This is a genomic window from Streptomyces sp. NBC_01689 (assembly GCF_036250675.1).
In the GTDB taxonomy this organism is placed as follows: Bacteria; Actinomycetota; Actinomycetes; order Streptomycetales; family Streptomycetaceae; genus Streptomyces.
This window is the reverse complement of the sequence record NZ_CP109592.1, coordinates 8,150,248-8,379,588: the sequence shown is the minus strand read 5'-3', so window position 1 is coordinate 8,379,588 and position 229,341 is coordinate 8,150,248. Positions and strand designations below refer to the sequence as shown.

Annotated in this window: 187 protein-coding genes, 9 pseudogenes and 1 riboswitch (1 of these 197 only partly in view); of the genes and pseudogenes, 88 read left to right on the top strand and 108 right to left on the bottom strand. The window is 72.3% G+C overall.

The genetic code is table 11. The annotated features are described in order from the left end of the window. On the bottom strand, nt 1-2,381 hold the 5' portion of the coding sequence (locus tag OG776_RS35970; RefSeq protein WP_148012810.1) for an ATP-binding protein. The gene continues 340 nt to the left of window position 1, outside the view; 2,381 of the gene's 2,721 nt are visible here — the first part of the coding sequence; the start codon lies at nt 2,379-2,381; its stop codon lies beyond the left edge, outside the window. A gap of 463 nt (nt 2,382-2,844) precedes the next feature. Between OG776_RS35970 and OG776_RS35965 the strand changes: the two genes are divergently transcribed. The 3 genes from OG776_RS35965 to OG776_RS35955 all read left to right on the top strand — a co-directional run bounded on the left by OG776_RS35965 (nt 2,845) and on the right by OG776_RS35955 (nt 6,265). After that, nucleotides 2,845-3,807 carry an ABC transporter substrate-binding protein gene (locus tag OG776_RS35965; protein WP_148012811.1) on the top strand — a complete coding sequence of 321 codons (963 nt, stop codon included), beginning with the start codon at nt 2,845-2,847 and terminating at the stop codon, nt 3,805-3,807. Between the two features lie 99 nt (nt 3,808-3,906). After that, the gene (locus tag OG776_RS35960) at nt 3,907-5,499 is read left to right on the top strand and encodes an aromatic amino acid ammonia-lyase (RefSeq protein ID WP_148012812.1); all 1,593 of its coding nucleotides are present in this window, start codon (nt 3,907-3,909) and stop codon (nt 5,497-5,499) included. A 280-nt stretch (nt 5,500-5,779) separates the two neighbouring features. Next, nucleotides 5,780-6,265, top strand: a complete 486-nt coding sequence (locus OG776_RS35955) for a DUF6924 domain-containing protein (protein WP_148012813.1) — start codon at nt 5,780-5,782, stop codon at nt 6,263-6,265. 40 nt (nt 6,266-6,305) lie between these two features. Here the strand turns inward: OG776_RS35955 and OG776_RS35950 are convergent, their stop codons facing one another. The 6 genes from OG776_RS35950 to OG776_RS35925 form a co-directional block, all read right to left on the bottom strand. Further along, nucleotides 6,306-7,097, bottom strand: coding sequence for an alpha/beta fold hydrolase (locus OG776_RS35950; protein ID WP_148012814.1), 792 nt, complete (start codon nt 7,095-7,097; stop codon nt 6,306-6,308). A gap of 61 nt (nt 7,098-7,158) precedes the next feature. Then, nucleotides 7,159-8,295 carry an alpha/beta hydrolase gene (locus OG776_RS35945; protein ID WP_148012815.1) on the bottom strand — a complete coding sequence of 379 codons (1,137 nt, stop codon included), beginning with the start codon at nt 8,293-8,295 and terminating at the stop codon, nt 7,159-7,161. After that, entirely contained in the window at nt 8,292-10,718 is a 2,427-nt protein-coding gene (locus tag OG776_RS35940) for a thioester reductase domain-containing protein (RefSeq protein ID WP_329323175.1), read from the bottom strand. The genes OG776_RS35945 and OG776_RS35940 overlap by 4 nt, the downstream gene beginning before the upstream one ends. A 372-nt stretch (nt 10,719-11,090) precedes the next feature. Then, nucleotides 11,091-25,811 carry an SDR family NAD(P)-dependent oxidoreductase gene (locus OG776_RS35935; protein ID WP_329323174.1) on the bottom strand — a complete coding sequence of 4,907 codons (14,721 nt, stop codon included), beginning with the start codon at nt 25,809-25,811 and terminating at the stop codon, nt 11,091-11,093. A 361-nt stretch (nt 25,812-26,172) separates the two neighbouring features. After that, on the bottom strand, nt 26,173-27,897 hold the full coding sequence (locus OG776_RS35930; RefSeq protein WP_329323173.1) for a fatty acyl-AMP ligase: 1,725 nt from the start codon (nt 27,895-27,897) through the stop codon (nt 26,173-26,175). Nucleotides 27,898-28,450: 553 nt separating this feature from the next. After that, nucleotides 28,451-28,666: a hypothetical protein gene (locus OG776_RS35925; protein WP_187285652.1), complete on the bottom strand. Its 216-nt coding sequence runs from the start codon at nt 28,664-28,666 to the stop codon at nt 28,451-28,453. Between the two features lie 337 nt (nt 28,667-29,003). Here OG776_RS35925 and OG776_RS35920 point away from each other — a divergent pair, with 337 nt between their 5' ends. After that, entirely contained in the window at nt 29,004-30,461 is a 1,458-nt protein-coding gene (locus OG776_RS35920; protein ID WP_410093238.1) for an MFS transporter, read from the top strand. A gap of 280 nt (nt 30,462-30,741) precedes the next feature. Further along, nucleotides 30,742-31,509 carry a maleylpyruvate isomerase family mycothiol-dependent enzyme gene (locus tag OG776_RS35915; RefSeq protein WP_329323172.1) on the top strand — a complete coding sequence of 256 codons (768 nt, stop codon included), beginning with the start codon at nt 30,742-30,744 and terminating at the stop codon, nt 31,507-31,509. On the opposite strand, the gene OG776_RS35910 is transcribed toward OG776_RS35915, so the two are convergent. After that, nucleotides 31,496-31,930: a MarR family winged helix-turn-helix transcriptional regulator gene (locus tag OG776_RS35910; RefSeq protein WP_148011233.1), complete on the bottom strand. Its 435-nt coding sequence runs from the start codon at nt 31,928-31,930 to the stop codon at nt 31,496-31,498. The genes OG776_RS35915 and OG776_RS35910 overlap by 14 nt on opposite strands. 85 nt (nt 31,931-32,015) lie before the next feature. Here OG776_RS35910 and OG776_RS35905 point away from each other — a divergent pair, with 85 nt between their 5' ends. Together OG776_RS35905 and OG776_RS35900 are read left to right on the top strand one after the other, a co-directional pair. Further along, nucleotides 32,016-33,530 carry an MFS transporter gene (locus OG776_RS35905; RefSeq protein ID WP_329323171.1) on the top strand — a complete coding sequence of 505 codons (1,515 nt, stop codon included), beginning with the start codon at nt 32,016-32,018 and terminating at the stop codon, nt 33,528-33,530. 163 nt (nt 33,531-33,693) lie between these two features. Further along, on the top strand, nt 33,694-33,975 hold the full coding sequence (locus OG776_RS35900) for a DUF6332 family protein (protein WP_148011231.1): 282 nt from the start codon (nt 33,694-33,696) through the stop codon (nt 33,973-33,975). Here OG776_RS35900 and OG776_RS35895 read toward each other — a convergent pair. From OG776_RS35895 to OG776_RS35885, 3 genes are all read right to left on the bottom strand, one after another. Beyond that, on the bottom strand, nt 33,936-34,601 hold the full coding sequence (locus tag OG776_RS35895; protein WP_148011230.1) for a response regulator transcription factor: 666 nt from the start codon (nt 34,599-34,601) through the stop codon (nt 33,936-33,938). The genes OG776_RS35900 and OG776_RS35895 overlap by 40 nt on opposite strands. Next, the gene (locus OG776_RS35890) at nt 34,598-35,860 is read right to left on the bottom strand and encodes a sensor histidine kinase (protein ID WP_329323170.1); all 1,263 of its coding nucleotides are present in this window, start codon (nt 35,858-35,860) and stop codon (nt 34,598-34,600) included. Before OG776_RS35890 ends, OG776_RS35895 begins: the two co-directional genes overlap by 4 nt. A 382-nt stretch (nt 35,861-36,242) precedes the next feature. Next, nucleotides 36,243-36,998 carry a TetR/AcrR family transcriptional regulator gene (locus tag OG776_RS35885; RefSeq protein WP_148011228.1) on the bottom strand — a complete coding sequence of 252 codons (756 nt, stop codon included), beginning with the start codon at nt 36,996-36,998 and terminating at the stop codon, nt 36,243-36,245. A 165-nt stretch (nt 36,999-37,163) separates the two neighbouring features. On the opposite strand from OG776_RS35885, the gene OG776_RS35880 reads away from it, so the two are divergent. After that, complete coding sequence (locus OG776_RS35880) at nt 37,164-37,613, top strand: nitroreductase family deazaflavin-dependent oxidoreductase (RefSeq protein WP_148011227.1); 450 nt, start codon at nt 37,164-37,166, stop codon at nt 37,611-37,613. A gap of 264 nt (nt 37,614-37,877) precedes the next feature. Here OG776_RS35880 and OG776_RS35875 read toward each other — a convergent pair whose 3' ends face one another. Next, the gene (locus OG776_RS35875; protein WP_148012816.1) at nt 37,878-39,083 is read right to left on the bottom strand and encodes a geranylgeranyl reductase family protein; all 1,206 of its coding nucleotides are present in this window, start codon (nt 39,081-39,083) and stop codon (nt 37,878-37,880) included. A 185-nt stretch (nt 39,084-39,268) separates the two neighbouring features. Here OG776_RS35875 and OG776_RS35870 point away from each other — a divergent pair, with 185 nt between their 5' ends. Further along, nucleotides 39,269-40,624 (top strand): dipeptidase, encoded by a 1,356-nt coding sequence (locus OG776_RS35870; RefSeq protein ID WP_148012817.1) that lies wholly within the window; start codon nt 39,269-39,271, stop codon nt 40,622-40,624. Between the two features lie 184 nt (nt 40,625-40,808). On the opposite strand, the gene OG776_RS35865 is transcribed toward OG776_RS35870, so the two are convergent. Together OG776_RS35865 and OG776_RS35860 are read right to left on the bottom strand one after the other, a co-directional pair. After that, complete coding sequence (locus OG776_RS35865) at nt 40,809-41,849, bottom strand: NUDIX hydrolase (protein WP_148012818.1); 1,041 nt, start codon at nt 41,847-41,849, stop codon at nt 40,809-40,811. Between the two features lie 140 nt (nt 41,850-41,989). Further along, nucleotides 41,990-42,184 carry a hypothetical protein gene (locus OG776_RS35860; RefSeq protein WP_148012819.1) on the bottom strand — a complete coding sequence of 65 codons (195 nt, stop codon included), beginning with the start codon at nt 42,182-42,184 and terminating at the stop codon, nt 41,990-41,992. Between the two features lie 233 nt (nt 42,185-42,417). Between OG776_RS35860 and OG776_RS35855 the strand changes: the two genes are divergently transcribed. Beyond that, nucleotides 42,418-43,047: a PASTA domain-containing protein gene (locus OG776_RS35855; RefSeq protein ID WP_187285926.1), complete on the top strand. Its 630-nt coding sequence runs from the start codon at nt 42,418-42,420 to the stop codon at nt 43,045-43,047. A 43-nt stretch (nt 43,048-43,090) separates the two neighbouring features. Here OG776_RS35855 and OG776_RS35850 read toward each other — a convergent pair whose 3' ends face one another. Next, the gene (locus OG776_RS35850; RefSeq protein WP_410093276.1) at nt 43,091-43,909 is read right to left on the bottom strand and encodes an inositol monophosphatase family protein; all 819 of its coding nucleotides are present in this window, start codon (nt 43,907-43,909) and stop codon (nt 43,091-43,093) included. A 406-nt stretch (nt 43,910-44,315) separates the two neighbouring features. Here OG776_RS35850 and OG776_RS35845 point away from each other — a divergent pair, with 406 nt between their 5' ends. Next, nucleotides 44,316-46,358 carry an NPCBM/NEW2 domain-containing protein gene (locus OG776_RS35845; protein ID WP_187285927.1) on the top strand — a complete coding sequence of 681 codons (2,043 nt, stop codon included), beginning with the start codon at nt 44,316-44,318 and terminating at the stop codon, nt 46,356-46,358. A 516-nt stretch (nt 46,359-46,874) separates the two neighbouring features. Here the strand turns inward: OG776_RS35845 and OG776_RS35840 are convergent. After that, nucleotides 46,875-47,834: an ROK family protein gene (locus OG776_RS35840; protein WP_329323169.1), complete on the bottom strand. Its 960-nt coding sequence runs from the start codon at nt 47,832-47,834 to the stop codon at nt 46,875-46,877. A gap of 196 nt (nt 47,835-48,030) precedes the next feature. On the opposite strand from OG776_RS35840, the gene OG776_RS35835 reads away from it, so the two are divergent. Beyond that, on the top strand, nt 48,031-49,095 hold the full coding sequence (locus OG776_RS35835; protein WP_148012823.1) for a LacI family DNA-binding transcriptional regulator: 1,065 nt from the start codon (nt 48,031-48,033) through the stop codon (nt 49,093-49,095). A 339-nt stretch (nt 49,096-49,434) separates the two neighbouring features. On the opposite strand, the gene OG776_RS35830 is transcribed toward OG776_RS35835, so the two are convergent. Further along, a complete protein-coding gene (locus OG776_RS35830; protein ID WP_148012824.1) occupies nt 49,435-50,739 on the bottom strand; it encodes a DUF6986 family protein in 1,305 nt (434 codons plus the stop codon). 190 nt (nt 50,740-50,929) lie between these two features. Between OG776_RS35830 and OG776_RS35825 the strand changes: the two are divergent. Further along, nucleotides 50,930-51,828 (top strand): annotated as a pseudogene (locus tag OG776_RS35825) (endonuclease/exonuclease/phosphatase family protein). A gap of 56 nt (nt 51,829-51,884) precedes the next feature. Here OG776_RS35825 and OG776_RS35820 read toward each other — a convergent pair. The 5 genes from OG776_RS35820 to OG776_RS35805 all read right to left on the bottom strand — a co-directional run bounded on the left by OG776_RS35820 (nt 51,885) and on the right by OG776_RS35805 (nt 55,125). After that, nucleotides 51,885-52,847: an electron transfer flavoprotein subunit alpha/FixB family protein gene (locus OG776_RS35820; protein WP_148012825.1), complete on the bottom strand. Its 963-nt coding sequence runs from the start codon at nt 52,845-52,847 to the stop codon at nt 51,885-51,887. A gap of 75 nt (nt 52,848-52,922) precedes the next feature. Further along, nucleotides 52,923-53,708 (bottom strand): electron transfer flavoprotein subunit beta/FixA family protein, encoded by a 786-nt coding sequence (locus tag OG776_RS35815; protein WP_148012826.1) that lies wholly within the window; start codon nt 53,706-53,708, stop codon nt 52,923-52,925. A gap of 206 nt (nt 53,709-53,914) precedes the next feature. Then, nucleotides 53,915-54,424 carry a flavin reductase family protein gene (locus tag OG776_RS35810; protein WP_148012827.1) on the bottom strand — a complete coding sequence of 170 codons (510 nt, stop codon included), beginning with the start codon at nt 54,422-54,424 and terminating at the stop codon, nt 53,915-53,917. 80 nt (nt 54,425-54,504) lie between these two features. Continuing rightward, entirely contained in the window at nt 54,505-54,585 is an 81-nt protein-coding gene (locus OG776_RS42530) for a putative leader peptide (protein WP_351629460.1), read from the bottom strand. 126 nt (nt 54,586-54,711) lie between these two features. After that, the gene (locus OG776_RS35805) at nt 54,712-55,125 is read right to left on the bottom strand and encodes a TlpA family protein disulfide reductase (RefSeq protein WP_148012876.1); all 414 of its coding nucleotides are present in this window, start codon (nt 55,123-55,125) and stop codon (nt 54,712-54,714) included. Nucleotides 55,126-55,200: 75 nt separating this feature from the next. Between OG776_RS35805 and OG776_RS35800 the strand changes: the two genes are divergently transcribed. Both OG776_RS35800 and OG776_RS35795 read left to right on the top strand, forming a co-directional pair. Continuing rightward, complete coding sequence (locus OG776_RS35800; protein ID WP_148012828.1) at nt 55,201-55,617, top strand: DUF4395 domain-containing protein; 417 nt, start codon at nt 55,201-55,203, stop codon at nt 55,615-55,617. A gap of 185 nt (nt 55,618-55,802) precedes the next feature. Then, entirely contained in the window at nt 55,803-56,531 is a 729-nt protein-coding gene (locus OG776_RS35795; protein WP_148012829.1) for a lysophospholipid acyltransferase family protein, read from the top strand. A gap of 91 nt (nt 56,532-56,622) precedes the next feature. Here OG776_RS35795 and OG776_RS35790 read toward each other — a convergent pair whose 3' ends face one another. From OG776_RS35790 to OG776_RS35770, 5 genes are all read right to left on the bottom strand, one after another. After that, on the bottom strand, nt 56,623-57,099 hold the full coding sequence (locus tag OG776_RS35790; RefSeq protein WP_329323167.1) for a phenylalanine--tRNA ligase beta subunit-related protein: 477 nt from the start codon (nt 57,097-57,099) through the stop codon (nt 56,623-56,625). Nucleotides 57,100-57,122: 23 nt separating this feature from the next. Then, nucleotides 57,123-57,695, bottom strand: a complete 573-nt coding sequence (locus OG776_RS35785) for a transglutaminase domain-containing protein (protein ID WP_329323166.1) — start codon at nt 57,693-57,695, stop codon at nt 57,123-57,125. A gap of 89 nt (nt 57,696-57,784) precedes the next feature. Next, nucleotides 57,785-58,864 (bottom strand): threonine aldolase family protein, encoded by a 1,080-nt coding sequence (locus OG776_RS35780; RefSeq protein WP_148012832.1) that lies wholly within the window; start codon nt 58,862-58,864, stop codon nt 57,785-57,787. Then, nucleotides 58,861-59,607, bottom strand: coding sequence for an SDR family NAD(P)-dependent oxidoreductase (locus tag OG776_RS35775; protein ID WP_148012833.1), 747 nt, complete (start codon nt 59,605-59,607; stop codon nt 58,861-58,863). The genes OG776_RS35780 and OG776_RS35775 overlap by 4 nt, the downstream gene beginning before the upstream one ends. A 35-nt stretch (nt 59,608-59,642) precedes the next feature. Beyond that, nucleotides 59,643-61,040: a DUF6421 family protein gene (locus OG776_RS35770; protein WP_148012834.1), complete on the bottom strand. Its 1,398-nt coding sequence runs from the start codon at nt 61,038-61,040 to the stop codon at nt 59,643-59,645. A 452-nt stretch (nt 61,041-61,492) separates the two neighbouring features. Here OG776_RS35770 and OG776_RS35765 point away from each other — a divergent pair, with 452 nt between their 5' ends. Beyond that, nucleotides 61,493-62,176: a glycerophosphodiester phosphodiesterase gene (locus OG776_RS35765; protein WP_148012835.1), complete on the top strand. Its 684-nt coding sequence runs from the start codon at nt 61,493-61,495 to the stop codon at nt 62,174-62,176. Nucleotides 62,177-62,269: 93 nt separating this feature from the next. Here OG776_RS35765 and OG776_RS35760 read toward each other — a convergent pair whose 3' ends face one another. Next, nucleotides 62,270-62,812 (bottom strand): GNAT family N-acetyltransferase, encoded by a 543-nt coding sequence (locus OG776_RS35760; RefSeq protein ID WP_148012836.1) that lies wholly within the window; start codon nt 62,810-62,812, stop codon nt 62,270-62,272. A gap of 284 nt (nt 62,813-63,096) precedes the next feature. Here OG776_RS35760 and OG776_RS35755 point away from each other — a divergent pair, with 284 nt between their 5' ends. Further along, nucleotides 63,097-63,489, top strand: a complete 393-nt coding sequence (locus tag OG776_RS35755) for a VOC family protein (RefSeq protein ID WP_148012837.1) — start codon at nt 63,097-63,099, stop codon at nt 63,487-63,489. A gap of 27 nt (nt 63,490-63,516) precedes the next feature. On the opposite strand, the gene OG776_RS35750 is transcribed toward OG776_RS35755, so the two are convergent. Both OG776_RS35750 and OG776_RS35745 read right to left on the bottom strand, forming a co-directional pair. Further along, the gene (locus OG776_RS35750; RefSeq protein ID WP_187285932.1) at nt 63,517-64,050 is read right to left on the bottom strand and encodes a MarR family winged helix-turn-helix transcriptional regulator; all 534 of its coding nucleotides are present in this window, start codon (nt 64,048-64,050) and stop codon (nt 63,517-63,519) included. Beyond that, nucleotides 64,047-65,726, bottom strand: coding sequence for an FUSC family protein (locus OG776_RS35745; RefSeq protein ID WP_329323165.1), 1,680 nt, complete (start codon nt 65,724-65,726; stop codon nt 64,047-64,049). Before OG776_RS35745 ends, OG776_RS35750 begins: the two co-directional genes overlap by 4 nt. Before the next feature lie 239 nt (nt 65,727-65,965). Between OG776_RS35745 and OG776_RS35740 the strand changes: the two genes are divergently transcribed. The 3 genes from OG776_RS35740 (at nt 65,966) to OG776_RS35730 (ending at nt 68,518) form a co-directional block, all read left to right on the top strand. Beyond that, nucleotides 65,966-66,559 (top strand): DUF5134 domain-containing protein, encoded by a 594-nt coding sequence (locus tag OG776_RS35740; RefSeq protein ID WP_148014998.1) that lies wholly within the window; start codon nt 65,966-65,968, stop codon nt 66,557-66,559. 117 nt (nt 66,560-66,676) lie between these two features. Then, the gene (locus OG776_RS35735; protein WP_148014997.1) at nt 66,677-67,612 is read left to right on the top strand and encodes a M56 family metallopeptidase; all 936 of its coding nucleotides are present in this window, start codon (nt 66,677-66,679) and stop codon (nt 67,610-67,612) included. Nucleotides 67,613-67,801: 189 nt separating this feature from the next. After that, the gene (locus OG776_RS35730) at nt 67,802-68,518 is read left to right on the top strand and encodes an HAD family hydrolase (protein WP_148014996.1); all 717 of its coding nucleotides are present in this window, start codon (nt 67,802-67,804) and stop codon (nt 68,516-68,518) included. Nucleotides 68,519-68,524: 6 nt separating this feature from the next. On the opposite strand, the gene OG776_RS35725 is transcribed toward OG776_RS35730, so the two are convergent. Then, nucleotides 68,525-68,770 carry a DUF2630 family protein gene (locus OG776_RS35725; protein ID WP_148014995.1) on the bottom strand — a complete coding sequence of 82 codons (246 nt, stop codon included), beginning with the start codon at nt 68,768-68,770 and terminating at the stop codon, nt 68,525-68,527. 580 nt (nt 68,771-69,350) lie between these two features. On the opposite strand from OG776_RS35725, the gene OG776_RS35720 reads away from it, so the two are divergent. Both OG776_RS35720 and OG776_RS35715 read left to right on the top strand, forming a co-directional pair. Beyond that, the gene (locus OG776_RS35720) at nt 69,351-70,715 is read left to right on the top strand and encodes an MFS transporter (protein ID WP_410093279.1); all 1,365 of its coding nucleotides are present in this window, start codon (nt 69,351-69,353) and stop codon (nt 70,713-70,715) included. Nucleotides 70,716-70,958: 243 nt separating this feature from the next. Further along, complete coding sequence (locus tag OG776_RS35715) at nt 70,959-71,633, top strand: TetR/AcrR family transcriptional regulator (protein ID WP_329323164.1); 675 nt, start codon at nt 70,959-70,961, stop codon at nt 71,631-71,633. Here OG776_RS35715 and OG776_RS35710 read toward each other — a convergent pair. Further along, the gene (locus OG776_RS35710) at nt 71,621-73,123 is read right to left on the bottom strand and encodes an LVIVD repeat-containing protein (protein ID WP_148012841.1); all 1,503 of its coding nucleotides are present in this window, start codon (nt 73,121-73,123) and stop codon (nt 71,621-71,623) included. The two genes, OG776_RS35715 and OG776_RS35710, sit on opposite strands and share 13 nt — an antisense overlap. A gap of 193 nt (nt 73,124-73,316) precedes the next feature. Here OG776_RS35710 and OG776_RS35705 point away from each other — a divergent pair, with 193 nt between their 5' ends. The 3 genes from OG776_RS35705 (at nt 73,317) to OG776_RS35695 (ending at nt 77,474) form a co-directional block, all read left to right on the top strand. Beyond that, on the top strand, nt 73,317-73,970 hold the full coding sequence (locus OG776_RS35705; protein WP_148012842.1) for a DUF305 domain-containing protein: 654 nt from the start codon (nt 73,317-73,319) through the stop codon (nt 73,968-73,970). A 541-nt stretch (nt 73,971-74,511) separates the two neighbouring features. After that, nucleotides 74,512-75,888, top strand: a complete 1,377-nt coding sequence (locus OG776_RS35700) for an FAD-dependent oxidoreductase (RefSeq protein WP_329326588.1) — start codon at nt 74,512-74,514, stop codon at nt 75,886-75,888. Between the two features lie 227 nt (nt 75,889-76,115). Then, nucleotides 76,116-77,474, top strand: a complete 1,359-nt coding sequence (locus tag OG776_RS35695; RefSeq protein ID WP_148012844.1) for a nucleobase:cation symporter-2 family protein — start codon at nt 76,116-76,118, stop codon at nt 77,472-77,474. Here OG776_RS35695 and OG776_RS35690 read toward each other — a convergent pair. Beyond that, a complete protein-coding gene (locus OG776_RS35690; protein WP_329318516.1) occupies nt 77,471-78,163 on the bottom strand; it encodes a TetR/AcrR family transcriptional regulator in 693 nt (230 codons plus the stop codon). The two genes, OG776_RS35695 and OG776_RS35690, sit on opposite strands and share 4 nt — an antisense overlap. Nucleotides 78,164-78,425: 262 nt before the next feature. Between OG776_RS35690 and OG776_RS35685 the strand changes: the two genes are divergently transcribed. Further along, nucleotides 78,426-78,836 carry a hypothetical protein gene (locus OG776_RS35685; RefSeq protein ID WP_329318514.1) on the top strand — a complete coding sequence of 137 codons (411 nt, stop codon included), beginning with the start codon at nt 78,426-78,428 and terminating at the stop codon, nt 78,834-78,836. A 460-nt stretch (nt 78,837-79,296) separates the two neighbouring features. On the opposite strand, the gene OG776_RS35680 is transcribed toward OG776_RS35685, so the two are convergent. Beyond that, nucleotides 79,297-79,656: an ArsR/SmtB family transcription factor gene (locus OG776_RS35680; RefSeq protein WP_148012845.1), complete on the bottom strand. Its 360-nt coding sequence runs from the start codon at nt 79,654-79,656 to the stop codon at nt 79,297-79,299. Between the two features lie 170 nt (nt 79,657-79,826). Here OG776_RS35680 and OG776_RS35675 point away from each other — a divergent pair, with 170 nt between their 5' ends. Next, nucleotides 79,827-80,906, top strand: a complete 1,080-nt coding sequence (locus tag OG776_RS35675; RefSeq protein ID WP_148012846.1) for an NADH:flavin oxidoreductase/NADH oxidase — start codon at nt 79,827-79,829, stop codon at nt 80,904-80,906. Nucleotides 80,907-80,925: 19 nt separating this feature from the next. On the opposite strand, the gene OG776_RS35670 is transcribed toward OG776_RS35675, so the two are convergent. After that, nucleotides 80,926-82,041, bottom strand: a complete 1,116-nt coding sequence (locus tag OG776_RS35670; RefSeq protein WP_329326586.1) for a helix-turn-helix domain-containing protein — start codon at nt 82,039-82,041, stop codon at nt 80,926-80,928. Between the two features lie 125 nt (nt 82,042-82,166). Then, nucleotides 82,167-83,180 (bottom strand): alpha/beta hydrolase, encoded by a 1,014-nt coding sequence (locus OG776_RS35665; protein ID WP_148012848.1) that lies wholly within the window; start codon nt 83,178-83,180, stop codon nt 82,167-82,169. Nucleotides 83,181-83,501: 321 nt separating this feature from the next. Here OG776_RS35665 and OG776_RS35660 point away from each other — a divergent pair, with 321 nt between their 5' ends. Both OG776_RS35660 and OG776_RS35655 read left to right on the top strand, forming a co-directional pair. Then, nucleotides 83,502-83,975, top strand: coding sequence for a carboxymuconolactone decarboxylase family protein (locus OG776_RS35660; protein WP_148012849.1), 474 nt, complete (start codon nt 83,502-83,504; stop codon nt 83,973-83,975). A 330-nt stretch (nt 83,976-84,305) separates the two neighbouring features. Then, nucleotides 84,306-85,070 carry an SDR family NAD(P)-dependent oxidoreductase gene (locus OG776_RS35655; RefSeq protein WP_329323162.1) on the top strand — a complete coding sequence of 255 codons (765 nt, stop codon included), beginning with the start codon at nt 84,306-84,308 and terminating at the stop codon, nt 85,068-85,070. Nucleotides 85,071-85,192: 122 nt separating this feature from the next. Here OG776_RS35655 and OG776_RS35650 read toward each other — a convergent pair whose 3' ends face one another. After that, nucleotides 85,193-85,930: an SDR family NAD(P)-dependent oxidoreductase gene (locus OG776_RS35650; protein ID WP_329323161.1), complete on the bottom strand. Its 738-nt coding sequence runs from the start codon at nt 85,928-85,930 to the stop codon at nt 85,193-85,195. 167 nt (nt 85,931-86,097) lie between these two features. Here OG776_RS35650 and OG776_RS35645 point away from each other — a divergent pair, with 167 nt between their 5' ends. Together OG776_RS35645 and OG776_RS35640 are read left to right on the top strand one after the other, a co-directional pair. Beyond that, nucleotides 86,098-86,724: a TetR/AcrR family transcriptional regulator gene (locus OG776_RS35645; RefSeq protein ID WP_148012852.1), complete on the top strand. Its 627-nt coding sequence runs from the start codon at nt 86,098-86,100 to the stop codon at nt 86,722-86,724. 123 nt (nt 86,725-86,847) lie between these two features. Continuing rightward, nucleotides 86,848-87,330 (top strand): cupin domain-containing protein, encoded by a 483-nt coding sequence (locus OG776_RS35640; RefSeq protein WP_187285929.1) that lies wholly within the window; start codon nt 86,848-86,850, stop codon nt 87,328-87,330. 99 nt (nt 87,331-87,429) lie between these two features. On the opposite strand, the gene OG776_RS35635 is transcribed toward OG776_RS35640, so the two are convergent. Next, the gene (locus OG776_RS35635) at nt 87,430-87,873 is read right to left on the bottom strand and encodes a cupin domain-containing protein (protein WP_148012853.1); all 444 of its coding nucleotides are present in this window, start codon (nt 87,871-87,873) and stop codon (nt 87,430-87,432) included. A gap of 174 nt (nt 87,874-88,047) precedes the next feature. Here OG776_RS35635 and OG776_RS35630 point away from each other — a divergent pair, with 174 nt between their 5' ends. The 3 genes from OG776_RS35630 to OG776_RS35620 all read left to right on the top strand — a co-directional run bounded on the left by OG776_RS35630 (nt 88,048) and on the right by OG776_RS35620 (nt 92,055). Further along, nucleotides 88,048-88,944, top strand: a complete 897-nt coding sequence (locus OG776_RS35630; RefSeq protein ID WP_329323160.1) for an RNA polymerase sigma-70 factor — start codon at nt 88,048-88,050, stop codon at nt 88,942-88,944. Between the two features lie 358 nt (nt 88,945-89,302). Continuing rightward, nucleotides 89,303-91,033: an L-aspartate oxidase gene (locus OG776_RS35625; protein WP_329323159.1), complete on the top strand. Its 1,731-nt coding sequence runs from the start codon at nt 89,303-89,305 to the stop codon at nt 91,031-91,033. Nucleotides 91,034-91,338: 305 nt separating this feature from the next. After that, nucleotides 91,339-92,055 (top strand): YceI family protein, encoded by a 717-nt coding sequence (locus tag OG776_RS35620; RefSeq protein WP_148012856.1) that lies wholly within the window; start codon nt 91,339-91,341, stop codon nt 92,053-92,055. Here OG776_RS35620 and qcrB read toward each other — a convergent pair. Continuing rightward, nucleotides 92,043-93,677 (bottom strand): cytochrome bc1 complex cytochrome b subunit, encoded by a 1,635-nt coding sequence (gene qcrB, locus OG776_RS35615; protein WP_329323158.1) that lies wholly within the window; start codon nt 93,675-93,677, stop codon nt 92,043-92,045. The two genes, OG776_RS35620 and qcrB, sit on opposite strands and share 13 nt — an antisense overlap. Before the next feature lie 344 nt (nt 93,678-94,021). Here qcrB and OG776_RS35610 point away from each other — a divergent pair, with 344 nt between their 5' ends. Further along, nucleotides 94,022-94,804 carry an RNA polymerase subunit sigma gene (locus OG776_RS35610; RefSeq protein WP_148012858.1) on the top strand — a complete coding sequence of 261 codons (783 nt, stop codon included), beginning with the start codon at nt 94,022-94,024 and terminating at the stop codon, nt 94,802-94,804. A gap of 22 nt (nt 94,805-94,826) precedes the next feature. Here the strand turns inward: OG776_RS35610 and OG776_RS35605 are convergent, their stop codons facing one another. Next, nucleotides 94,827-95,171 carry a hypothetical protein gene (locus tag OG776_RS35605; protein ID WP_329323157.1) on the bottom strand — a complete coding sequence of 115 codons (345 nt, stop codon included), beginning with the start codon at nt 95,169-95,171 and terminating at the stop codon, nt 94,827-94,829. Between the two features lie 63 nt (nt 95,172-95,234). Continuing rightward, complete coding sequence (locus OG776_RS35600) at nt 95,235-96,596, bottom strand: NAD(P)/FAD-dependent oxidoreductase (protein WP_148012860.1); 1,362 nt, start codon at nt 96,594-96,596, stop codon at nt 95,235-95,237. 202 nt (nt 96,597-96,798) lie between these two features. Here OG776_RS35600 and OG776_RS35595 point away from each other — a divergent pair, with 202 nt between their 5' ends. From OG776_RS35595 to OG776_RS35585, 3 genes are all read left to right on the top strand, one after another. Next, nucleotides 96,799-97,488 (top strand): hypothetical protein, encoded by a 690-nt coding sequence (locus OG776_RS35595; RefSeq protein WP_329323155.1) that lies wholly within the window; start codon nt 96,799-96,801, stop codon nt 97,486-97,488. A 280-nt stretch (nt 97,489-97,768) separates the two neighbouring features. Next, nucleotides 97,769-99,697 (top strand): phosphatidylglycerol lysyltransferase domain-containing protein, encoded by a 1,929-nt coding sequence (locus OG776_RS35590; RefSeq protein WP_148012862.1) that lies wholly within the window; start codon nt 97,769-97,771, stop codon nt 99,695-99,697. A gap of 144 nt (nt 99,698-99,841) precedes the next feature. Further along, complete coding sequence (locus OG776_RS35585) at nt 99,842-100,882, top strand: sporulation protein (RefSeq protein ID WP_148012863.1); 1,041 nt, start codon at nt 99,842-99,844, stop codon at nt 100,880-100,882. A gap of 61 nt (nt 100,883-100,943) precedes the next feature. On the opposite strand, the gene tatA is transcribed toward OG776_RS35585, so the two are convergent. From tatA to OG776_RS35565, 4 genes are all read right to left on the bottom strand, one after another. Next, nucleotides 100,944-101,216, bottom strand: coding sequence for a Sec-independent protein translocase subunit TatA (gene tatA / locus OG776_RS35580; protein ID WP_148012864.1), 273 nt, complete (start codon nt 101,214-101,216; stop codon nt 100,944-100,946). A gap of 161 nt (nt 101,217-101,377) precedes the next feature. Continuing rightward, nucleotides 101,378-104,383 (bottom strand): cation-translocating P-type ATPase, encoded by a 3,006-nt coding sequence (locus OG776_RS35575; RefSeq protein ID WP_148012865.1) that lies wholly within the window; start codon nt 104,381-104,383, stop codon nt 101,378-101,380. A 65-nt stretch (nt 104,384-104,448) separates the two neighbouring features. Then, on the bottom strand, nt 104,449-104,841 hold the full coding sequence (locus OG776_RS35570) for an ArsR/SmtB family transcription factor (RefSeq protein WP_261994905.1): 393 nt from the start codon (nt 104,839-104,841) through the stop codon (nt 104,449-104,451). Between the two features lie 456 nt (nt 104,842-105,297). Beyond that, on the bottom strand, nt 105,298-105,885 hold the full coding sequence (locus OG776_RS35565) for an Rv1733c family protein (RefSeq protein WP_148012866.1): 588 nt from the start codon (nt 105,883-105,885) through the stop codon (nt 105,298-105,300). Between the two features lie 531 nt (nt 105,886-106,416). Between OG776_RS35565 and OG776_RS35560 the strand changes: the two genes are divergently transcribed. Together OG776_RS35560 and OG776_RS35555 are read left to right on the top strand one after the other, a co-directional pair. Further along, entirely contained in the window at nt 106,417-107,094 is a 678-nt protein-coding gene (locus tag OG776_RS35560) for a uracil-DNA glycosylase (RefSeq protein ID WP_148012867.1), read from the top strand. 351 nt (nt 107,095-107,445) lie between these two features. Next, nucleotides 107,446-108,369 (top strand): sirohydrochlorin chelatase, encoded by a 924-nt coding sequence (locus OG776_RS35555; protein ID WP_148012868.1) that lies wholly within the window; start codon nt 107,446-107,448, stop codon nt 108,367-108,369. A gap of 294 nt (nt 108,370-108,663) precedes the next feature. Here the strand turns inward: OG776_RS35555 and OG776_RS35550 are convergent, their stop codons facing one another. The 6 genes from OG776_RS35550 to OG776_RS35525 form a co-directional block, all read right to left on the bottom strand. Beyond that, nucleotides 108,664-109,710: a lactonase family protein gene (locus tag OG776_RS35550; protein ID WP_148012869.1), complete on the bottom strand. Its 1,047-nt coding sequence runs from the start codon at nt 109,708-109,710 to the stop codon at nt 108,664-108,666. Nucleotides 109,711-109,846: 136 nt separating this feature from the next. Then, complete coding sequence (locus OG776_RS35545; protein ID WP_222723861.1) at nt 109,847-110,962, bottom strand: nitric oxide synthase oxygenase; 1,116 nt, start codon at nt 110,960-110,962, stop codon at nt 109,847-109,849. Between the two features lie 1,075 nt (nt 110,963-112,037). After that, nucleotides 112,038-113,537: an FUSC family protein gene (locus OG776_RS35540; RefSeq protein ID WP_148012870.1), complete on the bottom strand. Its 1,500-nt coding sequence runs from the start codon at nt 113,535-113,537 to the stop codon at nt 112,038-112,040. Between the two features lie 285 nt (nt 113,538-113,822). Further along, nucleotides 113,823-114,746 (bottom strand): carbamate kinase, encoded by a 924-nt coding sequence (locus OG776_RS35535; protein ID WP_148012871.1) that lies wholly within the window; start codon nt 114,744-114,746, stop codon nt 113,823-113,825. 109 nt (nt 114,747-114,855) lie between these two features. Beyond that, the gene (locus OG776_RS35530; protein WP_148008273.1) at nt 114,856-115,296 is read right to left on the bottom strand and encodes a pyridoxamine 5'-phosphate oxidase family protein; all 441 of its coding nucleotides are present in this window, start codon (nt 115,294-115,296) and stop codon (nt 114,856-114,858) included. Beyond that, the gene (locus OG776_RS35525) at nt 115,296-115,985 is read right to left on the bottom strand and encodes a helix-turn-helix domain-containing protein (RefSeq protein WP_148008274.1); all 690 of its coding nucleotides are present in this window, start codon (nt 115,983-115,985) and stop codon (nt 115,296-115,298) included. Before OG776_RS35525 ends, OG776_RS35530 begins: the two co-directional genes overlap by 1 nt. 330 nt (nt 115,986-116,315) lie before the next feature. On the opposite strand from OG776_RS35525, the gene OG776_RS35520 reads away from it, so the two are divergent. Together OG776_RS35520 and OG776_RS35515 are read left to right on the top strand one after the other, a co-directional pair. Next, nucleotides 116,316-116,780: a cyclic nucleotide-binding domain-containing protein gene (locus OG776_RS35520; protein WP_148008275.1), complete on the top strand. Its 465-nt coding sequence runs from the start codon at nt 116,316-116,318 to the stop codon at nt 116,778-116,780. 250 nt (nt 116,781-117,030) lie between these two features. After that, complete coding sequence (locus OG776_RS35515; RefSeq protein WP_329323153.1) at nt 117,031-117,477, top strand: response regulator transcription factor; 447 nt, start codon at nt 117,031-117,033, stop codon at nt 117,475-117,477. A 65-nt stretch (nt 117,478-117,542) separates the two neighbouring features. Here OG776_RS35515 and OG776_RS35510 read toward each other — a convergent pair. Both OG776_RS35510 and OG776_RS35505 read right to left on the bottom strand, forming a co-directional pair. Further along, a pseudogene (locus OG776_RS35510) lies at nt 117,543-117,779 on the bottom strand (histidine kinase); the annotation flags it as partial. 427 nt (nt 117,780-118,206) lie between these two features. Beyond that, nucleotides 118,207-120,603, bottom strand: a complete 2,397-nt coding sequence (locus tag OG776_RS35505) for a phosphoketolase family protein (RefSeq protein ID WP_148008277.1) — start codon at nt 120,601-120,603, stop codon at nt 118,207-118,209. A gap of 47 nt (nt 120,604-120,650) precedes the next feature. Here OG776_RS35505 and ppk2 point away from each other — a divergent pair, with 47 nt between their 5' ends. Beyond that, the gene (gene ppk2 / locus OG776_RS35500; RefSeq protein ID WP_148008278.1) at nt 120,651-121,460 is read left to right on the top strand and encodes a polyphosphate kinase 2; all 810 of its coding nucleotides are present in this window, start codon (nt 120,651-120,653) and stop codon (nt 121,458-121,460) included. 5 nt (nt 121,461-121,465) lie between these two features. Here ppk2 and OG776_RS35495 read toward each other — a convergent pair whose 3' ends face one another. After that, nucleotides 121,466-122,374, bottom strand: a complete 909-nt coding sequence (locus OG776_RS35495) for a universal stress protein (RefSeq protein ID WP_261994455.1) — start codon at nt 122,372-122,374, stop codon at nt 121,466-121,468. Nucleotides 122,375-123,450: 1,076 nt separating this feature from the next. Between OG776_RS35495 and OG776_RS35490 the strand changes: the two genes are divergently transcribed. The 3 genes from OG776_RS35490 to OG776_RS35480 all read left to right on the top strand — a co-directional run bounded on the left by OG776_RS35490 (nt 123,451) and on the right by OG776_RS35480 (nt 125,665). Next, complete coding sequence (locus OG776_RS35490) at nt 123,451-124,284, top strand: oxidoreductase (RefSeq protein WP_329323152.1); 834 nt, start codon at nt 123,451-123,453, stop codon at nt 124,282-124,284. 143 nt (nt 124,285-124,427) lie between these two features. Next, nucleotides 124,428-124,904, top strand: a complete 477-nt coding sequence (locus OG776_RS35485) for an Lrp/AsnC family transcriptional regulator (protein ID WP_148008281.1) — start codon at nt 124,428-124,430, stop codon at nt 124,902-124,904. A 47-nt stretch (nt 124,905-124,951) separates the two neighbouring features. Then, nucleotides 124,952-125,665 carry an HAD family hydrolase gene (locus OG776_RS35480; protein WP_148008282.1) on the top strand — a complete coding sequence of 238 codons (714 nt, stop codon included), beginning with the start codon at nt 124,952-124,954 and terminating at the stop codon, nt 125,663-125,665. A 213-nt stretch (nt 125,666-125,878) separates the two neighbouring features. Here OG776_RS35480 and OG776_RS35475 read toward each other — a convergent pair whose 3' ends face one another. From OG776_RS35475 to OG776_RS35455, 5 genes and pseudogenes are all read right to left on the bottom strand, one after another. Continuing rightward, nucleotides 125,879-126,811 carry an NADP-dependent oxidoreductase gene (locus OG776_RS35475; RefSeq protein WP_222723779.1) on the bottom strand — a complete coding sequence of 311 codons (933 nt, stop codon included), beginning with the start codon at nt 126,809-126,811 and terminating at the stop codon, nt 125,879-125,881. 160 nt (nt 126,812-126,971) lie between these two features. Beyond that, a complete protein-coding gene (locus OG776_RS35470) occupies nt 126,972-128,144 on the bottom strand; it encodes an XdhC family protein (RefSeq protein WP_148008283.1) in 1,173 nt (390 codons plus the stop codon). Then, a complete protein-coding gene (locus tag OG776_RS35465) occupies nt 128,137-130,308 on the bottom strand; it encodes a xanthine dehydrogenase family protein molybdopterin-binding subunit (RefSeq protein WP_148008284.1) in 2,172 nt (723 codons plus the stop codon). Before OG776_RS35465 ends, OG776_RS35470 begins: the two co-directional genes overlap by 8 nt. After that, nucleotides 130,305-131,297, bottom strand: coding sequence for an FAD binding domain-containing protein (locus tag OG776_RS35460; protein ID WP_329323151.1), 993 nt, complete (start codon nt 131,295-131,297; stop codon nt 130,305-130,307). Before OG776_RS35460 ends, OG776_RS35465 begins: the two co-directional genes overlap by 4 nt. A 182-nt stretch (nt 131,298-131,479) precedes the next feature. Beyond that, nucleotides 131,480-132,016, bottom strand: a pseudogene (locus OG776_RS35455) ((2Fe-2S)-binding protein); the annotation flags it as partial. A gap of 312 nt (nt 132,017-132,328) precedes the next feature. Here OG776_RS35455 and OG776_RS35450 point away from each other — a divergent pair. Next, nucleotides 132,329-132,943: a TetR/AcrR family transcriptional regulator gene (locus OG776_RS35450; protein ID WP_148008113.1), complete on the top strand. Its 615-nt coding sequence runs from the start codon at nt 132,329-132,331 to the stop codon at nt 132,941-132,943. A 239-nt stretch (nt 132,944-133,182) separates the two neighbouring features. Here OG776_RS35450 and OG776_RS35445 read toward each other — a convergent pair whose 3' ends face one another. Together OG776_RS35445 and OG776_RS35440 are read right to left on the bottom strand one after the other, a co-directional pair. Further along, nucleotides 133,183-133,812, bottom strand: coding sequence for a dihydrofolate reductase family protein (locus tag OG776_RS35445; protein WP_329323150.1), 630 nt, complete (start codon nt 133,810-133,812; stop codon nt 133,183-133,185). 229 nt (nt 133,813-134,041) lie between these two features. Then, on the bottom strand, nt 134,042-135,406 hold the full coding sequence (locus OG776_RS35440; protein WP_329323149.1) for an FAD-dependent oxidoreductase: 1,365 nt from the start codon (nt 135,404-135,406) through the stop codon (nt 134,042-134,044). Between the two features lie 268 nt (nt 135,407-135,674). Here OG776_RS35440 and OG776_RS35435 point away from each other — a divergent pair, with 268 nt between their 5' ends. Next, nucleotides 135,675-136,862: a PP2C family protein-serine/threonine phosphatase gene (locus OG776_RS35435; protein ID WP_410093155.1), complete on the top strand. Its 1,188-nt coding sequence runs from the start codon at nt 135,675-135,677 to the stop codon at nt 136,860-136,862. 242 nt (nt 136,863-137,104) lie between these two features. Here the strand turns inward: OG776_RS35435 and OG776_RS35430 are convergent, their stop codons facing one another. From OG776_RS35430 to OG776_RS35415, 4 genes are read right to left on the bottom strand one after another with little or no spacing between them, the layout of a single operon-like run. After that, complete coding sequence (locus tag OG776_RS35430) at nt 137,105-137,305, bottom strand: hypothetical protein (protein ID WP_187285519.1); 201 nt, start codon at nt 137,303-137,305, stop codon at nt 137,105-137,107. Further along, complete coding sequence (locus tag OG776_RS35425; protein ID WP_329323148.1) at nt 137,302-137,697, bottom strand: hypothetical protein; 396 nt, start codon at nt 137,695-137,697, stop codon at nt 137,302-137,304. Before OG776_RS35425 ends, OG776_RS35430 begins: the two co-directional genes overlap by 4 nt. A 46-nt stretch (nt 137,698-137,743) precedes the next feature. Beyond that, complete coding sequence (locus tag OG776_RS35420) at nt 137,744-139,228, bottom strand: sensor histidine kinase (protein ID WP_148008108.1); 1,485 nt, start codon at nt 139,226-139,228, stop codon at nt 137,744-137,746. Continuing rightward, nucleotides 139,225-139,929, bottom strand: coding sequence for a response regulator transcription factor (locus OG776_RS35415; protein WP_329323147.1), 705 nt, complete (start codon nt 139,927-139,929; stop codon nt 139,225-139,227). The genes OG776_RS35420 and OG776_RS35415 overlap by 4 nt, the downstream gene beginning before the upstream one ends. A gap of 548 nt (nt 139,930-140,477) precedes the next feature. Here OG776_RS35415 and OG776_RS35410 point away from each other — a divergent pair. Then, a complete protein-coding gene (locus OG776_RS35410) occupies nt 140,478-141,842 on the top strand; it encodes a diacylglycerol/lipid kinase family protein (RefSeq protein ID WP_148008106.1) in 1,365 nt (454 codons plus the stop codon). A gap of 443 nt (nt 141,843-142,285) precedes the next feature. Here OG776_RS35410 and OG776_RS35405 read toward each other — a convergent pair whose 3' ends face one another. The 4 genes from OG776_RS35405 to OG776_RS35390 all read right to left on the bottom strand — a co-directional run bounded on the left by OG776_RS35405 (nt 142,286) and on the right by OG776_RS35390 (nt 147,251). Next, the gene (locus tag OG776_RS35405) at nt 142,286-144,022 is read right to left on the bottom strand and encodes an NlpC/P60 family protein (RefSeq protein ID WP_329323145.1); all 1,737 of its coding nucleotides are present in this window, start codon (nt 144,020-144,022) and stop codon (nt 142,286-142,288) included. Nucleotides 144,023-144,078: 56 nt separating this feature from the next. Next, nucleotides 144,079-144,253, bottom strand: a riboswitch (cyclic di-AMP (ydaO/yuaA leader). Between the two features lie 257 nt (nt 144,254-144,510). Continuing rightward, the gene (locus tag OG776_RS42525) at nt 144,511-145,617 is read right to left on the bottom strand and encodes a hypothetical protein (protein WP_443077302.1); all 1,107 of its coding nucleotides are present in this window, start codon (nt 145,615-145,617) and stop codon (nt 144,511-144,513) included. 209 nt (nt 145,618-145,826) lie between these two features. Continuing rightward, the gene (locus tag OG776_RS35395; protein ID WP_329323144.1) at nt 145,827-146,462 is read right to left on the bottom strand and encodes a GNAT family N-acetyltransferase; all 636 of its coding nucleotides are present in this window, start codon (nt 146,460-146,462) and stop codon (nt 145,827-145,829) included. A gap of 78 nt (nt 146,463-146,540) precedes the next feature. Further along, nucleotides 146,541-147,251, bottom strand: a complete 711-nt coding sequence (locus tag OG776_RS35390) for a TetR/AcrR family transcriptional regulator (protein WP_148008104.1) — start codon at nt 147,249-147,251, stop codon at nt 146,541-146,543. A 155-nt stretch (nt 147,252-147,406) separates the two neighbouring features. Between OG776_RS35390 and OG776_RS35385 the strand changes: the two genes are divergently transcribed. Further along, nucleotides 147,407-148,624 (top strand): saccharopine dehydrogenase family protein, encoded by a 1,218-nt coding sequence (locus tag OG776_RS35385; protein WP_329323143.1) that lies wholly within the window; start codon nt 147,407-147,409, stop codon nt 148,622-148,624. Between the two features lie 113 nt (nt 148,625-148,737). Here the strand turns inward: OG776_RS35385 and OG776_RS35380 are convergent, their stop codons facing one another. After that, nucleotides 148,738-152,112 carry a pyruvate carboxylase gene (locus tag OG776_RS35380; RefSeq protein ID WP_329323142.1) on the bottom strand — a complete coding sequence of 1,125 codons (3,375 nt, stop codon included), beginning with the start codon at nt 152,110-152,112 and terminating at the stop codon, nt 148,738-148,740. A gap of 213 nt (nt 152,113-152,325) precedes the next feature. Then, nucleotides 152,326-152,748 carry a secondary thiamine-phosphate synthase enzyme YjbQ gene (locus OG776_RS35375; RefSeq protein WP_148008101.1) on the bottom strand — a complete coding sequence of 141 codons (423 nt, stop codon included), beginning with the start codon at nt 152,746-152,748 and terminating at the stop codon, nt 152,326-152,328. A gap of 120 nt (nt 152,749-152,868) precedes the next feature. Between OG776_RS35375 and OG776_RS42520 the strand changes: the two genes are divergently transcribed. From OG776_RS42520 to OG776_RS35350, 6 genes are all read left to right on the top strand, one after another. Next, the gene (locus OG776_RS42520) at nt 152,869-152,952 is read left to right on the top strand and encodes a putative leader peptide (protein WP_349817350.1); all 84 of its coding nucleotides are present in this window, start codon (nt 152,869-152,871) and stop codon (nt 152,950-152,952) included. 154 nt (nt 152,953-153,106) lie between these two features. Continuing rightward, entirely contained in the window at nt 153,107-154,003 is an 897-nt protein-coding gene (locus OG776_RS35370; RefSeq protein WP_148008100.1) for an ABC transporter permease, read from the top strand. Next, complete coding sequence (locus OG776_RS35365) at nt 153,976-154,917, top strand: ABC transporter ATP-binding protein (RefSeq protein WP_443077301.1); 942 nt, start codon at nt 153,976-153,978, stop codon at nt 154,915-154,917. Before OG776_RS35370 ends, OG776_RS35365 begins: the two co-directional genes overlap by 28 nt. 83 nt (nt 154,918-155,000) lie before the next feature. Continuing rightward, complete coding sequence (locus tag OG776_RS35360; RefSeq protein ID WP_329323140.1) at nt 155,001-156,044, top strand: ABC transporter substrate-binding protein; 1,044 nt, start codon at nt 155,001-155,003, stop codon at nt 156,042-156,044. A gap of 2 nt (nt 156,045-156,046) precedes the next feature. Then, on the top strand, nt 156,047-157,222 hold the full coding sequence (locus OG776_RS35355; protein WP_148008099.1) for an LLM class flavin-dependent oxidoreductase: 1,176 nt from the start codon (nt 156,047-156,049) through the stop codon (nt 157,220-157,222). A 116-nt stretch (nt 157,223-157,338) separates the two neighbouring features. Further along, on the top strand, nt 157,339-158,427 hold the full coding sequence (locus OG776_RS35350) for an NAD(P)-binding domain-containing protein (RefSeq protein ID WP_148008098.1): 1,089 nt from the start codon (nt 157,339-157,341) through the stop codon (nt 158,425-158,427). Between the two features lie 25 nt (nt 158,428-158,452). Here the strand turns inward: OG776_RS35350 and mltG are convergent, their stop codons facing one another. Both mltG and OG776_RS35340 read right to left on the bottom strand, forming a co-directional pair. Continuing rightward, nucleotides 158,453-159,304, bottom strand: a complete 852-nt coding sequence (gene mltG, locus OG776_RS35345) for an endolytic transglycosylase MltG (protein ID WP_148008097.1) — start codon at nt 159,302-159,304, stop codon at nt 158,453-158,455. A gap of 43 nt (nt 159,305-159,347) precedes the next feature. Next, nucleotides 159,348-161,147 carry an ABC transporter ATP-binding protein gene (locus tag OG776_RS35340; RefSeq protein ID WP_329323138.1) on the bottom strand — a complete coding sequence of 600 codons (1,800 nt, stop codon included), beginning with the start codon at nt 161,145-161,147 and terminating at the stop codon, nt 159,348-159,350. 113 nt (nt 161,148-161,260) lie between these two features. Between OG776_RS35340 and OG776_RS35335 the strand changes: the two genes are divergently transcribed. Continuing rightward, the gene (locus OG776_RS35335) at nt 161,261-161,716 is read left to right on the top strand and encodes a MarR family winged helix-turn-helix transcriptional regulator (protein ID WP_148008095.1); all 456 of its coding nucleotides are present in this window, start codon (nt 161,261-161,263) and stop codon (nt 161,714-161,716) included. A 459-nt stretch (nt 161,717-162,175) separates the two neighbouring features. Here OG776_RS35335 and OG776_RS35330 read toward each other — a convergent pair whose 3' ends face one another. Then, complete coding sequence (locus OG776_RS35330) at nt 162,176-162,937, bottom strand: L,D-transpeptidase family protein (protein WP_329323137.1); 762 nt, start codon at nt 162,935-162,937, stop codon at nt 162,176-162,178. Nucleotides 162,938-163,259: 322 nt separating this feature from the next. On the opposite strand from OG776_RS35330, the gene OG776_RS35325 reads away from it, so the two are divergent. From OG776_RS35325 to OG776_RS35310, 4 genes are all read left to right on the top strand, one after another. Beyond that, a complete protein-coding gene (locus OG776_RS35325) occupies nt 163,260-165,263 on the top strand; it encodes an ABC transporter ATP-binding protein (RefSeq protein ID WP_329323136.1) in 2,004 nt (667 codons plus the stop codon). Continuing rightward, a complete protein-coding gene (locus OG776_RS35320; RefSeq protein ID WP_148008094.1) occupies nt 165,260-167,041 on the top strand; it encodes an ABC transporter ATP-binding protein in 1,782 nt (593 codons plus the stop codon). The genes OG776_RS35325 and OG776_RS35320 overlap by 4 nt, the downstream gene beginning before the upstream one ends. Nucleotides 167,042-167,413: 372 nt before the next feature. Beyond that, nucleotides 167,414-167,884, top strand: a complete 471-nt coding sequence (locus tag OG776_RS35315; RefSeq protein ID WP_148008093.1) for a DUF5709 domain-containing protein — start codon at nt 167,414-167,416, stop codon at nt 167,882-167,884. A 42-nt stretch (nt 167,885-167,926) separates the two neighbouring features. Then, the gene (locus tag OG776_RS35310) at nt 167,927-168,211 is read left to right on the top strand and encodes a type B 50S ribosomal protein L31 (protein WP_148008092.1); all 285 of its coding nucleotides are present in this window, start codon (nt 167,927-167,929) and stop codon (nt 168,209-168,211) included. 104 nt (nt 168,212-168,315) lie between these two features. On the opposite strand, the gene OG776_RS35305 is transcribed toward OG776_RS35310, so the two are convergent. Then, nucleotides 168,316-169,110 (bottom strand): metal-dependent hydrolase, encoded by a 795-nt coding sequence (locus OG776_RS35305; protein WP_148008091.1) that lies wholly within the window; start codon nt 169,108-169,110, stop codon nt 168,316-168,318. Between the two features lie 145 nt (nt 169,111-169,255). Between OG776_RS35305 and OG776_RS35300 the strand changes: the two genes are divergently transcribed. Both OG776_RS35300 and OG776_RS35295 read left to right on the top strand, forming a co-directional pair. Beyond that, complete coding sequence (locus tag OG776_RS35300; RefSeq protein WP_148008090.1) at nt 169,256-171,769, top strand: DEAD/DEAH box helicase; 2,514 nt, start codon at nt 169,256-169,258, stop codon at nt 171,767-171,769. Between the two features lie 19 nt (nt 171,770-171,788). After that, on the top strand, nt 171,789-172,655 hold the full coding sequence (locus tag OG776_RS35295; RefSeq protein WP_148008089.1) for an acyl-CoA thioesterase: 867 nt from the start codon (nt 171,789-171,791) through the stop codon (nt 172,653-172,655). Between the two features lie 23 nt (nt 172,656-172,678). Here OG776_RS35295 and OG776_RS35290 read toward each other — a convergent pair whose 3' ends face one another. Together OG776_RS35290 and OG776_RS35285 are read right to left on the bottom strand one after the other, a co-directional pair. Next, a complete protein-coding gene (locus tag OG776_RS35290; RefSeq protein WP_148008088.1) occupies nt 172,679-173,740 on the bottom strand; it encodes a DUF6397 family protein in 1,062 nt (353 codons plus the stop codon). Nucleotides 173,741-173,865: 125 nt separating this feature from the next. Next, nucleotides 173,866-174,279, bottom strand: coding sequence for a roadblock/LC7 domain-containing protein (locus OG776_RS35285; protein WP_148008087.1), 414 nt, complete (start codon nt 174,277-174,279; stop codon nt 173,866-173,868). A 92-nt stretch (nt 174,280-174,371) separates the two neighbouring features. Here OG776_RS35285 and OG776_RS35280 point away from each other — a divergent pair, with 92 nt between their 5' ends. Further along, a complete protein-coding gene (locus OG776_RS35280; RefSeq protein ID WP_148008086.1) occupies nt 174,372-174,800 on the top strand; it encodes a PPOX class F420-dependent oxidoreductase in 429 nt (142 codons plus the stop codon). Nucleotides 174,801-175,020: 220 nt separating this feature from the next. Here OG776_RS35280 and OG776_RS35275 read toward each other — a convergent pair whose 3' ends face one another. The 5 genes from OG776_RS35275 to OG776_RS35255 all read right to left on the bottom strand — a co-directional run bounded on the left by OG776_RS35275 (nt 175,021) and on the right by OG776_RS35255 (nt 180,119). Continuing rightward, the gene (locus OG776_RS35275; RefSeq protein ID WP_148008085.1) at nt 175,021-175,626 is read right to left on the bottom strand and encodes a GTP-binding protein; all 606 of its coding nucleotides are present in this window, start codon (nt 175,624-175,626) and stop codon (nt 175,021-175,023) included. A gap of 251 nt (nt 175,627-175,877) precedes the next feature. Beyond that, a complete protein-coding gene (locus OG776_RS35270) occupies nt 175,878-176,273 on the bottom strand; it encodes a DUF742 domain-containing protein (RefSeq protein ID WP_148008084.1) in 396 nt (131 codons plus the stop codon). Next, a complete protein-coding gene (locus tag OG776_RS35265; protein ID WP_148008083.1) occupies nt 176,270-176,731 on the bottom strand; it encodes a roadblock/LC7 domain-containing protein in 462 nt (153 codons plus the stop codon). Before OG776_RS35265 ends, OG776_RS35270 begins: the two co-directional genes overlap by 4 nt. Further along, the gene (locus OG776_RS35260) at nt 176,728-179,286 is read right to left on the bottom strand and encodes a sensor histidine kinase (RefSeq protein ID WP_329323133.1); all 2,559 of its coding nucleotides are present in this window, start codon (nt 179,284-179,286) and stop codon (nt 176,728-176,730) included. The genes OG776_RS35265 and OG776_RS35260 overlap by 4 nt, the downstream gene beginning before the upstream one ends. A gap of 59 nt (nt 179,287-179,345) precedes the next feature. After that, complete coding sequence (locus OG776_RS35255) at nt 179,346-180,119, bottom strand: MHYT domain-containing protein (protein ID WP_329323132.1); 774 nt, start codon at nt 180,117-180,119, stop codon at nt 179,346-179,348. A gap of 152 nt (nt 180,120-180,271) precedes the next feature. Here OG776_RS35255 and OG776_RS35250 point away from each other — a divergent pair, with 152 nt between their 5' ends. Continuing rightward, a complete protein-coding gene (locus OG776_RS35250; protein WP_148008080.1) occupies nt 180,272-180,871 on the top strand; it encodes a class I SAM-dependent methyltransferase in 600 nt (199 codons plus the stop codon). Between the two features lie 371 nt (nt 180,872-181,242). Here OG776_RS35250 and OG776_RS35245 read toward each other — a convergent pair whose 3' ends face one another. Further along, nucleotides 181,243-182,133 carry an oxygenase MpaB family protein gene (locus OG776_RS35245; RefSeq protein WP_187285518.1) on the bottom strand — a complete coding sequence of 297 codons (891 nt, stop codon included), beginning with the start codon at nt 182,131-182,133 and terminating at the stop codon, nt 181,243-181,245. A 106-nt stretch (nt 182,134-182,239) separates the two neighbouring features. Here OG776_RS35245 and OG776_RS35240 point away from each other — a divergent pair, with 106 nt between their 5' ends. Together OG776_RS35240 and OG776_RS35235 are read left to right on the top strand one after the other, a co-directional pair. Continuing rightward, nucleotides 182,240-182,578: a hypothetical protein gene (locus tag OG776_RS35240; RefSeq protein WP_261994424.1), complete on the top strand. Its 339-nt coding sequence runs from the start codon at nt 182,240-182,242 to the stop codon at nt 182,576-182,578. Between the two features lie 137 nt (nt 182,579-182,715). Then, nucleotides 182,716-183,612, top strand: a complete 897-nt coding sequence (locus OG776_RS35235; protein ID WP_148008079.1) for a hypothetical protein — start codon at nt 182,716-182,718, stop codon at nt 183,610-183,612. A 134-nt stretch (nt 183,613-183,746) separates the two neighbouring features. On the opposite strand, the gene OG776_RS35230 is transcribed toward OG776_RS35235, so the two are convergent. Continuing rightward, entirely contained in the window at nt 183,747-183,929 is a 183-nt protein-coding gene (locus OG776_RS35230; protein ID WP_329323131.1) for a hypothetical protein, read from the bottom strand. A 138-nt stretch (nt 183,930-184,067) separates the two neighbouring features. Beyond that, complete coding sequence (locus OG776_RS35225) at nt 184,068-185,132, bottom strand: fatty acid desaturase family protein (protein WP_329323130.1); 1,065 nt, start codon at nt 185,130-185,132, stop codon at nt 184,068-184,070. A 246-nt stretch (nt 185,133-185,378) separates the two neighbouring features. On the opposite strand from OG776_RS35225, the gene OG776_RS35220 reads away from it, so the two are divergent. Both OG776_RS35220 and OG776_RS35215 read left to right on the top strand, forming a co-directional pair. After that, nucleotides 185,379-188,231: a DEAD/DEAH box helicase gene (locus OG776_RS35220; RefSeq protein WP_329323129.1), complete on the top strand. Its 2,853-nt coding sequence runs from the start codon at nt 185,379-185,381 to the stop codon at nt 188,229-188,231. Beyond that, on the top strand, nt 188,228-189,541 hold the full coding sequence (locus OG776_RS35215) for an SWIM zinc finger family protein (RefSeq protein ID WP_329323128.1): 1,314 nt from the start codon (nt 188,228-188,230) through the stop codon (nt 189,539-189,541). The genes OG776_RS35220 and OG776_RS35215 overlap by 4 nt, the downstream gene beginning before the upstream one ends. 192 nt (nt 189,542-189,733) lie before the next feature. Here the strand turns inward: OG776_RS35215 and OG776_RS35210 are convergent, their stop codons facing one another. Together OG776_RS35210 and xylA are read right to left on the bottom strand one after the other, a co-directional pair. After that, nucleotides 189,734-190,387 carry a hypothetical protein gene (locus OG776_RS35210; RefSeq protein ID WP_329323127.1) on the bottom strand — a complete coding sequence of 218 codons (654 nt, stop codon included), beginning with the start codon at nt 190,385-190,387 and terminating at the stop codon, nt 189,734-189,736. A 398-nt stretch (nt 190,388-190,785) separates the two neighbouring features. Then, nucleotides 190,786-191,952: a xylose isomerase gene (gene xylA, locus OG776_RS35205; RefSeq protein ID WP_148008074.1), complete on the bottom strand. Its 1,167-nt coding sequence runs from the start codon at nt 191,950-191,952 to the stop codon at nt 190,786-190,788. A gap of 162 nt (nt 191,953-192,114) precedes the next feature. Here xylA and xylB point away from each other — a divergent pair, with 162 nt between their 5' ends. The 7 genes from xylB to OG776_RS35170 all read left to right on the top strand — a co-directional run bounded on the left by xylB (nt 192,115) and on the right by OG776_RS35170 (nt 202,292). Beyond that, nucleotides 192,115-193,560 carry a xylulokinase gene (gene xylB, locus OG776_RS35200; RefSeq protein WP_329323125.1) on the top strand — a complete coding sequence of 482 codons (1,446 nt, stop codon included), beginning with the start codon at nt 192,115-192,117 and terminating at the stop codon, nt 193,558-193,560. 63 nt (nt 193,561-193,623) lie between these two features. Next, nucleotides 193,624-194,832, top strand: coding sequence for an ROK family transcriptional regulator (locus tag OG776_RS35195; protein ID WP_148008072.1), 1,209 nt, complete (start codon nt 193,624-193,626; stop codon nt 194,830-194,832). A gap of 318 nt (nt 194,833-195,150) precedes the next feature. Next, nucleotides 195,151-196,635, top strand: a complete 1,485-nt coding sequence (locus tag OG776_RS35190; protein ID WP_329323124.1) for an APC family permease — start codon at nt 195,151-195,153, stop codon at nt 196,633-196,635. Next, nucleotides 196,632-197,645 (top strand): acetamidase/formamidase family protein, encoded by a 1,014-nt coding sequence (locus tag OG776_RS35185; protein WP_329323123.1) that lies wholly within the window; start codon nt 196,632-196,634, stop codon nt 197,643-197,645. Before OG776_RS35190 ends, OG776_RS35185 begins: the two co-directional genes overlap by 4 nt. Before the next feature lie 158 nt (nt 197,646-197,803). Further along, a complete protein-coding gene (locus OG776_RS35180; protein WP_329323122.1) occupies nt 197,804-199,132 on the top strand; it encodes a GAF domain-containing protein in 1,329 nt (442 codons plus the stop codon). Between the two features lie 56 nt (nt 199,133-199,188). Then, the gene (gene exaC / locus OG776_RS35175; RefSeq protein ID WP_148008068.1) at nt 199,189-200,712 is read left to right on the top strand and encodes an acetaldehyde dehydrogenase ExaC; all 1,524 of its coding nucleotides are present in this window, start codon (nt 199,189-199,191) and stop codon (nt 200,710-200,712) included. Nucleotides 200,713-201,569: 857 nt separating this feature from the next. After that, a complete protein-coding gene (locus tag OG776_RS35170; RefSeq protein ID WP_148008067.1) occupies nt 201,570-202,292 on the top strand; it encodes a hypothetical protein in 723 nt (240 codons plus the stop codon). Between the two features lie 121 nt (nt 202,293-202,413). Here the strand turns inward: OG776_RS35170 and OG776_RS35165 are convergent. The 5 genes and pseudogenes from OG776_RS35165 to OG776_RS35145 all read right to left on the bottom strand — a co-directional run. Further along, nucleotides 202,414-202,776, bottom strand: a pseudogene (locus tag OG776_RS35165) (transposase family protein); the annotation flags it as partial. 193 nt (nt 202,777-202,969) lie between these two features. Then, on the bottom strand, nt 202,970-203,362 hold the full coding sequence (locus tag OG776_RS35160) for a carboxymuconolactone decarboxylase family protein (protein WP_148008066.1): 393 nt from the start codon (nt 203,360-203,362) through the stop codon (nt 202,970-202,972). A gap of 358 nt (nt 203,363-203,720) precedes the next feature. Continuing rightward, nucleotides 203,721-205,172 carry an aldehyde dehydrogenase gene (locus OG776_RS35155; RefSeq protein ID WP_148008065.1) on the bottom strand — a complete coding sequence of 484 codons (1,452 nt, stop codon included), beginning with the start codon at nt 205,170-205,172 and terminating at the stop codon, nt 203,721-203,723. A gap of 263 nt (nt 205,173-205,435) precedes the next feature. Next, a complete protein-coding gene (locus OG776_RS35150; RefSeq protein WP_329326584.1) occupies nt 205,436-206,320 on the bottom strand; it encodes an SDR family NAD(P)-dependent oxidoreductase in 885 nt (294 codons plus the stop codon). A 113-nt stretch (nt 206,321-206,433) separates the two neighbouring features. After that, nucleotides 206,434-207,273 (bottom strand): oxidoreductase, encoded by an 840-nt coding sequence (locus OG776_RS35145; protein WP_148008063.1) that lies wholly within the window; start codon nt 207,271-207,273, stop codon nt 206,434-206,436. 170 nt (nt 207,274-207,443) lie between these two features. On the opposite strand from OG776_RS35145, the gene OG776_RS35140 reads away from it, so the two are divergent. Further along, nucleotides 207,444-207,989 (top strand): TetR family transcriptional regulator, encoded by a 546-nt coding sequence (locus OG776_RS35140; protein ID WP_148008062.1) that lies wholly within the window; start codon nt 207,444-207,446, stop codon nt 207,987-207,989. Nucleotides 207,990-208,826: 837 nt separating this feature from the next. Beyond that, nucleotides 208,827-209,771: pseudogene (locus OG776_RS35135) on the top strand (IS481 family transposase). Nucleotides 209,772-210,169: 398 nt separating this feature from the next. On the opposite strand, the gene OG776_RS35130 reads toward OG776_RS35135, so the two are convergent. The 4 genes from OG776_RS35130 to OG776_RS35115 form a co-directional block, all read right to left on the bottom strand. Beyond that, nucleotides 210,170-210,691 carry a DUF2231 domain-containing protein gene (locus OG776_RS35130; protein WP_148008061.1) on the bottom strand — a complete coding sequence of 174 codons (522 nt, stop codon included), beginning with the start codon at nt 210,689-210,691 and terminating at the stop codon, nt 210,170-210,172. 132 nt (nt 210,692-210,823) lie between these two features. Further along, the gene (locus OG776_RS35125; protein WP_148008060.1) at nt 210,824-211,588 is read right to left on the bottom strand and encodes an FAD:protein FMN transferase; all 765 of its coding nucleotides are present in this window, start codon (nt 211,586-211,588) and stop codon (nt 210,824-210,826) included. Further along, nucleotides 211,581-212,024: an FMN-binding protein gene (locus OG776_RS35120; protein WP_329323121.1), complete on the bottom strand. Its 444-nt coding sequence runs from the start codon at nt 212,022-212,024 to the stop codon at nt 211,581-211,583. Before OG776_RS35120 ends, OG776_RS35125 begins: the two co-directional genes overlap by 8 nt. A 10-nt stretch (nt 212,025-212,034) precedes the next feature. Beyond that, complete coding sequence (locus OG776_RS35115) at nt 212,035-213,390, bottom strand: ferredoxin reductase family protein (RefSeq protein ID WP_410093154.1); 1,356 nt, start codon at nt 213,388-213,390, stop codon at nt 212,035-212,037. 181 nt (nt 213,391-213,571) lie between these two features. Between OG776_RS35115 and OG776_RS35110 the strand changes: the two genes are divergently transcribed. Together OG776_RS35110 and OG776_RS35105 are read left to right on the top strand one after the other, a co-directional pair. Beyond that, nucleotides 213,572-214,306 carry a response regulator transcription factor gene (locus tag OG776_RS35110; protein WP_148008057.1) on the top strand — a complete coding sequence of 245 codons (735 nt, stop codon included), beginning with the start codon at nt 213,572-213,574 and terminating at the stop codon, nt 214,304-214,306. After that, nucleotides 214,303-215,727, top strand: coding sequence for a sensor histidine kinase (locus OG776_RS35105; protein WP_329323120.1), 1,425 nt, complete (start codon nt 214,303-214,305; stop codon nt 215,725-215,727). The genes OG776_RS35110 and OG776_RS35105 overlap by 4 nt, the downstream gene beginning before the upstream one ends. Nucleotides 215,728-215,991: 264 nt before the next feature. Here OG776_RS35105 and OG776_RS35100 read toward each other — a convergent pair. From OG776_RS35100 to trhA, 3 genes and pseudogenes are all read right to left on the bottom strand, one after another. Continuing rightward, nucleotides 215,992-216,177, bottom strand: a pseudogene (locus OG776_RS35100) (arsenate-mycothiol transferase ArsC); the annotation flags it as partial. A gap of 172 nt (nt 216,178-216,349) precedes the next feature. Further along, nucleotides 216,350-216,484: a hypothetical protein gene (locus OG776_RS42515; RefSeq protein WP_443077389.1), complete on the bottom strand. Its 135-nt coding sequence runs from the start codon at nt 216,482-216,484 to the stop codon at nt 216,350-216,352. A 534-nt stretch (nt 216,485-217,018) separates the two neighbouring features. Continuing rightward, nucleotides 217,019-217,372 (bottom strand): annotated as a pseudogene (trhA, locus tag OG776_RS35095) (PAQR family membrane homeostasis protein TrhA); the annotation flags it as partial. 281 nt (nt 217,373-217,653) lie between these two features. Here trhA and OG776_RS35090 point away from each other — a divergent pair. Beyond that, entirely contained in the window at nt 217,654-218,214 is a 561-nt protein-coding gene (locus tag OG776_RS35090) for a hypothetical protein (protein WP_187285515.1), read from the top strand. 97 nt (nt 218,215-218,311) lie between these two features. On the opposite strand, the gene OG776_RS35085 is transcribed toward OG776_RS35090, so the two are convergent. Together OG776_RS35085 and OG776_RS42510 are read right to left on the bottom strand one after the other, a co-directional pair. Beyond that, nucleotides 218,312-218,611: a MarR family transcriptional regulator gene (locus OG776_RS35085; protein WP_261994422.1), complete on the bottom strand. Its 300-nt coding sequence runs from the start codon at nt 218,609-218,611 to the stop codon at nt 218,312-218,314. A gap of 54 nt (nt 218,612-218,665) precedes the next feature. Continuing rightward, nucleotides 218,666-218,899, bottom strand: a pseudogene (locus OG776_RS42510) (IS5-like element IS4811 family transposase); the annotation flags it as partial. Nucleotides 218,900-219,074: 175 nt separating this feature from the next. Here OG776_RS42510 and OG776_RS35080 point away from each other — a divergent pair. Then, nucleotides 219,075-219,434 (top strand): hypothetical protein, encoded by a 360-nt coding sequence (locus OG776_RS35080; RefSeq protein ID WP_148008054.1) that lies wholly within the window; start codon nt 219,075-219,077, stop codon nt 219,432-219,434. A 108-nt stretch (nt 219,435-219,542) separates the two neighbouring features. On the opposite strand, the gene OG776_RS35075 is transcribed toward OG776_RS35080, so the two are convergent. From OG776_RS35075 to OG776_RS42505, 5 genes are all read right to left on the bottom strand, one after another. Continuing rightward, the gene (locus OG776_RS35075; RefSeq protein ID WP_148008053.1) at nt 219,543-219,851 is read right to left on the bottom strand and encodes an SCO5918 family protein; all 309 of its coding nucleotides are present in this window, start codon (nt 219,849-219,851) and stop codon (nt 219,543-219,545) included. A 67-nt stretch (nt 219,852-219,918) separates the two neighbouring features. Continuing rightward, complete coding sequence (locus OG776_RS35070) at nt 219,919-220,323, bottom strand: CBS domain-containing protein (protein WP_148008052.1); 405 nt, start codon at nt 220,321-220,323, stop codon at nt 219,919-219,921. A gap of 46 nt (nt 220,324-220,369) precedes the next feature. Then, nucleotides 220,370-221,863 (bottom strand): DEAD/DEAH box helicase, encoded by a 1,494-nt coding sequence (locus OG776_RS35065; protein WP_329323119.1) that lies wholly within the window; start codon nt 221,861-221,863, stop codon nt 220,370-220,372. Between the two features lie 328 nt (nt 221,864-222,191). Next, nucleotides 222,192-222,395, bottom strand: coding sequence for a cold-shock protein (locus OG776_RS35060; RefSeq protein WP_067385816.1), 204 nt, complete (start codon nt 222,393-222,395; stop codon nt 222,192-222,194). Between the two features lie 523 nt (nt 222,396-222,918). Continuing rightward, the gene (locus OG776_RS42505; protein ID WP_358753813.1) at nt 222,919-223,092 is read right to left on the bottom strand and encodes a hypothetical protein; all 174 of its coding nucleotides are present in this window, start codon (nt 223,090-223,092) and stop codon (nt 222,919-222,921) included. A 331-nt stretch (nt 223,093-223,423) separates the two neighbouring features. Between OG776_RS42505 and OG776_RS35050 the strand changes: the two genes are divergently transcribed. Beyond that, nucleotides 223,424-223,867 (top strand): ATP-binding protein, encoded by a 444-nt coding sequence (locus OG776_RS35050; protein WP_329323117.1) that lies wholly within the window; start codon nt 223,424-223,426, stop codon nt 223,865-223,867. A 280-nt stretch (nt 223,868-224,147) separates the two neighbouring features. On the opposite strand, the gene OG776_RS35045 is transcribed toward OG776_RS35050, so the two are convergent. Next, nucleotides 224,148-224,486 carry a MerR family transcriptional regulator gene (locus OG776_RS35045; RefSeq protein ID WP_329323116.1) on the bottom strand — a complete coding sequence of 113 codons (339 nt, stop codon included), beginning with the start codon at nt 224,484-224,486 and terminating at the stop codon, nt 224,148-224,150. A gap of 854 nt (nt 224,487-225,340) precedes the next feature. Between OG776_RS35045 and OG776_RS35040 the strand changes: the two are divergent. The 4 genes and pseudogenes from OG776_RS35040 to OG776_RS35025 form a co-directional block, all read left to right on the top strand. Then, nucleotides 225,341-225,727, top strand: a pseudogene (locus OG776_RS35040) (ATP-binding protein); the annotation flags it as partial. Nucleotides 225,728-226,013: 286 nt separating this feature from the next. Continuing rightward, complete coding sequence (locus OG776_RS35035; protein WP_329323115.1) at nt 226,014-226,820, top strand: alpha/beta fold hydrolase; 807 nt, start codon at nt 226,014-226,016, stop codon at nt 226,818-226,820. Then, on the top strand, nt 226,820-228,175 hold the full coding sequence (locus tag OG776_RS35030; protein WP_329323114.1) for a PP2C family protein-serine/threonine phosphatase: 1,356 nt from the start codon (nt 226,820-226,822) through the stop codon (nt 228,173-228,175). The genes OG776_RS35035 and OG776_RS35030 overlap by 1 nt, the downstream gene beginning before the upstream one ends. Next, nucleotides 228,172-228,501, top strand: a complete 330-nt coding sequence (locus OG776_RS35025) for an STAS domain-containing protein (protein WP_148009628.1) — start codon at nt 228,172-228,174, stop codon at nt 228,499-228,501. The genes OG776_RS35030 and OG776_RS35025 overlap by 4 nt, the downstream gene beginning before the upstream one ends. Nucleotides 228,502-228,662: 161 nt before the next feature. Here OG776_RS35025 and OG776_RS35020 read toward each other — a convergent pair whose 3' ends face one another. Then, on the bottom strand, nt 228,663-228,839 hold the full coding sequence (locus OG776_RS35020; RefSeq protein ID WP_148009629.1) for a CsbD family protein: 177 nt from the start codon (nt 228,837-228,839) through the stop codon (nt 228,663-228,665). A gap of 182 nt (nt 228,840-229,021) precedes the next feature. On the opposite strand from OG776_RS35020, the gene OG776_RS35015 reads away from it, so the two are divergent. Further along, nucleotides 229,022-229,192, top strand: coding sequence for a hydrophobic protein (locus OG776_RS35015; RefSeq protein WP_067385923.1), 171 nt, complete (start codon nt 229,022-229,024; stop codon nt 229,190-229,192). Nucleotides 229,193-229,341: the final 149 nt, after the last annotated feature.

Below are 229,341 nucleotides of genomic sequence, written 5' to 3'. Positions count from 1 at the left end.
GCCGGAGCCGGGCCCGGGCCGTGTCCCGCGCCGGCGGCGCGCGACGGCTGTCCGGGAACGCCGTCCGCCGTGCGGGGCGGCTGTCCGGGACCACCGCCCGCGGTGCGGGGCGGTTCCTCGCCGCCACGGCCCGGTGTGCGGGGCGGCAGCCGGAGGCCACCGCCCGCCGTCCGGGGCGGCAGTCCGAGTCCGCCGACGGCGCCGGTGCCGCGCTGTCGTACCGGACCGGCGCCGCCGGCACCGTGTCCCGCGCCGTCGTGGGCCCCGGGCCCCGGACGTGCCGGTGCCTCGGCGGCCGGGGCGGCACCCGGCCGGGGCCGGGTCGCGCCGGGGGCGCCGTAGCCCGTCCCGCCCTCGGCCACCGGCTCCTGTCGGCCACCATGACCGGGGGACTCCGCGACACGGTTGCGGGCGGGGACCCTGCGGGGCAGGGACGAGGGCCCCGGCTCGGGGTCGACGACGCCGGGGCGTGGTTCGGTCAGGCCCGAGCGGCGCGGCGGCGGCAGGATGTGCGGGGCCCGGGTCGCGGCTCCCGTGGGGTCGGCCAGCAGCAGCTGGGAGGCGGGCACCGCGACGGTGGCGGTGACCCCGCCTCCCGGCGTGCGGGTGAGGACGACCTCGATGCCCCAGCGACGGGAGAGACCACCGACCACGAAGAGGCCGAGGACCTCGGTGGGGGCCAGGTCGAGCCGTTCACGGCGGATCAGGCGGGCGTTCTCCTCCTCCAGCCGCTCGGGGCTCATCCCGAGCCCGTGGTCGATGATCTCGATCAGGGCACCGCCGCCGGAGCCGTGCCGGGGCCTGAGGACCACCTCGACACTGCTGGACGCGGGGGAGAACGTCACCGCGTTCTCCAGGAGTTCGGCGAGCATCAGGGTCAGGTCGCCGACGATGTCGGGAGCGACGGTGACGTCGCCCTCGGCGTGCGGGGTGACGCGCTGATAGCCCTCGATCTGCCCGAGCGCGGCGCGGACGATGTTGCTGAGCCGCATGGGACCGGAGTTGAGACCCGTCTCCCGGATGCCGGCGAGCAGCATCAGGCTGTCGGCGTTGCGCTGGAGACGGACGGCGATGTGGTCGATGCGGTAGAGCCGGTCCAGTACCTCGGGGTCGGTCTCACCGCGTTCCACGGAGTCGATCAGGGCCAGCTGGCGCGCCGTCAGATTGCTGACGCGGTGGCCGACGTTGCCGAACATCTCGGCGATGTTGCGGCGGCTGACGACCTGGCGTTCCAGCAGCGCACTCGCGGTGACCTGCACCTGGTTGAAGGCTTCGGCCAGTTCGCCGATCTCGTCGCGGACCGGCACGGGGACGGCTTCGAGGCGCGGCGGGCCCGCGTCCTCGGAGTCGTCGTCCGCGACCCGGGCGAGCTCGGTCTCGGCCGCGGCGGCCACGTGCTGGGCGGCCTGGGTGAGGGTGCGTACGGTGCGGACCACGGAGCGGCGCACGAGCACCGAGAAGAGGATCCAGGCCGCGAAGGCGGCGAGGTCGGCGGCCACCAGCCAGAGCACCTGCCACCAGGCGTCGTCGGACGCCTTCTGGGTGTCGGCGGCGATCTCGCCGATGAGCGACTCGGTGATCTTCAGCCGGTTCTGGGCCTGGCGTTCGTAGGTCGGGTCGGCGGTCAGCGCGTCCTGCAGCGCGGTGCGCAACTGCCCCGGGGTCTCGGCGACCAGACCACTGGGGTCGACCTGGAGCGCCGCGTAGTGCTGGGCGATGACGCTCTGGTAGGCGCTGTGCTCGATCGCGGCGAGCCGGGCGCCCTGCTCCTGGCTGGCGAACCGGGTGAAACGTTCGGCCTGGTAGGTGTACTGCTCGTAGTCGCCGACGGCTCCGGTGTACTCGATGAGCGCGTTGGCGTCGCGGGTACGGGCCGCGAAGACGCTGGTCTCGAAGGACGCGTGGGCGGTGTCGGCGCGCAGCAGCGCGTCGAGCAGGTTGCCGGCGGACTCCGAGGACTCGCCGCCCGACTGGCCCAGTCCGAGACCGTTGATGAGGCCTTCGATCACCGATCCGTACGCCGGGTCGATGTTGTCGGCGGGGATCGGGCCCTGCTCGATGGTCTTGCGGAGGCTGTCGAGGCCCTCCAACTCCTTGAGCGCCTGGGCCTCGGCCTCGGGAAGCCGGTCGCCGTAGGTGGCCCGCACGGCCTCGGCCTGGGCGCTGACCTTCTGCTGCGCGTCCAGGAAGGCGGACGTGTCGGGCGCCTTGTCGCCAGGGCGGGCGGCCTCGTGGCGCAGGGAGACCAGGAGCGCCTGCCGGTGTTCGGTCTGAACGCCGTCGATGAGTTTGGTGACTTGCGCGCTGTCCCGTACGAGACGGGCCGTCGCCGCCGCCGAACGGGCCGAGTCCATCTCGGAATAGACGATGTAAGCGATCATCGCGGAAACAACGGCCAACGGAACAATGACCAGGACGTTGAGTTTCCGTCGGAAAGGCCAACGGTCGAGGAGGGAGGGCGTCCGGCCTATTCGGGGAGCCGTGGTCTGCGGCCCCCGGGCGGCTTTCCTGTGCGCGGGCACCAAACCTCCTTGACTTCATTCCCAATTGGAAGCCCGCAGCCCGGGCTGCGTGAACGGGTCGTGTCAGCACGCTCGGGCCGAGCAAGTGGAACCATGTCCCCCGACTCGGCCAACATTAGCGGTTGCCGCAAGAGTACGGCCATGATCAACCAAAAAGTGACACGGCGATACGTCTGATTCGCCGCCGTTTCGATCGAGTTGCGCACACGCGGTGAAGCCGCCTGGTCTCCATCGGTGATCTATTCGTGTCTTGACGGTGCGTTACCGCGCTCGATTGGATCGACTACACGCCACGCCTTCCGACCCCCATGCACAAGTCTGGATGACCAACGTGACCCACGCCAGAAGCACCCGAACGACCGCAACGTATGCTGTTTCCCTGCTGGTTGTGGCCGCGGCCGCCCTCACGGGCTGCGGTTCCTCCGACAAGAGCTCCGACGGCAAGGACCCGCTGAAGGGTGACACCGCCAAGGGCGGTACGGTGGTGGTCGGCTCCAACAACTTCCCCGAGAGCATCCTGATCGCCGACATCTACGGCGAGGCCCTGAAGGCCAAGGGCATCAAGGTCAGTTACAAGCTCAACATCGGCAGCCGCGAGACGACCTACGGTCTGATCAAGAACGGCACGATCACCGTGCTGCCCGAATACAACGGCGCCCTGCTGGCCTACCTGGACGCCAAGGCGGCTCCGACGACCGTCGAGGAGACCTCGAAGGCCATCACCGCCGGTCTCGACGCCAAGCTGACGCTCCTGGAGCCCTCCGAGGCCCAGGACAAGGACGCGGTCGCGGTGAACGAGGCCACGGCCAAGAAGTACAGCCTCACCGAGAAGTCGACCATCGCCGACCTCGCCGACGCGGCGAAGGACATGGTCATCGGCGGTTCCCCGGAGTTCCAGACCCGTAAGCAGGGACTGGTCGGCCTGAAGACCGAATACGGCCTGAATTTCAAGTCGTTCAAGGCCCTGGACGCGGGTGGCCCGCTGACCGTCGCCGCGCTCAAGGGCAACAACATCCAGGCGGCGGACATCTTCTCGACCGACCCCGGAATCAGCAAGAACAAGTTCGTCGTTCTCCAGGACTCGAAGAATCTCTTCGGTTTCGAGAACGTCACTCCGCTCGCCTACAAGAGCGGGCTCACCTCCGAGGGCGTCGCCGCACTCAACGCCGTGTCCGCGAAGCTCGACACGGACGCCCTGGTCGACCTCAACGCCCAGGTGCAGAACGACAACAAGGACCCGCTGGACGTCGCCAAGCAGTGGCTGTCGTCCGCCGGACTGTCCTGACGGACGCGTGCCGGCCGGAGCGGTGATCCGCTCCGGCCCGCCGTCCGGCACCTCGGGTGGGGGGAGCCCGGGGTCCTGTCGTCGAGGAGAACCTCCGTCATGCTCGAGCGCACCGCCGGGACATCCCCCGCCGATCCGCGCGCCGGCGTCGCGCCGTTGACCGACGCGCCCGGCGCCGTCGCACTCGACGGCCGGGGCCTGGATTCGCGCACGGTGACCCGGATCGCCGACGGCGTCCCGCCCGGCACCGTGCCCCCGGCCGCACTGGAGCGGATGGCGCGTGCGCACCGGGCCGCCCGGGCACTGACGGCGGAGGGCACCCGGGCCTACGGACGCACCACCGGCGTGGGAGCGCACCGCGGTGTCGCCGTCGAGGAGCACGACGGCGACGGTCACGACCTCCGACTGCTGCTCAGCCACGCGGGCGGCATCGGGGAACGGCTGCCGGTGCGACAGGTACGCGCGATGATGGCGGTGCGCGCCAACCAACTGCTCGCCGGCGGCTCGGGGTTGCGCCCCGCGGTCGCCACGACGCTGCTGGACGCCCTGCGGACCGGCGTGCATCCACCGGTCAGCGAGTACGGGTCGGTGGGCACCGGGGATCTGACCGCGCTGGCCGAACTCGGACTGGCGCTGTTCGGACACGGCCCGTGGGAGCACGACCGGGCGGAGTCCGGGCAGCCGCTCCCCGAGCCGCTGCGGATCGAACGCGGCGACGCGCTGCCCCTGTTGAGCAGCAACGCCCTCACCCTGGGCCAGTCCGCGCTGGCCTGTCACGACCTCGGCGCCCTGTTGCGCGCCGCCCATGTGGTGGCGGCCCTGTCCCTGTGCGCGATCGACGCGTCCCTGGAGGCGTACGCGCCCGAGGTCCACCTCGCGCACCCGCATCCGCCCACGCAGCGGGCCGCCGCGCGCGTTCGCCGGCTCCTCGGCACCGCGCGGACGCCCTGGCCGCCGTCCCCGCGCGTCCAGGACCCGTTCGGCTTCCGCTGCTTCCCCCAGGCCCACGGTCCGGCGTCGGAGGCGTGGAGCACCCTGGAGGGGGTGCTCGCCGTCGACCTCAACTCCGCGGTGGAGAATCCCCTGATCGGCTGGGACGCGGCCGGGGTCGCCCCGGTCGCCCACCACCACGGCGGATTCTTCGCCGGCCCGCTCGCGCTGGCGCTCGACGGGGTCTGTCTCGCCGTCCTGGGCACGGCCCGGCTCTCCGCCGCCCGGCTCTCCGGGCTCGGCCGTCCCGAACTGACGGGACTGCGCTCCTACTTGGCCGACGAGGCATCGGCGGGCTCGGGAATGATGATCCTCGAATACGGCGCGGCGGCCGCGGTCGCCGAGGTCCAGACGTGTGCCACGCCGGCCGCACTCGGGCACGTGGTGCTCTCCCAGGGGACGGAGGAGGCGGCGAGCTTCGCCACCCAGGCGGCCCGCAAGACGCTCCGGCTCACCGACGCGTACCGGCTGGTCCTGGGCTGCGAACTGGTGGCCGCCGTACGGGCCCTGCGCCAGCGCGGCACGGTTCCCGACCCGCTGACCGTCGCGGGACGCGCCTACGCCCGGGCCGCCGCGGTGCTGAGTCCGGCGATGCAGGACCGCTCCCTGACGAGCGACGTGGCGAGCGCCGGGACGCTGCTGGCGGAGTTCGCGGTGCTGGAGGAGCTCACCGACGACGCGCCGCCCGCCACACTGCCGTAGGAGCCCCCGGACGGTGTCGTGCCGTGCCGCATCCCGTGACCTCCCGCCCGGCGGGTGGCGAGGCTCCGGTTCCGGTGCCGGTGCCGGTTCGGGTTTCCTGACGCCGTCGCTGGCCGCAGGCATCGGCGGGTGCCGAAGCTCCGGCGGACGTCACGGCCCCGACTGCCCGGTGCGGCGCCGTCCGCGTCGTACCGTCGACCGGACGCCTCACCTCAGCCACCTCAGCCACCTCAGCCACCTCAGCCACCTCAGCCACCTCAGCCACCGAGGAGAACGTTCCATGAACGCGTTGCCCGCCGTCGTCGGCCGGGACGAATTCGATGCGCTGGTCGTCAGGACGGACTATCACGACGACGTGTCCTGGCGGGCCGTGACGACGGCCCTGGCGGAGCCGTGGGCGCCCGGAGAAGACGGGCAGTACACGGCGGGCCTCCACCTCGTCGACGATCCGGCCTGGGCGGAGGCCGGCGTCGACGACGTGGTCGCCGCGGTCCGCGCCGACGAGAACCTGCCGGTCGTCTTCCTCGCCGACGGGACCACCATGCGGGCCGCGCACCACGCCCTGCTCGCCGTCACCACCCTGACGAGGGAGGAGTGCGAGGACGACGAGGACCACCGGCGGCTCGTCGAGTACGGACGCGCCTTTCGCACCGTCCCCGCCGGCGTCCACGACATCCACGCGAATCTGAGCATCGGCAATCTCGGTTTCGAGGAGTACGCCGCGATGGCGCACGACGAACCCGAGGGGGTCTACCGGGTCCCCTGAGCCGCCGCCCGTCCACGACGGCGGGCAGGGGTCGGGCGGTTCACGGTCGCGCGGCGGCCCGGTCGGTCAGGAACCCGTCGAGCGCGGCGGTGAGTTCCGCCGGCTTCTCCACCGGCAGTTCGTGGCCCGCGTCCAGGATCCGCACCACCGCGTCCGGGTAGGCCTTGGCCATCCGGAGCATCTGCGCGACGGGCAGCTGGATGTCGTAGTAGCCGTGGACGAGGAGGGTGGGGGTGCGGATCTCACCGAGCCGGTCGAGGACGTCGAAGGCCCGCATGGCGCCGTACAGCGTCATGACGACTTCACGCGGGGTGTCCGCCGAGCTGCGCACGTACTCCCTGATCTCCTCGCGCGGATGGCCCGGCGCGAAGGCACGCTGGATGTTGGTGGCGACGAACAGCTTGAACGGCACCAGGGTCGACGCCGCCATGAGCAGGCCCCGCCCCCGGCTGTAGGTCATCCTGCTGATCGAGCTGACCAGGACCATGCGTTCGACCCGCTCGGGGTGGCCGAGGGCGATGGTCTGGGCGATCATCCCGCCCATGGAGTGACCGACCAGCACGAACCGCTCGATCTTCAGATGGTCGAGGACGGCGAGGACGTCCGTCGCCAGCTCCGCGATGGTCCGGACGCCCGACCCCCCGCTCTCCCCGTGCCCGCGCAGATCCAGCCGGACCACCCGTCTCTTCTCGGCGAAGTGCGCCATCTGGTGGTCCCAGCGCCGCCGGTCGGCCGTCCACCCGTGGAGGAAGACCAGGGGAACGCCGTCGCCGTCGCGGGGGCCCTCGTCGTCGTACGTCAGCGCGGCGCCGTCGACATCGAGCTGCGGCATGGGGCCTCCTGGGTGCGGTCCGGTTACTGACCGGTACGGTATCCGGCCGCACGGGCCGCCGTCACCGTTGTTCGCCGAGGAATTCGAGGATGTGCCCGAACACGTCCAGTGCGGCGCCCCGGCCCAGGAAGGTGTCCAGATGCCCGTAGCCGGGGATCTCGGTGTACGAGACGTCCAGTTGGGGCTCGCGGTGTGCCAGCACCTCGTGGCAGAGCCGCTGCGAGTCCAGCCAGAGTCCGTTCTCGCTGCCGGAGAGCAGCAGGACCGCGGTGTCGATGCGGGCCGCCGCGTCCAGGGCGTTGGGCGGCAGCGCCCGGTACCGGTGGTCGGTGTCGTGCCAGCGGACGACGGTGCGCGCCAGCTCGATGCGGCGCAAGTGCGGCAGGATCCACAGGGGCGCGGGACCCAGGAGTTCGGCGAGCCGGTCGTGGGTGGCGTCCGACAGGTTCTCGTGCACGAAGAGCGAGGCTCCCGACCCCCAGGCCGAGTTGTGGAGGATCTGGCAGGTCGGGTCCGGGCAGGCCGCGCCGCGCGAGGCGAGCGCGAACAGGGGTGTGTACCGCGACCGCAGGCCCACCTTCCGGAAGTCGACGGGGATGTGGTCGACGCGGTTGCGCAGCAGTTCGCCCGCCACCGTCATGCGCAGCGAGGTGCGCCCCGCGAGCTTCGGGGTCAGGAACACCCCCTGGGAGACGACGCCGGCGAGTCCGGGCACCAGCCCCGCCGCCATGCTCAGCGACAGAGTGAGGGAGCCCACGCAGTGCGCGACCACGAACAGCGGCCGCCCGCCGATGCGTTCACGAATCCGGGAGACGGCTTCGGGAACGTCGTACAGGGCGACGTCGTCGTAGGTGTACCGGCCGCCGGTCTCGTTGTACGGAAAGCGGCGGCTGCCGCGCCAGTCGAGCAGCCAGGGCTCGTAGCCGTCGTCGAGGAGGACGTCGACGAGGTTGCGGGTCTCGGGGAGCAGGAACATGTCGGCGGACGCGGTGTGCCCGTGCAGGAGCAGCACGGCGGGCCGGTCGCGTTCGCCGCTGTCGACGCGGGTGAGCGCGAGGCGTACACCGTCCGAGGTGGTGAAGGGGATCTCCTCGACCCGCGCCGGGTCGAGGCGGTGGCGGAGGGGGTGCGGAACCCGCGCCGTCCGGAGGGCGCGGGCCGGCTGCCGGGTGCGGGAGGCGGCGGTTCTGCGGATCATCGGTGGCGCTCCGAGGGGGTCGGGGTGCGGCGGAGGTCGAGGAGGTCGGCGGCGGCCCTGGCGAACGGCCCGGCGAGTCCGCGGCCCATCTCCAGGCCGAACCAGGCGAGCCAGGTCAGCTTGGCGGCCCGCTGCTCCCGGGCGGTCAGCCGTGGATCGACCTCGATGCCGTCGATCTGGTCGCGCACATAACTGTCCGCGGGAACGACCAACTCGCCTGTGAGAAGAGCGGGTTCACCCTCCGGGCCGATCTCGACGCGCAGGGCGCGGGTCTGCCGCCACACGTCACGGCGGGCGCGTGCGTGCTTGTGGCCCTCCAGCCACCAGCGGCCTCCGTCCGTGTCACGCAACAGCAGCCGGTAGCGCAGGAGTCGGTGGTCGTCACCGTGCCGGCGCGGAATGCCCTCCTCGGGGCGGACCCAGACGTCGCCGCGCACCACGGTCAGCGGTTCGGGATGGACGGCACCGCACACCAGCTCGCCACGGACGTCCACCCGCCGCTCCCTGACGAGTTGGTGCATGCTCGCGATGGAGAGGGTCAGCGCCGTCGAGCAGGGACGGGACGGTTCGGCGGGCGCCCCGACCGGTACCACGGAGCCCTCGGTCGTCTCGGAGAACCACAGATAGGGCTGGTCGTCCCTGTGGGGCAGCCTGGCCAGGCCGTCCTCCGCGAGACGCTCGAACGTCCTCAGCTGTGCACGGGAGTCGTAACGGGCCGGAGGCCGCAGGCCGAGAGCCTCGACGAGCGCGGCGGTGCGCTCACCGGTGGCCGCCGGTCCCGTCAGCGTGGCCTCGCACAGCCTGAGGGCCGTGGGGCTGCGCAACACCCGGGTCAGGAAACCGAGTTCCGGAACCGGATCGGCGTCGAGGCGGGACAGGACGTCGGCGCGCCACTCGTCCCAGTCCTGTACGCGCACGTGCAGGCCGCCGAACGCCATGTCCCGCACGACATCGTCCAGGGTGTTGGGCACCCCGGTCAGGTGGTAGTCGTGGCCCCAGGCCTCCGGTTCGCAGACGACGGCGGCGGCGACCCGGCTCACCCAGTCCACCGGCGCCGAGTTCAGGTGGCGGAAGGCGGGTACGGTGCGGAAGCGGCCGAAGGCCGAGAGGAGACCGCTGCTGAGGTCCTGCGGGTTGTAGGCACCGGTCCTCGTGTGACCGCCGATGCCGCCGGGACGCAGCGCGGTGACGACCAGCCCGTGGTCGCGCGCCCGGCGCAGCGCGACCTCGGCGGCCCATTTCGTCTGGTCGTATCCCGCCACGAGGCGGTCCACATGGGCGAGGGGGTCGTCCTCTCCCATCGCGGTGATGCCGACCTCGTTGAAGACCGCGATCGAGGAGATGTGGTGCAGCGGCTTCGGCCGGCCGGACGCGGCGAGTTCGGCCAGGGTGAGAGCGCCGAGGACGTTGCTCTGCCGCAGCGACCGGTAGCCGCGCAGGAAGTCCACCGCCGCCGCCACTCCGACCACGCTGTCCAGCTCGTGGGCGAGCGTGTTCCAGAGCTCCTCCGACAGGCCGAGGCGCGGGTGCCTGATGTCGCCGGGCAGCACCGTGACGCGGCGGCGGATCTCCGACGACCAGGGCAGCCGGTGGTTCTTCAGCGCCGCGCCGAGGCGGGCCGAGGCCGCCTCCTCGTCGGCGGCCCGGACGAGGCAGTACACCCGGGCCTCGCTGTGTCGGAGCAGGTCGAGGAGCAGATGGCCGCCGAGGAAGCCGGTGGCGCCGGTGAGCAGGATCCGGCGGGGCGGCAGCGGCTCGGGCGATCCGGTCCAGGGCAGCCGGTCGGCGAGCGCGAGGTCGGCCAGGATCTGGTCCAGGTCCTCGGACCGGGCCGTGGGGGACGAGGATGGTGAGGAGGACAGGGCGGATGGTCCCGGGGCGGGTGGGGAGGCCGGGAAAGGCACGAGGGGCGCCGTGTCCCCGGCGGCGGTCCGGGAGACGGTCGTCGTGCCGGTCCGTGCGGCCCGGGGTGCTGTCCCGGGTGGCGCGGGGCGGGCGCCCTGGACCGGTGGTGTGGAGCTGGGCGCCGCGGTCCCCGTGGTGCACGCCGTCCCCACAGTCCGCAGCCAGCGCTCGGCGAGGCTCCGCGGCCGGGCGTCGGCGAAGACCTCGTCGAGGTCCAGCTCCATGCCCAGGGTCTCCTCCAGCGCCGCGACGAGTTCCACGGCTCCGACGGAAGTGCCCCCGGCGTCGAAGAAGTCGCTGTCCGGCGACAGCAGTCCTCCGGGGACGAGGGGGCCGGCCGCCTCGGCGATCGCGGAGGCCAGACCGTCCACGTCGGGGGTCGCGGCGGCGGGCACGGAGTCGGCCTGCTCGTCGGCGTCGTACCCGGTGCCATACGCGGCGTCGCGCGCGGTGCCCTGTGCGGTGTCGCGTGTGATGCCGTGCTCGGCGGCGGCATCCGTACCGGTGTCCGCACCCATGCCCGCGCCCACGCCCGTACTCGCACCTGTATCTATACCCGCACCATCACCGGCACCGGCACCGGACCACGCGGCCCCCGGCTCGACGTCCGTCTCCCCGCGGCGCGGAACCTCACTCGCGTCCGGTTCGCCGCTCGAAGGCGCACCGGACGCAGGGGGAACGGAGGCCAGCCCCGCCCTGGACAGCAGGGCCGCCACGCTCAGCCCACCGTCACCGCGCTCGATCGCCTCACCCGCCGCTCGCTGTCCGGCGGACGCCGGCGTGCCCTCGTTCACTTCACGCATATGAGCCCTTCACCCCTGTCATGTCCCTTTCCGTACGGCTGTCATGGACCGGGCCACGCGCGGTGGCCGTCATGCTCCCGCTCCCGCTCACCGTCGCCGCCAGGAGCGGAAGGCCCGCAGCTGGTCCGGCGTGACCACGCTCTCCAGGCGCTCGTCGTCCTGGTCGCCGCCGCAAAGCGCGGCCAGCAGACGCCGGGCCGGAACATTGCGCGCGGTGCGCTCCGCCGTCAGCCGGACCTTCGCGCAGCCGAGTCGGTCCGCGCGGTCGGCCAGCCACCGCAGCATCCGTTCCTCGACTCCCCTGCCGAGCGCGCGGCAGCTCATCGTCCAGGCGAGGACGTCCAGTCGGCCGCCTTCCGCGCGCAGGGCGAACAGGCCGATCTGTCCGTAGTCGCCGAACCGGTCACGGGCGGCGGCCGTCCACACCTCCCCGTGTGCGCGCCAGCGCGCCAGGTCCCCGCCGTCGGCGGACCGGGGATGGAGGACGAACTGGTTGGTGCGACGCACGAGTTGACCGGCGCGCTCCACGTCGTCGGCCGAGAGGGCCCGGATGTCGACGTGGAGCTCCAGACCGGCGAGGAACTCCTCGAACCCGGCTTGTTCACGAGCCGCGTCCCGTTCGCGTTCCTGCGCGTGGAACCGTGCCCGCAGTCCGTCCTCGGCCGTCGCGGCCGGTGGGACCAACGGCCACAACCGGTGCAGGAACTGGTCGAGTTCGGCGGTCGGCGGACAGGTCACTGACAGCACCTGCGGCAGCGCCGAGCGCATCGCCGCGATCTCGACCGGGTTGTCGTCCAGGTAGAGGAAGCTGTCGAGTCCCAGGCCGAGCGCCCGTGCCGCCGAGGCGAGGCGGTCCGGCTTCGGCCCCCAGGTGGCGGAGAACGCGCTGAAGTGCTCGGGCTTCAACAGGCTGTCCGGGCGATCCAGGACGGCTCGTACCGTGCCCTCGTCGTTGTTGCTGACCAGCGCCAACAGCACGCCCGAAGCCCGCCATTCCAACAGTCTGCGTGCGAGGAGGGCGCGCGGTCCCGTCAGGTCCACCGCGTCCGGGCCGGCCTCCCCGGCCACCCCGCCCCACAAGGTCTGGTCGCCGTCCACCGCGATGACCTTCGGCGCGGTGCTCCGCACCGCTCGTACGATCTCGGCCACCCGCAGGGCCACCGCGGCCTGGAAGGGCGGGGTGAAGGGGAGGTGGGCCAGCCGATCGGTCCGCTCGTCGAAGCGTTCCCCCACGGTGTGGTGGCGCGTCCAGTCGTCCGGACGGAGCACCGCGATGCCGGGCACGCCGCCGAGTTCGGCGGCGAGGTCGTCCTCCCAGCGCGTGAAACGGTCCTTCTGGTGCGCGGTGGGCAGGAAGCCCACGACCAGCGGCTTGCGGGTCCCTCCGGTGAGGGCCCTGAGCGCATCGAGGTACGCGGTGCGCAGCTCGGCGAGCGTCGCGTCGCTCACCGGGCCGAACCGTTCCAGGTCCACGGCCCGGAGCAGCACCACACCCACCACCGAGGCGGGGTCGGCGAAGACGCCGGACGGGTCGCGCAGCGCGGCGAGCACCTGGTGGTACGGGGCTTCGGCGACCGCCGCGCCCACGTCACGCACCCGGCCGGACGTGTGGTCCCGTGTCACGTCCGCTGTCCCGTCCGAGGTCACCTCCGGCGTCCCGTCCTCACCCGTCTCCTCCTCGACGGCCGCCGCGCAGAGCAGCGGCAGATGGCCGAGCGCGAAGGTGGCCGCGAGAACGATCGGTCGGCGCGGACGCTCAACGGGACTGCCGGTGGATGGGGTTGATGCTGACGCCTCGTCGTCGACTGCCGCCGAGACGGTCCTCCCGGGCGCCGTGCCGACCGCCGTCGTCGGGTCGTCCGCCGCGTCCGCGAGCAGGCGCAGGAAGCGGTGTACCAGGTCCGTCGAGGTGGCCGCGTCCAGGATGTCGAGGTTGTGGTCGAGGCGGACGCGACCCGCGTCCGGGGTCATGGTGATCATGAGGTCGAGGTCTGAGTAACCCGTCCCGGCGGGGAGCACCTCCAGCCGTTCGAGGCTGCGGGCGGCGGACCGCACATAGTTGAAGTACACCTCCACCAAAGGTGCGTTCACCCGGTGCAGTCCCTGTCCCGCGAGCGTGGGCAGGACGTCCGAGAACATGGCTCCCTTGGTGAGGACCCGGTCCAGGCGGTCGTCCGTGCGGCGCAGCACGTCCTCGATCCGCTCGCCCGCCCCGGCCTGCGCCGGGAACGGGACGGGTACCCCGAAGAAGCCCACCGCGTCGAAGGCGTCGGCGTGGATCCGGGTGTCGACGGGTACGGCGAGCACGAAACGCTCCCGTTCCCGCACCCTGGCCAGCAGCACCGTCAGGGTGCCGAGACAGAAGGCGGCGGGCGTCACGGCGAGCCGGCTCGCGGTCGCGGCGACCCGTTCCATGAGCCCGTCCGGTATCTCCACGGTCACGCTCCCGGCCCGGTACGAGCGGGTCGCCGGGCGGGGCCGGGCGAGGGTCAGGTCGAGACGAGCTGCGCTGTGGAAGGCCTCGCGCCACTCCACCGCATCCTCCGCCCGGGCGTCGCCGGGGCGCTGCGCCTCGGCCAGCAGGTCGAGGTCCCGGTTGGTGACCTCGGCGCCGAGCGGGGTGCCGGACAGTTCGGTGTCGATCTCCCCCGCGACGAGCAACAGCGACTGCAGGTCGCTCACCGCGTGGTGCGCACCGAACAGGAGGTATCGATCGACCGCACCCTCAGCCCCGTTCCCGTTCCCGTTCCCGTTCTCGTTCTCGTTCTCGTCGGCCTCGGCGCCCGCGGCCCCAGCACCCCCGTCCCCGTCCCCGTCCAGCAGCTCGAAGCGCCACAGCGGTCCCTCCGCCAGGTCGAACGGTGGCTCCAGCAGCCGCCGCAGCCGGTCGGCGACGTCGACTCCGGCGTCGTCGCTCACGTCCGTGCGGCGCAGGAGCGGCGTGGCCGGCTCCCGGTCCACGCGCATCCGCCGGGCCTGTCCGCCGCCGCCCGGGAACGCCGTGCGCAGGGCGGCGTGCCGAGCGGCGAGCCGGGTGAGGATCGCGGCCAGGGCCTCGCGCGTGGTCGGCGTGGTGAGCCGTACGGCCAGCCCGACGGCGTGCGCCGCGTCCGGCATGTCCGGCCGGGCGCCGCGCAGCAGCCGCACCATGTCGCGGGTGGCGGGCCGCAGTTCGCTCTCGGGCACCTCCGGTACGGGCTCGGGCCGCCGCTTCTCCTCCCGCGCCCCGGCTCCCCGTTCGGGCAGGACCTCGCCCAGGGCTCGGGCCAGGCCCCGGATGTCGGACGCCGAGAACACCGTGGCGGCGGGGAGTTCGGCGCCGAGTTCGCGCGCGAAGGCGTTGCGCAGCCGGACCAGCATCAGGGAGTCCAGACCGAGCTCCTTGAGGGCCGTGGTCGCGGACATCTCGGCCGCACCGCCGGAGACCTCGGTGACCTTGACCCGCACATACGCTTCGAGCCGAGCGGACCGGTCCGGTTCCGATGTCGCCGCGAACACCCGTGTGACCAGATCTTCCGTGTCCGCGGAGGCCGCGGGGGCGGTGATCAGGTCACCCAGGATGGGGCGGGTGCGGGCCGCGTCCGGGTCGAGCGCCAGGGCGTCCGGGTCCAGGGCGAGGGGCGCGAGCTGGCGGCGTGAGGTGGTGAGCACCCGCTCGAAGAGATCGCCGCCCTCCTGCGGGGAGAAGGCGAGCAGCCCGGAGCGTCCGGTCTCGGCGGCCCGGTTTCCGGGCCCGGCGGCCATGCCCACTGTGGCCCAGGCCCCCCAGTCCAGGCTCAGCGCCCGGCGGCCGGTGCGGGACAGGTGGTGCGCCCAGGCGTCGAGGAAGGCGTTCGCCGCCGCGTACGGGCTCTGACCTGCCGAGCCGAGCAGGCCCGCGGCCGACGCGAAGAGGACGAACCTCGTCGCCTCCGGGACGAGTTCGGTGAGCAGGGCGGTGCCCAGGACCTTGGGGGCGAGCACACTCAGCACACGGTCGTCGGTCAGGGTGGCCAAGGTGGCGTCGTCGAGGACTCCGGCCGTGTGGACGACCCCGGCGATCGGCCCGGCCGCCCGCCGTACGGTGTCCAGCGCGGCCGTGAGCCTGTCACGGTCGGCGACGTCCGCGCGGGCGAGACACACGGTGACTCCGCGCGCTTCGAGCCCCTCGATCCAGGTCCGGGCGTCCGCGTCGGGTCCACCCCGGCCCAACAGGGCGAGCCGACGGGCGCCTTGCCGGACGAGCCGCTCGGCGACCACTCGGCCGAGTCCGCCGAGACCGCCCGTGATCAGGTACGCGCCGTCCGCGGTGATCCCGTCCCGACCACCGCCGTCCTCGGGGTGCGTGCGGGCCAGCCTCGGCACCAGACGGCCCGACTCCCGCAGCGCGAGGAGGCGTTCGTCGTCCGCGTGCCGCAGTTGCGTCCACAGGGAGTCCTCGCCATCCTCGGCCGGAAGGTCGATCAGGGTGGTCGACAGTTCCGGGTACTCCTGGGCCACCGTGAGGCCGAAGCCCCAGGCGAGGGCCTGCTGAGGGTGCGTCACCCGGGCGCTGCCGTCGGCGGCCTGACTGCCTCGCGTGACGACGAAAAGCCGTGGGTTGCGGCCGCGCGCACGGCCGGTGAGCGCCCGCACGAGGTGCAGGGTCGTGAGGCAGCACCTGCGGGCGGCCTCCTCCGCGGTGCGGGTGTCCTCGATCGGAGGCGCGTCGAGCGCGGACAGCTGCACCACCTGTGCGGGGGGTCCGTCGGGGAACGCCTCGTCGAGCAGCCGGGCCGTCTGCTCCGGGTCGGCCGGGTCGAGGACGTAGCGCCCTGGGCCCTCGGTGCCGAACGCCTTGCCCGGACGGGCGATCACGTGCGGTGTCGAGGTGGCGGCCAGCCGGTCCGCGAGCGCGCTCCCCACTCCGGTCCCGTCCGTCAGCACGAGCCAGCCGTCCTGGTGGGCGGGCTCCCGTGCGTCCGGACGCGGCTGCCAGCGGGTCTCGTAGAGCGAGCCGTCCGCCCGGGTGAGCGCGGTCAGGGCGAACTCCTCGATCTCCACGATCAGTTGCTCTCGTTCGTCCCAGATCCGCAGGTCCAGTCGCGCGGTGTCGCCCGCCACGGAGCGCAGTCGGCAGGTGGTCCACGCGGGGGTGCCGCGCAGGCCCGTGAAGCGCAGCCGGCCGAGACCGGCGGGGACGAAGGCGCGGCCCTCGGGGGCGTGGGCGGGCAGAGCGGCGGTGTGGAAGGCGGCGTCGAACACCGCGGGGTGCACGAGATGGCCGTCGGCGGACCGCCCGGCCAGTCGCCCCACCGCTTCGGAGTCCGTGCGGTATCCCTTCTCCAGGCCCCGGAAGACCGGCCCGTAGTCGATGCCGAGGGCGGCCAGTCCCGCGTAGACGGCCCGCAGGTCGGCCTCCTCGCCGCACCGCTCGCGCAGCGCTTCGGGCTCGTCGGCGGCGTCGGGCGCAGCAGCGTCGGGCGTGGAGGGGGCGGCGCCGGTCAGCACGCGTCCGGTGACGTGCCTCTCCCATCGGGCCCCCCGTTCACCGGCGGGAGCCGAGGAGAGGGTGAAGTCCCGCGAGCCGTCCTTCGCAGGTTGCAGGACCAGTTGCACCCGTACGGGCCGCTCCGCGACGAGCACCAGGGGCCGTTCGAACCTGACGTCGGCGAGCCGCACCTCAGCGACGCCCGATGTCCCACCGCCGTCCGGTGCCGTACCGCCGTCCGATGCCCCGTCGCCGTCCCGCGCCTGACTTCCGGTCCGCAGCGCCGACGCGGCCTCCAGGACCAGGGCGAGGAACGCGGCGCCGGGCAGCCAGACCTCGCCGGTGACCCGATGGTCGCCGAGATAGGCGAAGCGGCTGTCGCTCAGGTCGATCTCGCTCTGGAAGAGGTGCCGGTCGGGGGTGTCACTGGCCTCGACATGGGTGCCGAGCAGGGGTGAGCCACCGGAACCCGTCGCGGGCGCCGCGGGCGCGAGCCAGTGACGCTCGCGGCTGAAGGCGTACGTGGGCAGGTCGGCCCGGCGCCCGCGCGGGAACAGCGCCGGCCAGTCGGGCGTGTATCCGGCCTCGTACAACTCACCGAGCCTGGACAGAAGTTGGTCCTGCCCGTCGCGCTGCCTGCTGAGCGAGCCGACGGCCACCGCGTCGATCCCCGCCTCGGCCGCCACCGCCTCGACGGCGGCGGTGAGGGACGGATGCGGGCTCAGTTCGACGAACCAGCGGTAGCCGTCGTCGAGCATCCGCCGGATCGTGTCGGCGAAGCGGACCGGGCGGCCGAGGTTCGCGTACCAGTGGTCGGCGTCCAGGCGGTCACCGGGCACGGGTTCGGCCAGCACCGTCGAGTAGAGCGGGACGGGTGCGGGGGTGCCCCTGACGCCGGCGAGCCGGTCGAACAGGTCCCCGCGGACCGGGTCCATCAGGGGGGTGTGGGAGGCGAACGGGGTCGACAGGTTCCGTACGGGGACACCCCGTGCGTCGAGTTCTCCGCGCAGCCCGTCCAGCGCGTCGGTGTCGCCGGACACGGCCGTCGAGCGGGGGCTGTTGACGGCCGCGACGAACAGCCGTCCGCGGTACGGCGCGAGCAGGTCCTCGACCTCCGCGGGCGGCAGCTCCAGGGACAGCATGCCGCCCTGTCCGACCAGCGGGGCGACCGCGCCGGCCCGCCCGGTCACCACGGCCGCGGCGTCGTCCAGGGTCAGGGCGCCCGCCGTGTACGCGGCGGCGATCTCGCCGAGACTGTGCCCGACCACCGCGTCCGGCCGCACGCCGAGGGCCCGCCAGGCCGCGGCCAGTGCGGCGTTCAGCGCGAACAGCACCGGCTGCAGGAACTCCGTCCGGTCCAGCGGGGCGAACTCCTCGGGCGCGCGCAGCACGTTGAGGACCGACCAGCCGACACGGCGGCGCACCGCTTCGTCGATCCGGGACAGCTCCTCGTGGAACGCCGTCGAACGGTCCGCCAACTCCACACCCATGCCCGGCCATTGACCGCCGTGCCCGGCGAGGACGAAGGCGACCTTGCCCGTCCGTCCCTCGTGGGAGCGGGACGCCGGGGTCCGTCCGCTCGCCAGCGCGTCGAGCCGGGCGCGCAGGTCGTCGCGGTCGCCCGCCACGATCGCCGCCCGCCGTTCGAAGTGGCCGCGGTGGCGCGCCAGGGTGCGCGCGACGTCCGGCAGGGCCACGCCCCGCGCGAGATACCGGGACAACTGTCCGGCCTGCCCGCGCAGGGCGCGCTCATCACGCCCGGAGAGCACGAACAGCCGCTTCCCGGAACCCGTTTCGGGCTCCGCACAGGTTCCGGCCTCCGGAATCGGCTCGGCCCGCGGTGCCTCCTCGACGACCAGATGCGCGTTGGTGCCGCTGATCCCGAAGGCACTCACGCCTGCTCGCCGGACACGTTCCGCCGTGGAAGGCCAGGGTGTCGCCTCCCGCAGGAGCCGCAACCCGCCGCCTTCCCAGTCGACATGGCGACTGGGCGTGTCGGCGTGCAGGGTGCGCGGCAACGTGTGGTGGCGCAGCGACTGGACGACCTTGATCAGCCCGAGCACGCCCGAAGCGGCCTGCGCGTGACCGATGTGGGATTTGAGGGAGCCGAGGTGCAGGGGGCGGCCCTGCGGGCGGGAGGCGCCGAAGACCTCCGCCAGGGCGTTCGCCTCGATCGGGTCGCCCAGTCCGGTGCCGGTCCCGTGCGCCTCCACGTGGTCGATGTCGGCGGGTTCCAGCCCGGACAGCTCCAGCGCCCGCCGTACCACCTGCTCCTGGGCGGGGCCGTTGGGAGCGGACAGTCCCTGGCTGCGGCCGTCCTGGTTGACCGCGGTACCGCGCAGCACGGCCAGCACCTCGTCGCCGTCGCGGCGCGCGTCGCCGAGCCGTTTCAGTACGACCATGCCGGCGCCCTCGGCCCAGACGGCTCCGTCGGCGTCGTCGGAGAAGGAGCGGCAGCGGCCGGTCGGGGACAGCCCGCGCAGACGGCTGAACTCGACGAAGGTCCCCGGTGTCACCATCAGGGTCACGCCGCCGGCGAGCGCGAGGTCGCACTCGTCCGCGCGCAGTGCCTGGGCCGCCAGGTGCAGCGCCACCAGCGAGGAGGAACAGGCCGTGTCCACGGTCAGCGCCGGACCGTGCAGGCCCAGCGTGTACGCGAGCCGTCCGGAGGCCACGCTCAGCGCCGAACCGGTACCGACGTATCCGTCCAGTTGGTCGAGCCGGGAGCCCGCGAGATAGCCGCTGCCGAACATGCCGACGTAGACACCGGTGGGGCTGCCCGCCAGGTCGGCGGGGACGATCCCGGCGCGTTCCAGGGCTTCCCACGCCGTTTCCAGCAGCAGCCGCTGCTGCGGGTCCATGGCGGCGGCCTCCTTCGGGGTGATGCCGAAGAATCCCGCGTCGAAAGAGTCCAGGTCGTCGAGGAACCCGCCCTCACGGGCGTACGACTTGCCCAGGGCCTCCGGGTCGGGGTCGTAGAGCGCCGTCACGTCCCAGCGGGACCGGGGGAACGGGCCGACCGCGTCCCGGCCCTCGGCGACGAGGTCCCACAGGCCCTCGGGGTCGTGCACACCGCCGGGCAGTCGGCAGGCCATGCCCACCAGGGCCAGCGGCTCATCGGTCGCGGGCGCGGTGCCGGGGGCGGATCTCGGGCGGGGTACGGACCGCGGGGCGTGCGGGCCGGCCGCGGTGAGCGCGGTGGTCAGCAGGTGCGTGGTGAGCCGGGCCGCGGTGGGGTGGTCGAAGAGCAGGGTGGCGGGAAGTCCGGCGCCGATCCGGGTACCGATGCGGTTGCGCAGCTCGACGGCCGTGACCGAGTCCATGCCGAGTTCGCGCAGCGGACGGTCGGGACCGACGGACTCCGCCGAGCGCAGCCCCAGTGCACCGGCGGCCTCCTCGCGGACCAGGGCCAGGACACGTGCGGCGCGTTCGGGTTCCGGCAGCCGGGCCAGCCGCTCCGCCATACTCTCGCCTCCGCCGTGCCGATCGCCGCGCGAAGGGGGCGGAGGAGGCAGCAGTGAGCGCCACAGCGCCGTCGAACGGTCCTCCGCGGCCGCTGTGTTCTTCCGCAGCCGGGGCAGGTCCAGGGACCAGGCGACGAGGTGCGGCGTGCCCCTGTGCAGGGCGAGTTCGACGAGACCGCGACCCTGGTCCGGGGTGAGTGCACGGTGGCCGGCGCGGGCCATCCGGTCCAGGTCGGCGTGTTCGGCGGCGAGTCCCTCGCCCGCCCAGGCGCCGAAGGAGACCGAGACACCGGGCAGGCCCAGGGCGGTCCGGTGGTGGGCGAGTTGGTCGAGGAAGGCGTTGGCCGCCGCGTAGTTGGACTGGCCCGCGCTGCCGACGACTCCGGCGGCCGAGGACACCAGCAGGAACAGGCCGAGGGGCAGACCCGCGGTGAGCCGGTGCAGATGCGCGGCTCCGTCCACCTTGGGGCGCAGCACCCGCGCCAGCCGTTCGGGGGTCAGTTCGGCGATCACGCCGTCGGCCAGGACCCCGGCACAGTGGACGACCCCGCGCAGGGGCGACTCCGGTGTCACACCCGCGAGGACGGCGCTCAGGGCCTCGGGGTCCGCGACGTCGCAGGCGGCGATCCCGACCTCGGCGCCGAGCGCCGTCAGTTCGGCGGCGACCTCCTCGGCGCGCGGGTCGTCCGTTCCTCGACGGGACGTCAGAAGCAGGCGTGGGACACCCTGTTCGGCGAGGAGCCGGGCGAGGTGCCGGCCGACCGCTCCGAGGCCGCCGGTGATCAGCACCGTGCCGTCCGCGGGGGCCTGTCCGGGCCGCCCGGTCAGGTCGAGGACAAGGGGTTCGCCGGTCGCGCTCCGCCGTCGCAGTGCCTCGCGGGCGCCGGTGACCGGCAGGGCCCGGGGGCGGCCGGGACGGCCCGGGCCGGCCAGGGCCGTGCGCAGGGCCTCGGCCGGTTCCCCCGCTCCGCCGGGGGCACCGGCCGTGAGGGCCAGGGCCGCGGCGGTGGTGAACGGCACGTCGTCGGGGACCACCGCGAGACCGCGTGCGTCGACGACCGCCTCGGAGCCGGGCGGTGTCTCGGCGCGCGCGCAGACCCGCAGGCCGGGAGCCGGGTTCCCGGTGCCGGAGGGGGCCTCGGCGACCGCGGCCTCGGTGACGGGCGCAGTCTCGATGACGGGGGCAACCTCCGTGATCACACCGGCGCACGCGGTACCGGAGCGTCCGCCGCCCGGGGCGGGTAGCGCGAGGGCGTGGACCTGGATCCTGACCTGGCCGGGGGCGAGGGTGTGGGGCTCGGTCGTGGCCAGGGCGGGGTCCGTGGGGAGCCCGGTCAGTTCGTACCGGTCACCGGCCGGGACCGGCAGGGTGTCGGCCGGGCGGGCGCGTCCGAGCCGGGGGACGAGCAGGACGCCGTCCCGCAGGGCGAGTTCAGGCTCGCCCACGTGTGCGACGGCCGCCGTGAGGATGTCGCCGAAGGGAAGGACGCCGGTAGGGCCGGTGCCGTCCAGGTCCAGCAAGGTCGGTGCGAGATGCGGGTGTTCGGCCCGGGCGCCGCGGGCCATGCCCCACAGCACGGACTGTGCCAGGCCGGGCACGGTGTCCCCGGCACCGGTCGCGAGCGCGCCGCGGGTGACCCACACGGTCCGGGCGGGCTGCCGGTCGTCCGCGAGCGTCACGAGGTCCCGCAGCTCGGCCAGTGCGAGGGCCGCCAACTCGTGTGCCGTGGACGCCGGTTCACTGCCGGCCGTCGGACGCGGCCAGAACCGTACGACGATGTCGGCGTCCGTCTCCCGCACCTGGCGGCCCGCCGCCTCCAGACCGCGTACGGCGGCCGTGACGTCGGGGTCCGAGCGGTCGCCGTGCACGGCCCACACCGCGTCCGGCGCCTCGGCGGGTTCCTCGGGCGCGGCCGTCCACGCCACTTCGTAGAGGTGACGGCCGTTCTCCGAGGCGCCGTTCAGATCCGCCGGGTGGACGGCCCGCAGCCGTACGTCCTCCAGCCGGCCCGCCGGGGCGCCGTCCGCGTCCCACAGCGTCACGTCGAGGGTGAGGTCCGTTCCGGCGCCGCCGGTCCTGCGGACCACCGCCGTGAGGTCACCGGTGCCGCCGGGCGGCAGGACGCAGCGGCCGACCGCGACGGGCAGCAGCACCGGGCCGTCGGACGCACCGCCCGTGTCCAGCGCGGCGGCCACCTGCAGGGCCGCGTCCAGCAGCGTCGGATGGACGGGGTAGGGGTCGCTCCTCCCGCGTGCCGCGGGCGGCAGGGCGAGCCTGGCCAGCAGCTCGCCCTCGACGGCGGTCGTGACCACCGACCGGACGCCCCGGAAGGCCGGGCCGTAGCCGAGGCCGAGGGCGCTCAGTCGCTCGTACGTGCCGGCGCTCCAGACGGATTCGGCGGTCCGGGGCCACACCGGCGCCCGGTCCGTCGCGGCCGGCACGGGCGGGGCGGCCGACGCGGTCGCGTGCAGGGTCCAGCCCGGGTCCTGCCGGTCGCGCGGTCGGCTGTGCACGGTGATCTCGGGTGCCGAGCCCGCGGTGGCCACCTCGACGGACACCTCGACGGTCCCCTTCTCCGGCAGGACGAGCGGCGCGAGCAGAAGCAGGCCGGTGACGTCGCAGGGAGTGTCCGGGCGGGCCACGGCGAGGGCGGCGCGGCACACCTCCAGCAAGGTGGTGCCCGACACCACTGTCCGGCCGAACACCCTGTGGTCGGACAGCCAGTCGGCGGTGGCCGGGGACCACTCGTCGCGGAAGGTCCAGCGGGTCTCGTCCACGGACTGCAGCTGCACGCCGAGCAGCGGGTGCGCGGCGCGGTCGAGGAGTCCGGACGGTCCGGCCGCGGGCTCCGGTCCGGTCCAGTAGGACCGCGGGTCCCAGGCGTACGTGGGGAGTTCCACGGCCGACCCGGGGAGTTCCGCCGTGCCCGCGTCGGGCACCAGCCGCCGCCAGTCGACCGGCCGTCCGTGCGCGTGGAGTTCGGCGGCGGCGCGGTCCAGACAGGCCGGTCCGTCCTCGTCCCGGCGCAGCGATCCGACGGCGACCAGTCCCTCGGCGCCCGTGTCCTCACCGACGGTGAGCAGGGCGGTGACCAGCGCCGGGTGGGGACTGAGCTCGACGAAGGAGCGGTAGCCGTCGGCCATCATGCGCTCGGCGGTGGACGCGAAGCGCACGGGCTCGCGCAGGTTCGTGTACCAGTAGCCGGCTTCGAGCTCGTCCGTGACCGGTTCACCGGTGACCGTGGAGTACCAGGTGACGGGGGTCGAGCAGGTGGTGATGCCGTCGAGTTCGTCGAGGATGGTCGTGCGCAACGGCTCGACCCGGGCGCTGTGCGAGGCGTAGTCGACGTCGAGACGCCGGACGAACACCTGCTGTCGGTCGAGGTCGGCGAGCAGGGACGCCAGCGGTTCCGGATCACCCGAGAGCACCGTCGAACGGCCGCTGTTCACGGCGGCGACGCAGACCCGGCCGCCCAGTCCGGCGAGGTGTGTCTCCACCTCGGTGTGCGGCAGGGCGACGACGGCCATGGCGCCCGTGCCGGACACGGCGGTCAGCGCCTGGGAGCGCAGGGCGACCACCGCCGCCGCGTCGTTGAGGCTGAGCGCACCGGCCACACAGGCGGCGGCGACCTCGCCCTGGCTGTGTCCCATCACCGCGTCCGGTCGTACCCCACGGGCCCGCCACACCGCGGCCAGGGAGACCATCACGGCGAACAGCACCGGCTGGAGGACGTCCACCCGGTCAGGTGACGGGGTGCCCTCGTCGCCGCGCAGGACCGCCGTCACCGACCAGCCGGTGAACGGGCGCAGGGCGGCGTCGCACCGGTCGAATTCGTCGGCGAACACCGTTGACACGTCCAGCAGTTCGCGAGCCATGCCGGGCCACTGGGCGCCCTGGCCGGGGAAGACGAACGCCAGTCTGCCCGGCGGTGCCGACTGCCGTGGGCCCACGACGAGTTCGGCGTCGGGCTGTCCGTCGGCGAGTGTGCGCAGGGCGGCGAGCAGTTCGTCGCGGTCGGCCGCCCGGACGACGGCGCGGTGCTCGAAGTGCGTGCGGTGGTGGGCCAAGGCCGCGGCCACGGCGGGCAGCGCCGTGTCCGGCCGTGCGGTGAGCGCGTCGAGCAGACGGGTGGCCTGTCCCCGGAGGGCCGGGAGAGTGCGGGCGGACAGCGGGAAGAGCACCGCGGCCCGTGCGGTGCCGGGCTCCTCGGCGTCCTGGCGGCGGGCGGGAGCGGCGGTCGTGACCGCGGCCGGCCGGGGCTCGTCCCGGGGCGCCTCCTCCAGGATCACGTGCGCGTTGGTGCCGCTGATCCCGAACGCGCTCACGCCGGCCCTCCGTACCCGGTCGCCGTGTCGCGGCCAGGCCTCGGCGCGGCTGTGCACCCGCAGGCCGGCGGTGGCCCAGTCGACGTGCTCGGTGGGGATCTCGGCGTGCAGGGACGCGGGGAGCAGTTCGTGGCCGAGGGACAGGACGGTCTTGATGACGCCGGCGATGCCCGCCGCGGCCTGGGTGTGGCCGAGGTTGGACTTCAGGGAGCCCACGCGCAGGGGGCGGTCCGCCGGGCGTCCCGGCCCGAACACGGAGGCGAGGGCCCGGCCTTCGACGGGGTCGCCGAGCCGGGTGCCGGTGCCGTGCGCCTCCACGTGGTCCAGGTCCTCCGGCCGGAGTCCCGCGTCGTCCAGCGCGGCCCGCAACACCCGTTCCTGGGCGAGGCCGTTGGGAGCGCTCAGGCCCTGGCTCCGGCCGTCCTGGTTGACCGCCGAGCCCTTGACGACCGCGAGGACCCGGTCGCCGTCCCGGTGCGCGTCCGCGAGCCGCTTGAGCAGCACCAGTCCACAGCCCTCCGCCCACACCACGCCGTCCGCCGCGGTGGAGAACGGACTGCATCTGCCGGTCGGTGACAGTCCGCGGAGCCTGCTGAACTCGACGTGCCCGCGCGGCGTCACGAGGAGCGTGGCGCCGCCCGCGAGCGCGAGGTCGCACTCGCCGCTCGCCAGCGCCCGTGCGGCCAGGTGCAGGGCGACGAGGGAGGAGGAACACGCGGTGTCGACGGTGACGGCCGGGCCCTGCAGACCGAGGGTGTACGCGATCCGCCCGGACGCCACGCTGGACGCCGAGCCGGTGCCCACGTGCCCGTCCAGCTGGTCCAGGCCGGCCGAGGCGAGGTAGCCGCTGTCGTACAGACCCACGTAGACGCCCGTGGCACTGCCGTTCAGTGACTCCGGGACGATCCCGGCGCGCTCGAACGCCTCCCAGCCGGTTTGCAGCAGCAGCCGCTGCTGCGGGTCCATGGCGGCGGCCTCGCGTGCCGAGATCCCGAAGAAGGGCGCGTCGAAGCGGTCGATGCCGGTCAGGAAACCGCCGCGCAGGGAGTACGCCTTGCCCTCGGCCTCCGGGTCCGGATCCAGGAGCGCGTGGGTGTCCCACCGGCCGTCGGGCACCTCACCGACGACGTCCTCGCCCTCGGCCAGCAGCCGCCACAGGCCCTCGGGATCGTCGGCGCCACCGGGGAAGCGGCAGGCCATGGAGATGATCGCCATGTCGTCGTCCGCGCGTACGGGGGTGCCGGGCCGGGGTGTCGCGGAGGCCGGGGCCGGACCGGCCGCCGGGTCGGGCCCCTCGCCGAGGACGGTCTCGGCGATCGCCGCGATCGTGGGGTGGTTGAAGACGAGCGAGGGCTCCAGGGGCGTGCCGAGCCACGCGGACAGGTTCGCCGCCAGCGTCACCAACTGCCGTGATCCGAGGCCGAACTCCGCGATCGGGCGCTCCGGTGCGACAGCGGACGGCGCGAGCCCGGCCGCGGCGGCGACGGCCGACGTCAGCCAGGCCCGTACGTCCTCGGAGGTCGTCGCGGGTGTCTCGGGGAAGTGCTTCGGGGACTCGTTCGCAGGCATCTCGGCAGGTGTCCTCGTGAACTCGGTCTCAGATGGGATGCCGTACGGCCGCCGCGCCACGCAGCGGGGTACGGCGGATGCCGCCGGACGGCAGACGGCAGACGGCAGACGGCAGACGGCAGACGGCGAACTCGGGTAGCGCGCGGCGGGTCTCGGCGGATCTCAGCGGGTCTCGGTGGGTTTCAGGGCGTACGGGTGAGGAGCGGCGCCACGGCGGGCCCGTGCGCACGTCCGGCCCCACCGGCGGCGCCCCACGCCCGGACGGGGCACCCGGGCGCGACGGAGCCACGCGGCGCATGCGTCGCGCTGGTCGACTCGTGGGCCGGGGACGGCGCGTGCGGGCACGCTGTCGGCGGCGGCGTCACCCCGAGGCGGGCGCGCCGACCGGTGAGAGGGTGCCGTCGAGGTACGCCGTCCGGGTGGCGCGGCGCTGGATCTTCCCGCTGGACGTCTTGGGGATGGTGCCCGGCTGGACGAGCACCACGTCGCGTACCGGCAGGCCGTGCGCCTCCCCGATCGCTCCGCGGATCAGGTCGACGATCTTCTCGGCCTCGCCCAGGGCCTCCGGCGCCGTCTCCGCGACGACGACGGGCTGTTCGCCCTTCTCCCCCGCGTCCACGGAGAAGGCCGCGGTGCAGCCTGACCGCAGCGCCCAGTGGGAGGTCTCGGCGCACAGTTCCAGGTCCTGGGGGTAGTGGTTGCGGCCGTCGACGACCATCAGGTCCTTGAGCCGTCCGGTGACGAAGAGTTCGCCGTCCCGAAGGAATCCGAGGTCGCCGGTGCGCAGGAAGCGGCCCTCGCGGCCCTTGAGGCCGGCCCGGAACGTCTGCCGGGTGGCGAGGGCGTTGCGCCAGTACCCCTTGGCCACGCTCGCGCCGGCGACCCAGATCTCGCCGACCTCGCCCTCGGGCAGTTCCTCGTGCCGCTCGGGGTCGGCGACGACCACGGTGATACCGGGGCCGGGCCGGCCGCAGCCCACCGCCGTCGCGTCCGCCGGGCCGGTGTGCGGCCCGGTGGACGCCGGACCGGCCAGGGTGGGCGGGGCCTGGACCGAACCGCCGGTGACGATCAGGGTGGCCTCCGCCAGGCCGTAGCACGGGTACAGGGCCTCCCGGCGGAAGCCCGCGGCGGCGAAGGTCTCGGTGAACCGCCGCAGGGTGGCCGCCCGTACGGGTTCCGCGCCGTTGAAGGCGACCCGCCAGCGGCTCAGGTCGAGCCCGTCGAGGTGTTCGGGTGTCGCGTGCTTGAGCGCCAGCTCGTAGGCGAAGTTGGGGCCGCCGCTGGTGTGCGGGCGGTAGCGGCTGACGGCGTTCAGCCAGCGTTCGGGCCGTTGCAGGAAGTGCAGCGGCGAGAAGAACGTGGCGGTGACCCCGAGGTGCACCGCGTTGAGGACCGGGCCGATGAGACCCATGTCGTGATAGACGGGGAGCCAGCTGACGAAGAGTTCGTGGCCGTACTCGTCGATCACCTCGGGGGTGTGGCCCATCCGTTCCGTGATGACCCGCTCGTTGTCCAGCAGATTCCCGTGGGTCACCATCACTCCGCGCGGGGCGGAGGTCGATCCGGAGGTGTACTGGAGGAAGGCGACGGAGTCCGCCGTGAGATCGGGCTCACGCCAGGAGCCGGCCGCCTCGTCGGGGATGTCCTCGGTCGCGACGCGGCCGATCGCCGTCAACTCCGGCAGGTCATCGGCCGTCTCGGCCAGGGCGGACGTCACCTCGCGCGTGCCCAGGATCACCCGTGCGTCCGCGTCCGCCATCAGCCGTCTGGTCCGCAGCAGAGCCCGGTGGTTCTGCGTCCGACCCTGCGGAGGCACGCCCGGTACGGCGACGACTCCGGCCGAAAGGCAGCCCAGATAGGCGGACATGAACTCGAGACCGGGGGGATGAAGAAGAATCGCGCGCGAACCGGCCAGTCCGCGTTCCTGGAGCCAGGCGGCGACGGCCCGGGACCGTTCGGCCAGCCGTCCGTAGGAGATGTCCTGGATCTCTCCGTCGCAGTCACCCGTGACGAGATACCGGTAGGCGGTCCGGTCAGGCTGCCGGGAGGCGTGCGCGGTCAGTAAATCGACCAGGGAACGAGCCATATGAGGTGTCTCACCTGTTCGGATCAGTGAGCGAGAAAACTGGAGTTCGAAGGCCGCGTCACAGATACGCGCGGCTGTCGCGTCCGCCTGGCCCCCTTGCCAGAGCGTCCGTCTCGACCGACCCGCCCGAGGAACGACGGAAATACATCCGCCCGCTCCCCGCGACCCCCGATTCGACTTGCTACCAACGAGTAGGACGATAGCAAGACTTGTCGCTTCGACCGATGTAACTCCGAGTACAAATCGTGGAATTGCACGGTCCGCTCACCGGACACCGTTCCCGGACAACCGAATTGGCTGGTGCGGGCAGGGGCGGGCGTGAATATGTGTGTCGCGTCACCCGCTTCGAACAATGTCCCGCTCACCGACAGGACGGGAAACCGGCCGATCCGCCGGCCCCGCGCGGTCCGACCCACCGTCCGGGCCCGGTCCGACCCACCGGGCCACGCACCGCCGACCCCGCCCCTCGACCCAGCCCGCACGGTCGGGCCCGGGACATGAGTGAGGCGGACCGCGCTCCGCGCGGTCCGCCTCATGCCCTCGCCGTCGTGGACTACTGCTTGACGTTGATGGCCTGACCGGCGCCCGAGTCCGCCGCCGAGAACGAGGAGTGGTCGTTCAGCGCGGCCGACTCGTTGTGCGCGGAGATGTTGGCGACGTGCTTGGTGACGTTCACCGTCTTGGTGATGCTGAACTTCAGCCGCCCGAGGGCCTCACGGCCCGGCAGCAGCTCCGCGGATTCGGCGTCCAGTTCACGAGGATCCATCATGATCAATTCCCCCTAAGGAATCGGTGCGTCGTACTCGCCGGGCGCGACCAGGTTCCCCCCGGGTCGTGCCCAACTCCGTCGGACGAACTGTCCAACGAGATTGGACACTAGGCGACGCGAGGCGCGCGCCGCAAGGGATTCCGGAACTCACCAGAGACTGGACAACAGTCCGAATAGGCGACCGCCGCGACCCGGGCACCGCCCCTGACCGCGCCCACCCTCGAACCACTCCTGCTCCCCTCGAGCCACCCCTCCCGCGAACCGACACCCCCCCTCCCTCTCGATTGCCCCCACGAACAGCCTTGCCGCAGCTCACGCACCCGCCTACGGTGAGTTTGTGCCGAAAATAAACAAAACCCGCACGCGCAACGTCGCGCCCGACACCGGCAAGGACCTCACCCGTCTCCGTATCGCCCTGACCGCCTTCTTCGCCCTCGACGGATTCGTCTTCGCCGGGTGGGTCGTCCGCATCCCCGCCATCAAGGAGCAGACCGGCGCCTCGGCGAGCACGCTCGGGCTCGCGCTGCTGGGAGTCTCGGCCGGCGCGGTGATCACGATGACGCTCACCGGAAGACTGTGCCGGCGGTTCGGCAACCATCCGGTGACCGTCGCCTGCGCCGTCGTCCTCTCCCTGAGCGTGGCGCTGCCGCCGCTCACCCACTCCGTGCTCGCCCTGGGAGCCGTGCTCCTGGTGTTCGGCTCCGCCTACGGCGGGATCAACGTCGCCTTCAACAGCGCGGCCGTCGATCTGGTGGCCGCCCTGAGACGGCCGATCATGCCCGGCTTCCATGCCGCGTTCAGCCTGGGCGGCATGATCGGCGCGGGCCTCGGCGGACTGGTCGCCGGATCGCTGTCCCCCACCCGTCACCTCCTGGGGCTGACCTTCGTCGGCCTGCTGGTGACCGCCGCGGCGGGACGGGTCCTGCTGCGCGAGGAGGCTCCGGCGGCACCGGGCCGGCCGCACGCCGACGGCACCCCGGCGGCACGGGGTCTTCCCGACCACGACGAGACTCCGGACGCGCGGGACCTGCGGCACCACCACGAGATCCCGGTCCCGCCGGACCTGCCGCACCACCACGAGACGCCGGACGCACGGGACCTGCCGCACCACGACGGGGCCGCAGCCGCGCCGGACCGTCCGGACTCCGACCGCGCTCCGATCACTCCGGACGGTCGCCACGCGGGTGTGGCGACGGCGCCGGACCACCCGCTCGGCGCGGAGGAACGGGGGACACGGCGCACGCACCCACGCACCCGCGTGCTGGTGCTCGTCTTCGGCGTGATCGCCCTGTGCACGGCGTACGGCGAGGGAGCACTAGCCGACTGGGGAGCACTCCACCTCGAACAGGACCTCGCGGCGCATCCCGGTGTCGCGGCCGCCGGCTACTCCTGCTTCGCGCTCACCATGACGATCGGACGCCTCGGCGGGACGGCGTTGCTGGAACGGGTCGGACGGACCCGGATCCTGGTGATGGGCGGCGCGACGGCGGCGGTCGGCATGCTGCTCGGGTCGCTCGCCCCCGCACCGTGGGCCGCGCTGCTCGGGTTCGCCGTCACCGGACTCGGCCTCGCCAACATCTTCCCCGTGGCCATCGAGCGCGCGGGCACCCTGGCCGGCCCCGGCGGGGTCGCCGCCGCGTCCACACTCGGTTACGGCGGCATGCTGCTCGGACCGCCCGCGATCGGGTTCATGGCGGACTGGTTCTCCCTGCCCACGGCCCTCACCAGCGTCGCCGCCCTGGCCGCCGTGGCCGCCGTCATCGGGTTCACGACCCGGCGGGCCGCGGTGGCCTGACCCACCGGCCGCCACCCGCCACGCCCCACGGACCCACATCCGCTCCACGGACCACCGGACACCCGACCCAAGGACCACCGGACACCCGGCCAGACGGCCCCGGCCCCCGGCCCACCGGACGGACGGGTCCACCCCACGGGCCCGCTCATCCGGCGGCCCGACCCCATCCCCGCCCCCGTCCCCGACCGGCCGCGACCGACGACGACCGGGCATCGTGAACCCGCGAGGACACCCTCACGATCGGGTGCTCCGAGCCCGGCCCGTCGGGCAGACTCACCGCATGGACGTTGCGGAATTCGTGGAAGCCCTCGACCTGGAAGGCCGTTCGCTGGCGGCCGCCGCCGCGGAGGCGGGACCGGACGCCGAGGTGGCGACCTGCCCGGACTGGCGGGTGCGCGATCTCCTGCGGCACACGGGCATGGTGCACCGCTGGGCGCGGACGTTCGTCACCGAGGGCCACTCCGCGTACCGACAGGACGGCGGGCTGCCCGCGCTCGACGGCGCCGAACTCCTGTCCTGGTTCCGCGACGGCCACCGCCGGCTCGTCGCCAGTCTCGCCTCCGCGCCGCGGGACGTCGAGTGCTGGAGTTTTCTGCCCGCCCCCTCGCCGCTCGCCTTCTGGGCCCGGCGGCAGGCGCACGAGACGGCCGTGCACCGGTTCGACGCGCAGTCGGCGCTGGGCGGCCCGCCGGGGACGGTCTCCGCGGACTTCGCGGTGGACGGCATCGACGAGCTGCTCCGCGGCTTCCACGGGAGGTCGCGGAGCAAGGTGCGGACACGGACGCCCCGTGTGCTGCGCGTGCGGGCGACGGACGCCGACGCGATGTGGACCGTACGGCTGTCGCCCGAACCGCCGGTGAGCGAGAGGGGACCGGCGCGGGGCCCGCAACGGCACGACGGCGACGACGTCCGCGTCGACTGCGAGGTGTCCGGACCCGCCGCGCGGCTCTATCTCGCGCTGTGGAACCGGGTGCCGTTCCCGACCGTGACCGGCGACGAGTCACTCACCACCCTGTGGCGGGAGACGTCCGGGATCACCTGGAGCTGAACCCGGCGACCCGGTCGCAGGTGGCCGAATCGCCCGCCAACATCCGTGCGAGCACCGCGCGTTGCAGCGGCAGCACCTCGCGGTGCAGGTCGAGCCCCTTGGGTGTGAGGGACACCCGCACCCCCCGCCGGTCCTCCTGACACATGCCGCGCGTCACGAGGCCGTCCTTCTCCAGGCGGGCCACCAGCCGGGAGAGCGCGCTCTGGCTCAGATGCACGCGATCGGAGATCTCCTGGACGCGGTAGGAACAGGCGTCGTCCGCCCCCGCGTCCCCGGCCAGCACGTCGAGCACCTCGAAGGCGCTCGCGCCCAGGCCGTGCCGGTGCAGGACCCGGTCGACCTCGCACAGGGTGCGCGCGTGCACCGCGAGGATGTCGCGCCACTGGTCCACGAGCACCTGCTCGGCCTTCTCCGCCGCCATGCGCGCACGGTAGCAAAGAAACCCCTTTATTGCATCCGCATTAAATGCATTTGCATTGGATGCATGTGCATGTAACCTCTCCCGCATGACCTCCCCGCTCATGACCCCCGCGTCCCTGGGACGTTGGACCCCGCGCCTGTGGGGCACCCTGCTGGTGCTCTGCGCCGCGATGTTCCTGGACGCGCTGGACGTGTCGATGGTCGGCGTCGCGCTGCCCTCCATCGGCTCCGAACTCGATCTCTCCACCTCGACACTGCAATGGATCGTCAGCGGCTACATCCTCGGATACGGGGGACTGCTGCTGCTGGGCGGACGCACCGCCGACCTGCTGGGCCGCCGCCAGGTCTTCCTCGTGGCCCTGGGCGTCTTCGCCCTGGCCTCGCTGCTCGGCGGACTCGTCGACTCGGGCCCTCTGCTGATCGCCAGCCGCTTCATCAAGGGCCTCAGCGCGGCGTTCACCGCGCCGGCGGGCCTGTCGATCATCACCACGACGTTCCCCGAGGGCCCGCTGCGCAACCGCGCCCTGTCGATCTACACCACGTGCGCGGCCACCGGCTTCTCGATGGGCCTCGTCCTGTCCGGCCTGCTCACCGAGGCCAGCTGGCGGCTGACCATGCTGCTCCCCGCCCCCATCGCGCTCCTCGCCCTCCTCGTCGGCATGAAGCTCCTGCCGCGCAGCGAACGCGAGAAGGACCACAACGGCTACGACATCCCGGGCGCCGTTCTCGGCACGGCATCGATGCTGCTGCTCGTGTTCACCGTCGTCCAGGCCCCGCAGGCCGGCTGGGCCTCGGCCCGCACCCTGCTCTCCTTCCTCGCGGTCGCCGTCCTGCTCACGGTCTTCGTCCGGGTCGAGCGCCGCTCACCCGGCCCCCTGATCCGGCTCGGCGTCCTGCGCTCGGGCAACCAGATCCGGGCCCAGCTCGGCGCCATGGCGTTCTTCGGCTCGTACGTCGGGTTCCAGTTCCTGGTCACCCTCTACATGCAGTCGCTGCTCGGTTGGTCCGCGCTGCACACCGCGCTCGCCTTCCTGCCCGCCGGAGCGCTGGTCGCGCTCTCCTCGACCAAGGTCGGCGCCGTGGTGGACCGTTTCGGTACCCCCCGGCTGATCGCCGTGGGCTTCGCCCTGATGGTGGTCGGCTACGCCCTGTTCCTGCGCGTCAGTCTCGACCCGGTGTACGCGTCGGTGATCCTGCCGACCATGCTGCTGATCGGCGCGGCCTGCGCGTTGGTCTTCCCGTCGCTCAACATCCAGGCCACCAACGGTGTCGACGACCACGAGCAGGGCATGGTCTCCGGTCTGCTCAACACCTCGGTCCAGGTCGGCGGCGCGATCTTCCTGGCGGTCGTGACGGCGGTCGTCACCGCCAACTCCTCCGAGGGTTCCTCGCCGCAGGCCGTCCTGGACAGTTACCGGCCGGGCCTGCTCGTGGTCACGGGCATCGCCCTGGCAGGACTGCTGATCACCCTGCCCGGCCTGCGGACGCGGCGCCCGAGGGGATCTGTCGTGGTCGCCAAGTCCGCGCAGCCCGCCGGGCCGACGCGCCTGACACACTCCACACAGGAGGCGTCGCAGGAACGCGTCACGGTCCGCGACTGACCGGCCCGCGAGGCCCGTTCCGTCCACCAGGACCCGCGCCCCGCTCCCTTCACCCCGCCCCTTCTCTCCCGTTCCCTCTCGTTCCCTCTCGTTCCGCGCTCAACTCGACGCGCCCGGCCGGACATTCCTTGCCCGCCGGGCGCGTCGCACGGACACTTGTGCGATGAGACCGACACGTACACAGGACGAACGGGACGCGATGACCGTCGAGATCGGGTACGCGTTGTTCAGCGCGGCGTTCGCGGCGGTGCTCGCACTGGGGGCGGTGTGCGGTCCCGCGTTGCTGTTCCGTCTCCCCTTCGCCGTCGAGAAGATCCTGATCACCTCGGGGATCATGCTGGCCGTGGCGCTCTTCGCCGTACGCGTGGTCACGGTACTGATCCGGTTCGGCCGCGCGGCCGGCGCTCAGCCCAGCCACCCCGGCCGGACCAACCCCGACTCGTAGGCCATCACGACCAGTTGGGCCCGGTCGCGGGCTCCGAGCTTCACCATGGTCCGGCTGACATGGGTCTTCGCGGTGAGCGGACTGACGACCAGTCGTCTGGCGATCTCGTCGTTGGACAGACCGATACCGACCAGAGCCATCACCTCCCGCTCCCGCTCGGTGAGTCCGGCGAGCAGACCGGCCGCCGCCGGTTCCTTCGAGCGGGCCGCGAACTCGGAGATGAGCCGCCGCGTCACCCCCGGCGACAGCAGCGCGTCGCCCTCCACCACCGCCCTTACCGCGCGCAGCAGTTCGGCCGGCTCGGTGTCCTTCACCAGGAAGCCGGAGGCCCCGGAGCGGATCGCCTCGAAGACGTACTCGTCCAGTTCGAAGGTGGTGAGCATGACCACCTTGACGTCCTTCAGGTCCGGGTCGTCCGTGATACGGCGGGTCGCGGCCAGTCCGTCGAGCACCGGCATGCGGATGTCCATCAGCACGACGTCGGGCCGCAGCGTCCGGACCCTCCGCAGCGCCTCGTCACCGTCGGCCGCCTCACCGGCCACCTCCAGGTCGTCCTGGGCGTCGAGCAGCGCCTTGAAGCCTGCCCTGACCAGTGACTGGTCGTCGGCGAGCAGTACGCGGATCACCGGTCCTCCTTGACCTGCAGGGGCAGTACGGCCCGTACGCGGAAACCTCCGTCGTCGCGCGCTCCCGCCTCGATCGTGCCACCGAGGGCGGCGGCCCGCTCCCGCATGCCGGCCAGCCCGTGTCCGCTGCCGCCCGCGTCGGCGCCGGTGGCCGGTCCGTCGTCGTCGACGCCCAGGCGCAGCGCCTCCCCCGTCGACTCGATCCGCACCCGCGCGTTCCGCGATCCCGAGTGCCGTACGACGTTGGTGAGCGCCTCCTGCACGATCCGGAACGCGGCGAGATCGATGCCCGGCGGGAGCTTCGGCGGCGCGCCCCGCACCTCGACCGCCAGACCCGCGGCCGCCGCCTGCTCGACGAGTTCGGGAAGCCGGTCGAGGCCGGGCACCGGAGCTCGTGGCGCGTCCCCGGGGGCGCGCAGGGTGGCGAGCACCTGGCGGACCTCGCCGAGCGCCTCCCGGCTCGCCTCCTTGATGGTGGTGAGCGCGGAACGGGCCTGTTCCGGGTCGGAGTCGAGGAGCGCGAGGCCGACGCCCGCCTGGACGTTGATCACCGAGATGCTGTGCGCCAGCACGTCGTGCAGTTCGCGGGCGATCCGCAGCCGCTCCTCGTCCGCGCGCCGCGCGGCGGCCTGCGCGCGCTCTGCGCGGTCGCGGGCCCACTGTTCACGGCGGACGCGGACCAGTTCCGAGACGGCCACGATCGCCACGCCCCAGGTGGCGATGCCGATCTCGCGGGTCCATGAGACCGCGCGGTCCCCGGACGGGGGCAGCCAGTGGTACAGCCAGTGCGCCATGACCAGGTGACCGAGCCAGAGCATGCCGATCGCCGCCCAGGCGGCTTGCCGGTGTCCGGCCACGACCGCGCCGAAGCAGCCCACGGCGGCGGTGAGGAAGACCGGCCCGTACGGGTATCCGGCACCGATGTAGACCAGGGTCACCGCGGCCGTGCCGAAGGCGACGAGCACGGGACGCCGCTGCCGCCACAGCAGCAGCGCGCAGCCCGCGAGCAGCAGAACCCGCGCGAGGGGGTCGAGCGTCTCGCGGTCCCCGCCCTGGGCGTGCGCGGCGAACTGGGAGCCGACGAGCACGAGGACGGTCAGCAGCAGGGTGGAGCGCCAGGGCATGCGGTCCGCGCGCCCTTCGGCGTCCCCCCGGTCGCCACCGGTCCGCCCTGGCTGTCCGGACCACCCCGGAGGGCCGTGCCGCCACCACGGCGGGCCGCCCCACACCGGGGACCTGCGGGTCCGCTGCTCTTCCATGACGGCCACGCTAGACGGCGCGGACGGTCCGGGGCGTCCGCCGGACGAGGTGATCACACGTACTCCCCAGGGAGTAGCGCCGCGCGCCGGCCGTCGGTGCGCCCCGGCCCACGCGCCCGCGGGCCTCGCCCGGTGGAGGCCCACGGCGAGGCCCCACCGGGCGAGGCCCGCGTGAGAAGGGCCGGACGGCACGGGTCGCAGTCATGGGCCGGAAGTCATGGGCCGCACATCACGGACCGCACATCACGCGGGTCGTCGCGTCCCTCGCCAGTGGCGTCCCGGCGGACCGCGGCCCGGGACGCCCGCGTACGGATGCGGAGGCGGGTACGGGATGCGGGTACGGGATGCGAAGGCGAAGACGCGTACGGTTACGGACCATCGCTCAGGAGACGGTCCCGCCGTCGTTCCCGGCCGGTGTCCCGGTCGGTTCCGGGTACACCAGGCCCACACCGTGGGCAAGTCGGTCCGCGGCGTGCCGGAAGAACTCCTCCCGGTCCTCGACGACCCTGTTGAACTGTCCGAAGACCTCGAAGCCGATCAGGCCGTAGAGCTGTGCCCAGGCGGACACGAGTGCCACGACGGCCTCCGGCGGGAGGTCGGGGGCGAGGTCGGCGGCCATGCGCCGGGCCTCCGTCCCCAGCTCCGCGGGCAGGGGCGTGCGGGCCACGCCCCTGCCCCGGTAGGCGTCGCGGAGGATCCCGACCAGCAGCAGGCCGACGCGGGAGGCGGCCGGGACGGTGGTCTGCGGCGCGGTGTATCCGGGGACGGGCGAGCCGTAGATCAGCGCGTATTCGTGCGGGTGGTCCAGCGCCCAACGGCGGGCCGCCACGCAGACCGTGATCCAGCGGTCGCGCGGGCCGCCGGCCGCGGTCCCGGCGGTCCCGGCGATCCCGGCGTGTGCCGCCTCCGCGCTCTCCCCCAGGGAGTCGTAGGCGTCGATGATGAGCGCGGTCAGCAGGTCGTCACGGCTGGGGAAGTACCGGTAGAGAGCGGAGGACGCCATGCCGAGTTCGCGGGCGACGGCACGCAGCGAGAGCTTGGCGGCCCCCTCCGCGGCGAGCTGTCTGCGCGCCTCGTCCTTGATGGCCGCGGTGACCTCGATCCTGGCCCGGGCGCGTACTCCTCGTGCGGTCGTCATGGGTGCAGTGTGCCACGTTTCCAGAGCACTGCACACAAACGAGAGCACCGCACAAATTCGAGAGCACTGCTCTTGCTTTCGATCGCCGTTCTCCTGCAGACTGCTCACAAGCGAGAGCAGTGCTCACAAAAGTGAGCGGCGCTCTCCCCGACGATGGGGGTCATCATGTCCACGCATGTCCAGAAGCCCGGCTGGTTCACCGTCAACGTCTTCAACCGGGCCGTGGCCTGGATGACCCGGCGGGGTCTCAGCGTCTGGGGGTCCCGGGTGCTGGCCGTCCGCGGCCGCAAGAGCGGTGAGTGGCGTACGACTCCGGTCAACCTGCTCACCGTGGACGGGCAGCACTACCTGGTCGCGCCGCGCGGCCACGTCCAGTGGACGCACAACATGCGGGCGGCAGGCGGTGGCGAGCTGCACCTCGGCAAGAGGGTGGACACGTTCACGGCGACCGAGGTCACCGACGACGACAAGGTCCCGCTGCTGCGCGCGTACCTCAAGCGCTGGAAGGCCGAGGTCGGCGTCTTCTTCAACGGCGTCGGCCCCGACTCCTCCGACGAGGAACTGCGCCGTATCGCGCCCGACCACCCCGTCTTCCGGGTCCTGGTCGAGAACTGACCGCCACCGCCCGGGGTCTGCCCGGACTCCGTCCGGCCCCGAGCCCCCGCACGATCTACGGACACTCCACGGACGGGGTGGCACGAGGCATCCGGCACGACGCCCCCGCGCCCTGACCCCCCGCCCGAACCCCGAACCCCGCACCGACCCCGGTAGGCAGCCCCGCGAGCCCCGGCCGCCCGCGGGGACGGACCGCCCCGAACCGGAGGCCCGGCGCCCGAGCCCTCCGGCCCGGCCGTCACCACCCCCGGCCGCCGGCCGGTTCTACTTGTCGAGCGCGGTGAGGGCTCGCCCGGCCAACGGGTGGGACCGGACGAGTTCGCCCAGCGTGGTCGAGCCGCGGGTGATCCGTGCGAACGCGTTCCAGGCGGGCCGGAACCCGGTCAGGACGGCGTGCAGCGTGCCCGGCCGCCGCTCGAACGCCGTGAGCATGCGCTTGCCGACGCTCATCTCGACCCCGAGCCCGGCCTTGATGGCGAAGGCGTAGTTGAGCGCCTGGCGACGGGTGTCCACCGCGTCGTGCGCCTCGGCGATCCGTACCGCCCACTCCCCCGCCAGCCGCCCGGAACGCAGCGCGAAGGAGATGCCCTCGCGTGTCCACGGCTCCAGGAGTCCCGCCGCGTCCCCGCACACCAGGACCCGCCCGCGGGACAGCGGGGAGTCGTCGGCGCGGCAGCGCGTCAGGTGGCCGGACGAGATGCTCGGCTCGAAACCGGCGAGCCCGAGCCGGGCGATGAAGTCCTCCAAGTACCGCTTGGTGGCCGCTCCTTCGCCGCGGGCCGAGATCACGCCCACGGTGAGGGTGTCCCCCTTGGGGAACACCCAGCCGTAACTCCCGGGCATCGGACCCCAGTCGATCAGGACCCTCCCCTGCCAGTCCTCGGCGACGGTCTCCGGCACCGGGATCTCCGCCTCCAGGCCGAGGTCGACCTGGTCGACCTTCACCCCGACATGCGCCCCTATGCGGCTGGCGCTGCCGTCCGCGCCGACCACCGCGCGTCCCAGCACCGTCTCGCCGCCCTGCAGCACGACGGCGACGGTGCGCCGGTCCGGCACGGCCGAGCCGTGCTGCTCGACCCGCGAGACCGTGACGCCCGTACGCAGCTCGGCGCCCGCCTTCTGCGCGTGCTCGACGAGCTGCTGATCGAACTCGGGCCGGTTGATCAGCCCGAAGAGCATCTGCTTGGAGCGCCGGGTGCGGGTGAACTTGCCGTCCAGCGAGAACGTGACCGCGTGCACCCGGTCCCGCAGCGGCAGCTCGAAGCCCGGTGGCAGCGCGTCGCGGGACGGGCCGATGATCCCGCCGCCGCACGTTTTGTAGCGCGGCAGGTCCGCCTTCTCCAGCAGCAGGACGCTGCGTCCCGCGACCGCTGCCGCATAGGCGGCCGAGGCGCCCGCCGGCCCCGCGCCGACCACGACGACGTCCCACACCATCTGTCCGTCGTCCGCCGAAGAGTTCTCGCTGCTCACGATGGTCTACTGCTCCCAGTCCAGCCGTCTGCCGCACCTGCTCTCCCGCATCCTACGGCGGACGTCGCCGCAGGCCACTGTGGGAGGATCGGCAGCGTATGCGCCCTGCACACCAGTGCGCGCGTGCGCACCATCCGGTCACCCGTACCCAGAAGTACAACGTCGCACCTACAAGGAGCGTGCCCATGTCGTCGAATCCGGTCGCCGAGACCGTCGCCTCGCTGATGCCCGTGGCAAAGGCGGAGCTCACCGAACTGGTGGCCTTCAAATCGGTGGCGGACTTCGGCCAGTATCCGCGCGTCGAGAGCGAGGGCGCGGCCAACTGGATCGCGGACGCCCTGCGTGCCGAGGGCTTCCAGGACGTGGCGCTGCTCGACACCCCGGACGGGACGCAGTCGGTGTACGGCTACCTGCCCGGCCCCGAGGGCGCGCGGACGGTCCTGTTGTACGCGCACTACGACGTGCAGCCGCCGCTGGACGAGGCGGGCTGGACATCGCCGCCGTTCGAACTGACCGAGCGGGACGGTCGTTGGTACGGGCGTGGCACCGCCGACTGCAAGGGCGGCCTGATCATGCACCTTCTCGCGCTGCGCGCGCTGAAGGCGAACGGCGGCGTCCCGGTGAACGTCAAGGTCATCGCCGAGGGCTCGGAGGAGCAGGGTACGGGCGGTCTCGAGCGGTACGCCGAGGAGCACCCGGAGCTGCTGACCGCGGACACCATCGTCATCGGCGACGTCGGCAACTTCCGGCTCGGCCTGCCCACGGTCACCTCGACGCTGCGCGGCATGACTCTCGTGCGGGTCCGGATCGACACCCTGGAAGGCAACCTGCACTCGGGCCAGTTCGGCGGCGCGGCACCGGACGCGCTCAGCGCGCTGATCCGGGTCCTGGACTCGCTGCGCGCCGAGGACGGTTCGACGACGGTCGACGGCCTCACCGGTGACGCGCGGTGGGAGGGGCTGCAGTACGACGAGAAGGCCTTCCGCCAGGACGCCAAGGTGCTCGACGGGGTGGAGCTGATCGGCTCCGGTTCGGTCGCCGACCGCATCTGGGCCCGTCCGGCCGTCACGGTCCTCGGTATCGACTGCCCGCCCGTCGTCGGCGCGACTCCGTCCGTGCAGGCGGGCGCCCGCGCGCTGGTCAGCCTCCGGGTGCCGCCGGGCACGGACGCGGCCCGGGCGACCAAGCTGCTGCAGGCCCACCTGGAGGCGCACACGCCGTGGGGCGCGCGCGTGACCACGGAGCAGATCGGCCAGGGCCAGCCCTTCCGCGCCGACACCTCCAGCCCGGCGTACACGGCGATGGCCGAGGCGATGGCGGTCGCGTACCCGGGCGAGGAGATGCAGTCGGCCGGCCAGGGCGGCTCGATCCCGCTGTGCAACACGCTGGCCTCGCTCTACCCGCGGGCGGAGATCCTCCTGATCGGCCTGAGCGAGCCGGAGGCGCAGATCCACGCGGTGAACGAGAGCGTCTCCCCGGACGAGTTGGAGCGTCTGTCGGTCACCGAGGCGCTGTTCCTGCAGAAGTACGCGGCGAGCTGAGCGGACTCGGAGGTGGTGGGCCCGCGCCTCGCGACGCGGCGCGGCCGCCCGCCACCACCCGCCGGGCGGCCGCGCCGCGGGTTCGGGCGCACAGGTGTCACCGGACCGTCCGCAGCGCACGACCGCGGGAGCCCGTGGACCGCATGGCCGACACGCCGGTTCGGCTTCCTCCGAGCCGGGCCGTTCAGCCGAGCGGGACGCCCGCCTCCAGGTAGAGCGCGGCGCCGCGCTCCCGCGCCCGCAGGGCCCATCGCAGCCGCTCGTAGCGAACGGGGGGCAACAGGTCGGCCGCCTCCTGTTCGGTGACGAAGCGCCAGGCGCGCAACTCCGGCCCGGGCAGCAGCAGTCGGTGGACCTCGGCGGAGCCGAGCAGACCTCCGTCGTAGAGGAGTCGCAGGCCGCCGTAACCGGGCGGCGCGGGCGGTTCCCAGTCGACGACGAGCAGGCCGGGTACGTCGTCGAGCCGTATGCCGGTCTCCTCGGCGACCTCGCGCATGCCCGCGCGGGCCGGGGCCTCGCCCGACTCGACGACGCCGCCGGGGAACTCCCAACCGGCCTTGTACGTCGGGTCGACGAGCAGGACCCGGTCCTCCTCGTCGAAGAGGAGCACGCCCGCGGCGACCGTCTCGGAGGTGGGTTCGGGGGTCTGCACGATGTCGCAGGCCGCCGCGTCGCCGGTGCGGACGGCCTCGGCGACGCGCAGCGCGGTGTCGTACGGCGTCAGGTCGCTGGTGTCGACGGGGTGCGCGTCGGCGGTGAGCCAGGAGGCGAGCGCCGCGCGGTAGGGCTCGATGTGGTCGTAGCACCACTGGCGCATCCGTATCTCGCCGTCCGGGAGGTCCTCGGGTATCTCGCGGTGCGCGATGCGCTCGCGCAGGATCGTTTCCGCCGGGGCGAGGAGGACATGGCGTACCTCGATCCGGCGCGCGGCGAGGCCGCCGAAGATCTCGTCGCGGTACTCCTGACGCAGCAGGGTCATGGGAACCACGAGGACGCCGCCGAGCTCCGCGAGCATGGCGGCCGCGGTGTCGACCACCAGGCGTCGCCAGATCGGCAGGTCCTGGAAGTCGCCGACCTCGGCGAGGTGTTTGGGCGGCAGGAGCTTCGTGAGTCCGCCGCCGATGACCTCGGGGTCGAAGAGCGTGCTGTTCGGGATCAGGTCGATCAGTTCCCGTGCGGTGGTCGTCTTCCCCGCACCGAACGCACCGTTGATCCAGACGATCACGGTTCCCCCTCTTCTGTTGGCCCCCTGTGGCTTGCCCGCTCCACCCTGCCACGGAAACCAGCCGCTGATGAGGGAGCCGAACGGCGCGGCGCCGGCACCCCCGCGACGGGGTGCCGGCGCCGCGCGCGGGTCGCTTCGGCTCAGCCGTTCCGGTCGGCCCCCGACTCGTCCATGGCCAGGCTGTCGCTGCCGAGCGTGTGGTCGACGGAGCTGAGCGTGTCGTCGACGTGCAGGTCGCCGAGGGCGCTGTGGTCGACGGCGTGGGAGGGGGTGATCGCCGCGACGACGAACCCGGTGGCGAGGGAGGCGATGGCCAGCATGCTGCGCTTCTTCATGCCCGGTTCAACTCCCGAAACGCCGCCGGGTCACGGTCCGATGACGAGAAGTCACGGCGCGGCCACGCGGACGCCCCTCGCGCCGTCCCGACGGAAGGCACCCCGCCGAGGCCGGTGATCCGCGGACCGCCGCTCCGGCGGGGGCCGGTGACGGTGCGTCCGGAATCCGCCGTCTGCCGTTTCGTATGCTGTTCCGTGCGTTCCGTCCGCATCAGCACTCCTTGGGGGAATACGTGCGCACTCGGATCATCGGTGCCGCCCTGCTCACGGCCGGGGTCATGGGCCTTGTCGCCTGTCAGCCGGCGGACGACGGCAAGGGCACCGGCACCACGGCCCCCACCGCCACGGTCTCCGCGCCGAAGGGAGGCGAACCGACCGCGGGCGAACGCCGGAAGGTGCCCGACTTCGTCGGCATGGGCCTGCAGTCCGCCCAGGACGAGGCCCAGAAGCGGGGCTTCCGGTCACTGAGGTCGCACGACTCGCTCGGCCGGGACCGTCACCAGATCCTCGACCGGGACTGGAAGGTCTGCACACAGAACGTCAGGGCCGGCACCACGGCCGACGTCGGCACGACGCTGGACTTCGGATCGGTGAAGCTCGCCGAGACCTGCCCCTCGAAGGACGTGGCGGCCCCGTCCGTGGCAGGCGGACGGATTCCGGACTTCACCGGAAAGTCCGTGAAGGCGGCGCGGTCCGCGCTCGACCCGAGTACGTCGCTCACGGTCAAGGACGCGTCCGGCGAGCGGCGTTGGATCCTGGTGGAGAGCAACTGGAAGGTGTGCACGCAGTCCCCGGCCTCCGGTTCCGTTCTGCGGGGCCGGCCGGTGGAGCTCACGGCGGTCAAGTTCGACGAGTCCTGCTAGGTCGTGTCCGACCTGGGCCCCGCTCACCGGGCCGGCGAGGGGTTCACCCGCCGCGCGGGGCCCGGCCGTGGATCATCGACATCAGGAGCCCGTGGGTCTCCTCGTCGGCCGCCGCGACGACCCCGCGGCCGGTCGGTCCGACCGGGGCGCCGTCGATCCCGGTGACCACGCAGCCGGCGGCCCGGCACACGGCGATGCCCGCGGCGAAGTGCACACTCCTCGTCAGGTCGCCGCCGTCGGTGACGTACGCGGCGCGGCGCCCGGCGGCGACCCAGGCCAACGCGAGCGTCGTGGACACGACCCGCGGCCGGAACCGCTCGATGAATCCGGGGTGCGCCAGCAGGTCCACGGCCCGGAATCGGGGTGCGTTCGGGAACGGCGGGTCCAGGTTGACGTCCACCAGGCGGCCGGTGGACGTGGGGGCCGAGGGAACGTCCACCCCGTCGCGGCTCATCCAGGCGGTCTCGCCGTCGGTGACGAGGATCTCACCGGTGAAGGGATCGGCCACCGCCGCGGCGCCGTCGCGCAGCGCCACGTTGACGGCCACCTGCGTGGTGCCGGCGGCGTAGTTCAGGGTGCCGCACAGGGGATCCACCAGCCACTCGCGCACAGCGCCGGGCACGCCCTGGTGCCCGCCCTCCTCGCCGAGGACCGCGTCCGCGGGACGAGCGGCACGGATGATGTCCACGATCGCCTTCTCGGCCTCGACATCGGCCTGGGTGGCGAAGTCCCCGGCGCCCTTGTCGACACGGGCGAGACCGCGGCCGTGCAGGGCGCGCACCACGTCGGCGCCGGCGCGTGCCGCGGCCGTGGCGACCCCGGCGTCGTCAGCTTTCGCCCATGCGTCGATCACACCGCGCAGGATAGCGGGGCACGGTCGGGCCGACGCACGGTCCCGGCCGTCCGCAGGCCGGCCCCGACGCGCCACGCCCCGCAGGGCCGCGCGGGCGTGGAGCCGGCACCGGTATCCCTCCACTGACGCCTCCCGGACCTCCGATGTCCTGCCGTGCCTTCGCGCGCATCGACCTCTCCGGCGATGAACCGATGACCTCGCGCCCGGCGCTCTCCTCGGTTCGTCATTCAACACAACCGAACGCGCTGACCTGAATCACTGGCCCATCCGCCCACATGGGTACGGCTTCTGACGGCATGTAGGGCAGTCCTTCCCTTCCTCTTCCAACAGAGTCCGACACGTCCTACCGTAAACGCGCACGCTTGTCGCGGACATGCTGCCATCTCGTCTTTCGCGAGTTCGGAGGAACGTCACGATGCGTCACCTTCACACCCGCACCACCCGCATCCCTCGCACAAGATTGGTCGGAGCGCTCCTCGCCGGGCTGTTGTGCGCGGCGGGTCTCGCCGCACCGGCACTGGCTTCCCCGGTCACGGACCCGGTCGCCCCGGCCCTCGACGACGGGCTCGCCCTCACCCCGCCCATGGGATTCAACAACTGGAACTCCACCCACTGCAGGCCGGAGTTCAACGAGAGCATGGTCAAGGGGATCGCCGACCTCTTCGTCGAGAAGGGCCTCAAGGACGCCGGGTACCAGTACGTCAACCTGGACGACTGCTGGGCCCTGCCCGCCCGGGACGCGGACGGGCAGCTGGTCCCCGACCCGGCGCGCTTCCCCGACGGGATCAAGGCGGTCGCCGACTACGTGCACGCCAAGGGGCTCAAACTCGGCGTCTACACCAGCGCCGGCACGAAGACGTGCGACGGCGCGGGCTTCCCCGGCGCCCTGGGCCACGAGTCCAGCGACGCACGGCAGTTCGCCGACTGGGGCGTCGACTACCTCAAGTACGACAACTGCAACAACCAGGGCGTGGACGCCAGGCTGCGGTACACGACCATGCGGGACGCGCTGCGCGCCGCCACCCGGGAGACCGGACGCCCCATCGTCTACAGCATCTGCGAGTGGGGGGAGAACAAGCCCTGGGAATGGGCCTCCGGCGTCGGCCAACTGTGGCGCACGACCGGGGACATCAGCGACAACTGGGGCTCGATGCTGTCGATCCTCAAGCAGAACCTTCCCCTCGCCCCGTACGCCGGTCCCGGCCACTGGAACGACCCGGACATGCTGGAGGTCGGCAACGGCGGGATGACCGACACCGAGTACCGCTCGCACTTCTCGATGTGGTCGGTCATGGCCGCTCCGCTGCTCATCGGCTCGGACCTGCGCAAGGCCACCCCCGCCACCCTCGACATCCTCGCCAACAAGGAGGTCATCGCGGTCGATCAGGACCCCCTGGGCAAGCAGGGTGCCGTGCTCTCCTCCGAAGGCGGACGGTGGGTCGTCACCAAGGAGATGAAGGACGGCAGCCGCGTGGTGGCGCTGTTCAACGAGACCGGCGGCGCGCAGCGCATCGCCACCACCGCGGCGGCGGCCGGGCTCCCCGCGGCTCCCGCCTACACCCTGCGCGACCTGTGGCAGCACCGGAGTTACAACACCGCGGGCGGTATCTCCGCGACCGTCCCGGCGCACGGCACGGTCCTTTTCCGCGTCTCAGCCGGACACGGGTGGAACAAGCAGGCCCCGGCGGTCGAACTCGGCCTGGACGAGGACCCGTTGGTGGAGGCGGGTACGCCGGCGACCCTGACGACGACGGTCACCGACCTCGGCCGCACCACGGCGCTGAACGTCTCGGTGAAGCTCAGCGGGCCCGCGGACTGGGCGCTCAGGGCGGCTTCGCGGACCACCGCGCCGGCGGTGCCGACCGGGCGTTCGCTGCGCACCAAGTGGCGGCTCACCGTGCCCGAGGGCACCGCCACCGGATCGTACGACCTGACACTGCGCACGACGTACCGCTCACCGCGCGGCGAACGCGTCGAGAGCGCGCTGCCGTTGACCGCCTCCGTGGTCGTGCCACCGCCCCCGGGCACCTCCTCCCTCGGTGACCTGCCGTGGATGTCGGCCGCGAACGGGTACGGGCCGGTCGAGCGCGACACCAGCAACGGCGAGAGCGCCGCGGGCGACGGTCATCCGATCACCATCGGCGGTGTCGTCCACGCCCAGGGGCTCGGGGTGCACGCCGCGAGCGCCGTCGAGTACTACACCGGCAAGCGGTGCGAGACCGTCACCGCGGACGTCGGGGTCGACGACGAGAAGGGCGACAGGGGCACCGTCGCCTTCGAGATCTGGGCGGACGGCACCGAGGTCGCCTCGACCGGGGTGCTCACCAACGCGATGCCCGCGCAGCCGGTCTCGGCCGACGTGCACGGCGCCCGGGTGGTCCGACTGGTCGTCACCGACGGCGGCGACGGGATCGACTCGGACCACGCCGACTGGGCCGACGCACGGCTGACCTGCTGAGCGGTCCACCCCGGACGCGGGAGGGCCGGTAGCCCTCCCGTTCCACCGGGCGGAGGGTGAGCGGCTCTCCCTGACGAGCGAGCCGCTCACCCTCCGCCCGCCTCCCGTTCAGCCACGCTCTGTTCAGCCTCGCCCGGCCGCTCCGTCAAGCCGCTCCGTCGGCAGCGCCACCGGGTCGCTCCGCGCGCACGTCCCACCCGGGCGCGGCGCCCGGGCCAGGGGCTCACGGCCGATGTCACCTGGCGAGCAGCGGAGAGGCAGACGGCGCGCGGTCGGGCGCAGGCGGCCGGTGCCTCACACCCACGGGGCACAGCCGCCCCGGAGCCATGTGCCGCCGCGCCACACGACCCCCACGCCCATGTGACCGACTCATCGACCCATCGGCCCATCGACTCATCGACCCACCGGCTCATCGGCCGGGCAGCCCGCCCCCTGGCCTGTCAGCCGGCCTGTCGCCCGGTCGGACGGTCGGCCGGTCGGCCCGCGGGTCCGGGCAGCCGACCCGGACCGCGGCTTTCAGCCGCCGACCCCCGCGGCCGTCTCGTTCGACTGCCGGCTGAGCGCGGCCGCCGCCGCGCCGACCAGTCCCGCGTCCGTGCCCATCACCGCGGGCGCCACCGTCAGCCGCCGCACGAAGGACAGCGTCGCGTAGTCGCCGAGGGCCTTGCGCAGCGGGTCGAGGAGCACGTCGCCCGCCTTGCCCACACCGCCGCCGATGACGGCGATGTCGATCTCGACGAGGGTCGCGGTGGCCGCGATGCCAGCCGCCAGCGCCCTGGCCGCCCGCTCGAAGGAGGCCACGGCCACCGGATCGCCCGCGCGGGCGGCCTCGGCCACCGCGGCCGCCGAGGTGTCGCCGTCGGGTCCGGGCAGCCAGCCACCCTCCAGGGCACGGCGGGCGATGTTCGGACCGCTCGCGATCCGTTCGACGCAGCCCCGCGAACCGCAGGGGCACGGATCGCCGTCGAGGTCCACGCTGATGTGCCCGATGTGACCGGCGTTGCCGGTGGGGCCCGCGTGCAGCTGTCCGTTCAGGACCAGACCGCCACCGACACCCGTCGACACCACCATGCACAGCGCGTTGTCGTGGCCGCGGGCCGCACCCTGCCAGTGCTCGGCCGCGGTGATGGCGACCCCGTCGCCGATGAGCTCGACGGGCAGACCGCCGGTGGCCATCCGGACCCGATCGACGAGCGGGTAGTCGCGCCAGCCCGGCACGTTCACGGGGCTCACGGTCCCCGCCGAGGCGTCCACCGGACCCGCGCTGCCGATGCCGACGGCCGCGGCCCTGCTCCACAGCGGGGAGACCGTCAGTTCACCGATCACGGCCTCCACGGCCCCCATGACGGTGTCGCCGTCCTCCTGCGCGGGCGTCGCACGCTGCGCGCGCAACAGGATCCGGCCACGGCCGTCCACGAGCGCTCCGGCGATCTTGGTGCCGCCGATGTCGAGCGCGGCCACGAGGTCGGTGTGCATCAGTGTCAGTTCTCCTGGTGAACCTTGCGAAACAGGGCAGACCGGTCTCGCGGTGGGGGGCGCAGGCCGGAGAATGCGGTGAACAGTGTCTCCCGCATCTGACAACGTTGTCCAGGCTCTATGCTCGACGCCACATCCTCATACATCCCCATGGACCGTCGCATCACCGTGGACGACAGGAATTGGTCACCTCACCGTGGACGACAGGACAGGACAGCACATCGTGGCAGAGACCGCCCGCCGATCCGAAAACCGTTACGGCAACCGCCCCACCATGAAGGACGTGGCGGCGCGTGCCGGAGTGGGTCTCAAGACGGTCTCCCGCGTGGTCAACGGCGAGCCGGGCGTGACCCCGGACACCGAGCGCCGGGTGCAGGAGGCCATCGACGCGCTGGGCTTCCGGCGCAACGACAGCGCGCGCGTGCTGCGCAAGGGCCGCACCGCCAGCATCGGTCTCGTCCTGGAGGACCTCGCGGACCCGTTCTACGGCCCCCTCAGCCGCGCGGTGGAGGAGGTGGCACGCGCTCACGGCGCGCTGCTCATCAACGGTTCCAGTGCCGAGGACCCGGAGCGCGAGCAGGAGCTGGTCCTCGCGCTGTGCGCCCGCCGGGTGGACGGGCTGGTCGTCATTCCGGCGGGTGACGACCACCGGTACCTCGAACCCGAGATCAAGGCGGGCGTGGCCACGGTGTTCGTGGACCGACCGGCCGGTCAGATCGACGCCGACGTGGTCCTCTCGGACAGCTTCGGCGGGGCCCGGGACGGCGTGACCCATCTGATCGACCACGGCCACCGCAGGATCGGCTTCATCGGTGACATGCCCCGCATCCACACCGCCGCCGAGCGGCTGCGCGGCTATCGCGCGGCCATGGAGGACGCGGGCATAGCGGTCGATCCCGCCTGGATGTCCCTGGGGGTCACGGACCCGCAGCGGGTGCGCGACGCCGCGGAGGAGATGCTCTCGGGCGACTCCCCGGTCACCGCGATCTTCGCGGGCAACAACCGTGTGACGGTCACGGTGGTCCGGGTCCTCGCCGAGCACCGCCGTCCCGTGGCCCTGGTCGGCTTCGACGACATCGAACTCGCCGACCTGCTCCAGCCGGGGGTCACCGTCGTCGCCCAGGACGCCGCCGCCCTCGGCCGCACCGCCGCCGATCGCCTCTTCCGTCAGCTCGACGGCACCCTCATCAACCCCGAGCGCATCGAGCTGCCGACCCGTCTGATCACCCGCGGTTCGGGCGAACTGCCACCCTCCGTCTGAGCGGTGGCCGCTCGGCACCCGCGCGGTGCCGACGCCCCGGCCCCTCCGGGCCACCTCCCGCGCGACCGTCGGACATCCGGGTGCGCGACGCGAGGGCTGCCGACTCCCTGACGCCGAACGGCTGTTGCCGCGCGCGAGCCGGGCCCACGGGGATCACGTACGGGGTTCTCGCGGCCGGCTCCCGTGCCCGCTCCGCCGACTCCGTTCGAGACGGCCGGGTGCGGGCCGGGGCGCGGCCACCACGGCCGCGGTGGCGTCAGGGACGCCGAGGTCGGCCGGCACCTCGGACCGCGCGGTGGCTCCTGTCCGTAACCGCCCGGCGCGCACCCCCGGCGCGCCCTACTTCCCCGAAGCGGTCAGGTCGCCGCGCCTCGGTGTGGCGAAACCCTCCAGGTCCGCGCGCGTCAGGCCCGTCAGCCGGGCGACCTCCGCGATGTCCAGGGCACCGCAGTCCAGGCCGCGCAGGAGGTAGCCGCCGAGCGCCTTGGCGGTGGCGGGTTCGTCCATGACGTCCCCGTCGGTGCGGTTGGCGTAGCGGGCCAGTCGCCCGGCAGCCTGTTCGAAGCCCTCGCGGTAGAAGGCGAAGACGGCCGCGTAGCGGGTCGGGAGGTGGCCGGGGTGCATGTCCCAGCCCTGGTAGTAGGCGCGGGCCAGGGCGCGTCGGGTGAGGCCGTAGTGCAGGCGCCAGGCGTCGTGCACCTTCTCGGTGGGGCCGACCGGCAGCACGTTCGTGGAGCCGTCCGAGACCCGTACGCCGGTGCCCGCGGCGGCGACCTGCATGACCGCCTTGGCGTGGTCGGCGGCCGGGTGGTCACTGGCCTGGTGGGCGGCGCTGACGCCGAGGCAGGCGCTGTAGTCGAAGGTGCCGTAGTGCAGGCCCGTGGCGCGCCCCTCGGCGGCCTGGATGATCCGGGCGACGGTCGCGGTGCCGTCCGTCGCGAGGATCGACTGGCTGGTCTCGATCTGGATCTCGAAACCGATCCGCCCGGGCGGGAGGCCGCGCGCCTTCTCGAACTCCTCCAGCAGTCGCGCCATCGCGGTGACCTGTTCCGCGTACGTCACCTTGGGGAGGGTGAGGACCAGTCCGTCGGGCAGGCCGCCCGCGTCCATCAGCCCGGTGAGGAAGACGTCGAGCGTACGGATGCCCCGGCGACGGACCGGTGCCTCCATGCACTTCATGCGGATGCCCATGTACGGAGCCGCCGTACCGTCGGCGTACGCCTGCGCGATCAGCCGGGCCGCGCGCGCCGCCGCCTCGTCCTCCTCGGCATCCGGACGCGGACCGTAGCCGTCCTCGAAGTCGACCCGGAGGTCCTCGACCGGTTCCCGCTCCAGTTTGGCCCGCACCCGGTCGTACACGGGCGCGGCCAGGTCGTCGCCGAGGCCGAGGACGGCGGCGAAGGAGGCGGCGTCGGGGGCGTGCTCGTCGAGGGCCGCGAGCGCCCGGTCGCCCCAGGAGCGGACGGTGTTCGCGGTGAACGCGTCCGCGGGCACGTACACGGTGTGGACGGGCTGCCGGCTGCCGGGGTCCCCGGGGTAGCGGCGCTCCAGTTCGGCGTCGACGGCGGCGAGGGAGGCACTGATCCCCTCGCTGACGGCACCCGCGAGGCTCGTCGCCACCTTCTCCTGCTGGCCCTTGCCCATCCCACACCCTCCTGTTTTCCGCTTCACGGAATCAACAATCCGTAGAGCGAAGTTATCCAGGGCGCTTCCCGTGGTCAACACCCGTCCGCACCCTGGTCGCGCCCCGTTCCGTCACCCTCTCTCCTGCCCCACGCCTTCTTCCGCGCACCGCCCCGCACCCTTCATGCTGGCCGTGCGGGGAGGGGATCACATGTCGAACATCCGCCGGGTGACCCGGCGCCTGGGTCTGCGGACCGCGATGGCCGCCGCGGTCACCGCGCCCCTGCTCGGTACGGCGGCCGCGTCGGCCGGTCGCGGGGACGACGGCCGTCCGCTGGACGTCACGACGTTCAATCTGCGCTACGCGAGCGCCACCGGGCCGCACAGCTGGGCCACGCGCCGTCCGGTGATGCGCGAGCTGCTGCGCCGCACGGCCCCCGGCGTCATCGGCACCCAGGAAGGCCTGTACCAGCAGGTGCGTGACATCGCGTCCGACCTCGGGCGGCGCTACGACTGGATCGGCGCCGGCCGTGCGGGCGGCAGCCGTGACGAGTTCGTGGCGGTCTTCTACGACACCGACCGTCTCGCCCCGGCCGAGTACGACCACTTCTGGCTCTCCGACACCCCCGAGGTGATCGCCTCGAACACCTGGGGCGGGTCGCACGTCCGTATGGCCACCTGGGTCCGCTTCCGTGACCTGCGGGCGGGCGGACGGGAGTTCTACGTCCTCAACACCCATCTGGACAGCGGGAGTCAGTACGCGCGCATGCGGGGGGGGCCGCGCTGATCGGGGAGCGGATCGCCGGGTTCGACCGGGCCCTGCCGCTGGTGGTGACCGGCGACTTCAACAGCGCCGCCCACGGCAACCCGGTGCACGGCGCGATGCTGGGCGCGGGTCTCGTCGACACCTGGGACACCGCGGCGGAACGCGGCACCCCGTACGCCACCTTCCACGGCTACGGACCACTCGTGCCCGGCGGCGAGCGCATCGACTGGATCCTGGCCACGCCCGGGGTGCGGGCGGAGCGGACGACGGCCGACACCTTCACCCTGGACGGGCGGTACCCGAGCGACCATCTGCCGGTGCGGGCCACGCTGCTCCTGGGATGAACCGAGGCCCCCGTGACCGCGCGGGCGGTCACGGGGGCCTCGACGGCCGGGGCAGGTCAGCCCTTGCGGGCCTTGATCTCGTCGGTGAGCTGCGGGACGACCTCGAAGAGGTCGCCGACCACGCCGTAGTCGACGAGGTCGAAGATCGGGGCCTCGGCGTCCTTGTTGATCGCCACGATCGTCTTCGACGTCTGCATACCGGCGCGGTGCTGGATGGCGCCGGAGATGCCGGAGGCGATGTACAGCTGCGGCGAGACCGACTTGCCGGTCTGGCCGACCTGGTTGGAGTGCGGGTACCAGCCGGCGTCCACGGCGGCGCGCGAGGCGCCCACGGCCGCGCCGAGCGAGTCGGCGAGGTTCTCGATGACCGAGAAGTTCTCGGCGCCGTTGACACCGCGGCCGCCGGAGACCACGATCGCGGCCTCGGTCAGCTCGGGGCGGCCGGTCGCCTCGCGCGGGGTGCGCGCGGTGACCTTGGTGCCGGTGGCCTTCTCCGAGAAGGAGACGGCGAGGGCCTCGACGGCGCCGGCGGCCGGAGCGGCCTCCACGGCGGCGCTGTTGGGCTTGACCGTGATGACCGGCGTGCCCTTGGAGACACGGGACTTGGTGGTGAAGGAGGCGGCGAACGCGGACTGCGTCGCGACCGGGCCCTCGTCACCGGCCTCCAGGTCGACGGCGTCCGTGATGATGCCGGAGCCGATGCGGACCGCGAGGCGGGCCGCGATCTCCTTGCCCTCGGCGGAGGACGGGACGAGCACGGCGGCCGGGGACACCGCCTCGTACGCGGCCTGCAGCGCGTCCACCTTCGGCACGACCAGGTAGTCGGCGTACTCGGCGGCGTCGTGCGTGAGGACCTTCACCGCGCCGTGCTCGGCGAGCGCCGCGGCGGTGTTCCCGGCGCCGGAGCCGAGGGCGACGGCGACGGGCTCGCCGATGCGGCGGGCGAGCGTCAGCAGTTCCAGGGTGGGCTTGCGGACGGCACCGTCCACGTGGTCGACGTAGACGAGAACTTCAGCCATGGGACTTCTTCTCTCCTGCTTACGAAAGATGAGGGGCGGTCGGCGTGTCGGGGTTCAGCGAGCCTCGAACGGGCCTCAGATGAACTTCTGGCCCGCGAGGAACTCGGCGAGCTGCTTGCCGCCCTCGCCCTCGTCCTTGACGATCGTGCCGGCGGTGCGCGCCGGGCGCTCGGCGGCGGAGTCGACCTTGGTCCAGGAACCCTCGAGACCGACCTCGTCCGCCTCGATCTCCAGGTCCTCCAGGTCCCAGGACTCCACCGGCTTCTTCTTGGCGGCCATGATGCCCTTGAAGGACGGGTAGCGCGCCTCGCCCGACTGGTCGGTCACCGACACGACGGCGGGCAGGGAGGCCTCCAGCTGCTCGGAGGCGGTGTCGCCGTCACGGCGGCCCTTGACGACGCCGTCCTCGACGGAGACCTCGGACAGCAGCGTGACCTGCGGGACGCCCAGACGCTCCGCGAGCAGCGCCGGGACGACACCGGCGGTGCCGTCGGTGGACGCCATGCCGGAGATGACCAGGTCGTAGCCGGCCTTCTCGATCGCCTTGGCGAGCACCAGCGAGGTGCCGATGGCGTCGGTGCCGTGCAGGTCGTCGTCCTCGACGTGGATGGCCTTGTCGGCACCCATCGACAGCGCCTTGCGCAGCGCGTCCTTGGCGTCCTCGGGGCCGACGGTCAGCACGGTGATCTCCGCGTCGTCCGCTTCGTCGGCGATCTGCAGCGCCTGCTCCACCGCGTACTCGTCGAGCTCCGAGAGCAGACCGTCCACGTCGTCACGGTCGACGGTCAGGTCATCGGCGAAGTGCCGGTCGCCAGTGGCGTCGGGCACGTACTTCACAGTGACAACGATCCTCAAGCTCACGCCGGCTCTCCTACTGCATCGTCATTTCTGGGCTGCCTTCTTTCAGGCAGCATAGGCGCCTGAAGCGGCCGATCCCGGTCGGGGCGGCCCGCGCTCCGAACGAAATATTACTCGCCAGTACATCCACTTCCTGCCCACTGAGCAAGCGCTTTGCACTGTGACCTTGGCAACGCTGTGTAACCGACGAGTAGGTTCGGAAGCCCGTGTCAGTCGCGCAGGCCGTTGAAGCTCCCCTGGTGGTACAGGAGCGGGCGTCCGGCGCCCGAGGGGTCGCCGAGAACGACCTCGGCCAGCACGATGCGGTGGTCCCCCGCCGGGACCCTGGCCACGATCCGGCAGACGAGCCAGGCGAGCACGTCATGGAGGACGGGTACGCGCTCGGGTCCCGCGCGCCAGCGGGTGGGCGCGCCGAAGCGGTCGGCGCCGCTCCTGGCGAAGGTGGCGGCCAACTCCCGCTGGTGTTCGCCGAGTATGTGCACGCCGACGTGGTCGGACTCGGAGATGGCGGGCCAGCTCGACGCGCCGGAGCCGACACCGAAGGAGACGATCGGGGGCTCCGCGGAGACCGAGGTGAGGGAGGTGGCGGTGAAACCGACGGGGCCTTCGTCGCCCTGGGCCGTGATCACGGCGACACCGGCGGCGTGCCGGCGGAAGACCGAGCGCAGCAGTTCGGGCGAGGCGAGCTGATAGGTGCCGAGTCCGGGCGTGGCCGTCATGGAGTCGTCCTCACTGCGAGAGGTGTCGTGGGGGTCCCCCGCCCGGGCGGCGCCGAGGGCGGGAGAGGGTCCGCGGGTGCTCAACGGACCGGACAGCACGCACTGGCGGTGCGGGCCAGGTCCACGTGGACACGCTCGAAGAGAAGGAGTTCCGGGGGCATACGGTCAGGCTGACGATAGGTGGAGGGTGCAGTCAAGTGCGGTCCCGCCTTTGGGAGCTGTCTCACCGTCGCCCCGCAGGCGGACGGAACCGGTCGGCACCGGCCGGGTCCCGGCGGACCGCGCGGTCACACGGCCTCGCCGAGCGCCGCGATCACATCGGCCTTGCGGGGCTGCCCCGTGGCGCGGCGCACGATCCGGCCTTCGGCGTCCAGGACGAGCACGGTCGGGGTCTTGAGGATGTCCAGTTCGCGGACGAGGTCGAGGTGGTCCTCCGCGTCGATCTCGACATGGGCCACTCCGGGCACCAGCCCGGCGACCTCGGTGAGCACCCGTCGGGTGGCCCGGCACGGGGCGCAGAAGGCGCTGGAGAACTGGACGAGCGTGGCCCGTTCACCGAGCCCCTCCCCCAACTCGGCCGCGCCGAGGCGCTTTCCGCCGTCGCGTCCGCGCACCCTCACCCTCCCGCTCCGCCGCCGATGCAGCAGTCCGTATCCGCTCGCCGCGGCGAGCACCGCCAGGCACACCACCAGTCCGGTCATCATGTGCACAAGCATTCATGAGACCGCAAAGATTCCCGCGGCCACGGATCGCCTCCGCTGCGGAATGCTTGATTCATGGACATCGATGTGAGGGGGCCGCGGTTCGGCGCGGCCGTGACGGCCGTCGTACTGGCGGCCGTTCTGGTCACCGGAAGCGTCTGGCTCCTGGCCTGGCAGACCCTGGCGTTCGCGCTGGGCGCGGCGGGAGGCGTGACGCGCTCGCCGTACGGCGTGCTGTTCAAGGCCGTCGTACGCCCCCGTCTCGGACCGCCGACCGGGTTCGAGGCGCCCGAGCCGCCCAGGTTCGCCCAGGCCGTCGGTCTCGGGTTCGCGGTGGTGGGGCTGATCGGTTACACGGTGGGAGCCGGCTGGCTGGGCCTCGCGGCGACCGGGTGCGCGCTCGCGGCGGCGTTTCTCAACGCGGCGTTCGGGTACTGCCTCGGGTGCGAGATGTACCTGCTCGTACGCCGGCTGTCCGTCCGCACGCGGTAAAGGCGGGTTAAAAGACCGAGGTGGATCACGGGAGGACGTGACGAGGATCTCGCCGCCGCGAGGCACCAGGGCTGGCCACTCGTCCGTTCTTCGGGCACGATCTGCGCAATGCCGTAAACCTACGGCTGCGTAACTTCCCGCCGGGGGGACCCCTTCCCAGGCAGAGAGAAGGGTCCACCCCGTCCATGGCAGAGCTTGTCTACCGTCCCGTCATCGGTCTCGCCCATACGCTGTTCAAGGCCTGGGACCTCAAGATCGACTGCAAGGGGTCGGAGAACATCCCGCGCTCGGGCGGCGCCGTGCTGGTGAGCAATCACATCAGCTACCTCGACTTCATCTTCGACGGACTGGCCGCCCTGCCGCAGAAGCGGCTCGTGCGTTTCATGGCCAAGGAGTCGGTGTTCCGGCACCGGATCTCCGGTCCGCTGATGCGGGGCATGAAGCACATCCCGGTGGATCGCAAGCAGGGCGAGACCGCTTACCAGCACGCGCTGGACTCCCTGCGCTCGGGCGAGATCGTGGGCGTCTTCCCCGAGGCGACCATCTCGCAGTCCTTCACGCTGAAGAGCTTCAAGTCGGGTGCCGCGCGCATGGCCCAGGAGGCCGGCGTGCCGCTGATCCCGATGGCCCTGTGGGGCACCCAGCGGCTGTGGACCAAGGGGCACCCGCGCAACTTCAGGCGCAGCCACACCCCGGTCACGATCCGGGTGGGCGAGCCGGTGGAGGCGCCGCAGGACCAGTACGCCGGCGCCATCACGCGGCGTCTGCGCGAGCGGGTCCAGGAGCTCCTGGAGGCCGCGCAGCGCGCCTACCCCGTCCGCCCCAAGGGGCCGGAGGACACCTGGTGGATGCCCGCGCACCTCGGCGGCACGGCACCGACCCCCGAAGAGGTCAAGGCGGCCGAGGCGCGCTGAGCGTCACTCCGGCGCACGGCGGGCCGTCACTTCGCGTCGTCACTCCAGGCTGCCGGTCCGGGTCGTCACACCGGGCTGCCGGTCCGCGCCGTCACACCGGGGCGTGCACCGTGACGCGTGCCCCGGGGCTGAACTTCTCAAGCAGTTCGGCGAGTTCGGCGGCGGCCGCTCCGAGCGCGGGGACCGGCAGCGGCGCGAGACCCTCCAGCAGGAAGATCGCCGAGGTGGACTGCTCCGTGAGGCGGGTGCGCGGCCCCTGGCGCCAGTTCCAGCGCCGGCAGGTCACACCGACCGCGTCCCGCCACACCACTTCGCCCGCGTCCGGGTGCTCGACCGTCCCGGCGCCGTCCGCGACGGTCTCGAACTCCTCGTCGCCCGCGGCCCGTACGAGACGCATCCCGCCGCTGACACGGTCGATGTCCTCACCCCCGACCGGGGCGTCGTCGAGCAGGGCCGAAGTCCCCTCGATGCTCGGCCCGTTGGTCAGTCCGTGGGCCTCGACGGCGACATGGGTGAAGCCGGGCGCCAGGGCGCGCACCTCGTCGGACACGGTGAGCGTGAGAGTCATGATCCGAGGTGCCTGCCTTGTTCTCAGAGTGCGGTGGGGAGCGTCTTCCAGAGGTGAGGCCGGTCGGTGGCGGCCCTGAGCGCGCTCAGCACGACCGGATGCGGTTCAGCGTACAGGACCGGATAGTCCAGGTCATTGGACTCCGGATCGGGCGTGAACGCGAGCCGCTCGCCGTCCAGGGAGAACCGCGCGTCCACCCCGGGTTTGTTGCCACGGGGGTCCTGCCGATGCCAGGCACCGCGGAAACGGACCGCCACCAGCCCGTGCACCTGCTCGAACTTCTGGTAGCAGAACCCCGTCGAGATGTCCTCGGCACGCAGCAGCGCGGCCAGGGCGTGCGCCTTCGCGTAACAGATGCCGGTGCGCCGTTCCAGGACGTCGGAGGCGCGCCAGGTGACCCGCGGATCACCGGAGTCCTGCGAGTGCGGGATGGCGTCGCGCACGAATTCGAAGGCCGCCCGCGCATAGGTATACGAGTCGGCCGCCCCCTTGGCAAGCCGCGCGGCCGTCTCCCGTACCAGCGGATGCCGGTGGTCGATCACCTCGTCGTCGGCCAAGTAGGCGGAGAGGTCGGGGTTTTCCTGGATGAGCTCCATACCGGCAGAGCATAGGAATACGGCCGACCGAGAGTCAATGACTTTTCGGTCGACCGTATATCTATGCAGATAGTGTCCGCGGTGGACTGTCAGCCCTGGTGCTGGGCCATCTCCTCCTTGAGCGCGGCGAGGAATCCGTCGACGTCGTCCTCGGTCGTGTCGAAGGAGCACATCCAGCGGACGTCGCCCGCGGCCTCGTCCCAGAAGTAGAAGCGGTGTCGCTTCTGCAGCCGCTCGCTCACGTCGTGCGGGAGGCGGGCGAAGACCGCGTTGGCCTGGACCGGGTGGAGGATCTCCACGCCGTGCACCGAGCGGACGCCCTCGGCCAGCCGCTGGGCCATCGCGTTGGAGTGGCGGGCGTTGCGCAGCCACAGGTCCTTGGCGAGCAGCGCCTCCAACTGCACCGAGACGAAGCGCATCTTGGAGGCCAGCTGCATGGAGAGCTTGCGCAGATGCTTCATCTGCCGGACGGCGTCCGGGTCGAGGACGACGACCGCCTCCCCGTACAGCGCGCCGTTCTTGGTGCCGCCGAGGCTCAGGATGTCGACGCCCACCGCGTTGGTGAAGGTCCGCATCGGGACGTCGAGCGAGGCGGCCGCGTTGGCTATCCGGGACCCGTCCAGGTGCACCTTCATGCCGTGCGCGTGGGCGTGGTCGCAGATGTCCCGGATCTCGTCGGGCGTGTAGAGCGTGCCGAGCTCGGTGCTCTGGGTGATCGAGACGACCTGCGGCATGGCACGGTGCTCGTCGTCCCAGCCGTACGCCTGCCGGTCGATCAGCTCGGGGGTGAGCTTGCCGTCGGGGGTGGGGACGGTGAGCAGCTTGAGGCCGCCCATGCGCTCGGGCGCGCCGCCCTCGTCGACGTTGATGTGCGCGCTCTCGGCGCAGATCACCGCGCCCCAGCGGTCGGTGACCGCCTGGAGCGCGACCACGTTGGCCCCGGTGCCGTTGAAGACCGGGTAGGCCTCCGCGGTGGCACCGAAGTGGCTGCGGATGATCCGCTGGAGGTTCGCCGTGTAGTCGTCCTCGCCGTACGCGACCTGGTGTCCGCCGTTGGCGAGCGCCACCGCCGCGAGCACCTCGGGGTGGGCGCCCGCGTAGTTGTCGCTGGCGAAACCGCGGACGGCCGGGTCGTGGTGGCGCCGGGCGTCGGTCTTGGGAGGGTTCACGGCTTCTCGGTCAGCCACAGACGTTTTCCGTTCACTTCACCGGCGGGCAGGTCCCAGACGCCCGCGATGGACTCCGCCAGCGCGTCGACGTCCGTGAAGCCCGCGAACTTCGCGTTCGGGCGCTCGGCGCGCATCGCGTCGTGCACCAGTGCCTTGACCACCAGGATGGCAGCCGCCGAGGTGGGACCCTCCGCGCCCCCCGCCTTGCGGAAGAAGTCGGCCATGGCGAGCGTCCACGCCTCCGCGGCGGCCTTGCCCGCGGCGTAGGCGGCGTTGCCCGCGGTCGGCTTGCTCGCGGCCGCGGCGCTGATCAGGAGGTACCGGCCGCGGTCGCTGCGCTGGAGCGCCTCGTGGAACGCGAGGGAGGTGTGCTGCACGGTACGGACCAGCAGCAGTTCGAGGAAGTCCCAGTCGTCCAGGCTCGTCTTGGTGAAGGTCTCGCTGCCGCGCCAGCCGCCGACGAGGTGCACCAGACCGTCGACCCGGCCGAAGTCCTTCTCGACGCGGGTGGCCCACTCGCGGGTCGACTGCAGGTCGAGCAGGTCGACCGTGTCCCCGACGACGGTGGCGCCGCCGTGCCCGTAGCGGGCCGCGTCCACGGCCGCCGCGAGGCGCTCGGGGTCGTTGTCCGAGCCGACGACGGTCGCGCCCGCGTCGGCGAGCCGGGCCAGCGTCGCGCGTCCGGCGGGTCCACCCGCGCCGGCCACCGCGATCACCGCACCGCTGAGAGCTCCGTTCGCCATCTTCTTCGCCTCCTGAGCGTCCTCGGCGCGGGCGCTCACGCGGCGACCCGCTCGGCGCCGGCCGCGGTGATGCCCTTGGTGGAGGCGATCACGTTCTTCAGCTTCTTGGAGAGCGCCTCATAGAACATGCTCAGCGGAAACTCGTCCGGAAGCACGTCGTCGACGAGCTTACGCGGGGGAAGGTCCAGATCCAGGGCGTCCGGGCCCTTGGCCCAGCGCGATCCCGGGTGCGGGGCGAGATAGGCGGAGACGAGCTCGTACGCCTTGAACCAGTGGACGAGCTTGGGACGGTCGATACCGGCGCGGTACAGGTCCTCGATCTCGGCGCACAGCTGGTTGGTGACCTGCGGGGCACGCTCCCAGTCGATGTGCAGCTTGTTGTCGGTCCAGCGGACGACCTCGTGCTTGTGCAGGTAGGCGAAGAGGAGCTGGCCGCCGAGGCCGTCGTAGTTGCGGACGCGGTCGCCGGTGACCGGGAAACGGAACATCCGGTCGAAGAGCACCGCGTACTGCACGTCACGGCCGTGCTGGTGGCCCTCGGCCTCCAGCTTCACGGCCTCCTTGAAGGCGGTGAGGTCGCAGCGCAGCTCTTCGAGGCCGTACATCCAGAACGGCTGCCGCTGCTTGATCATGAACGGGTCGAACGGCAGGTCGCCATGGCTGTGGGTGCGGTCGTGGACCATGTCCCACAGCACGAAGGCCTGCTCGCAGCGCTCCTGGTCCTGCACCATGGCGGCGATGTCCTCGGGCAGCTGAAGGCCCAGGACGTCCACGGCGGCCTCGGTGACGGCGCGGAAGCGCGCGGCCTCGCGGTCGCAGAAGATGCCGCCCCAGCTGAAGCGGGCCGGCGCCTCGCGCACCGCGATGGTCTCCGGGAAGAGGACGGCCGAGTTGGTGTCGTAGCCCGCCGTGAAGTCCTCGAAGGTGATCCCGCAGAACAGCGGGTTGTCGTAGCGGGTGCGCTCCAGCTCGGCCAGCCAGTCCGGCCAGACCATGCGCAGCACGACCGCCTCGAAGTTGCGGTCCGGGTTGCCGTTCTGCGTGTACATCGGGAAGACCACCAGGTGCTGGAGGCCGTCCTCACGGTTGGCGGCGGGCTGGAAGGCCAGCAGCGAGTCCAGGAAGTCGGGGACCTGGAAGCCCCCGTCGGCCCAGCCGCGCAGATCCTTCACGAGCGCCTCGTGGTACGCCGCGTCGTGCGGCAGCAACGGGGAAAGCCGCTCGACGGCGTCCGTCGCCCGGCGCACGGCCGACTCCACGGCGGCGGCGTCCGGCGCCCCCTCCGCCCCGAGGTCGATCGACCCGTCCTTGGACTGCCATGGCCGGATCTCCTCCACGGCATCCTTGAGCACGGGCCAAGCCGGGTGCTCCACCACCCTGCCCACGGGAGGAACCTGCTCCTCCGTACCCACCTGCACAAGAATTTCCGTCATGTCTCATCCTCCACGGGAGAACCTCGCGTAAGCACACCGTATGTAAATGAGGTTCTTCCCCGCAAGGGGAGGCTCGACAGATTATCCTGCGCCACCCCCACCTTCACCGCTTTTTTTCCTGTCGTACATGACTTGGGCGACCACTTCCGTCGCGGGGCGGGGAACGGTCCCGACATCTCCGTGAAGCCTCGACGGCGGGCGGCGGCGGCCCCGCGAGGCGTGCGGCGGGACGGCGGGAGATGTCAATCCGCGGAGGACTCGCCCACTCCCGAGTGAGCCGGAGCGGCCCGCACGGGCCCGGCGGGGCCGTACGCCGCCCGGCCGGGACACGCCCCGCCTGGCGTACGAGCGGGTACATCGCCGGGCCGGGCGATTAGGCTGCGGCCTTGCCGCGTGGGCGCCGCCGGGACCACGCGCGCGCAGAGCCGCCGTCGACGGAAGCGAGTCGCGTCTTGAACTTCCTCACCATCGGTCATCGCGGAGTGATGGGTGTCGAGCCCGAGAACACCCTCCGTTCCTTCATCGCCGCCCAGAACGCGGGCCTCGACCTGATCGAACTCGATCTGCATCTGAGCAAGGACGGCGCGCTCGTCGTCATGCACGACGCGGACGTGGACCGTACGACCGACGGTTCGGGGCCCATCTCCGAGATGACGCTCGCGGAGCTGCGGGCGCTGGACGCCGGGCGCGGTGAGCGCGTACCCGTCTTCGAAGAGGTCCTGGACGCCGTCAGGGCGCCGTTGCAGGCCGAGATCAAGGACACGGCGGCCGCGCGGGCGCTGGCCGACGTGATGCACCGGCGCGACCTGGTGGGACGCGTCGAGGTGTCGTCGTTCCACGACGAGGCGATCGCCGAGATCACCCGGCTCGTGCCGGGCGTCCGCACCGCGCTCATCGCGAGCCGGTACGGCGTCGACGTCGTGGACCGCGCGGTGGAGGCCGGGGCTGCGACCGTCTGTCTCAACATCCGCCGGCTGACGCTGGAGGTCGTGGAGTACGCCCGCACGTGCGGCCTGCGGGTCATCGGGTGGGTGGTGAACACCCAGGACCAGCTGCGGCTGGTGCGCGCGCTGGAGCTGGACGGCGCGACCACCGACTACCCGGAGATCAAGCGCACCGGCCGCTTCACGGCGTGACGTCCGTGCCGCCGCTCCGGCGGCCGCCTTCGCCGCGGCTCCGGTGGCCGCGGGCCTCGCGGACTCCCGCGCTGCCCGCGGTCCCGCCGGACGTCAGGCCAGCGGCTTGACCAGCAGCTCGAACCGCAGGTCGTCGCGCTGGGGGACACCGAAGCGCTCGTCGCCGTACGGGAACGGGGTCATCCGTCCCGTACGGCGGTAGCCGCGCCGCTCGTACCAGGCGATGAGGTCGTCGCGTACGGAGATCACGGTCATGTGCATCTCCGCGACCCCCCAGGTCTCGCGCGCGTACCGCTCCGCCTCCGCCAGGATCACCTTGCCGAGGCCGCCGCCCTGGAGCGTCGGGCTGACCGCGAACATCCCGAAGTAGGCGTGGTCGCCACGGTGCTCCAGCTGGCAGCAGGCCACGACGGCGCCGTCCCGCTCGACGGTCAGCAGCCGGCTGTCGGGCCCCTTGACCACCGCGAGCACACCCTCCGGGTCGGTCCGCTGCCCCTGGAGGATGTCCGCCTCCGTGGTCCAGCCGGCGCGGCTGGAGTCCCCGCGGTACGCGGACTCGATCAGCGCGACGAGGACGTCCACGTCCGCGTCGGTGGCGTCGCGGAAGGTCAGTCCGTGGGAGGCGGCGGTGTCCATGGAGCGATTCTCCGAATCTCTGGAACTCTGTGGCTCTGGTGGCTCTGTGGCTCTGGTGCGGCTCGGGCAACGCCGAGCGTAACGCCCTCGCCGGACGCGGTGCCGCGATCCCCCGGCCGGCCGGCCCGCGGCCGCGGCCGCTCCAGCGGGCCACGTCGGCGCACCGCGTCGGCGCGACGCCCGCGCACCGCACGCCCGGCCCCGGCCCGGCCGGCGATGCACCGCATCGGACGCCGCGCGCTGATCCACCGGAGATCACCGGACAGCCCTTAGGCTCCGGGGGCATGGTGCATGTACTGAGCAGCCGGACCCTTCTGCGTCCCGCCGACCCGGAGCGCTCCCGGGCCTTCTACGGCGGGCAGTTGGGCCTCGCCGTCCACCGGGAGTTCGGCACGGGTCCCGAGCGCGGCACGGTCTACTTCCTCGGCGGCGGGTTCCTGGAGGTCTCCGGCCGTTCCGACGTACCGCCCTCGCCCGCGCTCAGGCTGTGGCTCCAGGTGGCCGACGCCACCGCGGCGCACGAGGAGCTCGCGGCCGCCGGTGTCGAGGTCCTGCGTCCACCGGTGAAGGAGCCCTGGGGGCTGGTCGAGATGTGGATCGCGGACCCGGACGGCACGGAGATCGTGCTCGTGGAGATCCCCGCGGATCATCCGCTGCGCTACCGCCCCGGAATCTGAGGGGCGCCTCCCCTCGCGCCCGGCCCCTCAGCCGCGCGGAACTCCGAGCCGCCCCTCCAGCTGACCGAGCAACTCCCCCAGGAGTGAGGCGAGTTCACGCTGTCGGCCGAGATCGATGCCGGACAGGGCCGTCGTCTCGTAGGCGAGCTGCTGGGGCAGGACGCCGTCGACGAGTTCGCGGCCCGCGTCGGTCAGGCGGACGTGCGCGACCCGGCGGTCACGGGTGTCGCCACGGCGCTCGACCAGGCCGCGTTCCGTCAGCTGCTTGAGCCGCTTGGTGACGGCCGCGCCCGAGGAGAACGTCTCACGGGCGATCTCACTGGGGGTCAGCTCGTGTCCGGTACGGCGCAGCGTCCCGAGGACGTCGAACTCGGGGCGGGTCAGCCCGGCCCGGCGCAGCGGCGCGTCCTCGGCCTGCTGGAGGAGCGCGGCGGAGCGGTTGATCCGGCCGATGATCTCCATCGGGCCGGTGTCGATGCCGGGATGGACCGCCCGCCACTGCCGCACGACCGCGGCCATCGTGTCGCCGGGCACCGCCGCCCGCCCGTTCGCTGCCGTCATGCCTGTACGTCCTCCACGGAATGCGGTCCCTGCCGTCGTACCGTCGCCGCGAGCGTACGGTGTCCGGACCGTTCCACCCGCATCAGCCGCTCCTCCGGCAGGGCGCGTTGCCACCATTCGCCGGCCGCGGCGTCGGCGGTGGCCCGCAGTTCGACGACGGCGCCGACCAACTCGCGGCGGGCGGCCTCGAGGGCGCCGGGCGCGGGACGCCCGGAGCGGAGGACCCGCGCGGCGCGCTCGTCGGCGCGCTCGACGGCGTCGAGGGCGCCCTCCACGCGGTCGCCGGCCCGCCGGTTGGTGACGGCCACCGCCGCGGCGAAGCCGACCAGTGCCCCCACCACGGTGTCCACCACCCGGTCGGTCATCAGTTCGCCGGGCCGCTGGAGGTGCGCGAACTCGGTGATGAGCAGGGCCATGGGGGTGACGCAGACACTGCCGAGCCAGTAGTTGCGGCCGATCAGCGCCTCGGCTCCGAAGTTGAGCGCGAGGCAGATCAGGACGAGGGCGGCCTGGCCCAGGTGGGCGAGCGGGACGAGGGCCGCGAAGACCAGGACGCCGACGAGGTTGCCGACGACGCGTTGCACACCTCGGCTCCAGGTCAGGGTGACATTGGTCTGGTAGAGCGAGGCCGCGGTGACGAGGGCCCAGTAGGGGCGGCCCACGCCGAGGGAGAGTGAGGCCCAGCCGGCCAGCGAGCAGCCGAGGGCGACCCGGAGCGCGATCGGGGCCAGCGGACCGAGTCGGTGCGACAACGGCCGCTGTCCGACGGCGAGTTCGGTCTCGACGCCGAGAAGTTCACCCGCGGCCTCCCCCAGGTCGTCCGGGTGCGGTACCGGGCCGGTGCCGCGCAGAGCGCGGGCCCAGTCGCGCAGCCGCTCGGGCTCCGTGTCGGCGGGCGCGGCGATCGCCACCTCCGCGCGTACGACGAGCCGTTCGAGGGCGCGCCGGGGGGCGGATCGGGCACCGGTGGAGAGAAGTGACTGCCAGGCCCCGTGCACGGCGGCGGCCGCGGCGGCGCGGGTCCGGGCGGATCCGGCACCGACGCCTCCTGTCCCGGCGTACGCCGCGGCCGCGTGGAGTGCGTGGGCGGTGGCCCGGCGTTCGGGTCCGTGCGGGCGGAACAGTCCCGGCGCCATGCCGACGATCCAGGCCCAGACGCCCGCGGCGGCACCGAGCGCGAGATGGCCGGGGACCTCGCCGGGCGTCTGCGGCACGAAGAGGGAGGCGGAGCTGACGAAGCAGAGGACCACATGGCCGGGGGGCCCGATCCGGGTGGCGTCGCACAGCACCTTCTGCACGGCGGCCAGCAGGGCGCCGACCGCGACCAGCAGGACGGGGTTCGTGGTGAGGGAGGCCGCGGTCAGGGACGCGGCGAGTCCGGCGAGCATCCCGAGCACCACGCCCGCGAGGACGCGGGCCCGGGCCGCGTACGGACGGTGGTGGGCGTAGAGCGCGCAGAGCGAGCCGGCCATGGTGTACATGGCCAGGTCCAGCCGGCCGAGCGCGAGGAGGAGCAGATTCGGCGGCGCTACCGACGCGACCACGCTCAGCGCGGGCTTGAACCAGATGTCCGAGGGCCGGCCGAGGCGGAGCACCCCGGCCAGCGGGAGACGCCGGGCGCCCGACGGGGGACGGGGGCGGCGCGGCCGGCGGGCGTGGGGGGTCGTGGTGCTCATACGGTGAAGGCTAGCATTTATTTTACAAGTAAAACACCTGTGCAGGACCTTCCTCACCCGCATCCGGCGCGTCCAGACCCATCGCTCCGCCGCTCCCGCCCCTCCCACCTGCGACGCTCCCCGCACGCTCCCCCGAATGCACCCTTGCGCCCGCCCTTCACCGGCTTGCGCACCGCTCCGCGTGGGCATGCCCGGTCAGACGTCCGACCCACGGCAGCGTCCAGCGGGGGAGGTACACGGTGCACGGACCGGCTTCGCCCGGCTGGCTGCTCGTCGCGCTGTGCGCGGCGACCGGGGCCTACTGTCTGCTGCGGATGCGCAGCGCGGTCGAGGAGCAGCGCCGCACGGCCGGCGCCGAGGCGCTCATGGGCTTCGGCATGGCGGTGATGGCCGTGCCCGCGGCCGTGGCCGCGCCTCCGCACTGGGCCTGGCTCGGGTACACGGCGGTGTTCGGGGCGGCCGCCCTGCGTGCGCTGTGGGCGGCCCGCACCGGCCGGCATCATCTTCATCATCTGGTCGGGACCTGCGCGATGGTCTACATGGCGGCGGTGATGGCCGCCGCCCCGTCCGCGCGGCACCACGCGCACGGCGGCGCCGGGGTGCCGCTGGTGACCGGGGCGCTCCTTGTCTACTTCACCGCGTACGTGCTCCTGTCCGGGTTCCGGCTGCTTCCGGTCGTCGCCGTGGCCGGGAACACGGAGACCGCGCGGAGCGCCGGGGCGGCCGCGCGCGGCTCCGCCGGGACACCGGGGTGGGGCGATCGTCCCGAGCTGTCACAGGCGTGCCGGCTGTCGATGGGGATCGCGATGCTCGCCATGCTGGTCACGCTCTGACACGCGCCCCCGTCTCCCCGTGAGACCATCCCGCCTCGCCCGGCGGAAACCGTGGTGTACGTCACTTGCCGTCGCGGCCCGTATCCCCCGGCGACGCTCCGCTCATAGGCTTCGGTCATGATGGTCCCCGCGGCACTGTTGCTGCTCGGCGCCCTGGCCGCCGTGGTCGCTCCACGGCTGCTCGCCCGGGCTGACTGGCCGGACCGCGAGCCCGTGGTCGCCCTGTGGGTGTGGCAGTGCGTGGTGGCGGCCGTACTGCTGTGCTGTGCGCTGTCGATGACGTTGAGCGCGGCCGCCGCGTGGGTGGCGGTGCGCGGCCATGTGTTCGCCCCCGCGCCCCATTCCGTCGTGAACGCCTACGCGTTGAGTGCGCAGGGTCCGTGGGCCGCGACGACCGCGGTGGTACTCGCGTGCGGCGGCGCCTGGACCGCGGCGATGCTGGTCCGCGAAGTACTGGGCGCACGGGCGCGTCATCGTCAGAGCCGTGCCGAACTCCGCCTGCGCGCACCGCTGTTGCCGGGCGAGGAGCCCAGCAGCGATCGACTGGTGGTGCTGGAGGGCGAGCGTCCCGACGCGTGGTTCCTGCCCGGTCCCGCACCTCAACTCGTCATCACCACGGCCGCGTTGCGCCGCCTCAAGGGGCGCCGCCTGGACGCCGTGCTCGCCCACGAGCAGGGGCACGCGCGGGCCCGGCACGACTGGCTCCTGCACTGCTCCGCCGCACTCGCCGTCGGCTTCCCGCAGGTCCCGGTCTTCGCCGCGTTCCGCGACGAGATGCACCGGCTGGTCGAACTGGCCGCCGACGACATGGCGTCCCGCCGTTTCGGCCGTCTCACCATCGCCCTCGCACTGGTCGAACTCAACGAGGACCGGGGCGTGTTCGGTCCCTGCCCCACTCCGCAGGCACATCTCCCGGCACGGGTACGGCGCCTGCTCACCCCGCAGGACCGGCTGACGCCGTCGCGGCGGCTGCGCCTGACGGCCGCGGCCACGCTGGTGCCGGTGATCCCGCTGCTGGTGACGTTCGGACCGGCACTGCGGGTGCTCGGCTGAGACTCCCGCGGGAGCCGGTGCCGGGCGGGCCGGTGCCGGGCGGGCCGGTGCCGGTTGGGCCGGGCCTCCGCACGGAGTCCTGTCCTCGGCACGGGTACCCGACCGGGCCCGGCAGGGGCGTCGGCCTGACACCCGCGCGGCCCGGTGCGCCCTTGACCCGCGTGGGCCGCGGCACGAAGGATCGCCCTCATGACGATCAAGTGCGTGCTCTTCGACTTCTCCGGAACCCTGTTCCGCGTCGAGTCCACCGATTCCTGGCTGCGCGCCGTGCTGACGGAAGCAGAAGTAACCGTCCCGGAAGCGGAGTTGGTGCGGATGGCGGCCGAGCTGGAGTCGGTGGGCGCGCTCCCCGGCGGCGCCGTCCCCGCACGGCCGCTGCCGGCGGAGCTGGCCGAGGTGTGGCAGCGGCGCGACGAGAGCGGGGCGTCGCACCGGGCCGCCTTCACCGGCGCCTCCCGGCAGGTGACGCTGCCCGATCCCGCCCTGCACGACGCGCTGTACGACCGCCATATGAGTCCCGCCGCCTGGCGGCCCTACCCCGACGCGGCGGAGGTGCTCTCCGCGCTGCGCGAGCGGGGAATCGCGGTGGGCGTGGTCAGCAACATCGGCTGGGATCTGCGCCCCGTCTTCCGCGAGCACGGCCTCGACGCGTACGTCGGCGCCTACATCCTGTCGTACGAGCACGGAGTCCAGAAACCGGACGTCCGGCTGTTCGCGACCGCCTGCGAGGCACTGGGGGCGACGCCCGAGGGGACGCTGATGGTCGGGGACGACCGCCGGGCCGACGGGGGCGCGGCCGCGCTGGGCTGCGCGACGTTCTTCGTGGACCATCTGCCGGTCGCGGTCCGGCCGGACGGCCTGCGACCGGTGCTGGACCTCGTCGACCGACCGGCCGGCCGGCCCTGACCGACCTCAGCTCTGGTAGCCCTCGACCTGCGAGGACGGCCGCACGCGTGCCTCGTCCGGGTTCTCCCCGAACTCGGTCTTCGCGCGGCGCTGCCGCAGCAGGTCCCAGCACTGGTCGAGCTCGCGCTCCAGCTGCCCGAGCCGCTGATGTTCGGTGTCGGAGTCGATCTGTCCCGACGACAGCGCCTCGCGAAGCTGTCGCTCGTCGTCCACCATCGCCGTGATCTTCGCCAGGATCTGCTCTTGGTTCATGTCCGTACGCCTCCTCGGGACTCGTGCCCACTCTATGGAGATCCTCCCCCGTGGCGCACGTCCGCCTCCGATGTTCCGTGGCGGACGCGCGCTCCTTAATCGAACCCGCGTACGTCTGGAATCGGGTCCGGGGGCGGCGGACCCGTGGGGCCTCAGGGATGTTCTCGCCCCCTCCGCCCCTACCCGGCCCATCCCGTACCTGGGGGCTCCGCCCCCAGACCCCCGCCAGGGGCGCTGCGCCCCCTGGACCCCCGCATCGCCCGAAGGGCTCGTCCTCAGACGCCGGACGGGCTGAGAGTGCGGGCCGGCGCTGAAGGGCCGGTGGCCGACGTGGTCCTTCCGGCGCGGGTGCGCATCTCCAGCCCGTCCGGCGCTTGAGGGCGAGGCCGTCCAGGCCGAACGGGGGTCTGGGGGCGAAGCCCCCGGGCACGGACGGGACGGGAGAGTGGCGTCGCCCCCGAAAATCCCGGCGCGGCAAGCCGCGCTCAACCCGTACCGTCGGTGGCGCCTCCGTGCGCCCCGTGACGGGTGCCGACCTCAGCAACCCCAGGGATCCCCGGTGTCGTCCAGTTCGCCCCTCCTGTCGGATCCGGGTCGGCCAGGTCCGTCGTCGAGTCTGTGGCGGGACGCTGACTTCCGCAGGTTGTGGATCGGTCAGACGGCGTCTCAGCTGGGTGAACAGGGGAATCTGGTCGTTCTGCCGCTCCTCGCCGTGCTGACGCTCGGGGCGGGCCCCGGCGAGCTCGGCGTCCTCCGCGCGGTGGGACAGGCGCCGGTCCTGTTGCTCTCGCTCTGCGTCGGCGCGTGGGTGGACCGATGGCGCACCCGCACGGTGATGGTGCTGGCGGACGGCGCCCGGACCCTGCTCATGGGCGCCGCGGCCACGGCCGGTCTCCTCGGCTGTCTCGGACCGGCCTCACTGCCCGCGCTCGCCTTCACCGTCGGCGCCCTGTCCGTGTTCTTCGACGTGGCGTACCAGGCGTCTCTCGTGCGGCTGGTGACGCGCGACCGGCTGGCGAGCGGCAACAGCGCGTTGGAGGGCAGCAGGTCCGCGGCGCAGTTCGGCGGTCCGGCCCTCGGCGGCGCGTTGGTCTCCCTGTTGTCGGCACCGGCCGCGGCCGCCGCCGACGCGCTGTTCTTCGCAGTGTCGTGCGGGGCGGTCGGCGGGATCCGCCGGACCGAATCGATTCCGGACCACGCGGCGGATCCCCCTCGGGTCCGGCGACGGATTCTGGAGGGCCTGCGTTTCGTCGCGGGCGACAGCACGCTCCGGACCGTGTGCCTGGCGTCGGCCGCCTTCCAGTTCTCCCTGGCCGCGACGATGACCGTCTACCTCCCCTTCCTGCCGCGCGAACTGCATCTGTCGGGGGCCTTCGTGGGTCTGGCCCTCGCGGCGGCGGGTCCGGGCGCGCTGGTGGGCTCGCTCCTGGCCGCCCGCCTGCCGGGCCGCTTCGGCTACGGACCGGTGCTCGTGGGCGCGGCGGCGCTCGGCGACGGCGTGTTCCTGTGCGTGCCCGCGCTGCGGGCCTCCTCCGCCGTGACGGTTCCGGCGCTCCTCATGGTCGGCTTCGTGTCCGGGCTCGGCGGCCAGTTGGTCAATGTCGCCGTGATGACCGTCCGGCAGGCCGTCACCCCGGACGGGATGCAGGGGCGTACGGCCGCGACGATCACCTTCGTGGGCATGGGTTCGGCGCCGTTCGGTTCCCTGTTGGGCGGATTCCTCGGGCAGCGGTGGGGACTGCGGACCAGTCTCCTGGTGACAGCCGCGGGCATGATGATGTCCCCGGTGGTGATGGCCGCGTCCCCGCTCGCGCGGTTGGGACGGGTCCTTCCGGTCTCGGGCGACGGACCACTGACGGCCACTCATTCCGAACCCACGGCCGGCGAGTTGACCGTGGGTGGCCTCGACGCGGCGCGGGACGCGCCCACGGAGAACCCGCCGTGATGAACAAGCGCTGCTGATGGCCCGTCAGGCTTACGACGACGCACCGGCCGTGAAGTCGGCCGGTCCCCCGGCCCGACCGTCCGGCCGCGGGCCGCTCAGGTCGAATCCCCGCGCACGTCCGCCTGAGACGTTCCCCCGCGACGCCCCAGGCGGACGGCAGCCCGAAGCGGACCCCTGGCGGGGTCGTGACCCGGACGGTCTGAGTATAGTTGGCTGGCAGCCAGTCAACACAGGAGTTACCGGATGTCCCCGCGCAGCCCGTCGGTCAACGAAGAGCTGCGGCGGCGTTCCCGGGAGCGACTCCTGCAGGCCGCCCTGGAGTTGGTGAGCGAGCGCGGGTACGCCGCGACGACGCTCGGGGACATAGCCGACCGCGCGGGATCCGCGCGCGGACTGGTGTCGTACTACTTCCCCGGCAAGCGCCAGCTCGTCCAGTCCGCGGTGCACCGGCTGATGCACCGCACGCTGGAGGAGGGGCTGGAACGCGAGCCGCGTACCACGGACGGCCGGGAGCGGATGGCGCGGGCCATCGACGCGGTCCTCGGCCTGGCCCGGGACAGGCCGGTCCTCATGCGGCAGCACATGGCCGGCATCCTGCAGGACGAGGGGTTCGTGCAGTGTCCTGAACAGCAGCGGCTGGCGCGGCTGCTGCGGGAGACCGTGGCCGGTCACGGATCGCCGGACGCGGCCACCGACTACCCGATGCTGCGCGCGCTGCTCATGGGCGCGGTGTACGCGGCTCTGGTGCCGGGCGCGCCGATGCCGGTGCCGACGCTGCGGGCGGAACTGTTCGAACGCTACCGGCTCGACTGGGAGATGGGAGTCCCGCCGGGCACCGAGGTGCCCGGCGGGACGGAGACGGCGGATCTGTCACGGTTCTTCGCGACGGGCCGCCTGCCGGACGATCAGTCGAAGTAGTCCGGCTGGGTCTGGACGTTGAGCTCGCGCAGGTGGACCCGCTGGGCCGGGTCGGTGCGCCGGTCGGTGAGCTTCAGGACGTCGAAGCCCTTGGCTATGTCGTTGGAGTAGATGTAGCCGTTGTAGTAGTACGCCGACCACGAGCCGCCGACCTGGAGCGTGTCGGTGCTCAGCGGCCCGCGTTCGAAGTAGGCGATCTCCTTCGGGCGAGCGGAGTCGGTGAAGTCCCAGACGGAGACACCGCCCTGGTACCAGGCCTGCACCATGAGGTCCTTGCCCTTGACCGGGATCAGCGACCCGTTGTGGGCCACGCAGTTCTCGGTGTCCGCCTGATGACGGGGGATCTTGTAGTAGCTCCGGAAGACCAGCTTGCGCCGGTCGCCCTTGCCGACGATGTCGTAGATGCCGTCGGCACCGCGGTTCGGACCGATGGCCGCGTTGCAGGTGGCCGCGCCGCCGCCGCCCAACTCGTCGGTGAACACCACCTTGTCGGCCTTCTGGTTGAAGGTCGCGGAGTGCCAGAACGCGAAGTTGACGTTGTCCTGGACCTGGTCGATGACCTTGGGGTGTTCCGGGTCCTTGATGGAGAAGAGGATTCCGTCGCCCATGCAGGCGCCCGCCGCGAGGTCCTTGGAGGGCAGCACGGTGATGTCGTGGCAGCCGGTGGTCTTGGAGACACCCGGGTTGGTGGGCGAGCCGGGGTTGCCGCCGCCGTCGGGTCCCTCACCGGGGAAGAGCACCGGGAAGTTCACCACGGCGGCCTTCTCGGGCGCGTTGCGCGGCACCTTGATGACCGAGATGCCGTCGTGCGGCGGCTGGCAGTCCGGGAACGTGGCGCTCGGCGAGTACGAGGACACGTAGATGTAGACGTTCTTGCGCTCCGGCACCAGCGAGTGGGTGTGCGAGCCGCAGGCGGTCTCGACGGCGGCGACGTACTTCGGGTTCGCCTTGTCGGTGATGTCGAAGACCTTCATGCCCTCCCACGAGGACTTCTCCGTCGCGGGCTGCGTGGTGCTGTTGCAGGAGTTGTCGCTGCGCGAGGAGTCGGTGGACAGGAAGAGCAGGTTGCCGGAGACGGAGATGTCGTTCTGCGACCCCGGGCACAGCACCTGGGAGACCGTCTTGGGAGCCTTCGGGTTGCTGATGTCGAGGACGCGGAAGCCGTCGTAGTTGCCGGCGAAGGCGTACTTGCCCTGGAAGGCGAGGTCCGAATTGATGCCGGGCAGCGCGTCCTTGGGGATGTTGGTGAGGTGCTGGACGTTGTCGGAGTGGACGATCTCGTCCTGTCCGGGTATCTCGCCGCTCGCCACCGCCGCCTTCACTTCGGCCGCGTCGCTCCGGGAGACCTTCTCCCGTGCGGCGGGACCGTCCCCGGGGTCGGGGGTCGCGGCCGCCGGGCCGGCCGTGAGCAGCGCGGCCAGGAGTCCGGCCGCGACCGCGGCAACTCCCAGGCTCCTGTGCCGCGTTCGAGGGTCGTTCAACAGGGTCACTGCGTCCTCCCTTGTAGCCGTTCGCAGTGGAACGGTTCACGGACCCCAGAAGTATCGTCCTCCCCATGCACTGATCAACAGATGGCAACGTACTCGTAATGAGAGTTTTTGATCAGACGCGTTCGGAAGCGTGCTAGGACGGTCATGAACACCCGTGCGTGGTAAGCCGATCCGTGTGCCTCAGGAGGTCGCTGTGCTCGTCCGCCGTTCCCCCCGCGCGTCCCTGGTCACGGCCTCGCTGGTGGCCGTCGTCCTCGCCCTCGGGGCCTGCGACGACTCCGGCACCCCGGGCAAGTCCGGTGCCGCGGACGGACCTTCGGTGATCGCGCCCGGCAGACCCGGGGAAGCGGCCGAAACCCTCTCCGCCGGTGAGGCCGCGAAGAAGCGCACCGAGGACGACTCACCCAACTCGGCGGACTTCGCCTACGCGCGGATGATGATCGAACACCACACCCAGGCACTGGAGATGACCCGGCTCGCCCCGCGCCAGGCCGAGTCCTCCCGGGTGAAGGCACTCGCGGCACGCATCTCCGCCTCGCAGGGACCCGAGATCAGCTCGATGAAGGGCTGGCTCGACACCCACGACGGGGACGCGCACGCCACGGGGCACCAGCACGAGGAGATGCCCGGCATGGCGACCGGGGCCCAGCTCAAGGCGTTGCGCGTGGCCCGGGGCAAGGTCTTCGACCGGCTCTTCCTGAAGCTGATGATCACGCACCACGACGGGGCGATCTCGATGGCCACGGACGTGAAGGCCCAGGGCAACAACATCCAGATCGAGGAGATGGCCGACGACGTGATCGCCCAGCAGACCAGCGAGATCAGCAGGATGCGCGCGATGTCCTGACCGGCGGGCCCTCGGTCACCGGCCGTCCGAGCGGGCGGCGGGTGAGAGCCGTGTCCATCGGTCCGTCACGGGGCCGCGCCGCCGGCCCATGACGGCCCCTCGTCGCCGGCCCTTGACGTGCCGCGCCGCCCGGTCGCTGCCTGACCGCACCACGAGCCCAGGACGGGGCCGCCTGCACCCACCCTTTCGGGCAGTTCCCCGGCGACACACCTCGACGGCACGCCCGCCGCCGCGCGGTCCACCGCGGTGCCGCGCGGCAGGGCGTCGGCCTCGCCCCCGCGCGACGGCGCGTACGGGACGCGCCGGCACCGCCGTCCGTCTCCGGCCCCGGCGAGCCGTGCCTCGACGCGTACGACACCAGGCGCCCCTTCCGTACGACCCGGCCCACCCGTACGCCCGACCAGGCCCGACGCGATCCATCCGGACGGAACCGCACCCGTGTACCGCGCGCCGGACCCTGTCAGCGGGCCATGAGTGGTGGGATGCTGGAGCCATCAGCGATCTCCTCGGACTGTTCGGGTTTCGGGTTGGGAGTTCCGCCGTGTTGCATGTCGCCGTCGTCGGCTCGGGACCCAGCGGGGTCTACACCGCCCAGAGCCTTCTGCAGAGCGGGCCGTCCGAGATCCGGGTGGACGTCCTCGACCGCTTGCCGTGCCCCTACGGCCTGGTCCGCTACGGCGTGGCCCCCGACCACGAGAAGATCAAGTCGCTCCAGAACAATCTGCGCGCCGTCCTGGAGGACGAGCGGGTGCGGTTCCTCGGCGGCGTCCAGGTGGGCCCCGGCGGCGTGCCGGCCGCGCGGCTGCGCGAGCTGTACCACGCGGTCGTGTACTGCGTGGGCGCCGCCACCGACCGGCATCTCGGGGTACCCGGCGAGGACCTGTCCGGCAGTTGGTCGGCGACCGAGTTCGTGTCCTGGTACAGCGCCCACCCGGACTCCGTGCCCGACGCGGCCGCCGGATTCGTGCTCGGGACGCGTTCGGCGGTGGTCATCGGCGTCGGCAACGTCGCCGTCGACGTGACCCGGATCCTGGCCCGCGGCGCGGCCGAACTCAGTCCCACCGACATGCCGCAGGCGGCGCTCACCGCGCTGGCCGCGAGCACGGTGACGGAGATCAGCATGGTCGGGCGGCGCGGCCCCTCACAGGCCCGCTTCACCACCAAGGAACTGCGCGAGCTGGGCGGGCTGCCGGACACCGAGGTCGTGGTGGACCCCGCGGAGCTGGCGCTCGACCCGCAGTACGCGGACCCGTCGGCGCTGCCCGCCGCCCAGCGCCGCAACGTGGAGGTGCTGCGCGAATGGGCCGCCACCCCGGCACGGGGTCTGCCGCGCCGGATCCGGCTGCGGTTCTTCCTCCGCCCCGTCGCACTGCTCCCCGGCGCGGAGAAACCGGCGGGCGTCGGCGGGCGGGTGGGCGCGGTGCGCTTCGAACGGACGGTGCCCGACGGTCGTGGCGGGGTGACCGGCACGGGTCGCCACGAGGACATCGCGGCCCAGTTGGTGCTGCGTTCGGTGGGATACCGCGGGGTGCCGCTCGAAGGGCTGCCGTTCGACGCCGAGCGCGGCACGGTGCCGCATCTCGCCGGGCGGGTGCTGCGGGACGGCGCGGTCGCCCCGGGTGAGTACGTGGCGGGCTGGATCAAGCGGGGCCCGACGGGCGTCATCGGCACCAACCGGCCGTGCGCCAAGGAGACGGTGACCTCACTGCTGGAGGACGCGCCCGATCTCGTACGACGCGAGGTGTCCGACGATCCGCTCGCGGCCCTGTGCGCGACCGGCGTCGCGCCGGTCGGCTGGGCCGGCTGGCAGGCGATCGAGCGGGCGGAGGCGGAGCTCGGGGCCTCCCTCGGGCGGAGCGTCGTGAAACTGCCCGACTGGGCGTCGCTGCTGACGGCGGCGCGGACGGCGACTTCCTAGCGTCCGCCATCGCCTTCCGTCCGCCGTCGTCTTCCGTCGACCCCGGCACGGAGGGGCGGCGGACTCGCGCGGTCGGGCGCGAACGAGTCGTTCAGATTTCCGTGGGCATGACACACAGCGGCAACAGACCGGACATCAACAAACTGTTCAATCCCCCTACGGTCCCGTACCGGCCGGAGGTTCCCCGCCCTGTCCGGTCGCCCCGATCCGCCGCCTCTGGAGTGCCCATGGCAACCCCCGCGCCCGTCCATCCCGTCGACAGGGTCCCGCCCGTACGCAGTCTGGCCGCCTTCGGACTGCAGCATGTGCTCGCGATGTACGCGGGAGCCGTGGCCGTCCCGCTGATCGTGGGCGGCGCCATGAAGCTCTCGGCGGCCGATCTGGCGTATCTGATCACCGCGGACCTGCTGATCTGCGGCATCGCGACCCTCATCCAGTGCGTGGGTTTCTGGCGCTTCGGCGTGCGTCTGCCGATCATGCAGGGCTGCACCTTCGCGGCGGTGTCACCGATGGTGCTCATCGGCACGACCGGTGGCGGGCTGCCCGCGATCTACGGGTCGGTGATCGTCGCGGGGCTCGCGATCGCGCTGCTGGCACCGGTCTTCGGCAGACTGCTGCGCTTCTTCCCGCCGCTCGTCACCGGCACCGTCATCCTGATCATCGGGGTCTCGCTGCTGCCGGTCGCGGGCAACTGGGCGGCGGGCGGTGTGGGTGCGAAGGACTTCGGCGAACCGAAGAACCTGGCGCTCGCGGGCTTCGTCCTGGCCGTCGTGGTGGGCGTCCAGCGGTTCGCGCCGCCCTTCCTGAGCCGGATCGCGGTACTGATCGGCATCGCGGTGGGTCTCGCCGTGGCGGTGCCCTTCGGCTTCACGGACTTCGGCGGCGTCGGCGACGCCGACTGGCTGGGGATCAGCACGCCGTTCCACTTCGGCGCACCCGCCTTTCGCGCTTCCGCGATCGTCTCGATGCTGGTCGTGGCGCTGGTGACGATGACGGAGACGACCGGTGACCTCCTCGCGGTGGGTGAGCTGACCGGGCGCCGGGTCGAGCCGCGCGCACTGGCGGACGGACTGCGCGCCGACGGCCTCTCCACCGTGCTCGGCGGGGTCTTCAACACCTTCCCCTACACGGCGTTCGCGCAGAACGTGGGTCTGGTCGGCATGACCCGGGTCCGCAGTCGCTGGGTGGTCGCCGCGGCGGGCGGCATCCTCGTGCTGCTCGGTCTGCTGCCCAAGCTGGGCGCGGTGGTCGCGGCGGTGCCGGCGCCGGTGCTCGGCGGCGCGGGCCTGGTCATGTTCGGGACGGTGGCCGCGAGCGGACTGCGCACCCTGGCCGAGGTCGGCTTCGAGGACAACCACAACCTCACCGTCGTGGCCGTGTCGGTCGCCGTGGGCGTACTGCCGGTCGGGGTGCCGACGGTCTACGAGAAGTTCCCCGACTGGTTCCAGACGGTGATGAACAGCGGGATCAGCGCCGGCTGTCTGACGGCGATCGTCCTCAACCTGCTCTTCAACCACCTGCCGGGCAGGCCGGATTCGCGGGAGGGCGGGGCCGCCGCCCCGGAGGCACCGGCGGTCAGCGCCTAAGAGGCCTCGCGGCAGCCTTCGTCGGTGCATTCGAGGGTGGTGAGGGTCTGGTCGACTTGTTCGGTGGTGAGTGGGGGTGCGGGGAGGGGGTGGGCGCCTTGGGGGCGGAAGGCGTCGAGCATGAGGTGGAGGTGGCGTCGCCAGGCTTGGGGGGCGACGGTGCGGGTGGCTTGGATGATGCCGGCTTGGGACCAGATGACGAAGGCGATGTCCTGGGGGGTGACGTCGTCGCGGAGGACGCCTTGTCGCTGGGCGTTGTGCATGATCTGGGTGCAGAGCTGTTTGGCGCGTTCGTATCGTTCGCGGCCGGCGGCGTGTAGGGGCAGGCGGGCGGAGACGAGGCCGTTGAAGGCGCGGTCGCAGGCCTGTAGTTCGCAGAGTTTTTCCAGGTAGCGGGTGAATCCTTGCCAGGCGTCGTCCATGGCGGCGGCGTGTTCGGCGGTGGTGAGGAGTTCGGTGTATTTGGCGTCGAAGAGGGTCTCGACGAGGGCGAGGCGGGTGGGGAAGTGGCGGTAGAGGGTGCCGATGGCGACTCCGGCCTCGCGGGCGATGCCTTCGAGGGAGGCGTCGAGGCCTTGTTCGGAGAAGGCGGTGCGGGCGGCGGCCACGATGGCGTCCCTGTTGCGCTGCGCGTCGCGGCGCAGTGGTCTGGCGGGGGTGCCGCTCGCGGTGGGGGTGGGGTGGCTCATGGCTGGAGGGTAACATGAGGGTCCCCTCGAATTCCCTTTCCGGTGTGTTTCCGATCGCAATCTCACGTCTGTGACGTGGCGTGATGAGCGTCACTGCAAAGATGAGGCGTGCCTCGGGTACGGTGGCGGAGTCGAACGTGAGGCACCCCTCCGGATGACCTTGGAAGCGACCGCCCGACCCGGGATCACCGGATCGCGGTTCATATCGAAGCGGTACCCGCCCAACCGGCGAGACCGCGGCAGTTCTGCAAGGGAAATGACCATGAGCAGCATGACGAAGCGCCTCTCGATCGCACTCGCCTCCACGGCACTGGCCGGCGGAGCGCTTCTGGGAGCCGGCGGCCCGGCCTCGGCCGCCCCGGCTTCGGCACCCGTGCAGCACACCTCGTACGCGTCCCTGCAGCAGACCACGCACCGCCAGGAAGCAGCGGCCACGCCGCAGGGCGTCACCGCGGCCCGCTGGTACCAGGACCAGATCGACGAAGCCACCTCCTCCTCGCGTGTCGGCGCGGCCCGCTGGTACCAGGACCAGGTCGAGGGAGCCGTCCTGCCGCACGGCGTCAGCGCCGCCCGCTGGCACCAGGACCAGGTCGACGAAGCCACCTCCTCGTACCGCGTCACCCCCGCCCGCTGGTACCAGGACCAGGTAGCCTGGTCCCTGACCCACAACTGACACGAACCACCCCCGACACGGCCGAGCCCGCCCACCCCACGACACCCGGCACCCGGCACCCGCCCCGACGACAGCGGCCAGACCCTCACCGGCACCCGAGCCCCGTCCCACCGCTCTCGTCGCGGCCGCTCCCCCGCCGCTCCCTCGCCGCTCCCCGGAGCCGTGACGCCCCGCCGGACCGGGCAGGTCCGCTTCCGCGCCAGGACAGCAACCCTCGCGTGAACACCGTGAACACCGTGAACACCGTGAACACCGTGAACACCGTGAACACCGTGAACACCGTGAACACCGTGAACACCGCCCCAGGGTCATCGACCGCCTGGGCCGGACCGGGGACCGCCGTCATCACACAGATGTCCGATCAGGCTCACGGCGACGTACGACCCGTACACACGGCCGGGGCCGCTGCCCGGTCGCTTTCGCGGGCGCCCCGGATCCACCCGGGCGGACGGGCGGGAGCTCAGTCGTCGCCCCGCTCGGACTCCTGGCGGGCCGCCGCTGCGAGGACGGAGCCGAGGAGTCCCGGGAACAGCGTGTCGAGGTCGCCCGTGCGCAGCCCGTTCATCTTGGCCGTGCCGCGATAGACCTGCCGGATCACCCCGCTCTCCCGGAGCACCCGGAAGTGGTGCGTGGTGGTGGACTTGGTGACGGGCAGGTCGAAGTGCGAACAGGACAGCTCGTCGCCGTCGGCGGCGAGCTCCCGCACGATCCGCAGCCGCATCGGGTCGGACAGCGCGTGCAGCACGCCTTCCAGGCGGATCTCCGCGCGGGTGGGGTGCGCGAGAGCCCGGCTGCTGCCGGCGGGGGCGGCGGTCGTCACAGCGGCTCCAGTCCTCGAGGCGGGGTCACGTCCGGCGTCGTCTCCGGGGAGTTCCCACGATCGGTCCTACGGATCCTCATTGTACGAGATCTCTCGTAGTTTGACACTTGCCGTACTACGAAGGTTATCGTAATACCGAGATCCCGGTCCCGCGACGAATGGAGTCCGCCGTGAGCGCGCTGTTCGAGCCCGTCACCCTGCGCGATCTGACCATCCCCAACCGGGTGTGGATGCCCCCGATGTGCCAGTACTCGGCCGCGCCGGAAGGACCGGGGACGGGCGCGCCGAACGACTGGCACTTCGCCCACTACGGAGCGCGCGCCACCGGCGGTACGGGTCTGATCGTCGTCGAGGCCACCGCCGTCTCCCCCGAGGGCCGGATCACTCCGTACGACCTCGGCATCTGGAACGACACGCAGGTGCAGGCGTTCCGGCGTATCACGGACTTCCTGCGCGGCCAGGGCACCGTGCCCGGCATCCAGCTCGCGCACGCCGGACGCAAGGCGTCGACCGACCGCCCCTGGACGGGCGGCGCGCCGGTCGGCGCGGACGCGTACGGCTGGCAGCCGCTGGCTCCGAGCGCGCTGGCCTTCGACGAGCGCCACCCGGTGCCCTCGGAACTGGGCGTGGACCGGATACGGGAGATCGTCGGCCAGTTCGCGGACGCGGCCCGGCGGGCTCTGGAGGCCGGGTTCGAGGTCGTGGAGATCCATGGCGCGCACGGCTATCTCGTCAACGAGTTCCTCTCCCCGCACTCCAACCGGCGCACGGACGAGTACGGCGGCTCCTTCGAGAACCGCGTCCGCTTCGCCCTCGAAGTCGTGGACGCCGTCCGCGAGGTCTGGCCCGAGGAGAAGCCGCTCTTCTTCCGCGTCTCCGCCACGGACTGGCTGGAGGAGGGAGGCTGGAGCGCGGACGACACGGTCCGCCTGGCCGCGCGGCTGCGCGAGCACGGCGTGGACCTGCTGGACGTGTCGACGGGCGGAAACGCCTCGGGGGTGGACATTCCGGTGGGGCCCGGCTATCAGGTCCCCTTCGCCGCACGGGTGCGGGCGGAGACCGGTCTGCCCGTCGCCGCCGTCGGTCTGATCACCGGGGTCGAACAGGCCGAGAAGATCGTCGCCAACGGCGAGGCCGACGCGGTGCTGCTGGGCCGGGAACTGCTGCGCAACCCGTCGTTCGCCCGGCTCGCAGGGCGTGAACTCGGCTCGGACGTCCATGTGCCCGAGCAGTACCTCCGCTCCGTCTGATCGGGGGCCGCCGCCCCGGTCAGGGGGCGGGACGCCGGATGCTCCGCCGGGCTGGTCCCGGGCGCGTGTCCGTCGCCTTCCGCGGGGATCCGTCCCCGCGGGCTCCGGTGACCGGGAAGGACGCCGGATTCCGGTGCAGTCGCCACAGAAGCAGGGCCAGTTGGAGCCGGAGTCGGCCGTGCGGCTCGTGCACCGGCCAGTCCAGCCAGTGTTCCGCCTGGGCGACGCGGTCCTGGAGCGTCGAGTGGTGGACGTTCAGCTCGGCGGCCGCGGACCGCAGACTCGTCCCGAAGGCGACCGCGTGCAGCGTGCTCGCGGCCCAGGGAGCCGACGCGACGGCGCGCTCCAGGGCGCGGACGTCGGGCACGGGACGGTCTGCCGGACCGGCCGACTCGGCGAGCAGGACGAGTCCGCCGAGCTCGTCCGCGTACACCGTGCGCGGGCCCGGGTCCTGATCGGTACCCCCCGCGGTGAAGCGCAGGGCGGTACGGGCGGCGGCGTACGAGGCCGGGAGCTCCGGCACCGGCACCGTGGGGCCGACGCCCGCGCGCCGGCCGTCGGCATCGGGCGCGCGGGCTCCGGCGGCGGGCCCCGCCTCGACGCGGGGCCCGTCCTCCGCGGTCACCACCACCCGGGCCGCGGTCACGTCCCGCAGGCCGAGCCGGACGGCCGCCTGATGCCGGGCGTGATCCGTCGCGGAGGCGTCCAGCAGGACTTCCAGCGAGGCGGGATCGGCGAGACCGCCGGCCACACGCGCGCGGCCGCGGGTGCGGTCGAGGACGACCCGGGCGGCGGCCGCGGCGCGCTCCAGGACCATCGCGTGCACCCCGTCGCAGGGCCCCGGTCGCTCCAGCCAGAGGGCCGCGGAACCGCCGGGCACCAGAGGGGCGGACGGCCAGGCCGGATCGAGGGGTCCGTCGTCGTCGCGGCGCAGCCCGTCGGCCTCGACCCGGACCCGGACCCCGCGCTCCTCGTCGACCAGGCCCGCCGGACAGCCGGCCAGCACGGCCGCTCCCCGCACCAGGGACTCCAGCCCGGCACGGCCCTCGATCAGCCGGTCGAAGTAGGAGATCACCCGGAGCGCGGCGCCCGCGTCGGGGTCGAGAGCCGCGAGTCTGCCTGCCAGTTCCTTCACCGTTCGTCACCTCGCACGGGCGTCACCGATCGCGGGCCTGGCCACCGACCGGACCGGGGCGGCCCGACCGGGGCGGCCGGGCCGGTGTCGGGCTTCCGCGCTGTCAGAACTCCCGCCCCGTCCCGTCAGTTCCCGAGGAGGCGGCGCAGCCACCGCAGGCGGGCCGCCTTGGTGTCCTGGGACAGGGCGGCCTGTGGCGCCATCTGGTCGTAACCGTGGAAACCGCCGGGCCAGACGTGCAGTTCGGCGCGACCGCCCGCCTGCCAGATCCGGGTGGCGTACGTGACGGCCTCGTCGCGGAAGGTCTCGGCGGACCCGACGTCGATGAACGCCGGAGGCAGCCCGGAGAGGTCCTCCGCCCGCGCCGGGGCGGCGTACGGGGAGACGTCCGGACCGCCCCGGGCGTCGCCGAGCAGGGCCGTCCAGCCGGTGTCGTTCGCGGTGCGGTCCCACACGCCCACCCCGGCCATCTGGTGGCTGGAAGGGGTGTCGTTGCGGTCGTCGAGCATCGGGCAGAGCAGCACCTGGCCCAGCAGCGCGGGGCCGCCCCGGTCCCGGGCGAGCAGGGCGACGGCCGCGGCCAGTCCCCCACCGGCGCTGCCGCCGGCGACGATGATCCGGCCCGGGTCGCAGCCCAGCTCCGCGGCGTGCGCGGCCGTCCACAGCAGCCCCGCGTAGCAGTCCTCCACGGGCGCCGGGTGCGGGTTCTCGGGAGCGAGGCGGTACTCGACGGAGACCACCGCCGCGCCCAGTTCCCGCGCCCAGTCGAGGATCTCCACGACACCGGAGCGCCTGTCGCCGACCACCATCCCGCCACCGTGCGTGTGGTACACGACCGGCACCGCGGCCCCGGTCGTGCTGGGCCGGCAGACGAGCAGGGAGATGTCCGGGGCGCCCGGCGGCCCGGGAACCGTACGGTCCTCGACCTCGAAGGCGCCGTCCGCCGTCAGGTCCGGTTCCGCCGCCTCGAACGCCGCCATGCCCTCGCGCAGCGCCGGGATCATCTCCGGGTGCAGGGCCGGCGGCATCTGCTCGGCGATGACTTCGAGGGCGGCGGCGAGTTCGGGGTCGAACGGCGGGGGCGGTCCCACCCGGAAGGTCTTGGTCCCGGTGGACGGTACGGAAGGTTCGGCGGCCATCGGCTCTCCCTGTGTCACGGTCACGCCCCTGTGACCCCTGCCGTCATGGTGCCCCCGGCGGGCCGTGCCGGGGGAGCGCCATACGGCGGAGAACTCCCGCCGGACGGCGGGGTGCCGCGCGGACGGCCCACCGGTCCTGGCCATCGCGACGCCCGGCTCCCCCACCACGGCGCCCGGCTCCATGACCACCGCACCGATCGGCGCGGTCACCGCGCCGGACCGCCCGAGATCCAGGTCACCCCGGCGCGCTGTCACACATCGCCCCACCTGCCCGGTCATAGGTACGTATCACCACCATCGACGATCGAACAGGAGATCACCGTGGAAGCACGTCTCAACTACTTCGGCCACCCCCTCGCGGGAAAGGTGCTGAAGCACATCAACACCGCCGGCAAGGTGGCTTCGGACACGGAACTGCCGCACACGGTCCAGGAACTGGTGAAGATCCGCGCGAGCCAGATCAACGGCTGCGGCTTCTGCACCGACATGCACACCAAGGACGCGGCGGCGGCCGGCGAGACCGCGCAGCGGCTCCATCTGGTCGCGGCCTGGCGTGAGGCCACGGTCTTCACGGACGCCGAGCGCGCCGCGCTCGAACTGGCCGAGCAGGCCACCCGCATCGCCGACGCCGCGGGCGGTGTGACCGACGAGGCGTGGGCCGAGGCCGTGAAGTACTACGACGAGGACCAGCTCGTCGCCCTGATCTCCCTCATCGCCATCATCAACGCCTACAACCGCGTCAACGTGATCATCCAGCAGCCCGCCGGGAGCTACCAGCCCGGCCAGTTCGGCTGATCGACGCCCGGCCCCCGCCCGGACCGGTCCGTCCCCACGCCGCCCCGACCCACGGCGCGGAGGCGGACCACCGGCGTCCTCCGCGCGGGCGGACGCCTCCGCCCCGCCGACGCACGGCGCGCGCCCGGGGCCCGCGGATCTCCGACGGGTGACGCCCACCCGAGCCGCCGTCCGAGGGACCCTCCTTCGGACCTCCGGCCCGCCGTCCCCCCGCGGGTCGCAGGCCTCCGCCCGTCGCACTCCCGCGGCCGTCGCCTGCCCGGGGACGTCGCGTCCCGACGCACGTCACATGCCCACGCACGTCGCACGCACTTCGACAAGGGGAAACCCATGCCCAGCTCAACCGCCCATCGATTCAATGACCTTGTCGCGATCGTCACCGGAGCGGGGTCGGGCATCGGCCGCGCCACCGCGATCGCCCTCGCGGAGTCGGGGGCACAAGTCCTCGGTGTGGGGCGCCGGAAGGACGCCCTGGCGGAGACGGCCCACGCCCACGCCGGTATCGCGGTCCTGCCGATCGACATCCGCGAGGCGGACGCCGCCGACACGGTGGTGGCCGCCGCGGTGGAGCGCTGGGGCCGGATCGACGTACTGGTGAACAACGCGGGTTCCACAGCCGTGATGCCTCTCGCGGAGAGCGACCGGTCGGTCATCACCGGCCTGTTCGACCTCAATGTGACGGCGCCGAGCATGCTCGCCCACGCGGCGCTGCCCCACCTGCGGGCGTCCTCGGGTTCCATCGTCAACGTCTCCAGCACCTACGGGCACCGCCCCCTGGCCGGCGGAGCCCACTACGCCGCCACCAAGGCCGCGCTGGAACAGCTGACGCGGAGCTGGGCCCTGGAGCTCGCCTCCGAGGGAGTACGGGTCAACGCGGTCGCCCCCGGACCCACGAGGACGGACGTCCTGGTCGCGGCCGGCCTCTCCCCGGACGCCATCGACGAACTGCGCGCCCACGAACGCGAGCGCATCCCGACCGGCCGGCTCGGCGAGGCGGCGGACGTCGCGGAGTGGATCCTGCGCGTCGCCGACCCCCTGAACACGCAGCTGACCGGTCAGGTGCTCACGATCGACGGCGGACTCGAACTCGTCTGAACCGCCGCGTCACGGCCGTGCCCGACGGCACTCCCCCGGCCGGGGGTGCGGCCCGGTCCCGGACCGCCGGGCAACCTGTGCGGTCCGGGGCCGGCTCCGCGGTGCCGGGCGTGCGACCGGGCTCAGCGGGCCTGGTCGGTGGGCCGGATCAGGATCTCGTTGACGGCGACGTGCTCGGGCTGGGAGAGCGCGTACAGCACGGCGCCGGCCACGTCCTCGGCCCGGAGCGTCCGCATGGACTCGGCCATGGACTTCGCCATGGCCTGGATGCCGGGGTCGGTGATGTGGCTGGTCAGTTCGGTGGCCACGAACCCGGGTTCCACCACGACGACGCGCACGCCCTGTTCGGTGACCTCCTGGCGCAGGGCCTCCGAGAAGGCGTTGACACCGAACTTGGTCGCCGCGTACACCCCGCTCGCGGCCGACGAGGTGCGCCCCGACGTGGAGGAGATCTGCACGACGGCCCCCTTGCTCCGCAGCAGGTGCGGCAGGGCGGAGTGGACCGCGTACATGGACCCGAGCAGGTTGGTCTCGACCATGCGGGTCCACTCCGTGGTGTCCGCGCCCAGGATCGGTCCGCTGAGCATCACGCCCGCGTTGTTCACCAGGGCGTCGAGGGCGCCGAAGCGCTCGACGGTGGCCTCGACCGCGTCGCGCACCGACCGCGGTTCGGTGACGTCCAGGTCGAGGGCGAGCAGCTCGCCGGGGGCGTCGTCGGCGAGCGAGCGCACCCGGTCGGCCCGCCGGGCACCGGCCGCGACCCGGGCACCCGCCTTCGACAGGGCGATCGCGACGGCCCGTCCGATGCCCGACGACGCGCCGGTGACGAGGACGACTCTGCCTTCCAGAGTGGTGTTCACAGGTTTCTCCCAAGAGGTTCGTGGTTCAAGCAGGGGGACCCGCCGGGCCCTCGGGGCAGCCGGAAACAGGCGGGCCAGAAGATGACCGCCGGGTCATGTTGACCGTAGCAGCTAACCTGACCCCGCGGTCACGTTGGTGGTAAGGTCGTCGTCGTGAGGAGGCGCACATGACGGGTACGACGGCCGCCACCGCCGGCCAGCGGGCCGACATGGTGCGTAATCGCGGTCTGTTGCTGGAGGCCGCACGAGCGGCGTTCGCGGAGCACGGGGTCGACGTCCCGATCGGTGAGATCGCCCAGCGCGCCGGTCTCGCCAAGGGCACGGTGTTCCGGCACTTCGCCTCCAAGGAGGAGTTGCTCGCCGCCATCACGCTCCAACTGCTCGACCGGCTCATCCGATCGGCGCGGCGACTGCTCACGGCCGACGACGCGGACTCGGCACTACGGGAGTTCATGACCGACGGGGTCGAACTGCTCGCCGCCGACCGGGCGTTCTGCGAGGTGATCGGGCGCCCCTCCCTGCAGCACTCCGGGGTGCGGGACACCATCGGCGTCCTCTGCGAGGCGGCCGAGGCGCTGACCGCCCGGGCGCGCGAACAGGGCGCCGTCCGGGGCGACATCACGGGGACGGACGTCGTCCTGCTGCTCGGCGGCATCCATCAGACCGCCGCGCCCCTGCTGGCCACCCGGCCGCAGGCGTGGCGGCGCTACCTGGAGCTGGCCCTCGACGGCCTGCGGGCCACCGGGGCAGGACCCCTGCCGGAGCGGCCGCCCGACCGGCCGCGGCTCGGCTGAACCGGCCCGCCCGGGCCCGCGCCGACATCACCCAGGTGTCACACACGCCGGTCCCGTCCGGTCGTTCCGGTGGACGCAGCGCAGTGGACGCGGCGCAATCGACACGGGAAGGGGACGATCGACATGTCGTACCCGAAGCAGGTGTACACGGGGACCGACGGAGAGGTCAGCGCGGACTTCCGGCCGGCGGACACCCCGCCGGACGTGGGCACGGCGGGCGGTGACGCCATCCACTATCTGGCGACCACGAACACGACGCGCGGGGAGTTCGGGCTCTACCGGGTCGAGATGCGTCCGCACGCGGGCGGCCCGAAGACCCACTTCCACAAGACCATCTCGGAGTCCTTCTTCATCCTCCACGGCACGGTCCGCCTCTTCGACGGCGCACAGTGGGTCGACGCCCGGCAGGGCGACTTCCTCCATGTGCCGCAGGGCGGACTGCACGCGTTCCGCAACGACTCGGACGCACCGGCCGACATGCTGCTCCTCTTCACCCCCGGGGCCCCGCGCGAGGAGTACTTCGAGAAGCTGTCACAGCTCGCGGACGCGACCGACGAGGAGCGCACCGCCTTCCTCCTCGAGCACGACTCGTACTTCGTGGACTGAGGGCTGTCCGGGCGGCGCGGCGGAACGCCGGACCGCCCGGGGAGGCGCCGGACCGTCCGGAGGGACCGGATGCCGGCCCGGCGCGGAGGACCAGGACGCTCAGCCCCCGGGGCGCGGCGCCCGCAGGTGGGCCCGCCGGGCCAGTTCGTCCTCGTCGACCAGCGTGAGCATCGGCGTGCCCGGCGCGCAGAGCATGGTCACCACGAAGCGGCAGGGCGCGTCCGTACGGGCGTTTCCGTCCTGGTAGTGGATGACGTCGCCGCCCGGCTCCCAGAACGTCTCACCGGCCTTCACGACGCGTTCCGGTTCGCCTTCGAGCTCGAAACGCACCTCGCCCTCGATGACGTAGCCGAAGGCCGGGCCCGTGTGCCGGTGCGGAGGGGTTCCCGGGTCTCCGGGCGGCCACTGGACGAGGATCGTCATCCCGGAGGCACCCTCGGGGATGTGAGGAGGTTCGGCCTCCTGCAGGACCGTCACCGCCGTCCTCCACGCCCCGTAACCCGGCGTGTCCGGCGCTCCGCCCGACGAGTCGTTGTCCGGCACCCGCGACTCCCTCCGTGATGGTCCGCGGCGGCGGCGTCCGCCGCTGATCAAGCGTGCACGGGTCCCCTCGGGAGCACAACACGAGGCCCGGCTGTCAACGCGGGACGCCGGCCGCCGCCATGCGTCCCGCGGTGACAGCCGGTAACATCGAGGACCCAGACCTGAAGGAGTTCCATGTCCGCCGGGGATGACGCAGACGCCCTCGATCAGGCAACGAGGGATTTCGTCGCGGCCCGTCCCCAGCTCTTCGGCATCGCCTACCGCGTGCTCGGCAGCGCGACGGAGGCCGAGGACATCGTGCAGGAGACCTGGCTGCGCTGGCAGAAGACGGACCGCACCGGCATCCACGAACCCGCGGCGTTCCTCGCCACGATCACCGCCCGGCTGGCGATCAATCTGGCCCAGTCCGCCCGGGTGCGGCGCGAGACGTACATCGGGCCCTGGCTGCCCGAGCCCGTCGACACCAGTGTGGACCCCCAGTTGGGCGCGGAACGGGCCGAGGCCCTCGACATGGCCGTCCTCTTCCTGCTGGAGAAGCTCAACCCGGTCGAGCGGGCCGCGTACGTCCTGCGGGAGGCCTTCGCCTACCCGTACGGGCAGATCGCGGACATCCTGGAGACCAGCGAGGCCAACACGCGTCAGCTGGTCAGCCGGGCCCGCAAACACCTCGCCGCGGAGCGGAGGGAGCCCGTCACCCCCGCCGCCCACCGCAGACTGCTGGAGGTCTTCCTCGTCGCGGCCAAGACGGGCAGTCTGTCCGCCCTGGAGGACGTGCTCAGCGCCGACGTCGTCAGCTATTCGGACGGCGGAGGCATCCGCGGCGCGTCCAGGATCCCGGTCGTCGGGCGCCCGCACGTCAGCAAGTACCTCGTCGCCTTCGCCCCGCGCTTCTGGCCCCCGACGGAGGTGCGCTGGGTCGAGGCCAACGGAGGCCCCGCCGTCCTCGTCTCGGTCGACGGCAACCCCGTGGCCCTGCTCTCCGTGGACGTCTCGGAGCGCGGCATCGAACGCATCATGTGGGTCATGAACCCCGCCAAACTGAAGCCGTACGCCGCCTCGCTGAGCGCCTGAGACCTCCTTCGGCACGGTCCGTGTCACCGTCCTCCGGCGAGAGCCGGGCCACCGCATGCCGGGGCGGGGAGGCGACCGTCGCCCTCGGCCGGGACCCGGGGGACGTCGGCCATCCTGTGCGTCGGCCTCGTGGTGAGGTGGCCCGGTGTGGACCGCGCGGCCGCCCGCCCCGCTCCTGGCCAGGGCCGACGCGCTCCGCCCCTGCGCGAGCCGACCCGCGGGGCGACACCGACAACGGTCACGCTGTCGTCGTAGCCGGGGCGGTGCGGCTCAGCCGACCGGTCCCCGGTCCCCCGGTGTCACAAACCCCCGGACGACCCGGTCGTAGTGATGACAACCCACGCGATCGGAGCAAACCGTGGTCATCACCGAACGACGTCTCTCCACCGGGGTGCTGGTGATCGGCACCGGGGGTGCCGGGCTGCGCGCGGCCATCGAACTGGCCGAGGCCGGCGTCGACGTCCTCGCGGTCGGCAAACGCCCCAAGGACGACGCCCACACGGCACTCGCCGCGGGAGGCATCAACGCGGCGCTGTCCACCATGGATCCCGAGGACAGCTGGCAGCAGCACGCGGCGGACACCCTCAAGGAGAGCTATCTCCTCGCCGACCCCCGGACGACGCAGATCGTCACCCAGGGCGCCGCACGCGGGATCGACGACCTGGAACGCTACGGCATGGCCTTCGCCCGGGAGGAGGACGGCCGGATCAGCCAACGCTTCTTCGGCGCCCACAAGTTCCGGCGGACCGCCTTCGCCGGCGACTACACCGGCCTGGAGATCCAGCGCACCCTCGTCGGACGCGCCGCGCAGCTCGGCATCCCGGTGCTCGACGGTGTCTACATCACCCGGCTCCTGGTCCACGACGGCGCCGTCTTCGGCGCCTACGGCTTCGACCTCACCGACGGGACGCGCTACCTCATCCACGCCGACGCGGTGATCCTCGCCGCGGGCGGCCACACCCGTATCTGGCGGCGCACGTCGTCACGGCGCGACGAGAACACCGGCGACTCCTTCCGCCTGGCGGTGGAGGCGGGCGCGCGGCTGCGCGACCCCGAGCTGGTCCAGTTCCATCCCTCCGGGATCATCGAGCCGGAGAACGCGGCCGGAACCCTGGTCAGCGAGGCGGCCCGGGGCGAGGGCGGGATCCTGCGCAACGCGCTCGGCGAGCGGTTCATGTCCCGCTACGACCCCGCCCGGATGGAACTGTCCACCCGCGACCGGGTCGCCCTGGCCTCCTACACGGAGATCAAGGAGGGTCGGGGGACCCCCAACGGCGGCGTGTGGCTGGACGTCTCCCATCTGCCACGTCAGACGATCATGACGCGCCTCCCCCGCGTGTACCAGACGCTGCTGGAACTGCAGATGCTGGACATCACCCGCGATCCGATCGAGATCGCGCCGACCGCGCACTACTCGATGGGCGGGGTGTGGGTGCGCCCCGAGGACCACAGCACCGACGTCCGTGGCCTGTACGCCATCGGTGAGGCGTCGAGCGGGCTGCACGGCGCCAACCGCCTGGGCGGCAACAGCCTCATCGAGCTGCTGGTCTTCGGCCGCATCACGGGACAGGCGGCCGCCGCCTACTCACGGTCGCTCACCTCGCACACGCGGTCCGCGTCGGCGACCGCGCGGGCCCGCGCCGAGATCGACGATCTCCTCGCCGCCGACGGCCCGGAGAACGTCCGTGCCCTGCAGCGCGCCCTCCGCAACACCATGACCGAGCACGCCGGAGTCGTCCGGAACGAGGAGGGCCTGCGCGCCGGACTCGCGGAGCTGTCGGAGATCGAAAGGAGGATGGAGAAGGTCGGTGTGCACCCGGACATCGCCGGTTTCCAGGACCTCGCGCACGCCTTCGATCTGCTGTCCGCCGCCCTGGCGGCCCGCGCCACCCTCGAAGCGGCGCTGGAACGCCGTGAGTCACGTGGTTGCCACAACCGCAGCGACTACCCGGACCTCGATCCCGCGCTGCGGGTCAACCTCGTGTGGTCGCCGGCGACCGGCATCACCCACGAGAGCATCCCGCCCGTCCCGGACGAGATCGCCTCCCTGATGGAGGAGGTCTCGACCGAAGGAAAACTCGCCGAATGACGCCGAACGGTCCCCCGCCGAGCCGTGGGGCAGCGCCGCTCAGGTGAGCGGGTGCCCGGTGACGACCGGGCACCCGCGCTGTCCCGGTGCCCGGGAGGTGACCGGGACGGAGCCCGAGGCGAGCGCTGCCGCGACCCGGCGCGCCGCACGGGCGGCGCACCGGTGGTGACCACCGCGGGCCCCTGCCGGCACGGCAGGGGCCCGTCGTCGCGACGGCCCCCACCGACTCGGGCGCGGCCCGCGCGCCGGCCCGCTTTCCGCAATCGTCCCCCTACGAGATCCACGCCCGGAAGAATCGCCTCGCCATGTTCCACTCCAAGGAAGCCACCGTCCCCCCTCCCGCTCCCCACGAGGAGCCGGCCGGCCTCTACCTCGTCGATCCGGTCCGCAGCACGATCGGGTTCGCCTCCCGGCGCGCCACGACCGCCGACGTCCGCGGGACCTTCACCGCGTTCGAGGGGCTCCTCCGGTTCGACGCATCCCGGGCCGCCCCGTCCGAGGTCCACCTCAGTGTGCAGACGGGGAGTGCGGACACGGGCTCACCGGAGCGCGACGCGCAGATCACCGGCCCCGGGTTCCTGGACTCGGCGACGTTTCCCCTCATGAGCTTCCGTTCCACCGCCGTCGTCGACACGGGTGCCGGCCGGCTCCGCGTCGCGGGACGCCTCCGGATCAAGGACGTCGAACTCCCCGTCCACCTCGACCTGGAGCTGCGCGCGGCGGGCCGGGACGCTCACGGACGCGAACGGGTCGGCTGCGCGGGCACGCTCGACGTGCCACGCACCTGCCTGGGTCCGGGGTCAGGTCCGGATTCGGGTTCAGGTCCGGGTCCGGGTCCTGTCCCTGGCCGGGGGTCCGGTCCGGCTCTCGTTCCCGGCGCCGGTGAAGGTCTCGCGCCCGCCACCGGCGCCGGTCCCGACGGGTGTTCCGTGCGGGGACCGGACGGGGTTCCGACCGGCGACGGGATCACGCTGCACGTCGAGCTCTGTGCCGTACGGACGGGGCCGGTTCAGTCCCGGTGATCACCGGTGAGCGCCCGGTACTCCCGTGCCGTCGGCTTGGTGATCTGCGCGCCCTCTCCGTAGAAGCGCCTGCTGAGCCGGGCGCGCAGGCGCCGGACCGGGCTCGGCGCGGCGCCCGGGTCTCCCCCGCCGGCCGGGCCGCCCGGACCGCCCGGACCGATCGGCCGGTACTGCTCGTGCTGCGTGAGCACGTACAGACGCTCCCGGCTCAGCGGCTCGTGCACCTCGACGAACTCACCGTCCGGCAGGCGCCGGATCGTGCCGGTCTCGCGCCCGTGCAGAACGTCGTCGCGGTCGGCGCGCTGCAGACCGAGCGCCCACCGGCGCGCCACCGAGTGGACGGCTGGCGGCACCACGAACAGCGCGACGCGTACCGCCCAGGTCACCGACTCGACCCCGACGTGCAGCCGTACGGCGATGATGTCGTTCGCGGCTCCGACCAGGGCCACCAGATAGAAGGCGATCCAGGCCGCGCCCAGGCCCGTCCGCACCGGACGGTTCCGCGGCCGGTCCAGGACATGCTGGTCGCGGTGGTCGCCCGTCACCCATGCCTCGATGAACGGATACACGCCCATCGCGAGGAAGAGACCGGCTCCCACCAGCAGGGGGATCAGGTTGTCCAGGGCCAGTGTGTGGCCCCAGAAGTGGGGCTCCCAGCCCGGCATGACCCGCAGGAGTCCGTCCGCCACGCCCATGTACCAGTCGGGTTGGGAGCCCGCCGAGACCTGGTCGGCGCGGTGGGGCCCGTACTGCCAGACGGGGTTGATCTGCGCGACCGCGGCGACGACGACGAGGCCGCCGGCGACCAGGAGGAAGAGTCCCGCGGACTTCACGGCGCGCACCTTGGCCGGCAGACCCACGACGTTCCGGTTGTCACGCCCCGGACCCGGGTACTGCGTGTGCCGGTGACGGAGCGCCAGCACCACGTGCGCCACGACCAGACCGGCCATCAGGGCCGGAATCACCAGTACGTGAAGGGTGTTGAAACGCGCCACCAGGTCGTCGCCCGGGAACTCACCGCCGAAAAGGAACATCGAGACGTACGTCCCGACGATCGGAAGGGAGAGAAGGGTGCCGTTCACGACCGCGAGGCCCGTTCCGGACAAGAGGTCGTCCGGCAGGTCGTATCCGGTCAGGCCCGCGAACATTCCAAGGACCAACAGCAGGAAACCGAATACCCAGTTGAGTTCGCGGGGCTTTCGGAACGCGCCGGTGAAGAACACGCGCATCATATGGACGAGCATCGCGGCGACGAAGACCAGCGCCGCCCAGTGGTGGACCTGCCGGATGAGCAGACCGCCCCGTACCTCGAAGGAGATGTGCAGGGTCGAGTCGAACGCCTCCGACACTCTCTGTCCCCGCAGAGGGACGTAACTGCCCTGGTACGTCACCTCCTTCATCGACGGATGGAAGAACAGCGTGAGATACACGCCGGTGACGACGATGACGACCAGGCTGTAGAGGCATATCTCGCCCAGCAGGAACGACCAGTGGTCGGGGAACGCCCTGCGCGCTCCGTTTCTCCACCGGCTCCGCGTACCGAGGCGTCCGGAGGCCCAGTCGGCGATTCTCTCCCCCGCGGGACCTCGCCGCACAGGCTGTTCCTGACTCCCGCCGTTCATGCCTCTACCACCGTCCGCACCTCGCTCGGGACATTCGTTCTCGCCGCAGGAACCCGGCCTGCGCGCACCCCTATGACCGGGCCGGAACCGTGGATGTGACACGTATGGGCCCTGATGTCACAAAAGCCGTGGCCGCCCGGTCTGAAAGGGTGAGCCGGGAAATGAGAAAGGGCGCTTCTTTCCGCCGCAACCCGGCGGCAGTCGACGACATCACCGTCCGGGCACGGGCGTTCACGCACCGGCCCGTCACCTCGGGCCCGCCACACCGCCCGAGGCCCGTGGAATCCCGAGGAGACCGCTGTCCGCGACCGTGTGACACGGCCGCCCGTGAGGGAGAATGCCGTATGGACCGTGCTGGTGCGGTGCCGCTCGCGGAGTTGCTGGACGAGCGGCGGTACCTGCTGGACGTGGCCTGCTGGATGCTCGGCAGCGCCGGCGCGGCGGAACGCGTGGTCGACGAGACGTACCGCCGGTGGTACGGACTGCCCGACGCGGCGCGCGGGCGCATCCAGGTGCCCCGGTCCTGGCTGGCGAGGACCGCGGGCGGCCTCTGCCTCGGCCGGCTCACCGGACCCGGCGGGGTGGACGACGCCGCCGGCCCCGCGATGCCGGGCGGTCCGCCCGGGAGCGCCGGACGTACGGCGGCCACGCTGCTCGCCGGCCCGCCGCCTCCCCGCGTGCGCGGACCTCGCCCTGTCCCGGCCTCGGCCCACCGGCACGACGTCCTCGCGCGCGCGGTCCGTGAGGCCTGCGCGGCGCAGGACGGCGAACGGCTCGTCTCCCTGCTCGCCCCGGACGCCACGGCGCTCTTCGACGGCGGCGGCAAGGTCCGCGCGCTGGCACGGCCCGTGCACGGCAGCCGGCAGGTCGCGGCGAGCCTGCTGACCCTGCTGGCCCTCCGTCCGCGCACCACCCTGACCGCCCATTCGGTCAACGGCCGCACCGGTCTCGTCGCGCGCTACGACCATCAGGTCGCCGCCGTCATCAGCCTCACGGTCACCGGCCGGCGCATCACCGGGATCTCGATCGTGCTCAACCCCGACAAGCTCCGTCCCTGGAACCCCCCGCCCGTCCCGCACGGCGCGCGGCCGGCGGGCCCCGTACCGGAGGGCGACGACCGGGGCTGACCGGTCGTCGCCCGGACGGGTCTCAGGCCGACGCGCCGACGACCAGCACGACGCTGACCACGGCCATCACCGCGGTGATGAGGGCCATCGCGGCCAGCGTTCCCCGCAGCCACCGCCCGAAGCGGGCCCGGTGCCGCCGCTCCACCTCGCCGATGGTGTCGGCGATGTGCTCGGTCACCAGACGGGCGAGGTGCCGCTGCTCCTCGACGTACCACTCCTCGATGTCGGCCCGCTGCCGCCGGGTCAGGCCGGGCACGCGCGCCGTGAAGTCCGCCGCACGCCGGTGCGCCGCTCCCAGACAGGACTCCCGGCGGAGGAAGTCCTCGATGTCGGCCAGGCCCCGTGCGGCCTCCTCATTCGTGTCCACGATGCCCTCCAGAGGGGTGGAAGCCTTCCTGCCGCCGGGCGCGGCCTGGGCGTTCCGGTCGGTTCACGGGGCCCCGTGTCCCGTCTCCGCACCGGCGCTCCCTCCGGAGCGCCGTGGCCCGCCAGCCGCGAGGAACGCGTCCCGGGGATGCTGGACCGAGGCCAGGGAGACCAGGTCGCGGCCGAACAGCGCGGCGGTGAGCCAGACGGCGAGCACGCGGACCTTCCGCTCCCAGGTGGGCACGGCCAGGACGTGGTATCCGCGGTGCATCAGCCAGGCCGGCAGCCCCTTGACGACGATGCCCTTGTACTGGAATATCCCGCGCCCCAGCCCCAGGGTCGCCACCACTCCCAGACTGCTGTGCCGGTACTCCCGGACCCTGCCTCCGCGCAGGTCGGCCACGATGTTCTTCGCGAGCCGCCTGCCCTGCCGCACGGCGTTCTGGGCGTTCGGGACCGTGTGCGCCCCCGGTACGGGCGAGGCCAGGTCCGGTACGGCCGCGTCGTCCCCGGCCGCCCACACGTCCGGGACGGGCTCGGCGGGGGTACCCACCCGCAGGTCCGCGCGGACCACGACCAGTCCCCGCTCGTCGACCGGCAGATCGGTGTGGTTGTGCACGACCGGGTTCGAGGCGTTGCCGGCGGTCCAGACGATCAGCGCCGAGTCGAACTCCTCACCGCTGGACAGCACGACGTGCCCGCCCTCGACGGAGACGAGCTGGGTGTTCAGGTGCACGTGCGCGCCGCGGCGTTCGAGGTCGCGCACGACCCAGGCGCCGGGACCGTCCCCCACCTCGGGCAGAATGCGCCCACGGGCCTCGACCAGGTGGAACGAGAGCTCCTCGAAGGAGAGTTCCGGATACGACCTGAGCATCGCGGTCGCCAGCGACAGCAGTTCGCCGAAGCCCTCGACCCCGGAGAACCCCCCGCCCACGAACGTCACGGTGAGCAGCTTCCGCCGCTCGGCGCCGGGCGGTGACGACGCCGCCTGGTCGAAGGCGGTCATCAGCCGGTCACGGATGGCCACGGCCTCCTCGACGTGCTTGAGGCCGATGGCCTGCTGCGCCAGACCGGGCACGGGGAAGGTGCGGGTCACCGCCCCTGCGGTGACCACGAGGGTGTCGTAGCGGAGTTCCTGGTGGGTCCCGTCGGCGGACCGGACGGTGACCACCCGGTCGGCGTTGCTGATCGCCGTCACGCTCCCGGCGATCAGCCGGGTGCCGCGCAGATGACGGCGCAACGACACGGCCGCGTGCCGCGCCTCGACCGAGCCGGCCGTCACCTCGGGAAGGAACGGCTGGTACGTCATGTAGGGGCGCGGGTCGACGACCGTCACCCGCGCCTCACCCGTACGCAGGGCCTTCTCGAGGCCCCACGCGGTGTAGAAGCCCGCGTAGCCGCCTCCGACGATCACAATCTCGCGCATGATTCCCTCTGTCCGTTGTTCGACACCGGAATAGACCGGGTGGGACGAGGTGGTGTGACACGGGCGGCAGCGGAAACACGACGAGGGCGCGTGGTGGTCCGGGCGCCCGCGGGACGCCCGGCGGCGGACGCAAACCCTACATACTGTAGGGTTTGTGCCCTCATGAGTTCGTCATGAGCCTCATACGTCTCGGGGGACCCCTGTGAAGGAACGTGACGCCGATCGGGCGGCGCCGGGTGACGACACCTTCGAGCGGGTCCTGGACCGGGCTCTGCACTCCCCCGAGATCATGGCAGCGATGGAGCGCGCCGACGCCGCGGACACGCGCGAACACCTGCGCCGCGAGGCACTGGAGGCACGCGTCCCCCTCTCCCGGACCGCCGCCGCCGAGTACGCCCACTACCTCGGCCTGCGGACACCCGCCGGCCGCTCGCCGCACACGAGCGGCCCCGAAGGCCCCGCGCGGGCCGTCGTGCACGCGGAGGAGGGCTCCGTCTCCGTGTCCACCCTCCTGCTGCCCAGCCTCGGCGTCGTCGCCACCGGCGTCTACGTCCTGAGCGGGTTCGATCTGCACGCCCTGGACGTGCGCCCGCATCTGAACGACGGGCTGATCATGGTGGTGGTGATCCTCGCCGCCGTGACGGCGGGGGCCGCTCTGGGCGACCTGCTCTGGTCGATGGCGACCCGCCGCCGCCCCGCCCCGCAGGACCGCGAACCCGGCGGCGCCGAGGCGCGACAGGCCTGCCTCGACTGGCAACTGGCTCTTCTGGAACGGGGCTTGATCCCCTTCCTGCTCGGCCGGCTGGAGGGACCGGAGCCGGTTCGGGCCGCCGGGAGGGAACCGTCGAGCCGTTCCGAGGGGTCTTTCACACCGGGCGGCCCGAAGAACTAGCCACCCCGGCGCGGCCGATGGTCGGCCTGTCGCTCACACCTCGATTCTCACCACTCTCTTACCCCTGGCTCACCGCGCCGACCAGGCACTTCGGTCGTACGGGGGCCGCCGGCACCCGCGTGCCGGAATCTTCCGCGCCGCTTCTCACCGAGCACACAACTCGCCTTTCCTCACGGGATGTAGGGTTTGCCCGCTCTGCGGTTCCCAGGAAGCGCACAGGTTCGTCCGGCCCGTCCCCACGGCTCTCCTTCCACCCCTCTCCCCAAGGTGATGCTGCACCGTGTCTGCACAACAGCCAGCGCTCGTCCCCGGACAGCGGAACTCGACGTCGCGGCGGACCGCTCCCGCCGACGGGCCCGCCGACGGCGCACGTCCACGCCTGCGGCCGCGGGCGGCCGCCGCCACCGTCTGGTACCTGCGCCTCCTCGCACTGCTCAACCTGGTGGCGGTCGTCTCGCTGCCGTTCCGCGAGGAGGTCCACGAGCACAACGCGGGTGAGTTCTTCACGCCCTACCTGGCCACCGCGGGCCTGGTCTCGGCGGCCCTGGCGCTCTTCCTGGCCCTGGTGATGAGGCGCCGCAAACGAGCCGCGTGGATCTTCAACATGCTGCTGGCGGGACCCCTGTTCGCCCTGTACGTACTTGCCCTGACCCAGGCCCCGTTCCGGCGGCACGCGTTCAACTGGTTCTCGACGCTGTTCACCGGCCTGTTCGTGCTCGCGCTGCTGCTCGGCCGCAAGGAGTTCCGGGCCGTCGGGGACCGGTCCAACCCCCGGCTGGCGCTGGCCGTCGGCGCGGGCGGCGTCCTCGTGAGCGGGGTCCTCGGGACACTGCTGGTGAGCGCCACCAACAAGGTGTCGGGAGCTCCGCTGAGCGACCGGATCGCGTACACGCTGCTGCGCGGGGTCAGCGTCGGCCCGCTCGCCGACCGCCTCGACTCCGTCGTCGCGCCGCGGTGGGCGGACGTCCTCGTGAACGTCATGGTCGCCGCCACCTTCCTGCTCGTCCTCTACGCGTGCTTCCGCGCCCCGCGCGGCAGTGAACTCCTCGGCGAGGACGACGAGAAGCGTCTGCGCGCGCTCCTGGCCAAGCACGGCGAACGCGACTCGCTCGGCTACTTCGCGCTGCGCCGCGACAAGGCCGTCATGTGGTCGCCGACCGGCAAGGCGGCGATCGCCTACCGCGTGGTCGGCGGGGTGACGCTGGCCTCGGGCGACCCGATCGGCGACCCGGAGGCCTGGCCCGGCGCGATCGAGGAGTGGCTCCGTGAGGCGCGCCGGCACGCGTGGACCCCGGCCGTGATGGGCGCGAGCGAGGAGGCGGGCACCATCTACGCCCGGCACGGTCTCGACGCCCTCGAACTGGGTGACGAAGCCATCGTGGAAAGGGCGGACTTCACCCTCGAAGGACGTGCGATGCGCGGGGTGCGCCAGGCGCACAAGCGGATCCGCCGAGCCGGGTACACGGTCCGTGTCCGCCGCCACGCCGACATTCCCGAGGCGGAGATGGCGACCCTGATCGACAAGGCGGACCACTGGCGGGACGGCGAGACCGAACGCGGCTTCTCCATGGCGCTGGGACGGCTCGGCGACCCGTGCGACGGCCGCTGCGTCATGCTGGAGTGCCACGACAGTGATGCCGAGCCGCGGGCCGTGCTGAGCTTCGTGCCCTGGGGCGGGACCGGGCTCTCGCTCGACCTGATGCGCCGTGACCGGAACTCCGAGAACGGGCTGATGGAGTTCATGGTCATCGAACTCCTGCTGCGGGCGCAGGAGTTCGGGGTGCAGCGGCTGTCGCTGAATTTCGCGATGTTCCGGTCGGTGTTCGACCGGGGCACCAGGCTCGGTGCCGGGCCGGTGCTGCGGCTGTGGTGCAGGGTGCTGATCTTCCTCTCCCGCTGGTGGCAGCTCGAGTCCCTGTACCGCGCCAACGCCAAGTACCGGCCCGTCTGGGAGCCCCGCTACCTGCTGTTCGAGAAGAGCAGTGACCTGCCCCGCATCGGTATCGCAACAGCCCGCGCGGAAGGCTTCCTCACCCCGCCCGCGCTGCCCGTCCCGGGCCGCCGGGGCCGCCTCCGCGCGTCGTCGGGCTCGGCCCCCGGCTCGGCGACGTCCGGCTGTTCGCCGACGCCGGGTCCGTCGACGGCCGCTTCGTCCCCCGGTTCGCCGTCACCCGATACGCAGTCACCCGGTTCGCCGTCCTCCGGATGAGCCGGGTGTCGTGAAGGCTGCGTCCGTCCGGGTGACCTGGGAACTTCTCTGCCCGCACCCGCAGTTCTGATCAGACCGGCCCGGCGCGTGGGCGCCGGGCCGGTCCGGAACGACGAGTGCGATCAGTGAAGGAGCCACAGCGGCATGGTGTTCAAGAAGCTGCTCGGGGCGATGGGCGCGGGCGGCCCCTCGGTGGACACGGTTCTCGACGGCGGCGCGGTGGCCCCCGGCGGGATCCTGTCAGGACAGGTCCATCTCCAGGGCGGTGGCACGGACGTGGAGATCGAGCACATCGGGCTCGATCTGATCGCCCGCGTCGAGGCGGAGCACGAGGACGGGGAGAGCGAAGGCGCCGCCGTCTTCGACCGGTTCACCGTCGGCGGCGGTTTCCGGCTCGCCGCGGAGGAGCGGCGCAGCGTCCCGTTCCGGGTGGCGCTGCCCTGGGAGACGCCGGTCACCGAGCTGTACGGGCAGCCGCTGGGCATCGTGCTCGGGGTGCGGACCGAGCTCGCCGTGGCGGGCGCCCGGGACAAGGGGGACCTCGATCCGCTCACGGTACGGCCGTTGCCCGTCCAGGAGGCGGTGCTGGAGGCACTGGGACAACTGGGCTTCGGCTTCCGGTCGGCCGACCTCGAGTACGGCCACATCGGGGGCACGGGCCAGCAGTTGCCCTTCTACCAGGAGATCGAGCTGACCCCGGCGCCGCAGTACGCGCACGCGGTGAACGAGATCGAGCTGACCTTCCTCGCCACTCCCGCCGGCATGGAGGTCGTCCTGGAGGCGGACAAGCGCGGTGGCCTGTTCGGGTCGGGACACGACGCACTCACCCGATTCACGGTGAGCCATCAGGACGCCTTCGCGCTCGACTGGAACACCGAAGTCGACGGCTGGATCAAGGAGTTGGTCGGGCACCGGGCGTCGTACGGCTCACATGCCTCGTACGGCCACGGCGACCCGTACGCGGCCGGGAGCGGGTACGGCCATGGGGGCGCGGACGGCTACGGGCACACGGCCGGTCACGACGGGCACGAAGGCCGGCACTCCGGACCCGGCATGGGGACCGCGATCGCGGCGGGCGCCGCGGGACTCGCGGTAGGGGTGGTGGGCGGCCTCGTGGCGGCCGAAGTCGTCGACGAGGTGGGCGACTTCTTCGAGGGCGACGAGGAGGACGGCGGGGAGGACTGAGTCCTGGGCGGTGTCGCTGCCGGGTGGCCCTCGCGCCGGCCCGGCAGCGGCACCGTGAGGGTCAGTGCGCGGTGCCGGAGGCGTCGGCCGTCGTCCGCGGGACGGTCTGCCCGCCGGTGTTCCGCGGGGCGTCCGCCGTCGTCTCTCCGCGGTTTCCCTGGCCGGCGGCCGGCACGGGGTCCTCGTCCTTCATCGCCTTGACCTCGCTCTTGAGGATGCGCATCGACTTGCCGAGCGCCCGCGCGGTGTCCGGCAGCTTCTTCGAGCCGAACAGCACGATGAGGACGACCGCCACGATCAGCAGGTGCCAGGGTTCCAGTCCGTTGCGGAGCATCGTGCGCCCGCCCTTCCTCACGTCGGTCGAAGGCGCGTCCCATGGGTCGCCGCCCCCAAGAAGATTGCCACTTTGCGCAACTGTACAACCATGGGTTCGGGCCGCCGGGCCTCGGCTCGTCGTTCCGCGCGAGACCCCGGCCGCCGGGTCCCCGGGGCGGGTCAGGACCGGCGTTCGTACCGCCGCCGAGCCACCGTCAAGGCACCCGCGTAGAGCGCCAGGACCGTGGCGAGCAGGCCGTAGTAGAGGGGTGGGAGCGGGATCATCCCGAGGAGCGCGCCGAGCGGGGTGAGGGGGATCAGCAGACCCGCGAGCGCGAGGGCTCCCGCCGCCGCGCCGACGGGACGCGGCGGGCGCCCGGCGGAGGGCGGGGTGACCCGGGGGCCGGTGGCTCCGGACGACCGGGACGGCGTGGTGCGCAGGAGCAGCATGGCCAGCGCCTGGGTGGTCAGGTTCTCGGTGAACCAGCCGGAGTGGAACGCCGCCGCGTCGTCGATGGCGTGCGGCCCGCGCAGGGCGAGCGCGAGGACGGCGAAGGTGGCCAGGTCGGCGACGGCGTTGAGCAGACCGAAACCGGCGATGAACCGCAGGAACCGGCGGGGCCGCAACGAGGCCGGCCGGCGCAGGGCGTCGGGGTGCGGCCGGTCGTGGGCGAAGGCGAGTTGGGCCGCGTCGAAGCACAGGTTCTGGGCCAGCACCTGGGCCGGGAGCATCGGCAGGAACGGCAGGGCGAGTCCCGCGGCGAGCATCGCGACGACGTTGCCGAGGTTCGAGGAGAGCGTGACGCGCAGATACGTCGCGACGGTGACGGTGCTGTGCCGTCCGGCCGTCACGGCGTGGTCGATCGCGGCGAGGTCCTTGTCGGCGAGGACCACGTCCGCGCTCTCCCGTGCCACGTCGACGGCGTCGCGGGGCGCGATCCCGACGTCGGCGGTCCGCAGCGCGGGCAGGTCGTTGACACCGTCGCCGAGGAAGCCCACCGTGTGCCCGTCGGCCCGCAGCGAGGCGATGATCCGGGCCTTGTCCTCGGGGGCGCAGCGGGCGAACACGGTCGTACGGCGGACCGTCGCGGCGAGTTCGTCGTCCGGCAGGCCGGCGAGTTCGTACGCCGTGCGGACCTCGCCCGGTTCCAGGCCGAGGTCCCGGCAGGCGCGCACCGCGGTGCCCGGGTGGTCGCCGGTCAGCACCTTCACCGAGACGCCTCTGCCGCCCAGTCCGCGCAGCGCCTCGGCGGCGGTCGGCGCGAGCGTGTCGCGGAAGGTGACGAACCCGCGGAAGGTCAGGCCGCGTTCGTCGGCGGGGGTCCAGCCACGGCGGCGTGCGGGACGGTCGGCGGTGGCGACCGCGAGCACCCGCAGTCCCTCGTCCGCCCGGTCGGCGGCGAGTCCGAGGAGCGCGTCCCGCTCGTCCTGCGCGAGGTCGCAGCGCCGCAGCACCTCCTCGGCGGCCCCTTTGACCACCACGGTGTGCACGCCGAGCCGGCGCGGGTGGCGTACGACGGCGGTGGCGATCCTGCGATGCGGATCGAAGGGCAGCGCCGCCACTCCGTCGTAGGCCCCCGCCACCTCGGCGTGGGCCCGCCCCACGCCGCTGTGGGCCCCGGCCACTCCGCCGTGGGGATCCGCCGCTCCGCCGTGGGCCGCCGCGGTGCCGGTGCCGCCGTGGGCCGCCGCGATCCCGGTGCGGGGCCGCGCCGTCCCGCCGTACGCCTCCGCCGCCTCGTGGCGCGCGCCCGCCGCGGCCGGTTCCCGTCCGGCCCCGTCCGCGTCGGCCGCCTCCAGCAGCGCGCCGTCGAGGGCGTCCGGCGTGGGCGGTTCGGCGAGTTGCAGGGTCCACCACGCGTTGACGGCGGCGAGCCGCAGCACCTCGGGATCGTCGGCTCCGAGCGCGTCCACGGCACGCTCCACGACCGGCCGGTCCTGGGTGAGCGTGCCGGTCTTGTCCAGGCAGAGCACGTCGACCGCGCCGAGGTCGTGCAGCGCGGGCAGCCGCTTCACGATCACGCCACGGGTGCGGGCCAGCAGCGACGCGCTCCGCGCGAGGCTCGTGCTGACGATGACGGGCAGCATCTCGGGGGTGAGACCGACGGCCACCGCGACGGCGAACGGGAGGGTCTCCAGGCCCCGTCCGCGCAGCGCCGCGTTCGCCGTCAGGACGAGCGGCGGGGTGAGCAGCATGAACCGGACGAGGACGGAGGAGATGCTCGCCGCGGACCGGTCGACGGCGCCGGCCGCTCGGCCCCGCGACCCGTTCCGTCCGCCGGCCGGATCGCCGTGGGCGGCCGCGAACCTCGTCCGTGCTCCCGTCGCCAGCACCACCGCCGTACCGCTGCCGGTCACCACACCGCTGCCCTGGAAGCAGAGCTGACGCTGCCCGAAGACCCCCTGGCGGGCGGCCCCGTCGTCCCGCCGCCGGTCCCGCTCGTGGTCCTGCCGCTCGTGGTCCTGCCGCTCGTCGCCCGCCCGGCCGTCCTCGTACGTGGTGTCCGGGGCGTCGGCCGTGTTCTTGACGACGGCGGACGACTCGCCGGTCAACGCCGCTTGACGCACGGTCAGCCCGTTCGCCCGCAGCAGGCGTACGTCGGCCGGGACCAGGTCGCCCGGTCCCAGACGCACGACGTCGCCGGGGACCAGTTCGCCGACGGGGATGTCCCGGACCGCGGGCGGCATGCCGTCGGCGGCGCGGCGGACCACGGTCGCGGTCTCGGCGACCAGCCGGCGCAGGCCGGCCAGGGAGCGGTCGGCCCGGCTCTCGCCCGACGCGCGCAGGACGCAACTGACGCTGACCAGCGAGAGGATCACGCACGCCGTGCCCCACGCGGCGACCGCGGCGGACACCAGACCGAGGCAGAGCAGCACCGCCGTGAAGGGCTCGCGCAGGCCGCGCGCGAACAGACGCGGCCAGGACTCCGTGTCCCGCGACGGCATGTCGTGCGGGCCGAACCGGACCAGCCGGGCCGCGGCCTCCGCCTCGGTCAGCCCCCGCGGACCGCTGTCCAGACACCGCAGGACCTGGAGGGTGGTCGGACCGTCCGGGAGCCGCGCGTACGGCGGGCTGGACGGGTCGTGGGAGTCCCCGGGCCCGTGGAGTCCGTGAAGGGCGTGAACGGCGTCGGGTTCCCAGGGGTCTTGAGGGGGGCTCGCCGGCCCCTGCGGACCCGATGACATCGATTTCCGGGAACGTCGGCCGGACGTGCTGGACATGCCGGACGCGCCGGGTGGTCGCGGCACCTTCAGGCGCCGAAGCCGCGCAGCCGCCGCACCGCCCCTTGGGCGGGCAGCCCGGACGCCCCGGACCGGCCGGACCCGTCGGCCCGGTCGGTCAGTTGGCCGACCATGAGCCGTACGACGGTGACCACGTCCGGGTCGTCGACGAGGTAGACCTGTCGCCTGCCCTCGCGCCGGGACCGCACGAGACCGGCGAGCTTCAGCTTGGTGAGATGCTGGCTCACCGCGGGCAGCGCGCCGCCGACCCGCTCGGCGAGTCCGGTCACGTCGCTCTCGCCCTGCGCCAGCGCCCACACGATGTGCAGCCGTGCCGAGGAGGCGAGCAGCCCGAACGCCGCGGCCGCCTCCGCCAGGACCTCGGCGGACGGATCGTCGAACCCGCCGACCTCTGTCGCCACCGTGTCTCCTCCCCCTCGCCGGTTCGTCCCGAGCGCGCCGCCCCGGGCGCCGTGTGAACCGCCCCAGTCTAGGGATCCCTGACGGCCGGGAAGGCGGCACGGTGCCCGATCGGGACGGGACGGACGAAAACGGGCGCCCGGCGGAACGGACAGCGGACGCGGGGGTGTTGTGGAAGGCGGGAATCGGCCGGGAACCCTCATGCACCCGGCCCGGAAGGGGAACCTGCGCACCCGACGCGCGCGGGCTGCGCCCGCCCTGACGGGTCCGGCCGAGGCCCACGGCCCGCTCCGCACGGAGGTCGCCGCACCGCGACGGCACGGGGAGCGACCCGGCGGGCACGGCGACTCGGCTGCCTCCGAGGACGAACGACCGCCGTACTTCTGACGCATCGCTCCGGAGAGCGTCGGCGGGTCATCCGGACGGCGTCCTCCGGCGCCGGGGGGAGAACCGCCCTGTCAGCCGGTCTTGCGTCCCCACAGCGGCCCGATCCGCTGCCACTCCTCGTCCCACCGCTCCATCCGGCGCCGTTCCATGTGCCCGCGCAGCAGCCGCCCGCCGACGAACGGCACTCCCCCGGCGCTCACCCCCATCAGGATCCCGACCAGCGAGGCCCGCAGCCGGGCCTGGGAGGGGGAGGCGGGCCTGGTGACGAGCCGGCCGCCGTCGTCCGTCCACACGGTGACCGGGGTCCCCTCGTGACTCCCGACCGGCACCCGTGCCTGGCCGTCGTGCCGCGATCCGTCCGCCGCGGTCCACCGGACCTTCGCCCACACGATGTCGGCTCCGGACGCCACCCCGGTCGAGCTCGGTACGTCCTCGGCGAGCAGTGCCGGGACGGAGTGCCACTCGGCGCGCTGCCGGGCCAGGCCGTGCTCCACGGTGTGCGTCGCCAGGAGGCCGGCGAGCACCCCGCCGAGCACGGTGAGCGCCCCGGCGACGAGCACGACCCAGGCCTCCAGCGTGTCACTGCGACGCCGCAGGGGATTCCGCCGCCACCTCCACAGCCAGGCGTTCGGGATCTTCGGACCACGGAACGGCGCCATCAACGGCGTCCTCCTCACGACCGCACGGACATGCCACGTCGCCCTCCCATACGGGCCCGGTCCCTCCGATGCTCACGACGGGCCCCGCGACGCGTCCTTCGCGCTCCGTCCACCGGCAGCCGGACCGCGGGGACTGTCAGTGCCGGGAGGCAGACTGGCGGATGTCTGGGACAACGTCGTCGTCACGGAGGTGATCGCCATGGCCGGAACGCGGGTCACGGTGAGTACGGGCGGAGGGCTTCACGTCGGCCGGAGGCGCCACGACGCCCGTGAGTCCGGCCGGTCCACGCGCAACGCCCCACCGGGCGCCACCGGTTCGGCACCGGATCGGCCGCCGGGGAGGAGCGCGGTGCGATCCGACGAGCGCCCACGGGGCGGGCGGGACGGCCGGCTTCGGGATGCGCGGATCCGGAGTGGGCCGCTTCGCGGCGGGCGACGGCGGGACGGGCCGGTCGGCGGGGCCGTCCCGCCCCGGTGGGCGTTCGGCCATCGGTTGATCTCCGTCGCGTGTACGGCAGTAGGGTGACGCCCGTGGCACCACGACCCTTGCATGAAATCGTCGAAGCGGGCTGGGCGAAAGCCCTGGAACCCGTGGCCGGGCGGATCGCCGAGATGGGGGACTTCCTCCGCGCGGAGATCGCCGCGGGACGCACCTACCTCCCGGCCGGCCAGAACGTCCTACGGGCCTTCCAGCAGCCGTTCGACGAGGTCCGCGTCCTCGTCGTCGGACAGGACCCCTATCCGACCCCGGGGCACGCCGTGGGGCTGTCGTTCTCGGTGGCTCCGGACGTCCGTCCGCTGCCGGGCAGCCTGATCAACATCTTCCGGGAGCTGAACACGGACCTGGGGCTGCCCCAGCCGTCCAACGGCGATCTGACGCCCTGGACCCGGCAGGGCGTGCTGTTGCTCAACAAGGCGCTGACGACGGCCCCCCGCAGTCCGGCCGCCCACCGCGGCAAGGGCTGGGAAGAGGTCACCGAGCAGGCGATCCGCGCGCTGGCCGCGCGCGGGCGTCCGCTGGTGTCCGTCCTGTGGGGCCGCGACGCCCGCAACGTACGCCCCTTGCTCGGCGATCTGCCCGCCGTGGAGTCCGCGCACCCGTCACCCATGTCCGCGGACCGCGGGTTCTTCGGCTCCCGCCCCTTCAGCCGCGCCAACGAACTGCTGGTCGGCCAGGGAGCGCAGCCGGTGGACTGGCGCCTGCCGTGACGCCGGCGGGCCGGCCGGGGCCGCGGCGGCGCCGGTCCACGTCCGGCGCCGCCCGACCCGACCGGGACCCGTCGAAGCCCAAGCCGGCTTCGTCCGGGGCCCGTTCGTGCGGGGCTGCCGCCGCTTCGCCGTAGCCGCACGTCAGGACCGCGCAGTCGGTCCTCTCCGCCCTTCGGGACCGGCGGAGTTGCCCCGCTCCCCCGGCGCGTCCGGTCCGCCTCGGGCAACGATGTCCGGCATTACCGAGCATTTCTGATCCACGCGTAACTCATCCGACAAAAGCGGACGGATACCGCTCACCTGCACCCTCCCCGAACAGGGGAGCCCAGGAAACCAGTAACATGCGGCGCCATGAGCTCCCCCACTGGACCCGCGTCCGGCCTGCCAGTACGAATGCCGCGACCCCGCCAGCCCGGGCGGCACCGCCGTCCGGAGCCCCTGGCGGCCCCCGAGGGCGCGCCCGCGCTCGTCCTCGCGGTGCCGGGCACCTCCAGCGCGGCCACGCGCAGCCTCGCCGAGGAGGTCGTGAGCATCGCGCGCTCCGAGCTCCCCGGCCTCGACGCCCGTATCGGGTACCTCGACGGCGACGACGCCGAGTTCCCCACCCTGCAGTCCGTGCTCGCGCGCGCCGCCGAGGAGCGCACCGCCCGCTTCGAGCAGGCCCGTGCCGCCGGTGCCGAGGTGTCCGAGCCCGACGGCCCCGTCGCCGTCGTGGTGCCGCTGCTCGCCGGCCCGGACAACGCGCTGCTGCGCCGGATCCGTCAGGCCGTCATGGACAGCCGTGTCGCGGCCGACCTGACCGACGCCCTCGGCCCGCACCCGCTGCTCGCCGAGGCGCTGCACGTGCGCCTGTCCGAGGCGGGTCTGGCGCGTGCCGACCGCGCCCGGCTGTTCACCGTGGCCACCGCCGCCGACGGCATCATCCTCGCCTCCGTGGGCGGCGAGGAGGCCGTACAGGCGGCCGGTATCACCGGCATGCTGCTCGCCGCGCGCCTCGCCGTGCCGGTGATGGCGGCGGCGCTCGACGAGGAGGGCGCGATCGCGGCCACCGCCGAGCAGCTGCGCGGCTCCGGCTCCCAGCAGCTGGCGCTGGCGCCCTACCTGATCGGCCCGGAGATCGACAACGCCCTGCTGGAGGAGGCCGCCAAGGAGGCGGGCTGCTCCGCCGCGGAGGCGCTCGGCCCGTACCCGGCCATCGGCAAGCTCGCGCTGGCCAAGTACGCGGCGGCGCTGGGCATCGCCCCTCAGCAGCCGCAGGGCGCGCCCGCCCACTGACCGGCGCCCGTACCACCGCTCGCACTTCGAAGGGCCCGCTCCTGATCCCAGGAACGGGCCCTTCCGTCTCCGCCGCCGCGGACGGCCACGCGCGGGCTCGCCCCCGGTCACGCGCACCCTCACCCCCGGCACACTCGCAGCACGGCGCGCATCCGCGAAACCGTGGCCGATCACCGCACCGCCACGCACCGCACCGCCGCGCACGTCCGCGGCCGGGGTCCCCGTCCCCGGCCCTCCCGCCCCTCGCCCCCGCCTCGGGACCGCGCTCCCGTCGCACGAACGACGGGGGACCGGTCAGCCGAAGACCACGCAGGACGCCGCCGGGACCGGCACCGAACCACCCCGGCACGGCACTCCCGTGTCCGGGTCGACGGCGAACCAGGTCACGTCCCCCGAGCGCTCGTTGGCCACGTAGAGGAAGCGTCCGGACGGGTCGACGGCCAGTGCGCGCGGCCACACACCGCCGCACGGCACCGTGCCCACCAGCCGCAGCCCCTCGCCCCCCGCGTCGGGCGTCAGGACGGAGACGACGTCCTGGCCCCGCGTGGCGGTCCACACGAAGCGGCCGTCGGGGGACACCGCGATGCCCGAGGGGTACGCGTCGCCGTCGGGGACACCTGGGAGCACCGGCATCTCACCGAGGGGCCGCAGCGAGCCCTCCAGGGCGTTCCAGCGGCACACGGTGACGGTCGGCGTGAGCTCGTTGAGCACGTAGGCGTGTGCACCGCGAGGATGAAAGGCCAGGTGGCGGGGGCCGGAACCGGGGCGCAGCGCGATCTCGCGGTGCAGCGCGAGCAGGCCGTCCTCCAGCGTGCAGACGCGCACGGAGTCCGTGCCGAGGTCGACGCTCACCGCCCAGCGCCCGCTCGGGTCGGACTGCACCTGATGGGCGTGCGGGTCCTTCTGACGCCGGGTGTGCGGTCCCGAACCGGTGTGCCGGAGCACGCTCGTGGCGGCTCCGGCCAGCGTGCCGTCCGCGCGGACGGGCACGGCGGTGACGCTGCCCGAGCCGTAGTTGGCGGTGAGGACGTGTCCGGCGAAGACGCTCAGGTGCGTGGGGCCGCTGCCGCCGACCGGCACCGGGGGTCCGGCCCGTTCCGGCTTGTCCCCGCCGAGGCGGTAGGCGGCCACCGCGCCGTCCGCCGTCTCGCTGACGGCGTAGAGCATGTCGTGCACGGGTGACAGGGCCAGGTACGAGGGGTCCGGAACCCCGCCCACGGTGCTCAGGAGGGTCAGCGCACCGGTGTCGCGGTCCACGGCCGCGGTGAGCACCCCCGGGCCCCCCGCCGCCGTGAACGAGCCGATGAACGCCCGCTGTTCCCGCCTGCCGCCGTCTGCCACTGCCGACCCCTCTCGGTCCCCGCGTCACCCGGGGCCGATCTCGGTCCCCGCGCCGCCCGGGGCCGATCTCGGTCCCCGCGCCGCCCGGGGCCGACGGTAGCAGTCGTCGGGCTGCGGTCTAGACCAGGGCTGCGGTCTAGACCAACACCTCCCCGCCGCGCCCGTCCGCCCGCTCGTGCGCCTCGGGGTGGTGCACGTACGCGGGGCGCTGCTCCAGTGGTTCGTAGGTGCGGTGGAAGACGGGTGTGGCGCTGCCGGAGATGGGCGGGACGATCCACGACCAGTCGGCGCCGACCCGGCGGCCCTTGCGCTCCTCACGGCCGAGATGGGTGAGGAAGTGCCGGGACTCGGTGTGGTGGTCGCTGACGGTGACGCCCGCGCGGTCGAAGGAGTACAGGACGGAGCGGTTGAGTTCGACGAGCGTGCGGTCCTTCCACAGGGAGCGGTCGGTGCGGGTGTCGAGGCCCAGCCGCTCGGCGAGGAACGGCAGGAGGTCGTAGCGATCGGTGTCGGCGAGGTTGCGGGCGCCGATCTCCGTGCCCATGTACCAGCCGTTGAAGGGCGCCGCCGGGTAGCAGACGCCGCCGATCTCCAGACACATGTTGGCCAGCGCGGGCACGGCGTGCCAGCGCAGTCCGAGCGGGCGCCACCAGGCGTACTCGGGGTGGTCCAGCGGTACTTCGAGCACCGCGTCGTCCGGCAGCGGGAACCAGCGGGGCTTCTCGTCGGCTTCCTGGACCACCAGCGGCAGGACGTCGAAGGGGGTGCCGGGACCGCCGGGCCAGCCGAGCCGCCGGGCCAGCGCGGTGAGTCCGGCGTTGCGCGGGTCGCCGGTCACCCCGCCGTCGGGGCGCGGGTAACCGGCGTACCGGACGAGTTGTTCGTTCCAGATCCGCGGGCCGGGCCGGCCAGGCCCGTCCGGTGCGAAGACCGTGATGAGCGGGCGGATACGGCCGTCGCGGGTGGCCTCGCGCAGATGGTCCGCGGAGGCGTCCGCGACGTCCCGCGCCGTCCGCACCTCCCTGCGGTCACGGACCCGCAGCGAGTGCCAGTACAGGCGCCCGATGCACCGGTTGGCGTTGCGCCAGGCGACGCGCGCGCCGAAGACCAGTTCCTCGGTGGTGTGCCGGTACGTGCCCGTCTCCGCGATCTCCGCCCGCACCGCGGTGATACGCCGGGACGGATCGCCGAGACGCCGCTCGGTGTGGTGGAGGGTGAGGAACTCGGCCGCGGCACGCACCAGTTCGTACACCGTCCGGCACGGACCGGCGAGGGCCCGTGCCGTCGGGCCGGGTACTCCGGTGCCGGTCCACGGCCCCGGGGCGGCCGCTCCGGGACCGCTCCGGGACGCGGGACGGTCCGGATGGGGCGCCCGCGCCGGGCAGGAGCGCACCTCGTCCGTCCGGCCCCCCTCCGCCGGACGCGCCCGGAGGTCCGGCACCGGGACCTGTGTCGCGGCGGTCACGGGCACCGGGACCGGGCACCCCGCGTCCGGGCGGCCACGCGGCTCGGTGGCGGCCCGCGGGCGCTGCGGCCGGACGTCCGCGCGCTCCGGCCGGCGACCGGCCACGGGCGGCTGCTCCCACGGGCCGGGGCCGGACCCCGCGCCGGCGACGGGGTCGGGATCGGAATCGGGGTCGGTGGCTGAGCCGCGGCCGTCGAGAGGGTGATCCCGGTGGCCGCCGGAGAGCCGGTCCGGACGACCGCCCGGGGGCCGCTCCCGGAGGTCGTCGTCGTACGCGGTGCGGCCGGCGTCGTCGCGCAGGTCTCGGCGGGCGTCCGTCCGCCGGCCCTCAGGAGCGCTCACGGGCTCGTCACCGCGGGCGGCCCCTTCGTCCCGGTCGGCATCCCCGCGCCGGCCCCGACCGGCGCCTCCGGACCCGCCCCCACGGGCCTCCGCGCGCGGATCCCGGCTCGCCTCCGCAACCCGCTCCGCGGTGCCGCCCCGGCGGACGTCGGGGAGCGGGGTCATGGGGCCGTCGGGGCCGCCGGGGTCGTCGGCGTCGTCGTCCGGTTCGTCGTCGTCCCGCCGGGGGCCGACCAGGAGCCGGTCCAGCCATCCGCCGGGGCCGCCGGGCCACGGCGTGCCCCCCTCGCCGTCGTCCTTCAAGCGCTCACCGTGTCCGAATCCACGTGACATGTCCCGCATGGCGCCACCCCCAGCGGCTCCGTCCGCGGGCCGCTCCCGTACGGTCCACGGCTCCCGTGCGTCCGATAGCGGCGGCACTACCCCGTCCGCGCGGTGATCCACCATCCGTGTGGCCCGTACACCGGCCTCGCTCACCGGCTCGCGTTGCCCCCGGCCCGTGCCGGGCGCACATGCGAGGTCAGACGCGCAGGAGCCGGGAGCCGCTCAGCGGCGCCGCCAGCTCGGCCAGCGCCCGTTCCATGCCGTGCAGGTGCGCGAGCGCCTGCTCGGCGCCCGGGTGCCGCCCCGGCACGCCCGGGCCGGCCGTCGGGGCACGCTCCGGCACCGCTCCGACCAGCGATTCCACCGCCGCCTCCACCCGTCGGCAGGCCGCTGTCAGACGGGCGTCGTGGGACGCGTCCGGGTCCCCCGCGACGGCCACGAGACCGTGCGCCTCCCGCGCGCAGGCGTCGAGCAGCGCGAGCACCTGACGGGCCCGCGCCTTGCGCTCCCGCAACGGGTTGAGGGGATGCACCAGGGGCGCGAGGGCCATCCGTACGCGCCCCAGGAGTGCTTCGAGCTCCCCCGCGAGGAGTGCGGGGTCCGCGGTCTTGTCGCCCGCGAGCCGTGCGGCCGCCGCCGCGGTGCAGCCGTGCACCGCGTGCAGGGCCCGCTCGACCCAGCGGTCGGTGACCGTGTGCGTGGTGAGGGGCAGGACCAGCGCGACGGCGAACGCGGCGCCGAGCGCGCCGACGCCGGTCTCCGCGACCCGCAGCAGGATCAGCCCCGGGTCCAGCACCCCGAGCAGGCCGTAGAGCGACTCGGCCATCAGCGTCACCGCGAGCATCATCCAGGTGTACGAGACGGCGGCCGTGTAGAAGATTCCGAAGACGCACACCGCGACGAGCACGGCGCTGGGGACCGGCGCGCCGTGCAGGGGCACCGCGACGGCGAGCCCCAGGACCATGCCGAGCACCGTGCCGAGCACCCGGCGGAAGCCGCGCACCAGGGTCTCGCCGCGCGAGGCGGTGTTCACGAAGATCCACCAGGTCGCGCCCACGGCCCAGTACCAGCGGTCCTCGGACAGCCACTGACCGGCCACCAGCGCGAAGGCGGCGCCCACGGTCGCCTGGAACGCCTGGCGGGTGGTCGGCCGGGCCCAGCCCCTCCCGTGCGGAGCGGGGGGTGTCGCCCCGGGCGGCCGCCCCCTCTCGTAGCACCACAGGGCGAAGCGGACGAGCGAGGAGGCCAGCAGGGAGAGCAGCACCGCGGCGTACAGCCCGGGCAGCTGCCGGGGGACGGCGTGCAGGAACTGCGTCATGAAGAAGGTCATGAACGCGAACACGCCCAGCGAGTGGCCCCGCGGGCCCCAGCGCCGCGCGTACACACCGGCGCCGACGACCGCCAGGAAGGCCAGGTCCCGCGCGACCGGATACGCGTGCAGCCCGGCGGCGAGCGCCAGCACGGGGAGGCCCACGACGGGGAGCAGCGCCGTGGTGACGGCCTGCGCCCGCACGGTCGCGTCGGTCACCGTGAAGAGGGCGAGCAGCGCGGCGAGGCCGCCGGCCACGGCGCCCACGAGCCCCCGGCCGGCGAGGCCGCACAGCGCCACCGCCAGACCGATGCCGAGGACGGCCCGGGAGGCGTGCCGCAGCCTCAGCCGCCCCGGATCCGGCGCCATGAACACCCTCTTGAGCACTGCCCCGCCCTCTCACCACCACCCGGCCGAACCGGCATGGAAAAGGCGCCGCGGAATTCCGCAGCGCCGTCGATGGAGGACATCACACCATCCGCGGCCCCACTGGCTCAACCGGGGGCGGCTCCAATGGACCATTGGCGCATTCAGGCCGACGCCCGCTGGGCCATCGATGAGCCAACGGATCACTTGGTGGACAGCCGGTGACGGGACAGCGGACACGGCGGCGGTGCGGCGCCGCACATCGCGCCGTCGCATGGCGGGTCACCGTGGGCACCGCGCGGCCGGTCACTCGGCGGGCAGGTCCGGCCGTACGAGCGTGCCGGACCTGCCGTGGACGATCTCGTACGCCGCGTCGAGAGCGCCGATCGCGGCCGGTCCGCCCGTGTGCTCCACGAAGCGCGCCGCGGCCTCGGCCTTGGGTCCCATCGACCCCTCGGTGAAACCGCCCCCGCGCAGCTCCGCGGGTGTGGCGTCGGGGAGGGGCCGCTGCCCGGGGGTGCGGTAGGCGGTGTAGACGCACGGCACGTCGGTGAGGATGAGCAGGAAGTCGGCCCGCAGGTCCTCCGCCAGCCGGGCCGCTGTGAGGTCCTTGTCGACGACGGCCTCCACGCCGGTCAGCGCGCCGGTGTCGGGGTCGGCGGTGACGGGGACGCCTCCGCCGCCGGCGCAGACGACGAGCGCGCCGCCCCTCAGCAGTTCGTCGACGATGTCGGTCTCCCACACCCGGTCGGGCTCCGGCGAGGGCACGACGCGGCGGCGGCCCGTCCCGTCCACGGCGAACCGCCAGCCGCGCCCGGTGGCCAGGGACTCCGCCGCCTCCCGTGAGTACACCGGGCCGACGCGCTTCGTGGGACGCCGGAAGGCGGGATCGTCGGCCCGCACGAGGGTGTGGGTGACCAGTGCGACGATCCGGTGGCCGGGCAGGGCGTCGTGCAGGCTGCGGGCCAGCAGGGAGCCGATCATGCCCTGGGTCTGGGCGCCGAGGAGGTGCAGTGGACAGGGGGCGCTCAGATCGGGGTCGGCGCCGCTCTCGCCGGCGAGCACGCCGAGCTGCGGGCCGTTGCCGTGGGTGATGACCATCTCGTGTTCGTGGGCGAGGGCGGCGAGCGCGGTGGTGACCCGGTCGACGTTGGCTTCCTGGACACTCGCGTCGGGGCGTTCGCCCCGGTGCAGCAGGGCGTTGCCGCCGAGCGCCACGACGATGCGCATGGGGCGGTCCTTCCCGGGGTCGGGGTCGGGGTCGGGGGCGGGGTCTGGGTCGGGGACGGGCGGGGGGCGGCCGGGGCGTCTTTCTCGGAGGAGTGGCTTCTCCGGGCTCTCAGGGCCTGATGTCCACCCCGTGGGCCGCGCGTCCCGCGACCAGTTCACGGCCGGTCACCAGTTCGGGTTCGATGCGGATGAAGACGTCCCGGGGCGAGGCGACCCAGGAGCGGGGGCCGGTGCGCGACAGCCTGCCGTGCTCGACGGGGTCCGTGACCACCGTCGCGCGGCCGGTGACGACGACACTCCAGCCCGAGTGCGCGCGGGCGTCGACCTCGTCCGCCTCGAAGGCCACGACCACACCGTCCACCGCACGGGCCAGATCGGAGTCCGCGGCGGTCCGCAGCAGCACGGCGGAGTCGGCGTCCAGACTGAAGTTGAGCGGGAGCACCGCGGGCAGCGCGTGCCGCGTGTGCACGATACGGCCGACGGGTGCCCTGACCAGCAGGACGAGACACTCCTGCCGGTCCAGTTCGCGGAAGCCGTCGTCGGGACGCATCAGCGGTCGACCCTGATCCGGCGCCCCGAGATGTGGGCGGTGTCGATGGACAGCCACATCAGTCCCTCGCCACCCGCCCAGGGGGCGCTGTACGCGAGTTCCTCCAGCCGCCGTACCTCGGCCGGGTCCGTCACGGCACGGGCCCGGCCCCGTACGAGCACGCTCCACCCCTGCCTCAGTCCCTCGTCGATGTGGTCGACCTCGAAGGCGACCCGGGCCCCGTCCGCTGCGGCGGGGATCGAGCCGGGAGTGGTCCGGCAGAACACCACGCCGTCCACGACGGTGTAGTTGAGGGGGCCGATGTAGGGGCCTTCGGGCGTGTCCAGTGCCAGGCGTCCGATCCCGTGGGTCGACAGCCGCGCCCGGCACTCGTCGGGGCCGAGGGCGAGCAGTTCGGGGTGGCGTGCGGCCCGGCGGGTGCCGGGCGTCCGGTCGGCGTCGCCACCGCGCAGGGCCGCCACGCTGGTCCCCAGCACATCCGCGAGCCGGATGAGCACGCCGACACCCGGTGTGGCCGTGGGCTGCTCCTCCAGGTATCTGATGTAGCCGGGCGCCGTGCCCGCCCGTGCGGCCGCCTCCTCCCTGGTCAGGCCCATTTCCTCACGTCGCTGGGCGATACGGCGCCCGATGTCGCCCTGCGCGCCGCCGTCGGCCGGGGACACCGTGTCCGGCGGTATCTGTCGGGACATGGGCTTCGCTTCTTCCTGTCGAGCGGCTCTCTCTGCGGTCCAGGACCTGTCCTGCCGCGGGAGACGGATCCCTCGTCCTGTGCGACCGGGACCCTCCGGCCGGTGCTCCGGCCGTTCCGGGCCCCGGACCGTGGTGACCTGCCGCGCCGGGCAGCCGTACGCGGCGGTCTCACGGCCTCGTCCCACCAGCGTGACCGTGGCGGACGCGGTGCGCTTGGGCCGGTCGGCCCCCTTCGCCGGACCGGACGGGGCCGGGTGGCCCCTGGCACCGGCGGCGGGACGGGGAGAGCGTGGAGGCGGCTCGACCACGTGTCAGGGAGAGACAGGGACATGAACGCTTCCCCCACATTCACCAGGCTGCGGGCGCTGCCCGTCGAACACCGCGAGTGTCTGATGCGGCTGGCTCGTGAGGTGTCGTTCCCCCAGGGAACCCGTCTGTTCGAGGAGGGCAGGCGCGCCGACCGCTTCTGGATCATCCGGACCGGCACGGTCACGCTCGACCTGCGGGTGCCGGGGCGCCGTCCGGCCGTCATCGAGACCCTCGGGCACAACGAACTCATCGGCTGGTCCTGGCTGTTCGCGCCGCACGTCTGGCATCTCGGCGCCGAGACGACGAGCCCTGTGCGCGCGTTCGAGTTCGACGCCGAGCAGGTGCGGGTCATGTGCCAGGACGACCCGGCCCTCGGGATGGCGGTGGCCGAATGGGTGGGGGACACCGTCGCCCGCCGGCTGCGCGCCGCCAGGACGCGGCTGCTGGACCTGTACGCGCCCTACGGCAGCGGCCCGCTCGGCTGACCCCGATGCCACACCGATGCCTCTCGGCGGCCACGGCGCCGGGATCGGGGCTCGGCCGGTCGGGGTCCGCCGCGCGGTCGGCTCGGCCGGTCGGGGCCGCGCGGTCGAGGTCGGGCCGGTAGGGACCGCGCGGCCGGGGTGGGGCCGGTCGGCCCTGGCGCGCCCGGGTCCGGAGGGCGATGATCGGGTGGATCCATCCGGGAACGGTCCACGGTCAGCCGCGGAGGCGGACGAGGAGCAGGGGGTCGCCATGGCCGAGGCACGTGCCTTCACGGAGCAGGACCCGATCCGGGTCTTTCTGCTGGACGACCACGAGGTCGTACGCCGTGGCCCGACCGATCTCCTGGACGCCGAGCCGGACATCTCGGTGGTCGGCGACGCGGGCAGCGTCGAACACGCACTGGTGCGGGGGCCGGCGCTGCGTCCGCACGTGGCGGTGCTCGACGTACGCCTGCCGGACCCGGCCGTCGCTCCCGAACTCGCCGGCCTCTCACCCCGGGAGCGGGACGTCCTCGCGCTCATCGGGGACGGGCTCACCAACCGGGAGTTCGGCAAGAAGCTGTACCTGTCCGAGAAGACGGTGAAGAACCACATCTCCCGGCTGCTGGCCAAACTCGGTGTCCAGCGCCGAGTCCAGGCGGCGGTCCTGGCCACCCACCTGGAGAGCCCGGACCAGCGGGGCCGCTCCGCACGCTGACCCACCCCGTTCACCCGTACGGCCCCGACCCACCGGCGCCGGCCTCACCGGCCACCGGCCACCGGCACGCCGAGCGCCCCGTACTCGGCGTCCACGAGCACCACCGCGGCCTCCACGATGCTGCGCAGCACCTGCGGCAGATCGAGCTCCCGCCCCACCGACAGGACGGCCTCCAGCAGGCTGTGCAGACGGTCCCTGGTACCGCGCACCGCGTCGATACGCACCTGCAGCTCGCCCAACAACTCGTCGAGCCGCAGCCTGGGCAGATGCTGCCCGGGCCCCTGGCTCCCGTCCCCGTTCATCGCGCCCTCCGACCGGCAGGGCAGACAAGGCGGCAAGGCGGCTCGGACCGGCTCTCGTGTCTTCACGGTACTGGCCGGGCGCGCCGGTCTCATCACCAGGACCGCCGAGCCTTCCCAAAGCCCGAGCCCTCTCGCGCCCCGGGCGCACCGCGTGCGTGCGCGTTGCGTGCGCGTCGCCTGCGGGTGCACCGCCTACCGGGCGCCCCTCCTGCGTGCGCGCCACCCGCGGGGCGCCCCACCGGCACCCGCGGTCCTGCCGACGGCCCCCTTCCGGCGTCCACGGCCTCCCGGCACCCGCGGCGCGGCGATCGGGCGCCCGGGCAAGGAGGCCGCGTCAAGGGGGCCGCGCTACGGGGACCGCGTCACGGGCACGGAGACCGCGTCGAAGGGGCCGCACTACCGGGGCCGCGTCACGGGCCGCCGGCCGTCACCCGGTCCAGGTCCAGTCGGCGACCTCGGGCAGGTCGGTGCCGTGTTCGCGGATCCAGGCGTGGTGCCGGGTGCGGACGTCAGCCATCCGCTGGCGCACGGCGGCGGCGCGGACGCCCAGTCCCGGGACCCGGTCGATGACGTCCATGACGAGGCGGTAGCGGTCCAGGTCGTTCCGGACGACCATGTCGAAGGGGGTGGTCGTGGTGCCCATCTCCTTGTAGCCGCGCACGTGCAGTCCGGAGTGGCCGGTGCGGCGGTAGGCGAGCCGGTGGATGAGCCAGGGGTAGCCGTGGTACGCGAAGATGACAGGCTTGTCGGCGGTGAACAGTCCGTCGTACTCGCGGTCGCTCATCCCGTGCGGATGGTCCTCGCGCGGCAACAGCCGGGTCATGTCGACGACGTTGACGACGCGTACGGCGAGTCCGGGCAGCTGCCGGCGCAGCAACTGGGCCGCGGCCAGCACCTCTTGGGTGGGGACGTCACCGGCGCAGCCGAGAACGACATCCGGTTCCCCGCCGTTCTCGGTGCCCGCCCACTCCCAGATCCCGGCGCCGCGGGCACAGTGCGCGCGGGCCTCGTCCATGGAGAGCCAGTCGAAGCAGGGCTGCTTGCCAGCGACCACGACGTTGACGTAGTCACGGCTGCGCAGGACGTGATCGGCCACGGACAGCAGGGTGTTGGCGTCCGGCGGCAGATAGACCCGGACGACCTCCGGGCTCTTGCTGAGGACGTGGTCGACGAAGCCGGGGTCCTGGTGGGAGAAGCCGTTGTGGTCCTGGCGCCAGACGTGCGAGGTGAGCAGATAGTTGAGGGAGGCGATCGGGGCACGCCAGGACAGCGCGCGCGAGGTCCTCAGCCACTTGATGTGCTGGTTGACCATCGAGTCGACGATGTGGACGAAGGCCTCGTAGCAGGAGAAGAGGCCGTGCCGGCCGGTGAGGAGGTAGCCCTCCAGCCAGCCCTGGCAGGTGTGTTCGGAGAGGATCTCCATGACCCGGCCGTGCCGGTCCAGGTGTTCGTCCACCTGGAGGGTCTGGGCCTGCCAGGCCTTGCCGCTGGCGGCGTAGACGGCCTCCAGCCGGTTGGAGGCGGTCTCGTCGGGGCCCACCAGACGGAAGTCACGGCGCTGCGCGGTGTCCTTCATGATCTGTTCCAGGAGGTCCCCGAGGATCCTGGTGGGTTCGTGCAGCGTGGTGCCCGGCTTGTCGACGGGGACGGCGAAGCGGTCCAGGGGGGCGATGGGCAGGTCACGGACGAGCAGACCGCCGTTGGCGTGCGGGGTGGCGCCCAGCCGGCGCGCGCCGTCCGGGACACAGCTGAGGACCTCGGCGACGGGCCGGCCCTCGGCGTCGAAGAGCTCCTCGGGCCGGTAGGAGCGCAGCCAGGTCTCCAACTGGCGCAGATGCTCCGGGTTCTCCCGCACCCCGGCCAGCGGGACCTGGTGGGCGCGCCACGTGCCCGCGACGGGCAGACCGTCGACCTCCGCGGGGCCCGTCCACCCCTTCGGCGTGCGCAGCACGATCATGGGCCAGTGCACGCGCTCGGTCACGCCGTCCTCGCGGGCGGTGCGCTGCATCAGCGCGATGCGGTCCAGGGCCCGGTCGAAGGCGTCGGCCATGGCCCGGTGCACCTGGTGCGGGTCGTCGCTGGTGACGTGGATGGGGTCGTGGCCGTAGCCGCGCAGCAGTTCGTCGAGTTCGGGCTCGGGGATACGGGCCAGCACGGTCGGGTTGGCGATCTTGTAGCCGTTGAGGTGCAGGATCGGCAGGACGGCCCCGTCGTGGACCGGGTCGAGGAACTTGTTGGAGTGCCAGGAGGCTGCCAGCGGGCCGGTCTCCGCCTCGCCGTCCCCGATGACGCAGGCGACCAGCAGGTCCGGGTTGTCGAAGGCGGCGCCGTAGGCGTGGGCGAGGGAGTAGCCGAGTTCGCCGCCCTCGTGGATCGAGCCGGGCGTCTCGGGAGCGACATGGCTGGGGACGCCGCCGGGGAAGGAGAACTGCCGGAACAGCAGCTCCATGCCGGCCGCGTCCCGCGACACGTCCGGGTAGGTCTCGCTGTAGCTGCCCTCCAGCCAGGAGTTGGCGAGCACGGCGGGTCCGCCGTGGCCGGGTCCCCACACGCACAGCGCGTCCAGGCCGCGGGCCCTGATCACCCGGTTGAGGTGGGTGTGGACGAGGTTGAGTCCGGGCGAGGTGCCCCAGTGGCCCAGCAGCCGCGGCTTGATGTGGTCCGCGGTCAGCGGTTCGGTCAGCAGCGGGTTGGCCAGCAGGTAGATCTGGCCCACGGAAAGGTAGTTGGCGGCTCGCCAGTGGGCGTCCAGGGTGCGCAGTTCCTCGTCGCTCAGTACGGTGGCGTCCTGTTGTTCCACCTTGGACGGTTGGACCTTGGGCATGGTGACTCCGAAGTCATCGGGACAGGTCAGCGGGGAGAGGAGGAGGCATGGGCGGCAAGAGGACGGCGTCGGCGTCGTTGCCGGGGGCGGTGTACGAGCGCGAACTGCTGCGGCTCCAGACGGAGCTGGTGAAGCTCCAGGAGTGGGTGCGGGCCGAGGGCGCCCGGCTCGTGGTGATCTTCGAGGGGCGTGACGCGGCGGGCAAGGGCGGCACGATCAAAAGGGTCTCGGAGCACCTCAATCCGCGTGTCGCACGGACCGTGGCGCTGCCCCGGCCGACCGAGCGCGAGCGCACCCAGTGGTATTTCCAGCGGTACGTCGAACATCTGCCGGCCGCCGGGGAGATCGTCCTGTTCGACCGGAGCTGGTACAACCGGGCCGGGGTCGAGCACGTCATGGGTTTCTGCACCAAGGAGGAGTACCAACTCTTCCTGCGTCAATGCCCTCTTTTCGAGCGCATGCTCGTGGAGGAGGGGATCATGCTGCGCAAGTACTGGTTCTCGGTGAGCGACGCCGTGCAGCAGGACCGGTTCCGGCGCCGGCTGAAGGACCCGACGCGGCGCTGGAAGCTCTCCCCGATGGACCTGGAGTCGATCACCCGCTGGGAGGCGTACTCCCGGGCGAAGGACGAGATGCTGGTGCACACCGATCTCTCCGAGTCGCCCTGGTTCGTGGTCGAGAGCGACGACAAGCGCCGCGCGCGGCTGAACATGATCGCCCATCTGCTCGGCTCGGTCCCATACCACGAGGTGCCCCCGCCGGTGCTCGAACTGCCGCCCAGGCCGCCCTCGACGGGGTACGAGCGTCCGCCGCGGGATCTCCAGACGTACGTCCCCGACCACGCGGCGGGCCTCTGAGCCGGTCATGGTGCCGCCACCCGGCCGGGGACCACGGCGACCGGGCAGTCGGACCCGTGCAGGACGGCGTGCGCGACCCGGCCGACCGGCAGCCCGACGTGTGCGTGCCCGTGGAGCCGTCCGGAGCCCAGCACCAGCAGGTCCGCGTCGGCCGAGGCGGCCATCAGTACGCGGCGCGCGGGTCCCTCGGCGGGACGCAGGCGCAGCCGGACCGACGGATGCTCCGCCGCCGGTCCGCCGAGCGCCGACTCCAGGATCTCCATCGCCTGCCGCTCGTGCAGCCGGGCGGGCTCCCCTTCGACGGGCGGCTGGTCCGTCTGCTCCCGGCCGGGCCAGCGCCAGGCCCGTACCGCCTCCAGGACGGCCCCGCGGGCCTGCGCCTCCTGGAGCGCGAAGCGCGCGGACGTGGAGCTGTGCGGGCCGTCACCGACCCCGAGGACGATCCGCCGCCGCTGCCCGTTCGGCTGTCGCCGGGCCGCGGGCCGGCTTCCCCGGCCGCCGCGCAGCACGATCACGGGGCAGTCGGCACGGGCGGCCACCGCGAGGCTCACCGAACCGAGCAGCAGCTCGACGAGACCGTTGCGTCCGCGGGAGCCGATGACCAGCGCGCAGGCGCGGTGGCCCTCGTGCAGCAGGACGCTCACCGGGTCGTCGGGCAGGACGTCGGCCGACACCCGCAGGTCGGGCCGCCGGTCGTGGGCCCGCCGGGTGGCCGCGTCGACGGCGTCCTCGGCGAGCGCCTGGTCGGGGGGCCGCTCTGCTCCGTCGGCGGAGACTCCTTCGTAGCGCTCCCACAGTGAGGCGTTGACGAGCCGCAGCGGGGCGCCCCGCAGCGCGGCCTCGTCCGCCGCCCAGTCGACGGCGCGCAGGCTCGGTCCGGACCCGTCGACACCCACCACGAGGGGAAGCTCCAAGATCCTCACCTTCCCGTGCCTCGATCGGGGACGACCACGGAATCGGCCCGGCCGCCCGGTGTCCCCTCGGCGGTTTCCCCGGCGGACGTGAGCGGGCGGGTCCCGTGGACGGACCCGGCGGGGCCCGCGGACCGCGGCTGCCGGAACCCGGCGGGGTCCTGCCGCGCGCCGGGCCCGGCACAGCTCTCCGGGCGGTCTCCGCCTGCGCCGCCCGCGCCGCGGCCGGGGCACCTGATCGTGCCGTACGCCGGCACGGCCACCCTCACGAGTTTTCCGTCGTGCCGCAACCCGGCGCCGGAGACCGCGGGACGGGCTCCTTCCACCATGGTGGTGATTCCCTCTCCGCGCGACGTCACGCCGCCGGACGGCCCCCACTCGCACCGCCGCGTCCTCCCGCTCCCCGCTCCACCCGCCCGGGGCTCGTCGGGCCGCTGCCGGGCCGGAAGGGTGACGTCCCGGCCCGGGACCGGCCCGGCGCCCGTCACGGGCCGGGCACGTCCCCCGGGACCTCGTACGACGGCGTCGGTCCGGCACGCGGACGTGCCCTCGGGACCCACGGTGGCGCTTCCGGGCATCGTCTCCCTCTCCTGGACCGGGCGGGACCGTTCCGTCTCCACCCTCCGGTCCCGGAGGACACGCGGTGCAGGGGCCGCAGGTCCCCCGCCGGGGCCGAACGGCCCTGTCCGCGGCCGCGGACGCGTCCGGCGACGGTCGACGCGACCGTCGCCGCCTCGCCGTCGGTGCGGTACGGCGGTGGGGGTGGGTACGGACCCAGGGGCCCGGGTTCCCGGTACGGCCCACGCCCCGCGAGGTCGTACGCGGTCCCCTCCCGCGTCCGGGAGTGCGGGCACCCCTCCCCGGAGGCCTCCCCCGGACGCTCCGGGAGGGGAAGCCGCGCAGGTGAGCGCGGGGCATCGCGCCCGGTTCCCGGTCCGGTGCGCCACGCGGTGTGGTGTCCGCCCGCTCCTGCGTCCACGCTGGAGGGAGCACCCTCGGCCCGGTGCGCCTCGCCGGTGAGCGACCGGACAGTCCTCCTGCGGGCACGAGGTACGCCCCTACGGCAGCGGAGGCCGGCCATGGACGACGTTCCCCTCCCCTATCAGGTGACCCAGGCCCGCGACGAGACGGCCGACACGGTCACCCTGACCCTCGCGCCGACGGGCACCGGGCTGCTCGCGCCCTTCACGCCCGGCCGCTACGCCCTGGTGCACGCCCTCGGGGTGGGCACCGTCCCGGTGCCGGTGTCCCGCATCGACCGGCACGAGATCGCCCTCACGATCCGGTCGTCGGACGCGGTCTCGGCCGCGCTGTGCGCCCTTCGGCCGGGTGGCCGGGTCGGCCTGCGCGGCCCGTTCGGCACCGGCTGGGAACTCGACCGGGCGCTGGGACACGACCTGCTGGTCGTCGCGGCCGGACTCGGTCCGGCGCCGCTGCGCCCCCTGGTCCTCGACGCGCTCGCCGCCCCGCAGCTGTACGGACACCTGAACGTGCTGGTCGGTGCGCGCACCCCGGACGACATCCTCTACGCCCAGCAGACGCACGCCTGGTCCGCGGCGCATGGCCCGCCGCACTGCGCGGTCACCGTCGACCGTCCCGGTCCCGGCTGGGAAGGCCCCGTCGGCGCCGTCACGGCCCTCCTCGACGGGGCCCGGTTCGCCCCGCGGAACACCACGGCCTACGTCTGCGGTCCCGCGGCGACGGTCCGGGAGACCGCCCGTGCCCTGCTCGAACGCGGTCTGCCCGCGGAACGCGTCCGCGTCGCCCTCGACAGCCACGACAGCCACCCGGACCGCGCGACCGGCCGGCGCGACGGCACCGGCCCCGGGGACGTCCTGTCCCGGGACGGGGGCCCGGTGGTCGGCTGGGAAGAGGTGGAGTCCGCGACACCCACCGGACGGACCGGCACCTGACACCGACACGGGGCTCAGCGGCCCTGAGGACCCGGGTGCCCCGCAACCGCCACCCCCGCCGTCACCGCTCGGTCCGGCGCGGCACCGCGGCGTCGGTACAGTCGGTGAAGATCACCTCAGACGGCAGGAGAGGCCGGCGCACCATGGCCGTGGACGAGCTCGACACCCGGATCCTGCGGCTGCTCCTGGAGCAGCCGCGTACCAGCGTGCGTGAGTACGCCCGCATGCTCGGGGTCGCCCGCGGCACGCTGCAGGCCCGTCTGGACCGGCTGGAACGGGACGGGGTGATCACCGGCACGGGCCCCTCGCTCTCCCCCGCCGCGCTCGGCCACCCGGTGCTGGCCTTCGTGCACATCGAGGTCACGCAGGGCCGGCTCGACGAGGTGGGCGACGCGCTGGCCGCCGTACCGGAGATCATCGAGGCGTTCTCGATCACGGGCGGCGGCGATCTGCTGACCCGGGTGGTGGCCCGCGACAACGCCCACCTGGAGGACGTGGTCCAGTCGCTCATCAGTCTGCCCGGCGTCGTCCGCACCCGTACCGAGGTGGCGCTGCGCGAACGCGTTCCGCACCGGGTGCTGCCGCTGGTGGAGTCGATCGGGCGGGCGCCGAACGGCTGACGGGAGCGGTCCACGCCGACCGGCCGGGACTTGGCATCCTGGACCCCATGAGCGCTCTCGGCCGCACCTCGGTCATCTTCGATCTCGACGGAACTCTCGTGGACAGCGAGCCGAACTACTTCGAGGCCGGCCGGCAGATGCTCGCCGCGCACGGCGTCACCGGCTTCACCTGGGCCGACCACGAGCGGTACGTGGGCATCAGCACCCGGGAGACGCTCGCCCTCTGGAAGGAGCGCTACGGGCTGCGGGCCCCGCTGGAGGTCCTGCTCGCCGACAAGAACCGGCGCTATCTGGAGCTGGCCCGTGCCGCCACGCACGTCTATCCGGAGATGCGCGCGTTCGTCGGACTGCTGGCGGACGCGAAGGTCCCGATGGCGGTGGCCTCGGGGTCCTCGGCCGCGGCCATCGAGGCGATCCTGACGGGAACCGGCCTGGCTCCCTTCCTGGCGACCGTCGTCTCGGCGGACGAGGTGGCCCACGGCAAGCCCGCACCCGACGTCTTCCTGGAGGCCGCCGCCCGCCTGGGGGCCGCGCCCGCGGACTGCGTGGTCCTGGAGGACGCCGCCCCCGGCGCCGCGGCCGCGCACGCGGCCGGGATGCGGTGCCTCGCGATCCCGTACGTCGCCGCGCAGGCCGACGATCCGGCGTTCGGCACGGCGGACGTGCTGGTGCGCGGCGGCCAGGCCGAGTTCACGGCACGCGCCGCCTACGACTGGCTCACACGCCCGGCGACGTCCTCCCCCGCGCCCGGCGAATCCTGAGCGAATTCCGAGCCGCTACCGGCGCGACTCCGGAGCCGGCGACCGCGCTCCTGAACCCACGCCCGCGTCCCTGACCCGACGGCCGCGTCCCGGGTCCGCTCACCGCCCAAGGCCACGTCCCGGGCCCCCGACCGGCCACGACCCGCCCGGACACGCCGGCCGCGGCCGAGCCCGGGTCCACGGTCGCGCGGAGTCACTTCGCCGGGCCGCGTCTCAGGCGACGCGCAGGACGATCTTGCCGCGGCGATGCCCCTTCTCCAGGGCCTCGTACGCCTCCGCGGTCCGGGTGAGCGGCAGGACCCGCTCGACCCGGGGGACCAGCGTCCCGGCGTCGGCCATGCGGGCCAGCGCCTCCAGGCCGGCACGGTCCGGTTCGACCACGAAGAACCTGCCGCCCTCCCGGGCCGCGTCGGGCGGCGCGACGACGCTCACCAGCAGACCGCCGGGCCGCAGCACCCGCCAGGAGCGTTCCTGGGTGTCGCCGCCGACCGTGTCGAGGACCAGGTCCATGTCCTCGACCAGATCCTCGAACCGTTCGCCGCGGTGGTCGACGACATGCCCGGCGCCCAGTCCCCGCACGAAGTCGGCGGTCCCGGCACTCGCCGTCGCCGTGACCGAGGCACCGAGGGCCGCGGCCACCTGCACCGCGATCGAACCGACCCCGCCCGCGCCGCCGTGCACGAGGACACGGGTGCCGGCACGCAGCCCGCCGTGCACGACCAGCCCCTGCCAGGCGGTGAGCCCGGCCAGGGGCAGCGCCGCCGTGTGGTCGTGGTCGAGGGCCGCCGGCCGGGCGGCGAGCACGGCCGCGGGCACGGCGGTGAACTCCGCGGCCGCTCCGTCCCGGGTGAACGGGATCAGCCCGAACACCTCGTCGCCGACGTTCCACTCCGTCACGCCGGAGCCGAGCGCGGCGACGACACCCGAGACCTCCTTGGAGGGCACGATCGGCAGCCGTGGTGCGCCGCTGCCGTCGAAGCTGTCGGTCCAGGTGGCGTCCCAGTCCAGTTCCCCCCGCGTGACGGAGGCGGACCGCACCTCGACCAGCACCTCGCCCGCGGCGGGAACCGGGCGCGGAGCGACCTCGTGGGCCAGCACCTCCGGGCCACCCCGCCGATGGGCGCGTACCGCGTGCATGGTGTCCATTCCAGCCTCCCAGTTCCCTGTCCGGGCCGGTCTCCGTGGCGTACCGGCCGGGTTCCTTCCGGTACCTCCACACTGGCCGACCCGGCCGGTTCCCGCTTCCGTCATTCGACTGCGTCGGACACCGCGCCGGGACCGGGAGACCGGGTTCGGCCACCGCTCGTCAGGCGGCCTCGCGGGCGCCCGGCGCGCGGTCGGACGGGCCGTCGCCCCCGTCCCGGTGGATCGGCGTCCGCGAGCCGGTCAGCGGAGTGCCCGTGCCGCCCTCACGGGCCGCGACGATCTCCGCGGCGATGGACAGCGCGGTCTCCTCGGGCGTACGGGCCCCGAGGTCGAGCCCGATCGGGGACCGCAGCCGGGACAGCTCCCGCCCGGTGAGTCCGGCCTCGCGCAGCCGGCGCTCACGGTCCTCGTGGGTGCGGCGCGACCCCATGGCCCCGATGAAGGCCGCGGGCATCCGCAGCGCCGCCTCCAGCAGCGGTACGTCGAACTTGGCGTCGTGGGTGAGCACGCACAGGACCGTCCGCTCGTCGGTACCGGTGCGCCGCAGATAGCGGTGCGGCCAGTCGACGACGATGTCGTCCGCCTCCGGGAAGCGGTCCCGGGTGGCGAAGACGGGGCGGGCGTCGCACACGGTCACGTGGTAGCCGAGGAACTTGCCGACCCGTACCAGCGCGGTGGCGAAGTCGACGGCGCCGAAGACGATCAGACGGGGCGGCGGCACGCTGGACTCCACGAACAGGGTCACACCCCCGGGGCACCGCGAACCGTCCTCGGAGAGTCCGACCGTGCCGGTGCGCCCCGCCGTGAGCATGGCGCGGGCCTCGTCCGCCGCGGTGCCGTCCAGCGCCGGGGGACCTCCAAGGCCTCCCTCGACCGCCGGTCCGGACGTCTCGCCGGGGCGCACGAGCAGCGCACGGCCCAGCAGACCGGCCGGTCCCCGGGCCACCCGGACGACGGCGGCCGGCTCGCCGCGGGCCGCCGCCCCGAGCGCCGCCTCGAACACCTTCCGGCCGGGCCCGTCCGCGCGCACCGGGGTGACCAGGACCTCGATGACACCGCCGCAGGTCAGCCCCACCGCGAAGGCGTCCGCGTCGCTGTGTCCGAACCGTTCGAGCACGGTCCGGCCGTCCCGCAGCGCCTGCACGCACAGGTCGTACACGGCGCCCTCGACGCATCCCCCGGAGACCGAGCCGACGGCCGTGCCGTGACCGTCCACGGCGAGGGCCGCGCCCGGACCGCGCGGCGCGCTGCCGCCGACACTCACGACGGTGGCGACGGCGAAGTCCCGGCCCTCCTCGGCCCAGCGGCGCAGTTCGTCGGCGAGGTCAAGCACCGGGCCCCCTTTCCCCGGCGAGCCCCGCGAGCAGGACCCGGTCGGGGCGGATCGGCAGGTTCCGGTGGCGCACGCCGGTCGCGTGCCAGACCGCGTTGGCGATCGCCGCCGCGGCTCCGACGACCCCGATCTCCCCGATGCCCTTGATGCCGACCGGGTCGTCCGGATCGGGGTCGTCCACCCAGTCCGCCTCGACGTGCGGTACGTCGGCGTGCGCCGCGAAGTGGTATCCGGCCAGGTCGGCTCCGACATGGCCGCCCGTGGCCCGGTCCCGGACCGCCTCCTCGTGCAGCGCCATGGACAGGCCCCAGATCATTCCGCCGACGAACTGACCGCGCGCGGTCAGCGGGTTGACGATGCGGCCCGCGGCGAAGACGCCGAGCATCCGGCGCACCCGCACCTCCCCGCTGGTGACGTCCACGGCGACCTCGGCGAACTGCGCCCCGAAGGTGTGCCGTTCCATCGGCGGCAGCGCGCCGACGGCCTGCGAGGTGTCCGAGCGTGCCGTGATGCCCTCCGGCGGGACGGCGCCGCCCAGCGACAGCCGCTCGCGCAGCTCGTCCGCGGCGACCCGGATCGCCCAGGACCAGGACCGGGTGCCCATCGAGCCGCCGGCGATCATCGCCGGACCGAAGTCGCTGTCCGCGATCCGCATCCGGACCCGTTCCGGCTCCGTCTCCAGCGCGTCCGCGGCGACGAGGGTGAGCGCGGTGCGGGCTCCGGTCCCGATGTCAGAGGCGGTGATCCGTACGGTGTAGGTGCCGTCGGGCTCCGCCGTCACAGCCGCCGTGGACGGGGCGGACAGCATCGGGAAGGTGGCCGCGGCCGTGCCGGTACCGAGCAGCCAGCGGCCTTCGCGGCGGACTCCCGGACGCGGGTCACGTCCGGCCCAGCCGAACCTGCGGGCCCCCTCCTCGAAGCAACGGACGAGATTGCGGCTGCTGAAGGGCAGTCCCGAGACGGGACCCACGTCCGGCTCGTTGCGCAACCGGAGTTCGATCGGGTCGAGGCCGCACTTCTCCGCGAGTTCGTCCATCGCGGACTCCAGCGCGAAGGAGCCGGGCGCCTCTCCCGGGGCCCGCATCCAGCTCGGGGTCGGCACGTCGAGCCGTACGACGCGGCTGACCGAGTGGTGGGCGTCGGAGCCGTACATCGCCCGCCCGTACTCGGCGCTGCGCTCGATGAACTCGTGGACGGTCGAGGTGAGGCTCTCGGCCCGGTGCTCGACCGCGCGCAGCCGCCCGTCCGCGTCGGCGCCGAGCCTGACCCGCTGTGCCGTGGGGCTGCGGTAGCCGACGAGGGAGAACATCTGACGCCGGGTCATGACGACCCGGACCGGGCGGTGCAGTACGGTCGCGGCCATCGCGGCGGCGACGGAGTGGGGGCGGGTGCCCTTCGATCCGAAGCCGCCTCCGACGTGTTCGGACCGGACCCGGACCGAGCCGGGGTCGAGCGAGAAGAGCTTCGCGAGTTCGTCCGCCACGAACCTGCTGCCCTGGTTGGAGTCGATCACTTCGAGCCGGCCGCCGTCCCAGCGTGCGAGTGCCGCGTGCGGCTCCATGGGGCTGTGGTGCTCCTCCGGGGTGCGGTACTCGGCGTCCACGACGACGGCGGACGCGGCGAGTTCGGCCTCCAGGTCGCCCTTCGTCTCGGCGGGGGCGCTCTCCGACGTGTACACACCGGGGAGTCCGGCGGTGAACTCGACGTCGTGCGGCTCCTCGTCGTACTCGACGACGAGTGCCTCGGCCGCCTCCCTCGCCTGCTCGGGTGTCCCGGCGACGACGAGGGCCACCGGCCAGCCGGAGTAGGGCACCCGGTCCCCCTGGAAGACCTGCGCGATCGGGTCGGGCACACCGAAGGCGTTCGTGTAGGCGGAGTTGAGGCGCGGGGCGTTCTCGTGGTGCAGGACGGCGAGGACACCCGGCATCGCGAGGACGGGCGCGGACCGCACGGCGCGGACACGGCCCCGGGCCACGGTGGACAGCACGAGCCAGCCGTGGGCGAGTTCGGGATGGGGCACCTCGCCCGCGTACCGGGCGGCACCGGTCACCTTGGCCAGGCCCTCCACCCGGGTGTGCGCGGTGCCGACGGCCGCCGTCCCCGCGGCCGTGGGGCCCGTCGTGGTCGTCGCGGTCGTCGTGGTCGTCGTGGTCGTCGTGGTCATCGGGCGGCCTCCTCGGTGAGCCCGGTCAGCGTCGCCACGACGAGGTTGCGCATGAGGGGCACCTTGTATCCGTTGTGGGGCAGCGGTTCGGCCGCCGCCAGTTCGGCGTCCGCGGCGGCGGCGAAGGCCCCGGCGTCCGCCGGTCCCCCCGACAGCGCCCGTTCGGCCTCCCGGGCCCGCCACGGCCGGGACGCCACCGCCCCGAACGCGAGGCGCACCTCGCGCACCACGCCGTCGCGGACATCGAGCGCGGCGGCGACCGACCCGATCGCGAAGGCGTACGAGGCGCGCTCACGCACCTTCCGGTAGTGGGAGCACGCGGCGACGGGGGTGTCGGGCACGGTGACGCCGGTGATCAGCGCGCCGGGCGGCAGGGCGGTCTCCCGGTGCGGGGTGTCGGCCACCGGGAGGTAGAACTCCGTCAGCGGCAACTCCCCCGGCCCGTCGAGTGTTTCGTACGTGACGACGGCGTCTAGGGCGGTGAGGGCCACCGCCATGTCCGAGGGGTGGGTGGCGACGCAGTGCGCGGAGGCGCCCAGGACGGCGTGGTTGTGGTGCTCGCCCTGAACGGCGGGGCAACCGCTGCCGGGTACACGCTTGTTGCAGGGTTTCGCCAGATCGGTGAAGTAGCCGCAGCGGGTGCGCTGGAGCAGGTTCCCGCCGACCGTGGCCATGTTGCGCAGCTGACCGGAGGCACCCGCCAGCACCGCCTGCGCCAACGCCGGGTAGCGGCGCCGTACTTCGGGGTGCGCGGCCAGATCGCTGTTGGTCACGGTCGCCCCGACGCGCAGCCCTTCTCCCGGGATGAACTCGATCCTGTCCAGGGGGAGTTCCCGTACGTCGACGAGGCGGCCCGGCCGTTCCACGCCACTCTTCATCAGGTCGACGAGGTTGGTGCCGCCTCCGAGACACCGGGCCTCGGGGTCGGCACCCAGCAGAGCCACCGCGCCGGACACGTCGAAGACGCGCTCGTAGCCGAACTCCCTCATGCGGCGACCTCCTCGACGCCCGGACCGGCCGCGACGGGCACCTCGGCCGCTCCCGTCTCCGGGACGCCTGGTTCGCCGACGCCCCGTTCGGGGACGGCCGGTTCGGGGTCGCCCGGTTCCGGGACGCCCGGTTCCGGGACGCCCGGTTCCGGGAGCGCCCACGTGGCAGAAACCTCTCCCGCGCGGACCGTTCCCTCCCCGGCCGCGCGGGCGACGGCCTGCACGATCGACACGTACGCGCCGCAGCGGCACAGGTTGCCGCTCATCCGCTCACGGATCTCCTCCGCGGTGAGCGGCGGGACACCCGCCTCGGGCCGTACGTCGGCGGTCACGGCGCTCGGCCAGCCCGCCGCGTGCTCCTCGATCACGCCGAGGGCCGAGCAGATCTGGCCCGGTGTGCAGTAGCCGCACTGGTAGCCGTCGAGGTCGAGGAAGGCCTGCTGGACCGGATGCAGCCGCTCCCCGTCCGCCACGCCTTCGATGGTGGTGATGGCGCGGCCTTCGGCGGCCACGGCGAGTTGCAGACAGGAGACGGCCCGGCGCCCGTCGAGCAGTACCGTGCAGGCACCGCACTGGCCCTGGTCACAGCCCTTCTTGGTACCCGTCAGGTCGAGACGCTCGCGCAGTGCGTCGAGCAGGGTGGTGCGGTGGTCGACGGGCAGCGTGTATTTCTCGCCATTGATGTTCAGAGTGATGGCGCTGGACGTCGATGGGGCCATGATCAGCCTTCTTTCGCCGAGTCGCGGGGGCGCGGAGGTCACGGGGCGCGGAGGTCACGGGGGAAGGAATGGCGCTGTGCGATGAGTGGGGGTGGGCTGGGGTGGGGGAAGAAAGGGACCGGTGGCCGTCCGCACAAGGTGCGGGGCGACACCGGTTTCGCGAGGCACCGGCAGTCCACGATGGCCGGATCTCACGCTATGGTGAACCTAAGTGGACAGCTGTCCACTAACGCCGAACTTAGCGGACAGCTGTCCACTTATCAAGGCCGGGCTCCGCCGCGGGGTTCCGCGGCCGGGGGAAAGGGGGGACGAATGCAGAGGAAGGACGCCCCGCTGCGTTCGGACGCGCAGCGCAATCGCGAGCGCATCCTCGAAGTGGCCCTGGCGGAGCTGACCCGCTCCTCGGACACCCCGCTCAGCGCGATCGCCAAGAAGGCGGGCGTGGGGCAGGGCACGTTCTACCGGAACTTCCCCAACCGCGAGGCGCTGGTCCTGGAGGTCTACCGCTACGAGGTGCAGCAGCTCGCCGACACCGCGGCCCAGCTGCTGGAGACCCGCGCCCCGGACCGGGCCCTGCGGGAGTGGATGGACCGTCTGGCGCAGTACGCCATGGCCAAGGCGGGCCTGGCCGAGGCCCTGCGCGCGTCCACCGTCACCCGGGGCACCCTGACCAGGCTGGGGCACGGCGCGGTCTCCTCGGCCGTCTCCCTTCTGCTCGACGCCAACGACCGGGCGGGGACCATCCGTCCGGGAGTGACCCCCGACGACTTCGTCCTCGCGATCGCCGGTCTCTGGCAGATGGACGCCCACGGGGACTGGCAGCCGCGTGCCGCGCGCCTCCTCGACCTGGTGATGGACGGTCTGCGCGCGGGCGCGCCGGGCCCCCGGCCACCGGCACCCGGAACGGCGCCGTCCGACGCGGAGTGAGGGCTCACGGGGACCCGGCGCCGTGGCGCGACCGCGCGTACCGGTACCGGAGACCGAGGCCCCGGCCCGACGGCGCGACGGGGCTCAGCCGAGTGAGGGGATCCCGGGAATCCGGCACCGTGGCGCGGCCGCGCGACGCGGATCACACGCACCGACGGCTGGTGCCCGCCGGGCCGTGCGCACGGAGGTGGAACCGCGTCCCGGGCATCCCCGACGCCCCGCGTCGCGGTCATGTCGCGTCAGCGGCGCAGCAGCCGGGCATGGGTGGCGGCCGGTGAGCTCACGAGTTCGGCGACGCGGTAGCCGTCGACCCCGTCCCCCAGGTGGTCGAGCAGGCGCTCTCCCCGCCCGACCAGCCGGGGGACGATGGCCAGGTGCAGTTCGTCGACGAGGCCGGCGCGAAGGTACTGCTGGACCGTGGCCGCGCCGCCGCCGAGGCGCACGTCCCGGCCCGCCGCCGCCTCGAAGGCGCGCTCCAGGACCGTGGTGACGGGCTCGTCGGTGAAGTGGAAGGAGGTCCCGCCCTCCATCGTCAGCGACGGCCGCGGGTGGTGCGTGTGCACGAACACGTCGTTGTGGTAGGGCGGGTTGTCGCCCCACCAGCCGCGCCACGACTCGTCCTGCCAGGGGCCGCGGTGCGGCCCGAACATGTTGCGGCCCATGATCGTGGCGCCGATGTTCTCCTCGGCGCGCTCCACGTACTCGACGTCCGTGCCGCCCTTGCCCGCCTCGTGGTCCCGCATCGCGGCGAACATCCAGGTGTGCATGGACGCGAAGCCCTCGCCGAGCGGATGCTCCAGGCACTGGTTCGGCCCCGCGGCGAAGCCGTCCAGGGAAACGGTCAGGTTGTGCACGCGCAGCTTGGGCACGGTCGTACTCCTCAGGTGGGGTCTTCCTGCTCTCACCCGTACGTCGAACGGGGAGCCCCCGCGTCTACAGTTCCCCCGACATCTTTCACCAGGAACGCCGGACCCGCCCGATCCGGACGGGTCCGGGCCGGAGGGGACCCGACGACCGTGGGGGGTGTCCGTGCCACCCGGTCCGGTGGGCACGGACACCCCCCACGGAGGTGACGTTCAGCGCCTCGGCGCCGCGGCATCAGGCTCCGCTGGCGTCGAGCATGTCCTCGCGCTCGACGAGCTTGACCCGCTCGCGGCCCTGCGGTTCGCCGAGCGCCTTCTCCGCGGCGTCCAGCCGGTACCAGCCCTCCCACGTGGTGTAGCGGACGTCGCGCTCCTTCAGGAACGCGTCGACGGCCTCCGGCTCGGGAGCGGCGGGCGTGAGCAGTCGGCCGCTCGCGTGGTCGTCGAGCAGGCTCGCGACGGTCTCGTTGGCGTCGCCCTTGGTGTGGCCGATGAGGCCCACCGGTCCGCGCCTGATCCAGCCGGTGACGTACGTCGACCGCAGGTGCTCGCCGGTCTCCTCGATCACCCGGCCCGCCTCGTCCGGGACCGTGCCGGACTCGACGTCCCAGGGCAGCTTCGGGAGCTTGTCGGACAGGTAGCCCACGGCGCGGTAGACGGCCGTGACGTCCCAGTCCTTGAAGGTGCCGGTGCCCTTGACGTTGCCGGTGCCGTCGAGGACCGTGCGCTCGGTGCGCAGGCCGGTGACCTGGCCGTCCTCGCCGAGGATCTCGGTCGGCGACTCGAAGAAGTGCAGGAACAGCTTGTGCGGCCGCTCGCCGACGTCGCGGATGGCCCAGTTCTCCAGGGTCTTGGCGACCATGTCGGCCTGCTTGTTGCCGCGCCGGGTCGCGATCGAGCCCTCGTCGTAGTCGATGTCCTCGGGGTCGACGATGACCTCGATGTTCGGCGAGTGGTCCAGTTCCCGCAGCTCCATCGGGCTGAACTTGGCCTGCGCCGGGCCGCGGCGGCCGAAGACGTGGACCTCCAGCGCCTTGTTGGCCACGAGCCCCTCGTGGACGTTCGGCGGGATCTCGGTCGGCAGCAGCTCCTCGGCGGTCTTGGCCAGGATGCGCGCGACGTCCAGCGCGACGTTGCCGACACCGAGGACGGCGACCTTCTCGGCTTCGAGGGGCCAGGTCCGCGGGACGTCCGGGTGACCGTCGTACCAGGAGACGAAGTCCGCCGCGCCGTACGAGCCGCCGAGGCCGATGCCGGGTATGTCCAGGGCCCGGTCCGCCGTCGCGCCCGTGGAGAAGATCACCGCGTCGTAGAAGGCACGCAGGTCGTCCAGGTTGATGTCCCCCGGGTAGTCGACGTTGCCGAAGAGACGTATCTGCGGCTTGTCGAGCACCTGATGCAGGGCCGTGATGATGCCCTTGATCCGCGGATGGTCCGGGGCGACGCCGTAGCGGATCAGGCCGAAGGGGGCCGGCATCCGCTCGAAGAGGTCGATGGACACACCGGGCTCGACGGCCACTGCGGACTTCAGCAGCGCGTCGGCGGCGTAGATGCCGGCGGGACCGGCTCCGACAATGGCTACCCGCAGAGGGCGAGGCATGATCAGATTCCCTTCGAAGGGGGCAGGGGTGACTCGCCCGGAAGCCTAAGCTAAGGCATGCCTTAGTCAGTACTCGGGTTGGATCTATGACCACATAAGGGCGGCTTATGACCTCTTGCTTCTGAGGAGATCCCTAAAGTCCGGCCGCCTCCGCGGGGCTCCGGACGGGGCGCGGACGAGGCCCGGAACCCGGTGGCGGACCTGGTGCCGAGGAGCAGGCACTACGGGTCAGGGGGAAAATGGTCGGGTGAGCGTCCGGCGCGTGTCAGTGGACCGCCTCGTGGAGCAGCCGTCGAGCCGCGGACTGGTGGCGGTCCCCGTCGCGCTGATCGTAGTGATCACGGTCGTGGACATCCAGTCACCGGCCGACGTCCATCTCGGTCCGCTGCTCGTCATCGCGCCCGCGCTCACCGCCTCGCTCGCCGGACCACGGCTGACCACGCTGGTCGGCGTGCTCGCCGTGACCGCCCAGGTGTGCATCGCGATGCTGCACGGCGGCCTGACCACGGCCAACCACGTCGCCCAGATCATCGCGCTGTCCGTGCTCTCCGCCCTGGTGGTCTTCGTGTGCCACCTGCGCGAGCGGAGAGCGCTCGAGCTGAGCCGGTCACGGTCCGTGGCCGAGACGGCGCAGCGTGTCCTGCTGCGCCCGCCGCCCCGCCGGATCGGTCCGCTGCGGGTCGCCTGGCTCTACCTGGCCGCCGAGGACGAGGCCCGGATCGGCGGCGACCTCTTCGCGGTGGCACGCTCCGCCCGTCTGTCCACCCGGCTGGTCATCGGGGACGTACGCGGCAAGGGCATGTCGTCGATCGGTGAGGCGTCGGTGGCGCTCGGGGCGTTTCGCGAGGGCGCCCAGCGGTACGCCACGCTGCCCGAACTGACCGCGGCACTGGAGGCGAGCGTCTGCCGTGACCTCGACGAGGTGGCCGACACCGAGCACGACCCCGGTGAGCACTTCATCACCGCGCTCGTCCTCGACATCCCCGACCACGGCAACCGCGTCGAGATGATCAACTGCGGCCATCCCCCGCCCCTGCTGCTCCGGGATCACCGGGTCGAGGTCCTGCAGGCCCGGCACCCGGTGCCGCCGCTGGGGCTGTGCGAGACGCCCGCGGCGCACCATCGCCCCGACCCGTTCACCTTCGAGGTGGGCGACGTCCTGCTGCTCTACACCGACGGGGTCATCGAGGCCCGGTCACCGACGGGCGACTTCTACCCGCTCGCCGACCGGGTGGCCGCGTTCCGGGGCGCGGGACCCGACGCGCTGCTGCGTCACATCCACGACGACCTCCTGGCCCACGTCGGCGACCGGCCCTCCGACGACGCCGCACTGCTGATCGTCGAACGCACCGCCTCCGAGCATCCGCACCGACCGCACCTCCCGTCCCACCCCGTCGACGGCCACCACCGGATCAGCTCCGACGGATCACCGCCCGCCCCTGGAACACGGGCGTGATCCGGCGACGGCCGCCGACCGGCGCCCGCACTGCCACGCGCCACACCCTGCCAGGGCCCCGGGCAGGGTGAGCCGAGGCCGCGTCGGGGGCCGTCGCCGTGGCACGGGGCCGCATCGGCGCCGCGCGCCGTGGCCCCGGGCTGCGGCGGGAGAACCTCGGGCCGCCGCGAGTCGTGGCCCTGGACGGCGGCGGCGGCGTCGGCACGTGCGCCGGGCCGACGCCGCGCCGTGGGCCCCCGTGGTCACTCCCGGGCCATGTCCGACTCCGCCTTGCTCGCCGCCGAGTCGGCGTCGTCGACCAGTTTCCGCAGATGGTCGAGGTCCGTGGTGGACGAGGCGGCGGGCGCCGGCTGTCCGGTGTCCGTGCCGTGACCGCAACCGGTCAGCAGCAGGACGGCCACGGCGGCCACAGCGGCCGGGGCCACGCGGCGCACGGCCCTCATTTCGCGTTCCCGTCGTCGTGCGTGCCGCACCACTTCCGGACCTCCGAGAGGTCCTTCTGACGCGCCTCCAGAGTGGGGATCAGGGAGCGCCGGAAGGTGAGCCGGTCGTTGAGGTAGCTCTCGATCTCCGTGTGTCCCGCCGCCTTGGCGCTCGCCACGCGCTGTTCGAGGCGGGCGACGGAACCCCGCCGGGTCGCGTCCGCGTGCAGCCGGTCGAGGATCCGGCCGATCCGCTGGTCGATCTTCGGGGCGCGCCGGCACAGCGCGGCCGCGCCGTCGCCCTTGGGCGCGCCGGACGGCGCGGGCGACGCGTCCGCCGCGGCGACCCCCGGGGCGCCGAGCAGCGTACCCACGGCGACCAACGAGACCACGGTCTTCCTGGTGCTTGGCATGACGAACTCCTCCGTGTCCACGGGCGGTTGCCCGCACACGCGGAAACTAGGAGCCGTCCTTGTGGAATTCTTGTGACCGGTCGGCGGCCGCGATCATCCAGTTGCGGCGGAGCGGCAGCGTCTTCCCCTCGTCCGGCGCGCCGTCGACGAGCGGCAGTGCGACCTCGATCCGGGTACCCGGCCCGCCCGGCCGGTCCAGGACCCGGACGCGGCCCCGGTGCAGTGCGATCTGCTGGGCGACCAGGGTGAGTCCGAGGCCGGAGCCCGGGCTGTCGGGCCGTCGCCTGAAGCGTTCGAAGACCTGCGCCCGCAGCTCGGGCGGGATGCCGGGGCCCCGGTCGTCGACGACGAGCAGCACGTCGGTGCCGCTCGCCCGCAGGCCGATCTCCACCCGCGCGGGCCGCCCGTTTTCCTGTCCGTGCACCAGGGCGTTGACGAGCAGGTTGTCCACCACGGTCCGCAGTCCTGGTTCCCAGCCGTGCACCCGCGGACCCGGTGGCCAACTGCCGGACACCCGGGCGTGCGGATGGCGGCGCCGCTGCTCCTGCGTGGCCGCCTCGACGACGTCGGCCAGGTCCACCGGCCCGAAGGCGTCGGCCTCGACGAGGTCCCCTCGGCCGAGGTCGCGCAGCATCACCAGGAGGCCCAGCAGCCGGGCGTGCTCGCGGCGCAGGTCGTGCAGCACCTCGTCACGGTCGGCCCCGGCGAGGTCCGGATGCGCGGTGAGGATCTCCAGGTTGGTCTGCATGCTCATCAGCGGGGTGCGCAGTTCGTGCGAGGCGGCGGAGGCGAAGGAGCGGGCGGTGGCCAGGGCCTCGGCCGTCCGGGCGGCCTGTTCGTCGTAGCGGGCCAGAACGGTCTGCAGGGTGTGCGCCAGGTCGTCGACCTCGGCGATCCGGGTGGGTGTGTGATCCAGGCGGGCCCGGCTGGCGCGGGGGTCCAGGCCACTCGTACGGCGTTGCAGTATGCGCAGCGGCCGGCTCGCCCGGGTGGCGACTCCCCAGGCGAGCAGTCCGGACAGCGGCGCGGCGAGCAGGGCGACGGACACCGCGCGCCGCCGGACCAGCCGCAGTTGGGTGTCGGCGGCGGTGTCCGACGCGAACAGCCACAGCGTGCCCCGCACTCCGGGCCGGGCGCCGGTCACCGGGGTGGACAGGATGCGCCAGCTGTGGCCGTCGGCTCGGAGCGTGACGGGGACCGGCGCGCTCGGCGGCAGCGGCGCCCCGGCGTCCGGCTGCGGGCCGCCGGTGAAGGTGTCGTCCGGGCCGACCAGCCGGACGCCGACGTCGAGGGCGGAGGTGAACAGCTTGCGCTGGCGCGCCTGTTCCACGGCGGCCGACCGGTCCGCGGCGCTCGCGCGCAGCAGTCCCCGGGCGTCCTTGGCCACGGTGGCCGCGCGCTCGCGCAGATGGGCGTCCTGCTGGTCGTGCAGATCCGTGGCGACCAGCCGCAGCAGCAACCAGCCGGTGGCCAGGACCAGTACGGGCACGGTGGCGCCGACGGCGAGGGCGATCCGTGTGGACAGTCTCACCGCTTCTCCCCCGCCCGGTCGTCCCGCAGGACGAAGCCGACGCCCCGCACGGTGTGGATGATCCGGGCGCGGTCCCGGGTCTCCAGTTTGCGGCGCAGGTAGCTGACGAAGGTGTCCACCGCGTCGGTGCGCACGTCGAAGTCGTATCCCCATACACGGTCCAGGAGTTGGTCCCGGCTGAGGACGAGTCCGGCATTCCGTGCGAGGACGTGCAGGAGCTCGAACTCGCGGCGGGTCAGGTCCACCGGCCGGCCGTCGAGGGCGACCGTGCGGGCGGCGGGGTCCATGAGCAGGCCGCCGACCCGTACGGTGCCCGTGTCGCGCGGTGGTCTGCGGCGCAGCAGTGCCTCCAGGCGGAGCACGAGTTCCTGCAGGGCGAAGGGTTTGACCAGGTAGTCGTCGCCGCCCGCCTGGAGTCCCGCGATCCGGTCGGCGGTCTCGTCGAGCGCGGACAGCATGAGCACGGGTATGTCGTTGTCCTCGCTCCGCAGCGTCCTGCACACCTCGATGCCGTCGAGGTCCGGCATCGAGATGTCCAGCACGATCACGTCCGGTGGTCTCGTCCGGGCCAGGTCCAGCGCCGGGCGGCCACCGTCCGCCAGGTCCACGGTGAATCCGCCGAGCCGCAGTCCGCGTTCCAGCGAACGGCGTATCGCCGCGTCGTCGTCGACGACCAGCACCCGGCCCCGGTCCACGCCCATCGCCCCTGTCCCTCCGCCTCGCTGCCTCTTCGTACGACTGATTCTCCGTACCGCTGTGTCGTCCTACCGCCATGTCTTCGTGGGAATGTGTCGACGTACCGCTATGTCGTCTTACGGCCGAGTCGGCTTACCGCTGTGTCCTGGCGCCACCCACCCGGCCACGTCGCCGGATCCGCCGCCGCCCATCGTGCATCAGACGCGCCGGGCCCGTTCCCGAGGGGTGCCGAAGACCCGGCCCCGTCAGCGGTCGCCCAACCCGACCGGCCCGACCGGATCGATCGGATCGCCTTCCCGGGTGACGACCCTCGCCCGCACCGGGTCCTCGGCCGCTCCGCGCTCCGACTGTGGTGGAGTGGGCCGCACCGGCCCCGGACCCGTCGCTGCGAGTCCGCGCTCGTCGCCGACGCGTCGGCGCACGTCCGCGCACCCGTGATGGCGCGTCGGCGGTCCGCTCGACCACGGACGGCGTACCCCTGGACCGACCGTCCGTGGACCGACCGTCCGTGGACCGGCCGTGGACCGCGTATCCGCGCATCCCTGGAGGAGCGATGACCGAGGACAGGAGCGACGCGGTCCGTGGTGGTGACCGCTGGGCGGCCAGAGCGTCACTGGCCGCGGCGGCACTGGCGGTGCTGCTGCCGCTGGCCAAGGGCGGTCTGAAGGGCGTGCTGCTGCTCGCGATCGCGTTCGTCGGCGTGGTCGTCACGGCGGCCGCCGTCTGGTGGACGCTGACCCGGCGCGGCCCGCTGCGCTGGGTCGCCGCCCTGGTCGCGGTGGTCGCCCCCGCCGCCGTCGTCACGCTGTTGGCGGTGTCCCTGCTGTGGGCCGTACCCGCGTCCCTGGGGCTGTGGGCCGTGGCGGTCTGGAGCGGCCGTCACGCGCTGCGCGGCGACCGTCCCCGGCGGGCCCGGGAACGCGGGACGGCGCCCCCGCGGCATCCGTTCCTCGTCATGAACCCCCGTTCGGGAGGCGGGAAGGTGGCCCGGTTCGGGCTGGTGGAGAAGGCCGAGCGGCTCGGGGCGCGGGTCGTCCTCCTCGACCCCGACGAGGAACAGGACGTCACCGCCCTGGCGCGCGCCGCCGTCGCCGACGGCGCGGATCTGCTGGGTGTCGCGGGCGGCGACGGGACCCAGGCGCTCGTCGCGGCCGTCGCCGCCGAACACGGTCTGCCGTTCCTGGTCGTCTGCGCCGGTACCCGCAACCACTTCGCGATGGACCTCGGGCTCGACCGCGACGACCCCGCACGCTGTCTCGACGCGCTCACCGACGGCGTCGAACTCCGGGTGGACATCGGTTTCGCGGGCGGGCATCCGTTCGTCAACAACGCCTCCTTCGGCGCCTACGCGGCGGTCGTCCAGAGCCCGGCGTACCGCGAGGACAAGATCGGCACCATTCTGGAGCTCCTGCCCGAGCTGCTCACCCGGCAGCGCGGGCCGCGGCTCACCGCCCGCGCCGGAGACTCCACGCTCGACGCCCCGCAGGCCGTACTGGTGAGCAACAACCCCTACCGCACCAACGATCCGGCCGGGATCGGCCGCCGCGAGCGCCTCGACTCCGGGCTGCTCGGCGTCCTCGGCATCAAGGTGGACAGCGCGGCCGAGGCGGCGGCCCTGGTGCTGGACCGGGCCGCGCAGGGGCTCGCTGTCCTCACCGCGCGCGAGGTGGTCGTGGACGCGGACCGGCCGGAGATCGACGCCGGCGTCGACGGCGAGGCCCTGATGCTGCGCACCCCGGTCCACTGCCGTGTCGAACCGGGCGCGCTGCGGGTCCGGGTCCCCCGGAAACGTCCCGGTGTGCCCGACCCCCGTCCGGCCCTCGACTGGCGCCGGTTGTGCGCCCTCGCGACGAGGGTGGGCCGAACGTCCGCCCCCGGGCGCCCCGTCACCACCGAGGACGCCGAACCGCGCCCCTGACGACGGGCGATTCGGAGGCCAGGACTCCACATGGAGCGGAAAGGTGTTCAAGATGTGCTTGAATTGTGAACAAGCCAGCCAAGTGGCTTGATCCGACCGCTGGAACCCGTCCGGCGCACGCCCTGACTCCGCGTGCCACGGCACCCCGTCCGGCCGGGGCAAGCCTGGCCCGGGCCGAGCGGTCCGGGCCGAACCGTCCGGGTCGAGCGGTCCGGGGCGGGCGCCCACACCGTGCAACACGACGGTCTCGGGCGAGTAGCCGCCCGGAGGCGCCCGTTCGGCAGGCCGACGCGCGTTCCGGCGCGGGCCCGGGGAGGACACGGCACCCTCCGCCCGCGCCCCCCGCGCTGCGGCACCCGGCCGACCGCCGGGGACAAGTCCGCCCGGTGCCCTCACCGGATCGGTACGGGCACCGGGCGGACCGGGGTCTTCCGGGACGTCCCCTACACCGGCCGTGCGGCGCTGTGGATCGCCGCCTGACCCGCGTAGAAGATCGACTCCTCGCGTATGTACGCCCCCGGACTCGGCGCGTGGATCATCATGCTGTCGCCGATGTACAGGCCGACATGGCTGACGTCGCCGTAGAAGAAGATCAGGTCGCCGGCCCGCAGGTCGGTGAGCGGGATCGGCGTGGTGGCCGCCGCCTGGTCGCCCGCGGTGCGCGGGAGCGCGACCCCGGCCACCATCCACGCGGCACGGGTGAGGCCCGCGCAGTCGTACGAACCCGGCCCGGCCGCGCCCCATACGCACGGCCTGCCGATCTGGGCGCGGGCGAAGTCCAGCGCCTTGGCGGCCTTCACGTCGTATCCCGAGCCGGCCGTGTCGCCACCCACGGCCATGCCCGCGATGCCCGGCATCCCGGCACCGACGGATGCCGCCGGGGCGAAGGACGCGTCGGGGGCGACGGTCACGGCGGGGATGTGTCCCGTGTGCGAGCCGAGGGGCGTGCGGGGCGGCTCCGCGACGAACGACGGATCCGGCGTGGTGAGCGGGTCCGGGGCGACGAGTCGGTCGGGCCCCCAGGCCACGCCCTGGGCGTAGGACAGCTCCGGGGCGTAGGACGTCCCAGGGGCGAACGCCGTGTCCGAGGCGAAGGTCATGCCCGGCGTGAACGTCGTGTCCGGGACGAAGGCCATGCCCGGGACGGACGCCGTGTCCGACCCGAAGGCCGCACCCGGGCCGGCCACGACGCCCGGCAGGGACCCCGTGTCCGACGTGGACGCCGGGTCCGGGGCGAACGTCAGTCCCGAGGACGACATCATCGCCGCGTACAGGGGGGTTCCCGCGTCGAGGGAGGCGTCGCCGCCGAGGAGGTCACCCGCGTCCGGGCGGGCGGCCGTGTCCACCCGCGCGCCGAGGCCCGCACCGGCCGACACCGGTCCCCGCCACTGCTCCTCGGCCTCACGGCGGACCAGTTCCTCGGCGCTCGGCCAGGCCTGCCGGGCCGGCGGTGCCTCGATCGCCGCGACCGGGGCGGTCCGCTGCTGGACGGCGTGCCGCGCCAACAGGTCACGCGCGAGGGCGAGTTTACGCCGGTTCCGCTCCTTGCGGCTCTTCAGCGAGGAGGAGGAGTGAGGGGACTCGACGGCCGGCGCGGGCAGTGCCCCGGCGGCCTCCTGACGCACCCCGGTCCCGGCCTCCAGCGCCGCGACGGCCCTCCCGGCGGGGAGTTCCGCCGCCGGTCCGGCCGCCGGACGGGCGGTCAGCTCCGCCCTGGGCCCCGCTCCGGGGCCGGCGGTCAGCTCCGGGACGGGGCGGCCCGGGGCCTCCAGCGCCCGGGCGGAGGAACCGCTCTCCAGGGGCTTGGAGACGGGTGCGGGGAGCGCCTCCGCCCGGCGCTTCGGCGTCCTGTCGGCCGGCAGCCGCGCGGGGGCGCTCGGGCCCAACTGGGCGCGGGCCACGTCGAACCAGGGCCGGGACACGTCGTCGAGCGTGGTCTCGGTGTTCCTGCGGCCGTTGTCCCGCGCCGGGTTGAGGCGACCGCGCGAACCGCTGAGCATCGCGCGGGTCGCGTTGTAGTTCCCGGTGGCGGTCTCGGCCCGGTCGTAGAGGGAGCTGATCCGCTGCTGGACCTCTTCGCGGCTCGGGGCGTCGCCCCCTCCGAGGGAGGGGGAGTCGGGGCTCTGCGGGAACAGGCCCGCCGAGGAGCGGGCCGACGTCGCGGGTGCGGAGCGGGACATGCCGGGGAGGCTGCTGCCTCCAGGGCCCGGGGTGCGTTCCGGCGCCATGACGGACGTACTCCTTCCGTACTCCGCCTACCGAGTTAGCTGTCGGGTTCGGGCGGACAGATCCGGAAGGTATGCCCTACGGCCGTTGCCCGGTCGGGCAGTTGGGCCGATTCACCCCAGGGTTCGGTTGGGTCCCCGGCTCCGGTCGCCGTGAGGCCGCACCGGATTAGGCGGAGGCCAACCGACCCGGCGAGGTTCGCCGGAGGAAGTCGTATGGCCTGGCGCCAACTTAGCCAACTTGTGTCCCTCGCGTGAAGATTGATGTGCGAAGTGTCCGATATGTAATTGTGACCTTCGTCGTATTCACGATCTCGGACGAGTTCTTGCGTACTTTCTCGGGAGGCGCGGGCCGACGCCGGGGCCGGTCCGCCGACGACACACCGCGCCTCCCGGCACCCACGCGCGCGGGGGGTCCGCCACGGGGACGCCTTCTGCCCATGTCAGCGCGCTCGTGGCGACGCGTCGCCGGCGCGATGCCCGACGGCCCGCCGGGCTGTCCGCGCGGCTGGCCTCAGCCCGGACAAGGTGTCCGATGCGGACGCCCCGTCCCCGGACGAGCCGTCCCTCGCGGACGGCCCCGGGCCGGACCGCGCGTCCGCAACGGACGGCGGGACAGGAACGGACCATGGGCCAGGACCGGTTGGGGCGGGCGAAGCCCACGGGACGGAAGCGGCTCCGGTCGGGAGGGTCGGGAGACCCACCGTCCGGCGCTCGGGAAACAGGATCGCCAGGGCCCGCAAGGATCTTCGCCGGCGCCCGTGGAGAAGCCCGAGGACCAGCGCGGCCGCCACCGCGATCAGGTGTTCCCGGCCCGCCAGATTGGGCCTCGCGATCGACTCCCACACCATCGAGCCGCCGGTGAGCGCGAACACCACGGGTGCGCGTCGGACGACGGCGAGGTAGGTGAACAGGCCGACCACCGCGGCGGACGGCCCGGTGTCCAGCACGTCCCCGATCCTGGCTGGCAGACCCAGGCCCCACCAGCCCGGCCCCATCGCGATCATCACGCGGACGGTCAGGGTGCCGGCCAGCGTGGTGACGTAGGCGATGGCCAGGGTCCGGGCCCGGCCGAGGGCGAGTTCGGCGAGCGCGAACGCGAGGAACAGCTGGGTGATGCCCGCCCACACGGGCAGGTCGAGGGCCGGGACGTACAGCGACACGGGGGTGCGCAACAGGGCCAGCGGCAACGGCAGGGACGCCGTGACCCCGCCGGTCAGCCGCACCACCGTGGCGCCGGTCGGATGCTGGGCGATCGCGTGGAAGAAGACGACACCGAAGGCGGCCACGAAGGCCAGCAGGAGTCCGGACAGTCCACGGCGCGTCAGCTGCCGGAGCGGTTCGACGGCCATGCCGTGCCACTCGCGGCGCAGGGCGCGCCCGGCGAACGACACGAACCGGTACGCCGTGCCGCCCCGCCGGCCGCGTACGTCGTCGCAGGGGACGTCGCGGGGAACGTCGCACACACCGTCCGGCGCGTCGTCCCTTGCGTCGTCCCGCGCACGAGGACGCGCGCCGTCGTGCGCGTCCTCGTGCGCACCCGCGTGCACGGCGCGCAGTGGTGGACCGGCGCCGGCTCCCGCCGTCCGGCCTGCTCCGTTGCCGACATCGCCGTGACGTTCTTCCGCCGCCCCAAGCAATGCCCTCTCCCCCCACCGACCGCAGGACGTCTCCTCATAAAGAGGCAGGAGATCCTCATAAGGTTGAGTCCGGCCCCTCCCTCTCCCCGGCACACGGCCGCCCGCACCTCCCGTGCGGATCAGGGCGAGCGGCGCGTCCGGCCCGTCCGCCTGCCGAGATACGTCAGGGGTCCCGGGTCCGGTACGGGGATCACGTGGAAGCCGAGGCGGTCGTAGAAGGCGCGGGCGGAGGTGTTGGCGGTGACCATGCCGAGGTGGACGGCCGGGACACCGCGACCGGCGAGCGCCCCGAGGAGGGTGTCCATCAGCGCCCGGCCGTGGCCCCTGCGCTGCCAGTCCGGGAGCAGGTCGATGTGCAGATGCGCCGGATACGCGGCGAGTTCGGGCAGGATCATGCGCTCGGGGTGGTGCAGCAGGTCGACCATCTCCTCGCTCGGCGAGCGCGGCGGCGTCGCGCTCCGGGGGTGGCGCGGGGCGACGGCCGGGATCCAGACGTCCCGGAAGTCCCGGACGAACCGCGCGGTGTCGGAGGTGCCCACCACGTAGCCGACCGCCCGACCGGTCCCGTCGTCGAGCACGAAGGCCAATTCCGGTTCGAGGTGGCAGTAGGGGTGGGCGAACAGGGTCGGCATCAGCTCCAGGTCGGGGTGGACGGCCCGCGAGTCCCCTCCTTCGTGGGCCGTCATCACACACACGTGGGCCACCGCGGCGCGGTCCTCGGCCCGGTACGGGCGGATCGTCGGCTCGTGAGTCATGAGCCGTATCCTCCCGCCGTGGGAGCGCTCCCGCCACCGTCCGGACGCGGGTCGCGAGACGTCCGGACGACGTCGACGTCAGCGGACCCGCAGCGCCCGCCACTGCGCCGCGGCGCTGTCCAACAGCATCTCCAGGGCCGTCGGATAGGCGCTGTCGACCATGCGGGCCACCAGGAGGGGTGCCGCCTCCGCGATCCGGGGATGGGTGGCACGCGGCAGACGCGCGTACGTCGAACGCCACATGTCCTCGTCGGCGCTGCGGCTCTCCCGGGGCAGTGCCAGAGAGGCAGCGTCGAGGGCGGCGAAGGCGAGGGTCTGGTCGATGAAGGCCTGATAGATCCGTACCGTGTCGGGCAACGGGAACCCCGCCGTGCGCAGGACGTCGAGGATGGCCTCGTCGGCCGCCAGTTCGTGGGCCCGGCCGGTGACCCGGTTCGCGGTCAGCAGGGCCGCCTGCGGATGACCGACGTACACGGCGTGGATGCGCAGCCCGAGGCCGCGCAGGTCCGAGCGCCACTTCCCCGTGGGCCGCCAGCCCTCCAGGGCCTGGCCGATCAGCGCGTCGCCGATCGCCAGGGTCAGATCGTCCATACCGCGGAAGTACCGGTACAGGGTGCTGGGATCGGCGTCCAGGGCCAGGCCCAGCCGGCGCGCGCTGAGTCCCGCGCTGCCGTGCTCCCGCAGCATCCTGAGGGCCGTCTCGACGATGAGCCGCTCGGACAGCACGGTGCCGCTCCTGGTGGGGCGCCGACGCCGCCGCTTCTCCTCGGGAACCACCGCTTTCGGCACCGTCGCCACCTCGCTCTCCCGGTCCCGCCGCGCCTCGGCTCTTATGCCAACACCATTGACCTTATCCGAGCGCCGGGCGTTGGATCGGCCGCCAGGGGCGCCGCTTCCCGGTCCGCGCGGGCACGTCCCTTCTCCGCAGAGAGGAAGTCCGTGTCATGCGTGTTCTGCTTGTGGGAGCCGGCGGTGTGGGCACCGCCATCACCCGGATCGCGGCCCGTCGCCCCTTCTTCGAGACGATGGTCGTGGCCGACTACGACCTGGGCCGCGCCGAGGCCGCGGTCGCCGCGCTCGCCGACGCCGGCCGCTTCCGTGCCGAGCGTGTCGACGCGTCCGACCAGGCCGCGGTGACCGCGCTGCTGAGCCGGCACGGGTGCGACGTCCTGCTCAACGCCACCGATCCACGGTTCGTGATGCCCCTCTTCCAGGCGGCGCGCGCGGCCGGCGCCACCTATGTCGACATGGCGATGTCCCTGTCGCGCCCGCATCCCGAGCGGCCGTACGACGAGTGCGGGGTCATGCTCGGCGACGCGCAGTTCGCGCAGGCCGCCGACTGGGAGAAGGCGGGCGCGCTCGCTCTCGTCGGCATGGGGGTCGAACCGGGGCTGTCCGACGTCTTCGCGCGCTACGCCGCCGACGAACTCTTCGACGAGATCGAGGAGATCGGCATCCGCGACGGTGCGAACCTCACCGTCGACGGCTACGACTTCGCTCCGTCCTTCAGCATCTGGACCACCATCGAGGAGTGCCTCAACCCGCCGGTCGTCTACGAGGCGGACCGCGGCTGGTTCACCACGGCGCCGTTCAGCGAGCCGGAGGTCTTCGACTTCCCCGAGGGCATCGGTCCGGTGGAGTGCGTGAACGTGGAGCACGAGGAGGTGCTGCTCGTGCCGCGCTGGATCGACGCGCGGCGGGTGACCTTCAAGTACGGCCTGGGCGAGGAGTTCATCCAGACCCTCAGGACGCTGCATCTGCTCGGGCTGGACCGCACGGACCCGGTGACCGTGCCGAGCGCCGCGGGCCCGGTGCGGGTGTCGCCGCGGGACGTCGTGGCCGCGTGTCTGCCGGACCCGGCCACGCTCGGCGAGCGCATGCACGGCAAGACCTGCGCGGGCACGTGGGTGCGCGGCACCAAGGACGGCGCGGCGCGCGAGGTCTACCTGTACCACGTCGTCGACAACCAGTGGTCGATGGCCGAGTACGGCTCCCAGGCGGTGGTGTGGCAGACGGCCGTCAACCCGGTCGTGGCCCTCGAACTCCTGGCCACGGGGGCGTGGAGCGGCGCCGGGGTCCTCGGCCCCGAGGCGTTCTCGGCCCGCCCCTTCCTCGACCTGCTCACCGCGTACGGGTCGCCGTGGGGAATACGGGAGCAGTGACCCGGTCCGGGACCCGGACCACTCCCTGCGCGCGGGCGCCCGGCCTGCGAGGGCCGTCGCCGGTCGGTGCCGGTCGGCGACGGCCGGCACCGACCCGCACCGCCCCGCCCCGCCTAGTCGATCACCATCAGCAGATCGCCCGCCTCCACCTGCTGGACGGACGTGATGGCCAGACGTCCCACCGTTCCGGCGACCGGGGCGGTGATGGCGGCCTCCATCTTCATCGCCTCGATCGTCGCGATGGTCGCACCCGCCTCGACCTGGTCCCCGGCCGCGGCCGACAGCGTCACCACGCCGGCGAACGGTGCCGCCACGTGCTTCGGGTCCGTCTTGTCGGCCTTCTCCGCCGCCGGGAGGTCGGAGGCCACCGAGCGGTCACGCACCTGGATCGGCCGGAGCTGGCCGTTGAGCGTGGCCATCACGGTACGCATGCCGCGCTCGTCCGCTTCGCCGATCGCCTCCAGGACGATGAGGAGCCGCACCCCGGGGTCGAGGTCCACCTCGTGCTCCTCCCCCGGCCGCAGACCGTAGAAGAAGTCCTTGCTCGGGAGCACGCCGGTGTCGCCGTAGGCGTCGCGGTGCGCCTCGAACTCCTTGGCCGGGCCCGGGAAGAGCAGCCGGTTGAGGGTGGCCCGGCGGTCCTTCTCCAGTCCGTCGCGGTCCTCGCCGGACAGTTCGACGACCGGCCTGGGCGCGGCGCGGCCCTTCAGGGCCTTGCTGCGGAACGGCTCCGGCCAGCCGCCGGGCGGATCGCCCAACTCGCCGCGCAGGAAACCGATCACGGAGTCCGGGATGTCGTACGCGCCGGGGTCGGCCGCGAACCGTTCGTGCGGGACGCCCGCGCCGACGAGGTGCAGGGCGAGGTCGCCGACCACCTTGGACGACGGGGTGACCTTGACCAGGCGGCCGAGCATGCGGTCGGCTGCGGCGTACATCGCCTCGATGTCCTCGAACCGGTCGCCGAGGCCCAGTTCGCGTGCCTGGACGCGCAGGTTGGACAGCTGACCGCCGGGGATCTCGTGGTCGTAGACGCGTCCGGTGGGCGAGGCGAGACCGGCCTCGAACGGCGCGTAGATCCTGCGGACGATCTCCCAGTACGGTTCGAGGTCGCCGACCGCCCGCAGGCTCAGTCCGGTCGGCCGCTCCGAGTGGTCGGTCGCCGCGACGATCGCGGACAGCGACGGCTGCGAGGTGGTGCCCGCCATGGAGGCCACCGCCCCGTCCACGGCGTCGGCACCCGCGTCGATCGCGGCGAGGTAGGTGGCCAGCTGGCCGCCCGCCGTGTCGTGGGTGTGCAGGTGGACCGGCAGGTCGAACTCCCTGCGCAGCGCGGTCACCAGTTTCGCGGCGGCGGGCGCCCGGAGCAGTCCGGCCATGTCCTTGATCGCCAGGACGTGCGCGCCGGCGTCGACGATCTGCTCGGCGAGCCGGAGGTAGTAGTCGAGTGTGTAGAGCTTCTCGGCCGGGTCGGACAGGTCCGAGGTGTAGCACAGGGCGACCTCGGCGACGGCCGAGCCCGTCTCGCGCACGGCGTCGATCGCTGGCCGCATCTGGCCGACGTCGTTGAGCGCGTCGAAGATGCGGAAGATGTCGATGCCGGTCCGGGTGGCCTCCTCGACGAAGGCGGTGGTGACCTCCGTGGGGTACGGGGTGTAGCCGACCGTGTTGCGGCCGCGCAGCAGCATCTGCAGACAGATGTTGGGCACCGCCTCGCGCAGCCGGGCCAGACGGTCCCACGGGTCCTCGGACAGGAACCGCAGGGCCACGTCGTAGGTGGCGCCGCCCCAGCACTCCAGCGAGAGCAGCTCGGGCAGCGTGTGGGCCACCGTGGGGGCGACGGCCAGCAGGTCCTTGGTACGCACCCGGGTGGCCAGCAGGGACTGGTGGGCGTCCCGGAAGGTGGTGTCGGTGACCGCCACGGAGCGCGACTTCCGCAGCCACCGCGCGAAGCCCTCCGGCCCGAGCTCCGTCAGCCGCTGCTTCGACCCGGCGGGCGGTGCGCCGGTGGGGACGTCCGGCAGTTTGGTCGTGGGGTCGATCAGGTGCGGGCGTTCGCCGTGCGGCTTGTTGACCGTGACGTCGGCGAGGTACGTGAGGATGCGGGTGCCGCGGTCGGCGGAGTGGCGGGCGGTCAGGAGATGCGGGCGTTCCTCGATGAACGAGGTGGTGACCCGGCCCTCCTGGAAGTCCGGGTCGTCGAGGACCGCCTGCAGGAACGGGATGTTCGTGGCCACCCCGCGGATGCGGAACTCGGCGACCGCGCGCCGGGCGCGCCGTACCGCGGTGGCGAAGTCCCGTCCCCGGCAGGTCAGTTTGACCAGCATGGAGTCGAAGTGGGCGCTGATCTCCGAACCGACGAAGGCGGTACCGCCGTCCAGCCGGATCCCGGAGCCGCCCGGTGAGCGGTACGCGCTGATGGTGCCGGTGTCGGGCCGGAACCCGTTGGCCGGGTCCTCGCTGGTGATCCGGCACTGCAGTGCGGCGCCCCGCAGCTGGATCCGGTCCTGGGAGAGGCCGAGGTCGGCCAGGGTCTCGCCGGAGGCGATGCGCAGTTGCGCCTGGACCAGGTCGACGTCGGTGACCTCCTCGGTCACCGTGTGCTCGACCTGGATCCGCGGGTTCATCTCGATGAAGACGTGGTTGCCGTCCCGGTCGAGAAGGAACTCGACGGTGCCGGCGTTGCGGTATCCGATGCTCTGCGCGAAGGCCACCGCGTCGGCGCAGATGCGCTCCCGCAGCGCGGGGTCGAGGTTGGGTGCGGGTGCCAGTTCGACGACCTTCTGATGGCGCCGCTGCACCGAACAGTCCCGTTCGAACAGGTGGATGACGTTCCCCTCGCCGTCGGCGAGGATCTGCACCTCGATGTGGCGGGGGTCGACGACGGCCTTCTCCAGGAAGACCGTGGCGTCGCCGAAGGCGGACTCGGCCTCGCGGGACGCCGCCTCGATGGCCTCGCGCAGGTGCGCCGGGTCGTCCACGCGCCGCATGCCACGCCCGCCGCCGCCGGCGACCGCCTTGACGAACAGCGGGAAGCCGACGTCCCGTGCGGCGGCCGTCAGCTCCTCCAGATCGGTCGACGGCTGCGACGACCCCAGGACGGGGACGCCCGCCGCGCGTGCAGCGGCGACCGCGCGCGCCTTGTTCCCGGTCAGTTCCAGCACACCGACGCTGGGCCCGATGAACGTGATCCCGGCCTCCTCGCAGGCCTGCGCCAGCTCGGGGTTCTCGGACAGGAATCCGTAACCGGGGTAGACGGCGTCGGCCCCGGCCCTGCGTGCCGCTCCCACGATCTCCTCGACCGACAGATAGGCACGCACCGGGTGCCCTCTCCGGCCGATCTCGTAGGCCTCGTCGGCCTTGAGACGATGCAGCGAGCCGCGGTCCTCGTAGGGGAACACCGCCGCCGTTCCCGCGCCCAGTTCATAGGCGGCGCGGAACGCGCGGACGGCGATCTCACCACGGTTCGCGACAAGTACCTTCCGGAACATGCACAGTCCCTTCCTGACGTTCGCGACGGGCGCGCCCGACGGGGCGCCCTCGTGACTGTTGCCCTGTCTACACCCGGACCAGAACAGCCTGGGCCGAATCATCACCGGCCGGTCGTGCGTCCCCGCCATCGTGAAGATCATCAAGGGGTGCCCCGCGGACCCCGGCCCGCCCCGCGGACGCCGTGCGCGACGGGCCTCGCGGAACGCGCTCGCTCAGCCGAGGAAGCTCAGCCGCACCTGGCGTTCGGGGTTGGAGACGTTCGTGTCGACCAGGCACACCGACTGCCAGGTCCCCAGCTCCAGCCGTCCGCCGAGCACGGGCAGGGTCGCGTGCGGCGGGACGAGTGCCGGGAGCACGTGGTCGCGGCCGTGACCCGGGCTGCCGTGGCGGTGCTGCCAGCGGTCGTCGGAGGGGAGCAGCGCGTGCAGGGCGGCGAGGAGGTCGTCGTCGCTTCCGGCGCCGGTCTCGATGACCGCGATCCCGGCCGTGGCGTGCGGTACGAAGACGTTCAGCAGACCGTCGCGCCCGGCCGCCGCCTCCCGCAGGAAGGCCTCGCAGTCGCGGGTGAGATCGACGACCGTCTCCGCGGAGCCGGTGGTGATGTTCAGGACTCGGGTGGTGAAGGCATCGGACATGCCCCGATTCTCACCCGTGCGCCGGGCTGCGCCTACGACCGGACCGGCGGCCGTGGTGACGGGGTCCAGTCCGCGAGACACCATTGACCGGGCATCGACAGGCTGACTACTTTCTGCCGCATGTTGCGTTCAGCCCTGCTCACCACGCGCGGTCACATCGACCTGCTGCGGGTGGCCTCCGCCGCGTGTCGCCGCGGCTGCTGACGCCCTTTCACCCCTGGCCGCCCGCACGGCCCTCTTCCCTCCCGGCGCGCCCGCGCTCCGCCCCACCCGCACGTCACGAGCCCGCATCCGGCTCCTGACGCGGCGGGGCTCGGGCGTACCCGCCTCCGGCCGCTCTCCTCCCCGTGGAGCATCCATGACCATCAGTCATGCCCCGCCCGGCCCCTCCGGGACCGGCTTTCCCGGAACATCCGCCGCTTCCGAGCACACCGTTCGGCCGCCGGAGCCACCCGAACTCGTTCCGATCGTCCCGGTCTCCGCCCGCCGCGCCCGTGTCCCCCGGTGGCTGCGCCGCACCTCGGGACCGCTGCTGCTGCTCGCGCTCTGGCAACTCCTCGGCGTCACAGGTGTGCTGACCCCCGACGTGCTCGCTCCGCCCGGCACCATCGCCCGGGTCGGCGCCGGTCTGGTCGCCGACGGCTCCCTGCCGAACGCCATGGGCGTGTCCTTGCAACGCGTCGCCGCAGGGCTGCTGACGGGGGTGGTCATCGGCACGGGTCTCGCCCTCGTGTCCGGTCTCTTCCGGGTCGGCGAGGATCTGGTCGACGCGAGCGTGCAGATGCTGCGGACCGTGCCCTTCGTCGGGCTGATCCCGCTGTTCATCATCTGGTTCGGGATCGGCGAGGCCCCGAAGATCGCCATCATCACGCTGGGCGTCTCCTTCCCGCTCTATCTGAACGTGTACGCCGGTATCCGCGGGGTCGACTCCCGGCTGATCGAGGCCGGGGAGTCGCTCGGGCTCTCCCGCTGGGGACTCGTCCGGCACGTCGTGCTGCCGGGCGCGCTGCCCGGGGCGATGACCGGGCTCCGCTATTCCCTCGGGATCGCCTGGCTCGCGCTGGTCTTCGCCGAGCAGATCAACGCGGACGCCGGGATCGGCTTCCTCATGGTGCAGGCCCGCGACTTCCTGCGGACCGACGTGATCGTGGTCTGTCTGATCGTCTACGCCTTCCTCGGCCTGCTCGCCGACTTCATCGTCCGTTCCCTCGAAAGGCTGTTGCTGCAATGGCGACCGACGTTCACAGGCCGGTGACCACGGAGAGCGCGGGGGCATCGGCGCACCCGCCCGCGTCCCCTGAGGCCCAGTCACCCGCACCGGCACCCGCACCGGCACCCACAGCGGCACCGACACTCACACCGGCACCGGCACCGGCACCCGGTCCCGCGGAGACGAAGGCGCGATCGCGGGCGGCGGGAGAGGCGGAGCCGTCGGCACGGTCGCGCGTACGGGCGGAGGCGTCGGCACCGCACCCGGCCGTACGCGTCCAGGGACTCACCCGCGCCTTCGACGGCCGCGCCGTCATCGATGACCTCCACCTCACCCTCGAACGGGGTGAGTTCGTCGCGCTGCTGGGCCGCAGCGGCTGCGGCAAGTCCACGCTGCTGCGCATCCTTGCCGGGCTCGACCGCGACATCGAGGGCTCCGTCCTCGTCCCGCGCCGCAAGGCCGTCGCGTTCCAGGCGCCACGGCTGATGCCGTGGAAGAAGGTGTGGCGCAACGTCCTGCTCGGACTGCCCGGGAAGCCCGGACGCCCGCTCGCCGACGAGGCGTTGGCCGAGGTCGGCCTCACCCACCGCGCCGACGCGTGGCCCCGGACGCTCTCCGGCGGAGAGGCCCAACGCGCTTCCCTCGCACGGGCGTTGGTACGCGAACCCGATCTCCTGCTGCTCGACGAGCCGTTCGGCGCGCTCGACGCCCTCACCCGGATCACGGCGCAGCGGCTGGTCGGCGAATTGTGGCGGCGGCGCGGCTGCGCGGTCCTGCTGGTGACGCACGACGTGGAGGAGGCGCTGCTCCTCGCCGACCGCGTCCTGGTCATGGACGGGGGCGTGATCGCCCACGAGACACGGGTCGGCCTGGAGCGTCCGCGGGACATCGCCGACCCCCGTTTCGCCGCACTGCGGGCCGGGCTCCTGGAGCGCCTGGGCGTCGACAGCGCGTCCTGAACCGTCCCCGCCCCGGACCTCCCGCCCCGACCACGCGACGCCCAGGCCCGCCCCCCATCCGTACCGACCGAACGGACCAAGCCATGCGACGACGCCCCGCTCCCCCCGCGCTGCTCCCCCTCGCCCTGCTCCCCCTCGCCCTGCTGCTCACCGCCTGCGGGGGCACCTCCACCGCCGAGACCTCCGCGGGATCCCGGACCGACGGCAAGGGTTCCCTCACCCTCGACGTCGGTGACCAGAAAGGCGGTTCGGAGGCGGTGCTGCGAGCCGCCGGGGAGCTCAAGGACCTCGACTACAAGATCAAATGGTCCACGTTCACCTCGGGACCGCCGCTGCTGGAGGCCGTCAATGCCAAGGCCGTCGACATCGGCGGTGTCGGCAACACCCCGCCCGTCTTCGCGGCCGGCGCCGGGTCCAAGATCTCGGTGGTGGCCGCCTGGCACGGCACGTCCAAGGGCGAGGCGGTCCTCGTGCCGAAGAACTCCCCGCTGAAGCGCCCCGAGGAGCTGAAGGGCAGGTCGATAGCCGTCGCGCAGGGTTCGTCCGCGCACTACCAGCTGATCGCCTCGCTCGCGGAGGCCGGCCTGAAGCTGAGCGACGTGAAGGTCAAGTACCTGCAGCCCGCCGACGCGCTGGCCGCGTTCACCGGCGGCAAGGTGGACGCGTGGGCGGTGTGGGACCCGTACACCTCGCAGGTGCTGGAGGCGGGTAAGGGCCGGATCCTGGCCGACGGCGACGGGGTGGTCAACGGGCTGAGCTTCCAGGTGGCCGCGCCGGGAGCGCTGGAGGACGGCAAGAAGGCAGCGGCGGTCAAGGACTACCTGGGGCGGCTGCGCCGTGCCCAGGACTGGGTCCACAACCACCCGGAGGCCTGGGCGAAGGTGTGGGCGAAGGACACCGGGCTGCCGTACGACGTGGCGCTCGCCTCGGTGAAGCGGACCAACGCCAGCCGCGTCGCCGTCGCCGTCGACCAGCCGCTCGTCGCCTCCGAGCAGCGGATCGCGGACACCTTCACCGGGCTCGGGCTCATCCCGCGCAAGGTCGACTTCTCGTCGTTCGTCGACACCCGCTTCAACGGCGGTCTGCCGCCGTCCACCACCGCTCCCCGCGTCTTCAAGGAGTCGTGATCATGACCGTCCATCTTCACTGGTTCCTGCCGACCGGCGGCGACGGCCGCACCCTGGTGGACCGGCACGCGTACACGTCCAACGCCGTCGGGCGCGCCCGGCCGGCCGACGGGGTCCGGGCCCCCGACATCGAGTACCTGGCCCAGATCGCCAAGGCCGCCGAGCAGTTGGGCTTCGAGGCGGTGCTCACGCCGACGGGCACGTGGTGCGAGGACGCCTGGCTGACCACGGTGGCGCTGGCCCAGCACACCGAACGGCTGAAGTTCCTGGTGGCGTTCCGGCCCGGTGTCGTCTCGCCGACCCTGGCGGCGCAGATGGCGGCGACCTACCAGCGCATCACCCGGGGACGGCTGCTCCTCAACGTCGTCACCGGTGGCGACTCGGCCGAGCAGCGGCGCTTCGGCGACCGTCTGGACCACGACGAGCGGTACGCGCGCACGGACGAGTTCCTGTCCGTGGTGCGCGGGGTGTGGGGCGGACAGCCCTTCGACTTCGAGGGCAGCCACTACCGGATCGAGGGGGGACTGACGGCGCTGCCGCCCGACCCGCTGCCGGAGATCTTCTTCGGCGGTTCGTCCGCCGCCGCGGGGCCGGTCGCCGCCCGGCACGCGGACGTCTATCTCACCTGGGGCGAGCCGCCGGCCCAGGTGCGGGAGAAGATCGACTGGATCCGGTCGCTGGCCGCGCGGGAAGGACGTACGGTCCGCTTCGGCATCCGACTGCACTCCGTCTCGCGCGACTCCTCCGCCGCGGCCTGGTCGACCGCGAACCGGCTGCTCGACGACCTCGACGCGGACACGATCGCGGCCGCGCAGTCGGCGCTCGGTCGCAGTGAGTCGGTCGGCCAGCGGCGCATGCTGGCGCTGCACGGCGGCTCCCGTGACGCACTGGAGATCTCCCCGAACCTCTGGGCGGGTGTGGGTCTCGTACGCGGCGGCGCGGGCACCGCCCTCGTCGGCAGTCATGCGGAGGTCGCCGACCGGATCGAGGAGTACCACGGTCTGGGCATCGAGCACTTCGTGCTCTCCGGTTACCCGCACCTGGAGGAGGCGTACTGGTTCGGGGAGGGCGTGGTCCCGGTGCTGGCGGCCCGGGGGCTGCTGCCGCGACGCCGGGAGGCGGCGTCCCCTGCGACGGCCGGGGCCGGTGCGCCGCTGCTGGTCGCGGGCGGCCGCTGACCCGCGGTGGTGCGCCGCCACGGACCGCGGGGCGGCCTCCTGCCCGCTCCCGTCGGGTGGATCACATCGGGGCCGCCGGTGGGAAGATCTCCGACTCCGGCCGAGTTGGTAGAAGCGTGAACAACACTGGGGTCCGGGCGCGCGAGATCGATGTCGTGGTGGTGGGCGCGGGACAGGCGGGACTGTCGAGCGCCCACCACCTGCGGCGCACCGGTTTCGAGCCGGAGCGCGACTTCGTGGTGCTGGACCACGCGCCGCGTCCCGGTGGCGCGTGGCAGTTCCGCTGGCCCTCCCTGACCTACGGCAAGGTGCACGGGATGCACTCGCTGCCCGGCATGGAGCTGGAGGGCGCGGATCCGGCGCGGCCGTCCTCGGAGGTCATCGCCGAGTACTTCGCCGCGTACGAGCGCGCCTTCGACCTGCGGGTGCGGCGGCCCGTGGAGGTGACGGCCGTCCGGGAGGGCACCGGGGGACGGCTGCTCGTCGAGACGTCCGGTGGTGCCTGGTCGGCGCGCGCGCTGATCAACGCGACGGGCACCTGGGACCGTCCGTTCTGGCCGCGCTACCCCGGGCAGGAGACCTTCCGCGGACGGCAGTTGCACACCGCGCAGTACCCCGGACCCGAGGAGTTCGCCGGGCAGCGGGTGGTCGTCGTCGGCGGCGGCGCTTCCGGCACCCAGCATCTGATGGAGATCGCGCCGTACGCGGCTGCCACGACCTGGGTGACGCGCACACCGCCGGTCTTCCGCGAGGGGCCGTTCACCGAGGAGTTCGGCCGGGCGGCCGTCGCCCTCGTCGAGGAGCGGGTGCGGCAGGGGCTGCCGCCCAGGAGCGTGGTCTCGGTGACGGGGCTGCCCCTGAACGACGCGATACGCCAGGCCCTCGCCGACGGCGTGCTGGACCGTCGGCCGATGTTCGACCGCATCACCCCGGACGGGGTGGAGTGGGAGGACGGACATCGGGTGGCCGCCGACGTCATCCTGTGGGCGACCGGATTCCGGGCCGCCATCGACCATCTCGCGCCGCTGCGACTGCGCGAGCCGGGCGGCGGCATCCGCGTCGAGGGCACCCGGGCGGTGGCCGACCCGCGGATCCAGTTGGTCGGCTACGGTCCGTCCGCCAGCACCATCGGTGCCAACCGGGCCGGACGCGCGGCGGTACGGGACATCAGGCGGCTGCTGGCCGAGGTGCCGGCCGGCGCCTGACGCCCCGCACGGCGGTCGTTCCCGCTCAGCCGGGCGACGGTGCGTCGGACGGTCCGCTCGCCCGGTTGTTCCGGTTGAACTCGGCGACGTTCCGCTGGTGTTCCTCGTAGCCGGCCGTGAAGCGGGTGTCGCCCGGCTTGACGGTGACGAAGTACAGCCAGTCGCCCGGGGTCGGATTGATCGCGGCGCGCATCGCGTCCTCCCCGGGGTTGGCGATCGGGGTGGGCGGCAGACCCATGCGTTCGTAGGAGTTGTAGGGGCTCTTGAGCTTCGTGTCGCCCGTGGTGGTGTTCAGAGTGGATCGGTTGAGCGCGTAGTTGAGGGTGGAGTCCATCTGCAGCGGCATGCCCTGCTGAAGCCGGTTGAAGATCACCCGGGCCACCTTGCCCATGTCGGCCTTCGTGGCGGCCTCCGCCTGGACGATGCTCGCGATGGTGACCACCTGATAGACGTCCATCGCGTTGCGCTGGGCTCCGGCGGTGATCGGGTTCCGGTGGAATTTCCGGTCGGCCGTGTCGACCATGAAACGGAGCAGCGACTCGGGGGTCGCCTTCGCGTCGACCGGGTACGTCGCGGGGAACAGGTAGCCCTCGGGGTTGCCCGCGGCGACGTCGGGCAGTTTCAGGTGGGCCTTTCCCAGGGACTTCCTGGTGGCGCCCGCGGGCAGGGCGAGTGCCTTGTCGACGGCCCGGTAGACCTGGCCCGAGCGCCAGCCCTCCGGGATCACGAGGGACGGACGGGGCGCCTCCTCGCCTCCGACGATCAGCAGCGGCACCGCCACGGCGGTGACCGCCACGACGGCTCCGGTCACGACGAGGGCGAGCCGGCCCCGGCGCGTCAGTCGAATCGTGCTCCGTGGCGGAGTGTTCATCTGCATGCGGGCACGGTAACCCGCTTATCGTCACAAACACGGCATATCGTCAGCTTGTCGGTTCCAGTTGGGCGTCACGGCGGACCAGGGCCGCGTAGCGCCCGTCCCGCTCCAACAGCTCCTCGTGCGTGCCGCGTTCGACCGCGCGGCCGGAATCCAGGACCACGATCTGATCGGCGCCCCGGACGGTGGACAGCCGGTGCGCGATGGTGAGCGTGGTCCGGTTGGCCGACAGGGCGTCGATCGCCTGCTGCACGGCGTGCTCCGTGCGGGTGTCCAGGGCACTGGTCGCCTCGTCGAGGATGAGCACCGGCGGATCACGCAGGATGGTGCGCGCGATGGCCAACCGCTGCTTCTCACCACCGGAGAAGCGGTGACCCCGCTCGCCCACGACCGTGTCGTACCCGTCCGGCAGCGACGCGATGTGGTCGTGGATCTGGGCCGCCCGGGCCGCCGCCCGCAACTCCTCGTCGGTGGCGTCCGGTCTGGCGAACCGCAGGTTGTCCGCGACCGAGGCATGGAAGAGGTAGGTCTCCTGGGAGACGACACCGATCCCCCGCGCGAGCGTGTCGAAGTCCAGGTCCCGCACGTCGATCCCGTCGAGCGTGACGCGGCCGCCCGTGACGTCGTACAGCCTGGGGACCAGGTAGCTGAGCGTGGACTTGCCCGAACCGGTCGGACCGACGACGGCGAGACTTCCACCGGCGGGCACCGTGATGTCGATGCCGTCGAGAATCGGACCGCTCTTGTCGTCGTAGCGGAACTCGACGTCCTCGAACCGGATCTCGCCCTTGACCTGGTCCAGGTGGACCGGCCGCTCGGGCTCCGTGATGTCGATGGGCAGGTCCAGGTATTCGAAGATGCGCTGGAAGAGCGCGAGCGAGGTCTGGATCTGGACGCCCGTGGACAGCAGGCTCACCGCCGGGCGGAACAGGCCCTGTTGGAGCGAGACGAAGGCGACCAGCGTGCCCAGCGAGACGGACGGCCCGCCGAGCTGCAGGGCCATGCCCGCGGCCCAGTAGATGACGGCCGGCATCCCGGCCATGACGATGCCGATGACGGACATCCGCCAGCGCCCCGCCATGTTCGACTTCACCTCTAGGTCGACCAGGCTCTCCGACTCCGCCGAGAAGGCCTTGGTGAGCGAGTCACCGCGGCCCATCGTGCGGCCGAGCAGGATGCCGCTGACCGAGAGGGACTCGGTGACGGTGGCGGCCATCGCGGCCATCTGCTTCTGCCGCTCGGTGGCGATCTTCTTGCGTTCGTTGCCCACGCGGCGGCTGATCCACACGAAGACCGGCAGCAGGGCCATCGAGACGACGGTGAGCCGCCAGTCGAGGGCGATCATCGCGACGATCGTGGCGACGACGCTCGTGAGGTTCGAGACCAGCGAGGTGGCCGTGGAGGTCACGGTCGCCTGCATGCCGCCGATGTCGTTGGCGATGCGGGACTGGACCTCTCCGGTGCGCGTGCGGGTGAAGAAGGCGAGCGACATGCGCTGCAGCCGGCCGTAGACGGCGGTGCGCAGGTCGTGCATGACGCGCTGGCCGACCGTCGTCGAGATGAGGGTCTGCAGTACGCCGAAGATGCCGGTGACGACCGCGCTGAGGATCATGCCGAGCGCGAGCAGGCTGAGGAGACCGGTGCGGCCCTGAGGGATGGCGACGTCCAGCGTCTCCTTCAGCAGGAAGGGTGTCGCGACCGAGACCAGGGAGGAGGCACCGACCAGCAGGCCGACGACCGCGAGGCGGCCGCGGTAGGGACGGAAGAGGGTGAGGATACGGCGCACCTGCCGGGGCTGTGGGGTCTCGGCGGGTGACGGGGTCCAGGTGGATGACTCGGGACGCATGGGCTCCTACGGAAGGTGAGGCGATGATTACAGAGACGGAAGACGATGACTCACGGAGCATAGCTCATTGTTACCTATACTCACAATGAACCGCATCCTGATATTGTTCCCGTATGACCACCCCCGATGCCGACGGCCTCCTCGCCGAGCAGTTGCTGCGGCTGACCCGCCGCGTGCACCGCATCCAGAAACGCCATCTGGAGCAGCGGGGTCTGGGCATCACTCCGGCCCAGTCCCGGCTGCTGCGCACGCTCGCGCACTACGGCACACCGCCGCGTATGGCCGACCTCGCCGAGCGCTTGGAGGTCGTCCCGCGGGCGGTGACCACCCTGGTCGACGGTCTGGAGGCGAGCGGGAAGGTCCGCCGGGTCCCCGACCCGAGCAACCGGCGGGTGATCCGGATCGAGGTCACCGATCAAGGACGCGCGGCGCTGCAGGAGTTGCGGGGCGCGCGCCGGTCGGCCGCGGAGGAGATCCTGGCTCCGCTGTCGGACGAGGAGCGCGAGGTGCTGGGCGGGCTGCTGGACACCCTGGTGGACGGGATGCCCCCGCTGGAGCGGCCCTGCTGAGGCCGCTCGGCGCACCGGACGGCCCCTGCCGCACCATCGGCCTTCGGCCTCCGCACCCCGGAGGGCTTCACCGGTGTCGGTGATCCACCGTCAACACCCCCTGTTCGGCGACCGGACGACGGTCATGGCGCAGGACAACCGGCGGACTCTCGCAGCGCGTAGGTCTCGCTCGTCGTCCCGGTCGTGTACCTCGCACTCGCCGCTCCGATCTCATACGGCTCCCTCGGACTCATGCGGCTCGCTCGCACTCCCCACCGCGCACCTCTCGCTCGCGCTCGCCGTTCCGACCACATCCCGGTCGCTCGGCATCCGGCTCCTGCGCCGCCCGCGCCCGTCGTTCCGACCGCGTGCCGCTGATCGCACGGCGCACCGTCCGGGTATGTCGCGTCGCGGACGCGGGTGTCGTGGGGCCGTCACCACGCGGTCAGTTGCTGGTGGTGCCGTCGAGACACCCGGGGTCTAGGCCCTCAGCTCCGCTCTGTCCCCCATCACCACGACCGGGTGCCGTCGCGGGTCGAGCGTGCGCAACAGACGCTCCATGGCTGACTTGGGCAGGCTCACGCAGGCCGACGTACCGCTGCCGTGGTCCAGGTGCAGCCAGATCCCGCCGCCCTTCGACTGCCCCTGGGGGCGGATCGGGTCGTTCGGCGGGGTGCCCGGCCGGCGGTTGTAGTTGATGGCGATGACGTAGTCGAAGTCGTGCCAGTAGGACTTGGCCCAGCCGCGGGGAGCCTGGTACCCCGGCGACCGGTCGTACGGGAGGAGGGCTCCCGGGTCCTTGAGCACTCCGCCCGCGTCGGTCAGGGTGAACACCCCGACCGGGCTGCGCTTGTCGTCCTCGTGGTGGTCGGTGGTCCAGCCCTTCGCTCCGTCGTGCGCCCTCCCCAACGGCCGGCCGTCCCACATCGATCCGGACCTCGTGTAGAGAACGGCCGTCGAATCCGCGGAGTTCCTGCCCGCGCCGTACACGGCCACGACCTGACGGGAGTCGGACGGGATGCGCGTTCTCAAGCGGTCGCCGATCCCAGGGATCCGCGTGCGGTCGACGCTGCCCGCGGCGGCCCGGTCGGACTCCCCGCCCGCCCCGCCTCTCCCCTTGTCCCCGTCGCTCCCCCCGCCCGGACCGCCGCACGCCCAAAGGATCACCGCGAGGCCTCCGCACGCCGCCGCGGCGATGCGCCTGCGCGTCGCACCGTCCTGTCGCCCGCCGTCTTGTCGCATACGGTCCATCGTCGCATCACCAATCGGACGAACAGCCCCTTCCCTGCGCCCCTTTGGCCACATCGCGTGCTCGCGGCCCCGCGGCCGACGACCCGGAACCGGAGCCCGACCGGGAAGCCCGAGCCGCACGAGGCACACCAGGGCGGGGCCTGCCCGGCGGGCCGAAACCTTGTCCCGGCCGAAAAAACCGCTTGCCCCGGACCGCTCCCTACCGCGAACCTTTCACGGTTTGCTGTCGGCCTCCGCGACCGGCCTGGTCGCCGAAACGTTACGGCTTCCCCTCACCCCTGAACCCACCCGTTACACGAGCCACTGGGACGTCATGCAGATTCAAGACCTTCCCTATCCTGACCCCGGTGTGCCGGACGCACGCTCCGGCCCCCGATTCCTCCGGTGGCTCGGGCGGAATCAGCTGGGCGGGCAGTTCAAGGCCCTGGCCTGGGGACTGCTCCACTTCGTCGCCGTGGCCGGGCTTCCGTTCTGTGTGGGCCTGGCCGTGCAGTCCGTCGTCGACAGATCCGGCACACGACTCGCCCTGACCGGTGGGCTGATGGCGCTGTGCGGCGCGGGCATCGCTGTCGGCGAGGCCATGCTGCACCGGGCCGCGGTCACCAACTGGATCACCGCCGCCGCTCGCGTCCAGCAGTTGCTGGCGCACAAGACCGCCCAGCTCGGCTCGGCGCTGACCCAGCGCGTCGCGGCCGGTGAGGTCGTGGCCGTCTCCACCGGCGACGTCGAGAAGATCGGCTGGTTCGTGGAGGCCCTGTCGCGGTTCGCGGCGGCCGCGCTCACCGTCGTCCTCGTCTGCGTCGGCCTCGTCCTCTACCAGCCGGCGCTGGGCGTCATCGTCGCCGTGGGCGTGCCCGTCCTGGCGCTCGCCGTGCTGCCGCTGCTGCCCCGCGCCACCCGACGCGCCGACTTCCAGCGGGAGAGGGCCGGACACGCCACCGAGCTGGCCTCGGACACCGTCGCGGGGCTGCGCGTGCTGCGCGGCATCGGCGGCGAGGAACTGTTCCTCGACCGCTACCGCCGCGCCTCCCAGGAGGTCCGGCGGGCGGCCGTGCGCAGTGCCCGCATGTGGTCGCTGATCTCGGCCGTCCAGGTGCTGCTGCCCGGTCTCCTCATGATCGCCGTCATCTGGCACGGCGTGCACCTGGCCCGCGACGGCCGGATCACGGTCGGCGAACTGGTCACCGTGTACAGCACGGTCATGCTGCTCACCTACCCGCTGCGGCACTTCGAGGAGATCGCCATGGCGTACTCCTTCTCCCGCCCGTCCGCCAAACGCGCCGCCCGGGTGCTGTCGCTGGAACGGGCCACCGACAGTGGCGGCTCCCGCTCGGCCGAGGTCCCGCGCGGCGATCTGTACGACCCCGCCACCGGACTCCTCGCACCCGCGGGGCGGCTCACCGCCGTGGTCTGCGGTGACCCGGACGCCGCGGGTGTGCTCGCCGAACGTCTGGGCGGCCACCCCTCCGTCGAGGGCACCTCGGTACTCCTCGGTGGCGTACCGCTCGACGAACTGCCGCTCGGCTCCGCGCGCACGGCCGTCCTCGTCCAGGACAAGGACCCGGTACTGCTGTCCGGCTCGCTGCGCGAACTGCTCGACGTGCCTTCCTCGGGTGCGGTCAGCGCGGCCGAGGCGCTGGCCGCCGCACAGTGCGGCGACGTCCTGGACGCGCTGACCCAGGGCTCGCTGGACGCCGAGGACCCGATGGACGCCCGTATCACCGAACGCGGACGATCCCTGTCGGGCGGCCAGCGCCAGCGTCTGGCCCTGGCCCGCTCGCTGGTCACCGACCCCGGCGTACTGGTCCTGGACGAACCGACCTCGGCGGTCGACTCGCACACCGAGGCGCGGATCGCCGACGGTGTCCGCGCCCTGCGCGCCGGACGCACGACGGTCGTCTTCACCTCCTCACCCCTGCTCCTGGACCACGCGGACCGGGTCGTCCTCGTCCACGAGGGCGAGGTCGCGGCCGTCGGAGTCCACCGCGAACTCGTGCTCGGCGAACCGCGGTACCGGGCGGTGGTCACCCGCGAGACCGACGAGGAAGCCACCGCCGGCAAGGACCGGCAGGACCTCGGAACACGCGACCCGAAGGACGGGCTCGAAAAGATCGAGAAGCCCGACACACGCGAAGAACGCGACGCAGGCGATGCAGGTGGCGCAGGCAGCGCAGGCGGTGCATTCGACGACCCCGGCAGGCTCGGCGGCGCGGGCACCACCAGCAGAACCAACAGGACGAACACGGCCGGAAGAACCAGCAGGCCCGTCAGGACCGGCAAGATCGACGAACTGGAAGAAATCGAGGAATCCGCATGATCGGCCTGGCGCCACCGGCGTACGACCCGGCGGCCCCGACGACGGCGAACACCCTGCCCGTCGGCGCCACCTCGACCGTACGCGCCTACGTCATCGAACTCTTCCGCCGGCACCGCCGGGCCTTCCTGCTGCTCGTCACCGTCAACACGGTGGCCGTGGTGGCCTCGATGGCCGGGCCCTACCTGCTGGGCGCGGTCGTGGAACGGGTCTCCGACCACGCGCGGGATCTCCACCTGATGCGCACCTCCACGCTGTTCCTCGCCGCGCTCGTCATCCAGTCGGTGTTCGTCCGCGAGGTCCGGCTGCGCGGTGCCATGCTCGGTGAACGCATGCTCGCCGACCTGCGCGAGGACTTCCTCGTCCGGTCGGTCGGGCTGCCGCCCGGCGTGCTGGAACGAGCCGGCACAGGCGATCTGCTGTCCCGCATCACCACCGACATCGACCGTCTCGCCAACGCGATGCGCGAAGCCGTGCCCCAGCTGGCCATCGGCGTGGTGTGGGTCGTGCTGCTGCTCGGAGGTCTGGCCGTCACGGCACCGGCCCTCGCCCCCACGGTCCTGGTCGCCGTCCCCCTGCTGGTCGTCGGCTGCCGCTGGTACTTCAAGCGGGCCCCGTCCGCCTACCGCTCGGAGGCCGCCGGCTACGCCGCCGTCGCCGCCGCCCTCGCCGAGACCGTGGACGCCGGACGCACCGTCGAGGCACACCGTCTCGGCGAGCGCCGCATCGACCTCTCCGAGCGCCGCATCAAGGAGTGGACCGCCTGGGAGCGCTACACCCTGTGGCTGCGCTCGGTGCTCTTCCCCATCGTCAACCTCACCCATGTCACGGTCCTCTGCTCGGTCCTCATGATCGGTGGGGTCTTCGTCCTGCGGAACTGGATCGATGTGGGTCAGCTGACGACGGGCGCGCTCATCGCCCAGATGCTGGTCGACCCGGTGGGTCTGATCCTGCGCTGGTACGACGAGCTGCAGGTCGCCCAGGTCTCGCTCGCCCGGCTGGTCGGCGTCCGGGACATCGAGCCGGCCGCCGGTGATCCCGAGGTCAGACCGGACGGACGCGACGTGCACGCGGACGAGGTGCGTTTCGGCTACCGCGCGGGTGTGGACGTGCTGCGGAAGGTCTCCCTCGAGGTCGCCCCCGGCACCCGGCTCGCGCTGGTCGGTCCGTCCGGTGCGGGCAAGTCCACCCTGGGCAGGCTGCTCGCCGGGATCTACGCCCCGCGGGACGGCCGCGTCACGCTCGGCGGAGCCGAACTCTCGCGGATGCCCGCGGAGGCGGTGCGTACACACGTCGCCCTGGTCAACCAGGAACATCACGTGTTCGTGGGCTCCCTGCGCGACAACCTGCTGCTCGCCCGGACGGGGGCGGCCGACGCGGAACTGTGGGCGGCGCTGGGCGCGGTCGACGCCGACGGGTGGGCACGGGCCCTGGGCGACGGTCTGGACACCGAGGTCGGTTCGGGAGGATTGGCGCTCACCCCGGCGCAGGCCCAGCAGATCGCACTCGCCCGGCTGGTCCTGGCCGATCCGCACACGCTGGTGCTCGACGAGGCGACCTCGCTCCTCGACCCTCGGGCGGCCCGCCACCTGGAACGGTCGCTGGCGCGTGTCCTCAACGGCCGCACCGTCGTGGCCATCGCCCACCGGCTGCACACCGCCCACGACGCGGACGTCATCGCCGTCGTGGAGAACGGCCGGATCACCGAGCTGGGCAGTCACGACGAGCTGGTCGCCGCCGACGGCGCCTACGCGGCCCTGTGGAGGTCCTGGCACGGATGAGGTGACCGAGACCGGACCGCCAGATGGCACGGCCGACGCGATCGTGACCGGGTGATCATGCGGCACGGCTGCTGCGGCGACCGGGCTCCCGCGGCAGGATGCGTATGCGCGCGCCCGACCGGAGCAGGCGGCGGTGGCTCGGCGGAGCCGTCGCCCCGGGGTCCGGGACCCGGGTCGGCGGGCGGGGTCGCCGCAGGTCGGAGCCTGTGGCGTTGCGCGGTGCCGAACCGGAGTGGAAGGCTGGATGTCGGCACCGATTCGGGGAGCGGCCGGGAACCACCCGGTTCGCGCGGGGCGGGGCCGGTGTCCAGTGACCGTGCCCGCCGTCGATCGCGGTGGGACCGGGCTCACCCGCATCACCTGGAGGTACCCGTGGAGAGCGCCGACGGATGGGGAGACGACGTCTACCAGCCTGACGGATCCGAGGTGCAGGACGACGCGGGGCTGCTCGACGTCGAGGACACCCTGGACTCCGACGGTGTGGGTGATCCTCTCGACCGTGGCTGGTCCCCGCCGGAGCGGCCGTGGGCGGTGGAGCACTCCGGCGTGACCGCTTCCGAACGTCGGCAGGGCGAGAGCCTGGACCAGCGACTCGCGGAGGAGCTGCCCGACATCGCCGAACCCGACGGGGACGGCATCGGCGACTACGAGGGCGGCGACGGAGAGCCTCTGGACAACGAGGTGGGGACCCTCCGCTCCGGACGTCTCGTCGCCCCCGACGAGGGGGCGCACGAGGACGACGAGAGCGGACTGATCGCCACCGACGTCGGCATCGACGGCGCCGCCGCCTCGGCCGAGGAGGCCGCCATGCATGTCGTCGACGAGGAGTCCCTGTCCGGCTGACCGGGTCTGGCCCGGCCTGCCCCTCCTAGGCAAGGAGCACCCATGCAGCAGGACAAGCAGCCCGACTACCACGCCGTGGTCTTCCGGGACCGGGCCGCCGGATTCGCCTTCCTCACCCGGTCCACGGCGACGAGTGAGCGGACGATCGAGTGGGACGACGGCGAGACCTACCCGGTCGTCGATGTCGAGATCTCGTCCGAGAGTCACCCGTTCTACACCGGCAAGGCCCGGACGGTGGACTCGGAGGGCCGGATCGCGCAGTTCGAGAAGCGCTACGGAGGCTCCGTACAGGGCGCGGACTGCGGGGACGACAAGGATCCGGCATGAGGCCCTGAGGCCGCCGCCACCCGCAATACCGCCACGCCCGTCACCGCCACGTCCGCCGGGTGCGGGGGCGCCGCCTCCGTCGGACGCGGCGCTCCGCCGGTCGGTCAGATGAAGTTCAGCGCCGCCGCGCAGCCCACCCCGCCCAGCAGCATGAACGCCGGCATGAGCACCTTCAGCTCGACCCAGCTGCCGGCCCGGAAGCGCATCACCTTGGGCGGGCCGATCGGGTACCAGCGCTTGCGGCCGAGCGGGATCGGCCACAAGATCGGGCAGCCCGACACCGTCAGCGCGTCCCCGATGTCGTGCACCAGCGCGCCCAGGACGATCGGCAGGCCCAGCCACAGGTACTCCTGGCCGGGCGCGGTGAACAGCCAGTCCGCCCCGTTGCCCGGCTTGTCCAGGATCCCGGCGAGGATCCAGGCGCTGGTCGCGGCCAGCAGCCAGACCAGGACGTCGCTGCTGGACCCGCGCGCGGCCCGCCACAGCAGCCCCTCGATCGCGAGCACCATGTGGATGAACAGGATCGCCAGGACCGCCCAGCGGCCGCCGGTGATGGCCACCACCGAAGACCCCGCGCCGATCAGCACCGCCCACAGCCAGGTGTGCGTCAGTGTGCGGTGGCCACCGGAGCGCCGCGGGTCGCCCGGCTTGCGTGTCGATTTGTAGACGGCGTACGAGAGCTTGTCGACGATCTCGCAGAGCCCGCGTGAGATCGGCCCGAAGGCCCTCGAGATGGTCGCGGCCTTGTGGTCCAGGTCGGGGGCGAGCGCGGCCCCCGCGCAGATGAGGGCTCCGACGAGGAGGACCGGCCAGGGCATGGTGTGACCGGTGGCGGCGGCCGCCGCCCCGACACCGAGCCAGGCCGCGGCCCCCGACAGTGAGTGTGCTGGTCCCATCATGGCCGTTCCCCGCCCCATTCCGCTTGTAGCGCTGTCCAGTTGCCCGCGTCCGGTGACGCTTCACCGGCGCCACAGCGTAACGTTCGTGATCTTCGGCCGAACATCCGATTCCCCCATCGAGCGGGTCGACAGGCAAGATGGGGGCGTGACCCTTATCGATCAGCTGCCGCAGACCGCAGATCCCGACGCCCTCTACGAAGCCTTCGAGTCGTGGGCCGGGGAACGTGGTCTCACCCTCTACCCCCACCAGGAGGAGGCGCTGATCGAGGTGGTCTCGGGGGCCAACGTGATCGTCTCGACCCCCACCGGCTCGGGGAAGAGCATGATCGCCGCGGGTGCGCACTTCGCCGCGCTCGCCCGGGACGAGGTCACCTTCTACACGGCGCCGATCAAGGCGCTCGTCTCGGAGAAGTTCTTCGAGCTGTGCAAGATCTTCGGCACCGAGAACGTGGGCATGCTCACCGGCGACGCCTCCGTCAACGCCGACGCCCCCGTCATCTGCTGTACCGCTGAGGTGCTGGCGTCCATCGCGCTGCGCGACGGCAAGCACGCCGACGTCGGCCAGGTCGTCATGGACGAGTTCCACTTCTACGCGGAGGGCGACCGCGGCTGGGCCTGGCAGATCCCGATCCTGGAACTTCCCCAGGCGCAGTTCATCCTGATGTCCGCGACACTCGGCGACGTCTCGATGTTCGAGAAGGACCTCACCCGGCGCACCGGCCGCCCCACCTCGGTGGTCCGCTCGGCGACCCGGCCCGTGCCGCTCTCCTACGAGTACGTGCTGACCCCGTTGACGGAGACGCTCACCGAGTTGCTCGCGACCAGGCAGGCCCCGGTCTACATCGTCCACTTCACCCAGGCGCAGGCCGTGGAGCGGGCACAGGCGCTGATGAGCATCAACATGTGCACCCGGGAGGAGAAGGACCAGATCGCCGATCTGATCGGCAACTTCCGGTTCACCACCAAGTTCGGCCAGAACCTCTCCCGCTACGTGCGGCACGGAATCGGTGTCCATCACGCCGGCATGCTCCCCAAGTACCGTCGGCTGGTCGAGAAGCTCGCCCAGGCCGGCCTGCTGAAGGTCATCTGCGGCACGGACACCCTCGGTGTCGGTGTCAATGTGCCGATCCGCACCGTGCTGTTCACCGCGCTGACGAAGTACGACGGCAACCGGGTCCGCACGCTGCGCGCCCGTGAGTTCCACCAGATCGCGGGGCGCGCCGGGCGGGCGGGTTTCGACACGGCGGGGTTCGTCGTCGCGCAGGCGCCCGAGCACGTGATCGAGAACGAGAAGGCCCTCTCCAAGGCGGGCGACGACCCGAAGAAGCGTCGCAAGGTGGTGCGCAAGAAGGCTCCCGAGGGCTTCGTCGGGTGGACGGACAGCACCTTCGAGAAGCTCATCGCCTCCGAGCCCGAGCCGCTCACCTCCCGCTTCCGGGTGACCCACACGATGCTGCTGTCGGTCATCGCCCGGCCGGGCAACGCCTTCGAGGCGATGCGGCATCTGCTGGAGGACAACCACGAGCCCCGCAAGCAGCAGTTGCGGCACATCCGGCGGGCGATCGCGATCTACCGCTCGCTCCTGGACGGCGGCATCGTCGAGAAGCTGGACACGCCGGACGCCGAGGGCCGCATCGTGCGTCTCACCGTCGACCTTCAGCAGGACTTCGCGCTCAACCAGCCGCTGTCGACCTTCGCGCTGGCCGCGTTCGACCTGCTGGACCCCGAGTCCCCGTCCTACGCGCTCGACATGGTGTCCGTCGTGGAATCGACGCTGGACGACCCTCGGCAGATCCTCGCGGCCCAGCAGAACAAGGCCCGGGGCGAGGCGGTGGCCGCCATGAAGGCGGACGGCGTCGAGTACGAGGAGCGCATGGAACGGCTCCAGGACGTGTCGTACCCCAAGCCGATGGAAGAGCTGCTGTTCCACGCCTACAACACCTACCGCACGAGCCACCCGTGGGTCGGTGACCATCCGCTGTCGCCGAAGTCCGTGATCCGTGACATGTACGAACGTGCCATGTCCTTCACCGAGTTCGTCTCCTTCTACGAGCTCGCGCGGACCGAGGGCATCGTGCTGCGCTACCTGGCGAGCGCCTACAAGGCCCTGGAACACACCGTCCCGGACGACCTCAAGTCCGAGGACCTGGAGGATCTGATCGCCTGGCTGGGCGAGTTGGTGCGCCAGGTCGATTCCAGCCTGCTGGACGAGTGGGAGCAGCTCGCCAACCCGGAGGAGATGACGGCCGAGGAGGCCCAGGAGAAGGCGGACCAGGTCAAACCGGTCACCGCGAACGCCCGTGCCTTCCGTGTCCTCGTCCGCAACGCGATGTTCCGCCGCGTCGAACTCGCGGCGCTCGACAACGTCGACGAGCTGGGCTCGATGGACGCCGACTCCGGCTGGGACGCCGATGCCTGGGGCGAGGCGATGGACAAGTACTGGGACGAGTACGAGGACCTCGGCACCGGCCCGGACGCCCGCGGCCCCAAGCTGCTGTCCATCGTGGAGGAGCCGCAGAACAGCCTGTGGCGCGTTCGCCAGACCTTCGCCGACCCGAACGGCGACCACGACTGGGGCATCAGCGCGGAGGTCGACCTGACGGCGTCCGACGCGGAGGGCCGTGCCGTCGTCAAGGTCACCGACGTCGGCCAGTTGTGAGCACAGGAGAATCCCACGCATGACGAACCCAGCCGAGAGACTCGTCGACCTGCTCGACCTGGAGAAGATCGAGGTCAACATCTTCCGGGGCCGCAGCCCCGACGAGTCACTGCAGCGTGTCTTCGGTGGCCAGGTGGCGGGCCAGGCGCTGGTCGCCGCCGGGCGCACCACCGAGGGCGACCGGCCGGTGCACTCGCTGCACGCGTACTTCCTTCGGCCGGGCAGGCCGGGCGTGCCGATCGTGTACCAGGTCGAACGGGTCCGGGACGGGCGCTCTTTCACCACCCGGCGGGTCACCGCCGTGCAGCAGGGACGCACGATCTTCAATCTGACCGCCTCCTTTCACAAGCCTGAGGAAGGAACCTTCGAGCATCAGTTGCCGCCGGCCCGGGAGGTCCCCGACCCCGAGTCGCTGCCGACGCTGCCGCAGGAGATCTCCCAGCACCTGGGCACGCTGCCGGAGGCGTTGGAACGCATGGCGCGCCGCCAGCCGTTCGACATCCGGTACGTGGACCGGCTGCGCTGGACGCCGGACGAGATCAAGGACGCGGAGCCGCGCAGCGCCGTGTGGATGAGGGCCGTGGGGCCGCTGGGCGACGACCCTCTCGTGCACACCTGTGCTCTCACGTACGCGAGTGACATGACCCTTCTGGACGCCGTCCGTATTCCGGTGGAACCGTTGTGGGGTCCGCGTGGTTTCGACATGGCCTCGCTCGATCACGCCATGTGGTTCCACCGGCCGTTCCGGGCGGACGAGTGGTTCCTGTACGACCAGGAGTCGCCCATCGCGACCGGCGGTCGAGGGCTGGCCCGCGGGCGCATCTACGACCGGAAGGGACGACTGCTCGTCTCCGTCGTCCAGGAAGGTCTGTTCCGGGCGCTGTAGCCAGGCCGCGAACTGCCGCGCCGTCAGGCGTCTCTGCGGCGCAGCCACCCGAACAGGCCCCGCGGTCGCCCGTCCTCCCCGGGCTCGGGCGGGTTCTCAGGCAGGACCGTCTCGGAGCGCGGGACGACCGTCGGGGACAGGATCGGCACCGCGACGGCGCGTACCGCGGCTACGGGTCCCGAGACTGAGCCGGTCGGAGCGAAGGCGGCGGCCTCGGCGACGGGAACCGGTGGAGAGCCCGGCACCGTGGGGTGTTCCTCCGCGGACGGCCCCGCCGGTTCCGGGACGACGCCGGTTCGGGCCCTCGGGGTGGGACGCGGAGCGGGGTGTGCCTCCCGGGCTTCGGCGACGGCGTGACCGAGGTCGGCGCGGAGCCAGCTGATCTCGTCGGGGTCGTCGGCCGTCATGATCCGGGAGACGAGGTACGCGGCGGGCGAGTCCGGCGCGCCGTGCCCGGGTCGTTCGGGACGGAAGCGGTTCAGGCAGGCACGCTCGTACGGATCCCTGATCACCTCGGCCAGCTGGGCGGGTTCGAGCAGCGAGGCCACGACCGCCGCCCTGGCCCAGGGGTCCTCGGCCTGGCGCAGCAGGAATCCCATGTGCCGTCCGCGCCAGTTGCGGGGCCGGAGGTCCAGGCCCGCCCCCAGCTGGTCGCGCAGTCCCTCGGGCATACGGCCCCTGAGCAGCGGGACGTTCTGCCTCTCGGCCGGGAAGCGGCGCAGCTCCTCGGCCAGATAGAGCCAGACCACGGCCCTGTAACGGTTCACATAGAACTTCACCGGCACCACCAGGCCCAGGCGGGCGAGGCGCGTGAACCTGGCGGTGGAGACGCCCATGAGGGCGGCACCCTCCGTCGTACCCACGGCCTTGACCCGCTCCCTCAGCGCTTCGGGGAAGCCTTCCTGGGACCGCACGCGGTCGATCTCCGCCCGGGTGACCCGGCGGCCCGCTCCCCCTTCGTCGGGGACGGTGCGTACGTATCCGAGATGCACGGCCAGGTCGAACTCGCCGCGCCGGAGATCGAGCTCCCGGGCCGCGCGGGCGAGCGACCATGTGACGGACTGGGTGACGGTGTTGCCTGACATGACGGTCTCCCCCGTGGAGTGCGGTGCTCGCGCCGTGTGCGCTCGCCTCGGGAAAAACCGTAGCCGGATCGGAAGAGTTCGTGGCGGGCCTGTGGATAACTCCACGGCGGGCACGTCCTCGCAGGTCAGGAGTCCCGTGTAGGTGATCGTTCCGGCTGACGTGTGTCCACTCGGAGGTGTTCACCGACACGGTTCACCAGCAGGGTCATCTCGTACGCGACCTGACCGATGTCGGCCTCCGCGGCGCTGAGGACGCACAGGCAGCTGCCGTCGCCCGCCGCGGTGACGAAGAGCACCGCTTCGTCGAACTCGATCATCGTCTGGCGTACCTGACCGGCGCCGAAGTGCCGGCCGGAGCCCTTGGCCAGACTGTGCAGACCCGACGAGACCGCCGCCAGGTGTTCGGCGTCCTCGCGCCGAAGTCCCTTGCTCGCGCCGGTGACCAGCCCGTCGTTGGAGAGCACCAGCGCATGGCGCACGTGTTCGACCCGTTCGGTCAGATCGTCCAGCAGCCAGCCGAGTTTTGTGTTCTGCTCCATGTCCGTCTCCCCGTGTGGTGACTCCTCCTGTGCGGAGGATTCGACCAGCCAGCCTTCACCACGGCCGCCCTCCGGGCAAGGAGGATGGTGGCATGGCACAGAAGATGACCGACGAGCAATGGCGGGCCTTCGTCTCTGAGGGGACCCGCACCGCGAAATTGTCGACCGTCCGGGCGGACGGCAGCCCACATGTGGCACCGATCTGGTTCCTGCTGGACGGCGACGACCTGGTCTTCAACACCGGGAAGGAGACGGTGAAGGGACGGAACCTGGCCCGTGACGGCCGAGTCGCCCTCTGCGTGGACGACGACCGGCCTCCGTTCGCCTTCGTGGTGCTGGAGGGACGGGCCGAACTGTCCGAGGATCCGGAGGAGTTGCGTCAGTGGGCCGCCCGCATCGGTGGGCGCTACATGGGTGAGGACCGGGCCGAGGAGTTCGGGAAACGCAACGGTGTGCCGGGTGAACTCCTCGTCCGCGTACGCATCGACAAGGCCGTCGCCTTCTCCGCGTTGGCGGGCTAGCGAGGAGTCGTTCGGATCGGGCCCACGGTGAGAGCGGTACCTTCCGGTCGAGTCGCCGGGGCACCGCGCCACCACGCCCCTCGCTGGGTACGCGGGCGTCGCCTCGACGCGACGGCCGCGTGCCCCGGACAACGCCCCCTGGGCCCCTCGTCCGTGAGTTCCGCAGACGTCCATGAAACGCGGTGTCTCCGGCGTCCCGACGGCTCCCGCGTCCCCGGTGTCAGCCGACGGAGTCGAGCAGTCGGGCGGTGTGCACCCGCCCGGCATACTCCACCAGGCGGATCAGTACCTCCTTCCCGGAATCGCGGTCACGGGCGTCACAGAGCACCACCGGCGTGCCCCGGTCGAGGTCGAGGGCGCGGGACACGTCCTGGGCTCCGTAGGCCCGGGCGCCCGCGAAGCAGTTGACGGCTACCACGAACGGGATGTGCCGGTGCTCGAAGTAGTCCACCGCCGGGAAGCAGTCCTCGAGTCGCCGGGTGTCGGCGAGGACGACGGCGCCGAGCGCGCCCAGAGACAACTCGTCCCACAGGAACCAGAACCGGTCCTGGCCGGGGGTGCCGAAGAGGTAGAGGGAGAGGCCGGAGCGGATGGTGATGCGGCCGAAGTCCATGGCGACGGTGGTCGTGGATTTGCGGTCCACCCCCTCGGTGTCGTCCACCGACTGGCCCGCCTCGCTGAGCAGTTCCTCGGTGCGCAGCGGTCGGATCTCGCTGACCGCGCCCACCAGGGTGGTCTTTCCCACGCCGAACCCGCCGGCGACCAGGATCTTCAGGGCCAGCGCGGACGACTCGGCGGCCGAGGCGTCGGAGTTCTCGGTGACCATCGATCACTTCCCTCGGGAGTGCCGACACAGGTCGGCGTGACCCGTCCGCGCACGATGGGACGGGACCCAGGTGCGGGGCGGGCGCTTCGGTGCGTTCGGTACATGTCTGCGGGTGGGTGAAGTCAGCATCATGGCAACTGCGGCTCCCTCGCGAAGGAACGGACCACAAATGGAGCGTTGCGACCGTCTCTCGGCTGTTCGGCGCCCGGAAGTGGGCGCAAGCGGTTACGGGCCGGGCCGACATCGTTCATCTAGAGCGCCCTCAGCCCTGCGATCACCTCATGGAGGATCCGCTCGTCGGGCAGTTGCGCGGGCGGCACCGGGCGGCTGACCGTGATACGACCGCGTTCCAGCAGGTCGCCCAGCAGCACCCTGACCACACCCACCGGAAGGTCGGTGTCCGCGGCGAGCTCGGCGACCGACTGCGTCTCGGTCCGGCACAGGTCGATGAGGTGGCGGTGCTCCGGCCCGAGCAACGAGTCGTCGTCCGCGTCGGCTGCGTCCGTGACGAGGGTCACCAGGGCGATCAGGTCGAAGTGCGCCCCCGTGGGCCCGGCTTGGGTGCGGCCGCCCGTCATCGCGTACGGACGGACGAGGGGCCCTGCCTCGTTGTCGTACCACTGGCTGCCCGCCGTCCCCTCGCTCATCCGTATCGGCCTTCCTCGGCGGATCCGGCGACGGGTGGCTGGGAAGCCGCGCGCGGAGGTGCGTGGAGATGTTCGCCGACCCGTTTGACCAGCCGTGCCATCTCGTAGGCCACCAGCCCGATGTCGGCGGTCGCGGCGGTGAGGACGGAGAGACACGAGCCGTCGCCCGCCGCCGCCACGAGCAGGAAGCCGTCGTCCATCTCGACCAGCGTCTGGCGAACGCCTCCGGCACCGAAGTGACGGCCCGCGCCCTTCGCCAGGCTGTGGAATCCGGAGGCGACGGCGGCCAGATGCTCGGCGTCTGCGCGGAGGAGACCGGTGGAGGCGCCCACCGCCAGCCCGTCGTTCGACAGCACCACCGCGTGCCGTACTTCGGCCACACGGAGCACCAGGTCGTCCAGCAGCCAGTCGAGTTCGCCGGATCTCTGGGCGGCCCGCGGGCTCGGGTCCTGAATCATGCGGGGTCTCCTTCGCCGCTGTCGCCACCCGCGTCGGGGGCCGTGGTGCCGCCGGGACCGGAGGTCCGGCCGCTGCCGCGCGCCCAGCCGTCGCGGTAGGCGGTCATCCGGTCCCGTACGAGTTCGGGGGTGCGGGTGTCCTCGCGCCGGGGACCGGGCACATGCACCGGCTCCTCGGGGCGCTGTTCGCGCAGTTGGGGTGCGAGGCTGGCCTGCCGTACGCGCCTGGGAAGGCTGTCGTCACCGTCCGAATCCTCCGGAGGGCGGTGCGGCCGCAAGGCGGTGACTCCAGGGGGCGGTGTTTCGGGGGCCGGGCCCGCGGGGGCCTCAGCGGACGTCCGCACGGGGGCCACGAGAACGGGCCGCTCAACGGGCGCCTGGAGGACGGTCTCGCTCTCGGGGGCCGCCGGCACGCGCGCGTACCCCCGTTCCTTGGGACCTTCGGTGTCCGCCTCACTGGGGGACCGTTCCGCCGAACCCGCCTGCAGGAGTGCCGTAGGGAGGAGCACGACCGCGGTGGTGCCTCCGTAGGGCGAGGTCCGCAGATGCACCTTGATGTCGTGCCGGGCGGCGAGCCTGCTGACCACGAAGAGACCGAGCCGGTCGCTGTCGGACAGGTCGAGCGTCTCGGTCTCCTCGATGCGCCGATTGGCCTCGTCGAGCGTTTCCTTGCCCATGCCGAGGCCGCGGTCCTCGACCTCCAGGGCGAAGCCGTTGCCGACCGCCTCGCCGGTGATACGGACATGGGTGTGCGGCGGCGAGAACTGCGCGGCGTTCTCCACGAGTTCCGCCAGGAGGTGGGTGAGGTCGGCGACGGCGGCGCCGACGACGGACGTCTCCGGGAACTGCCGCACCTCCACGCGCGCGTAGTCCTCGATCTCGGACACGGCCGCACGGACCACGTTCGTGAGCGGGACCGGCAGGCGCCAGGCCCGGCCGGGAGCCGCGCCCGACAAAATGATGAGGTTCTCCGCGTGGCGCCGCATACGGGTGGTGAGGTGGTCGAGCCTGAAGAGGTCGCCCAGCTCGTCCGGGTCGTCGGACCGGCGCTCCATGCTGTCCAGCAGGCTCAGTTGGCGATGCACGAGCACTTGGCTGCGGCGAGCGAGATTGACGAAGACCCCCGAGATGCCGCTCGCGAGTTCCGCGCGTTCGACCGCGGCACGCAGGGCGGCCCGGTGGACGGTGCCCAGGGCCTCCGCGACCTGACCGGTCTCGTCCTCGGCGGGCGGCCCCGGCGGCGCCTCGGCCCGGACGTCGATCTCCTCGCCCGCGCGCAGTTTGCGCATGGCGTCGGGGAGTTTGCGCCGGGCGATCTCTAGGGCGCTGTTACGCAGGGCCACCAGTTCGACGACCAGACCGCGGCCGATGCGCACGGAGATGACGAGTGACGCGGCGACGGCGGCGAGCCCGAACAGCACGGCGGCGCCGGCGGGCGTCCGCAGACCGTGGGTCAACGGGTAGGCGCGGCCTTCGACGCCTCGGCCCGCGTCGGCCCCGATGGTGCGCATGGCGTCGCGTACGCGCGCGTGGGACGCGTTCCAGTCCGTCTCCGGCGCGGCGGCGAGGGCGGCGGCCCCCGGTCGGGACGCGAGCGCCCGGTCCTCGACGGCGCCCACGTCCGTGTACGCGCTCCCGCTCATGAGGTCCTGCCAGAAGGCCTGTTCGGTTCCCCTCAGGTCCACTACGGACGCGTCGGTCAGTGCACGGCGGGTGGCGACGGCCTCGGTGAACAGCCGCAGCCGTCGACCGTCGAGCGTGCCCGCGAGCCGTGCGCCGGACAGCACCGCGTCCTCCTGGGCGAGTGCCTCGCCCGCCCGGGAGAACTCGAGGAGCACGCGCGCCTCGGACCCCGGACCCGGGTCCTGGACGCTGGTGAGGGCGCCCGTCACGGCGAAGGCCGACGAAATGACCTTGGTGTACTCCCCGTAGGCGTCGTCCCAGCCGGTCCGGCGTTCCCGTACGGCGCCGCGCAGTGTGCGCAGGTTCTCCGCCGCGGTGACGAAGGAGCCGAGGCGGCCGGCCACCCCGTTGGGCAGGTCGGCTCCGTCGGCGACGGTGTTCTGGTCGCCCAGCCGTAGTTTCGCCACCGCGCGGTCGGTGCGCGCGGCGAGGGTCGTGAGGTCTCCCCGCCGCTCGGATCGAGGGTCGGTCGCGTACCGGACGGAAACCGTCCGTTCGGTCTGCAGCGCGGTGACGGCGGCGTCGATCGGCACACGGATCATGGAGTCCACGCGTTGCAGCTGTCTCAGTCGCGCGACGTCCTGGGCCGTGGTCACCGTGGCGTACGCCCACAGGGCGAACAGGGAGACGACCGGCACCATCAACAGGCAGATGATCTTGGCCCGTACGGTGCGGGGACGCGGACTCCATCGAGCCGCGCGTCGTGGGACCGCGTCGGGCCGGGAGGCTGTCCCGCCCTCCCTCGCGCGGGCGTCCTCGTCGAGGTCGCCGTACTCGTCGGCGGGCGGTCGGGCGTGGGCACGGCGGCCCCGCGCCGGAGTGCGGGACGGCGACTCGGTGCCGGGTGCGGGGGTTGTACGGGGTGTACGCATGGCCTCCTCACTCGATGATCGGGGCGTTCCGGGCGGGTCCGCCCGGCACCGGGAAGTGGCTAGTGGGTGGTGCTCCCGACCGGCCGCTGGGCCGCCGCGGTCGCCTCGCGCTCGCGAGCCGTGGGCGACAGCGCGACGAACGCCGATGTCAGGAATAGATAGGACCCGAGGCCGACGGCGAGGGGGAAGACGAACTGCATCACCGCGGCCCCGGGAAGGGCGGTCGCGGAGGGGCTGACGCGGACGCTCACCGCCAGCATGCCGGTGTAGTGCATGCTGCTCACGGCGCCTCCCATGACGAGCGAGGCGCCGACGACCGCGACGGGTGACTTGATGTTGAGGCCCGCCCACAGCGCCGCGGTGGCCGCGACCACCGCGATCGCCACCGAGAGCCCGACGAGCATCGGGTCGTAGCGCACCGAACCGTGCAGGCGCAGCGCTGCCATCCCCAGGTAGTGCATGCTCGCGACGCCGAGCCCGGTGGTGAGCCCGCCGAGGGCGAGCGCACGTCCCCGGCCGCGGCCGTAGCCGACGGCGAAGACACCCGCGCCGACGACGACGAGGGCGACGAGCAGACTGAGGATGGTCAGCGGGACGTCGTAGCGGATCTCCGTGCCGCTGACGCTGAAGCCGAGCATCGCGACGAAGTGCATCGTCCAGATGCCGGTGGCGATCGCCGAGGCGGCGGCGAGGAGCCAGTTGCGGCGCGCGCGTCCGGTGGCGCCGAGCGCGCGGACCGTGCAGCGCAGCCCGAGAGCGGCGCCGGTGCAGGCCATCGCGTACGACAGCACGGGGGTCAGCCAGCCGAAAGAGGCGTGGTCCAGGTGTCCCATGGCCCACGGACGCTAGCCCGACCCGGGGCGCACAAGGGGGGTGCATTTCGAAAGGTGTTGCAATATGACGCAGATGGACAGGCAGCCGATCGCGTCCCGCCCGAACGTGTGCGCAGCGTCGTCCTTCGTGTCGGTGCGGGATCATGCGGTGCATGAGCGACGACCACACACACGTCCGGGAGTTCTTCACCGCGCGCGCCGCCGACTGGGATGCGAGATTCCCCGACGACGGGCCCGCCTACGCGGCGGCGGCGGCTGAACTGGGCCTGCGCGAGGGCGACCGGGTGCTCGACGCGGGCTGCGGCACCGGGCGCGCCCTGCCTCCGCTGCGAGCGGCCGTGGGACCCTCCGGGACGGTCATCGGGGTGGACCTGACCCCGGCGATGCTGACGGCCGCCGTACGGGCCGGCCGGGATCGCGTGGGGCGGTTGCTGCTCGCCGATGTCGCCGCCCTGCCGCTGCGCAGCGCGTCGCTGGACGCCGTGTTCGGCGCGGGCCTCATCGCCCACCTCCCGAACCCGGAGGCCAATCTGCGGGAGTTGGCGCGGGTGGTCCGTCCCGGCGGCACGCTGGCGTTGTTCCATCCGATCGGCCGGGCGGCGCTCGCGGCCCGCCAGGGTCGCCGGATCACGACGGAGGATCTGCGCGCGGAGTCCCATCTGCGTCCTCTGCTGGCGGGATCCGGCTGGGACATGACGTCGTACGTCGACGAGGACGCACGCTTCCTGGCTCTCGCCGTGAAAAGGAGTTGAGCCTCAGGCCGTTGCGGCGATCTCCGCGACGAGGCGTCCCGGGTGTCGAACATGGTGTCGTGACCCACTCCCGGAATCTTCACCACACGCACACCGGACGCCTCCAGTTCTTTCCTGTCGTCCCGTTCGCCGCTTGTTCCACCGGAGGTGCTGGCGGGCACGCGCGCGTGGCCGCCCCTCTCGACGTACTCCCTCCAAGTACACGTCCATGCCGCTGCCGCCGGCTCGCGTTCCTGGAAGGGCCGGTGAGCCTCGCCTGCGACCGGCCCTCGTACGCCGAGGATCTGGACGGTCCCCTCAAGCGCGGCGTCCTCACCGCCGCGCAAACCTCGGGCACACCCGAACCGTGAAGGCCGCGGGCCGGGATCGGCTCAGTCGACGCGTGGACCGGGTGAGGCCGGGCAGCCGCGCACGCCCGGTACCGGCCAGGTGCCAAGGTCGGCCACGCGGTAGCCGTTCGGGTAGCCCTTGATCTCCCGGTTCTGCCGGGCGTGGTGCGGGGTCCGGCGCGGCGGCAACAGCCGGACCAGACGGCCGCGAGCCCGTACCGCCCGGCGGACCAGGGCGCGGGTGACGGGGCCCGGCGGTTCGTACCGGAACGCCCGCAGCAAGGGCTCGTCGAGCAGGGCGAGCGTCGAGGCGCGCAGCAGGGGCGCGAGGGGACGTGGGTACCAGGAGGCCATCAGGTCGAGGGTCGCGTCGGAGACACGGCGCGCGCCCGCGTCCCACCCGAAATGGGCCTCTTCGTAGGCGTCGAGACACGCCTCGAACTCCTCGTACGTCTCCGGGACGTCCTCGATGCCCATGCGCTGCCCCAGGGTGCGGTAGTGGACGGCGGACGCGACGACCTCGTGCTGTGACAGCCTGCGCCACCCGTAGGCGTCGATCCATCGTCTGGGGACGACCACGAAGGTGCAGAGCACGTACCGCATGTCCGCGTTGCTGATGTCGTAGCCGCGGTGCATCGCGTTGATGCGGCGGATCGCGGTGCGTCCTTCCCCGGAGTCGAAACCGTGCTCGACGACGGCATCCAGAAGCAGCGCGGTGTCGTCGTAGCGCTTCTGGGTGCGGTCGGTGAGTTCCGCCGTCTCGGCGAGCAGCCGCCCGATGCCGGGCACGGCGTAGGTGCGGAAGAGGGCCAGTTCCAGGGCGCGGGTGAGGTCCCAGGGGAATTCGTGGGCGGAGGTGAGCCGGTAGATCTCCGACGCCTCCGCGCGCGGGTCCATCCGCCGGATCTGTTCGAGTCGCGCGTAGCGCTTCACCGTGCCGTCCCCCTTCTGCCTCCGAGGCTTCAACTCTACGTTGAGTAGCAGCAGATGAACGGTCAGCGATGACGGCCCCGCAGGGGAAGGCGGCGCGATGTCCGGCATGGTCACCAGATTCCGCGTGTGGTGGGACTCCAAGACGGCCGGGTCGGCCGGGACGGCCCGGACGGCCGAAGGCCGGGAGCCCGTGGAGGGACGCCCCGAGGAGCAGCGCCCGAAGAGGCGTGCGCACAACCTGTTCGAAGCGGCCGCGGCCTATGTGTCGGCGTGCGCGGAGGACGACCAGGAACGGATCGATGAGGCGGCGGCCTGGGTGTCGCCCGAGGCTCTGTCGTTCGGGGTCAACGAACTGGCCTGCCGTGCCGTCATCGCCCTGGCGCGCGAGCGCGACGAGTCACCCCGTACCGTGGCGCGGACGCTGCTGGGTCTGCCGACCGGCTGACGGGCCGGTGACCCGCGACGGTCGTTTCGCCCCTGTCCAGCCGGATACCTGCAGCTCCGCGTGGTCTTCGGACCCGTGACAAGCGGCTTCCGGTCGCACTAGGGTGCGCCGACGAACGTAGCGATGGGGAGGTTGGGATGTCTGGGACGGACGATGACGCCGTCGCCACCGGGGACGACGATGCGCTGTATGTGCTGACGGCGGTGCTGCTGACGCCCGCGAAGTTCCCCAGCGTGCTGGGTGACGACTACCCGGAGGCCTGCGCCGCGCTCGACCTGGCGCCCCTGGCCGACGGGTACGGGATCGTGCTCGGGCAGGACGGCGACGGCGCGCGGTGGACGGTCGTCATCGACGACGTGTCGTTGGTCGCCGTCGCCATCGCGTCCTGGGACTGCGGTATGGAGCACGAGCTGTCCCCCGACGAGCGGACGGTCGTCTGCGCGCTGCCCGGCTGGCCGCTCGCGGTCGCCGTCGCGGCGCCGGGAGTCCCTGCCCCGCACGACCCCGCTCCCGAACTCACCGAGCGGGCGGCGCTGAGGCCGCCGGACACCACGGACTGGGGGCCGGCCCAACGGCGTCTCGGCGCCGACGAGATCGCCCTCCAGTGGGCGACGTGGCGGGAACAGATCGACGACGACGAGTTCGTCACGGCGAGCAGCGGGGCCGAGTCGAAGCAGGAAAGCCCGGACGAGAGCCAGGACGAGGCTCTGGACGGGCCGCGGGGCGAGAGCGCCTCTCCGGACGAGTCCGGGAGCGAGGACGGCGGCCGAAAGGGAATCCGCCGGGTGCTCGCGGAGGCGCGGTCCTACGTGGACACGCCGCCGCCGCTCGGGCGTGTCCGCTCGTCGTTCGCCACCGGCGACGCCCGGACCCTGCGGGCGGACGGGCCGGGCTGGTCCATGGTCGCCAGAACGGACGACATCGCGTTCGTCCTGCTGGACGACGAACCGGGCGAGGTCCTGCCCGTCGGACGCGGCCCGGAGCTGCCCGGTCTTCTGGAAGCACTCGACAAGATGGCCGTCCGCCCGAGCTGAGCGACCGTGCCGCGCGACCACCGCGGACGGTGCGTGCCACCCGCGCGGGAGACGTGCTCCCGTCGGTCCCGCGAGCGGCAGCACGAACCGTCTCCTCCCGTGAGCCGGCCCCGGTCACGCCGGGCCGGCGACCCTCAGCGGCCGAGCTCCTTGCGGGTGATGCGGCGCAGCCGACGCCGCTGCGAGGGGTCCAGCGTCAGGTACGCGGCCGCCGGCACCCCCACCACGATCAGGAAGGCGGCCCACCAGGGCAGCCAGATCAGCAGGATGAGGCCGACGGCCACACCTCCTACGGCGATCTTCGCGTTCTTCGACATGTGTCGCCTCCTTCGCGGCTACTGCCGCTCTCTGTCGTGAAAACGGGTGCGCGTCCTCGTCCGTTCCAGTGCGCGACCCTGAGACATCCCTGAGGCGCCCCCCTACTCACCCCCGAGTACTCCGGAACGTGCCCCGTCCTAGCGCGGCTGCCCGGTCCTGAGCGGCTCACCGACCTCGTACATGTGGCGCAGGGCCTGCCGGTAGGAGTCGACGAGCCCGGTCTCCGCATAGGGGATACCCAGTTCCCGGCAGTGTGCCCGTACCAGCGGCTGCGCGCGCCTCAGATGGGGCCGGGGCATGCTCGGGAACAGGTGGTGCTCGATCTGGTAGTTGAGGCCGCCGAGGAACCAGTCGGTGAGGGCCGCACCACGGACGTCGCGTGAGGTGAGCACCTGGCGTCGCAGATGGCCCCAGCGTTCTCCGTCCGGGTCCGGCATCTCCATGCCCTTGTGGTTCGGCGCGAAGGCCATTCCCAGGTGCAGGCCGAAGAGTGCCTGGTGCAGTGCGGCGAAGGCCAGTGCCTTGCCCGGGGACATGGAGGTGAGCAGCAGCGTCGCGTAGGCCACGACGTGCGCCACCAGCAGCAGCGCCTCCACCACCCGCTCGCGCGGCGCCTGCCTGCGCAGGTCCCGGAAGCCGCTGACCTTCAGCGCGACACCCTCCAGGAGGGTGAGCGGGAAGAAGAGCCACGCCTGGTTGCGGGTGAGCCAGCGCCGCAGACCGACCCGCTTCTCGGCCTGCTCCCCGGTGAACACCAGGACGTCGGCGACGACGTCGGGGTCCTTGTCGATGTGATTGGGATTGGCGTGGTGGCGGTTGTGTTTGTCGTTCCACCAGCCGTAGCTCATCCCCAGGAGGAGGTTGCCGTGGATCAGTCCGATCGAACGACCCGCCTTCTTGTCGGCGGTGATCTGCGCGTGGCCCGCGTCGTGGCCTATGAAGGCCGTCCGGGCCGAGAACACGGCGAGCGGCGGGGCGAGGAGCGTCGTCCACCACGTGTCGCCGAGCAGGACGACGCCGGACACGATCGCCGCCAGGAAGAGCGCGTTCACGAGGATGGTGAGCGTGTACCAGCCCCGGCGTCGTTCCAGGAGACCCTGTTCCCTCACGACGCGCAGGAGAGGCGCGAACTCGCTTCCCGGGGACTGCCCGACGTCTGCCTCAGCAGGGTGTTCCACGACGGCTGCGGCGGTGTCGGGCATGGTGGGTCTCCGCTTCTCTCGGGCATGGGCTGACCTGATGAAACGTACGAATCGGCACCCGTCCGCAGCCATGGCGCCATCACCCGGATACGTACGGAGGCACCCCCCGCCCGTACCGGGGGGTTATCCGCACCCCTAGGGGGCGATCCCGCGTCTCGAAGCGACGCCATGTCCGCCCGGGCGCGCGAAGTCCTGTACCCTCGGCGACTCCGACCCAGTAGTCAAATTTGAGGAATGCTCATCGCCGTGCAGAGAATTCCTGCGGCCACACCCGCCGAGATCTCCGAACTGGCCCGCTGCTGTGCCGTCTTCACACCCGCCGAACCCGCGCGCGCCGGCCAGGTCGCCTTCTGGCGTCCCGCGCGAGACGCCCCTCCGACGGTGGCGCCGGGCACCGCCCGGGAGCTGACCGTCGTCCTGCCCGGAGGCGACGGCGTCGAGCTGGTGACCGTGCCGGCCGTCGAACTGCCCGTCCGGGCCGCGCTGCCGGTCCTCACACGCGCGCGTGCCGCCGCGCGGGCACACCGGGCGACCGCGTTCTGGGGCGCCGCGTCCGTGCTCGCCCTCCAGTTCGCCGCTCGCGGTCTGCTGCTCCCCGGACTCACCGCCGACGACCACGACGCCTGGCGCGCGGGACCGCTGCGCGCCGACGACCTGGAACGCGTGCGTGAACTCGCCGCCGCGATGCCACCCGAGGCACGCGCCGTTCCGGTCGGCGACCTCACGCCACCGCGGCTGCCCGATCCCGAGCGGCTGCTGCGCGCCTTTCTCGACGCGGTGGCCGACGCGCTGCCCCGCTCCCCCGCCGCGTCGCTCGCCGCGGGCGGTCCGGCCTTCGCGGCTCCGGAGCCTCAGCATGTGCCGCAGCAGCGCGCCTGGGCAGCGGATGTGGCCGCGGGGCACGACGCGGGTGTACGCGTCTCCCTGCGCGTAGAGATCCCGGGCTTGACCACGGTCGGGGCGACAGGCCCGCCCATGTCGTTCCGCGGGGTGCTGCAAGTGCACCGGGTGAGCGATCCGGGCGTCGTCACGGACGCGTCCGCGGTCTGGTCCGGTGCGCCGGGTTTCGGCCCACGCGCGCGGACGGACGTCCTGCTCGCCCTGCGCCGGGCGGCTCACGCCTGGCCCCCGCTCGCTCCGCTGCTCGCGGCGGCGGTCCCGGACGCCGTGGACCTCGGGGACGAGGAGGTGACCGAGCTCCTGGGCGACGGCGTCCGCCTGCTGGGGTCGGCCGGCGTCGACGTGCACTGGCCGCGGGAACTGGCACGCGGACTGTCCGCCCGCGCGGTCGTCGGTCCGTCCGACGAGGGGCAGGGACCCGAGAGGCTGTCGACCGACACACCGTCGTACCTGTCCGCGGACGCGCTGCTCGCCTTCGACTGGCGGTTCGCGCTGGGCGATCAGCAGCTCACCCGGCAGGAGTTGGACCTGCTCGCCGAGACGAACCGTCCCATGGTGCTGCTACGCGACCAGTGGGTGCTCGTGGACCCCGACGAGGTGCGCCGTGCCCAGGCGCTGCGGGACCGCAAGGTCACGCCCGTCGACGCGCTCAGCGCCGTCCTGACGGGCTCCGCGGAGGTCGAGGGCCACCGGGTCGACGTGGAGCCCACGGGGTGGCTGGCGACGCTGCGGGAGCGGCTCGCGGACCCCGAGTCGCAGGAGCCCGTCGGCCCGCCCGCCACGCTCGACGCCACCCTGCGGGACTACCAGCTGCGCGGTCTCGGCTGGCTCGCGCGGATGACCTTCCTGGGGCTGGGCGGCTGTCTCGCCGACGACATGGGCCTCGGCAAGACGGTCACGCTGATCGCTCTGCATCTGCACCGGCAGACCGAGGAGGCGACCACCGGTCCGACGCTCGTGGTCTGCCCGGCCTCCCTGCTGGGCAACTGGCGGCGCGAGATCGAGAGGTTCGCCCCTGGCACACCGGTACGCCGCTTCCACGGCGCTCTGCGCGGCCTCGAAGACCTGGCGGCCGGGGAGTTCGTGCTCACCACGTACGGCACGATGCGGCTCGACGCGGTACGGCTCGGCGGGGTGCCCTGGGGCATGGTCGTCGCCGACGAGGCGCAGCACGTCAAGAACCCCTACTCGGCGACGGCCAGGGCACTGCGTACCATCGGAGCACGCGCGCGCGTGGCGCTCACCGGGACCCCGGTGGAGAACAACCTGTCGGAACTGTGGGCGATCCTGGACTGGACGACCCCGGGCCTGCTCGGAAGCCTCGGCTCCTTCCGCACGCGGTACGCGCAGGCCGTCGAGGGCGGTCAGGATCCGGCCGCCTCCGAGCGGCTCGCCCGGTTGGTCCGCCCCTTCCTGCTGCGACGCCACAAGTCGGATCCGGGCATCGCTCCCGAGCTGCCCCCGAAGACGGAGACCGACCGCGCCGTCGCGCTCACGGCGGAGCAGACGGGGCTGTACGAGGCGGTGGTGCGCGAGACTCTCGCGGAGATCTCGGGCGCGGACAGCATGGCGCGCCGCGGCCTGATCGTGAAGCTGCTCACCGCGCTGAAGCAGATCTGCAACCACCCGGCGCAGTACCTCAAGGAGGACACGCCGACGATTCCCGGCAGGTCCGGGAAGCTCGAACTGCTGGACGAACTGCTCGACACGATCCTCGCCGAGGGCGCGGGTGTCCTGGTCTTCACCCAGTACGTACGGATGGCGCGCCTCATCGAACGGCATCTCGCGACCCGTGGTGTACCGACCCAGTTCCTGCACGGAGGGACGCCCGTCACCGCGCGGGAGGCGATGGTCCGGCGCTTCCAGGAAGGCGACGTCCCCGTCTTCCTGCTGTCGTTGAAGGCGGCCGGCACGGGCCTGAACCTGACACGCGCCGAGCACGTCGTGCACTACGACCGCTGGTGGAATCCGGCGGTGGAGGCGCAGGCCACCGACCGCGCGTACCGCATCGGACAGGACCGGCCCGTACAGGTGCACCGGCTGATCGCCGAGGGCACCATCGAGGACCGCATCGCCGAGATGCTGCGACGCAAACAGCGGCTGGCCGACGCGGTGCTGGGCGCCGGCGAGACGGCCCTCACGGAACTGACCGACACCGAACTGGCCGAGCTGGTGGAACTGCGAGGGGAAGCGCGATGACGGACTCCGCCGAGGAGCGCACGTTCGCGGCGCTGCCCGCCCCGCACGGGCAGGGCTTCGCGCACACGTGGTGGGGCCGCGCGTGGGTGAAGGCGTTGGAGGACGCTGCACTGGACTCCCAGCAGCTCAAGGCGGGTCGCAGGCTCGCGCGCGCGGGGGCGGTGGGGGCCGTGTCGGTGCGTCCGGGGCGTATCACCGCCGTCGTCCGGGATCGCGATCACAGCACGCACCGGGCCGACGTCCTGCTGCAGGAACTGGCCGACGAACAGTGGGACCGGTTCCTCGACATGACCGCCGAACGGGCCGGACACGTCGCGGCGCTCCTCGACCGCGAGATACCGGCGCATCTGGTCGAGGAGGCGGCGGACGCCGGCATCGACCTGCTCCCCGGGCTCGGTGACCTGGAGGCCGACTGCGACTGCGGGGCTTGGGACCACTGCGGGCACACCTCGGCGCTCTGCTACCAGATGGCACGTCTGCTGGACCACGACCCGTTCACCCTGCTGCTCCTGCGCGGGCGCGCCGAGCGGACCCTGCTCGACGAGCTCCAACGGCGCGGCGATCGCGACGGCGGCGCCGACGCACCCGGCCTGCCCGCCGGACGGCGGTCCCAGGGAGGGCCGGATTCCCCTCACCGGGGTGAATCCGCCGCCGAGGCGTACGCGGCCGGTGACATCCTGCCGCCCCTGCCCTCGCTTCCCGCACCTCCCGCGGGGCCCGGACGGCCGCCGTCCTTGGAGACCGGGACCGCTCCCGCACCCGGTGTCGACCCGGCAGCCCTGGAGTTCCTGGCCGGGGCGACGGCGGCCGAGGCGTACCGGCTGCTGGTCCGGGCGGTCGCGCCGGGCCACGGATCGCAGCCGCCCGAGGAGGAACTGACACCGGAGCAGGACGCCGTCCGTCTCGCGGCTGCCGCTCCGGACGCGCCGGTCGCCGAGCGGCTCGCCCTTGGATCGGGGCGGGACCAGCGGGGGCTGACGCTCGCGGTGCGTGCCTGGCAGGCGGGTGGTGTGGCGGCCCTGTCCGTGCTCGAGGACGAGTGGACCGTGGAGGGGGACGCACTCGCCCGCGCGCGTGCCGCACTGGCGAGCGCCTGGGACGAGGGCGAGCGGCCCTCTCTGGTCGAGTCCCGCAACCGGTGGACCGTGGCGGGTGCTCCGGTCCAGATCCGCCTGGGACGGGACGGCCGGTGGTGGCCGTACCGCGAGGAGTCCGGCCGTTGGACGCCGTCGGGACAGCCGGTCGGGGATCCGGCCACGGCGCTCGCGCTGGCGGCGGGAGACCGGCACGGAGTCCCGTCGGACGCGTGACGCCGCGCGCCCCGCGTGTCGAGGCCGATCGCACCGGCCTCCTCCGCTGCCCCCAGAGGGGCCGGGTCCTGGGGTTCGTTCTCGTACGGCACGCACGCGTGCGGCTCGGTAGGGGGCACGCGTGCGTGCCGGTCATCGAGTGGTGCGCTGAAACTGCCCCTGCGCCCGGTGGTGCGTGAACCCGCGCGACGGTCAGGTCAGGGGCGCGGTCAGCCTGTGCGTACCGTCGCCGATGTCCGCGGCCAGACTGCAGGTCACCTTGTCGATGCCCGTCCCGTAGGTGTCGGGATCCGGGTACTGCACCAGGGTGCCGCGGACGGTACCTGACGACTGTCGCGCCGCTTTGCGCTCCAGAGGCGCCTCGCAGAGGGCCGAAGCGGCCTTCTTGAGGGCGGCGTCCGTGGAGTAGGTGCCGTCGAGTTCGGCCACCTTGACGACTTCCGCGTCGTGCGGGGTGCCGCACCGGCGCTTGGCGGCCTGCCCGGGACGCGCCTCGCTGGTGTCGAAGCAGTCGCCCGTCGTCAGCATGTAGTAGGGCACTTCGTCGTCGGCCAGGTCCGGGACGAGCGACTGGAGACCGCTCGACAGATCGCTCGGCAGGCCGCTGGGCAGACCGCTCGGCAGTTCCGAAGGCAACTCCGAGGGCAGCCCTGAAGGCAGCTCGCTGGGCAGTTCGCTCGGCAGCCTGCTGGGCAGTCCGGAGGGGAGGTTCAAGGACGGCGAGGGTGAGCTCCCGGTGCCGCCGGTGGTCCCGGTGGGCCCCTTCTTGCCGGGCTTGTCGTCGCCTCCCCCCGCCAGCAGGATCACGACGACGACGGCTCCGAGGGCCACGACCGCGACGAGCACCAGGAACAGCGGATTACGGCGGCGCCGTCCTCCACGATGCCCGCCAGGGCCACCGGGCGGCGGTGGCGGGTGCCATCCACCGCCGTTCTGCGACGGCGGGCCGAAACCCGCTGACGGGGATCCGTGGTCACCGGACAAGGGCACGTAGCCCTCGGGCGGGGGCCCGAAGCCACCCCCACCTGGAGGGGTGTTTCCCGGCGGCCGAGGGGGCTGGGGCGGTATGGGCGGCGTGGCCATACCGTCCAGAGTCGTGCCGAACCGGTCAGCAGGCGAGCCCCGCGCGGAAGTTGATACGGACTCACGGCATGGACCGCATGATTCCGGTGGATTCCGGAGAGATCCGTCCCGGGAGGCGCCGCCCGCGACGTGCGGCGGGCCTCACGCCTCCCGGATGCCGATCAGCCCCGCGCGCCGAGGAGGTGGTCCATGGCCAGCTGGTCGAGCCGCTCGAAGGCCATGCCGCGCGCGGCAGCCGCCTCCACGTCGAACTCCTCGAAGGCCGTCCGGTCGGCGAGCAGCGCCTGCAGACCGTCCGCCGCGGTGGGCTGCGTCAGTTCGTCCAGGCGTGAGGCACGCAGCGCGTCCTGCACCTCCGGGTCGGCGCGGAAGGCGGTCGCACGCTCCCGCAGGATCAGGTAGTTGCGCATGCAGCCCGCCGCGGAGGCCCAGACGCCGTCGAGGTCCTCGGTGCGCGGCGGCTTGAAGTCGAAGTGCTTGGGTCCCGCGTACCCGGCGCTCTCCAAGAGGTCGACCAGCCAGAAGGCGGAGCGCAGGTCACCGGCGCCGAAGCGGAGGTCCTGGTCGTACTTGATGCCTGTCTGGCCGTTGAGGTCGATGTGGAAGAGCTTGCCCGCCCACAGTGCCTGCGCGATGCCGTGCGGGAAGTTGAGCCCGGCCATCTGCTCGTGGCCGACCTCGGGGTTCACGCCGTACATCTCCGGGCGTTCCAGCCGCTCGATGAACGCGAGGGCGTGGCCCACGGTGGGGAGCAGGATGTCGCCGCGGGGCTCGTTCGGCTTCGGTTCGATGGCGAACTTCAGGTCGTACCCCTGGTCGATCACGTACTCGCCGAGGAGGTCGAAGGCCTCCTTCATGCGGTCGAGGGCGACGCGTACGTCCTTGGCGGCACCGGACTCGGCGCCCTCACGGCCGCCCCAGGCGACGTAGGTCTGGGCACCCAGCTCGACGGCCAGGTCGATGTTGCGGACCGTCTTGCGCAGCGCATAGCGGCGCACGTCGCGGTCGTTCGCGGTGAAGGCGCCGTCCTTGAAGACGGGGTGCGTGAAGAGGTTGGTGGTGGCCATCGGCACCCGCATGCCGGTCGCGTCCAGGGCCTGGCGGAATCGCTTGACGTGCGACTCGCGCTCGCTGTCCGAGGACCCGAAGGGAATGAGGTCGTCGTCGTGGAAGGTCACTCCGTAGGCGCCCAGCTCGGCCAGGCGCTGCACCGACTCGACCGGGTCGAGGGCGCGCCGGGTGGCGTCGCCGAACGGGTCCCTTCCCTGCCAGCCGACGGTCCACAGGCCGAAGGTGAACCTGTCCTCGGGGGTGGGCTGGTAGTTCATGCCGCGGCTCCTTGCTAGCTCCGACTATTTCGTCATGGCGGTTAACAAATTAGTATGCGAGGGCGTCTCTGGGAAGAGACGAAGTGTGAAACCTGGGCCGCGCCGGTCCAAAAGCCCACCACCAGGACAGATCCCGCGGAGCCGCGGAAGAGGGAGAGCCCGATGTCAGCAGCCGAGGGTCCGCTCGTCGTCGGGGTGGACACATCCACCCAGTCCACCAAGGTCCTGGTCGTCGACGCATCGACCGGACGGGCGGTGGCGAGCGGGCAGGCGCCGCACACGGTCTCCACCGGAGCGGGCCGCGAGAGCGACCCCCGGCAGTGGTGGGACGCGCTCCGCGAGGCGCTGCACCAGTGCGGTGACGCCGCTCACGAGGCCGCGGCGGTCTCGATCGGCGGCCAGCAGCACGGGCTCGTCACGCTGGACGCCCAGGGCGAGCCCGTACGTCCGGCACTGTTGTGGAACGACGTACGATCCGCGCCCCAGGCCCGCCGGCTGATCGACGAGCTCGGCGGCCCGAAGGCCTGGGCCGAGCGCACCGGCACGGTCCCCGGGCCGTCCATCACGGTCACGAAGTGGGCGTGGCTGGCCGAGAACGAGCCGGAGGCCGTCCGCGCCACCGCGGCCGTACGCCTGCCGCACGACTACCTGACCGAACGCCTGACCGGAGAGGCCACGACCGACCGCGGTGACGCCTCCGGCACGGGCTGGTGGGCGTCCGGTTCCGAGACGTACGACGAGGAGGTCCTCGCGCACATCGGCCTCGACCCCGCCCTCCTCCCCCGCGTCGTCAGGCCGGGCGAGGTCGCGGGAACCGTGCACGCCCGCGACGAGCTGCCCTTCTCCAGGGGCACGCTGGTCGCCGCCGGCACCGGTGACAACGCGGCCGCCGCGCTCGGCCTCGGGCTGCGCCCCGGTACCGCGGTGCTGAGCCTCGGCACCTCGGGCACCGTGTACGCCGTCTCGACGCGGCGCCCCACCGATCCGACCGGCACCGTCGCGGGCTTCGCCGACGCGCGCGGCGACTGGCTCCCGCTGGCCTGCACCCTGAACTGCACCCTCGCCGTCGATCGTGTCGCGGCGCTCCTGGGTCTGGACCGAGAAGCCGTGGAACCCGGCGCCGGCGTGACCCTGCTCCCCTACCTGGACGGCGAGCGCACCCCCGACCTCCCGCACGCCTCGGGACTGCTGCACGGTCTGCGGCACGACACGACGGGCGGGCAGCTCCTCCAGGCGGCGTACGACGGCGCGGTCCACTCGCTCCTCGGCGCGCTCGACCTGGTGCTGGACGCGGACGCCGACCGGTCCGCTCCCCTCCTGCTCATCGGCGGGGGCGCCCGGGGCACGGCCTGGCAGCAGACCGTACGGCGGCTGTCGGGACGCCCGGTCCAGGTGCCCGAGGCGAGGGAACTGGTCGCGCTGGGCGCCGCCGCGCAGGCCGCGGGTCTGCTGACCGGCGAGGACCCCGCCGCCGTCGCCCGGCGCTGGGGCACGGCCCAGGGGCCGGTGCTCGACGCCGTCGAACGGGACGAGGAGACGCTCGCGAGGATCGCCGGGGTAGTCTCCGACGCGGCCCCGCTGCTGGATCGGGAGTCGAACAGGAACTGAACCGACCGCGCGCGGACCAGGCCGGCCCCCATGAGGGCCGGCCGGACGAGGACTGACGGAGGCATGACCGCACCGCTGCACGAGGCCCACCCGAACGGTTCCGGCCGCCGGCTGCCCGACACCCAGCAGGGCATGCGCCGTCGCAACCTCTCCCGGGTCATGCACGCCGTCAGGGCCGAGGGACCGCTGTCACGGGCGGCCGTCGCCTCGCACATCGGTCTGACCCGGGCGGCCGTCTCCACACTGGTCGACGAGTTGATCCGCTCCGGGCTCCTCGAGGAGCTCGGACCGGAGCGTCCGGGCCGGGTGGGGCGCCCCGGCTCGGCACTCGCGGTCAGCGGCCGCGGCCCGGCCGGGATCGGCGCGGAGGTGGGTGTCGATCATCTGGCGGTGTGCGCGGTCGACCTGCGCGGGGACGTACGGGCCCGCGCGGTGCGGCACGGCACGAACCGCGGCCGGCCGGCCGGACCCGTGGTCGGCGAGCTGACCGAACTGGTCGGCCAGGTCGTCGCCGAGGCCGAGCGCGAGGGACTGTGGCCCGCGGGTCTCGCGGTCGCCGTGCCCGGCCTGGTGGCACGCGACGCCCGGACCGTGGTCCGCGCGCCCAACCTCGACTGGCACGACACGGACCTCGGCGCGCTGCTGCCCCCCGAACTTCCGCTGACCGTGGACAACGAGGCCAACTTCGGCGGCCTCGCGGAACTCTGGCTGGGTGACGCGACCGCCCGCGACTTCCTGCACGTGTCCGCGGAGATCGGCATCGGCGCGGCGGTGTTGGTGGACGGGCACCTGCTGCGCGGAACACGGGGTTTCGCCGGCGAGCTGGGCCATGTGCCGGTGCGTCCCGACGGACCGGCGTGTCCGTGCGGCGGACACGGATGCCTCGAACAGTACGCGGGCGAGGAGGCCGTCCTGCGGGCGGCCGGACTGGAACCGGATGGCGACCGGGTCGGGGTACTGGCCGAGCGCGCCGCACGCGGCGACGAACGGGTACGACGAGCCCTGCGGGACGCCGGGACCGCGCTCGGCATCGCACTGACCGGGGCGGTCAACCTGCTGGACCCGGAGACCGTGGTCCTGGGCGGAGCGCTCTCCGGCCTCGCGCCGTGGCTGCTGCCGTCGCTCGAGGACGAGCTGGCGCGACGTACGGCGGGTCCGGCCTGTGCGGTGTCCGTCTCACGGCTGGGTCCGCAGGGGCCGCTGCTGGGGGCCGCTCATTCGGTGGTGCGGGCCGTGCTCGACGATCCCTCGTCGGTCGCGGAGCGGTCGTAGCCCAGGGTCCGACCGGAGGTCTCAGCCCACGGCCACAGCCCCACTCCCGCGGTGCCCGGTCCTCGGTCGCGGTCGCGGTCGCGGTCGCGGTCGCGGTCGCGGTCGCGGTCGCGGTCGCGCTGCAGGGTCAGGGTCCGCGGGCCGTGACCATGAGGCTCCCGTTCCCTCGCCCGGGTGACCGCCGTATCCACAGCCCCGCAGTTGTCCACCGACTCACGCCTCGCTCTTCCGGCCCAACCGGCGGGCGCCGTAACGTGATTCACGCGAGGCGCAGCCATCGGGCCGACGGCTCGGTGTCCAGGCGGATCGGGGGATCACATGTCGGGGGAGACGGTTCCGGGGCTGCGGCGCGACGCCATCGGCCTGCGCGAGGTCCTGTTCCAGAGTGTCACGGCCATGGCGCCGGCCGCCGCGGTCGCCGCATCCATCCCGTCGGGCGCACCGTTCGCGGGCGGCAGCCTGCCACTGTCCGTACTGATCGCCCTCGTCGCGTGCCTTTTCACCGCGTCGTGCGTGGCCGAGCTCGCACGGCAACTGCCCTCCGCGGGGTCGGTGTCCACGTACGCGGCGCAGGGACTGCACCCGACTGTAGGATTTCTGGTCGGCTGGGGCTATGTGTTCGTCGAAGCCCTGGTGCCTCCGCTGCTGCTCCTGCAACTCGGGTTCACCACCGCCGGCACATTGCACCAGGAGTGGTCCGCGTACCCGGACGACCTGTGGTGGCCCTGGTCGCTCGCCGGCGCCGCGGTGATCGCGCTCGCGGGCTACTTCGGGGTGCGCGCCTCGGCCCGCTTCGGGACCGTCCTCGGGGTCTTCGAGGTCCTGGTCTTCGTCGTCTTCGCCCTGTGGCTGATCGTCAAGGCGGGCGGTGACAACACCCTGTCGGTCTTCGGGACGTCGCACACCGCCTCCGGACACGAAGGCATCGGCGGCGTGTTCGCGGGATCGGTCTACACCGTGCTGGCCTTCGCCGGGTTCGAGGCGGCGGCCCCGCTCGCCGAGGAGACCAAGGACCCGCGCCGGACCATGCATCGGGCGGTCCTCGGCGCGGCTCTGGCGATCGGCCTGGTCTACGTCCTCACCACCTACGCCATGACCGTCTACGTCGGCCCGGACCGCTTCGCCGGGTTCTCGGCCTCCGGAGCCGCGTCGTGGGAGGGTGTGGCCCGCGCCTCGTTCGGGCTGTTCTGGGTGCTCGTGTTCCTGGCCGTGGTCAACTCGACGATCGCCAACGCCAACGCCTGCGCGACCGTCTCCACCCGGACCGCCTTCGCCCTCGCCCGGATCAAGGTCTTCCCCGAGCTGTTCACGCGCCTGCATCCCCGGCACCGCTCCCCCGTCGCCGGAGTCGCCGTGCAGTGCGCCGTGGCGGTCGCGGCCATGCTCGGTCTCGGCTTCGCCTACGACCCGGTGACGGCGTTCCTACTGCTGGCGACGGTGATCGTCACAGTGGTGATCGGCGTGTACATCGTGGTGAACCTCGCCTGTGCGGGCTATTTCCTGCGCCGCGGACGCGAGTTGTTCCATCCGGTACGTCATCTGCTGTTCCCGCTGCTGGGCATCGTCGCCTTCGTCCCGGCCCTGTTGACCGCCGCGGGCCTGCCCGTCTTCGACTTCGTCTCGGAGCTCACCGCACCCGTGTCGTACGCGGGGCCGATCGTCGGGGTCTGGATGCTGGCCGGGGTCGTGGTGCTGATCGTCCTCGCGCGCCGTCACCCCGGGCGCATAGCCGACACCGCCCGTGTCCACCTCGACGAGGCCCCTTCCCCCGATCTTCGACAGAGCGGAGCCACCCAGCGATGAGCGACCCCCGGATCCTGACCGTACGGCCCGAACCCGGCGAGTACGCCTGGACGTTCGGCGGAGCACCACCGGTGGCGCGCATCGCTCCGGGCACGGTCCTCGACCTGTACACGGAGGACTGCTTCGCCGGACGGGTGCGGTCCGAGAAGGACCTGGTGTCCGAGGTCTGCGAGTTCCCCTTCCTGAATCCGCAGACCGGCCCCTTCCACGTGGAGGGTGCGGAGCCGGGCGACACGGTGGCGGTGCACTTCGTGTCGATCGAACCGGCCCGCGACTGGGCGGCCTCCACGACGGTCCCCCTGTTCGGCGCGCTGACGTCCACGCACACCACGGCCACGCTGCAGCCGCCGCTGCCGGAGACGGTATGGATCTGGCAGCTCGACCGGGAGCGGCGCACCGCCCTGTTCCGCGCGCGGGACAGTGACATCCGGATCGAGCTGCCCATGGATCCGATGCACGGCACGGTCGGAGTGGCACCGGCGAACCTGGAGGTGCGCTCCGCACTGGTGCCCGACTCCCACGGCGGGAACATGGACACGCCGGAGATGCGGGCCGGCGTCACCTGCTTCCTCGGGGTGAACGTCGAAGGGGCCCTGCTGAGCCTCGGGGACGGGCACGCACGCCAGGGCGAGGGCGAGACGTGTGGCGTGGCGGTCGAGTGCGCGATGAACACCGTGGTCATCGTCGAGCTGCTCAAGGGCGTCGCCACCCCCTGGCCGCGCATCGAGTCCGACACGCACATCGTCTCGACCGGCTCGGCCCGTCCGCTGGAGGACGCCTTCCGCATCTCTCAGCTCGACCTGGTGCAGTGGCTGGTGCGTGACTACGGATTCAGTGAACTGGACGCGTACCAGTTCGCGACACAGGCGGTCGAGTCGCCGCTCGCCAATGTCTGTGACACCAACTACACCTGTGTGGCGAAGCTCCGCAAGGAGTGGCTGCCCGCGCGCGAGACCCATCGGGGCCTGCACGCACAGCTGCGCGCGACCGCCGCGGCGCTTCGCCTCTGATCGCGGAGGACGGATCGCCCACGCCCCTTCCGTCTCCCTGTCCGTACTCCTCCTCTCCCCTCCCCCGATCCGCCCACCACCGCACCGTCACAGAGCTTGTCCGGATCCTCGCTGGACGTGACGATGGACCCAGCCGCATCTCCGTTCCGGGAGGCCGAATGACCGATCCATGGGTTGCCCTGGAACCGGGTGCAGATCCCGTCGAACGGGTACGGACGCTGCGACGGGCCCACGAGACGTTCACCGAGGCGGGCACGGTGCCGCGCCCGGTGCGCTCCGTGGTGGCCGAGTCCTGGCGTCGCTCGGCGCAGGCGGGAGTCGCGCCCGACGGAACCGCGGCGGTGGAACTGACGGACGGCGACCTGGGTTCCTACCGCGCGGAGCATCCGCTGGCGGCGGTGATGCCGCTCTTCCGTGAGCTCATGGGGACGTTCGCGGCGGACGGCAAGCATCTGCTCGCGGTCTGCGACGAGCAGGGAAGACTGCTGTGGGTCGAGGGCCACGCGACGACACGCCGCCAGGCGGGACGGATGAACTTCGTACCGGGCGCACGGTGGTCGGAGACAGCGGTCGGTACCAACGCGCCGGGGACAGCGGTCGCCGTCGACCGTCCGGTACAGGTCTTCGCGGCCGAGCACTTCATACGGCGTGTGCAGCCGTGGACCTGCGCGGCCGCCCCGGTGCACGACCCGCGCACCGGCCGGGTGCTCGGTGCGGTCGACATCACCGGCGGTGACGGACTCGCGCATCCGCACAGTCTCGGCTTCGTACAGGCGGTGGCACGGGCGGCGGAGTCCCAGTTGGCGCTGCTCGCACCGCTGAAGACCGCCGCGGACACGGTCGAGCTGTGCGCGCTGGGCCGTGACGAGGCCCAACTGGTCGTCGGCGGCCGCAAGGTCGGGCTCAGCCGCAGACACAGCGAGATCCTGGTGCTGCTCTCCAGGCACCCGGAAGGCCTGACGGGCGACGAGTTGCTGTGCGCGCTGTACGAGGACGAGTCGGTGACGCCGGTGACGCTCCGTGCCGAACTGACGCGCCTGCGCCGTCTGCTGGACTGCGGCCTGCTGGCATCGCGCCCGTACCGGCTCACGGCGCCGGTCGAGTCGGATGTCGCGGTGGTGGAGCGCCGGCTCGGCTCGGGCGCGATCACGGGGGCCATGACGGCGTACACCGGTCCGCTGCTCCCCGGTTCGACGGCCCCGGCCGTCGTGCGTCTGCGACGCCGGCTCGCGGACGGACTGCGTACCGCGCTCATCGCGCGCCGCGACCCCGACCTGCTGGCGGACTGGGCTCGCGCCCCGTGGGGCGAGGACGACCTCGACATCTGGCGGGCGCTGGCCGCCGTACGCCCGACGGCGGCGGTACGGGCGCGGCTCGACGAGGTGGAGTCCGAGCAGGCCGCGCCCGCCGGATGGCTGCCCCCGTGGCCCCGCGGGCGAGGCCACGCGCACACGTCCGCAACGTCGTCGCAACGTCCGCGTCCCTAATCTCGGGGCGAGAGCTGCCCAACGGCGGGCAGCGCTTCTCCGGGAGGCAGACCAGCATGACCCGTTACGCGGCGCCCGGCACCGAGGGCGCGATCGTCTCCTACCAGGCGCGGTACGACCACTTCATCGGCGGCGAGTACGTGCCGCCGGCTCGGGGGCAGTACTTCGAGAACCCGAGTCCGGTGAACGGGCAGCCGTTCACGGAGGTGGCGCGGGGCACCGCCGAGGACGTGGAACGCGCCCTGGACGCCGCGCACGCCGCGGCGCCCGGCTGGGGCCGGACCTCGGTCACGGCGCGCGGCGACATCCTGCTCAAGATCGCCGACCGGATGGAAGCGAACCTGGAGAAGCTGGCGGTCGCGGAGAGCTGGGAGAACGGCAAGCCGGTCCGCGAGACCCTGGCCGCCGACATCCCGCTCGCCATCGATCACTTCCGCTACTTCGCGGGCGCGATCCGCGCTCAGGAGGGCTCGCTCGGCGAGGTCGACGACGACACCGTCGCGTACCACTTCCACGAGCCGCTCGGAGTCGTCGCGCAGATCATCCCGTGGAACTTCCCCATCCTGATGGCGGTGTGGAAGCTCGCGCCGGCGCTGGCAGCGGGCAACGCGGTGGTCATCAAGCCCGCGGAACAGACCCCGGCCTCCATCCACTACTGGATGAGCCTGATCGCGGACCTGCTGCCGCCGGGCGTGGTGAACATCGTCAACGGCTTCGGCGTGGAGGCGGGCAAGCCGCTGGCCTCCAGCCCGCGGGTGGCGAAGGTGGCGTTCACCGGCGAGACCACCACGGGGCGGCTGATCATGCAGTACGCCTCCGAGAACATCAAGCCGGTCACGCTCGAGCTGGGCGGCAAGTCGCCGAACATCTTCTTCGACGACGTCTGGTCGCAGAACGACGACTTCCGCGACAAGGCGCTCGAGGGCTTCACGATGTTCGCGCTCAACCAGGGCGAGGTGTGCACCTGTCCCTCGCGCGCGCTCGTCCAGCGCGGCAACTACGGCGAGTTCATGGAAGCGGCGGTCGCCCGCACGGAGCTGATCAAGCCGGGGCACCCGCTCGACACCGACACGATGATCGGCGCCCAGGCCTCCAACGACCAGTTGGAGAAGATCCTCTCCTACCTGGACATCGGCCGCCAGGAGGGCGCCACGATCCGTACGGGCGGCGAGCGCGTCGAGTACGACGGCGAGTTGAAGGGCGGCTACTACGTCCAGCCGACCATCTTCGAGGGCGACAACCGCATGCGGATCTTCCAGGAGGAGATCTTCGGCCCGGTCGTCTCGGTCACGTCGTTCGACGACTTCGACGACGCCATCAAGATCGCCAACGACACCCTGTACGGCCTCGGGGCCGGCGTGTGGACGCGCGACATCAACACCGCCTACCGCGCGGGCCGCGCGATCCAGGCGGGCCGGGTGTGGACGAACTGCTACCACGCCTACCCCGCGCACGCGGCGTTCGGCGGCTACAAGCAGTCGGGCATCGGCCGGGAGACGCACAAGATGATGCTGGAGCACTACCAGCAGACCAAGAATCTGCTGGTGTCATACTCGCCGAAGAAACTGGGCTTCTTCTAGACGCCAAAAAAGGGCGCCTGACCAGGCATTTCACCTGACAGGCGCCCTTCCCGGCCTGCATCTAAGCCACGGGGTGAAGTGCAGAGTAACTCCTGATATGTCCCACTGCTATCCCACCTCTGACCAGCTGCTCCGGGGCATTTCCGGGCCAAGGCTCGGTTCATGCGTCCTCTGTACTGCCGTCCTGCCCCACCCACCTTCGCATCGACTCCTCGATCAGGCTGTTGGCATGGTTCCGTGCCTCGGCCAGAAACTTGGCGTAGTAGCGGAAGAGAACCTGGATGCTTTGTCCGGCGCGGCGCGCACACTCTGCCGGGTCGACACCGGAGGCAAGCCAGAATGAGATTCCTGCGTGGCGCAGGTCGTAGGGGCGTTTCGCAAGCTCAAGGGCGTGTTCATCGAGAGTCAGTGCGGCCTCACGCGCACGTCCCCATGTGATGCCGTACGCGGAAGGATCGACTTAGTTTCCCGCTGCATTGCGGAACAGACGTCCATCGGGCGCGACACCGAAACTCTCTATGTGCTCGCGCAGCATGCGCACCAGCACAGGCGGGATGGGCACGGGCCTCGTCGCCTTGGCCGCCCGTCGCTTCAGTGAGTCATTCCCGGTAAGCGGTGGTTGCTCGCTGTGATCGCGAGGCTGGTGATGTGGCCCGCGGCATCCCCAAGTCCGGGCAGGAGTAAGGCCAGAAAGGCGTGAGTGCCACCGCGGAATCGGTACGGAACAGCGTCCGCCGTCCGGCGTCCGCGCCAATACGACTCCTCCGTCGGGACGGAATGCCCAGGGAGACGGTGGTGCTTCCGGTTCGTCGACCGCTGGCTACCATCTTTCGGAAGCTGGGGGTTAGAACTTGAACGTGACGTCCCGAACGAAGCGGGGGATCGCGGCCGCGGCCGGCATCCTGTTGCTGGGCATCGCGGTGTTCTCCAGTGTTGAGTCGATCCGTGCACTTTCCTTGGAGAAGGACTTCGCGCGCGCCCATGTGTGCCCGACGTTGGCGCCCAACTCGCCGGACTGCGCACGAGTGACCGTCGCGACCGTCGCGCAGACCTATGACGTCGGCGGCCGGGTCCCGGCCCACGCCATGACCTTCGCGCCAGGTGCCGGCACCGCACGGGTGGAACTCGGCAACGACAGCACGCTTCTGGAGGACGCCTTTCCAGGGGAGACGGTCGACCTGGTGTGGTGGCGCGGATCGGTGGTCGAGGTCGAGGCCGCCGGTCTCAGCGTGCCGACGGAGGACACCCCGTCCATGGACTCCACCCAGAATCTCGGCTTCACGCTCGGCGCCCTCGCCGGTGCGATGTGGTGCCTCATGGGTGCCTTCCTCCGCGCTAATCGGCCCTGGTCACCGCGCGGCACCGTGGCACGACTCGGGGGCGCCCTGGGCGGGGGCGTGCTGCTGGTCTCCGGTTACGTCCTGCTCAACGCCCCGGTGTCATCGGCCTCCGTTATGGAAGTGGTAGGAGCTCTCCTCGCCGTGGTGGGCCTGCTGTGCGTCCGGGCGGCGAAGTCGATGGAGCAGCGCGTTCGGACGGCCGAGTCCGCGATTAACGGGGGGAAGCGGCGGAGGCGGTGACCCGCGATGAGACAGTGCAGGGGGAAGCGTCGCAGGCTATGACGGCCTCCCTTCCGTTTCCCTCCGGGCGGCGCCGTCCACTGAGCCCTTCCCAGTGACGGATCCTAACGTTGTGTGATGTTCAGATGGTGCGGTCGTACTCGAGTTGGAGCAGGACGAGGGCTGCGGCGGCGATCTGCGTGATTCGGCTGGGGTCCAGGCTGACCCTGCGTAGGGCCTTGAAGGTCGTCTTGAGGAGGGAGTTGGCGCGCTCGCAGATGCCGTGGATGCCGCGGATGACCTTGTTATAGGTCTGCTGGGCCTCGGTCAGCTTGCCGCCTGCCGGCTTCTTGAAGGGGTGGCGGAAGCCGTCGCCGGCGTTCTCGTAGCCGAGGTCGACCAGGGTGGGCATGTCCAGTTCGGCGGCGAGGCGGCCCAGGGTGTCGATCAGGCCATGGTGGCGGGCGCAGGTGGTGTCGTGTTCTCGGCCGGGCCTTCCTGGCGAGTCCCGCCGCGTCGTACGCGGGGAAGCTTCAGCTTCCTCGTACCGCCCCTGCCCATTCAGGCTGCGCACCAGACCGCAGTGCCACCCGGCCAGGCCAGGCCACCCTTCAAGGCGAAGGCCTCGGCGCATGGGTCCAAGCACAACGGCTCGGCTGGGACCAGCTCCTGCCCGCACAGGCCTGGATGCTGGAGAATCAGACGGGGTTGGACGAAGCGTTCTCGGCGAAGACGGACAAGGCGACCTGGTATGTCTCGAAGGCGCGGGCCGCTCCTGCGTAGACGACGAGGTGGATGAAGAGGTCGACGATCTCGTCTTGAGTGACGCCGTTGTTGAGCGCGATGCGCAGCTGCCCGCGCAGCGGTTCGAACGCGCCCAGCGTCGCGGCGATGGCGACGGAGACCAGGGATCGGTCGTGCGTCGACAGTGCGGTACGGGTCCATGAGTCCCCGAACGTGTGCACAGTCGCGACCTTGCGAAAGTCGGCTCCGGAGGCCGGTTCGCCGGGGCTCATCGGGAGTTCCAGGCGCTGTCCCAGGAGTTCGCTTGCGGTGTCCAGCGCCTGCTCGTAGACGTCGTCAGTACTCATCTCTGCTCCTTGTCGGTCGGTCGTGCGGGGTGGTGGGCTGGCGGTCCTGGCCACCACGCGCCGTTCAGGGTTCGGATGCGGGTCAGGGTGGTTCCCCACTCGCTGGGGTTGCTGCTCGCCGGGGCGGCGGGACGGCTGTTCGTCGCACGAGGCTGATTTCCACGCTCGCACCGTGTGCAATCGGTCTACTCGGTCGGGTGAACCGTCCGGGCTACAGGGCGTGGATCGAATGTCCCGTCCGGACTGCGACGGCGGGGATCCCCCATGGTCTTCGAGCGGCCCCTGGGTCGTGGGCGGATCGGGGAGCCGTGCGGGACGGGCCCTTCGTTCTCCGGCAGTCCGTCCCGCTGGGGTGTGACTACCGGGTGCGGGTGATCGACTTGTGCTCGACGTAGCCGGTCAGACCGGCCTTGCCGTACTCACGGCCGAGGCCGCTGGCCTTGTAGCCGCCGAAGGGGCCGTCGAAGCTGATCGGCGATCCGTTCAGCGTGACGGTGCCGGTGCGCAGCCGGCGGGCGGTGGCCAGGGCGCGGTCGGGATCAGAGGTCCAGATACCGCCGGACAGGCCGTACTGGGAGTCGTTGGCGATGCGGACGGCGTCGTCATCGTCGTTGTAGGCGATGACGACCAGGACCGGGCCGAAGATCTCCTCCTGCGCGATGCGCATGCTGTTGTCGACGTCGGCGAACACGGTGGGAGTGACGTAGTTGCCCTTCTCCAGGCCCTCGGGGACGTGCGGGCCGCCGGTCACCAGGCGCGCGCCGTCCTCGATACCGATGTTGATGTAGTCGATGACGCGCTGCTGCTGGTCGCGGCGGATCATCGGGCCGATGAAGGTGTCGGGAGCGGAGGGGTCGCCGACCTTCAGCGACTCGACCATTTCCTTCACCGCGGCTACGACCTCCTCGTAACGGCTGAGGGGTGCCAGGATGCGGGTCTGCAGGATGCACGCCTCGCCGTTGTTGCCCAGGGAGCCGAACCGCAGACCTTGCATAGCGGCCGTAAGGTCCGCGTCGTCCAGGATGAGTGCGGCAGACTTGCCGCCCAGCTCCAGACCCACCCGTTTCAGCTGCTCGCCGGCGATGGAGGCGATACGGCGGCCGGCCCGCGTCGAACCGGTGAAGGAGATCTTGTCCACCCCGGCGTGCGAGACGAGGTACTCGCTGGTCTGACGGTCTGCCGGAAGGACGCTGAGCACGCCCTCGGGCAGGCCGGCCTCGTGCCAGAGGTCCGCCAGCAGGGCCATGCTCAGCGAGTTCTCCGGGGAGACCTTCAGCACGACGGTGTTGCCGGCCAGCAGGGCCGGGATCAGCTTGGCGGTGGCGGCGGAGAAAGGCGAGTTCCAGGGTATGACCGCGGCGACCACACCGATCGCCTCACGGCGGACGATGGTGTCGAAGGCCACCGACGGGTCGGACGGCGCGACGACCTCTTCCCAGCCGAACTCCTCGGCCGCTTTGAGGTAGGCGTTCACCTGGCGGGTCAGGAAGGGCTGGCCGACCTTGGTGAACCAGCCGGCTGAACCGTTCTCCGCGGAGATCGCCGCGGCGATCTCGTCGGCGCGGGCGGTACGCAGCGCGTCGTAACGACGCACGACTTCCTGACGTTCTGCCGGCGTGGTGTGTGGCCACGGACCGTGGTCGAAGGCGGCGCGGGCCGCGGCGACGGCCTTGTCCACGTCGGCCGGTGCGGCCTGCGCCACGCGGCCGAGCACCGACTGGTCGTGCGGGGAGAGGATGTCGAGCGTCAGCTCCGGGGCGCTGGGAGCGACCCAGGAACCACCGATATACAGACGGTCACGCACAGTCATGTCTGTCATTCCTTCAAGTTCAGTGTCGGGTGAGGAAGGGGGAGGGATATGGGGAGGCGCGCAACGCTGGTGCGCGCCCCGATCGGTGCTGCGCAGGCAGACGAGCTGCGGGTGCGGCCGGGGAATACGCTGCCATTGGCCGTGGCCGCACGCTCTGGGGCGTGCGCCCGGCAGCTCGCGGAAGTTCGTCGTGATGATGTCGCCGGCAGGCGGGCAGGGGCTGACGCGGCCCGGGATCGGGCTGGCAGGCGGATCGCTCCCGGTCAGCCCTTCTTGGGCGGGCGGACCATCTGGGCGACCGCGGAGTCGGCGAAATCATCGAGTCCGTCGCGGTCGGTGGACACGCTGAGCTCATGCCACTCCGCGTCCTCCACAGCGCGTGCCCGGGCGATCTGCGGGGCGAGCCAGGCCGCGTCGGAGTCCAGAAGAAGCCGCGTCGGCGGGGCCGGCTCCTCGGTGAGACGCAGGATCACGGCGGCCATCTTGGTCGGGTCACCACGCTGCACGTCGGGGTTGTTGTTGTAGGTTCGAGCGAAGGCGCCGACTGTTTCCTCGTACTCGTCGTGGATGTCCGGTACCGGCATCGGGGCGGCTGCCCAGGGGGTGCGGATGCCGCCCGGCTCCACCAGCGTGACGCGGATCCCGATGGGGCCGACCTCACGCGCGAGGATCTCGGTGAACCCGCCCAGCGCCCACTTCGACGACTGGTAGGCGCCCAGACCGGGCTGGTTGCGCCGACCTCCGATGGTGGAGAGGTTGATGATGCTGCCCGAACGACGCGGGCGCATCACCGGAAGCACGGCGCGGACCGTGTTGACCGCGCCGAAAAAATTGACGTTCACATCGCGGTGGAACTCGTCCTCGGGCATGTCCTCGATCGAGCCGACACTTCGGGCGCCGGCGCTGTTCACGAGCACGTCGACGGCTCCGAACTCGGCGACCGCGTGGGCGACCGCGTCACGCGCGGAGGCCGGGTCGGTCACGTCCAGGGCGCGTACGCGCAGCCGGTCACGGTGCTCCTGGGGGACGGGCACCGCGTCGGGCGCCAGGTCGGTCGCCACCACGTTGTGGCCGGCGGCGAGCGCCACCGTGACGACACGGCCGCCCAGGCCCCCGGCGGCACCGGCTATCAGAAAGGTCTTGGTCATTGTTTCTCGCTCCTCCTGGAATCGGTGGCCGGCGGGGCGGGGCGGTCGGTCGGCGCGGGCGGCCCGGGGATCCGGTGCTTCGACCGGCCCGCTGCCGCGCCCGCACAGTGCCGTCAGGTGGTGGGGTAGTCCGTGGAACGGCTGACCTCGGCCCACTTGCTGGCCTCGGCCAGACGGCCTTCCTCCGAGCTGATCGCGATCCCCAGGGCGTCGCTGCCGAGCAGCAGCCGGCGCGGGGGCTCCTCGGCGTCCACGGCGCCGATGATCGCGCGGGCCATGCGGTCCGGGTCACCGGGCTCGTTGCCGGCGTAGTCCGCGAACCGGGCCAGCCACAGGCCCACGGTCTCCTCGTAGTCGGGGGTCACGGGACCGGAAGGCTCCGCGGCACCCGCGGCCCAGCCGGTGCGGATACCGCCCGGCTCGACGATGGTGACCTTGACACCGAACGGTGCCACCTCTTTCGCCAATGCCTCGGAGAACCCCTCGACGGCGAACTTCGCGGTCTGGTAGGCGCTCAGACCCGGCGTACCACCCACACGTCCGCCGATTGAGGAGATCTGCACGATGTGCCCGGACCGCTGGCGGCGCATGACGGGAAGGACCGCCCGGGTCATGTTGACCACGCCGTACAAGTTGGTATCGACCTGCGCGCGGAACTCGTCCTCGGGAAAGTCCTCGATCGAGCCGCTGGTGGCGTAGCCAGCGTTGTTGACGACGACGTCAACTGATCCGAACCGCTCCACCGCCGCGGCCACCACGCCCCGGGACTGGAACGCGGAGGTGACGTCCAGCGCCACCGCTTCCAGCTGGTCCGAGTGCTCGGTCCTCAGGGAAGCCAGCGCCTCCGGCTTGCGGGAAGTCACCACAACGTTGTCGCCGGCCTCCAGGGCCGCGAGCATCAGGGCTCTGCCCAGGCCCTGCGAGCCCCCCGTGATCAGCCAGGTTCGTGCCATGACGCGTGCCTCGTTTCGTCACCTGCTTCACCGCCCCGAACGGGACAGCAACTTCAATGTAGACAAAATTGGCCCAATTGCAACACTCATGATGCAGTCATCACTGGTGTCACATCTCACATCGGGATGTTAGTCAGACAAGTGAAGCCCACGCGTAGAATGGCGGCATCGTGAGAGCTGACGCCGCGCGTAATCTGACTGCCGTCCTCCATGCCGGAGCTCGACTCCTGGCGGAGGACCCGGGCGCCTCCATGGCGGCCATCGCCGGCGCCGCCGGAGTGGACCGGACGACCATCCACCGCCGCTTCGCAAACCTTGAAGCCCTGCTCAGCGCCGTTTTCCAGGCCAAGCTCGACTCCGCCGAACGCGTTCTGGAAGAAGCCCGCCTTGTCGAGTCCCCCCTGCCGGTCGCCCTCCACCGCTACCTGGAGGGGATCATCCCCGTCAGCCGCGAATGGCCGGTCGACATGCGCCTGATGATGCAGAAAGACCCCGCCGCCCGGGCCCGCCGGGAGGAGCAGAGTGCGCGCCTCGACGCCTTCATCCGCCGCGCGCTAGACGAGGGCTACCTGCGAGCAGGCATCGACGCGGCCTGGGCACGGACGATCTTGGACGAACTCGTCGACACCGTCGCCCACCGGTTCCCCGACCTGGAACCCCCGCAGGCCGCCGATCTTGTCGCCGCCACCCTCCTGAACGGCCTCGGCGCGACCTGACACCATCACCCACCGCGGAACAGGACAGGCCCGACGACCGCGACACCAGCATGCGGCTCCCCGCGTCCGACGGCGGCGTCGACCACCCCCGGATCATCGATCCCGAAGAGGCCCGTGCCGTCCTCCCGACTGAAACCCGGGCCGGAGGGTCGCCCGCACCGCGTGCCCGCCAACGGCGGCATGCCCGCGAACGGGTATGCCGCCCGTGCCCTGGATGAGCGGCACGCTGCCTCGCTGCCACGTCGCAACACGGTGGCCGTCGTGCCGCTTGGCAGGCCTACAGCTCAGCAAGAAGTGCGTGGCGAGGTGCGGCATCAAGGTTTGTTGCCGGCGGCCTGGATGAAGGCGTCGGTGACCAAGTCGGCGCCGGGGCCCGGGGGCAAGTCCTCGTAGTTGTGGGTTGCGAGGTCCACAAGGGTGATCAGGACGTCACGTGCCCAATTCGTGGGCAGGTCCGATCGGATGGCGCCGGACCTCACGCCGCGGTCGACGAGGTCACCGACGCGGTTGGTGAGTTCTTCGTGGCGGTTGCGGTGAGTGCTGTTCGGCGAGGAGGACTCGCAGGTCCACGGGCCAGCGTCGGCCGACGGCGACGGTGTTCTCCACGAAGCGGTGGACGGCGATGGCGAAGGGGGCCGTCTCGGGTCCGGCCTCGTCCAGAGCGCTGGCAGCGTCATCGAGTTTGGCCTGGTGAACGGCTGACAGGAGGTCCTCGCGAGTCGGAAAACGGCGCTAGATGTATTGATCACGAGCGTTGTTAACGCGGGTCGGACTTGATCGTGGCGAAGGCCCCCGTGTGTGGTGGAGGTGTCGAATCTTCACCGCACGGAGGCCTTCGTGTCCCACCGTAATGCCCGGCTGACCGTTCACGGCAGGCGCCTGCTCGTCGAGCGTGTCCGCTCCGGCCGTCCCGTCGCCCATGCCGCCGCCGAGATGGGCATCTCCCGTCCCACAGCCCACAAGTGGATCCGGCGCTGGCGGTCCGAGGGCGAGAGCGGACTCATCGACCGTTCCAGCCGCCCCCGCAGGACACCGCACCGGACCGCAGCCGCCACCGAGGCGCACGTCTGCAGGCTACGACAGGACCGCAAACTCGGCCCGGCACGCATCGGCCCCATCCTGGGCCTGCCCGCCTCCACCGTGCACCGCATCCTCACCCGGCACGGCCTGAACCGCCTGGCCTTGCTGGACCGGCCCACCGGCCAGGTCATCCGCCGCTACGAACGCGACCGCCCCGGCGAACTGGTCCACGTGGACGTCAAGAAGCTCGGCCGGGATCCCCGACGGCGGCGGCCACAAGGTGCCGGGCCGCCAGGCCGGCCGCGCCACCCGCAGCTCCATGGGCTTCGACCACGTCCACTCCGCCGTCGACGACCACGGCCGCCTGGCCTACAGCGAGATCCACGGCGACGAGAAGGCCGACACCTGCGCCGGGCCGCAGCATTCTTCGCCGCATCGGGCATCGACCGCATCGAGCGGGTTCTGACCGACAACGCCTGGCCCTACCGCGAGAGCTTCGCCTGGCGAGGGGCACTGGCCGACCTCGGCGCGGCCGGCAGGCTCACCCGCGCCTACCGGCCGCAGACCAACGGCAAGGTCGAACGCTTCAACCGCACCCTGCTCGACGAGTGGGCCTACCTGCGGCCCTACACGAGCAACGACGAGCGGACCGCGGCCCTGGCAGACTTTCTGCACACCTACAACCACCACCGCTGCCACACCGCACTCGGCGGCCACCCACCGATCAGCCGTGTGAACAACGCTTCGGGTCAATACACCTAGGGCGATGCACCCGCGTGGCCCAGCCTGAAAGTCGGCGGGTCGCTGCCGGCGCCGGTACGACGAATGCGCCCTATCCGGTGACGTAGGACGCATGCTGAAGGTATGCCGCGAACCGGGTCGCGGCGAAGCTGCGCTGGCAGTTGGCTGTCGACAGCCGCGCACGCCAGGCCCTGGCGGGGCTGACGCCGAGTGCGGACAGCAGATGGTGGAGTACGCGCCCGCACCGTAAGGAGCGAGAGCGCCTACGCCCCCGCCGGGCTCGTCGAGGACTTCAAAGGGGCGATCCGGGACGCGACGGGCACGGCCGCTGGAGACCAACACCACCACCCCCACCGGCAATGTGAAGCAGCTTCGCTGAGACGGTCTCCTGCCCGGGAGACCGTCTCAGCGAACGTGTGTCAGCCGTGGTCGGGATGGGCGGTGGCGGAGTAGCCGTCGTGCCAGGCAGCCTTTGCGCCGGAATCACCGATTCGGTAGACCTGCACACCTGCGCCCACTCCGATGACGAGGGAGAGAACCGAGGCTGCGATACGCAACGGCGTGGCCACCCTGCTGTGGGTGGTGGGCCCTGTCGCCTCAGTTGCGCGGTTGTCGGCGCGGCGGTAGGTCCACCACACCGCCGCGGCCACCAGGAACAGGGCAATGCTCCAGGGGAGCAGTTCATCACCGAGTTCGGCGTGCTTGCGGACGAGGGCGTTGCTGCCAACGTGGCGCTCCAGCCACTCGCCGGCGTCTGTCGTCAGCGGCACGCTGACCAGGGAGACCAGAGCGAGGACCGGGAGGGCGAGACCGAAACGGCGCATGACCGAGGGCCAGACGGCGCACAGGACGAGCGCCAGAGCGGTGAGGGGTATCAGGACCACGACGACGTGCACGAACAGGACGTGCGCGGGGACGCCGTTGATCAGGTCGAGTCCCACAGGGGGCTCCTTCGGGGGGTGTTCAACGCTGGACAGGGGGTAGGTGGTCGTGCGCCGGGCTTCGGGAGCAAGCCGTGGCCGCTATGGGGAGGCGCCCGTTCCCTGCGGAAGAGGATGTGGCCTGGTGCAGCTTCAGGATCCATGTCGGCTGAATCCTGAGGTCTGCCACATGCGGCCGTCGGGCAGAACTGCGAGCGCCTCGTAGCCGTCCAGTGATTCCACCCAGTCCCGTGCGCCCTCGCCCCTGGCGAACGCCGCGGTGGCGTAAGCGTCAGTTGTGGTCAGGCGTGGGCCGATGACGGTGAGGGACGCGAACGCGGTGGCGCGTGTGCTGTCGTGTGGATCGAGGATGTGGGCGCCGCGTTCGGCGGTGCCCGAGGTGGCAACAGCCAGGTCACGGCCGGTGATGACGGTGACCAGTTCACTGCGGCGCAGCGGGTGGGCGATGCCGATGCGCCACGGAGTGCCGTTGGCCGGCTGGCCGCGGAGCTGAAGGTCGCCGCCGCCGTTGACGCACGTGTGGTGCGCGCCGGCTTCGTGGAGCAATTGGGACGCGGCTTCGGTGGCCCAGCCCTTGACGAGCCCCGACGGATCGAGGACACCGTCCGGGGTGACGCTGAACCATCCGGCACTGTCGTGGGTGGCCTGCGCGCAGAGGGACAGCACTTCGTGGACTTCGGGAGGGCAGTCGTGAAGGCTGATCTCGCCGCGTTCGAGGCGGCTGATGTGGCTGTCGGGCCGGTAGGTGGAGAACACGGCATCAACGTGGTGGAGTTGCCGAACGGCCTCGGCGAGGGCATCGCGGATGGCGACGGTGGGTTCGTCCCGGATGTCGAAGGAGAAGACGGTGCCCATCACATGCTCGACGTGGCGTAGTCCGATGACGGTGTCAGACATGGGCCTGGTCCAGGGCACTCTGCAGGGACTGGATGTAGCCCTGGCTGGTGTAACTGGCGCCGGAGACGGCGTCGACGTGCGCGCCCTGCGCGTCGATCGCCTCCTGGGTGAGACGGGGCAGCGCGTAGGCGGCGATCTGCTGGTCTCGGCCGTTCTGGTTCGGTGCCTGCAGCACCTTGACAGCGGTGATCTTCCCCGCCCTGAGGGTGGCGGCGACCTGCACGGTTCCGTACCGGGTGTCGACGGGATCCCCGGTGAACGTACCGGTTCCCGCGGGTGCGCCCGACGAAGTGTCCGTCGGGGTGTGCGGGGATGGCGAGGTCGTGGGCGTGCGCGTGACGCCGCCGGCGAGGGTGGGGAACTGGTGGGGTTTGAGGGCGAGCAGCGTGACGATCAGGGCGCTGATCCCGGTGCTGGCGAGGACGGCTCGGCGCATGGGGGTCTCCTCAGAACGCGAACGACTCGTGGTGGATGCGCCGTGCCGGGACGCCCGCGTCACGCAGGGCCTGAATGGCGGACTGCGTCATTCCGGGTGGGCCGCAGAGGTATACGTCGTGTGCGGCGAGGTCCGGGACCAGGGCCGCAAGGCCCTGGGGGGTGAAATGGGCCGAGCCTGCGCCTGGTTCGTCGAGTACGTAGTGCACGGTGGCCCGTCGGCGGGCGGCGATCGCGTCGATCTCAGCGCGCAGAGCGAGGTCCTCTGTGCGGCGGGCCCGGTAGACAAGGGTCACCTGGCCCGGCAGCGTCTCGAAGAGTGCCCGCAAAGGCGTGATACCGACGCCGCCGGCCATGAGCAGAATCTTGAAAGCGCTGCGGCGGTTCGCGGTGAAGCCACCGTACGGTCCTTCCGCCCACACCCGGGTGCCCGGTGTGAGGCGGCCGAGCGCGGCGCTGTGACCACCGGCGGCCTTGACCGTGATGCGCAGATGACTGGGGTGCGCGGGTGCGGAGAGGGAGTAGGGATTCGCGGTCCACCACAGCCCGCGGCTCATGAAACGCCAGCGCAGGAACTGCCCTGGTTCACCGCCCAGTTCATCGAGATGCTCACCGGTGAGGTGAACGGAGACGATGCCCGGGGCCTCGGGATGGACTGCGGTGACGCGCAGGCGGTGCCGCAGCCCGCGCCGCAGTGGCACGGTGAACCGGTACCACGCGACCAGCGCCGTGACGCCGAGAAAGAGCGTGTACCAGGCGATCTGTGCGGAGCGGTTGCCGACGAAGTCGGCACCGTTGGAGAGCTGGTGGCCGAACGTGAGGAAGACGGCCAGGTAGGTGGCGAAGTGCAGGTAGTGCCAGGTCTCGTAACTCATCCTGCGGCGGGCCGCGCGGGCCGAGAGGACTCCGGTGGCCAGGAACAGCAGGAAGCCGGCCGTGCCCTTGAGGAGGTCGGGGTAATGCAGGACGAGCGTGGAGGTCTGACTGACCAAGTTCGTGTGTGACGTCAGTGAGTAGCCCCAGATGATCAGCAGGGCGTGGGCGAGGGCCAGCGAGATCGTGCAGCGGCCGCCGAAAGCGTGCCAGCGTGCGAGACGATCCGTTCCGATGGTGTGGTCGAGGAGCGGCACGCGGGCCATAAGGGCCAGCAGCACCGCACAGGCGTAGCCGGCCAGGAGCCCGGTGATGCGCCCTGCGCCGGTGAGCCACCCCGCCGGGCCGACCACCGTGGCCGTGTCGCTCCACCACAGGGCCACCACTCCGGCGGCGCCGGCCCAGATCAGCAGCGGGGCCAAGAAGGGCACGGCACTGCGCCGCGGGCGCCGGTGGCGCATCCCGCGGCTCGCATGTGTGGTGGTGGTGAACATCGTGGTCACTGCGGCTCCTGCGGGAGGGGACCCGCTTCCGGTGATGGGCGGCCAGCCTCACAGCCCAACCTCTGCGTACCTTCTGAAACCGCCTCCGGGCCGCCCTCGGCGTCGATTCAGAAGAAACTCAGAGCCTTGGCTCACCGATCAGCCGTCCGCGACGGGGGATGCTGAAGGAACCATGGACGAGCCGCGTACGACACCGCTTCTGCACCGCCCCGACGGAGAACCCGTGCGGATCCTCGTCGTCGACGACGAACCCGACGTTCTCGACGTCCTCGCCGGGGTCGTGACCGGGGAGGGCTGGCAGGTCCGCACCGCCGGGGACGGTGCGACCGCACTCACGACCGCCCGTGATTTCCGGCCCGATGCGGTGGTCCTGGACTGGATGCTGCCCGACCTCGACGGCCTGCAGGTGCTGCGCGGCCTCAGACGCGAGGCCCCCAGCGTGTGTGTGCTGTTCCTGACCGCCCGCGACTCCGTCGAGGACCGCATCGCCGGCATCACCGCCGGTGGTGACGACTACGTCACCAAGCCCTACAGCCTGGAAGAAGTCCTGGCCCGGCTGCGCGGTCTGCTCCGGCGAGCCGGAATGACCGCCGATCCGGGCACGAGCCGGATCACCGTCGGCGACCTCGTCATGGACGAGGAAGCCCGGGAGGTCAGACGCGGCGGGGTCACCGTCGCCCTGTCCCGGACCGAGTTCGAGCTCCTGCGGTTCCTCATGCGCAACCCGCGCCGGGTGCTGTCCAAGGACCAGATCCTCGACCGGGTCTGGGCTTACGACTTCGGCGGCCGCGCCCACGTCGTCGAGCTGTACATCAGCTACCTGCGCAAGAAGATCGACGCCGGACGCATCCCCATGATCCATACCGTGCGTGGCGTCGGCTACGTCCTCAAGCCGGAATCCCCATGAGACGCCTGCCGCCCCGCACCCTGTACGGCCAGCTCACCGCCGGACTTGTCGCACTCCTCGCCCTCGCCTGTCTGGCTGTCGGCATCATTACCGCCCTCGCGCTGCGCGGCTTCCTGATGGGGCGCCTGGACGAACAGCTCACCACCTCGGGCGGCCGGTTCGCCGCCAGCCTCGAACACGAAGCCGAGCCCGACGCCGACAACCGCCCCGATACCAGGGGCACGGCCAAATCGACCTTCGGTGCCCGGCTGCTCGACGGCACCGTCACCCAGGCCGCCGTCGTCGACGACGCCGCCGACCGACCTCTCCGCCTGACCCCCGAGGATCGCCACGCCCTGGCCGGGATCCCCGCCGACGGCCGCGGACACAGCATCCGCCTCTCCACCCTGGGCGCCTACCGCGTCACGGCTGTCCACGGCGACGACCAGGACATCCTGATCACCGGTCTGCCCCTGCACCCTGTGGAAGAGACGGTGCACCGCCTCGAAGCGGTCGAATCCGTTCTGTTCGGCACTGCCCTCGTGATCACCGGCATCTCCGCAGCCGTGTGGGTACGGATCTCTCTGCGCCCCCTCCAACGGGTCGCCGCCCGGGCAGCCGAGGTGGCCAGTCTGCCGCTCGCCAGCGGCGAGATCGCCATGCCCGGGCCGCTCGCGGACACAGACTCCCGCACCGAAGTCGGCCGGGTCGGCACAGCGGTCAACCACATGCTCGGCCACGTCGAGGACGCGCTCACCCGGCGTCAGGCCGGCGAGGAGAGACTCCGGCAGTTTGCAGCCGACGCCAGCCACGAACTGCGCACCCCTGTCGCCAACATCAGGGGCCACGCCGAACTCGCCCTGCGACACCACGGCCCCGTTCCCGGCGAGGTCCGACACGCTCTGGAACGCATCGACGGCGAGTCTCAACGCATGACCCGCATCGTCGACGACCTGCTCCTCCTCGCACGACTGGACGCCGGACGCAGCCTCCAACACTCGGCGGTCGATCTGACCCTGCTGATCCTGAACGCCACGGACGACGCCCGCGCCGCAGGACCCGACCACCGCTGGCTCCTCGAACTCCCCGAAGAGCCCATCACCGTCACAGGCGATGCCCACCGGCTCCAGCAGGTCATCGGCAACGTCCTGGCCAACGCCCGTACCCACACCCCGCCCGGCACCGAGGTGACCATCAGGCTCACCGCCCATCAGACGAGTGTCATCGTGAGCGTGAGCGACAACGGCCCAGGCATCCCCCAAGCGCTTCAGCCGGACATCTTCGGACGCTTCGTCCGGGCTGACCACGCCCGCTCCCGCAGCACGGGAAGCACCGGCCTCGGCCTCGCCATCGTCCACGCCGTCATAACCGCCCACGGCGGAACCGTCACCGTCACCAGCAGCCCAGGGCACACCACCTTCCGGCTGACACTCCCCGTCTGACACCGACTGCGACTCTGGAGCCAGTGCTGAGACATGGAGCGCACGCGCAGGTGCAACAGGCCCCGGCCGGGAGGACCGGGGCATGGCCCGTGCTGTGCGGGACATCGCACTGGCGCGTCCTCGTGCCTCTGCATGGGCCGTCGGGCCCCTGCCTGTGCTGGTTGCCCTGCCGGAGGGCGATGTGAACCGCTGCCAGAGCCGGGCGCCGAAGACCCCGAGCCCAGCCCCCGCCGGCACGGGACAGGCACCCCCGCAGCCCATCGTGATGACGACGTCCGCGGCCTGCGCGACCTCGATGGTCAGCGGCTTGGGGAACGCCACGGCCATGTCCACACCGGCCTCGGTCAGCACCTGCACGACGACCGGCTCGACGTCGGCGGCCGGGAGAGTCCCGGCGGAGGAGACGGTCACGTGGCCGCCCGCGCGGTGCGTGAGCAGGGCGGCTGCCATCCCCTTCCCTGTCCCCCCTTGTCCATGTTCCGCCGACAACCCGGGTCCTGCCTGGCAAGGAGACGTCCGGCGTGGGCACCGTGTGTCCGTCGCATGAGCCGGCCGGACGTTCAGGCCCCGGGCACCGGCGTCCTCGACGGGGACGCGCACGGTCCGGTGGTGCGTTGCGGGTTCAGCTCACCGCGATGCCGTAGGGGCTGGTGCCGAGGGAGACCGTCGCGACGACTGTGCGGGATGTCGGGTCGATGACCGTGAGGGTGCCCGCTCCCTGGTTCGTGACGTAGGTCGCCTCTTGGGTGACTTCCAGGTTGAACGGGCGATGGTGACCGACGGCATGCTGGAGCGCGACGCAGGCAGCGTCGGTCTGTCGGACCTGATCGTGCGCCCCGGGCGCTTCACCCCCGCAGGGCCGCCCGCGCCCTCATCGCGGCGATCGTCGGCGCCATTCACGGCCACCTGCAGGACGAGGTGAGCGTGACGGTCATGTGCCTGGACCGGCACGGCGTCGGCCACTCCGAGCGGGACGCCGACACCGGCGCCGACGTCACCGACGCCTCCGACTCGTCGCGGACGGGGCGGAACACTCCTGGGCGATGCTCGACGACTTCTCCGACACCGCGCGACGCCCGGTCCCCGGGCGGGCGGCCCGGGGCCGCTTCCCCGGCTGCCCGGCTGACCGCGTCACCGGGGAAGGTGCCTGCGGCGGCGGCCCAGGCGCAGGCCGATCAGGACCGAGTCTGCGACCAGAACGACCACGCCGTTCCTCCTTACCTGCCTTCGGAGCGTCACACCCTTTAGAGCAGCCAACTTGCGGGCCGGTGACCAACAGGTAGAACAGGCCCTTCGCCACCACGACGACCGCGCCCGCGCTGTAGAGGAGACCGCCGACCACGATCAGGGTGAGTACGGCTGCTCCGCCGGTGTGCAGGAAGTCGGGCAGGTAGCGCACTGGTGCCCACCCCAGTGCCAGGTAGCACGGGGTGTACAGCCAGCGCGGCGCTCCGACCCACAGGACCCGGAACACGATGCCGGCCAATGCGCCCGCCCACACGACCCACAGCAGCACGGACCGCTGGTCCGGCGAGAGGAGGAGCACGGCCAGGGGCGTGCAGGTGCCGGCGATGATGAGGAAGATGTTGGCGTGGTCGAGACGTCGCAGGAGAGCCTCGCCGAGCGGCCCCCAGGTTCCGCGGTTTCTGCGGCGTCGCGGGACACAGCTTCTCGTCCTCCCTCGGGGTCCTGGGCGTCACCGGTGATCATGGGGCCATGCTGGAAGACAAGGCCCGGACGGCACTCCAGGAGTCCGGTCGCGACAACCACGCCCACGTCGTCGGTGTGTGCTCCGCAACCGTTTGAACGCCGACCTCGTTGATCCGGACGTCAATTGGGGCCGCCGAAGCCGAGTAGATCGGCTGCTCGTGGGAACGATCAGGACTTCCGAACGGGCATTGGGCCCCCTACGCGCAAGGATCGCCGATGCTTCCTGAGGTCCGCCCCCACGTATCCGCCCCCCTCGCACACCAGGTGGAACACCAATTGGGCCTGGCTCCGCATCTCGAAGCGGGCCATCTTGATGTGGAGCGCGTCGCCGGCATCGCAGTCGTCGCAGCCGCCCACTCCGACGGCTATGCGGCCACCGGCCATCTCCTCGGGCTGCTGGCCGCACTCCCTGCCCCCACCAAGGCAGGAGAACGCTTCTGGGCGGAGCTGTGGAGGACCTCGGGCACCGCGTATCTGCTACCCGCCAACATCAAGGCTCTGGTGCTGCGTTCCCTGACAGGAGAAGGAACCGCCCTGGCCCGACAAATCCTGTCGGCCGTCGATCAGATGACGCCGCCCCAGCGCGTCGCAGCCGGGGAGGTGATCGGTCAAGCCCTCGCCGAGTCCGACCACTTTCCCGACCTCAAGACACAGGTCATCGGAGAACTGTGGCTGCGAGATCTCGAGCTCACCGCCTGGCGCGTCCTGCACGCAGACCACAGGTCGGACGATCGAGCTGGACGGAAGGCCTTCCTCGACGCTTGGACGAGCGTGTGATGAGGGGTGTTTGTCATACGGCCCACGGCTGACAGAGACGCACCAGTGGTGTGCGGTACTGACAGCTGCGCAGTGCGCCAGGGGGCGGGCCCAGGCTTCAGCGTTCGCCGGCCTGAGGGGTGAAGAGCTCCAGCAGCCCCCGGACGGGCACGTGCGCCTCGGCTGGGTGTCGGAGGGTGCCGCCCAGGCAGAGGGTGTAGCGCGTGCGCCGTCCGCTGCGCTCGCGGCGCATGTAGCCGGCCTCTTCGAGGTCCTTGACGATGCTCTGAGCGGTGCGTTCGGTGATGTGGCAGGCCGCAGCGACCTCGCGAACGCGGCTGGCAGGGTCGCGGGCAATGACGATCAGCACGCGGGCGTGGTTGGTGAGGAAGCTCCAGCTCCCGGCCTGCTCATTCACGATCTGCCCCGCTCTTCGACGCTGACCAGTTGGGACACCCGCAGGGAGTTTGGCGACCATCACCAACAGCGGCAGACCCCGCGGATGTCGACTACGAGATGTGCTTGCGGTCGCTGATCCTTTCCCCGACGCTCGACGCCACTGTGGCTGGCTGTGAGTCGATTATCGTGGCGACCGCATTGGCCCTCCGTCCGCCTCTCGGCCGATCCTCCCGATCAGCGCGGCCCGGACCTGGCCGAAGGCACCGGCAGTCGCGCAGCGGGCCATAAACCCCCAGATCGTCCACCACCGGCGCGCCCCTGACCTGAATGCGGCAGCACCGGGGGTTCGGCTGAGCATCTTTGACCGCCTCGCACGCGCCACCGCGGTCACCCCGGTCATCAGCGCCACGCCCGTGAACGCCCTCCGCCCGCGCTGTCGCCACCCGTCAGAGGCAGGATGGCCAGTAAATATAATCTGCCCTATGTCGAAGCCTGACGAACTGCTCGTTGACGTCGCCACCCTGGTGGAGTCCGGGCAGAGCAACCAGATGTCCCTGACCGTGGTCACCGGTGGTGCTGTCATCACCGGCCGGCTGGCTCCCGAAGCAGTGTGGAGGCAGAGGGTGTCGGATGTGCTGACGGATTCCGCCCGCTTGGGAGAGTTCTCCGCCGTCTTCGACTCCCCCGCGAAGAAGGACGGGCCCCCCACTCATCTGCACTTCCATGTCGCCCGGATCCTGCAGGGCACGGTCGGGATCCCGGAGACAGGCGGGATGTACCGGGTGGCGATCAACGACGTCAGCGCCTGGACCATGGGCGACTTCAGCTATTCCGACAACTGAGCAACCACTGCCACGGGAACCCGTCGCAAGCGGTGTGGGCCAGGTCGGCGCGCGCCGACCTGGCCCACACCGCCTGTCCGAGCATCGCCTCGTTGCCCGTCCCCTCGGTCAGACGGACACAGGAGTGCCGAGCATCGCGGAAGCCTGCTGGAGCGAGCTGAGGATGCGCACGGGTGCGACCTTGGGGAGGGTGCGGCAGGTGAAGCCGAGCTGAGTCATGGCCCGGAGGACTTCGCCGGCGCTGAAGTCACGGCGGTCCTGGCGGGTGATGACCTGACCGACTTGCTTGACGGGGTAATGACGGCGGCCGATGATCACCGATTCACCGGCGACCGGTTCGGGCTTGATGCCCTTCATCGATTCCAGCACGCCGGTCTTGGTGAGCTCGAAGGGGAAGCGGGCGATGACGCAGCGCATGTGGCCTCACAGGGAGAAACAGCAGGGAGAAGGGGAGAACGGTCCGACCGGGGTGAGGCGGCTCGGCTCAGCGGGAGAGGGCGAGGACGCCCAGGGCGCTGCCCTGCCCGTCGACCACCGGCAGGGCACCGAGCCGGCGGGAGCGCATCGCGTGCTCGGCTTCGGCCATCGTGGTCACGGGTGAGGCGAACGACCCGGTATCGCCGAGGACGTCCCGCAGGCGGACGCGGTCCGTGTAAGCGGAACCGTCACGGATGGCGGTGAGTTCTGTCCGGGTGACCAGTCCGGTGCACTGGCCGTCCTGGTCGCAGACGACCAGCCGGCCCGTGCGGGCGGCTGCCATGACGGACAGCGCGACCTCGACACTCATGTCGTCACAGACCTGTGGTCCGGCCGCGTCCATGACCTCAACCACCGTCCTGTGCACGGGGCCGGCGCTCGCCGGGCGGGGCTGCATCTGAACCAGCGTCAAAAGGTGCCTCCTGCAGAGATGGGTCAGCTTCCTGATCACGAAGTTTCTAGGCAGCCGCATCGAAGACGGACTGGCGTACATGCGCGCGCCGGGTCGTCGAAGAGGGGCGGCGCCGGCCTCGGGAGGTCGCGCTGCGCTTGGGGCGTTCGGCCACCGGTGCGGTGATGACGACCGGGATCCCGGTGGGGGCCTGGGCGCCGGTGATCCTGTGCAGGGCCTCGTCACCCGAGTGGATCTGGGTGGTCTGCGGCCGGATCCCGGCGTCCGACATGAGGCGGACCATGTCGCGGCGCTGGTTCGGTGTGACCAGGGTGACGACGCTGCCGGACTCGCCGGCGCGGGCGGTGCGTCCGCCGCGGTGGAGGTAGTCTTTGTGGTCGGTCGGCGGGTCGACGTTGACGACGAGGTCGAGGTTGTCGACGTGGATGCCGCGCGCCGCGACGTTGGTCGCCACCAGCACGCTGACGTGGCCCGTCCTGAACTGCGCCAGCGTACGGGTGCGCTGCGGCTGCGACTTGCCGCCGTGCAGCGCGGCGGCCCGTACCCCGCTGTTGAGGAGGTCCTGGGTCAGCCGGTCGACGGCGTGCTTGGTGTCCAGGAACATGATCACCCGACCGTCGCGAGCGGCGATCTCGGTCGTGGCGGCGTGCTTGTCAGCGCCGTGGACGTGCAGGACGTGGTGTTCCATCGTCGTGACCGCACCGGCCGAGGGGTCGACCGAATGCACGACGGGGTCGGTCAGATAGCGGCGCACCAGCAGGTCGACGTTACGGTCCAAGGTGGCGGAGAACAGCATCCGTTGCCCCTCCGGACGCACCTGGTCGAGCAGCGCGGTGACCTGCGGCATGAATCCCATGTCGGCCATCTGGTCGGCCTCGTCCAGCACCGTGACGCCCACCTGGTCCAGCCGGCAGTCGCCACGGTCGATGAGGTCCTTGAGCCGGCCAGGGGTCGCGACGACGATCTCGGCTCCGCCTCGCAGCGCGCCGGCCTGCTTGCCGATCGACATCCCACCCACCACCGTGGCCAGCCGCAGCCTGACGGATCGGGCGTAGGGAGTGAGCGCGTCGGTCACCTGCTGCGCCAGCTCACGCGTCGGTACGAGGATCAGACCCAGCGGCTGGCGGGGCTCAGCACGCTGTCCCGCGGTGCGAGCGAGCAGGGCGAGGCCGAAGGCGAGGGTCTTGCCGGAACCGGTGCGCCCGCGGCCCAGGACGTCACGGCCTGCCAGGGAGTTCGGCAGCGTCGTGCCCTGGATCGGGAACGGCGCGGTCACGCCCTGCTTGCCGAGTTCGGCCAGCAGCTGTTCGGGCATGCCGAGATCGGCGAAGGCCTCAACGGCAGGCAACGCGGGGGTGAGCGTCTTGGGGAGGGCGAACTCCCCCTGCACTGCGGCGGACCGACGGCCGTAACCGCCGGAACGGGCCGGACCGCCGGAACGGCGCGGCGCCGGCGAGCCGAAGCGACTGCCGCCCTTCCCCGCGTCGGCACCGCCCTTACGGGTGCGGGCGGAGCGGTCGTTCGTACGTGTGCGGTTCATGCGGAACCTTCCTCGATGTGGCACATATCAAGGAATTCCCGCAAGCGATGAGCAGCACGGAATTACAAGTATGGACCGATGCCAAAGAAAATGCAGCCGACGGGAAATGCGCGTGGGCCTAAATGCCGAAATAGGTGACGCGGTGGGGACGCGAATCCGGGCGCCGACTGCGGTGTAGCTCTTCAGGATGTGCCTGCATCCCGAGGGAGGAGCCGCGTGTGGTGAGACTGCGGATTCCTCCGGGCCGTCCCGCGGGTGAACCCGCCGCGGGAAATGGCTGCAGCTGGGGCCCGCACCCCGAGGGATGCGGGCCCCAGCTACAAGTCTGTCAGGCCGGAACGATGTTCTCGGCCGTCAGGCCCTTCTGGCCCTGCGCGATGTCGAAGTTCACCTTCTGGCCTTCGAGCAGCTCACGGAAGCCCTGGGCGGCGATGTTCGAGAAGTGGGCGAACACGTCAGCGCCGCCACCGTCCTGCTCGATGAAGCCGAAACCCTTTTCCGCGTTGAACCACTTCACGGTACCAGCAGCCATGCCATATCTCCTTCGGGGCAGTGCACCGGCGTCCGCACTTTGTGAACACCGTGTCGCCGCGATGATGACCCCGCCGGAAAATGACCGGAAATACAAAGCGCCCTCCCCGACAGGAGCCGAGTGGGAGCACTTGAAGTTCGGGAACCACAACTGCAACTGAGATGGACAGTAGCACGCCGCAACGGTCCGCGCCGGTTAAGTAATTCCACTCCACTCGTTGCGGCAAAAACTCTCACTACACCGTCCGTCAAACCCTCACCTCGCGAACACAGATATTGACTCACTCGCAGGGCAACGTTCCCGAAAAGGAGCGGAGTCGTCAGCCGCTATCAGGGCCGTCAGGGCGCTATGACCTCCGGCAGTGCCGCGGGCATAAAGGCTCCGCTCCCCCGGACATGGCAGCTGACCTCCGAGCTGACAATTCGGTGTTCGTTCGCCGTCTGCCCGACGGGTGCCCCGCACTCGTGACGACCTGCGGCGAGAGTCCGACCACTGACCGGGAGCGGGCCGCCGTTGCCTGGCGTCAGGAAGTAAGGGCTTGACGAAGCGTGGGGTGGCAGGGAACGACCGTGTCGAGACCAACGATTTCAACGACCCGCTGAACCGCTGCCCTCAAGGACGCCAGCCCGGTCCAGCCGTCGGCGGACACTGCATCGCGTTGCGCGGCGGCCAGGACATTGATGGCGCCGGCGTCCATGAGGGCGAACTCACTGAGGTCGATAAGCGTCCGCGAAACCCCGGTTCCGTCTACGCGGAGGGCCTGCCGCACGAGTGGACGTTGTCGGCGTCGGCTTCGCCGCTCAACGCCAAGACGCGGATGCCTTTGGCGGTTGCCTGGTTGATCACAGGCCGGGCGTCCTGCCCGGCCGTCTCGCGCTTTGTCTGACGCGTGTCCCCGAAGGGGGCGGGGGAAGTGCTGGACCCTATGGAGGCGCTGCCTCCGTGTAACCGTGCTGGAGGGTAACGTTTAAGGCGGGGTACCCGGCCCTAAACGTGGGGAGCGGGCGGGGAGAGGGAAGCGGTCACGGATGGACGTGACAAGTGAGGCCGACGGCGGGGCGGCCTCGCTGCTGGAGGCGTCGCTCGCGCTGAACAGCGACGGCTCCCGCATAGCCCAGGCCCGCCATCTGGCATCGGTTTTCCTGACGACGGCGCGAGAGAACCACGGCATCCCGGTGGTGACCGCCACGGTCGAGATCGTCCAGCTGATCGTCAGCGAACTTGTCACCAACGCCCGCAAGTACGCGCCGGGACCGGCCCTTTTGCGTCTGCGGGTCACCGATGTCGCGGTCCGAGTCGAACTCTGCGACAGCAACCCCGTCGTACCGGCCGCCAGGCCCCACGACCCCGAACGCATCGGCCAGCACGGCCTGGAGATCGTCAGAGCACTCGCCCAGACCCTAACCGTCGAGCAGACGCCCCTCGGCAAGCGCATCACCGCGGACATCACCCTCACCACGGCCACCACATAACCGGATCCGTCCCTGCGGGAAGCAGCCTCAACCACCACACCCGAAGGACACGGAGGGACTGCATCGACTTGGCCCTCACGACCGCTATCGACAGCCATGTAGAAAACTGCCATAAACGCCCCAGCTGTGCACACACCAGGCGGGAAGCGACCTGCTTGCGTCCGATCACTCCAGCTCCGGGGCGTAAAAGGCGAAGCTGCCCACCACACTGTGCGTCGCGGGGCGACCCGCGAGGGTGACCGGCAGTGAAGCCCTGCGGGAATTGCACGTCCTGGCCGCCTCAGGCGGCGGCTGTTGGGTTCACTGATCCGACGGCGCGGCGGAATTCGGCGTTGATGCGCTGCGCTTCCTCGAGCTGGTCTTCGAGGATGACGATGCGGCAGGCGGCCTCGATCGGTGTGCCCTGATCGACGAGTTCCCGGGCGCGGGCGGCGATGCGCAGCTGGTAGCGGGAGTAGCGGCGGTGCCCGCCCGGGGAGCGCAGCGGAGTGATCAGGCGGGCTTCGCCGATGGCACGGAGGAAGCCCTGGGTGGTGCCGAGCAACTCGGCGGCCCGGCCCATCGTGTAGGCCGGGTAGTCGTCGTCATCGAGACGCCCGAACGGGTCATCTGCTGTCATTGCACCTCTCTCATGGAACGCGTGGAGGGGCCCTGGCACTATGCGCGCCAGGGCCCCGAAGGAACTGCTACACCATCTACCGGCCCTGATACTGCGCCGGCCTTCTGAGTCCGCACCAGCTCACACGGAACGAGAGCGTGTGCGAGGATCGCGGTTGCTCGACCGGAGACCACCTCACTATCGATGTCCTGCGGTACCCGGGATCTACACTCACGCCCGGGCGATCCTGATGGCGCTCCGCCCCTCCATTCTTTCCCTCTGATCAATCACCTGCGTACCGCTGGTACCGCGAACTTCTCAGCGACCTGTCACAGCGTCACTCTTCGGCAGCCAGCCCCGTCGCCCGTCCTGCGACTACTGCTCCGGCTTAGAACCCCACTGCCGAACCTCCCGGTGCGCGCGCCCGCAGCCGACGCCTTCACCGAGGTAATGCTCACTCTCTTCACTGCTGGGCCTTGCGAACTGCACTGACTGGTACTGCAACTGCGGTCCTGCTCACGGTGGCCCCTGATCACCGCGGGCCACCCGGTCCGGTCGTCAGTCCCGTCGCCGTCCTGCGACCACCCTGGCTTCGAAACTCCACCACCGCACCGTCCTGCGCACTGCTGCCCGGCAGTTCGTGTCTGCCGGGCCCTGTTGTCTCTCTGGGCTACGAGAGAAACCATAGCCAGCCGATCACCCAATGTCTACTCCAGCCAACGTAGATTTCCGTTCGTTCGGCAACGAGGTAATCGGCCCCGCGTAGCGAAGGCAGAGCGAGTGAAGCCGTCATGCGCCGGGTTAGCGGGCCGTTGACCAGGGCATGAGCCCCGCGCACACGAACGGCCATGACGATCTCAAGACCGGGGGGCCCGATGGACACGACGAGCGTCAGCGCCGCAGCCGTCCGCCCCACGACATCCGTTGCCGACGCTCGCGAGAGCACCCGGGAATTCCTCGAAGGGCTCGTGCCGGCGGTCGCGGTCGAGCCCGCCGAAACCGTGGTCCTGGTGGTATCGGAGCTGGTCACCAACGCCCTGCGCCACGGCGGCGGCACCTGCGCCCTGGACCTGACCGCTCACCCGGACAGCATCGAAGTAGCCGTACACGACCGCAGTCCGCAGGCGCCGCGCATGCGCACCCCCGACCTGAACGGCGGCACCGGAGGCTTCGGCTGGCCCATGGTCAACCACCTCGCCCACGCCACCGCCGTGACCCGCCAGGCCGCCGGCGGCAAAACCGTCAGCGCCCTCCTCCACCGGTCGCACCAAGACGCCGGCCCTGGCATGACCGGCCCGCTCCGCGTACGGACGGGTGCAGGCGTCTGCCCCTCTGCGGAGCCGGACAGCACACATGCCGGCTGCCGGGATCCGGGTGGCTCGACTACTTGGGTTCGATCGCGTTCTACACCCTCGCCCTGGCCGCGCGCAGATCGCCCGGCCGCACCGACCAGCCGCCGAGGCACGCCGGAAGCGGGAGGGGCGAACACCAGGGGCCCGGTCCGACGGCGGACGAAAGCCGCTTGCTGCTGGGTGGGAGTATGGCGGCATGGATCTCCGCAGCAGGAACAACGTGACGGTCACTGGCCGGGCTAGTGACGGGCCGGTGGTGGTGCTGGCGCACGGATTCGGCTGTGATCAGAACATGTGGCGGCTGGCCGCGCCCGCCCTGGCCGAGCGGTACCGGGTGGTGCTGTTCGACTACGTAGGCTCCGGCGGCTCGGATCCGTCGGCCTTCGACCCCGAGCGGTACTCCTCTCTGAAGGGCTATGCCCACGACGTGGTGGAGATCTGTGAGGAGCTGGACCTGCGCCAGGCGGTGTTCGTCGGGCATTCGGTCAGCGCCATGGTGGGGGTGCTGGCCGCGCGGATGGCGCCGCAGCGGATCGGGGCGCTGGTGATGGTGGCCCCGTCTCCTTGCTACATCGACGATGACGGATACCACGGTGGCTTCAGCGCGCAGGACATTGATGAGCTGCTGGATTCGCTGGAGTCGAACTATCTGGGCTGGTCCTCGACGATGGCCCCGGTGATCATGGGTAATCCGGAGCGGCCTGAGCTGGGGCAGGAGCTGACGAACAGCTTCTGCGCCACCGACCCTGACATGGCCCGCGTCTTTGCCCGCACCACGTTCCTGTCCGACAGCCGCGAGGATCTGAAGAGCGTGACGGTACCGACGCTGGTGGTGGAGTGCTCTCAGGACGCGATCGCACCCCGCGAGGTCGGCGCGTATGTCCACGCCGCGATCCCCTCCTCCCGCCTGGTCACCCTCGACGCCACCGGGCACTGCCCGCAGCTGAGCGCGCCGGAGGCCACCACCGAAGCGATCCTCGGGTTCCTGGAAGTCCTGCGGTGATGTGCCGCACCGGTGAGGAGCCGGGTGAGGGACCGGAGCCGGCGCGGGTCGGGCACGGGCCCGACACGGACGCCTCGTTCAGCGCACTGCTCGAGGACAGCGCCGAGGACCTGTACGAGGCGGCGCCCTGCGGGTATCTGTCGACGCTGATGGACGGCACCATCGCCAAGATCAACGCCACCCTCCTGGACTGGCTCGGCCTGGCACGCGAGACGGTGGTGGGCAAACTCCACTTCCCTGACCTCCTCACCGTCGGCGGGAAGCTCTACCACGAGACGCACCTCGCGCCGCTGCTGCGCATGCAGGGCGCGCTGCACGGTATCGCCCTGGAGATGAAAGCCGCCGACGGGCGCCGTCTGCCCGTGCTGGTCTCCTCTGTGGTCAAACACGGCAGCGAAGGCGAGCCTCTGCTGATCCGCACCACCGTCTTCGACGCCTCCGACCGACGCGCCTATGAACAGGAACTCCTGAGCCGCCGCCAGGAAGCCGAACGAGCACGTGCCGAAGCGGAGCGCGCGCACGCGGAGGCAGAGCAGGCCCGCCGGCAGGCCGAGGCCGACCGGGAACGGCTGGCCGACGCGCTCGCTGTACTGCAGCAATCACTCATGCCTTCCTCGCTGCCCGCCGTGCCGGGCCTGGAGGCGGCCGGCTACTACCACACCGCCTCTCCTGACAGGCTGGGCGGCGACTTCTACGACCTGTTCTCGGTGGGCGAGGGCCGGTGGGCGTTCTTCCTCGGCGACGTGTGCGGCAAAGGCCCCCAAGCGGCCTCCCTCACCTCACTGACCCGGTACACGTTGCACGCGGCGGCCATGCACGACCCCGAGCCGACCGCAGCACTGACCACACTCAACGCCGTCCTGCACGACCGGTACGCCGTCGGCGGCGACCCCCGCTACTGCACCGTCATCTTCGGCATCATCGAACCCGACGCCGACCACGGCCGCACCACCATCCGCCTCGCCTCCGGCGGCCATCCGTCGGCACTGGTCATCAGGGCCGACGGCCGCGCCGACTACCTTCCCACCCCGGGAGGACTCCTCGTCGGCGCTCTGCCCACCGCCCCCTTCAGCACCGCGGAGACCACCCTCACCCCCGGCGACACCCTCCTGCTCTACACCGACGGCCTCACCGAGGCCCGCACCGGCCCCACTCGCGAGCACCTCTTCGGCGACGCCGCCCTGCGCGCCTTCGCCACCGACCATGCCCCCGCCACGCCCCAGGACATGATCACCGCACTGACCGGGCTGCTGGAAGGTTTCGGCGACGGCCTGGACGACGACACCGCCCTGCTCGCGCTCGGTGTCCCCGCAACGCATCCGACCACCGGCCCGGCAACGAACCCACCGCTATGAGCCCCCTGAACATCACCCACCACCATGCCGCCACCGGGCCGGTCCTGCGCGTAGCGGGCGAACTCGACTACGCGACGGCAGGCGCCCTGCGCGAACAGGTCGAACGCCTCGCCCTGAGCCCGGGCCAGGACCTCGTCATCGACCTGTCCGCCCTGGAGTACTGCGACTCCACCGGCATCACCGCTCTCCTCGCAGCCCGCCAACACGCCCAAGCCGCCGACGCAGACATGACCCTGACCGCCGTGCCGGCCAACACCCTGCGCATCCTCAGCATTGTCGGCCTGGACCAGGTCTTCACCATCCGAGGCGGCAGCAGTACCGCGTGACCTTCACGTCATCACGCCGTCGACACGGCGCCCCGTGCACGGGTGAGCGTCGGACCCGAGCTCACCACGCTCGCCAAGCGGTTCTGGCCGGCTACTGGGGGCAGAACAGCACGAATCCCGGCAGCCCACGGACGTGACTGCCGGGATCAGATGTGGTGGGCCTACTGGGGCTTGATGGCGTCCTTGGCCTTCTCCTTGGCCTCGCGCAGGTCGCCCTTGGACTCCTCGGCGTGACCCTTGGCCTTCAGGGACTCGTTGCCGACCGCATCGCCGACGACCTTCTCGACCTTGCCCTTGGCCTGCTCGCCCTTGGCCTGAGCCTTCTCGTCCGCAGCCACAACCACTCACTCCTGTCTCAGTCGAAAGAAGTTTCACCCCTCGTGTCGCCCCGGATTTCGCTCTTGAACCGGAAGGCCGCCGCGCAGACTCCTCGCGGCTCCGGGCTCTCTCTGAAGTGCGCGAGGTCCCCAGGAATGGAGATCGCCACGCGGGGCATACGAGGGCGCGGAGGTTGATAACCATGGTTCCTATTCTTCTTGTTCTTCTGCTCGCCCTGATCCTCTTCGGTGCCGGTTTCGCGCTCAAGGCCCTGTGGTGGATCGCCGTCATCGTGCTGATCGTGTGGGTCCTCGGATTCGTGATCCGCCCCACGGCAAGCGGTGGCAAGCGTGGCCGCTGGTACCGCTGGTAAGCGGCCTGAACAGCGCACCCATGCGGGTGGGGCCCGAACGCCGCGGCGTTCGGGCTCCACCCATTTCCTGTCTTCCTGTCACCGCAGGGCGGAAAGTGGTGATTCTGCCGCTTCGGGGTACCTGGAGGTCATGGCCGGAGGTGGCCGTG

Bases quoted from the DNA above. Each gene is read 5' to 3' on its own strand.
- OG776_RS35230 (WP_329323131.1), bottom strand. From the start codon at position 183,929: ATGTCGAAGAACGCGAAGATCGCCGTAGGAGGTGTGGCCGTCGGCCTC.
- OG776_RS42520 (WP_349817350.1), top strand. From the start codon at position 152,869: ATGTTGCGTTCAGCCCTGCTCACCACGCGCGGTCACATCGACCTGCTG.
- OG776_RS35755 (WP_148012837.1), top strand. From the start codon at position 63,097: ATGGTGCATGTACTGAGCAGCCGGACCCTTCTGCGTCCCGCCGACCCG.
- OG776_RS35460 (WP_329323151.1), bottom strand. From the start codon at position 131,297: ATGAGGGAGTTCGGCTACGAGCGCGTCTTCGACGTGTCCGGCGCGGTG.
- OG776_RS35465 (WP_148008284.1), bottom strand. From the start codon at position 130,308: ATGACCACGACGACCACGACGACCACGACGACCGCGACGACCACGACG.
- OG776_RS35285 (WP_148008087.1), bottom strand. From the start codon at position 174,279: ATGGAGCAGAACACAAAACTCGGCTGGCTGCTGGACGATCTGACCGAA.
- OG776_RS35745 (WP_329323165.1), bottom strand. From the start codon at position 65,726: ATGAGCACCACGACCCCCCACGCCCGCCGGCCGCGCCGCCCCCGTCCC.
- OG776_RS35310 (WP_148008092.1), top strand. From the start codon at position 167,927: ATGCAGCAGGACAAGCAGCCCGACTACCACGCCGTGGTCTTCCGGGAC.
- OG776_RS35405 (WP_329323145.1), bottom strand. From the start codon at position 144,022: ATGTCCCGCTCCGCACCCGCGACGTCGGCCCGCTCCTCGGCGGGCCTG.
- OG776_RS35380 (WP_329323142.1), bottom strand. From the start codon at position 152,112: ATGTTCCGGAAGGTACTTGTCGCGAACCGTGGTGAGATCGCCGTCCGC.
- OG776_RS35330 (WP_329323137.1), bottom strand. From the start codon at position 162,937: ATGCGACAAGACGGCGGGCGACAGGACGGTGCGACGCGCAGGCGCATC.
- OG776_RS35115 (WP_410093154.1), bottom strand. From the start codon at position 213,390: ATGTTCACCACCACCACACATGCGAGCCGCGGGATGCGCCACCGGCGC.
- OG776_RS35275 (WP_148008085.1), bottom strand. From the start codon at position 175,626: ATGGTCACCGAGAACTCCGACGCCTCGGCCGCCGAGTCGTCCGCGCTG.
- OG776_RS35645 (WP_148012852.1), top strand. From the start codon at position 86,098: ATGACGGGTACGACGGCCGCCACCGCCGGCCAGCGGGCCGACATGGTG.
- OG776_RS35520 (WP_148008275.1), top strand. From the start codon at position 116,316: ATGAACGCTTCCCCCACATTCACCAGGCTGCGGGCGCTGCCCGTCGAA.
- OG776_RS35325 (WP_329323136.1), top strand. From the start codon at position 163,260: ATGCAGATTCAAGACCTTCCCTATCCTGACCCCGGTGTGCCGGACGCA.
- OG776_RS35630 (WP_329323160.1), top strand. From the start codon at position 88,048: ATGTCCGCCGGGGATGACGCAGACGCCCTCGATCAGGCAACGAGGGAT.
- OG776_RS35320 (WP_148008094.1), top strand. From the start codon at position 165,260: ATGATCGGCCTGGCGCCACCGGCGTACGACCCGGCGGCCCCGACGACG.
- OG776_RS35750 (WP_187285932.1), bottom strand. From the start codon at position 64,050: ATGACGGCAGCGAACGGGCGGGCGGCGGTGCCCGGCGACACGATGGCC.
- OG776_RS35105 (WP_329323120.1), top strand. From the start codon at position 214,303: ATGAGACGCCTGCCGCCCCGCACCCTGTACGGCCAGCTCACCGCCGGA.
- OG776_RS35335 (WP_148008095.1), top strand. From the start codon at position 161,261: ATGACCACCCCCGATGCCGACGGCCTCCTCGCCGAGCAGTTGCTGCGG.
- OG776_RS35160 (WP_148008066.1), bottom strand. From the start codon at position 203,362: ATGAGTACTGACGACGTCTACGAGCAGGCGCTGGACACCGCAAGCGAA.
- OG776_RS35945 (WP_148012815.1), bottom strand. From the start codon at position 8,295: ATGATCCGCAGAACCGCCGCCTCCCGCACCCGGCAGCCGGCCCGCGCC.
- OG776_RS35600 (WP_148012860.1), bottom strand. From the start codon at position 96,596: ATGCGCGAGATTGTGATCGTCGGAGGCGGCTACGCGGGCTTCTACACC.
- OG776_RS35360 (WP_329323140.1), top strand. From the start codon at position 155,001: ATGCGACGACGCCCCGCTCCCCCCGCGCTGCTCCCCCTCGCCCTGCTC.
- OG776_RS35255 (WP_329323132.1), bottom strand. From the start codon at position 180,119: ATGGGACACCTGGACCACGCCTCTTTCGGCTGGCTGACCCCCGTGCTG.
- OG776_RS42505 (WP_358753813.1), bottom strand. From the start codon at position 223,092: ATGGACGCCGGCGCCATCAATGTCCTGGCCGCCGCGCAACGCGATGCA.
- OG776_RS35715 (WP_329323164.1), top strand. From the start codon at position 70,959: ATGTCCCCGCGCAGCCCGTCGGTCAACGAAGAGCTGCGGCGGCGTTCC.
- OG776_RS35905 (WP_329323171.1), top strand. From the start codon at position 32,016: ATGACCTCCCCGCTCATGACCCCCGCGTCCCTGGGACGTTGGACCCCG.
- OG776_RS35690 (WP_329318516.1), bottom strand. From the start codon at position 78,163: ATGAGCCACCCCACCCCCACCGCGAGCGGCACCCCCGCCAGACCACTG.
- OG776_RS35410 (WP_148008106.1), top strand. From the start codon at position 140,478: ATGACCGAGGACAGGAGCGACGCGGTCCGTGGTGGTGACCGCTGGGCG.
- OG776_RS35025 (WP_148009628.1), top strand. From the start codon at position 228,172: ATGAGCCCCCTGAACATCACCCACCACCATGCCGCCACCGGGCCGGTC.
- OG776_RS35795 (WP_148012829.1), top strand. From the start codon at position 55,803: ATGGCAGAGCTTGTCTACCGTCCCGTCATCGGTCTCGCCCATACGCTG.
- mltG (WP_148008097.1), bottom strand. From the start codon at position 159,304: ATGCAGATGAACACTCCGCCACGGAGCACGATTCGACTGACGCGCCGG.
- OG776_RS35060 (WP_067385816.1), bottom strand. From the start codon at position 222,395: ATGGCTGCTGGTACCGTGAAGTGGTTCAACGCGGAAAAGGGTTTCGGC.
- OG776_RS35120 (WP_329323121.1), bottom strand. From the start codon at position 212,024: ATGCGCCGAGCCGTCCTCGCCAGCACCGGGATCAGCGCCCTGATCGTC.
- OG776_RS35425 (WP_329323148.1), bottom strand. From the start codon at position 137,697: ATGCCAAGCACCAGGAAGACCGTGGTCTCGTTGGTCGCCGTGGGTACG.
- OG776_RS35250 (WP_148008080.1), top strand. From the start codon at position 180,272: ATGAGCGACGACCACACACACGTCCGGGAGTTCTTCACCGCGCGCGCC.
- OG776_RS35475 (WP_222723779.1), bottom strand. From the start codon at position 126,811: ATGGACACCATGCACGCGGTACGCGCCCATCGGCGGGGTGGCCCGGAG.
- OG776_RS35150 (WP_329326584.1), bottom strand. From the start codon at position 206,320: ATGACCAAGACCTTTCTGATAGCCGGTGCCGCCGGGGGCCTGGGCGGC.
- OG776_RS35575 (WP_148012865.1), bottom strand. From the start codon at position 104,383: ATGTCATCGGGTCCGCAGGGGCCGGCGAGCCCCCCTCAAGACCCCTGG.
- OG776_RS35820 (WP_148012825.1), bottom strand. From the start codon at position 52,847: ATGGCTGAAGTTCTCGTCTACGTCGACCACGTGGACGGTGCCGTCCGC.
- OG776_RS35365 (WP_443077301.1), top strand. From the start codon at position 153,976: ATGGCGACCGACGTTCACAGGCCGGTGACCACGGAGAGCGCGGGGGCA.
- xylB (WP_329323125.1), top strand. From the start codon at position 192,115: ATGTCAGCAGCCGAGGGTCCGCTCGTCGTCGGGGTGGACACATCCACC.
- OG776_RS35860 (WP_148012819.1), bottom strand. From the start codon at position 42,184: ATGAAGAAGCGCAGCATGCTGGCCATCGCCTCCCTCGCCACCGGGTTC.
- OG776_RS35145 (WP_148008063.1), bottom strand. From the start codon at position 207,273: ATGGCACGAACCTGGCTGATCACGGGGGGCTCGCAGGGCCTGGGCAGA.
- OG776_RS35585 (WP_148012863.1), top strand. From the start codon at position 99,842: ATGGTGTTCAAGAAGCTGCTCGGGGCGATGGGCGCGGGCGGCCCCTCG.
- OG776_RS35240 (WP_261994424.1), top strand. From the start codon at position 182,240: ATGGTCACCAGATTCCGCGTGTGGTGGGACTCCAAGACGGCCGGGTCG.
- OG776_RS35935 (WP_329323174.1), bottom strand. From the start codon at position 25,811: ATGCCTGCGAACGAGTCCCCGAAGCACTTCCCCGAGACACCCGCGACG.
- OG776_RS35730 (WP_148014996.1), top strand. From the start codon at position 67,802: ATGACGATCAAGTGCGTGCTCTTCGACTTCTCCGGAACCCTGTTCCGC.
- OG776_RS35490 (WP_329323152.1), top strand. From the start codon at position 123,451: ATGGACGACGTTCCCCTCCCCTATCAGGTGACCCAGGCCCGCGACGAG.
- tatA (WP_148012864.1), bottom strand. From the start codon at position 101,216: ATGCTCCGCAACGGACTGGAACCCTGGCACCTGCTGATCGTGGCGGTC.
- exaC (WP_148008068.1), top strand. From the start codon at position 199,189: ATGACCCGTTACGCGGCGCCCGGCACCGAGGGCGCGATCGTCTCCTAC.
- OG776_RS35940 (WP_329323175.1), bottom strand. From the start codon at position 10,718: ATGGGTGCGGACACCGGTACGGATGCCGCCGCCGAGCACGGCATCACA.
- OG776_RS35965 (WP_148012811.1), top strand. From the start codon at position 2,845: ATGACCAACGTGACCCACGCCAGAAGCACCCGAACGACCGCAACGTAT.
- OG776_RS35280 (WP_148008086.1), top strand. From the start codon at position 174,372: ATGGCACAGAAGATGACCGACGAGCAATGGCGGGCCTTCGTCTCTGAG.
- OG776_RS35045 (WP_329323116.1), bottom strand. From the start codon at position 224,486: ATGACAGCAGATGACCCGTTCGGGCGTCTCGATGACGACGACTACCCG.
- ppk2 (WP_148008278.1), top strand. From the start codon at position 120,651: ATGGGCGGCAAGAGGACGGCGTCGGCGTCGTTGCCGGGGGCGGTGTAC.
- OG776_RS35525 (WP_148008274.1), bottom strand. From the start codon at position 115,985: ATGTCCCGACAGATACCGCCGGACACGGTGTCCCCGGCCGACGGCGGC.
- OG776_RS35925 (WP_187285652.1), bottom strand. From the start codon at position 28,666: ATGATGGATCCTCGTGAACTGGACGCCGAATCCGCGGAGCTGCTGCCG.
- OG776_RS35805 (WP_148012876.1), bottom strand. From the start codon at position 55,125: ATGACCGGACTGGTGGTGTGCCTGGCGGTGCTCGCCGCGGCGAGCGGA.
- OG776_RS35395 (WP_329323144.1), bottom strand. From the start codon at position 146,462: ATGACTCACGAGCCGACGATCCGCCCGTACCGGGCCGAGGACCGCGCC.
- OG776_RS35530 (WP_148008273.1), bottom strand. From the start codon at position 115,296: ATGCGTCCCGACGACGGCTTCCGCGAACTGGACCGGCAGGAGTGTCTC.
- OG776_RS35960 (WP_148012812.1), top strand. From the start codon at position 3,907: ATGCTCGAGCGCACCGCCGGGACATCCCCCGCCGATCCGCGCGCCGGC.
- OG776_RS35415 (WP_329323147.1), bottom strand. From the start codon at position 139,929: ATGGGCGTGGACCGGGGCCGGGTGCTGGTCGTCGACGACGACGCGGCG.
- OG776_RS35685 (WP_329318514.1), top strand. From the start codon at position 78,426: ATGAGCAGCATGACGAAGCGCCTCTCGATCGCACTCGCCTCCACGGCA.
- OG776_RS35110 (WP_148008057.1), top strand. From the start codon at position 213,572: ATGGACGAGCCGCGTACGACACCGCTTCTGCACCGCCCCGACGGAGAA.
- OG776_RS35180 (WP_329323122.1), top strand. From the start codon at position 197,804: ATGACCGATCCATGGGTTGCCCTGGAACCGGGTGCAGATCCCGTCGAA.
- OG776_RS35225 (WP_329323130.1), bottom strand. From the start codon at position 185,132: ATGCCCGACACCGCCGCAGCCGTCGTGGAACACCCTGCTGAGGCAGAC.
- OG776_RS35810 (WP_148012827.1), bottom strand. From the start codon at position 54,424: ATGACGGCCACGCCCGGACTCGGCACCTATCAGCTCGCCTCGCCCGAA.
- OG776_RS35305 (WP_148008091.1), bottom strand. From the start codon at position 169,110: ATGATGGGACCAGCACACTCACTGTCGGGGGCCGCGGCCTGGCTCGGT.
- OG776_RS35195 (WP_148008072.1), top strand. From the start codon at position 193,624: ATGACCGCACCGCTGCACGAGGCCCACCCGAACGGTTCCGGCCGCCGG.
- OG776_RS35770 (WP_148012834.1), bottom strand. From the start codon at position 61,040: ATGACGGAAATTCTTGTGCAGGTGGGTACGGAGGAGCAGGTTCCTCCC.
- OG776_RS35505 (WP_148008277.1), bottom strand. From the start codon at position 120,603: ATGCCCAAGGTCCAACCGTCCAAGGTGGAACAACAGGACGCCACCGTA.
- OG776_RS35930 (WP_329323173.1), bottom strand. From the start codon at position 27,897: ATGGCTCGTTCCCTGGTCGATTTACTGACCGCGCACGCCTCCCGGCAG.
- OG776_RS42530 (WP_351629460.1), bottom strand. From the start codon at position 54,585: ATGCCCCCGGAACTCCTTCTCTTCGAGCGTGTCCACGTGGACCTGGCC.
- OG776_RS35775 (WP_148012833.1), bottom strand. From the start codon at position 59,607: ATGGCGAACGGAGCTCTCAGCGGTGCGGTGATCGCGGTGGCCGGCGCG.
- OG776_RS35535 (WP_148012871.1), bottom strand. From the start codon at position 114,746: ATGCGCATCGTCGTGGCGCTCGGCGGCAACGCCCTGCTGCACCGGGGC.
- OG776_RS35900 (WP_148011231.1), top strand. From the start codon at position 33,694: ATGAGACCGACACGTACACAGGACGAACGGGACGCGATGACCGTCGAG.
- OG776_RS35370 (WP_148008100.1), top strand. From the start codon at position 153,107: ATGACCATCAGTCATGCCCCGCCCGGCCCCTCCGGGACCGGCTTTCCC.
- OG776_RS35035 (WP_329323115.1), top strand. From the start codon at position 226,014: ATGGATCTCCGCAGCAGGAACAACGTGACGGTCACTGGCCGGGCTAGT.
- OG776_RS35260 (WP_329323133.1), bottom strand. From the start codon at position 179,286: ATGCGTACACCCCGTACAACCCCCGCACCCGGCACCGAGTCGCCGTCC.
- OG776_RS35485 (WP_148008281.1), top strand. From the start codon at position 124,428: ATGGCCGTGGACGAGCTCGACACCCGGATCCTGCGGCTGCTCCTGGAG.
- OG776_RS35735 (WP_148014997.1), top strand. From the start codon at position 66,677: ATGATGGTCCCCGCGGCACTGTTGCTGCTCGGCGCCCTGGCCGCCGTG.
- OG776_RS35080 (WP_148008054.1), top strand. From the start codon at position 219,075: ATGTCGAAGCCTGACGAACTGCTCGTTGACGTCGCCACCCTGGTGGAG.
- OG776_RS35620 (WP_148012856.1), top strand. From the start codon at position 91,339: ATGTTCCACTCCAAGGAAGCCACCGTCCCCCCTCCCGCTCCCCACGAG.
- OG776_RS35215 (WP_329323128.1), top strand. From the start codon at position 188,228: ATGACGGACTCCGCCGAGGAGCGCACGTTCGCGGCGCTGCCCGCCCCG.
- OG776_RS35155 (WP_148008065.1), bottom strand. From the start codon at position 205,172: ATGACTGTGCGTGACCGTCTGTATATCGGTGGTTCCTGGGTCGCTCCC.
- OG776_RS35640 (WP_187285929.1), top strand. From the start codon at position 86,848: ATGTCGTACCCGAAGCAGGTGTACACGGGGACCGACGGAGAGGTCAGC.
- OG776_RS35030 (WP_329323114.1), top strand. From the start codon at position 226,820: ATGTGCCGCACCGGTGAGGAGCCGGGTGAGGGACCGGAGCCGGCGCGG.
- OG776_RS35655 (WP_329323162.1), top strand. From the start codon at position 84,306: ATGCCCAGCTCAACCGCCCATCGATTCAATGACCTTGTCGCGATCGTC.
- OG776_RS35790 (WP_329323167.1), bottom strand. From the start codon at position 57,099: ATGACTCTCACGCTCACCGTGTCCGACGAGGTGCGCGCCCTGGCGCCC.
- qcrB (WP_329323158.1), bottom strand. From the start codon at position 93,677: ATGAACGGCGGGAGTCAGGAACAGCCTGTGCGGCGAGGTCCCGCGGGG.
- OG776_RS35870 (WP_148012817.1), top strand. From the start codon at position 39,269: ATGTCGTCGAATCCGGTCGCCGAGACCGTCGCCTCGCTGATGCCCGTG.
- OG776_RS35785 (WP_329323166.1), bottom strand. From the start codon at position 57,695: ATGGAGCTCATCCAGGAAAACCCCGACCTCTCCGCCTACTTGGCCGAC.
- OG776_RS35910 (WP_148011233.1), bottom strand. From the start codon at position 31,930: ATGGCGGCGGAGAAGGCCGAGCAGGTGCTCGTGGACCAGTGGCGCGAC.
- OG776_RS35340 (WP_329323138.1), bottom strand. From the start codon at position 161,147: ATGCGTCCCGAGTCATCCACCTGGACCCCGTCACCCGCCGAGACCCCA.
- OG776_RS35950 (WP_148012814.1), bottom strand. From the start codon at position 7,097: ATGCCGCAGCTCGATGTCGACGGCGCCGCGCTGACGTACGACGACGAG.
- OG776_RS35955 (WP_148012813.1), top strand. From the start codon at position 5,780: ATGAACGCGTTGCCCGCCGTCGTCGGCCGGGACGAATTCGATGCGCTG.
- OG776_RS35565 (WP_148012866.1), bottom strand. From the start codon at position 105,885: ATGGCGCCGTTCCGTGGTCCGAAGATCCCGAACGCCTGGCTGTGGAGG.
- OG776_RS35450 (WP_148008113.1), top strand. From the start codon at position 132,329: ATGCAGAGGAAGGACGCCCCGCTGCGTTCGGACGCGCAGCGCAATCGC.
- OG776_RS35235 (WP_148008079.1), top strand. From the start codon at position 182,716: ATGTCTGGGACGGACGATGACGCCGTCGCCACCGGGGACGACGATGCG.
- OG776_RS35695 (WP_148012844.1), top strand. From the start codon at position 76,116: ATGGCAACCCCCGCGCCCGTCCATCCCGTCGACAGGGTCCCGCCCGTA.
- OG776_RS35265 (WP_148008083.1), bottom strand. From the start codon at position 176,731: ATGATTCAGGACCCGAGCCCGCGGGCCGCCCAGAGATCCGGCGAACTC.
- OG776_RS35430 (WP_187285519.1), bottom strand. From the start codon at position 137,305: ATGAGGGCCGTGCGCCGCGTGGCCCCGGCCGCTGTGGCCGCCGTGGCC.
- OG776_RS35885 (WP_148011228.1), bottom strand. From the start codon at position 36,998: ATGACGACCGCACGAGGAGTACGCGCCCGGGCCAGGATCGAGGTCACC.
- OG776_RS35440 (WP_329323149.1), bottom strand. From the start codon at position 135,406: ATGCCTCGCCCTCTGCGGGTAGCCATTGTCGGAGCCGGTCCCGCCGGC.
- OG776_RS35890 (WP_329323170.1), bottom strand. From the start codon at position 35,860: ATGGAAGAGCAGCGGACCCGCAGGTCCCCGGTGTGGGGCGGCCCGCCG.
- OG776_RS35185 (WP_329323123.1), top strand. From the start codon at position 196,632: ATGAGCGACCCCCGGATCCTGACCGTACGGCCCGAACCCGGCGAGTAC.
- OG776_RS35915 (WP_329323172.1), top strand. From the start codon at position 30,742: ATGGACGTTGCGGAATTCGTGGAAGCCCTCGACCTGGAAGGCCGTTCG.
- OG776_RS35375 (WP_148008101.1), bottom strand. From the start codon at position 152,748: ATGTCCGATGCCTTCACCACCCGAGTCCTGAACATCACCACCGGCTCC.
- OG776_RS35090 (WP_187285515.1), top strand. From the start codon at position 217,654: ATGCTTCCTGAGGTCCGCCCCCACGTATCCGCCCCCCTCGCACACCAG.
- OG776_RS35760 (WP_148012836.1), bottom strand. From the start codon at position 62,812: ATGGACACCGCCGCCTCCCACGGACTGACCTTCCGCGACGCCACCGAC.
- OG776_RS35725 (WP_148014995.1), bottom strand. From the start codon at position 68,770: ATGAACCAAGAGCAGATCCTGGCGAAGATCACGGCGATGGTGGACGAC.
- OG776_RS35355 (WP_148008099.1), top strand. From the start codon at position 156,047: ATGACCGTCCATCTTCACTGGTTCCTGCCGACCGGCGGCGACGGCCGC.
- OG776_RS35880 (WP_148011227.1), top strand. From the start codon at position 37,164: ATGTCCACGCATGTCCAGAAGCCCGGCTGGTTCACCGTCAACGTCTTC.
- OG776_RS35125 (WP_148008060.1), bottom strand. From the start codon at position 211,588: ATGTCTGACACCGTCATCGGACTACGCCACGTCGAGCATGTGATGGGC.
- OG776_RS35665 (WP_148012848.1), bottom strand. From the start codon at position 83,180: ATGGCCGCCGAACCTTCCGTACCGTCCACCGGGACCAAGACCTTCCGG.
- OG776_RS35845 (WP_187285927.1), top strand. From the start codon at position 44,316: ATGCGTCACCTTCACACCCGCACCACCCGCATCCCTCGCACAAGATTG.
- OG776_RS35480 (WP_148008282.1), top strand. From the start codon at position 124,952: ATGAGCGCTCTCGGCCGCACCTCGGTCATCTTCGATCTCGACGGAACT.
- OG776_RS35610 (WP_148012858.1), top strand. From the start codon at position 94,022: ATGGACCGTGCTGGTGCGGTGCCGCTCGCGGAGTTGCTGGACGAGCGG.
- OG776_RS35290 (WP_148008088.1), bottom strand. From the start codon at position 173,740: ATGTCAGGCAACACCGTCACCCAGTCCGTCACATGGTCGCTCGCCCGC.
- OG776_RS35515 (WP_329323153.1), top strand. From the start codon at position 117,031: ATGGCCGAGGCACGTGCCTTCACGGAGCAGGACCCGATCCGGGTCTTT.
- OG776_RS35270 (WP_148008084.1), bottom strand. From the start codon at position 176,273: ATGAGCGAGGGGACGGCGGGCAGCCAGTGGTACGACAACGAGGCAGGG.
- OG776_RS35800 (WP_148012828.1), top strand. From the start codon at position 55,201: ATGGACATCGATGTGAGGGGGCCGCGGTTCGGCGCGGCCGTGACGGCC.
- OG776_RS35075 (WP_148008053.1), bottom strand. From the start codon at position 219,851: ATGCGCTGCGTCATCGCCCGCTTCCCCTTCGAGCTCACCAAGACCGGC.
- OG776_RS35050 (WP_329323117.1), top strand. From the start codon at position 223,424: ATGGACGTGACAAGTGAGGCCGACGGCGGGGCGGCCTCGCTGCTGGAG.
- OG776_RS35065 (WP_329323119.1), bottom strand. From the start codon at position 221,863: ATGAACCGCACACGTACGAACGACCGCTCCGCCCGCACCCGTAAGGGC.
- OG776_RS35830 (WP_148012824.1), bottom strand. From the start codon at position 50,739: ATGGGCAAGGGCCAGCAGGAGAAGGTGGCGACGAGCCTCGCGGGTGCC.
- OG776_RS35840 (WP_329323169.1), bottom strand. From the start codon at position 47,834: ATGCACACCGACCTCGTGGCCGCGCTCGACATCGGCGGCACCAAGATC.
- OG776_RS35295 (WP_148008089.1), top strand. From the start codon at position 171,789: ATGACGAACCCAGCCGAGAGACTCGTCGACCTGCTCGACCTGGAGAAG.
- OG776_RS35555 (WP_148012868.1), top strand. From the start codon at position 107,446: ATGAGCTCCCCCACTGGACCCGCGTCCGGCCTGCCAGTACGAATGCCG.
- OG776_RS35190 (WP_329323124.1), top strand. From the start codon at position 195,151: ATGTCGGGGGAGACGGTTCCGGGGCTGCGGCGCGACGCCATCGGCCTG.
- xylA (WP_148008074.1), bottom strand. From the start codon at position 191,952: ATGAACTACCAGCCCACCCCCGAGGACAGGTTCACCTTCGGCCTGTGG.
- OG776_RS35385 (WP_329323143.1), top strand. From the start codon at position 147,407: ATGCGTGTTCTGCTTGTGGGAGCCGGCGGTGTGGGCACCGCCATCACC.
- OG776_RS35015 (WP_067385923.1), top strand. From the start codon at position 229,022: ATGGTTCCTATTCTTCTTGTTCTTCTGCTCGCCCTGATCCTCTTCGGT.